This is a genomic window from Rothia endophytica (genome assembly GCF_039543885.1).
Classification (GTDB): Bacteria; Actinomycetota; Actinomycetes; order Actinomycetales; family Micrococcaceae; genus Rothia; species Rothia endophytica.
The window spans coordinates 1006198-1236883 of the sequence record NZ_BAABKP010000001.1; the positions used below are offsets into that span (position 1 = coordinate 1006198).

General features: G+C 54.7%; 206 protein-coding genes and 3 tRNA genes (2 of these 209 running past the window's edge). 142 read left to right on the forward strand and 67 right to left on the reverse strand.

What is annotated here, in order from left to right:
* Both ABD982_RS04555 and valS read right to left on the reverse strand, forming a co-directional pair.
* Positions 1-1418: the 5' portion of an LssY C-terminal domain-containing protein gene (locus ABD982_RS04555; RefSeq protein ID WP_345445099.1), read on the reverse strand. 28 nt of this gene lie to the left of the window's left edge; only the first 1418 of its 1446 coding nucleotides appear in the window; the start codon lies at positions 1416-1418; the stop codon falls past the left edge of the window.
* Positions 1419-1556: 138 nt separating this feature from the next.
* Positions 1557-4178, reverse strand: coding sequence for a valine--tRNA ligase (gene valS, locus ABD982_RS04560; protein WP_345445100.1), 2622 nt, complete (start codon positions 4176-4178; stop codon positions 1557-1559).
* Positions 4179-4278: 100 nt separating this feature from the next.
* Between valS and ABD982_RS04565 the strand changes: the two genes are divergently transcribed.
* The gene (locus tag ABD982_RS04565) at positions 4279-5070 is read left to right on the forward strand and encodes an SDR family oxidoreductase (protein ID WP_345445102.1); all 792 of its coding nucleotides are present in this window, start codon (positions 4279-4281) and stop codon (positions 5068-5070) included.
* Between the two features lie 255 nt (positions 5071-5325).
* Positions 5326-6072, forward strand: a complete 747-nt coding sequence (locus ABD982_RS04570) for a sirohydrochlorin chelatase (protein ID WP_345445104.1) — start codon at positions 5326-5328, stop codon at positions 6070-6072.
* Here the strand turns inward: ABD982_RS04570 and pdxY are convergent.
* On the reverse strand, positions 6062-6916 hold the full coding sequence (gene pdxY / locus ABD982_RS04575) for a pyridoxal kinase PdxY (protein WP_251378861.1): 855 nt from the start codon (positions 6914-6916) through the stop codon (positions 6062-6064). The genes ABD982_RS04570 and pdxY overlap by 11 nt on opposite strands.
* 263 nt (positions 6917-7179) lie before the next feature.
* On the opposite strand from pdxY, the gene ABD982_RS04580 reads away from it, so the two are divergent.
* Genes ABD982_RS04580 through ABD982_RS04600 form a run of 5 tightly spaced genes read left to right on the forward strand, consistent with a single transcriptional unit; the run spans position 7180 to position 12900 of the window.
* Positions 7180-7980, forward strand: coding sequence for a phosphoadenylyl-sulfate reductase (locus ABD982_RS04580; protein ID WP_345445107.1), 801 nt, complete (start codon positions 7180-7182; stop codon positions 7978-7980).
* Positions 7962-8891: a sulfate adenylyltransferase subunit CysD gene (gene cysD, locus ABD982_RS04585; RefSeq protein ID WP_425570009.1), complete on the forward strand. Its 930-nt coding sequence runs from the start codon at positions 7962-7964 to the stop codon at positions 8889-8891. Before ABD982_RS04580 ends, cysD begins: the two co-directional genes overlap by 19 nt.
* 1 nt (position 8892) lies before the next feature.
* A complete protein-coding gene (locus tag ABD982_RS04590) occupies positions 8893-10188 on the forward strand; it encodes a sulfate adenylyltransferase subunit 1 (protein ID WP_345445111.1) in 1296 nt (431 codons plus the stop codon).
* Positions 10189-10213: 25 nt separating this feature from the next.
* Positions 10214-11161 (forward strand): sulfite exporter TauE/SafE family protein, encoded by a 948-nt coding sequence (locus ABD982_RS04595; protein ID WP_345445113.1) that lies wholly within the window; start codon positions 10214-10216, stop codon positions 11159-11161.
* 5 nt (positions 11162-11166) lie between these two features.
* A complete protein-coding gene (locus ABD982_RS04600; protein ID WP_345445115.1) occupies positions 11167-12900 on the forward strand; it encodes a nitrite/sulfite reductase in 1734 nt (577 codons plus the stop codon).
* A 130-nt stretch (positions 12901-13030) separates the two neighbouring features.
* Here the strand turns inward: ABD982_RS04600 and cobA are convergent, their stop codons facing one another.
* Both cobA and nirB read right to left on the reverse strand, forming a co-directional pair.
* Positions 13031-14071, reverse strand: a complete 1041-nt coding sequence (gene cobA / locus ABD982_RS04605; protein ID WP_345445117.1) for a uroporphyrinogen-III C-methyltransferase — start codon at positions 14069-14071, stop codon at positions 13031-13033.
* Between the two features lie 129 nt (positions 14072-14200).
* Positions 14201-16855 carry a nitrite reductase large subunit NirB gene (gene nirB / locus ABD982_RS04610; RefSeq protein WP_345445119.1) on the reverse strand — a complete coding sequence of 885 codons (2655 nt, stop codon included), beginning with the start codon at positions 16853-16855 and terminating at the stop codon, positions 14201-14203.
* Between the two features lie 120 nt (positions 16856-16975).
* On the opposite strand from nirB, the gene nirD reads away from it, so the two are divergent.
* On the forward strand, positions 16976-17308 hold the full coding sequence (gene nirD, locus ABD982_RS04615) for a nitrite reductase small subunit NirD (protein WP_345445121.1): 333 nt from the start codon (positions 16976-16978) through the stop codon (positions 17306-17308).
* Positions 17305-17757: a precorrin-2 dehydrogenase/sirohydrochlorin ferrochelatase family protein gene (locus ABD982_RS04620; protein WP_251378852.1), complete on the forward strand. Its 453-nt coding sequence runs from the start codon at positions 17305-17307 to the stop codon at positions 17755-17757. The genes nirD and ABD982_RS04620 overlap by 4 nt, the downstream gene beginning before the upstream one ends.
* 34 nt (positions 17758-17791) lie before the next feature.
* On the opposite strand, the gene ABD982_RS04625 is transcribed toward ABD982_RS04620, so the two are convergent.
* Positions 17792-18496 carry a GNAT family N-acetyltransferase gene (locus tag ABD982_RS04625; protein ID WP_345445124.1) on the reverse strand — a complete coding sequence of 235 codons (705 nt, stop codon included), beginning with the start codon at positions 18494-18496 and terminating at the stop codon, positions 17792-17794.
* 854 nt (positions 18497-19350) lie between these two features.
* Here ABD982_RS04625 and ileS point away from each other — a divergent pair.
* The 4 genes from ileS to ndk all read left to right on the forward strand — a co-directional run bounded on the left by ileS (position 19351) and on the right by ndk (position 25003).
* Positions 19351-22641, forward strand: coding sequence for an isoleucine--tRNA ligase (ileS, locus tag ABD982_RS04630; RefSeq protein ID WP_345445126.1), 3291 nt, complete (start codon positions 19351-19353; stop codon positions 22639-22641).
* Entirely contained in the window at positions 22641-24068 is a 1428-nt protein-coding gene (locus ABD982_RS04635; protein WP_251378849.1) for a bifunctional folylpolyglutamate synthase/dihydrofolate synthase, read from the forward strand. Before ileS ends, ABD982_RS04635 begins: the two co-directional genes overlap by 1 nt.
* 7 nt (positions 24069-24075) lie before the next feature.
* Complete coding sequence (locus ABD982_RS04640; RefSeq protein ID WP_345445130.1) at positions 24076-24513, forward strand: DUF4233 domain-containing protein; 438 nt, start codon at positions 24076-24078, stop codon at positions 24511-24513.
* A 76-nt stretch (positions 24514-24589) separates the two neighbouring features.
* Positions 24590-25003 carry a nucleoside-diphosphate kinase gene (gene ndk, locus ABD982_RS04645; protein WP_345445132.1) on the forward strand — a complete coding sequence of 138 codons (414 nt, stop codon included), beginning with the start codon at positions 24590-24592 and terminating at the stop codon, positions 25001-25003.
* A gap of 54 nt (positions 25004-25057) precedes the next feature.
* Here the strand turns inward: ndk and ABD982_RS04650 are convergent, their stop codons facing one another.
* A complete protein-coding gene (locus tag ABD982_RS04650; protein ID WP_345445134.1) occupies positions 25058-25684 on the reverse strand; it encodes a vitamin K epoxide reductase family protein in 627 nt (208 codons plus the stop codon).
* Between the two features lie 546 nt (positions 25685-26230).
* On the opposite strand from ABD982_RS04650, the gene ABD982_RS04655 reads away from it, so the two are divergent.
* From ABD982_RS04655 to ABD982_RS04705, 11 genes are all read left to right on the forward strand, one after another.
* A complete protein-coding gene (locus ABD982_RS04655) occupies positions 26231-29290 on the forward strand; it encodes an Rne/Rng family ribonuclease (RefSeq protein WP_425570027.1) in 3060 nt (1019 codons plus the stop codon).
* Between the two features lie 403 nt (positions 29291-29693).
* Entirely contained in the window at positions 29694-30005 is a 312-nt protein-coding gene (gene rplU, locus ABD982_RS04660) for a 50S ribosomal protein L21 (protein WP_251378844.1), read from the forward strand.
* A 57-nt stretch (positions 30006-30062) separates the two neighbouring features.
* Positions 30063-30320: a 50S ribosomal protein L27 gene (gene rpmA, locus ABD982_RS04665; protein WP_237204060.1), complete on the forward strand. Its 258-nt coding sequence runs from the start codon at positions 30063-30065 to the stop codon at positions 30318-30320.
* Between the two features lie 154 nt (positions 30321-30474).
* Positions 30475-32079, forward strand: a complete 1605-nt coding sequence (gene obgE, locus ABD982_RS04670) for a GTPase ObgE (RefSeq protein ID WP_345445139.1) — start codon at positions 30475-30477, stop codon at positions 32077-32079.
* A 191-nt stretch (positions 32080-32270) separates the two neighbouring features.
* Complete coding sequence (proB, locus tag ABD982_RS04675; RefSeq protein WP_345445771.1) at positions 32271-33371, forward strand: glutamate 5-kinase; 1101 nt, start codon at positions 32271-32273, stop codon at positions 33369-33371.
* Between the two features lie 60 nt (positions 33372-33431).
* Positions 33432-34715 carry a glutamate-5-semialdehyde dehydrogenase gene (locus ABD982_RS04680; RefSeq protein ID WP_345445141.1) on the forward strand — a complete coding sequence of 428 codons (1284 nt, stop codon included), beginning with the start codon at positions 33432-33434 and terminating at the stop codon, positions 34713-34715.
* Positions 34716-34856: 141 nt separating this feature from the next.
* Positions 34857-35111, forward strand: a complete 255-nt coding sequence (locus ABD982_RS04685) for a hypothetical protein (RefSeq protein ID WP_345445143.1) — start codon at positions 34857-34859, stop codon at positions 35109-35111.
* 89 nt (positions 35112-35200) lie between these two features.
* Positions 35201-35896, forward strand: a complete 696-nt coding sequence (gene nadD, locus ABD982_RS04690; RefSeq protein ID WP_345445145.1) for a nicotinate-nucleotide adenylyltransferase — start codon at positions 35201-35203, stop codon at positions 35894-35896.
* Positions 35897-36002: 106 nt separating this feature from the next.
* On the forward strand, positions 36003-37016 hold the full coding sequence (locus tag ABD982_RS04695; protein ID WP_345445147.1) for a hypothetical protein: 1014 nt from the start codon (positions 36003-36005) through the stop codon (positions 37014-37016).
* Positions 37017-37069: 53 nt separating this feature from the next.
* Positions 37070-37525 (forward strand): ribosome silencing factor, encoded by a 456-nt coding sequence (gene rsfS, locus ABD982_RS04700; RefSeq protein WP_345445149.1) that lies wholly within the window; start codon positions 37070-37072, stop codon positions 37523-37525.
* 204 nt (positions 37526-37729) lie between these two features.
* A tRNA-Ala gene (locus ABD982_RS04705) sits at positions 37730-37805 on the forward strand.
* A gap of 1326 nt (positions 37806-39131) precedes the next feature.
* Here the strand turns inward: ABD982_RS04705 and ABD982_RS04710 are convergent.
* The 3 genes from ABD982_RS04710 to ABD982_RS04720 all read right to left on the reverse strand — a co-directional run bounded on the left by ABD982_RS04710 (position 39132) and on the right by ABD982_RS04720 (position 41048).
* Positions 39132-39473: a hypothetical protein gene (locus ABD982_RS04710; protein WP_345445151.1), complete on the reverse strand. Its 342-nt coding sequence runs from the start codon at positions 39471-39473 to the stop codon at positions 39132-39134.
* A gap of 296 nt (positions 39474-39769) precedes the next feature.
* A complete protein-coding gene (locus tag ABD982_RS04715; protein WP_345445152.1) occupies positions 39770-40426 on the reverse strand; it encodes a LysE family transporter in 657 nt (218 codons plus the stop codon).
* A gap of 151 nt (positions 40427-40577) precedes the next feature.
* A complete protein-coding gene (locus tag ABD982_RS04720) occupies positions 40578-41048 on the reverse strand; it encodes a DUF3817 domain-containing protein (RefSeq protein ID WP_345445154.1) in 471 nt (156 codons plus the stop codon).
* 220 nt (positions 41049-41268) lie between these two features.
* On the opposite strand from ABD982_RS04720, the gene ABD982_RS04725 reads away from it, so the two are divergent.
* The 3 genes from ABD982_RS04725 to ABD982_RS04735 are packed head-to-tail and all read left to right on the forward strand — an operon-like array spanning position 41269 to position 43646.
* Positions 41269-41982, forward strand: a complete 714-nt coding sequence (locus ABD982_RS04725) for a DsbA family oxidoreductase (RefSeq protein ID WP_345445156.1) — start codon at positions 41269-41271, stop codon at positions 41980-41982.
* 54 nt (positions 41983-42036) lie between these two features.
* Positions 42037-43029, forward strand: coding sequence for a DNA glycosylase AlkZ-like family protein (locus tag ABD982_RS04730; protein WP_345445158.1), 993 nt, complete (start codon positions 42037-42039; stop codon positions 43027-43029).
* A gap of 32 nt (positions 43030-43061) precedes the next feature.
* Complete coding sequence (locus ABD982_RS04735) at positions 43062-43646, forward strand: hypothetical protein (protein WP_345445160.1); 585 nt, start codon at positions 43062-43064, stop codon at positions 43644-43646.
* Between the two features lie 101 nt (positions 43647-43747).
* Here the strand turns inward: ABD982_RS04735 and ABD982_RS04740 are convergent, their stop codons facing one another.
* Positions 43748-44950, reverse strand: a complete 1203-nt coding sequence (locus ABD982_RS04740; RefSeq protein WP_345445162.1) for an MFS transporter — start codon at positions 44948-44950, stop codon at positions 43748-43750.
* Positions 44951-45176: 226 nt separating this feature from the next.
* On the opposite strand from ABD982_RS04740, the gene ABD982_RS04745 reads away from it, so the two are divergent.
* From ABD982_RS04745 to ABD982_RS04795, 11 genes are all read left to right on the forward strand, one after another.
* A complete protein-coding gene (locus ABD982_RS04745; RefSeq protein ID WP_345445164.1) occupies positions 45177-46271 on the forward strand; it encodes a 2,3-butanediol dehydrogenase in 1095 nt (364 codons plus the stop codon).
* Positions 46272-46414: 143 nt separating this feature from the next.
* Complete coding sequence (locus ABD982_RS04750) at positions 46415-46840, forward strand: hypothetical protein (protein ID WP_345445166.1); 426 nt, start codon at positions 46415-46417, stop codon at positions 46838-46840.
* A gap of 143 nt (positions 46841-46983) precedes the next feature.
* Positions 46984-48069: an App1 family protein phosphatidate phosphatase gene (locus ABD982_RS04755; protein ID WP_345445168.1), complete on the forward strand. Its 1086-nt coding sequence runs from the start codon at positions 46984-46986 to the stop codon at positions 48067-48069.
* A gap of 580 nt (positions 48070-48649) precedes the next feature.
* Positions 48650-48883: a glutaredoxin-like protein NrdH gene (gene nrdH / locus ABD982_RS04760; protein WP_237203700.1), complete on the forward strand. Its 234-nt coding sequence runs from the start codon at positions 48650-48652 to the stop codon at positions 48881-48883.
* Between the two features lie 115 nt (positions 48884-48998).
* Complete coding sequence (nrdI, locus tag ABD982_RS04765; protein WP_345445171.1) at positions 48999-49460, forward strand: class Ib ribonucleoside-diphosphate reductase assembly flavoprotein NrdI; 462 nt, start codon at positions 48999-49001, stop codon at positions 49458-49460.
* Positions 49461-49504: 44 nt separating this feature from the next.
* Positions 49505-51604: a class 1b ribonucleoside-diphosphate reductase subunit alpha gene (gene nrdE / locus ABD982_RS04770; RefSeq protein WP_345445773.1), complete on the forward strand. Its 2100-nt coding sequence runs from the start codon at positions 49505-49507 to the stop codon at positions 51602-51604.
* A gap of 192 nt (positions 51605-51796) precedes the next feature.
* Entirely contained in the window at positions 51797-52243 is a 447-nt protein-coding gene (locus ABD982_RS04775; protein ID WP_345445173.1) for a MarR family winged helix-turn-helix transcriptional regulator, read from the forward strand.
* Positions 52244-52398: 155 nt separating this feature from the next.
* Positions 52399-53373: a class 1b ribonucleoside-diphosphate reductase subunit beta gene (gene nrdF / locus ABD982_RS04780; RefSeq protein WP_237203697.1), complete on the forward strand. Its 975-nt coding sequence runs from the start codon at positions 52399-52401 to the stop codon at positions 53371-53373.
* Positions 53374-53724: 351 nt separating this feature from the next.
* The gene (locus ABD982_RS04785) at positions 53725-54567 is read left to right on the forward strand and encodes a GNAT family N-acetyltransferase (RefSeq protein ID WP_345445175.1); all 843 of its coding nucleotides are present in this window, start codon (positions 53725-53727) and stop codon (positions 54565-54567) included.
* A gap of 7 nt (positions 54568-54574) precedes the next feature.
* A complete protein-coding gene (locus tag ABD982_RS04790; RefSeq protein ID WP_345445177.1) occupies positions 54575-55261 on the forward strand; it encodes a lipoate--protein ligase family protein in 687 nt (228 codons plus the stop codon).
* Positions 55261-56253, forward strand: coding sequence for an SOS response-associated peptidase (locus ABD982_RS04795; protein ID WP_345445179.1), 993 nt, complete (start codon positions 55261-55263; stop codon positions 56251-56253). The genes ABD982_RS04790 and ABD982_RS04795 overlap by 1 nt, the downstream gene beginning before the upstream one ends.
* Before the next feature lie 64 nt (positions 56254-56317).
* On the opposite strand, the gene ABD982_RS04800 is transcribed toward ABD982_RS04795, so the two are convergent.
* Positions 56318-56824: a GNAT family N-acetyltransferase gene (locus ABD982_RS04800; protein WP_345445180.1), complete on the reverse strand. Its 507-nt coding sequence runs from the start codon at positions 56822-56824 to the stop codon at positions 56318-56320.
* 190 nt (positions 56825-57014) lie between these two features.
* Between ABD982_RS04800 and ABD982_RS04805 the strand changes: the two genes are divergently transcribed.
* From ABD982_RS04805 to ABD982_RS04825, 5 genes are all read left to right on the forward strand, one after another.
* Positions 57015-57848: a fumarylacetoacetate hydrolase family protein gene (locus ABD982_RS04805; RefSeq protein ID WP_345445182.1), complete on the forward strand. Its 834-nt coding sequence runs from the start codon at positions 57015-57017 to the stop codon at positions 57846-57848.
* A 92-nt stretch (positions 57849-57940) separates the two neighbouring features.
* Positions 57941-58825 (forward strand): DNA-methyltransferase, encoded by an 885-nt coding sequence (locus tag ABD982_RS04810; protein WP_345445184.1) that lies wholly within the window; start codon positions 57941-57943, stop codon positions 58823-58825.
* 197 nt (positions 58826-59022) lie between these two features.
* Positions 59023-61035 carry a threonine--tRNA ligase gene (thrS, locus tag ABD982_RS04815; protein ID WP_345445185.1) on the forward strand — a complete coding sequence of 671 codons (2013 nt, stop codon included), beginning with the start codon at positions 59023-59025 and terminating at the stop codon, positions 61033-61035.
* A 120-nt stretch (positions 61036-61155) separates the two neighbouring features.
* Entirely contained in the window at positions 61156-62607 is a 1452-nt protein-coding gene (locus ABD982_RS04820) for an AAA family ATPase (protein ID WP_345445187.1), read from the forward strand.
* Positions 62600-63490 carry an HNH endonuclease gene (locus ABD982_RS04825; RefSeq protein ID WP_345445189.1) on the forward strand — a complete coding sequence of 297 codons (891 nt, stop codon included), beginning with the start codon at positions 62600-62602 and terminating at the stop codon, positions 63488-63490. The genes ABD982_RS04820 and ABD982_RS04825 overlap by 8 nt, the downstream gene beginning before the upstream one ends.
* Positions 63491-63720: 230 nt before the next feature.
* On the opposite strand, the gene ABD982_RS04830 is transcribed toward ABD982_RS04825, so the two are convergent.
* Both ABD982_RS04830 and ABD982_RS04835 read right to left on the reverse strand, forming a co-directional pair.
* Entirely contained in the window at positions 63721-64749 is a 1029-nt protein-coding gene (locus ABD982_RS04830; RefSeq protein ID WP_345445190.1) for an NAD(P)H-dependent flavin oxidoreductase, read from the reverse strand.
* A gap of 18 nt (positions 64750-64767) precedes the next feature.
* Positions 64768-65259, reverse strand: coding sequence for an FBP domain-containing protein (locus ABD982_RS04835; RefSeq protein WP_345445191.1), 492 nt, complete (start codon positions 65257-65259; stop codon positions 64768-64770).
* A gap of 146 nt (positions 65260-65405) precedes the next feature.
* Here ABD982_RS04835 and ABD982_RS04840 point away from each other — a divergent pair, with 146 nt between their 5' ends.
* From ABD982_RS04840 to ABD982_RS04860, 5 genes are all read left to right on the forward strand, one after another.
* Entirely contained in the window at positions 65406-66491 is a 1086-nt protein-coding gene (locus ABD982_RS04840) for an NADH:flavin oxidoreductase/NADH oxidase (protein ID WP_345445192.1), read from the forward strand.
* 115 nt (positions 66492-66606) lie between these two features.
* The gene (locus ABD982_RS04845) at positions 66607-67131 is read left to right on the forward strand and encodes a hypothetical protein (protein ID WP_345445193.1); all 525 of its coding nucleotides are present in this window, start codon (positions 66607-66609) and stop codon (positions 67129-67131) included.
* On the forward strand, positions 67128-67757 hold the full coding sequence (locus tag ABD982_RS04850; RefSeq protein WP_345445195.1) for an RES family NAD+ phosphorylase: 630 nt from the start codon (positions 67128-67130) through the stop codon (positions 67755-67757). The genes ABD982_RS04845 and ABD982_RS04850 overlap by 4 nt, the downstream gene beginning before the upstream one ends.
* A gap of 2 nt (positions 67758-67759) precedes the next feature.
* Positions 67760-68335, forward strand: a complete 576-nt coding sequence (locus ABD982_RS04855) for an HIT family protein (RefSeq protein WP_345445197.1) — start codon at positions 67760-67762, stop codon at positions 68333-68335.
* A 2-nt stretch (positions 68336-68337) separates the two neighbouring features.
* The gene (locus ABD982_RS04860; protein ID WP_345445198.1) at positions 68338-68793 is read left to right on the forward strand and encodes a 23S rRNA (pseudouridine(1915)-N(3))-methyltransferase RlmH; all 456 of its coding nucleotides are present in this window, start codon (positions 68338-68340) and stop codon (positions 68791-68793) included.
* Positions 68794-68799: 6 nt separating this feature from the next.
* On the opposite strand, the gene ABD982_RS04865 is transcribed toward ABD982_RS04860, so the two are convergent.
* Positions 68800-69783, reverse strand: a complete 984-nt coding sequence (locus ABD982_RS04865; RefSeq protein WP_345445200.1) for a hypothetical protein — start codon at positions 69781-69783, stop codon at positions 68800-68802.
* 69 nt (positions 69784-69852) lie between these two features.
* Between ABD982_RS04865 and ABD982_RS04870 the strand changes: the two genes are divergently transcribed.
* From ABD982_RS04870 to ABD982_RS04915, 10 genes are all read left to right on the forward strand, one after another.
* A complete protein-coding gene (locus tag ABD982_RS04870) occupies positions 69853-71151 on the forward strand; it encodes a Mur ligase family protein (RefSeq protein ID WP_345445201.1) in 1299 nt (432 codons plus the stop codon).
* Entirely contained in the window at positions 71148-71927 is a 780-nt protein-coding gene (locus ABD982_RS04875) for a type 1 glutamine amidotransferase (RefSeq protein WP_425570010.1), read from the forward strand. The genes ABD982_RS04870 and ABD982_RS04875 overlap by 4 nt, the downstream gene beginning before the upstream one ends.
* A gap of 84 nt (positions 71928-72011) precedes the next feature.
* The gene (locus tag ABD982_RS04880; protein ID WP_237203674.1) at positions 72012-72770 is read left to right on the forward strand and encodes a YebC/PmpR family DNA-binding transcriptional regulator; all 759 of its coding nucleotides are present in this window, start codon (positions 72012-72014) and stop codon (positions 72768-72770) included.
* A gap of 30 nt (positions 72771-72800) precedes the next feature.
* Positions 72801-73460 carry a crossover junction endodeoxyribonuclease RuvC gene (gene ruvC, locus ABD982_RS04885; protein ID WP_251378801.1) on the forward strand — a complete coding sequence of 220 codons (660 nt, stop codon included), beginning with the start codon at positions 72801-72803 and terminating at the stop codon, positions 73458-73460.
* A gap of 36 nt (positions 73461-73496) precedes the next feature.
* Positions 73497-74117: a Holliday junction branch migration protein RuvA gene (ruvA, locus tag ABD982_RS04890; protein ID WP_345445204.1), complete on the forward strand. Its 621-nt coding sequence runs from the start codon at positions 73497-73499 to the stop codon at positions 74115-74117.
* Between the two features lie 32 nt (positions 74118-74149).
* Positions 74150-75187, forward strand: a complete 1038-nt coding sequence (ruvB, locus tag ABD982_RS04895; protein ID WP_345445206.1) for a Holliday junction branch migration DNA helicase RuvB — start codon at positions 74150-74152, stop codon at positions 75185-75187.
* Between the two features lie 230 nt (positions 75188-75417).
* Entirely contained in the window at positions 75418-75774 is a 357-nt protein-coding gene (locus ABD982_RS04900) for a preprotein translocase subunit YajC (RefSeq protein ID WP_251380149.1), read from the forward strand.
* Between the two features lie 80 nt (positions 75775-75854).
* Entirely contained in the window at positions 75855-77558 is a 1704-nt protein-coding gene (secD, locus tag ABD982_RS04905) for a protein translocase subunit SecD (RefSeq protein ID WP_345445210.1), read from the forward strand.
* Positions 77548-78624 carry a protein translocase subunit SecF gene (gene secF, locus ABD982_RS04910; protein ID WP_345445212.1) on the forward strand — a complete coding sequence of 359 codons (1077 nt, stop codon included), beginning with the start codon at positions 77548-77550 and terminating at the stop codon, positions 78622-78624. The genes secD and secF overlap by 11 nt, the downstream gene beginning before the upstream one ends.
* Before the next feature lie 191 nt (positions 78625-78815).
* Complete coding sequence (locus ABD982_RS04915; protein WP_345445214.1) at positions 78816-81194, forward strand: RelA/SpoT family protein; 2379 nt, start codon at positions 78816-78818, stop codon at positions 81192-81194.
* Between the two features lie 47 nt (positions 81195-81241).
* On the opposite strand, the gene ABD982_RS04920 is transcribed toward ABD982_RS04915, so the two are convergent.
* Complete coding sequence (locus ABD982_RS04920) at positions 81242-82012, reverse strand: hypothetical protein (RefSeq protein ID WP_345445216.1); 771 nt, start codon at positions 82010-82012, stop codon at positions 81242-81244.
* A gap of 191 nt (positions 82013-82203) precedes the next feature.
* Positions 82204-83493 (reverse strand): DUF349 domain-containing protein, encoded by a 1290-nt coding sequence (locus tag ABD982_RS04925; protein ID WP_345445218.1) that lies wholly within the window; start codon positions 83491-83493, stop codon positions 82204-82206.
* 331 nt (positions 83494-83824) lie between these two features.
* On the opposite strand from ABD982_RS04925, the gene hisS reads away from it, so the two are divergent.
* The 29 genes from hisS to ABD982_RS05070 all read left to right on the forward strand — a co-directional run bounded on the left by hisS (position 83825) and on the right by ABD982_RS05070 (position 116077).
* Positions 83825-85186 (forward strand): histidine--tRNA ligase, encoded by a 1362-nt coding sequence (hisS, locus tag ABD982_RS04930; RefSeq protein ID WP_345445220.1) that lies wholly within the window; start codon positions 83825-83827, stop codon positions 85184-85186.
* Between the two features lie 96 nt (positions 85187-85282).
* On the forward strand, positions 85283-87067 hold the full coding sequence (aspS, locus tag ABD982_RS04935) for an aspartate--tRNA ligase (protein ID WP_345445222.1): 1785 nt from the start codon (positions 85283-85285) through the stop codon (positions 87065-87067).
* Between the two features lie 152 nt (positions 87068-87219).
* Positions 87220-87654 (forward strand): D-aminoacyl-tRNA deacylase, encoded by a 435-nt coding sequence (dtd, locus tag ABD982_RS04940; RefSeq protein ID WP_345445224.1) that lies wholly within the window; start codon positions 87220-87222, stop codon positions 87652-87654.
* A gap of 35 nt (positions 87655-87689) precedes the next feature.
* Positions 87690-89096 (forward strand): replication-associated recombination protein A, encoded by a 1407-nt coding sequence (locus ABD982_RS04945; protein ID WP_425570011.1) that lies wholly within the window; start codon positions 87690-87692, stop codon positions 89094-89096.
* Between the two features lie 272 nt (positions 89097-89368).
* A complete protein-coding gene (gene rpsD / locus ABD982_RS04950) occupies positions 89369-90001 on the forward strand; it encodes a 30S ribosomal protein S4 (protein WP_251380140.1) in 633 nt (210 codons plus the stop codon).
* A gap of 223 nt (positions 90002-90224) precedes the next feature.
* The gene (locus tag ABD982_RS04955) at positions 90225-90605 is read left to right on the forward strand and encodes a DUF948 domain-containing protein (protein ID WP_237203660.1); all 381 of its coding nucleotides are present in this window, start codon (positions 90225-90227) and stop codon (positions 90603-90605) included.
* Between the two features lie 2 nt (positions 90606-90607).
* Positions 90608-91084: a peptide chain release factor 4 gene (locus tag ABD982_RS04960; RefSeq protein ID WP_345445226.1), complete on the forward strand. Its 477-nt coding sequence runs from the start codon at positions 90608-90610 to the stop codon at positions 91082-91084.
* A gap of 45 nt (positions 91085-91129) precedes the next feature.
* Positions 91130-93817: an alanine--tRNA ligase gene (gene alaS, locus ABD982_RS04965; RefSeq protein ID WP_345445228.1), complete on the forward strand. Its 2688-nt coding sequence runs from the start codon at positions 91130-91132 to the stop codon at positions 93815-93817.
* A gap of 28 nt (positions 93818-93845) precedes the next feature.
* On the forward strand, positions 93846-94364 hold the full coding sequence (gene ruvX, locus ABD982_RS04970) for a Holliday junction resolvase RuvX (protein WP_251380137.1): 519 nt from the start codon (positions 93846-93848) through the stop codon (positions 94362-94364).
* Positions 94357-95583: an endolytic transglycosylase MltG gene (mltG, locus tag ABD982_RS04975; RefSeq protein WP_345445231.1), complete on the forward strand. Its 1227-nt coding sequence runs from the start codon at positions 94357-94359 to the stop codon at positions 95581-95583. The genes ruvX and mltG overlap by 8 nt, the downstream gene beginning before the upstream one ends.
* On the forward strand, positions 95584-96519 hold the full coding sequence (locus ABD982_RS04980) for a shikimate dehydrogenase (protein WP_345445233.1): 936 nt from the start codon (positions 95584-95586) through the stop codon (positions 96517-96519).
* 91 nt (positions 96520-96610) lie between these two features.
* Entirely contained in the window at positions 96611-97825 is a 1215-nt protein-coding gene (gene aroC / locus ABD982_RS04985; protein WP_345445235.1) for a chorismate synthase, read from the forward strand.
* Positions 97826-97828: 3 nt separating this feature from the next.
* The gene (locus ABD982_RS04990) at positions 97829-98449 is read left to right on the forward strand and encodes a shikimate kinase (protein WP_345445237.1); all 621 of its coding nucleotides are present in this window, start codon (positions 97829-97831) and stop codon (positions 98447-98449) included.
* Positions 98446-99540 (forward strand): 3-dehydroquinate synthase, encoded by a 1095-nt coding sequence (aroB, locus tag ABD982_RS04995; protein WP_345445239.1) that lies wholly within the window; start codon positions 98446-98448, stop codon positions 99538-99540. Before ABD982_RS04990 ends, aroB begins: the two co-directional genes overlap by 4 nt.
* A 159-nt stretch (positions 99541-99699) precedes the next feature.
* A complete protein-coding gene (gene efp, locus ABD982_RS05000; RefSeq protein ID WP_251380131.1) occupies positions 99700-100263 on the forward strand; it encodes an elongation factor P in 564 nt (187 codons plus the stop codon).
* A complete protein-coding gene (gene nusB / locus ABD982_RS05005; RefSeq protein WP_237203650.1) occupies positions 100263-100673 on the forward strand; it encodes a transcription antitermination factor NusB in 411 nt (136 codons plus the stop codon). The genes efp and nusB overlap by 1 nt, the downstream gene beginning before the upstream one ends.
* Positions 100674-100858: 185 nt before the next feature.
* Positions 100859-101458, forward strand: coding sequence for a bifunctional pyr operon transcriptional regulator/uracil phosphoribosyltransferase PyrR (gene pyrR / locus ABD982_RS05010; protein ID WP_251380130.1), 600 nt, complete (start codon positions 100859-100861; stop codon positions 101456-101458).
* Positions 101458-102441 carry an aspartate carbamoyltransferase catalytic subunit gene (locus ABD982_RS05015; RefSeq protein ID WP_345445242.1) on the forward strand — a complete coding sequence of 328 codons (984 nt, stop codon included), beginning with the start codon at positions 101458-101460 and terminating at the stop codon, positions 102439-102441. The genes pyrR and ABD982_RS05015 overlap by 1 nt, the downstream gene beginning before the upstream one ends.
* 27 nt (positions 102442-102468) lie before the next feature.
* Complete coding sequence (locus tag ABD982_RS05020) at positions 102469-103788, forward strand: dihydroorotase (RefSeq protein WP_345445244.1); 1320 nt, start codon at positions 102469-102471, stop codon at positions 103786-103788.
* A gap of 18 nt (positions 103789-103806) precedes the next feature.
* Positions 103807-104331, forward strand: coding sequence for a PH-like domain-containing protein (locus ABD982_RS05025; protein ID WP_251380127.1), 525 nt, complete (start codon positions 103807-103809; stop codon positions 104329-104331).
* Positions 104332-104392: 61 nt separating this feature from the next.
* Positions 104393-105556: a glutamine-hydrolyzing carbamoyl-phosphate synthase small subunit gene (gene carA / locus ABD982_RS05030; RefSeq protein ID WP_251380126.1), complete on the forward strand. Its 1164-nt coding sequence runs from the start codon at positions 104393-104395 to the stop codon at positions 105554-105556.
* A gap of 9 nt (positions 105557-105565) precedes the next feature.
* Positions 105566-108874, forward strand: coding sequence for a carbamoyl-phosphate synthase large subunit (gene carB, locus ABD982_RS05035; protein ID WP_345445248.1), 3309 nt, complete (start codon positions 105566-105568; stop codon positions 108872-108874).
* Between the two features lie 4 nt (positions 108875-108878).
* Positions 108879-109733: an orotidine-5'-phosphate decarboxylase gene (gene pyrF / locus ABD982_RS05040; protein WP_345445250.1), complete on the forward strand. Its 855-nt coding sequence runs from the start codon at positions 108879-108881 to the stop codon at positions 109731-109733.
* 236 nt (positions 109734-109969) lie between these two features.
* Positions 109970-110284, forward strand: coding sequence for an integration host factor, actinobacterial type (gene mihF, locus ABD982_RS05045; RefSeq protein WP_251380123.1), 315 nt, complete (start codon positions 109970-109972; stop codon positions 110282-110284).
* Positions 110285-110296: 12 nt separating this feature from the next.
* Positions 110297-110869 carry a guanylate kinase gene (gmk, locus tag ABD982_RS05050; protein WP_251380122.1) on the forward strand — a complete coding sequence of 191 codons (573 nt, stop codon included), beginning with the start codon at positions 110297-110299 and terminating at the stop codon, positions 110867-110869.
* Positions 110870-111012: 143 nt separating this feature from the next.
* Complete coding sequence (gene rpoZ / locus ABD982_RS05055) at positions 111013-111396, forward strand: DNA-directed RNA polymerase subunit omega (protein ID WP_425570012.1); 384 nt, start codon at positions 111013-111015, stop codon at positions 111394-111396.
* 12 nt (positions 111397-111408) lie between these two features.
* Complete coding sequence (gene coaBC / locus ABD982_RS05060; RefSeq protein ID WP_345445255.1) at positions 111409-112650, forward strand: bifunctional phosphopantothenoylcysteine decarboxylase/phosphopantothenate--cysteine ligase CoaBC; 1242 nt, start codon at positions 111409-111411, stop codon at positions 112648-112650.
* 43 nt (positions 112651-112693) lie between these two features.
* Complete coding sequence (gene metK / locus ABD982_RS05065) at positions 112694-113899, forward strand: methionine adenosyltransferase (protein WP_345445256.1); 1206 nt, start codon at positions 112694-112696, stop codon at positions 113897-113899.
* 12 nt (positions 113900-113911) lie between these two features.
* Entirely contained in the window at positions 113912-116077 is a 2166-nt protein-coding gene (locus ABD982_RS05070; protein WP_345445258.1) for a primosomal protein N', read from the forward strand.
* Here ABD982_RS05070 and ABD982_RS05075 read toward each other — a convergent pair.
* The gene (locus ABD982_RS05075; RefSeq protein WP_345445260.1) at positions 116074-117174 is read right to left on the reverse strand and encodes a glycosyltransferase; all 1101 of its coding nucleotides are present in this window, start codon (positions 117172-117174) and stop codon (positions 116074-116076) included. The genes ABD982_RS05070 and ABD982_RS05075 overlap by 4 nt on opposite strands.
* Positions 117171-118091 carry an alpha/beta fold hydrolase gene (locus ABD982_RS05080; RefSeq protein ID WP_345445262.1) on the reverse strand — a complete coding sequence of 307 codons (921 nt, stop codon included), beginning with the start codon at positions 118089-118091 and terminating at the stop codon, positions 117171-117173. Before ABD982_RS05080 ends, ABD982_RS05075 begins: the two co-directional genes overlap by 4 nt.
* 239 nt (positions 118092-118330) lie before the next feature.
* On the opposite strand from ABD982_RS05080, the gene leuS reads away from it, so the two are divergent.
* From leuS to holA, 6 genes are all read left to right on the forward strand, one after another.
* A complete protein-coding gene (gene leuS / locus ABD982_RS05085; protein WP_425570028.1) occupies positions 118331-120769 on the forward strand; it encodes a leucine--tRNA ligase in 2439 nt (812 codons plus the stop codon).
* 87 nt (positions 120770-120856) lie between these two features.
* Positions 120857-121744 (forward strand): DegV family protein, encoded by an 888-nt coding sequence (locus tag ABD982_RS05090; RefSeq protein ID WP_345445265.1) that lies wholly within the window; start codon positions 120857-120859, stop codon positions 121742-121744.
* A gap of 177 nt (positions 121745-121921) precedes the next feature.
* Positions 121922-122824, forward strand: a complete 903-nt coding sequence (locus ABD982_RS05095) for a helix-hairpin-helix domain-containing protein (RefSeq protein ID WP_345445267.1) — start codon at positions 121922-121924, stop codon at positions 122822-122824.
* Positions 122825-123096: 272 nt separating this feature from the next.
* Positions 123097-124404, forward strand: a complete 1308-nt coding sequence (locus ABD982_RS05100) for a ComEC/Rec2 family competence protein (protein WP_345445269.1) — start codon at positions 123097-123099, stop codon at positions 124402-124404.
* Positions 124401-125291 (forward strand): ComEC/Rec2 family competence protein, encoded by an 891-nt coding sequence (locus ABD982_RS05105; protein WP_345445273.1) that lies wholly within the window; start codon positions 124401-124403, stop codon positions 125289-125291. The genes ABD982_RS05100 and ABD982_RS05105 overlap by 4 nt, the downstream gene beginning before the upstream one ends.
* Positions 125292-125347: 56 nt before the next feature.
* Positions 125348-126352, forward strand: coding sequence for a DNA polymerase III subunit delta (gene holA, locus ABD982_RS05110; protein ID WP_345445275.1), 1005 nt, complete (start codon positions 125348-125350; stop codon positions 126350-126352).
* 116 nt (positions 126353-126468) lie between these two features.
* Here the strand turns inward: holA and rpsT are convergent, their stop codons facing one another.
* Positions 126469-126732: a 30S ribosomal protein S20 gene (gene rpsT / locus ABD982_RS05115; protein ID WP_251380109.1), complete on the reverse strand. Its 264-nt coding sequence runs from the start codon at positions 126730-126732 to the stop codon at positions 126469-126471.
* A 191-nt stretch (positions 126733-126923) separates the two neighbouring features.
* Positions 126924-127595 carry a type II toxin-antitoxin system PemK/MazF family toxin gene (locus ABD982_RS05120; protein ID WP_345445278.1) on the reverse strand — a complete coding sequence of 224 codons (672 nt, stop codon included), beginning with the start codon at positions 127593-127595 and terminating at the stop codon, positions 126924-126926.
* Between the two features lie 214 nt (positions 127596-127809).
* Between ABD982_RS05120 and lepA the strand changes: the two genes are divergently transcribed.
* Both lepA and hemW read left to right on the forward strand, forming a co-directional pair.
* Positions 127810-129666: a translation elongation factor 4 gene (lepA, locus tag ABD982_RS05125; RefSeq protein ID WP_345445280.1), complete on the forward strand. Its 1857-nt coding sequence runs from the start codon at positions 127810-127812 to the stop codon at positions 129664-129666.
* Complete coding sequence (hemW, locus tag ABD982_RS05130) at positions 129666-130910, forward strand: radical SAM family heme chaperone HemW (RefSeq protein ID WP_345445282.1); 1245 nt, start codon at positions 129666-129668, stop codon at positions 130908-130910. The genes lepA and hemW overlap by 1 nt, the downstream gene beginning before the upstream one ends.
* Before the next feature lie 94 nt (positions 130911-131004).
* Here the strand turns inward: hemW and ABD982_RS05135 are convergent, their stop codons facing one another.
* Together ABD982_RS05135 and ABD982_RS05140 are read right to left on the reverse strand one after the other, a co-directional pair.
* Positions 131005-131421 (reverse strand): DUF4870 domain-containing protein, encoded by a 417-nt coding sequence (locus tag ABD982_RS05135; RefSeq protein WP_251380105.1) that lies wholly within the window; start codon positions 131419-131421, stop codon positions 131005-131007.
* 150 nt (positions 131422-131571) lie between these two features.
* On the reverse strand, positions 131572-132444 hold the full coding sequence (locus tag ABD982_RS05140; RefSeq protein WP_425570013.1) for a DUF3097 family protein: 873 nt from the start codon (positions 132442-132444) through the stop codon (positions 131572-131574).
* Positions 132445-132571: 127 nt separating this feature from the next.
* Between ABD982_RS05140 and hrcA the strand changes: the two genes are divergently transcribed.
* The 12 genes from hrcA (at position 132572) to ABD982_RS05200 (ending at position 146132) form a co-directional block, all read left to right on the forward strand.
* Positions 132572-133564, forward strand: coding sequence for a heat-inducible transcriptional repressor HrcA (gene hrcA / locus ABD982_RS05145; protein ID WP_345445286.1), 993 nt, complete (start codon positions 132572-132574; stop codon positions 133562-133564).
* A 64-nt stretch (positions 133565-133628) separates the two neighbouring features.
* Complete coding sequence (gene dnaJ, locus ABD982_RS05150) at positions 133629-134759, forward strand: molecular chaperone DnaJ (protein ID WP_345445288.1); 1131 nt, start codon at positions 133629-133631, stop codon at positions 134757-134759.
* Between the two features lie 5 nt (positions 134760-134764).
* Positions 134765-135526: a 16S rRNA (uracil(1498)-N(3))-methyltransferase gene (locus tag ABD982_RS05155; protein WP_345445290.1), complete on the forward strand. Its 762-nt coding sequence runs from the start codon at positions 134765-134767 to the stop codon at positions 135524-135526.
* Positions 135527-135638: 112 nt separating this feature from the next.
* Positions 135639-136730, forward strand: coding sequence for a PhoH family protein (locus ABD982_RS05160; RefSeq protein WP_345445291.1), 1092 nt, complete (start codon positions 135639-135641; stop codon positions 136728-136730).
* Positions 136730-137236, forward strand: a complete 507-nt coding sequence (gene ybeY, locus ABD982_RS05165; RefSeq protein WP_345445293.1) for an rRNA maturation RNase YbeY — start codon at positions 136730-136732, stop codon at positions 137234-137236. The genes ABD982_RS05160 and ybeY overlap by 1 nt, the downstream gene beginning before the upstream one ends.
* Positions 137237-137239: 3 nt before the next feature.
* Entirely contained in the window at positions 137240-138535 is a 1296-nt protein-coding gene (locus ABD982_RS05170) for a hemolysin family protein (protein ID WP_345445295.1), read from the forward strand.
* A gap of 196 nt (positions 138536-138731) precedes the next feature.
* On the forward strand, positions 138732-139820 hold the full coding sequence (locus ABD982_RS05175; protein ID WP_345445297.1) for a GTPase Era: 1089 nt from the start codon (positions 138732-138734) through the stop codon (positions 139818-139820).
* Between the two features lie 162 nt (positions 139821-139982).
* Positions 139983-141380: an LCP family protein gene (locus ABD982_RS05180; RefSeq protein ID WP_345445299.1), complete on the forward strand. Its 1398-nt coding sequence runs from the start codon at positions 139983-139985 to the stop codon at positions 141378-141380.
* Between the two features lie 213 nt (positions 141381-141593).
* Positions 141594-143333, forward strand: coding sequence for a 2-isopropylmalate synthase (leuA, locus tag ABD982_RS05185; RefSeq protein WP_251380094.1), 1740 nt, complete (start codon positions 141594-141596; stop codon positions 143331-143333).
* 98 nt (positions 143334-143431) lie between these two features.
* Positions 143432-144202: a DNA repair protein RecO gene (recO, locus tag ABD982_RS05190; protein WP_345445302.1), complete on the forward strand. Its 771-nt coding sequence runs from the start codon at positions 143432-143434 to the stop codon at positions 144200-144202.
* A gap of 6 nt (positions 144203-144208) precedes the next feature.
* Positions 144209-144988 carry an isoprenyl transferase gene (locus ABD982_RS05195; protein ID WP_345445304.1) on the forward strand — a complete coding sequence of 260 codons (780 nt, stop codon included), beginning with the start codon at positions 144209-144211 and terminating at the stop codon, positions 144986-144988.
* Between the two features lie 52 nt (positions 144989-145040).
* Positions 145041-146132 carry a quinone-dependent dihydroorotate dehydrogenase gene (locus ABD982_RS05200; RefSeq protein ID WP_345445779.1) on the forward strand — a complete coding sequence of 364 codons (1092 nt, stop codon included), beginning with the start codon at positions 145041-145043 and terminating at the stop codon, positions 146130-146132.
* 69 nt (positions 146133-146201) lie between these two features.
* Here ABD982_RS05200 and ABD982_RS05205 read toward each other — a convergent pair whose 3' ends face one another.
* Complete coding sequence (locus ABD982_RS05205; protein WP_345445306.1) at positions 146202-146813, reverse strand: DUF3043 domain-containing protein; 612 nt, start codon at positions 146811-146813, stop codon at positions 146202-146204.
* 63 nt (positions 146814-146876) lie between these two features.
* Between ABD982_RS05205 and ABD982_RS05210 the strand changes: the two genes are divergently transcribed.
* From ABD982_RS05210 to ABD982_RS05230, 5 genes are all read left to right on the forward strand, one after another.
* On the forward strand, positions 146877-148256 hold the full coding sequence (locus ABD982_RS05210) for a dipeptidase (RefSeq protein WP_345445308.1): 1380 nt from the start codon (positions 146877-146879) through the stop codon (positions 148254-148256).
* Between the two features lie 94 nt (positions 148257-148350).
* On the forward strand, positions 148351-148707 hold the full coding sequence (locus ABD982_RS05215) for a HesB/IscA family protein (RefSeq protein WP_251380089.1): 357 nt from the start codon (positions 148351-148353) through the stop codon (positions 148705-148707).
* A 233-nt stretch (positions 148708-148940) separates the two neighbouring features.
* Positions 148941-149810, forward strand: coding sequence for an aa3-type cytochrome oxidase subunit II (gene ctaC, locus ABD982_RS05220; protein WP_345445310.1), 870 nt, complete (start codon positions 148941-148943; stop codon positions 149808-149810).
* A 10-nt stretch (positions 149811-149820) separates the two neighbouring features.
* Positions 149821-151524 (forward strand): aa3-type cytochrome oxidase subunit I, encoded by a 1704-nt coding sequence (gene ctaD, locus ABD982_RS05225; protein WP_345445312.1) that lies wholly within the window; start codon positions 149821-149823, stop codon positions 151522-151524.
* Positions 151525-151534: 10 nt separating this feature from the next.
* Positions 151535-151936, forward strand: coding sequence for a cytochrome c oxidase subunit 4 (locus ABD982_RS05230; RefSeq protein ID WP_251380086.1), 402 nt, complete (start codon positions 151535-151537; stop codon positions 151934-151936).
* A gap of 721 nt (positions 151937-152657) precedes the next feature.
* On the opposite strand, the gene qcrB is transcribed toward ABD982_RS05230, so the two are convergent.
* Genes qcrB through ctaE form a run of 4 tightly spaced genes read right to left on the reverse strand, consistent with a single transcriptional unit; the run spans position 152658 to position 156949 of the window.
* Positions 152658-154322, reverse strand: a complete 1665-nt coding sequence (gene qcrB / locus ABD982_RS05235; RefSeq protein WP_345445314.1) for a cytochrome bc1 complex cytochrome b subunit — start codon at positions 154320-154322, stop codon at positions 152658-152660.
* Positions 154322-155413, reverse strand: a complete 1092-nt coding sequence (qcrA, locus tag ABD982_RS05240; protein WP_345445316.1) for a cytochrome bc1 complex Rieske iron-sulfur subunit — start codon at positions 155411-155413, stop codon at positions 154322-154324. Before qcrA ends, qcrB begins: the two co-directional genes overlap by 1 nt.
* A 49-nt stretch (positions 155414-155462) precedes the next feature.
* Positions 155463-156257: a cytochrome bc1 complex diheme cytochrome c subunit gene (gene qcrC / locus ABD982_RS05245; RefSeq protein WP_345445318.1), complete on the reverse strand. Its 795-nt coding sequence runs from the start codon at positions 156255-156257 to the stop codon at positions 155463-155465.
* A 53-nt stretch (positions 156258-156310) separates the two neighbouring features.
* Positions 156311-156949: an aa3-type cytochrome oxidase subunit III gene (ctaE, locus tag ABD982_RS05250; protein ID WP_251380082.1), complete on the reverse strand. Its 639-nt coding sequence runs from the start codon at positions 156947-156949 to the stop codon at positions 156311-156313.
* Between the two features lie 204 nt (positions 156950-157153).
* Here ctaE and trpD point away from each other — a divergent pair, with 204 nt between their 5' ends.
* Complete coding sequence (gene trpD, locus ABD982_RS05255; protein ID WP_345445322.1) at positions 157154-158200, forward strand: anthranilate phosphoribosyltransferase; 1047 nt, start codon at positions 157154-157156, stop codon at positions 158198-158200.
* A gap of 64 nt (positions 158201-158264) precedes the next feature.
* On the opposite strand, the gene ABD982_RS05260 is transcribed toward trpD, so the two are convergent.
* Positions 158265-158651, reverse strand: coding sequence for a DUF3054 domain-containing protein (locus ABD982_RS05260; protein ID WP_345445324.1), 387 nt, complete (start codon positions 158649-158651; stop codon positions 158265-158267).
* A gap of 198 nt (positions 158652-158849) precedes the next feature.
* Between ABD982_RS05260 and ABD982_RS05265 the strand changes: the two genes are divergently transcribed.
* The 3 genes from ABD982_RS05265 (at position 158850) to ABD982_RS05275 (ending at position 160870) form a co-directional block, all read left to right on the forward strand.
* Positions 158850-159299, forward strand: coding sequence for an NfeD family protein (locus tag ABD982_RS05265; protein WP_345445326.1), 450 nt, complete (start codon positions 158850-158852; stop codon positions 159297-159299).
* 33 nt (positions 159300-159332) lie between these two features.
* Complete coding sequence (locus ABD982_RS05270) at positions 159333-160424, forward strand: SPFH domain-containing protein (protein WP_251380170.1); 1092 nt, start codon at positions 159333-159335, stop codon at positions 160422-160424.
* 107 nt (positions 160425-160531) lie between these two features.
* Positions 160532-160870, forward strand: a complete 339-nt coding sequence (locus ABD982_RS05275; RefSeq protein WP_345445328.1) for an RNA polymerase-binding protein RbpA — start codon at positions 160532-160534, stop codon at positions 160868-160870.
* Positions 160871-160949: 79 nt separating this feature from the next.
* Here the strand turns inward: ABD982_RS05275 and ABD982_RS05280 are convergent, their stop codons facing one another.
* The 15 genes from ABD982_RS05280 to ABD982_RS05350 form a co-directional block, all read right to left on the reverse strand.
* On the reverse strand, positions 160950-161693 hold the full coding sequence (locus ABD982_RS05280; RefSeq protein WP_251380077.1) for a polyprenol monophosphomannose synthase: 744 nt from the start codon (positions 161691-161693) through the stop codon (positions 160950-160952).
* Between the two features lie 84 nt (positions 161694-161777).
* Positions 161778-162854 (reverse strand): amidohydrolase, encoded by a 1077-nt coding sequence (locus ABD982_RS05285; RefSeq protein ID WP_345445331.1) that lies wholly within the window; start codon positions 162852-162854, stop codon positions 161778-161780.
* A gap of 32 nt (positions 162855-162886) precedes the next feature.
* A complete protein-coding gene (locus tag ABD982_RS05290) occupies positions 162887-165709 on the reverse strand; it encodes a DEAD/DEAH box helicase (protein ID WP_345445333.1) in 2823 nt (940 codons plus the stop codon).
* Positions 165710-165812: 103 nt separating this feature from the next.
* Positions 165813-166670 carry a twin-arginine translocase subunit TatC gene (tatC, locus tag ABD982_RS05295; protein ID WP_345445334.1) on the reverse strand — a complete coding sequence of 286 codons (858 nt, stop codon included), beginning with the start codon at positions 166668-166670 and terminating at the stop codon, positions 165813-165815.
* 108 nt (positions 166671-166778) lie between these two features.
* Entirely contained in the window at positions 166779-167039 is a 261-nt protein-coding gene (gene tatA / locus ABD982_RS05300) for a Sec-independent protein translocase subunit TatA (RefSeq protein ID WP_345445335.1), read from the reverse strand.
* Positions 167029-167355, reverse strand: coding sequence for a hypothetical protein (locus ABD982_RS05305; RefSeq protein WP_251380073.1), 327 nt, complete (start codon positions 167353-167355; stop codon positions 167029-167031). Before ABD982_RS05305 ends, tatA begins: the two co-directional genes overlap by 11 nt.
* A gap of 139 nt (positions 167356-167494) precedes the next feature.
* On the reverse strand, positions 167495-169411 hold the full coding sequence (locus tag ABD982_RS05310) for a helix-turn-helix transcriptional regulator (RefSeq protein WP_345445339.1): 1917 nt from the start codon (positions 169409-169411) through the stop codon (positions 167495-167497).
* Positions 169412-169472: 61 nt separating this feature from the next.
* Positions 169473-169871 carry an FKBP-type peptidyl-prolyl cis-trans isomerase gene (locus ABD982_RS05315; protein ID WP_251380071.1) on the reverse strand — a complete coding sequence of 133 codons (399 nt, stop codon included), beginning with the start codon at positions 169869-169871 and terminating at the stop codon, positions 169473-169475.
* 19 nt (positions 169872-169890) lie between these two features.
* A complete protein-coding gene (locus ABD982_RS05320; RefSeq protein ID WP_425570014.1) occupies positions 169891-170922 on the reverse strand; it encodes an FKBP-type peptidyl-prolyl cis-trans isomerase in 1032 nt (343 codons plus the stop codon).
* A 90-nt stretch (positions 170923-171012) separates the two neighbouring features.
* Entirely contained in the window at positions 171013-172446 is a 1434-nt protein-coding gene (gene pafA, locus ABD982_RS05325) for a Pup--protein ligase (protein ID WP_345445782.1), read from the reverse strand.
* 40 nt (positions 172447-172486) lie between these two features.
* Positions 172487-172693 (reverse strand): ubiquitin-like protein Pup, encoded by a 207-nt coding sequence (locus ABD982_RS05330; protein WP_251380068.1) that lies wholly within the window; start codon positions 172691-172693, stop codon positions 172487-172489.
* 50 nt (positions 172694-172743) lie between these two features.
* A complete protein-coding gene (dop, locus tag ABD982_RS05335) occupies positions 172744-174333 on the reverse strand; it encodes a depupylase/deamidase Dop (protein ID WP_345445342.1) in 1590 nt (529 codons plus the stop codon).
* 2 nt (positions 174334-174335) lie between these two features.
* Positions 174336-176021: a proteasome ATPase gene (gene arc / locus ABD982_RS05340; RefSeq protein WP_345445344.1), complete on the reverse strand. Its 1686-nt coding sequence runs from the start codon at positions 176019-176021 to the stop codon at positions 174336-174338.
* An 84-nt stretch (positions 176022-176105) separates the two neighbouring features.
* Entirely contained in the window at positions 176106-177122 is a 1017-nt protein-coding gene (locus ABD982_RS05345) for a tRNA (adenine-N1)-methyltransferase (RefSeq protein ID WP_251380065.1), read from the reverse strand.
* 84 nt (positions 177123-177206) lie between these two features.
* On the reverse strand, positions 177207-178340 hold the full coding sequence (locus ABD982_RS05350; protein ID WP_345445346.1) for a site-2 protease family protein: 1134 nt from the start codon (positions 178338-178340) through the stop codon (positions 177207-177209).
* An 85-nt stretch (positions 178341-178425) separates the two neighbouring features.
* On the opposite strand from ABD982_RS05350, the gene ABD982_RS05355 reads away from it, so the two are divergent.
* Entirely contained in the window at positions 178426-179316 is an 891-nt protein-coding gene (locus ABD982_RS05355; protein ID WP_345445348.1) for a PAC2 family protein, read from the forward strand.
* A 68-nt stretch (positions 179317-179384) separates the two neighbouring features.
* On the opposite strand, the gene mshC is transcribed toward ABD982_RS05355, so the two are convergent.
* From mshC to ABD982_RS05370, 3 genes are all read right to left on the reverse strand, one after another.
* Complete coding sequence (mshC, locus tag ABD982_RS05360) at positions 179385-180677, reverse strand: cysteine--1-D-myo-inosityl 2-amino-2-deoxy-alpha-D-glucopyranoside ligase (RefSeq protein ID WP_345445350.1); 1293 nt, start codon at positions 180675-180677, stop codon at positions 179385-179387.
* 91 nt (positions 180678-180768) lie between these two features.
* Positions 180769-181599, reverse strand: coding sequence for an undecaprenyl-diphosphate phosphatase (locus tag ABD982_RS05365; protein ID WP_345445352.1), 831 nt, complete (start codon positions 181597-181599; stop codon positions 180769-180771).
* A gap of 124 nt (positions 181600-181723) precedes the next feature.
* Entirely contained in the window at positions 181724-182008 is a 285-nt protein-coding gene (locus tag ABD982_RS05370) for a hypothetical protein (protein ID WP_345445354.1), read from the reverse strand.
* Between the two features lie 55 nt (positions 182009-182063).
* Between ABD982_RS05370 and ABD982_RS05375 the strand changes: the two genes are divergently transcribed.
* Positions 182064-182306 carry a DUF5703 family protein gene (locus ABD982_RS05375; protein WP_425570015.1) on the forward strand — a complete coding sequence of 81 codons (243 nt, stop codon included), beginning with the start codon at positions 182064-182066 and terminating at the stop codon, positions 182304-182306.
* Positions 182307-182410: 104 nt separating this feature from the next.
* Here ABD982_RS05375 and ABD982_RS05380 read toward each other — a convergent pair whose 3' ends face one another.
* Complete coding sequence (locus ABD982_RS05380; RefSeq protein WP_345445356.1) at positions 182411-183373, reverse strand: L-lactate dehydrogenase; 963 nt, start codon at positions 183371-183373, stop codon at positions 182411-182413.
* A 330-nt stretch (positions 183374-183703) separates the two neighbouring features.
* Between ABD982_RS05380 and ABD982_RS05385 the strand changes: the two genes are divergently transcribed.
* Positions 183704-185701 (forward strand): MDR family MFS transporter, encoded by a 1998-nt coding sequence (locus ABD982_RS05385; RefSeq protein WP_425570029.1) that lies wholly within the window; start codon positions 183704-183706, stop codon positions 185699-185701.
* A 131-nt stretch (positions 185702-185832) separates the two neighbouring features.
* Here ABD982_RS05385 and ABD982_RS05390 read toward each other — a convergent pair.
* Together ABD982_RS05390 and ABD982_RS05395 are read right to left on the reverse strand one after the other, a co-directional pair.
* Positions 185833-185918: transfer RNA gene (locus ABD982_RS05390), tRNA-Leu, on the reverse strand.
* 239 nt (positions 185919-186157) lie between these two features.
* Positions 186158-186243, reverse strand: a tRNA-Leu gene (locus ABD982_RS05395).
* Positions 186244-186463: 220 nt separating this feature from the next.
* Between ABD982_RS05395 and pepN the strand changes: the two genes are divergently transcribed.
* Positions 186464-189100 (forward strand): aminopeptidase N, encoded by a 2637-nt coding sequence (gene pepN / locus ABD982_RS05400; protein ID WP_345445360.1) that lies wholly within the window; start codon positions 186464-186466, stop codon positions 189098-189100.
* Positions 189101-189247: 147 nt separating this feature from the next.
* Positions 189248-190411: a hypothetical protein gene (locus tag ABD982_RS05405; RefSeq protein ID WP_345445362.1), complete on the forward strand. Its 1164-nt coding sequence runs from the start codon at positions 189248-189250 to the stop codon at positions 190409-190411.
* Between the two features lie 128 nt (positions 190412-190539).
* Here ABD982_RS05405 and ABD982_RS05410 read toward each other — a convergent pair whose 3' ends face one another.
* From ABD982_RS05410 to ABD982_RS05425, 4 genes are all read right to left on the reverse strand, one after another.
* Positions 190540-191763, reverse strand: coding sequence for an LCP family protein (locus tag ABD982_RS05410; RefSeq protein WP_345445364.1), 1224 nt, complete (start codon positions 191761-191763; stop codon positions 190540-190542).
* A gap of 162 nt (positions 191764-191925) precedes the next feature.
* Positions 191926-192183, reverse strand: a complete 258-nt coding sequence (locus ABD982_RS05415) for a type B 50S ribosomal protein L31 (RefSeq protein WP_237202714.1) — start codon at positions 192181-192183, stop codon at positions 191926-191928.
* A gap of 168 nt (positions 192184-192351) precedes the next feature.
* Positions 192352-193227 carry a TrmH family RNA methyltransferase gene (locus ABD982_RS05420; protein ID WP_345445367.1) on the reverse strand — a complete coding sequence of 292 codons (876 nt, stop codon included), beginning with the start codon at positions 193225-193227 and terminating at the stop codon, positions 192352-192354.
* 72 nt (positions 193228-193299) lie between these two features.
* Positions 193300-194085: an ABC transporter ATP-binding protein gene (locus ABD982_RS05425; RefSeq protein ID WP_345445369.1), complete on the reverse strand. Its 786-nt coding sequence runs from the start codon at positions 194083-194085 to the stop codon at positions 193300-193302.
* Between the two features lie 119 nt (positions 194086-194204).
* Between ABD982_RS05425 and serB the strand changes: the two genes are divergently transcribed.
* Positions 194205-195140: a phosphoserine phosphatase SerB gene (serB, locus tag ABD982_RS05430; protein ID WP_345445371.1), complete on the forward strand. Its 936-nt coding sequence runs from the start codon at positions 194205-194207 to the stop codon at positions 195138-195140.
* An 87-nt stretch (positions 195141-195227) separates the two neighbouring features.
* Here serB and ABD982_RS05435 read toward each other — a convergent pair whose 3' ends face one another.
* Entirely contained in the window at positions 195228-195968 is a 741-nt protein-coding gene (locus ABD982_RS05435) for an SDR family oxidoreductase (protein ID WP_251379996.1), read from the reverse strand.
* Positions 195969-196098: 130 nt separating this feature from the next.
* A complete protein-coding gene (gene fabG, locus ABD982_RS05440) occupies positions 196099-196809 on the reverse strand; it encodes a 3-oxoacyl-[acyl-carrier-protein] reductase (protein WP_345445374.1) in 711 nt (236 codons plus the stop codon).
* Between the two features lie 195 nt (positions 196810-197004).
* Here fabG and ABD982_RS05445 point away from each other — a divergent pair, with 195 nt between their 5' ends.
* The 3 genes from ABD982_RS05445 (at position 197005) to ABD982_RS05460 (ending at position 200075) form a co-directional block, all read left to right on the forward strand.
* Positions 197005-197514: a DUF3099 domain-containing protein gene (locus tag ABD982_RS05445; RefSeq protein ID WP_345445376.1), complete on the forward strand. Its 510-nt coding sequence runs from the start codon at positions 197005-197007 to the stop codon at positions 197512-197514.
* Between the two features lie 386 nt (positions 197515-197900).
* Positions 197901-198860, forward strand: coding sequence for an SURF1 family cytochrome oxidase biogenesis protein (locus tag ABD982_RS05455; RefSeq protein WP_486374956.1), 960 nt, complete (start codon positions 197901-197903; stop codon positions 198858-198860).
* Positions 198861-199346: 486 nt separating this feature from the next.
* Positions 199347-200075, forward strand: coding sequence for a metal-dependent hydrolase (locus ABD982_RS05460; RefSeq protein ID WP_345445382.1), 729 nt, complete (start codon positions 199347-199349; stop codon positions 200073-200075).
* 549 nt (positions 200076-200624) lie between these two features.
* On the opposite strand, the gene abc-f is transcribed toward ABD982_RS05460, so the two are convergent.
* Positions 200625-202223 (reverse strand): ribosomal protection-like ABC-F family protein, encoded by a 1599-nt coding sequence (abc-f, locus tag ABD982_RS05465; protein WP_345445384.1) that lies wholly within the window; start codon positions 202221-202223, stop codon positions 200625-200627.
* A gap of 196 nt (positions 202224-202419) precedes the next feature.
* On the opposite strand from abc-f, the gene ABD982_RS05470 reads away from it, so the two are divergent.
* The 9 genes from ABD982_RS05470 (at position 202420) to ABD982_RS05510 (ending at position 211477) form a co-directional block, all read left to right on the forward strand.
* A complete protein-coding gene (locus tag ABD982_RS05470) occupies positions 202420-203007 on the forward strand; it encodes a biotin transporter BioY (protein WP_345445386.1) in 588 nt (195 codons plus the stop codon).
* Between the two features lie 10 nt (positions 203008-203017).
* Entirely contained in the window at positions 203018-203827 is an 810-nt protein-coding gene (locus tag ABD982_RS05475) for an energy-coupling factor ABC transporter ATP-binding protein (protein WP_345445388.1), read from the forward strand.
* Entirely contained in the window at positions 203824-204447 is a 624-nt protein-coding gene (locus tag ABD982_RS05480; protein ID WP_345445390.1) for an energy-coupling factor transporter transmembrane component T family protein, read from the forward strand. Before ABD982_RS05475 ends, ABD982_RS05480 begins: the two co-directional genes overlap by 4 nt.
* Before the next feature lie 106 nt (positions 204448-204553).
* Positions 204554-205477 (forward strand): KPN_02809 family neutral zinc metallopeptidase, encoded by a 924-nt coding sequence (ypfJ, locus tag ABD982_RS05485; RefSeq protein ID WP_345445392.1) that lies wholly within the window; start codon positions 204554-204556, stop codon positions 205475-205477.
* Positions 205478-205729: 252 nt separating this feature from the next.
* A complete protein-coding gene (locus ABD982_RS05490) occupies positions 205730-207484 on the forward strand; it encodes an ABC transporter ATP-binding protein (protein ID WP_345445394.1) in 1755 nt (584 codons plus the stop codon).
* Positions 207481-209397, forward strand: a complete 1917-nt coding sequence (locus tag ABD982_RS05495) for an ABC transporter ATP-binding protein (protein WP_345445396.1) — start codon at positions 207481-207483, stop codon at positions 209395-209397. The genes ABD982_RS05490 and ABD982_RS05495 overlap by 4 nt, the downstream gene beginning before the upstream one ends.
* Positions 209398-209483: 86 nt before the next feature.
* The gene (locus ABD982_RS05500; protein ID WP_345445398.1) at positions 209484-210008 is read left to right on the forward strand and encodes a mycothiol transferase; all 525 of its coding nucleotides are present in this window, start codon (positions 209484-209486) and stop codon (positions 210006-210008) included.
* 91 nt (positions 210009-210099) lie between these two features.
* Entirely contained in the window at positions 210100-210858 is a 759-nt protein-coding gene (locus tag ABD982_RS05505; RefSeq protein WP_345445400.1) for an SDR family oxidoreductase, read from the forward strand.
* Entirely contained in the window at positions 210848-211477 is a 630-nt protein-coding gene (locus ABD982_RS05510; RefSeq protein WP_345445402.1) for a DJ-1/PfpI family protein, read from the forward strand. The genes ABD982_RS05505 and ABD982_RS05510 overlap by 11 nt, the downstream gene beginning before the upstream one ends.
* A 184-nt stretch (positions 211478-211661) precedes the next feature.
* Here ABD982_RS05510 and ABD982_RS05515 read toward each other — a convergent pair whose 3' ends face one another.
* The 6 genes from ABD982_RS05515 to ABD982_RS05540 form a co-directional block, all read right to left on the reverse strand.
* Positions 211662-211823, reverse strand: a complete 162-nt coding sequence (locus tag ABD982_RS05515; RefSeq protein WP_345445404.1) for an SUMF1/EgtB/PvdO family nonheme iron enzyme — start codon at positions 211821-211823, stop codon at positions 211662-211664.
* A gap of 475 nt (positions 211824-212298) precedes the next feature.
* A complete protein-coding gene (locus ABD982_RS05520; RefSeq protein WP_237202692.1) occupies positions 212299-212628 on the reverse strand; it encodes a metal-sulfur cluster assembly factor in 330 nt (109 codons plus the stop codon).
* 28 nt (positions 212629-212656) lie between these two features.
* A complete protein-coding gene (sufC, locus tag ABD982_RS05525) occupies positions 212657-213415 on the reverse strand; it encodes a Fe-S cluster assembly ATPase SufC (protein WP_251379978.1) in 759 nt (252 codons plus the stop codon).
* A gap of 27 nt (positions 213416-213442) precedes the next feature.
* Positions 213443-214693, reverse strand: coding sequence for a Fe-S cluster assembly protein SufD (gene sufD, locus ABD982_RS05530; protein WP_345445409.1), 1251 nt, complete (start codon positions 214691-214693; stop codon positions 213443-213445).
* Positions 214694-216151 (reverse strand): Fe-S cluster assembly protein SufB, encoded by a 1458-nt coding sequence (gene sufB / locus ABD982_RS05535; RefSeq protein WP_251379976.1) that lies wholly within the window; start codon positions 216149-216151, stop codon positions 214694-214696.
* 105 nt (positions 216152-216256) lie between these two features.
* Entirely contained in the window at positions 216257-217048 is a 792-nt protein-coding gene (locus ABD982_RS05540; RefSeq protein ID WP_345445411.1) for a helix-turn-helix transcriptional regulator, read from the reverse strand.
* 180 nt (positions 217049-217228) lie between these two features.
* Between ABD982_RS05540 and ABD982_RS05545 the strand changes: the two genes are divergently transcribed.
* Genes ABD982_RS05545 through ABD982_RS05555 form a run of 3 tightly spaced genes read left to right on the forward strand, consistent with a single transcriptional unit; the run spans position 217229 to position 220120 of the window.
* On the forward strand, positions 217229-218254 hold the full coding sequence (locus ABD982_RS05545) for an ABC transporter ATP-binding protein (protein WP_345445413.1): 1026 nt from the start codon (positions 217229-217231) through the stop codon (positions 218252-218254).
* Complete coding sequence (locus ABD982_RS05550) at positions 218251-219024, forward strand: ABC transporter permease (RefSeq protein WP_345445415.1); 774 nt, start codon at positions 218251-218253, stop codon at positions 219022-219024. The genes ABD982_RS05545 and ABD982_RS05550 overlap by 4 nt, the downstream gene beginning before the upstream one ends.
* 22 nt (positions 219025-219046) lie before the next feature.
* On the forward strand, positions 219047-220120 hold the full coding sequence (locus tag ABD982_RS05555; RefSeq protein ID WP_345445417.1) for a COX15/CtaA family protein: 1074 nt from the start codon (positions 219047-219049) through the stop codon (positions 220118-220120).
* Between the two features lie 74 nt (positions 220121-220194).
* On the opposite strand, the gene ABD982_RS05560 is transcribed toward ABD982_RS05555, so the two are convergent.
* Positions 220195-221172, reverse strand: a complete 978-nt coding sequence (locus ABD982_RS05560; RefSeq protein WP_251379971.1) for a heme o synthase — start codon at positions 221170-221172, stop codon at positions 220195-220197.
* Positions 221173-221595: 423 nt separating this feature from the next.
* Here ABD982_RS05560 and tkt point away from each other — a divergent pair, with 423 nt between their 5' ends.
* The 5 genes from tkt to pgl all read left to right on the forward strand — a co-directional run bounded on the left by tkt (position 221596) and on the right by pgl (position 228305).
* On the forward strand, positions 221596-223731 hold the full coding sequence (gene tkt / locus ABD982_RS05565; protein WP_425570017.1) for a transketolase: 2136 nt from the start codon (positions 221596-221598) through the stop codon (positions 223729-223731).
* 104 nt (positions 223732-223835) lie between these two features.
* On the forward strand, positions 223836-224936 hold the full coding sequence (gene tal, locus ABD982_RS05570; RefSeq protein ID WP_345445421.1) for a transaldolase: 1101 nt from the start codon (positions 223836-223838) through the stop codon (positions 224934-224936).
* 93 nt (positions 224937-225029) lie between these two features.
* Positions 225030-226565: a glucose-6-phosphate dehydrogenase gene (gene zwf / locus ABD982_RS05575; protein ID WP_345445423.1), complete on the forward strand. Its 1536-nt coding sequence runs from the start codon at positions 225030-225032 to the stop codon at positions 226563-226565.
* Positions 226562-227545: a glucose-6-phosphate dehydrogenase assembly protein OpcA gene (locus tag ABD982_RS05580; protein ID WP_345445425.1), complete on the forward strand. Its 984-nt coding sequence runs from the start codon at positions 226562-226564 to the stop codon at positions 227543-227545. The genes zwf and ABD982_RS05580 overlap by 4 nt, the downstream gene beginning before the upstream one ends.
* The gene (gene pgl, locus ABD982_RS05585) at positions 227538-228305 is read left to right on the forward strand and encodes a 6-phosphogluconolactonase (RefSeq protein WP_345445427.1); all 768 of its coding nucleotides are present in this window, start codon (positions 227538-227540) and stop codon (positions 228303-228305) included. Before ABD982_RS05580 ends, pgl begins: the two co-directional genes overlap by 8 nt.
* A gap of 66 nt (positions 228306-228371) precedes the next feature.
* Here pgl and secG read toward each other — a convergent pair whose 3' ends face one another.
* The 3 genes from secG to ABD982_RS05600 form a co-directional block, all read right to left on the reverse strand.
* A complete protein-coding gene (gene secG / locus ABD982_RS05590) occupies positions 228372-228629 on the reverse strand; it encodes a preprotein translocase subunit SecG (protein WP_251379965.1) in 258 nt (85 codons plus the stop codon).
* Between the two features lie 208 nt (positions 228630-228837).
* On the reverse strand, positions 228838-229614 hold the full coding sequence (gene tpiA / locus ABD982_RS05595) for a triose-phosphate isomerase (RefSeq protein ID WP_345445430.1): 777 nt from the start codon (positions 229612-229614) through the stop codon (positions 228838-228840).
* Positions 229615-229739: 125 nt separating this feature from the next.
* Positions 229740-230686, reverse strand: the 3' portion of a protein-coding gene (locus ABD982_RS05600; protein WP_345445431.1) for a phosphoglycerate kinase. 280 nt of this gene lie beyond the right edge of the window; the window shows 947 of its 1227 coding nt (coding positions 281-1227); its start codon lies off the right edge, out of view — the gene reads right to left on this strand; it ends in the stop codon at positions 229740-229742.

Below are 230686 nucleotides of genomic sequence, written 5' to 3' on the forward strand. Positions count from 1 at the left end.
CGTCGGCCACGTCGGGTTTCAGTGGCGTTATGCGTGTAGTTGACCGCTCCGTCATCGGTGAACTCAATGAGTGCAAAGACGTGGACCGCCATCAGAACGTAGACGGCGTAGAGCGTACTGACAGAAGCCTGGCCGGTGAAAACGGTAATGGCATTAATGACGAAAGAAACGCTCAGCAGGGCTAAGAGAACCTTGCGGGCACGCCGACGCCCCCGAATCACAGCAGCTGAGAGGATAACCTGAACCAGTGCGAGGGTCACCAGCGCACCAATGAGGGTGATATCGGCATATTGGTTGGTGAAATCAGCGAGGGCAACATCTCTGTCGCCCAGTAGGGTAAGGGACGACGCAGTGTAATCAGGCAGGTGCAACAGACCCAAGCCCAGCTGAATCAGCGCTAGGACGCCCACACAAGCCGCAGCGGCCCAGACACTGAGCGGTGCCTGCTCCGCGAGTTGCCAGGGTGTGCGGTGGTAAGAGTAGCGGGACTCTTCATGGTGATCGTGGATCTCCATAGCCTCTTCGACAACATCGTGCACATCTAGAATGGGCAAGTGACCATCGGTGATGATGTTATCTCCGCCGCCGTTGCGTGAGTGGTAACCGGTCGAGAAATCCTTGATGACATCAAGCGAGGTGCTTGAGGGATGGCAATAACGCACTGTATCGACCACATAGTCACGTTCTTTATCGGTTTCAGCATCAATCTTGTGAGTCACTTGGAAAGTGAAGAGGGAGAGACCGACGGACCGGTCGTAGGTAGCGGCAGATAGCCAGTCAACCTCAGCACCACCGGGCAACTTCCAATCTGCCGGAGTCTTCCAGAACCTAATATGATGGCGCTTGCTAGGGGAGCCGTCAACTTCCTGCTGGTAGGCGAAATCCTCTTTTCGGTTGAAGAGGAAAAGTGGTGAAACCGGTGCCGTAGGGTAGGGGAGGCGGCGGATGGTTCTGATAATGATCCGCCAGGAAGAAGCCAAAGTAACCGGTTCCGCTTTGTGCCAGCCGGCATTTTTCATGGCACGGTGAACGTCTACTGACTCGCCCTGAAAAGCCAGATTGACGGGGTCCCCCAAGAGACCGTCGTTAGTGCGGGTGCGGCCAATAAAGTAGCTGGGCACATAAAGGGTGGTGAGGATTCTGTGCAACCGTGGCAACGTCATGTAGGCGGCGATACCCCAGAAAACAAGAGCTAAAAGGATTCCCCACCAGCTGTGATGCACCGCGTCCACCAGGGCCACGATAGCCAGCCATGCAGAGGCAAGCCCAGCGAAGACAAAGAAGAAATGATCCAACCAGCTTCCATCAACCCGGCGGTCTGCCTGTGTGAAGGGGTGCAGAAGATTGCTGGGATTGCTGTCATTTCCACCACGGTAGACGGGGTAGCCAGAATCGAAGGGACGCCGAGTGGTGGGCACGCTACTCCTCAACGGTTGAGCTTGATAGTTAGGGTGTACCCATTCTACCGGGGCAGTAAATGGGAATACTCCTATAAAAGGCGCCCCGGTTACCTTCGTGAGGTACCCGGGGCGCTTAGAGTGGGGGGTGAGTTGCGCCTACTCGGCGTCTTCTACCAGAACAACGTCAGAGACAGTCAGCTCGCCTTTACCCTCAACTAGGGTGATGGCGCGGGCGTTGCCGGCAGCCTTGAGGTCGTTCAAACCTGCGGTCAGTCGGGTAACGTCAGCGGCAGAAGCGGTGATGACAGCGCTCTCAACCTCGGTGCGTTGTTTGACCTGGGCCTCGCTCTTTGCCTTGCGCAGCCCACTTAGAGCGGTTGCAACGGTGGGCAGCACCTCGGCATCAGCATCTGCTACCAGTGCTGCATAGCCTTCGGTGGTGGGCCAGGGTGCACGGTGCACGGAGCCAGCACGCCACCAGCTCCAAATCTCGTCGGTGACGAAAGGTAGGAAGGGAGCGAAGAGACGCAGCATAGCATCGAGGGTCGTTGCAAGAGCCGCCAGAACTGAGGCCTGCTGGTCTTCACCCACGTTGCCGTAAGCGCGATCCTTGATAAGTTCTACGAAATCATCGGTAAAGTGCCAGAAGAAGGTCTCTGAGATTTGCAGAGCACGGGCGTACTCGTAGTTCTCAAAGGCTTCGGTGGTGCTCTCAACTAGGGTGTTGAGGCGTGCCAGTAGGGATAGATCCAGCTCGTTGACGACCGTGGTGGCCTGCTCGGGGCTGGTCAGCACTGAATCAGCGGTAGCACCCAGACCCAGAACAAACTTAGAAGCGTTAAGCAGTTTGATCGCCAGGCGGCGGCCAATCTTCATCTGCGCTTCATCATAGGCGGTATCGGCGCCCAGCTTTGCGGAAGCAGCCCAGTAGCGCACCGCGTCCGAACCGTACTTTTCAAGGACGTCGTTGGGGACCACCACGTTGCCCTTGGACTTTGACATCTTCTTGCGGTCCGGGTCCAGGATCCACCCCGACAGGGCGGTGTTGGTCCAGGGAACGGTGTTCTCCAAGGAGTTGGAGCGAACCACGGTCGAGAAGAGCCAAGTGCGGATGATGTCGTGACCCTGAGGACGCAGGTCCATGGGGAAGGTGACTTCGTGCAGTTTCTCGTTCACGGCCCAGCCAGTAGCAATCTGCGGGGTCAGGGAGGAGGTCGCCCAGGTGTCCAGGACATCGGGGTCAGCAACGAAGCCTCCGGGCACTCCACGCTGATCTTCGGTGAAACCGGGGGCAGCCTGGGAAGCCGGGTCAACGGGGAGCATGTCCTCGGTGGGCAGGATGGGAGCATCGTAGTTGGGCTCGCCCTCAGCATCCAGTGCGTACCAGATGGGGAAGGGCACGCCGAAGAAGCGCTGACGGGAAATGAGCCAGTCGCCGTTGAGACCCTCAACCCAGTTCTCGTAGCGGGAGCGCATGAAGGCAGGGTGCCAGGTCATTTCGCGTCCGCGCTCTATCAGAGCCTCGCGGCGCTCGGTATCACGACCACCGTTGCGGATGTACCACTGACGGGAGGCTACGATTTCGAGGGGCTTATCACCTTTTTCGTAGAACTTGACCGGGTGGGTGATGGGCTTGGGCTCGCCGTCCATTTCACCGACTTCGACCAGCATCTCAACAACGGTCTTCTGGGCGGTGAAGACGGTAGCGCCAGCCATACGCTTGTAGCGCTCGCGTCCCTCTTGGCTGGTGATCCACTCCGGAGTCTCGGATGAGAAGCGGCCGTCGCGGCCGATCAGGGCGCGGGTGTCCAATTGCAGTTCGCGCCACCAGGTGACGTCGGTGGTATCGCCGAACGTACAAATCATGGCGATACCGGCACCCTTATCCGGCTGGGCTAGGGGGTGGGCCTTGATTTCGACTTCAACACCGAAGAGAGGAGAGGTGACCTTGGTGCCGAAGAGAGGCTTGTAGCGCTCGTCATCGGGGTGGGCGACCAGAGCAACACAGGAGGGCAGTAGCTCGGGGCGGGTAGTCTCGATCCAGACCTTCTCGCCGTTCTCGCGGTGGAAGGAAATGCGGTGGTAGGCGCCGGGTCGTTCTTTGTCTTCTAGTTCTGCCTGGGCAACCGCGGTGCGGAAGGTGACATCCCACATGGTGGGGGCTTCTGCCATGTAGGCATCGCCGCTTGCTAGGTCGTTGAGGAAGGCCAGCTGGGAGACCTTGCGAGAGCGGGCATCGATGGTGCGGTAGGTGTGTGACCAGTCCACGGACAGACCCAGGGTGGTGAAGAGTTCTTCGAAGACCTTTTCGTCTTCAACCGCTAGAATTTCACAGAGTTCGATGAAGTTCTGGCGGGAGATGCGGGGCCAGTCACGCTGGTTCTTGGCGGGCTTTTCGGGCGCTGTGAAATCGGGGTCATAAGGGATCGCGGGGTCGCAGAGTACGCCGTAGTAGTTCTGCACGCGGCGTTCGGTGGGCAGACCGTTATCGTCCCAACCCAGGGGGTAGAAGACGTTCTTGCCCTTCATGCGCTGGTAGCGGGCTATCACGTCGGTCTGGGTGTAGGAGAACATGTGACCGACGTGAAGTGAACCGGACGCCGTGGGCGGCGGGGTGTCAATCGAGTAGACCTGCTCGCGGGTGGTCTTTTCGTCGAACGCGTAGGTGTTGTGCTCAGCCCAGTTCTGAGTGAACTTCGCTTCAAGGCCTTCGAGGCCGGGCTTAGCGGGGACATTGATTTCTACGGGCGTGTCTGTGCCCTGGTTGATTTCAGCCATGCTGTCCATTCTCTCATGTCTGGCTCCAGCATGCACCCGGGCAGAGGGTTCTGTGAGCAGTAGGATAGAGGTCAGAGATTACCTACCGTGAGGAGTTCACATGAACCTGCCTGCTAGCCCCTTTGCCCCCGATGCTCATGCCGGTAAGGTTGCTGTGGTGACCGGTGCCTCTTCTGGAATCGGCCGTGCCACCGCCGAGCTGATGACTGCTACCGGCTGGACGGTTTACGCTGTAGCCCGCCGCGCTGACCGCCTCGAGGAGCTGGCCTCACGCACTTCGGTGCATCCGGTCGTCCTTGATATTACGGACGCAAAGGCGGTCACCGCCCGCGCCCAGGAGATTCTGGGTGAAACCGGCGGTCGTCTCGATGCTCTCGTTAATATCTCTGGCGGTGCTATTGGGGCTGACTCTGTGGCGAATGCCGACCCTGCTGGCTGGTCGGCCATGTTCGAGCTTAACGTGATTGGCACCCTCCATATGGTCAAGGCCTTTTTGCCAGCCCTGCGCGAGAATGGCCAGGGCACCGTCCTTAACCTGACCTCAACCGCGGCTGAAGCCGGCTACGAAGGGGGAGCGGGCTACAACGCCGCCAAGTTCGGTGAGCGGGCCCTGACCGAAACCCTGCGCCTGGAAGAAGCTGAACATAACGTGCGTGTGATTGAGGTACGCCCCGGCATGGTGCACACCGAAGAGTTCTCTCGTAACCGCCTGGGGTCGGAAGATGCCGCAGCTAAGGTCTACGTTGGCGTGGACAAGCCCCTGCTGGCTGAGGATGTCGCTCAGACCGTCACCTTCGCGGTGAACGTTCCCCACCATATCAACCTGGACCACATCACCATGCGGCCGGTGGCTCAGGCGGCTCAGTACAAAGTGATTCGCCGGGCAGAATAAATCTGCCAGAAGCGTTATGCGCGAGCGGGGGCTGCTGTATGAGGCGGAATAGTTGGATGTCTTGAAAACAGTGCTATCGAAGGTAGGGTTTAGATATCCAGGCTGGCACCGTGGAGCACGTGATTGAAGAGGCAGAGACGGTCATCTTCGCTCCCGTTATGGAGAATTAATCAAGATATATGACGGGTGGGGGTGTATCTCTCATGCTGTTGATTGTCCTGTACAGTGGGTGGGGTCAGCCCCACCCACTGTGCTGTGTCAACAGCAGACTGGAGCCTCATGATTCACCTGGTCGCCGCCTCCCACGGAACCGATAACCCCCAGGGCCGTCAAGCCGTCAATCTCATCCGTGAGCAGCTCACTGCCCTGGTCGAGGCTCAGGCTCCGGGAACCTACGCTGTGCACGAAGCCTATGTAGATGTGCAAGAACCCTCCCTGCCGCAGGTATTGCAAGGCTTGCCGTCCGGGGCGACCGCCGTCCTTGTACCCCTGCTGCTTTCACCGGGCTACCACACCGAACATGACATGAGGCAGGCAGCTGCCAGCGCCAGCCACTTGACTACCACAATTGCTCGCGCACTGGGCCCCTCAGCAGCCCTTGCCAAACTCCAGCGTCAGCGGCTAGAAGAAGCGGGCTGGGACGGCTACGACGATATCGCCATGGCGGCAGCCGGTTCCTCACGGGCAGACGGCCGTGAAGCTGTGCTCTACCAGGCAGAAGTATTCAGTACCCTGCTCAGCCGGCGGGTGCCCTACGGCTTTGTCGCCGATATCGAACCTACCATCGAACAGGCGTGGGAGAGTAACCAGGCCGAATACATCTCAACCTACCTGCTGGCCCGCGGCTACTTCCACAAAAAACTCACCAAGGCTTATCAGGGCACAGAAAAGGCGGTCGTCGCCGAGCCGCTCGTGTTACCCGGTGAGGCCGCCTCTGCTGCGGTAATCGCTTCGGTTGCCCTGGAGCGGGCTAACGAAGCCCTAGCTGCTCTTAGCGCTTAACCGCTACCGCCTCAAAGGTCTCAGCAGGTTCAACGTAGGCCTGCTGGGACTCAACCAGCTGCAGTTCACGCTGGCCCGAGACCAGGGTGTTTTTCAGCAGTTCGTAGACGCTGGCGGTGGTGAGTTCCAGTGCTTCCTTCAGGCTCTTGCCCGCTGCGAAGTGAGAGGCAAAGAGGGCCTGGGTAACGTCTCCCGAGCCGTTAGCCTTCATGGGCAAGCGGGGAGTGGTGACTAGCCAGGCCTCATCGCCTGAAACGGCCAGCATCTGAATAGAGTCGTCGGGGGTTTCAGGGGTGTTGACGCTGGTGACCAGCACTGTCTGGGGGCCAACCTTCTGGACTGCGCCCACAGACTCAAGGACCTCATCTAGGGTCTTAGGGTCCGTGCCGGTTACGAAGCCCAGCTCAAACTGATTGGGAGTGATGATGTCGGCGTGCTGGATTACGCGATCACGGATGAGCTCCTGCACCTCGGGGGAGACGAAACAGCCACTGGTTGCGTTGCCCAGCACCGGGTCGCAAGAGTAGAGGACGTTAGGGTTGGCTGCGCGGGCCTTAGCAACGGCATCAAGAATGGCATCACCGATGGATGAGCCACCCTGGTAACCGGAAATAACCAAGGCGGTGTCGACCAAGCCGCCCCGCTCTTCGATGCCGGTGACAATCTCGCGGACGTCGTCACCCGAAATCAGCGGGCCTCGCCAGGCACCGTAGCCGGTGTGATTTGAGAACAGGACGGTATTGACGGGCATGACCTCGTGGCCAAGACGTTGGAGCGGGAAGACTGCGGCTGAATTACCTACGTGGCCGTAGGCAACAGCGGACTGAATAGACAAAATACGCATAAATACCATTGTGGCATGCCCCGGGTCTATCTGCGGTACGCCCGTTTCATTAGATGACAGGTAAGCCTGCCGCCAGTGGTGCACAGTAGTTGGCTCTCAGGGCCTGACGCAAACTTTAGAGCGTAAAAATTACCCCCTGTTAAGACCTATGACGTAAAAATGTCGCCCCATGACTCGGTCCCCGAAATAAATCGACCACCCCGCCCCCATAAGCCTAGACTTTCAAACAATTCGACCTTAAGAACTGTTATGAAAGGAACACTATGGAACCCTCATCCGTGAGCTTTAAAAACTTTGGTCTTGGTTCACCGGCCGCACCGCTGGAAAATCCTGCGATCAGCCCAGAGGGAACGGCCGAGCCCGCCCAGCTCTCCGACGCCGAGAAAGAGGCCAACCGGGAACTCGTGGATCGCTATGCGGATGCCCTCTACGACGCGAGCGCCGAAGAAATCCTGACCTGGGCCCACGAACATGTGGCAGGCAAGCTGGTGGTAACTCTCTCCATGGAAAACACGGTGCTGGCTGAACTAGCCAGCCGTTACCTACCTGACTCAGACTTTCTTTTCCTCGATACCGGCTATCACTTTCCCGAGACCCTTGATGTGGCTCAGCAGGTAGAGCAACGCTACCCCCAAAACCTGGTCAGGGCTAAGCCTCTGCTCACTGTCGGCCAGCAGGATGCACGCTACGGCATCAACCTCTACAGCGCCGACCCCGCCGCCTGCTGCCGCATGCGCAAGGTAGAGCCCCTGGCCGTGTCCATGGCCCCCTACACCGGCTGGATAACCGGCCTACGCCGGGCAGATTCACCGCTTCGCGCCACCACCCCGGCACTGGACATTGACCCCAACGGCAGACTGAAAATTTCTCCCCTGGTCACCTGGAGCCTGGAAGACACCGACCAGTACATCGAAGACAAGAACCTCATCGTTCACCCCCTGACCAAGGCAGGCTACCCCTCCATCGGCTGTGCCCCCTGCACCGCCAAGGTCGAAGCTGGCCAAGACCCCCGCAGCGGACGCTGGGCAGGATTCACCAAGACAGAATGCGGACTACACACATGAGCACCACAACAGCAGGAACCCTTTCACCTCACCTCAAAGACCTAGAAAACGAGTCAATCCACATCCTGCGTGAAGTAGCCGGGCAATTCGACAAGGTCGCCCTGCTCTTCTCGGGCGGCAAAGACTCCGTAGTTGTCTACGAATTAGCCCGCCGCGCCTTCGCACCTGCACCCGTGCCCTTTGAACTACTCCACGTGGATACCGGCCACAACTTCCCTGAAGTCATCGACTTCCGTGACCGCCTGGTTGAGCGCACCGGCGCCCGCCTGCGCGTTGCCAAGGTCCAGGACTGGATTGACCGGGGGGAACTTCAGGAGCGACCCGACGGCACCCGTAACCCCCTGCAAACCGTGCCCCTGGTTGAAACCATCGAGGAGCAAGGTTATGACGCAGTTCTCGGTGGCGCTCGCCGCGATGAGGAACGAGCCCGCGCTAAAGAGCGAATCTTCTCGGTGCGCGATGCCTTCGGCGGCTGGGACCCCCGCCGCCAGCGCCCCGAACTGTGGAACCTCTACAACGGCGGGCACCTGCCCGGCGAAAACATCCGTGTCTTCCCCATCTCCAACTGGACCGAAGCCGATATCTGGGAATACATCGGTGCCCGCGCTATCGAGCTTCCCCCTATCTACTTCTCCCACGAGCGCGAAGTCTTCAACCGCGACGGCATGTGGCTGACCGCGGGGGAGTGGGGTGGCCCCAGCAAGGGCGAACCCATTGGAACTCGCCGGGTACGCTACCGCACCGTCGGTGATATGAGTTGCACCGGTGCCGTGCTGTCTGAAGTCAGCACGGTACAGGACATCATCACCGAAATCTCCACCTCAACACTGACCGAACGCGGCGCAACCCGCGCGGACGACCGCCTCAGCGAATCAGCCATGGAAGACCGCAAAAAGGAAGGTTACTTCTAAAATGACTCTGCTCACCCACCCCACCGACAGCGAGGCGGCACCCGGGGCACCGGCGTCCGCCCAGCTCGCAACTCGTCAGACCCTGCGTCTGTGCACCGCCGGTAGTGTCGACGACGGCAAATCAACCTTCGTGGGCCGCCTACTGCACGACACCAAGAGTGTGCTGGCCGATCAGCTCTCAGCAGTCGAGCGCACCAGCCGTGAGCGCGGCCACGATGGCCTTGACCTATCACTACTGGTTGATGGTCTGCGCGCCGAGCGTGAGCAGGGCATCACCATTGACGTGGCCTACCGCTATTTCTCAACCGCTGAGCGCACCTTCATTCTGGCTGATACTCCAGGCCATGTGCAGTACACTCGCAATACCGTTACGGGTGTTTCAACCTCCCAGGTCGTAGTGTTGCTCGTCGATGCCCGCCACGGCGTGGTGACCCAGACCCGCCGCCACCTGACGGTCGCAGCCCTGCTGGGCGTGCGCCAAGTAGTTCTGGCGGTCAACAAGATTGACCTGGTGGATTACTCTCAGGACACCTTTGAGCAGATTCGCGAGGAATTTACGGCTCTAGCGCAGGAGAAAGGGGTTGCCGAGGTCACCGTCATCCCCATTAGCGCGCTGAAGGGGGATAACGTGGTGGAACCATCCACCAATACCCCCTGGTACACCGGCCCCACCGTGCTTGGTTACCTAGAAACCGTGGAGGTCACCGACGCTACGTCTGAGCTGGGTCTGCGCCTGCCCATTCAGTACGTCATCCGACCCCAGGGCACTGACTACCGGGGCTACGCTGGCCGTATTGCCGCCGGGCACCTGGCCGTGGGGGATACCGTGCACCTAGGGCAGGGGCGCACCAGCACCGTCACCCATATCGACACCGCAGACGGTGAAGCCGCTACTGCCACCACCGGAGATTCCATCGTGGTGCGCCTGGAAGACGATATTGACCTATCCCGCGGCGACCTCATCGCAGGAGCCGACCGCCCCGAGGGCAACCGAGAGCTCACCGCCACCCTGGTAGGACTGGCTGACACCCCCCTACGCCCCGGCGCCAAGGTAAAACTCCGCTACGGCACCTCCCTGGTGCGAGCTCGATTGACCTCCATCGACTCCCTACTCGATATCGACACCAACCATGAACACCCCGGTGAAGCCATCGAACTGAATGACATCGCCACCGTCACCCTACAACTGGCAGAAGACCTACCCACCGAACCCTACAGCGGGCGCGGGCTGGTAGGCTCCCTTTTGCTCATCAATCAGGCAGATGGCACCACCCTCGCCGCAGGACTCGTCCGCTAGAGCCCTTCACAGAACGAATACCACCATGAACAAACTACTTCTCATCGCCCTAGGCGGTCTGCTTGCCCAACTGGTCGACGGCAGCCTCGGCATGGGGTTCGGTGCCACCTCATCCACCCTGCTCCTTGCCCTTGCCGCGATGAACCCGGCCAGCGCGTCCGCAGTTGTTCATGTGGCAGAACTCGGCACCACCCTCGCATCGGGTGTGAGTCACTGGCGGTTCAATAACATCGACTGGAAGGTTGTACTTCGCCTGGGCCTGCCCGGGGCGGTAGGGGCCTTTGCCGGAGCCACACTGCTCTCCAACCTCTCCCTGGCCACCGCCAAGCCGGTCATGGCAACTATTCTGACTCTCATCGGCATCAACCTGGTCCTCCGCTTTTCAACCGGACGGCGTACCGCCCGGGGCACCGGCGCCCCCGCCACCCCCCGAACCCTCAGCTTCCTAGGGCTCTTCGGAGGATTTGTTGACGCCGCCGGTGGAGGAGGCTGGGGACCGGTCACCAGTTCCACCCTGATGAGCATCGGCAAAACAGAACCCCGCCGAATAGTGGGTACCGTCAATACGGCTGAATTCCTGGTGACCCTAGCAGCTAGCCTGGGCTTTGTTCTGGGCATGTGGCAGGAACTGACTGAGCACCTCCTGCCCGTCCTCGCTCTGCTAGCCGGCGGTGTCCTCGCTGCCCCGTTTGCCGCCTGGCTGGTCACCCGCATCAACCCCACCGCACTCGGGGGCTTTGTGGGCACCTGCCTCGTCGTAACCCACCTGCCCTACCTCATCGGCCTTGCCCCGGCTCTTGCTCCCTATAGCCTGCCGCTGATTCTGGCAACTGCCCTGACCGGACTGTTCTTGAGCGTCCGCGGGGTACTGCGAAGCCGCCAGCTGACACCGCGCCGTCCCACCGGCTACCAGGAAACAGTTCCTCCCTCAATTCACCCTCTTGCTACCAGCACCACACACACGAAAGACTAGAACCCATGGCAAAAACCCTCACCGCCCGTCCTGACCAGGCCGCAACCCCGTCTCGTCGCAAACCTGTCTCTAAGAAGCCCAACGGTCAGTGGAAAATCGACGGCAAGACCCCGCTCAATGCCAATGAAGAATTCAAGCTAGCTGACGACGGCTTGCACGTGCGCGAGCGTATCATCGACACCTACTCCAAAGAAGGCTTCGATGCCATCGACTCAGATGATCTCCACGGACGCTTCCGCTGGTGGGGACTCTACACCCAGCGTAAGCAGGGGATTGACGGCGGACGCACCGCCACGCTGAGCCCAGAAGAGCTTGAAGATAAGTACTTCATGCTGCGCGTGCGAATCGACTCAGGTCAGCTCACCACCGAGCAGACCCGCGTAATCGGGGAAATCTCCCGAGATTTCGCCCGTGATACCGCCGATGTGACCGACCGCCAAAACGTGCAGCTGCACTGGGTGCAGGTAGAAGATGTGCCCGAAATCTGGCGCCGCCTGGCTGAGGTGAATCTCGATACCACTGAGGCCTGCGGCGACGTTAGCCGCGTCATTCTGGGCTCGCCCTTAGCCGGTATCGCGGCTGACGAACTGATTGACCCTACCCCGGTCATCCATGACATCAAAGAAAAGTACATCGGCGACCCTGCCTTCTCGAACCTGCCACGCAAGTTCAAGACCTGCTTCACCGGCCACCCCAGCCAGGACGTCGTCCACGAAATCAACGATATTGCTTTCGTAGGTGTGACCCACCCCGACCTGGGCGTCGGTTATGACCTGTGGGTGGGTGGGGGTCTATCCACTAACGCCAAGCTGGCCGAACGCCTCGGTGTCTTCGTCACCCAGGACCAGGCCGTTGAGGTCTGGAAGGGCGTCATCTCCATCTTCCGCGACTACGGCTACCGCCGCCTGCGCAACAAGGCCCGCCTGAAGTTCCTGGTCGCTGACTGGGGCGTTGAAAAGTTCCGCCAGGTACTAGAACAAGAGTACCTGGGTTACGCTCTGCCCGACGGCCCCGCCCCCGAGACCCCCACTGTGACCGGTGATCATGTTGGCGTGCACGCTCAGAAGGACGGCAAGTTCTACATCGGTCTGACCCCCACCGTGGGCCGCATTAGCGGTAGCCAGCTCATTGACTTAGCCCACCTGGTTGAAAAGTACGGCTCCACCCGCCTGCGCACCACCCCTTACCAGAAGCTGGTCGTGCTCGACATCGAAAAAGATGATGTTGAGCCCTTCATCGCCGAAGCTGAGAAACTGGGCTTTTACGCGCGTCCGTCCGTCTTCCGCCGCTCTACCATCGCCTGCACCGGTATCGAATACTGCAAGCTGGCGATTGTGGCAACAAAGTCCACCGCAGAGCGGGTGATTGATAACCTCGAAGAGCGCCTAGCCGATGTTGCTGACCAGCTCCCGGAGCGCCTGACCCTGCACATTAACGGCTGCCCCAACTCTTGCGCCCGTATTCAGACCGCAGATATTGGGCTCAAGGGCCAGATAATTACTACCGAGGACGGACGCCAAGTACCGGGCTTCCAAGTACACCTCGGTGGGGGTCTGGCCGACTACCAGAACGATGCAGCCGGCACCCTTGGGCGTACTGTGCGCGGGCTTAAAGTTGAAGCTGACCTTCTCGAAGACTACCTTGAGCGCCTGATTCGCGCCTACCTGGCTGAGCGCGCGGACGCGTCCCTAAGCTTTGCCCGCTGGGCAATGGAGGCGGACGAGCAGCAGCTGGTCTAGAGCTAGTTCTTAGACGCGTCCGCCGGTTTTCTCACTCCTTAGAAGGAGAAAACCGGCGGACGCGTCGAAATCTAGGTGACTCTCTGCGAGCCCTGTGGGCCCGCAACAGAGAGAGCCAATACCTGTAACACTAATGGGTCTCGAAGGCCCGAGCCATCACCTCATCGCGGCGGGGGCCGGCAACCGCGCACACCTCACCCAGGGTAATTACGGCAGGTGGCTTCACATCGGCTAGGGTCTCAAGGCAGTCATCTAAGGTTGCGTATATCTCGCGCTGCTTGGGGCGGAAACCGTCCTGCACAGCAATCATAGGTAAGGATTCCGGCACCCCGCGCTTGCGCAAACCGGCAACGGTGTGGGGTAGAGACTTCACACCCATGAGCAAGGAGACTGTACCGCCATCCTTGAGCAGGCCTGCTAATTGGTCCAGCTCTGAGCCGCTCAGGGGGGCATGACCAGACACCACCGTGAACATGTGCGAGACACCGCGTAAGGTGATGGGAACTCCGGCAAGGGCGGGGAGGGCAATCGACGACGTAACTCCCGAATACACCGTTACCGGTATACCAGCCTGCTCACAGACATACAGTTCCTCAGCGCCCCGGCCAAAGACGTAGGGATCACCCCCCTTGAGGCGGGCTACGGTGCGCCCGGCTTGGGCATACTGGACCATGAGCTGGTCAATGTCGCGCTGGGGTACCCGGTGCTTGCCGGGTGTCTTTCCCACATCGATAATTTCCGCTTTGGGTGCCCAACGGGGCAGATCCTGGTGTGGGGCCAGGTGGTCAAGGAGGACGACGTCCGCCCGGCTGAGGGCCTCAAGGGCATGGCGGGTCATGAGCCCGGGGTCACCTGGTCCTGCTCCTATGAGGTAGACTCTTCCGACTTGCTGGGGCGCAGGTTCGCTATCCACAAGAAGTACTGCGTGCAGGCCCCTGCTACTCCGCGCGGTTTTCACCGCTTGTCGCCAGCTAGCAATCTCATTGGGCTGCTCGGCACAGATGACGACCACAGAGGGGGAAACACCTTCTATAGCAGAGGGAAGTAAGTCAGGGGAGTAAACACTCGTTATTTCAGCGGCGGCCTGATACTTAGGCGCAACCTGGCGCACCCGTTCTGAAGTTCCGCAGAGCAGCACAGAGGCACTGGCTACATCAAGATCAGCGAACACGCTTCTTCCTATCCCTAGAAAACTCGCTACCCTTCATCCTCACACGGGGTAGGGGACTTCACCCACTTGCATGACCTCGCATGAACGGGCCTGTAATCGCCGCGTCACACGAGGTCACATGGGCACTATCTAGCCTGCATGCACCGGCAGGCTAGCTCCGGCAATTAGAACCTTCTCACCGGCGTCCTCACCCTCAAGATCGCCATCGGCCGCAGCTATTTCTGCCTCGGTTGCCGGGCGAATCTGATGGCGTTCCAGCACATACATGCGGTCACCTGCCGAATTAGCTTCCGGTTCATTGACAAAAGCCCTAAAGCGGCGCAAACGCTTCTCGTCACGCAAAGTCGCGGCCCACTCGTCCTCATAATGGTCAATGTGGTACTGCATGTCGGCATCCAGCTGCTCACAGAGACCCAGCTTGTCGTCGATAATTACCTCGCGCAGGTGCTCGATGGCATCCCCGAACTTCTCGTCTAGGTCCTCAGCCCAACGGGCAGTGCGCTGTAGCTTATCAGCGGTGCGGATGTAGTACATCAGGTAACGGTCAATGTAGGTGTAAGCAGTCTCCTGATCCAGGTCCTTGGCGAAGAGACGACCGTGCGCGGGAGTCGCACCACCGTTACCTGCGAAGTAGAGGTTCCAGCCATTAGCGGTGGCAATTACCCCAACGTCCTTGCCCTGAGCCTCAGCACATTCACGGTTACAGCCCGAAACGCCCATCTTGAACTTGTGGGGTGAACGCAGACCTTTATAGCGGTTCTCGGTATCGATAGCCATCTGCACCGAATCCAGCATGCCAAAGCGGCACCAGGCGCTACCGATACAGCTCTTGACGTTGCGCAGTGACTTACCGTAGGCCTGGCCCGACTCAAACCCGGCCTCCACCAGACGCTTCCAAATCTCGGGGAGCTGCTCCAAGCGTGCACCGTACAAACCGATACGCTGGGCACCATTAATCTTGGTGTAGAGGCCAAAGTCGCCGGCAACTTCTGCGATCACCGCCAGCTTCTGCGGGGTGATTTCACCCCCCGGGATGCGGGGGATTACACCGTAGGTGCCATCTTTCTGCATGTTAGCCAGGTTGCGGTCGTTGGTGTCCTGCAGAGTGCCACGGCCGCCGTCCAGAGCGTAGCTCTTGCGGGTGGACGCCAGGATGGAGGCAACCGTCGGCTTACAGATTGCACAGCCCTCTTCGCCCTTGCCAAAGCGCTCCAGTACAGTATAGAAGTCATCCAATTCAGCCACAGCATGGACTGCCTGGAAGAGTTCAGCACGTGAAAACTCGAAATGATCACAGAGGGCATTAGAAACTTCCAGCCCCATCTTGGCCATGGTCTGATTCAAGGTCTTCTGAATCATGGGGACACAGTTACCGCACTGGGTGCCAGCAGTGGTGCTCTTCTTGATGGAGTTCACATCCTGGTCGCCGTTTGCTACAGCTGCACGAATAGAGCCAAAGCTAACGTTATTGCAGGAAAACAGGATAGCGTCATCAGGCAACTCGGTATCAGGAACCCCGTCCCCACCGGAAGCTGAGAGATAGGCATTAGGCTCAGCCGGCAACTCACGACCCAGCAGAGGCTTCAAAGAATCGTAAGGGTCAGTATCGCCCACAAAGACGCCACCCAGCAGGGTCTTAGCATCCGAGGTAGTGACAATCTTCTGGTACATCCCGCGCGCGGGATCGGCATACACAATCTCAAGGCAACCCGGAGTAGTGCCACGTCGGTCACCGAAACCAGCCACAGAAAGACCGGAGAACTTCAGCTTGGTCGCAATATCAAAGTCAGTTAGAGACTCATCGCCCCCGGTCAGGTTAGTTGCCACTGCCTCAGCCATCTGGTTAGCCGGTGCCACCAGACCCCAGGTTCGGCCCAGAATGCAGGCAACCTCGCCGATAGCCCAGATGGTGGGGTCCTCCGACTGGCAGTTGGGGGCAACCAGTACGCCACCGCGCTCGCCGACCTTGAGCCCGGCATCCCTAGCAAGTTGGTCATTAGGGCGGATCCCTGCTGCCATCATGACGATGTCAGCGGGCAGGTTGTGAATAGCTGCTTCATCGCCCATGCCATCTGCAACTGATACAGAAACAACCTCTCCGTTAGCGTCACGGTTGATGGATGAAATAAAGGCACCGGTTTCAATCTCAATCCCAGCTTCTCGGATTGCCGCATTGACGGCGAAGCCGCCGCCCTGATCAACCTCGATGGAAAGGAGCCAGGGAGCTACGTCTAAAATGGTTGGCTCGCCGCCCAGGTGTTTGAGACCCTCAGCTGCTTCAAGGCCCAACAGACCGCCGCCAACCACGATAGCTTTGGGGGCACGTCCCAGTTTTTCACTGAGTCGCTCCATTTCGCTGACGACGTTTTTCACACCGTCAATGGTGCGGAAGACATGCGCTGATTCGGAGCCAGGGATGGGGATTTTGACGGCCGAGGAGCCGGTAGCTAGGACTAGCTCATCGTAGGGGTAGGACCGACCATCGGTGGCGCGGACGGTGCGGTTCTTTCGATCAATGGCAGTGGCGCTTACGCCGTTGACCAGGGTGATGTGCGGGCTGGTCCATAGATCTGAATTGCCCAGGGTGAGATCTCGGTTTGGGTCGATGAAAATCTGTTCGAGGGCTACACGGTCGTAGGGGAGGTATGGTTCATCGTTGAGCACGGTAAGGTGGGAGGCGCCGGCGTCCTTTTCAATGAAGGCCTTGGCGAACCTCCAAGCGGCGGGCCCACCTCCAATCACCAGGACTGAACGTTGATTGGTGGCGAGGGGATTGGTGGACATCAGTGCCTCCCTGTGTGGTTTCAAACCGGTTTAATACGTATTTATAATGCTAATATTAGCTTAAAAGCAAGACAAACCCACACAAACACAAGCAGTGAAATAGAAATTAGGGAGAGTACCGTGATAACACAGTGGCACCGTATCTGCGCCATGGATGAACTGGAACCCAACTGGGGCGAGGCCGCCCTGCTTGATGGGCGGCAATATGCGGTCTTCCGCACCTCGAGCGATTCCATCTTTGTGACCGACCACAAGGACCCTGCCTCTGGTTCCCTGGTGATAGCCCGCGGTATCGTCGGTGAAAAGAACGGCGAGTCGACCGTAACCTCCCCACTCTACAAAGAGGTGTACTCACTGGCCAGTGGTGACTGCCTCTCTGGGGGTGAATTTAGCCTACCCGTTTACTATGTTGAGGTGCGCGACGGAGATGTCTGGGTGGAGCTGCCCGCGTGAACCAGCGCTTACCCCTAGCGCTGGATGTGCGCGGGCGCAGGGTACTCGTTGTGGGAGCCGGGCAGGTCGCTGCCCGTAAGATTGCTCCCCTCGTGCGCGCCGGCGCCCGGGTCGAAGTGGTTGCGCCAACTCTGAGTGTCCCGGTTGAAGAAAAACTGACCGCCGGGCAACTGGTTGCCCAGCGGCGTCCTTTTACTCCTGATGACCTAACCGGAACCTGGCTGGTATATGCCCTGACCGACTCACCCGAGCTCAATGAGCAGGTAGCAGCCCTCTGTGAGGAGCGAGCGATCTGGTGCCTGCTGGGCGGGGCTTCGCACAAGTCTTCAGTCTGGTCTCTGGCTCACCGCTGGCAAGGAAGTGAATTGGTGGCTGTTTCTGGCGATGGTAATCCTCATCGGGCCCTTGCGCTGTTGAAGCGCATCAGTAAGGCTTTAGGCTGGGACTAGAATAAGCTCTCCCTCTATTTCGACCTCGGATTACCTAGTTCAGGTGCAGGGTCATATCGTGCCAGATCTCTCCACCGTGCGTGGATTCTGAAACTCCGTCCAGCTCAAAACCCTGTTTTTCGTAGAAGCCAATCAATTCCTTCTTGCAGGTGAGAATCACACCGGAGCGACCCTGCTCCCGGGCCTGGTCTATTAGCTGCTCTATCAAGGCGGACGCGTAGCCCCGTCCCCGGTAGACAGGGCGGGTATTGATGCCAAACACCGTCTGGTAGGCGCCGTGACGTGTGTGAGATGCAGGGTTCTGATAGAGGTCATCGAAGACGACGGGGGAATCTGTGACCAGACCGTCGATGAAGGCAACAATCTCACCGTCTGCCTCAAGTACCCAGAAGTGTTCACCAAAGATCTCAAACCTAGCCCGTAAATCGCTTTCGCTGGCGGCTTCTGCTGCCGGGAAGCACTCGGCCTCAATGGCTGCAAGGGTGCGCAGGTCTTCTTTCCGAGCCTGACGGACCTCAATTCGGGCGTCCTTGCGGTGGGTGTCTGCCGCCGCATCAAGTCCGTCCAGGGTCTGCCCGCCAACACCCCAGTCGGTACGCGGCACCTCGTTGAGAATCACCCACACCGAGCTTTCCTTGGCACCCATCACCCGCCCGTAGGCGCGGGTGAGCTCAGCAATCAGTTCGGCTTTCTTCTCATCGGACTGAATAGATGCGTACGAGACGTTAATCAGGGGCACGGTGTTCTCCTCGATAGTATGTGCACCCAAGTCTAGCGGCCCGGGGCAGGCACATGGGGACCCCCTCAGCACGGGCAGTGCGGCGTTGAAACTCCCGGTACGAGGCTGAGACGTGCTGAGGTGTAGCTGGGCCCGCCGCCGCTCAGTGGTCACTTGACTCTCGGAGTGGCCACTGAGTGGCGTAAGCACTAAGAGAGCTTAGTGGGCCCGTAGGGGGCAGGCGCTGACGCTGGGCGCCAGTAAGGCGTAAGGCGAGCGCTGGGTAAGGACCATCAGAGGCAGAAGTAAGAATTGTAATTTAGGTTCCCCTGCTCACCACGGCGAGGTGCACTAACCCGCTATTTTGTGGTGGGGCGTCCGTTCCTCCACCACATCTTGTACTCACATCTCTGTAATTTACCGGGCACCCTGGTGCCCGCTCGCGGTAAAACAGAAAAACCCGTTAGACAGCTACCGCCCCTGCCCCTAAAATGGGTAACAGTTGCAAAGACCCGGCTATCACCGGCGAGCAATCTGGAAGAACAGGTTATACCTGCATACCCCCGTATTCGTTGCGACGAGGGGAGTGCGCGGAATAGATGTAACCCCAGTAGAACCAGACGGGTAGGCCCGAAATAGCTGTCATGAAGCGACTGATAACCGTTTCGGTACTGCGCCGGTCACCACCCTAGGGTGATGACCGGCGTAGCCCTACACCTGCTGGCTTCTGCGCTGGGGTGAGGGCGTATCGAAACGGTTACTTCAGTAAGCAAGGTGGTACCGCGCCACACAACCCACTGCCTCGGCAGTAAAGGTTGATGCAGCGTCCTTGCACCCGAGAAGATTTGTTAATCATCCAACGAACAGGGCGCACCATGACTAACCAGCCTGTCTACCCCAAGGCAAGTGCCACCAACGCTTTCGGCGTTGCTTCTTCACCCAACTTCCCGCACCTTGAAGAAGCTGTGCTGGAGTACTGGAAGAAGGACGGCACCTTCCAAGCCTCCATTGACAACCGCAACGCCGGTGAGAATGGTGCCAACGAATTCGTTTTCAACGATGGCCCGCCCTTCGCTAACGGCCTGCCCCACTACGGTCACCTGCTGACCGGCTACGTCAAAGACCTGGTCGCCCGTTACCAGACCCAGCGCGGACACAAGGTAGAGCGCCGCTTCGGATGGGATACCCACGGTCTGCCCGCTGAGCTAGAAGCCATGAAGCAGCTGGGCATGACTGATAAGCAGCAAATCATCGAGATGGGCATCGACAACTTCAACGACGCTGCCCGCGAATCCGTGCTCAAGTACACCAAGGAATGGGAAGAGTACGTTACCCGCCAGGCTCGCTGGGTAGACTTCGAGAACGACTACAAGACTCTGAACGTAGAGTACATGGAGTCGGTTATCTGGGCCTTCAAGCAGCTGTACGATAAGGGCCTGACCTATGAGGGTTTCCGCGTGCTGCCTTACTGCTGGAAAGACGAAACTCCGCTCTCAAACCACGAGCTGCGCATGGACGATGATGTTTATAAGGACCGTCAGGACCCCTCCGTCACCGTAGCCTTTACCATCACCGCCGACAATTCTTTGGCACAGCACAAGGACATCGCAGCCCAGCTAGTCGGTGCTGAAGCGCTTGCCTGGACCACCACTCCTTGGACTCTGCCCACCAATGAGGCTCTGGCTGTCGGCCCCGATGTTGAGTACTCGCTGGTCGCCGCCGCCGGTGATTTTGCTGGCCGCAAGTTCCTGATTGCCACCGACCTTCTGGGCTCCTACGCCAAGGACTTGGGCTTCGAAAGCGCTGAAGAAGCAGCCGAGGCTGTTACCGTCACCTTCACTGGCTCCCAGCTAGAGGGCGTCCGCTATGCCCCCCTGTGGGACTACTTCACTGACGCTGAGAAGTTTGGCACTGGTTCAGCCTGGCAGATTGTGGTCGCTGACTATGTCACCACCACCGACGGTACCGGTCTCGTCCACCAGGCACCTGCCTACGGTGAAGATGACCAGAAGGTCTGCGAAGGCTATGGCATTCCCGTCATTCTTTCCATCGACGAGGGTGCTAAGTTCCTGGACTATTTCGCGGATGAGTCCCTGGCTGAGGGCGCACCTCTGCGTGAGATCGCCGGTGTGCAGATTTTCGACGCTAACCGCACCATTATCAAGGCCCTCCAGGCAGACGGCACCTTGATCCGCGAAAAGTCCTACGTGCACAGCTACCCCCACTGCTGGCGCTGCCGCACTCCGCTGGTCTATCGTGCTATCACCTCCTGGTACGTGCGCGTCACCGACTTCAAGGGCCGCATGAGCGAGCTCAACGAAGACATCAACTGGATCCCTGAGAACGTGAAGCACGGCCAGTTCGGTAAGTGGGTAGATAACGCCCGCGACTGGTCAATCTCTCGCAATCGCTTCTGGGGCTCACCTATCCCCGTCTGGGTTTCAGATGACCCCAACTACCCCCGCACCGACGTCTACGGTTCCCTGGCTGAGCTAGAAGCCGACTTCGGTCGCCTGCCCCTGAACAAGGACGGCGAGGTGGACCTGCACCGCCCCTACATCGACGAGCTGACCCGCCCCAACCCGTCCGACCCCACCGGCAAATCAACCATGCGCCGCGTTGAGGACGTCCTGGACGTCTGGTTTGACTCAGGTTCCATGCCCTTTGCCCAGTTCCACTACCCCTTTGAAAACAAAGAATGGTTCGAGGCTCACTACCCGGCGGACTTCATCGTGGAGTACATCGGACAGACCCGCGGCTGGTTCTACACCATGCACATCCTGGCCACCGCCCTCTTTGACCGCACCGCCTTTGAAAACGTGATTGCCCACGGCATCGTGCTGGGCTCGGACGGGCAGAAAATGTCCAAGTCCTTGCGCAACTACCCGGATGTGTCCGAGGTGCTGGATCGCGATGGTTCAGATGCCATGCGCTGGTTCCTGATGTCCTCACCCATCCTGCGCGGTGGCAACCTGATTGTCACCGAACAGGGTATCCGTGAGGGCGTCCGCCAGGTCATGCTGCCCCTGTGGAACGTCTACCACTTCTTTGCCCTTTACACCAACGCTGCTCACGGCGGATCCGGCTACGAGGCAAAGCGTGTTTCTGATGCTGAGCACGTGATGGACCGCTTCATCCTGGGCAAGACCCGCCAGCTGGTTGCAGATATCACCGAGGCCATGGATGCCTACGACGTCTCAGCTGCCTGCGATCTGCTCCGTCAGTACACCGATGCGCTAACCAACTGGTATGTACGTCGCTCCCGCGAGCGCTTCTTCGATGAAGACACCGCGGCTTTTGACGTGCTGTACACCGCTCTTGAAACCTTCGTGCGTCTGGCTGCACCCTTGTTGCCCCTAACTGCTGAGGAAATCTACCGCGGTCTGACCGGTGAGCGTTCGGTGCACCTGACTGACCTGCCCAGCGTTGATGACTTCAAGGATGAATCAGAGCTCATTGCTCTGATGGAGACTACTCGCGGTGTGGCCTCTGCCGGCTCAGCGCTGCGTAAGGCTAACAAGCTGCGCGTGCGTCAGCCCCTAGCCTCCCTGACCGTTGCTGCTGCAGGCGGTAAGGAGCTGGCTGGAACTTTCGAGAGCATCATCGCAGACGAACTGAACATCAAGGCTGTTGAACTGCTGGACGCCGCGGAGGTCAGCCCCGCTGACTTCGGCATCTCCCAGCAGCTCAAGGTCAACGCTCGTGCGGCTGGCCCGCGCCTGGGCAAGCAGGTTCAGGTCGCCATCAAGGCCTCCAAGAACGGGGACTGGCAGGTTCTGGAGGACGGCACCGTAGTAGTTGGTGCCGACAAGATGGCACTGGAACCTGGCGAATACGAGCTCGAGACTGTCGTCGCTGAGACCGAAGAATCAGCAGACCGTGCTGTTTCCGTTCTACCCGGTGGAGGCTTCCTGGTGCTGAACACCGCTCTAACCAATGAGCTGATTGCTGAGGGCACCGCTCGCGATGCTATCCGCGCTATCCAGCAGGAACGTAAGGACAGCGGGCTGAACGTCTCAGACCGCATCGATCTGACCCTTGCCGCTCCGGCAGAGACCCTGGCAGCCGTTAAGGCTCATGAGGCTTTGGTGACCGGTGAAACGCTGGCGCAGAGCGTGACCTACACCGAAGCAGACCAGCTGACCATCACCGTAAAGAAGGCATAATGCCCAACGACAACTTAGATTTTGATTCTGTGCTTGACCAAACCCCCGCCGAAGCCCTCCCTTACCAGACGGACGCCCTCGGTGTGGCAAGGGTCTACGCAGACCTGCTGGCCCGCGCACCCGAAAATAAGTTGGCACCCCGCTTAGATGCCATGCGTCGTGCCGTTGAAATCCTGGGTTCACCTGAAAAGGCAGCCCCGGTTATCCATATCACCGGCACCAACGGAAAAACCTCCACCGCTCGTATGATTGAGCGCCTGCTCATGGCCCACGACATCCGCACCGGGCGGTACACCAGCCCCCACCTCTCCAAGGTCACTGAACGCATCAGCATCGACGGTGAACCGGTTGCTGACACCACCTTTGTTCGGGTTTGGGACGAAATCTCCCCCTACCTGGCCATCGTGGACTCTGAACTGGAGGCAGATGAGCAGCCCCGCATCACCTACTTCGAAGCTGTAACCCTCCTGGCTTTCGCTATCTTCGCCGATGAGCCGGTAGACGTCATCGTCCTAGAGGTCGGTATCGGCGGCAGCTGGGACGCCACCAACGTCGCCGATGCTACCGTCTCGGTCATCACCCCCATCGGGCTGGACCACACCGATATGCTGGGGGAGACCCTGGCAGAAATCGCCGGTGAAAAGTCTGGCATTATCAAGCCCGGTAGCTTCTTGGTCTCCGCAGTTCAGGAGCCAGAAGCCGCCCAAGTTCTGCTCGAAGCAGCCCGGGCCAACAACGCTGACTACCGCTTCGAAGGCGTAGAATTCGGCACCGTCGAACGCACCGCCGGCGTTGGTGGACAACTGCTGACTATCCAGGGCTTAGCGCAACGCTATGAAGGCATCGCTTTACCCCTCTTCGGAGAACACCAGGGGCAGAACGCCGCTGTTGCGCTCGCTGCCGTAGAAGCGTTTTTGGGAGGCGGTGAGAAGGAACTTTCAGAAGATCTGGTCAAGCAGGCCTTCGGAAGTGTCACCTCACCGGGGCGTCTTGAAGTAGTTGCCACTGAACCGGTGGTGGTAGTGGACGCCGCTCATAACCCGCACGGGGTGCGAGCCAGCGCAGCTGCCTTCAAGGAATCCTTTGCCCTCGAAGAGCTGCACCTGGTGGTCGGCATCCTGGGTGAAAAGGACGCCGCCGAAATCTTTAGCGTCCTGCGCCAGGGCTATATTGATACCACCGAATACAGGGTCAAACTACACCTCACTGCCTCGGATTCGCCGCGGGCCATTGCACCGGCAACCCTGCAGGGGCTAGCACTTGATGCAGGCTTTGACGAAGAGGACCTTGAGACTTACGAGAACATTCCCGACGCTGTTTCTGCCGCTCTAACGGCCGCGGCGGACGTCCCCAACCTCAATTCAGCAGTGCTCATCACCGGCTCCATCACGGTCGTCGGCGAAGCCCGCACCCTGCTGGGGCTCTAGGAGAACCATGGCTAAAATGACGCGATCCCAGCGCGAATGGCGCCCCGGGCAAAAGAAACCGGCACGCTCCATCAAGGTCATGTTCACCTCCATGGTGCTCTCCCTTGAAGCCCTGGTAGCTTTCTTCGCCACTCTTGCCATTTTTGGGCACAACTTCAACGAACCTACCAGCACCAGAATCTTGATTTGGGTGCTGGGGCTCTTGCTAGTAGTAGCTTTTATCGTCACCCCTGTTTTCTTGAAGAAGAGTTGGGGCTACACATTTGGCTACGTGCTTCAGGTGCTGCTGCTCCTAGTTGGTTTCGCCCTGCCCTCCATGTTTTTCGTCGGTGCAGCCTTCGCAATCGCCTACTGGTTCGCGGTAACCCGCGGGGCCCGCCTGGACGCCGAAAACGCCGTACGTGCCAAAGAGCAAGCCGAGTGGGAAAAGGCTAATCCCCTCTAATAAAGCAATGCTTCTCACCAGGCAAACCGCCCGGTAAAGTGAGGTAAGACCACCAAACCTTAGAACGGGGACATTAATGACCGAACGCACCCTTATCCTTGTGAAGCCCGATGCGGTTGAGCGCAACCTGACCGGTGCCATCCTGGCTCGCTTTGAAACCAAGGGGTACAAGCTCTCAGCCCTTTCCTCTATGGAGCCCTCCCGTGAAACCCTGGCAGCTCACTATGCTGAGCACGAGGGTAAGCCCTTCTACGAGCCGCTGCTTGAATTCATGTCCTCCGGTCCTATCGTAGCCGCGGTCTTCGAAGGCGAGCGCGTCATTGAGGGTGCCCGCACTATCATGGGCCCCTCAGACCCCACCGTGGCTCCGGCAGGCACCATTCGCGGTGACTTCGGACGTGACTGGGGCGAGAAGGTGCAGAAGAACTTGGTGCACGGTTCTGACTCAGTTGAATCAGCAGAGCGCGAGATTGCTATCTGGTTCGCCTAAAATCAGACATAAAAATGGGGCCCTCACCGATCGGTGAGGGCCCCATTTTTCTTCTTAGAACATGTTGACGATGATGTCGAAGAATCGAATGACAATGATGCCATAGATCAGGATGTAGAGCAGAACGATGGTGAACCAAGACCAGTTGGGGGCAGCTTCGCGCACTGACTGGGGAAGGTTGAAGACACCGGCGCTGATATTGCGGGCGGTTACCTTCACGAAGATAGGAATCTGCATCATCCAGACAATCATGCAGAAAAGGCAAAGAGCATTGATTTGGAAGGTCGTTTGGTACCAAAGCCAGAAGACAAAGGCTAGGGCGAGGCCATGGCCAATGTTCATGGCAATCCAGTACCACCGGCTAAAGCGGGCACCAGAAATCAGTGCCGTGGCGATAGTTATGGTGATGGCGTAGCCGGCAATACCGATGAAGGGATTAGGGAAGCCGAAGAGCTCCGCTTGCTCGGTGCGCATCACCGTGCCGCAGTTGAGCAAGGCGTTGACATCGCAAATGGACTTATGGCCGGCGTCCATAAAAATTTGCAGACGCTCATAGACCAGCATGGAGGCTGCGCCGAAGGCAATAATGCCGCTGATCAGTGTAAACCAGCCCAGCCTCCGGTCAGCTGCTGGGTTGGTGTAGCCTGTCTCGAGTGTTTCATTAGCCTCTAGTGAAGACACAAAAAGTCCTTAGGATTGCGAAATTGTTTGTACCCCATAGTACGGGCAAGCAGCTGGCGAGGGGCCCTGCTGCGCTAAAAATTGTGTTTTCTTTAGCAAGTTCACAGAATCAGGTAGGTGCGCTCCCACAATGTTAGTTCAGAGAACTTTCATGCTGAAATAGTTTCTTTGCGTGCGCCCTGATGGCGGTGCTGGTGTGAAAAGGCCCTTGCTGTGAGAGAATGGTAAGCGGCAGCTATCCGCCCGCACGCGGAAGGGTTGCCCAGCGTATTCCCCGAACGAGTTCATGTACCGCCGCAGAGACCTGCGGCGAAGATGGATTCCCGCACAAGACTGGCACGCGACGTGTTGGCTCGGGAGAGATGCGCTGGCCCGGTATTTTCGGTATGGAGCAGAAGCCTACACCCCTACTGAATACTCGCACAGAAGCTCGAGAACACCGGGTAGCAAGGTTTTCGGTGAACCTCCTACACTGTCAGGGGGGATTACCGACGATAAGAACCAGCCCGCGGTGCGGCTAGCGGCACACCGAATTTAAAGGAGAAACTGCAGCACATGACGAGTGAAAATAAAGAGGGTGCTTTGGCCCCTGAAAACGACCATAACCAGCCCGCCCAGGCTGCTCAGCCACATGAGGCTCAGCAGGACCAAACTCAGGCAGATAAGAAGAACACCGAAGAGGCTTCAGCTGAAGAGGGCGTACTCGAGTCCACCACCGGGGAGACCGCAGCTGAGAAGACCCAGCGTGAGCTACTTGAAGAAGAACTTGCTCAGCTGACCAAAGCTGCCAGCACCTCATCCCTGCTTTTTCATGCTCCTGACATTGATGAGATTCTTGAAAAGGCGCGTGCTGAGCGTGAAGCTCGCCGCGCAGCAGAGGAAGCTGAACGACGCGAACGCCGTCTGGCAGATCTTGACCCTGAAATTACCTCCCACCGCCGCCGCCGTCGCCGCCGCGGCGATGCTGACCTAGAGTTTGAGGGAGGCACTGAAGATGACCCTGAAGATACCGTCGTTAAGGTGCGCGCCCCACGCCTGTCTGATTCTCACAGCTCTAACCGGGTGACCGGGGTGCGCGGCTCAACCCGCCTGGAGGCCAAGCGTCTGCGCCGCCGCGAAACCCGCGCTACCGGCCGCCGCCGCCAGGTCATTACCGAGGCAGAGTTTTTGGCGCGCCGTGAATCCGTTGACCGCCAGATGCTGGTGCGCCAAAAGGATGATCGCATCCAGATTGGTGTGCTTGAAGACGGTGTTCTGGCTGAGCACTTTGTTTCTAAGACTCAGCAAGATTCGCTGATTGGCAATGTTTACCTGGGTAAGGTTCAGAACGTTCTGCCCTCCATGGAAGCTGCCTTTATTGATATTGGCCGTGGCCGCAACGCGGTGCTCTACGCAGGCGAGGTTAATTGGGATGCCACCGGCCTGGACGGTGCGCCCCGCAAGATTGAAAATGCCCTGAAAGCCGGAGACTCTGTGCTGGTTCAGGTCACTAAAGACCCCATCGGACACAAGGGCGCCCGACTGACCAGCCAGGTCTCCCTGCCTGGGCGCTACCTGGTGTACGTACCCGGTGGTTCCATGACCGGTATCTCCCGCAAGCTGCCCGATGTGGAACGTACCCGTCTCAAGCGCATCCTGAAGGACCGCCTACCCGAGGACGCCGGCGTTATCGTACGCACTGCAGCCGAAGGCGCCAGCGAAGAAGAGCTGACCAACGATATCAACCGACTGCGTGTTCAGTGGGATGAAATCAAGGAAAAGAGCGAGAGCCGCAAGGTTCTTGCCCCCGAGATGCTTTACCAGGAACCCGACCTGACCATCAAAACCGTGCGCGATGTCTTCAACGAAGACTTCACCTCCATGGTCGTTCAGGGGCAGGATGCCTGGGACTCAATTGAAGCTTACGTTACCTACGTGGCTCCTGACTTGGTAGATCGACTCAAGCAGTGGGAGGAGGACGATGACCTCTTTGAGCACTACCGTATTGAAGAGCAGCTGCAGAAGGCCTTAGACCGCAAGGTTTACCTGCCTTCGGGTGGCTCATTGGTCATTGACCGTACCGAAGCGATGACCGTAGTGGATGTCAACACCGGCAAGTTCACCGGTAGCGGCGGCAACCTTGAAGAAACTGTCACCAAGAACAACCTAGAAGCTGCTGAAGAAATCGTGCGCCAGCTGCGCCTGCGCGATATCGGTGGCATCATTGTGGTTGACTTCATCGACATGGTCTTGGAATCAAACCGCGAATTGGTTTTGCGTCGCCTGGTTGAATGCCTGGGCCGTGACCGTACCAAGCATCAGGTTGCTGAAGTGACCTCTTTGGGTCTGGTGCAGATGACCCGTAAGCGTATGGGCACCGGTTTGCTTGAGGTCTTCTCTGAACCCTGTGAGCATTGTGCTGGCCGAGGTCTTTTGGTGCAGGATCAGCCCCTTGAGGGCCGTACCGGTGGCGCCTCTGACTTCATCCACCGTGCTGACCGCGATGATCGTAAGCGTTACCGTCACGAGAAAGCTGTTGCTCACCACGATGTGATACATGAGGTTGAGGGTGATGATGACCCCAAGAGCGAAGCCCGCCGGGCGGCTCTTGCTAACATCGTTGCTGCCACCCAGCACAGCGAAGAGGGCGATGACGCCGAGTCGCGCTCAGCCCGCAAGCGTAAGCGCCGCAAGCGCAACCGCCGCGCTGACTCACATCAGGTTGAGGCTCAGAACAGTGAACAGACCCTCAGCATCGGTGATGAGGTCATTGAACTACCTGTTGCTGACCGCGATGATTCCGCCGAAGAAACTTCGGGGGAGCAGGGAGCGTTCACCCTCGAAGCTCTAGCCGCCGTCTTTGAACAGGGCGACGACGAACAGACCGTCGGTGAGTCACGCGGTAATCGCCGGGGCGATGGTCAGCGCGGTGCTAAGAAGCCGCGCCGTGAGCGCACCCGCAACCGCGCTGACATTTCTGCGGATGATTTTGGTGCTAACTCAGATGCGTCGGTAGATGTTGACCCTGAAGCTGACTCACGTTTCACCCAGAACTCCAACCGTCTGGAAGCAATCCGTGCCGGCGAAGCTCGTGCGCGCGCTTCGCAGAAGGCTGGGCGTGAGTACGACCGCGGTGATGATCAGAACGGCGAACAGCGAGATTCCCGCGGTGGCCGCGAGGATCGTTCTCACCGCAATGATCGCTCTACCCGTGGGGATCGCAATGAGCGTTCTTCCGGTTCTCGCGGTGAGCGCCACCCCCGCCGTGCATCCTCCGGTTCAGGCCTTAAGTACGTGGCACCAGTTGAAATGGAAACTAGCCCTGCTCTCACCGGTGTAGCAACCCCGGGCAAGAAGGCTGAGGCTCCTGCAGTTGCTGAAACTCCGGCAGCCCAGGAACAGGCTCCCGTTGTTACCAGTGCTCCTAAGAAGCGCCGTTCACGCCGAGCTGTGAGCTCGGGTGCCGGTTCTACCGAGGTGCGCACTGAAGAAGTAGCTGCGGCAACCGGTAGCTCTGTGACCGCTTCGGTGACTGACGTTGCTCAGAAGGCAGCGACCACCGAGGATGCACCGGTCATGTTGGGTGTGGGCGTGTCGGCGGCTGATATCAAGCGCGATGGCAAATAAGCCCTCTTCGATAGGCTAAAGCTCTAGGGCGGCACTCCGGCGAAAACCGGGGTGCCGCCCTCTAATATGTGCCCAACATATGGGGAAGGGTATGAGCGATAACACGCCGTTTGACTGGGAATTAACTAGGCTCTTTGCTTGCCCCCAGAGCTAAGAACCCCGTACAGTAGATGGTCGGTGCTGTTTTCACAAGCAAACGTTAGCGTGAGAACAGTGGAATATTTTGAAAAAGGTATTCAGCCGCGACGTAAAAATAGGTTCGCCTCAAAAACTTATTCGGCAAACGATGGGGGACCATTCCCGCGTTTAGTCGCCGGGTCAGAAACACGCCCACCTTCGGGTAGAGCCCGGCACCTGTTTTTACACACTGTTAAAAAAGACGTCAAGAGAAGTGAGTTCCCAAGTGGCATACGCAATTGTTCGCGCTGGCGGCCGCCAGGAAAAGGTCTCCGTCGGAGATCTCGTTACCCTTGACCGCGTCGCTGGTGAGGCAGGAAGCACTATTCAGCTTCCCGTTCTCATGCTGGTAGACGGGGACAAGGTCACCGTAGATGCAAAGACCCTGGCTTCGGCCAAGGTTACCGCTGAAAAAATCGAGGACCTCCGTGGCCCCAAGATCGTTATTCAGAAGTACAAGAACAAGACCGGTTACAAGAAGCGTCAGGGCTTCCGTGCCGAACTTACCACCGTCAAGATCACTGCGATCAACGCGTAAGTTCCCGTAGACTAGTTCTAAATCACAACCGATTTCTTCTACATAAGGTAGGCATCAATGGCACATAAGAAGGGCGCAAGCTCCACCCGCAACGGCCGTGACTCAAACCCCCAGTACCTCGGTGTTAAGCGCTACGGCGGTCAGACCGTCAACGCAGGCGAAATCCTCGTCCGCCAGCGTGGCACCCACTTCCACCCCGGCAACAACGTAGGCCGCGGTGGGGATGACACCCTGTTCGCTCTTGCAGCAGGTCAGGTCGAATTTGGTACCCGTAAGGGCCGCAAGGTTGTTAATATCCTTGCAGCAGCTGAGTAAGTTTTTATAAACTCACGCATTTGAGAGGGCACCCGCGTTTAGGCGCGGGTGCCCTCCCTTTTATTCCCCGCTCGGTCAGTCATCACAGATACGTAGTGAGTGTCTGCCTGTAGAATGGGGAACCAGATCTTATTTATTTCTCTAAGGAGCTTTTGTGGCTGATTTTGTTGACCGGGTTGTGCTTCATGTGACCGGTGGGCACGGTGGGCACGGCTGTGTGTCGGTTCGCCGTGAAAAGTTCAAACCCCTGGGTGGTCCCAATGGTGGCAACGGCGGTAAGGGCGGCGACGTCATCTTGCGCGTAGACGGGCAGACCACCACCCTGCTGGAATACCATCACAGCCCCCACCAGCACGCCACTAACGGCGATGTTGGCCGCGGCGACATGTCTCACGGCTTCAATGCCCCCGATCTTATTCTGCCGGTGCCGCAGGGCACCGTTGTGAAGGATAAGCAGGGCAACGTCCTTGCTGACCTGGTGCGTATCGGTGATGAATACGTAGCTGCTGAGGGCGGGATCGGCGGTAAGGGTAACGCTGCCCTGGCATCCACCAAGCGCAAGGCTCCCGGCTTCGCTCTGCTCGGCATTCCCGGTGATGAAAACGATGTGGTGCTTGAGCTCAAATCCATCGCGGATGTCGCGCTGGTGGGGTACCCTTCCGCCGGTAAGTCCTCTCTGATTGCGGCTATTTCAGCAGCCCGGCCCAAGATTGCTGACTACCCCTTCACCACCCTCATCCCTAACCTGGGTGTTATTCAGGCAGGCGATACCCGCTACACCGTGGCCGATGTCCCCGGTTTGATTGAGGGCGCATCTGAGGGTAAGGGTCTGGGCCATCGCTTCTTGCGCCACGTGGAGCGCTCTAGCGCCCTGGTGCACGTCATTGACTGCGCCACCCTTGAACCCAACCGCGACCCCATCTCTGATTTTGATGTGATTCGTGGCGAGCTAGAGAACTACGAGGTAGACCCCACCGCCGGTGTCACCGTGCCCCTTAACGAGCGTCCGAAGCTAATCGTGCTGAATAAGATTGATGTTCCCGAAGCACGCGAATTGGCGGAATTCGTCAAGCCCATGTTTGAAGAACGCGGCTTCAGGGTCTTTGAGGTGTCAACGGCTTCCCATGAGGGTCTCAAGCAGCTGACCTTTGCTATGGCTCAGATTGTTGAAGAGGACCGCAAGGCCCAGCGCAAGGCACGCAAGAACACTGTTGTTGCTGAGGACACTGTGGTGGTTAAGCCTAAGGGCTTCCGTTCCAAAAAGAAGCAGGAATTCATCATCCGCAAGGAAGAGCGTAACCTTGAGCCGCTCTTCCGCGTTATTGGTGAAAAGCCCGAACGCTGGATCAAGCAGACTGACTTCAACAACGATGAAGCGGTGGGCTACCTGGCGGACCGCCTTAACCGCCTGGGCGTTGAAGACCAGCTCTTCAAGGCTGGCGCTATCGCCGGCGATGCCGTCGTCATCGGCGAAGAGACTGACGCTGTGGTCTTCGACTGGGAACCCACCATGGTGGGTGGTGCCGAGTTGCTCTCAAGCCCCCGCGGTACCGATGTGCGCCTGGAAGAGCTGATTCGCCCAACCCGTGCTCAGCGTAAGGCGGAGTTCCACGAGCGTATGGACGCTAAGGCTGAAGCTCGCGCAGAGCTTGAAGCTGAGCGTGTTGCCGGTATCTGGACCGAATCAGTGGAAGAGATGAAAGCTAGCCGTCAGTCCAAAGCTAAGGCAGAAAAGAAAGCTGAAACCGAGACAGAGTAAAATCTATCCCGAGATTTGAGCGTCTCATTGCCGCCCATCGGTTGATACCGGTAGGCGGCAATGTTGTATATTCGAAGGGTTGTTGCGGAAGAGCATAGGAAGAGAAAACAGTGGATATTAAAACCGCTTTCCAGGCCAGCGCTGAAGGGCGGGGCAAGCACCGCCGTAGCCCCATTCTTGAGCGTGCTGATATGCCCAAGGCCAGGCGTATCGTAGTTAAGGTGGGCTCTTCGTCTCTGACCTCCATAGAGAATTCACTCGATGAACTAGCAATTGCCACGATTTCTGATGTGCTGGCCAAGAAGAAGCGCGAGCACCCCAGTATTGAGCTGGTTTTTGTATCTTCTGGCGCCATTGCTGCCGGCCTGGCGCCGCTAGGTCTTTCCCGGCGTCCCAAGGATTTAGCAACGCAGCAGGCTGCTGCCTCGGTGGGGCAGTCCCTCTTGATGAGCCGCTATACCGATATATTCAGCAGGTACGGGGTGACGGTATCCCAGGTACTACTAACCGCTGAGGATTTGATGGCGCGCGACCGCTACCAAAACGCCCACCGACAGCTAGAGCGTCTTCTCGATTTGGGTGTGATGCCGATTATCAATGAAAACGATGCGGTAGCAACCCGCGAAATTCGCTTTGGCGATAACGATAGAATTGCTGCCCTGGTCGCCCACACGGTCAAAGCAGATGCGCTGGTGCTACTTTCAGATGTGGACGCTCTCTACACCCGCCACCCCAACGACGGAGGAGAGCGGGTCAACTCAGTACGAGGGGAAGAAGACCTCGCCGGTATGGCTATTGGCTCGGTGGGTAGTGCTGGGGTTGGTTCAGGCGGTATGGTCACCAAGGTGAAAGCTGCCCAGGTGGCAGCGTCCTCGGGCATCCCGGCTCTGGTAACCAGCGCACCGAATGCTCGGGCCGCTTTTGCTGGGGAGGACGTAGGAACCTGGTTTTATTCGACCGGCGACCGCTCAACGGTTCAGAGTCTCTGGCTACAGCACCTGGCAGATATTGAAGGGACCATCGCGGTGGACGCCGGAGCGGCAGCTGCCCTGCGCCGCCGCCGCTCCCTGCTAGCAGCGGGTGTCACCGGTGTTGAGGGCAACTTCGAGGGCGGTGGTGCTATCGCGATTACCGATGAACAGGGCACTATTATTGCCCATGCGCTCAGCTCTTATAGTGCGGGGGAGACCGCCCAAATGATTGGCCGCCACACCACCCAAATTCAGTTAGCTATGGGGGAGACCTATGACGGCACTGTGGCTCACGCCGACAACATTGTGGTGTTGCCTTAACCAGCTGCTAGGTGCTGCAGGTAACATGGTGTAAAACAGTCCCCAGGAAAGAAGGTTACCGTGGCAGAACAACTTGAGGTCAACGAAAAAACCATGCAGAGCGTGGTGCATATGGCAGAGGACGCCCGCGTGGCTTCTTTGAAGTTAGCCCGTGCAGATAGCAATTGGAAGAACCGAGCCCTTGAAGCCGTGGCCGTCTCGCTGGAGAAGCACGCGGCAATTATTACCGAGCAGAATGCTCTGGACCTTGAACGCGAGCATGAGGCGGGCATGAGCCCTGCGATGTTGGATCGCCTGGCTTTGAACGCGCATCGGGTGGGCGAGCTCGCCGGTGCTCTGCGCGCCCTGATTGGTCTGCCTGACCCGGTGGGTGAAGTGATGCGTGGCTCCACCTTGCCCAACGGTTTACGTATGCAACAGGTGCGGGTGCCTCTGGGCGTCATCGGAGCTATTTACGAGGCGCGCCCCAATGTCACCGTCGATATTGCTGGGCTTGCTATTAAATCCGGGAACGCTGTGCTGTTGCGCGGTGGCAGCGCAGCTGAGAAAACCAACCAGGTCATTGTTCGCATTATTCGTGATGCTCTCTACGCCACTGGTCTGCCCATTGACTCCGTGCAGTCGGTAGATGAATTTGGGCGAGAAGGCGCCAACGCTCTCATGCTTGCTACCGGTAATATTGATGTTCTCATTCCCCGAGGGGGCCGCGGTCTGATTCAGTCAGTGGTGCAAAACTCCCGCGTCCCTGTCATTGAAACTGGTGAGGGTAACTGCCATATCTTTGTGGACGAGAGCGCAGATGAAAAGATGGCCGTTGAAATCCTTCTCAACGCTAAAACTCAGCGTCCTGGCACCTGTAATACCGTTGAAACCCTGCTTCTAGCAAAGGGAGCTAAGGCCGCCCCCGCCGTTCTCACAGCCCTTTCCCGTGCCGGTGTCACCCTGCACGTTGATGCTGACACCCGAGAAATACTGCCCGAAGGTGTAGAGGCTGTTGACGCTACTGAAGAGGACTGGAGCACCGAATACGGCTCACTTGATCTTGCCGTCAAAACGGTAGCTGGCCTTCCGGATGCACGCCGCCACATTCGCACTTACTCCACCGGTCACTCAGAAGCCATTATCACCAATGACCTTATCAACGCTGAGACCTTTGTGCGCGATGTCGATTCATCGGCTGTCTATGTAAATGCCTCCACTCGTTTTACGGATGGCGGGCAGTTCGGTCTGGGTGCAGAGGTGGGGATCTCCACCCAGAAGTTGCACGCTCGGGGGCCTATGGGCCTCGAACAGCTCACCACCTCTAAATGGATTGTGCGCGGCGATGGGCACACCCGCTCCTAGAGCGCATACCAGCTAAAAAATTACGCTACCGGTGGGGCGCAACTACGCAAAAACCAAGCCCAACCGGTAGCATTAGATAAAACCCATACTGGCCCACCACCGGTGTGCCCACACACTGCACACCGATTGAAAGGTGCACACATGTTTGATACCCTCCTTGCCGCAGGTGCCACCGTCCTTGCCTCAGAAGAGACCGGCGCGCACCAGCTTGAACTGTACGGTATTCCCACCTACTGGTTCGCTATTTTCGGTTTCCTGTTCTTTGGCATCCTTATGTTCATCACCATCTCTTTCTCAGGCCGTGGCGTAATACGCGCCGAGCACGCCGCTGGTCACCTCTCCGCTGAGGAAGAAGCAGCAATGCTTGATTACAAGAACAAGCACGGCCGCCACTAGGCAAATAATCTTTATAACTGTCGGCGCGAGTGCGGGAAAATCTTCCGGAACTCGCGCCGCTGTTGTACCACCTACTCAGCAGGAGACCTGTGAACGCTACAACGTTCGATGACCAAGTGAACCTTGGCATCCCCCAAAGAACCCCGGGAAGAACCCGTCTGGGGGTGATGGGTGGAACCTTTGACCCCATCCACCACGGGCACCTGGTTGCTGCCAGTGAGGTGGCTGCCTATCTTGATTTGGATGAGGTAGTTTTTGTCCCCACTGGGCAGCCCTGGCAAAAGGCCGATAAAGAGGTGACAGACCCCGAGCACCGCTACCTGATGACGGTGATCGCTACTGCTTCAAACCCCCGCTTCACCGTGAGCCGCGTGGATATTGACCGTGAAGGGCCCACCTACACCATCGATACGCTCACCGACTTGCACGAGCTACGCCCCAACGCAGATCTCTTCTTCATCACCGGTGCTGACGCTCTAGGGCAGATGATGACCTGGAAGGACGCCGAGAAGATGTGGGACCTTGCCTACTTCATCGGTGTGACCCGCCCCGGGCATGAACTGACTATCCCCGAGCCTGCTGAGGGACGAGTGGCCCTCCTGGAAATCCCCGCTATGGCAATTTCATCAACGGGCATTAGAGACCGTGCCCGCGATAAAATGCCGGTCTGGTACCTGGTGCCTGACGGTGTGGTGCAATATATCAACAAGTACGAGCTATACAGCGCTGACGATGCGGCCGCCGGGGCAGGTAGCTACAACGAAGGTCTGCCACCAGTAGCTTAAAACCTGCCACACCTTCGGTGCACAGCCTTCCTGGCTAGAGCGTTTCTGGCTGTCTTGCTACCATGAAGATAAGTGTTAGTTACGCTCTCGACCACTGAGGACCCCCTTGAGTAAATCACCTGCTGAATCAGCAGAAGGACCAGCTGCTAAAAACAGCACCACTTACCTCACCGAGCCTTTGATCACGGAGGACGGGCTTACTATACCCCCTCCGGCCAGGCCCATGGGCCCGCGTCGTTTGGCTCGTTACTATGAGGAGGTGGCTGATTACCTGCGCGCCGTAGAGCGCGGGGATGACCCCTTACCCGCTGCACCTATGTTCATGAGTGGGCAGGCACCATCCCCGCAGTCTCACCGTGCCGGTTCCCTCGATCAGCTAGCGAGCCTGGGTTCTATTGACCAAGAGGTCACCTCAGATGAACCCGAGCTGGATTTTGAACAGACTCAAGCAACCGTGCTGGAGGACCCCCTGACCCAGATTGGGCAGCAGATATACGCAGGTGATGAGCCGGTTGAAACAATGGGTGCTTATCCTTCTGCTGATTACGCATCGCCCACTGGCGACTTCTTGGGGGATTCAGCATTTGTTCCCGATGAGCTACCGGGGGAGGGCACGGCAGAGGTTCAATCTGAGCTTCCTCATGAAACCTCAGCTGATACTCAGGTGGAGCCACCAGAGCTTAGCCTCCCATCGCCCGTTCGCGCTGTGGACGCTCAGGGCCTTGATTTAACGGAGTTAGACGAGACACTGCCCGCTGGGTTTTCAGGTGATGTGACTGAACCGGCTACCGTCAACAGTTCCGAACAGGTTGACCGTGCGGTAGACTCTGAGAGTTCTGATGAAACCGAAGAACCCCTCATGGGCGATCATTCATCAGAGGTAATGACTGAAGAAAGCGGTGAAGAATTCACCGCGCAACCTACCGACCGTGAGGTGGAGGTTGCCAATCAAGAAGAGACCATCGATACGACTGACGAAACAAGCCAGTCCACCGATATTGAGGTTGCCTCAGAGCAAGCTGATCAACCAGCCGCTCAGAGCGGGGCGATGGCGTCAATTATTGGCATTGTGGTGCTTGTGGCGCTATTGCTGATTGTATGGTTCTTCTTTTTTCAATAAGTTTTAGATAGACCCCAAAAAGTTTGGGGTGCTACGTGCTCGGAAAGGGCGAAATGACTGCTGCTGCAGAGTCTATTGAAGCGCTAAAGGTCGCCGCACGCGCTGCGGACGATATGCAGGGAACCAACCTGCTAGCTGTTGATGCTTCTGACATCATGGGTTTGATTGACGGGTTCCTCGTTGTCTCAGCCCACAACGAACGACTGGTCAACGCGATTGTTGATGGGGTTGAAGATAAGCTCCGCGAAGAGTTGGGCATCAAGCCCCTGCGCCGCGAAGGTCGCGCTGAGGGCCGCTGGGTTCTGCTGGACTTCGGTGACATCGTAGTGCACGTTCAGCACGAAGAGGACCGCGCTTTCTACGCGCTGGACCGCCTGTGGGGCGAAGCTCCCCGCATTGAGCTGGGCTTAGATTCAGAGGTCGGCGCTGTGGACGTTGCCGGCGCTGAAGCTGACTACCAGACCATCACTCCCGCAGAGGATCTGATGAACCAGCGCGAGGACGACTAGTACCTCCGCCAAGGTTTGCCTTGAAGCCTTTACCACCGGACGCCGCGCACCCATTGAGGTGCGCGGCGTCCGGCTTTCTGCGGATCAAAATGGGGGGGCAGAAAAAAGTAGAAGAATTTTGAAAAATAGGGTCCCCCGATTTGCGCGCCGTTCAAACATCTGGGTACACTAGATGAGTCGCCACGGCGGCAAACAAAAGAATATGGGGATATGGCGCAGCTGGTAGCGCACTTGCATGGCATGCAAGGGGTCAGGGGTTCGAGTCCCCTTATCTCCACCATCTAACTAGGGCAATCGTTCTCACCATTGAAAAATGTTGAAACGGTTGCCCTTTTTAGTACTCAACAAGTCCAACATGTCAAGCCTCCGAGAAATCAAAAACAAAAAAGGCACCTCAAGGTACTACGTCATCTGGCGAGATCCCCAGACCAAAAAATAGACTTCGTAGCCCTTCGGCACTGAGGCTGAAGCAGAACAGTTCCGCCAAGACCTCACCCGCCACGGCCACAACACTGAACAGCTCATGAGTGAGACCCAAAAGTGTCAGGGGAGTGGGTTTACCGTCCAAACGGTCGTCATCGAGCACCTAGCCCAGCCGGACGGTATCGAGGAAACCACCCTACGCAAAAATTAATCCATAGCTCATCGCCACATCTACCTAGCACTCGGTGAAATCAAGCTAGAGAACCTTACCCGGGCCGACGTCGTTTTATGGGTTAACGCCTTAGAAATGGAACCAAAAAAACCGGTAAAATTCAACGGTCAGATATAGAAAACGTTGCTTACGGTATCAAGCTTTCGAAGCCACGATTCACGGCTGAGAATGAATTCAAGCCCATATTCCTCAGTCGATTCGAGATTGAGTAGATCATAGTCAACAACCCAGAGCGACGCAGGCCGCTTATGCTTAATCTCGCATTCACAGGCATGCGTTACAGCGAAGCGACTGCACTCATAGGCAAAGACCTTTCCACAAACGATGAAGTCCCCTCCTGCTACAGGTCAGACGTTCCTGGAAAAGTGTCAGCACCAAGGAGTCCATGTGCCTAGGTGGGCCTAAAACCCGGCAATCCATCCGCACAGTAACGCTTTCTAAGGCAAACTCCGCGATGCAGGCCTAACCACTCAGACTCGTATTCACGACCTATAATATTCCCACGTCAGCGTCCAGCTCAAGGGGTGTCCAGACATGTCGTCTCCAGGAAGCTAGAGCGCTCCAGCATGAAAACCACGGTAGAGCGATTCGGACAGCTATTCTCACGCGATGACGCGAGAGCAGTGGATGCGTTAGATTAGATGTTTGAATGCAGGTTGAGATCTTGATTATTGATAAGCCCCTGTCGCGGTGTAAACCACGGACAGGGGCAAAATATTTCAAAATCGGGGGGGTAGAACTTAGTCGTCTTCACAAAGTGCGCATGCCCCTGAACCACCGCATGCTGGGCAGTCAGGGTTTGCACGGCTTCGACCTTCTTCCATATCCCATCTTTCTAAATCACTATCGAAAATGGAACCACCATTAGGATTGTGGTCGTGGCCGATCATGCATCTACAAGGTTCGTCGTACATAGAGCCAGGGCCATTTTCCCTGCGAATCACATAATGTTTAGTTCCTGTTGGCATCTTTATCATCCTTCGACGGTTGTTCGGTATGTGAGTAGGTAGCAGATTGGTTATCTGTTTCGTTATCGTCAGTTTTATTCTCGATCACCGACCGGAGTTCTTGTTCGCTGACAACCCCTTGGCTGCGGGTAGCCCGGCGTTGCTTATTCTTGTTTTTCAACAAGTTCCAGCCTTTGGTTGCTCCAGCACCAATAGCAGCACCCGCTACTATGCCTCCGGCCAATATTTTTGGCATAGCTTCGGCTACAGCGCCTTTTTTAATTTGGTCGACTAATATATCGACACCGCCGACGGCTTTGGCCTGTGTAACGATTTCTTGGTACATTCCTAAATTTCCCATATATGGATTATAGAGTCCGAAGATCTTAGATGAGGTACAGAGGACAGGGAATCAGGGGGACTTTTACTTCATTACATCAATAACAACAACACCCACGCACTCACCGATAAGGTGAGCGCGTGGCTACTCTTATTCGGGCTTCGTGCAGGTGGGGTCGGGGCAACAGCACCGATGCGATTCAGATGGCCGTGGTCGCCGTACTGAGCCATCGCCAGCACTAAGCCTAGAAAGTCGGTCTTAGCCTTTTTGGACGGCGCCAGCCAAGCTTGTCTTGACTGTCTCTAGTGCCCTGCCAGCACCATGATGGCTGCTACCAGGATGAAGAGGGAACCAAAGACCAGGTTGAGCGCTCGCTGTCCACGCACCGAGTGAGAGAGCCGGGTGAGCGATTTTGCCACCACCGCAAAACCGCCCCACATAACCACGATGTCAATAACAATCATGGTGGACGCCAGCAGCAGGTACTGGGGTAGTTGGGGCTGATCTGGGCGAATGAACTGCGGCATGAAAGCCAGAATAAAAACAATAGCCTTAGGGTTAGACATGTTGACCCAAAAGCCGCGGTTCACCAGTGAAAGCGGTGAACCTGGATGTTTCGATGCCTTTTTGCCCGCACCCTCAACCCGCGCGGATTCGGCGTCCTGAGCTGGCTTAACTTTTGCCAGCATCATACGAATACCCAGGTAGACCAGATAAGCCGCTCCGCCATATCGGATGACGTCAAAAAGGATGGGGGACTGGGCAACGATGATCCCCAACCCGGCAGCCACAATAGCGATCTGCGTCAGTAACGCTAGCTGTTGCCCCAGCACCGTAAAGAATGAACGCCTCCAGCCATAGAGCAGGGAGGTTGTCATGGTGTTCACCGCACCGGCTCCAGGCGTCAAACTGATGATAAGACAGGCAGCAACGAGGGAAAGCCAGAGGGTTAGGGTCATAGACAACCATCCTAGGGTTGGGGTAGCCGCAGCGGAAATATGCTGACCAGCTACTGAGAATACAGCTGGTTGTTATTGCTCCCCGATAGCAAGAACCCGACGCCACATCGGGCGCCGGGTTCTAACCATTGAGGGCAATGAGACCCAGAGGCTAGTTCTTGGGGATGGGCGGGCCCAACCACAGCAGGGTCAGGTAGAGAGCCACCACAAAAGCAAGCAACACAATAATTGCCAGTAGAGGGTTACGAAGCACCCAAGCCTGAACCTTTTCTACCAGGGTGCGCGGTGCCTGCCCGCCGGGGGCAAGGCGCCACCCGCCGTCCAAAAGGCCGCGCTTCTTAAGAAAAATTTCATAGGGCACGGTTGCAAAAGGCACAATGGCTAGCAGTACGCCCATGATGCCCAGAGCAGGCTTCCACTTCTGATTAACCCAGACGAAGACCGTGACGGTGGCGTAGCTTAGAAAAATGAAGCCGTGCAGACCGCCGGCAAGAGAAACGAAATCAGCAAGACCAATCGCCCTGCTGATGATAGCGGCGATCAGACCAGCCCAGGTGACCATCTCGGCAGCTGCGAAAAAACCAAAGAGCTGGTGCGGGGTGGGTGACGATGAAGGGGACATAGTTCCGTCCGGGGTAGAAAACCGTTGCACCACCACTGTACCGGCAGACCCACAGCACATACCAACCCCATCAGCGCTTACTTTGGTGCTCTGAGCCTGGAGCAGGGCACCACCATAGTTTTTACCCCGCAGGACACTGTATGGTGTTCCTGCTGGAATAAAGTAAGGCCCCGACTAGTTATTCACCCTAGAAACTTTACCTAGAAAGAAAAGTGTTCCCATGAAGATTGAAATCTGGTCCGACATTGTTTGCCCCTTCTGCCTCATTGGCAAACGCCACCTCGAACTTGCCCTCGAGCAATTCGAACACCGCGACGCTGTTGAGATTATCTGGCGTTCCTTCGAACTAGACCCAACCGCGCCAGCAACAGCTGAAGGGACGCTAGCTGAAGCTATCGCCCGCAAGTACGGTATTAGCCTGGAGCAGTCAGAAGCATCCCAACGAGATATCGCCGCCCGAGCCCAAGCCGTCGGACTAACCTTCAACTGGCAAAAAGCCCAGTACGGAAATACCTTTGACGCCCACCGCATGATCCATCTTGCAGCTGCACACGGAAAAGCCAATGAAGCCCAGCAAGCCTTCAAGACCGCCTACTTTACCGACGGCAAATCAGTAGCTGACCCCACCATCATCCGCGAGATCGCCCTCGAATTAGAGCTACCCGCACCTGAGGTAGAAGAAGTCCTCACCACCGACCTCTACGCAGATGCCGTGCGCACTGACGAAAACCAAGCCCGCACCTACGGCATCAGCGGTGTCCCCTTCTTCCTCATTGAAGGGAAGTGGGCCATCAACGGCGCCCAGCCCATTGACTTTATTCTCGGTGGACTACGCCAGGTCTGGGAGCAACTACACCCCGCAGAACCCAAGCCCACACTACTTACCGTCCCCGGAGCAGAAGGCGGAGCAAGCTGTGGCCCCGACGGCTGCTAATAGCCCTCCGTCAACACACGCCATCTGCACCCAGCCCCCTCTAAACTTAGAGCCATGGATACCAAAGAACTGCTCGCCCGCAGGCTCATCGCCCAAGCGCTCGCACCTACCGACGCGCGTCCTGCACCGACGACCCTGGCCGAGGCAGCCCGTTATATGGTGGCAACTCAGGGGCAGAACTATGCTGGTGGGCTAACCGACCTTGCTATCCGTGCCGGGCAGGACGCCGCTCCGACCGGTAAGAACACCAGCGAACTGGACGCCGCCATGGCAGACTACGAGGTCATTAGAACCTGGTCTCAGCGCGGTACCCTGCACTTTCTGCATCGCGATGATCTTTGGGTAGCGTTGCTGTGCGGTCACCGCTCAGTTGCAGGAAATATCGTTAGGCTCGCAACAGCCTTCGGTATTACCACCGATGAGTACCACTCAATCCAGCAGGCAACTTTTGATGCCTGCCCCCAACTCACCGACCGGGCGTCCTTACGTTCCGTTACAGCCCACCTGCCTCAATCCAGCGCCGTAACCTCACACCATCTGCGCCGTCTAGGTGCTAGCGGGCAGATTATTCAAGGCCCCAAAGCAGGGCAGCACGATACCTTCATACAAACCCAGGTAGCCCTGCCTCAGGAACTGGAACAAGCACAGCAGCGAAACAAGGCTGACGCCACAACAGAGCTGGCCCAACGCTACTTCAGCACACGCGGCCCCGCCACCATCGAAGACTTCTGCTGGTGGTCCTCCCTGCCTAAAGGCACAAGCCTCAAAGCAACAGAACAACTGGCCGCAGACGGCAAACTCCTGCGCACAGACATCGGCAACCAGCCCCACTACATGGCACCCTGGCAAGCAGACGTCACCGGCAAAGAACTCACCGCAGCCAGACGACTCACCTTCCACCTCCCACCCTTCGACGAATACTTCATCGCCTACAAAAACAGGGACGCCCTCTTCGCACCCGGCGTAGACCCCCTCACCGTCATGACCAAAAACGGCATCAGCTGGCCCTTCACCGTAGCCGGCGGCGCCATCACAGGCAGAGCCTAAACCCCACCATCACCTCCACAAAAAGAACAGCCATGACCACCACCCAACCCCCTGAAAACCGCCAAGCAACCATCGAACGCGGCACCGGCATCAGCTGGGACGACTGGCTCACCTTCTTCGAACCCATTAAAGACCAGGGACACGCAGAACTAGCGCTCACCGCCACCGCCCACATCCAAGCCCACGGCACCTGCACCCAGCCCCACTGGTGGGCACAGGGCGTCGTCATCGACTGGGAAATCACCCAGGGCCACCGCATCCCCGGCCAGCGCAGCGACGGCACCTTTGGCGCATCGGTCAGCAAAACCCTGCCCGGCGATATGGACACCCTGCTGGACGCCTGGGGCAGCTTCATCGGCACCACACCAACCATCAACGGCGAAAGCCTCACCTGCGACCCCCGCATCAGCAGCACCGAAAAATGGCGCTACTGGTGCGCCAGCCTCACCGACGGCACAGAAATCACCGCCAGCTTCCAAACCAAAAAAACTCCAGCCGGATCACCCACCAAAGGCATCGTCTCCGTAGACCGCACCAAACTCACCGGCGCAGAGCTGATCGTCCCCACCAAAACCTGGTGGAAAAACAAACTAGGGGAGTTCGCAGCAACCCTCTAACACGAAGCCAGCAACCCTAATCGAATACATATTCGAACTCAACACAGCACACAGCCCCTGCCAACTGGCAGGGGCTGTATGCTATGACGACCAAACTTAGATTAGCCTTTCACCATCGCCCGGCGGCTCACCACAAAACCCACCAAACCAAGCAACCACACCAACGGAACAGACAACCAAGCCTGCCCAAAAGACCCCAAAGAAAACTCCCCAGAACGCTCCAACCATACACCCATCAACTGCGCAGCCACCATACCCGCAGTAAAACCACCCATATTCGCCAACCCAGTACCCGCCGCCAAAACACCCGGCGACAAGCGCTCGCGCACGGTATCAAAACCGTAGTTGGACGCTGGGACGAACATACCCAGCAGAGCAACAGCTACCAGCAGCAGCCAGAAGGCTCCGCCTGCCTGGAAGAAGACCAAGAAGCTCAGCACGATCAGACCAGACATGGTAATTGCCGCGTACTCACGTTTGGCACCAAATCTGGGGGAGACGGCTCCCAGAAGCGGGCCAGAGACAATATTAACCGCGGTGCAGAGCACCAGTGCCATACCTGCGGTCTGAGCCGATAGACCCAGCCCCAACGTCATCATGGGTACACCCCAAATAAGGGTGAAAACGATCAGCGGCACCAGGCCCATCCAGTGCACGAAGAAAGCTTGCCAGCAGACCGGTGACTTCAGCACCGACCCTAGACGCGCTGAAAAGGAGCCTAAGGGGATGGGCGTGGTGAGGGGTGGACGCGGTGAGTCTCGTAGCGCTACCCAGGCGGCTAAGCCGACAAGAATGCCCACTGAACCCAGCGACACAAAGGCCACCGTCCAGCCCTGCACTTTCAGGAGTGAAAGAAAAGGGATAGCTGACACAAATTGGCCCAACTGCCCAATAGCTGCTGATGTTTGGGCAATGAGTGGAGCCCTTCTGAGGGGGAACCACTCGGGGATTAGCCTCATGAGGGAAAGAAAAGCGGTGGCATCGCCTACCCCAATGAGTGCTCTGGCGCCCAGCGCGACAGAGAAGGAGGTAGTGATGCCCAAGAGAATCTGCCCGCATGCCATGATGACGGCACCTATTGACATGAGCCGGCGGGGGCCGAAGCGGTCAATGAGAATGCCCATCACAATCTGCGACAGCGCATAGACACCCACCTGCAAGGACGTGAAGACGGCAAGTTGCGAGGCACCTACATCGAAGCGTTCCAGTGCGAAAACGCCTGAGACACCAAAGGACGTTCGCCCGGTGATCGCCACCAGGTAAACGGAAACCGCCACCAACCACACTACAAACGCTCGACTCACCGGATCACAACCTTTCAACCCTTCCGATTATATGACCCGCTAATCCGTAAATACTCATCACCCGCTTCTACCGTAGATATAGGTGCAAGAGCGGTTCACAGTTAGAGAAATGACGGGAAATAAACAGGACACGGTAGCACCGCTCACATTAAGGAGGAATAAACTTAAATCAGCGGGTGAACAGCAATCGTGCACCCGCACCAAAAACTACCTAAGGTTGAAAACTATGAAGGCAGCACGTTTCTACGACCGTAACGACATACGCATCGAAGAAATAGAAGAACCTGCACCCGCCGAAGGAGAAGTGCTCATCAGCGTCGCCTGGTGTGGCATCTGCGGCACCGACCTTCACGAATATCTCGAAGGCCCCATCTTCTGCCCCACTCACACCACCCCGCACCCCATCTCCGGAGAAACCGCCCCTGTTACTCTGGGGCACGAATTTTCAGGTGTCGTTGCAGCACTGGGTTCAGGCGTCACTGACCTCGAGGTTGGAGACCACGTAGTAGTTGAGCCCTACATCATCGATGAGAGCGTTGATACCGGCCCCACCTCAAAGGATTACCACCTCTCAGAAAATATGAACTTCATCGGCCTCGCCGGGCGAGGTGGCGGGCTTGCCGAAAAAATTGCTGTCAAACGTCGTTGGGTTCATAAAATCTCTAAAGACCTCCCGCTCGATGAAGCAGCCCTTATCGAACCTCTTTCTGTCGGCTACCACGCCGTGGAACGCGCTGGCGGAGTCAAAGAAGGCGACATTGCTCTTGTCGGTGGAGCCGGCCCTATCGGACTACTCACTGCTGCCGTCCTCAAAGCTCAGGGCGCAACAGTTATCATCAGTGAAACCTCCAGCCTGCGCCGCCAAAAAGCACTCGACTCAGGAGTAGCCGATTACGCGCTCTCACCCACTGAAGTAGATATCCCCGAAGAAGTTAAAAAGCTTACCAACGGTAAAGGTGCTGACCTCGCCTTTGAATGCACGTCCGTCAACGTCGTCCTTGATACCCTCTTCGATGCCATCAAGCCTCAGGGTGTCATCGTTGTTGTCTCTATCTGGGGCAAACCTGCCAGCCTGGACATGCAAAAACTTGTCCTCAAAGAAGTAGACCTACGCGGCACTATCGCCTACGTCAACAACCACCCTGAAACCATCAAGCTTGTGGAATCAGGCAAAATCAACCTCAAACCATTTATCACCGGAAAAATCTTGGTCGACAATCTCGTGGACGAAGGGTTTGACACCCTCATCAACCGCAACGAAACGGCTGTCAAGATCCTGGTTACAACCAACCCTAGCTTCTCGCTGGACATCAGTAACTAAAAGGGGAGTCTCACTCTAAGCGCCACCGACCTTAGATGTCGGTGGCGCTTGTCTGCTCTCTAGCTGCGGTTTTACGCACAAACTGTCACAAACACCGGCGTAGCATTACCCCAAGAACCTGGGAGCACGCTATATTTTTATGTATGGCAAAGAAAAAAGTTACCCTCGCAACCGCCCTCGCGGCGTCCGCTCTTCTAGCAGGCTGCGCTCAGACCGTTGTTCCAGGCATCGGCATCGAAGAAATTAGCGACTGGGGTGGCCGTGACGACATCACCTTTGAGGTAATGGCATCGCTGGAGGGCAATGAAGCACCCGCCAAGGTCACTGTTTACCAGGATCAAATATCTTTTGACGGCAACACTGCTGAATTTACCGGCGAAGCTTTCTACAAGCTCACCGCAGATGACCTAACTGACCTCTCCGACTCTCAGATTCGTATCTCCGTTGAAGCAGAAGACCCCAACGCTGAGGTAGCCTGCGGCCTTAAGGGCACCGGTCTCACCCACCCACTGCACTCCACTGAAGCTGAAGGCACCGGCAGCGCATCCTGCGTGCTGAACGTCGACTAGCGAGCAAGCTCCATACCAAGACACACCCCAGGGGTGGGCATCACCGGTAGATGCCCACCCCTTGTCTTAACTCAACCTCTATCTTGCGCCGCCACTGTTCTACCGTGGCGTGTTAGGGCATAGAGTATGAAAAAATAAGGATTATGAGCACTTCAGGCGCACACGAATTCATGAATATAGCCCGAGAGGCAGCAGGCGAAGCTGTTAATATGGGTTTCCGTATCGGTAATAGAATCCACGCTCACCGTGAGCGCAGAGCGGAGCGGAACCAGCTTGAGCCGGTCATTGTGCCCAGCGTGGGCTACGGTAGCGATGGCTGGGTACGCGTGCTGGGGCGAGTGCTCTACAAAACCGATCTCTTTGAAGAATTTTTTGACTCCGTTGAAAAAGGCGATCCTGCCGTTGAGCCGGTGCGAGGCTGGCGCTCCTTCACTTCTGTGGCAATTTCATATGCAAAAATTACCGTTGAAATTGAAGGGGTTACCCACGACGTTCAGGCGGACCGCGGCGGGGTCGTGGACGTCCGTCTCGAGCAGCAGCTCGAACCCGGTATGCACAATGTCACCATGCGTACTGATGGCGGACACCCAGCCCAAACCAGCGTTTATATTGTTCCCAAAGACCAGCAAATTGGAATTATCTGCGATGTCGATGATACCGTCATGAACACCGCACTTCCCCGGCCATTACTGGCAGCATGGAACTCTTTTGTGCTCAACGAGCATGCACGCAGCGCTACGCCCGGCATGGCAGTCATGATGGATCGCCTGCACTGCACCTACCCCTCAGCCCCCTTCATGTACCTTTCGACGGGTGCGTGGAATGTTGCGCCCACTCTGCGCCGTTTCCTGCACCGCAATGGCTACCCCAAGGGAACCTTCTTGCTCACTGACTGGGGCCCCACACCAGACCGCTGGTTTCGATCTGGCCAGCAACACAAGGTCAGCACCCTCAAGCGACTGGCAGCTGAATTTCCCCACATCACATGGATTCTTATTGGTGATGACGGTCAGCATGACCCCGAAATTTATAATGGGTTCGCGGTGCGCTACCCTCACAATGTTAAAGCGATTTTGATTCGCAACCTCACTTTTGGTGAATCGGTGCTGTCCTCTGGTCGTGTCTGGGGTGACAATCGTGCCCAGGAAATCACCAAGGGAGCGCTCTGGCTTGAAGGCAACGACGGCACTGCCCTTTACGAGCAGCTCAAAGAGCGCGGTCTAGTCTAGAGTCGCACACCTCAGCCCCTATCTCAGGACGCCGGCCCCAGCAGCAGCCCACAGTGGTTGCCGCCCGGGCCGGCGTTCTTATCTATGCCTCGTTCTTGCCCACCAAAAACTCGGCTTGTCAAGTGTCAAACGCACCGGCGAAGCCGACACTCCGAGGCGAAAAAACTGCCCAAAATTTAAGGGGAGAGAGCGCTGATCTCAAGCCTAAAGTTTACGTTGAATCCCTAATCCCTGTTTAAACCGCGGAATCTTGCGGGTTAAGAAAATCTATTCCCACCGGAGCACAAAACACCTGCTTTTAAGCTCACAGTAACCAGCTTTCAGCTTCTCTTATAAAGAGCCCGGTGTGGATAACTCTCAGAAACCGCGAGAACAAGCGGAACCAAGCTGTGGATAGCCGCGTGTCTGTAAAAAATTGGTAAGAGACCACACTATCTAGGGGGTTGCGTGAGGAGGTGACACTAGATGTAGTATTAAATCTCGGTTCGGGGCACAAGAGCTTTAGCCTTCAAAACCCCAACCAGCAGACACGCCACTTCCCATATCCCCGTCTGAGGGATACCCCAAGGAGAGCTCCATCATGACCGTAACGGTGTACACCAAGCCAGCCTGCGTCCAGTGCAATATGACCTACCGCGCACTCGATAAGCTCGGCGTTAACTACAACACCGTGGACATCACCGAGGATGCCGATGCGCTGGCTCGCATCAAGGGCCTGGGTTACCTGCAGGCACCGGTTGTTATCGCTGGCGATGACCACTGGTCCGGGTTCCAGCCCGATAAAATCAACGCTCTTGCAGCTGCCGCAGCCTAACGCTTTACGATAGCCCGGGCGAAAATTCCAGAGTGAATTGCCCGGGCTTCAACATGCGCTGGCGAACTGCCAGTACATTAAGAGACCAGAACACCCCTTGCGGAGATGATGAGCTATGGAGACTAAACCCCCAGAAGAAATGCTGGCGACAGGTCAACCGACCATCGTTTACTTCTCGTCGGTCTCAGAAAATACTCATAAGTTCGTGCAAAAAACTGGCGTAGCGAATGTGCGGATCCCCCTTAAAACTGCGGAAGAGCCACCGATCATGCACGCACCCTATGTGCTCTGCGTGCCTAGTTACGGGCGTCCTGGGGGAGCGGGATCAATACCGCCACAGGCAGTTAAATTTCTCAACCAGCCCCAAAACCGTGAGCACCTGGTAGGTGTTATCGGTGCGGGCAATACAAACTTTGGTGACCTCTACTGCATAGCAGCGGAGAAGGTTGCCACTAAATGTGGAGTTCCCCTGCTCTTCAAATTTGAGCTCATGGGAACCCAAGAAGATGTACAAAAAGTTCAAGAAGGATTGGAAGAATTTTGGATTCAAAACTCTCTGTACCCGGCCTCAGCGTAGAACCCGGTCACGAAGACCCCAGCACCCCCGATAAATACCGCGGCATGGGCTACCACGAGCTCAATGCGCTACTGAACCTCTATGATGAGAACGGCCAGATTCAGTTCGAGGCTGACCGACAGGCAGCCCGCCAGTACTTCCTGCAGCACGTCAATAACAACACCGTGTTTTTCCACGACCTTGAAGAGAAGATTGACTACCTAGTCAAGCATCAGTACTACGAGCCCGAGGTCTTTGAGCGCTACTCCTTTGACTTCGTTAAGGCACTCTCCAAGCGTGCCTACGCTCAGAAGTTCCGGTTCCCCACCTTTTTGGGTGCCTTCAAGTTCTACACTTCCTACGCGCTGAAAACCTTTGACGGCCAGCGTTACCTGGAACGTTTTGAAGACCGTGTGGTTATGACTGCGTTGCTGCTAGGTGAAGGCAACGAGCAGCTGGCAGAAAGCATCGTGGACGAGCTCATCTCGGGCCGTTTCCAGCCTGCCACCCCCACCTTCCTCAACGCCGGCAAGAAGCAGCGCGGTGAGCTGGTCTCTTGCTTCCTACTCCGCATCGAAGACAATATGGAGTCCATCGGTCGATCCATCAACTCAGCTCTGCAGCTCTCCAAGCGCGGCGGCGGTGTGGCATTCGCCCTCACTAACCTGCGTGAAGCTGGTGCGCCGATCAAGAAGATTGAGAACCAGTCCTCCGGCGTCATCCCCGTCATGAAGCTGCTTGAAGACTCCTTCTCATACGCTAACCAGTTGGGCGCACGTCAGGGCGCCGGTGCAGTTTACCTGCACGCTCACCACCCCGACATCTACTCCTTCTTGGACACCAAGCGCGAGAATGCGGACGAAAAGATCCGCATCAAGACCCTCTCACTGGGCGTCGTCATCCCCGATATCACCTTTGAGCTGGCCAAGAAGAATGAGGACATGTACCTCTTCTCGCCCTACGACGTTGAGCGCATCTACGGCGTGCCCTTCTCAGATGTTAACGTCACCGAGAAGTACTACGAGATGGTCGATGATGCCCGCATCAAGAAGACCAAGATTAACGCCCGCGAGTTCTTCCAGACCCTGGCTGAAATTCAGTTTGAGTCCGGCTACCCCTACGTCATGTTCGAAGACACTGTGAATAAGGCAAACCCGATCGAGGGCAAGATTATTATGTCTAACCTCTGCTCGGAAATCCTTCAGGTGTCGGAGCCTTCGGTTTACAACGCTGACCTTGGCTACGCAACCGTGGGTAAGGACATCTCCTGTAACCTGGGTTCACTGAACATCGCTCTGACGATGGACGGCGGCGACCTGGCCCAGACTGTTGGCACCTCTATTCGTGCACTCACCTCTGTTTCTGATCAGTCAGACATCACCTCCGTGCCATCCATTGAGCGCGGTAACTCCATGAGCCACGCTGTGGGTCTGGGGCAGATGAACCTGCACGGCTACCTAGCCCGTGAGCACGTCTACTACGGTTCAGAAGAAGCACTGGACTTCACCAACATGTACTTCTACACGGTGACCTACCACGCCATCCGCGCGTCCATGGAAATCGCCAAGGAGCGCAAGGAAACCTTTGTGGGCTTTGAGAAGTCAAAGTACGCGTCGGGGGAGTACTTCGAGAAGTACATCAACGGCACCTGGGATTTCGAAACCGAGCGGGCCCGCGAACTCTTTGCCGGTCACTTTGTGCCCGGTGCTGAGGACTGGAAGCAGCTGGCAGCTGAGGTTGCCGAGCACGGTATGTACAACCAGAACCTGCAGGCTGTACCGCCCACCGGTTCTATCTCTTACATCAACGGCTCCACCTCATCGATCCACCCCATTGCATCGAAGATTGAGATCCGTAAGGAAGGTAAGCTGGGCCGCGTCTACTACCCGGCACCCTTTATGACCAATGAGAACCTGGACTACTACCAGGACTCCTACGAAATTGGTTACGAGAAGATCATTGATACCTATGCTGTGGCAACCCAGCACGTGGACCAGGGTCTGTCACTGACCCTCTTCTTCAAGGACACTGCGACCACGCGCGACGTCAACCGGGCCCAGATTTACGCTTGGCGTAAGGGCATCAAGACCATCTACTACTCACGTATTCGTCAGATGGCTCTTGAAGGCACCGAGATTGAGGGCTGCGTCAGCTGCATGCTCTAAAGCTCTGAGCTGTTAGCAAACCGCCGTTCCCCTGTGTGGGAGCGGCGGTTTGTCGTTATTTGCCTTGCGGAGGTCCTGAATGAGGTTTATAGTCAATATAACTAATAAGTTAAACTGATTATTTTGGGATGGCGCCTTTTGGAAAATTTTTTAACAGAGCACGCGCGCAACCTACACCATTCGGTGTTCAGGATGCATCGACGTCTGAGGAATGAGTCAGCTAGTTCTTCGCCCTTCACTTTTTCTGAGGAAACGGTGCTGGCTCAGCTACTGGTGCAACCTCGGCAGACGGGGGCGGAGCTGGCTCGTTTTCAGCAGATTACACCGCAGTCTATGAATGTCATTGTCCAGTCACTGTTGGCACGAGGTTACCTATCATCGGGTAAGAACCTGCTAGATAAACGCCGTAAAGAGCTCTATCTCACCGAGCAGGGAACCCGAATGATCACGTCCATTCAGGCTGAGCGCGAAGAGTGGCTGGTGGGCAGAGTTGCAGATGCACTGAGTGAAGAAGAAACTCAGGTGCTGATCAAAGCATTGCCGGTACTGCGTACCATGGTCGACCGCGCGTCACGCTTCGGTTCGGACGAACATGAAAATGAAGTTCCGGATGAACCTGAGGAGTTCGCCGGCGAATAGCTCGCGGTAGGGAAGCAGGGGAGGAGGTGGTGGTGTCCTCAACTGTGATTTTTACCCAGCCTGGGCCAATAGCTTTAAGTAGTCTGTGATGGAAGAATAGTAGACGATGCGCATTTTTGCGCGAAAGAATTTTGAACGAGGAGTTTCCCACCGTTATGAGTGAAAAGGTCAAGCTGGTTCACCACGTTGAAGCAATCAACTGGAACCGTATTGAGGACGAAAAAGATCTTGAGGTTTGGGACCGTCTGACCTCTAACTTCTGGCTACCTGAGAAGGTGCCGCTGTCTAATGATGTGCAGTCCTGGAAGACACTGACCGATGAAGAGAAGCAGCTAACCATGCGCGTTTTCACCGGCCTGACCCTGCTTGATACCATTCAGGGCACTGTGGGCGCTGTGTCTCTGCTGCCCGATGCTGTGACTGCGCACGAAGAAGCGGTGTACACCAACATTGCTTTCATGGAGTCGGTGCACGCTAAGAGCTACTCTTCTATCTTCTCCACTCTTTGCAGCACCAAGGAAATCGATGAGGTTTTCCGCTGGTCCACCGAGAATGAGCACCTTCAGAAGAAGGCCAACATCGTGATGGATTACTACCAGGGCGATGATCCGCTGAAGAAGAAGGTTGCCTCAACCCTGCTGGAGTCCTTCCTCTTCTACTCGGGCTTCTACCTGCCCATGTACTGGTCATCGCACGCCAAGCTGACCAACACTGCTGACTTGATCCGTCTTATCATTCGCGATGAGGCTGTGCACGGCTACTACATTGGTTACAAGTTCCAGCGCGCCCTGGAAAAGGAAAGCCCGGAGCGTCAGGCAGAGCTAAAGGAATACACCTTTGACCTGCTCTATGAACTGTACGAGAACGAAGTAGCTTACACCGCTTCACTTTACGATGGTGTTGGGCTGACTGAGGACGTCAAGAAGTTCTTGCATTACAACGCTAACAAGGCACTGATGAACCTGGGCTACGAGGCGATGTTCCCCGCCAGCGTCACCAACGTTTCACCGGCAATTCTCTCAGCGCTCTCACCGAACGCGGATGAGAACCACGACTTCTTCTCAGGCTCTGGCTCTTCCTACGTGATCGGCAAGGCCGTGAATACCGAGGACGAGGACTGGGACTTCTAAAACCATTCCTGATTTGGAACCCCGTAGTTTCATTCTTAGAACAGCAATATAGCGTAGCTGTTGAGAGGGAAACTGCGGGGGTTTATTGTTGTGGTCCTTTATGCCTCCACCACTTATAAATCTTGGTCTTATGCGGGTAACGCTTCTGCACGTCCCGCAGGGCAGCTAGCTTCTTTGGGATGGTGCCTTTCTAGAGAATTCACTTCACCAATTCCAGGTCGATTTACCCGCACCGCTCAAACCAAGAACCACAATCTTCATGCTCTCAGTTTAACCGCGGCACAAAATCTGCCCTCGGGCAAGCAGGCGGAGTACCCTAGATAGGTATACCTGCACCCCAGAAAGTGAGCTATGCCCACCCCAATCGTCAGCTATGAGGACGCCCTTACTCTGCTCAACCGGCAGCTGTCGGTGGATATGTGCCTGCCACCAGCGTCATTTGACCTCGCCTTCCAGCACGGCTCCACGCTGCTCACCAGTCAGCGTCTACCCCTCGAAGAGATGGACGCTGACCGCCGCCGCTACCGTGACCACTGGGAGCTTCGCCTCATCAACTACCGTGGGCTCACTGCAGTCTCTGCCGCCCACCCGCGCGTCCTGGACGCCGCCCAAGCACTGCTGGCAGGGGACAACGGCAACTGGGTGGGCGACTACTCCGAGCTGCGCAAACTCAACGACTATCTCACCCCCTTCGCCTTGCAGGTCTCGAGCACCTCACTCTTTTACACCCCCGGTCGCAGCTTCTGGGAGCACCAATCGGCGGCGTCCGCGCAGGACGTTAAGTTGCCGCAGATAGAGGGTTATGAACTACGCTGGTTAGAACCGCAGGAGCTTGAAGCTTTCCGCGACGATGAGCGTTTTAGCAATGCCCTGGGTTTCAAAGAACTTCGCCCAGACGTTCAGGTGCTAGCCGCACTTGCCCACGGTGAAATTGTAGCCCTTGCGGGGGCCAGCGAGGACTCCAACCTCATGCAGCAGATTGGCATCGATGTGCTACCTCAGCACCGTGGTGCAAGGTTAGCCGGCACCCTGGTCGGTACACTGGCAGAGGCCATTATCGCCGAAGGCTTTTTACCCTTCTACGGCACCAGCCCCTCGCACATCATTTCACAAAGAGTAGCGCTCAACGCCGGTCTGCAACCCACCTGGTGGGAGTTTGTATCCACCAGCCTCAATGAAATTTCAGTGGACTAGGTGCACCGTGCAGCTTCAACGATTCGGTAGTGATCATACCGCCACCATGACTGAAATGATCGATAGCGCCATGCAGACGGTGCGCGCTGTCGGCAGGGGAGAGCAGCCCTCAACCCTGCGGCTCTACCGCCCGGCACCCACAGTTGCTTTTGGGCGCCGAGATGAGCTCAACCCGCAATTTTCGGCCGCGCGCCAGGCCTGTCTCGCCCAGGGTTTCGAACCTCTGGTGCGCACCGTTGGCGGGCATGCTGCTGCCTACCATCGCGGATGCCTGGTGGTGGATCATTTTCAGTACGCCTCGGATGCCGTCAGCGGTAATCACGAGCGTTACGGCATTTTTGGAAGCATGTTTGCAGAGGCTCTAGAAAGTCTCGGCATTCAAGCGGGCGTGGGGGAGCTACCCGGCGAATATTGCCCCGGCGAATACTCGGTCTGGGGCCAGATTCCCGGCGGCCAGCGGGTAAAAATTATTGGTACCGCGCAGCGCGTGGTTTCGGGTGCCTGGTGGTTCTCCAGCGGTATCGTCGTGGAGAACCCTGAGCCGCTACGCGCAGTGACCGAAGACGTCTATCGTGCCCTTGGCCTGCCCTTAGACCCGGTAACTGTAGGGGCTCTGGCCGATATTGAACCGCTCATGACCGTTGACGATATTGAAGACGCTGTTATCGAGGCCTATGAAAGTGAGGGTTTCTAATGTGCGGCCGTTACGCTCTTGAACTAGCTTTAGAGCATACCCAGTACCTAGCAGGAGTCCAGCTCACAGAACCAATAGCCAATTACAACGTGGCACCCACCCATACGGTGCCCATTCTGGTGGATAGGCTGTTTGGAGACGAAACCCTGGAAGTTATGCCAGGTAGCACCGCATCTTTTGCTCCGCACGCTAGCCCGGACGCCGCGGCGTCTGCACCAGCCCAGGGCAGGTTTGTACGTGAGATGCACGCAGCCCGCTGGGGCCTCTTACCGGGCTGGGCTAAAGACCCTTCCTTTGCATCACGTGCCTTCAACGCCCGCAGTGAGACAATCTTTACCAAGCCCACCTTCCGTGAAGCGGCGGTGGCGGGGCACTGCGCTGTACCGGTTAGCGGCTACTACGAGTGGAAAACCGAGACAACTGCTGCCGGTAAAACAGCTAAGACCCCCTATTTTGTGCACCGCGCAGACGGTCGCCCCATCTACTTCGCTGGGCTGTACGAGTGGTGGAAAATCCCAGACGAGTTTGCTGGCCCTGCTTCCGGCTTTGAAGGGCAGGGCGGCCAATGGTTGCTGAGTTGCTCCATCATCACCATGGATTCACCGGGAAACGGTGAATTCGATAGCGGCATTCTGGCTGATTTGGGTGGCGAAGCGCCCTATGCCAACCAGATCGAAAAGCAGCTGGGGCAGCTGCATAACCGTCTGCCGATTCCCCTGAGCGTAGCCGATGACCGGGATGTAAGTGAAAGTGATAGTTTGACCTTCTGGCTGCGGTCGGGGAGAGCCGCTGGCACCCGTAAACCAGCCGACGCCGCGTCTAAATTGCATCAACGTCAGAGTGCAGAAGCAGCACTAGCTCACCTTCGGGAGCAGGCATTCGCTCAGACTGCGGGCTGGGCGATGCACCCGGTCAGCAAGGATGTCGGGAACGTTAGTAACAACGCACCCTACCTGATTGAACCCGCCGAAGACCTGCTAACAGGGCTCTAGGCATGCAGAAGGCAGAAAAAAAAGGGGCTAACCGTACATAGCGGTTAGCCCCTTGTTGTAGACCTTAGAGGATGTCTTCTGCCTCAGGGTACCAACGGTTGAAATCGAGGGTGAGGTAGAGGGCTAATGCTGCAGAGTTGTTGTCCTGGATGCGTACGGTAACCTGCTCGTAGCCGTCCTCGAACATCTGATCAATAGACCTGCGAATCAACTGTTCAGCAAGACCCTCACGGCGGCGGGATGCTGCGGTGAAGAGCTCATAGATGGTCGGCAGATCTTTGGGTTCTCTCGCGGGGCTGTGCTTGAGGCAGAGGGACGCGGCAATAACGCGGTCGTGTTCATCAACGACGACGGGGGATGCATCGGTGTAGAACTCACCGTGTTCACCGCGCAAAATCTTTTCCATCTCGATGGCAGCTTCAGCCTGGGAGCTGAAGCGGTCGCCTTCGTAGGAGGCGAAGTAGAGACGGGCTAAAGCCTCAGCGTCTTCAACCTGGGCAGGGCGAGTGCTGACGGTGATGGGCTTCGTTGCTTTGGATGTCTGGGAAACGAGGGTGATAAAGCCGCTCATCGCGAGCCTCCTTAGTATCTGAAATAAATTACACTGTGAGGTATAGAGTACTCTGTTTGCTAATAGTTATGTAAGGTATTCGTTATAAATTCATCTGCTTTTCTTTGTATTTCTTACCAATTAAAGAGTGTTTGACCTGCAGATTCGTTGATGATACTAAAAGAATTATAACTTTTAGAGGAGTAGAAATATGAAGTTCGCTCAGATACTTTTACGAGGAAAACCAGTTGCTGTTATCGAGCAAGGATCACGCTGGTATCAGCTGGATAAACCCTTGGCTGACTACTTGGCGACCCGCGAGGTTCAGTTCATTTCTGCCGAGCATATGGGTGCTCAACCGTTAGATCTGAGTGAGGGCGACTTCATCCGCCCTTTAAGCAACGTCTCCCGGGTGCTGTGCGTAGGCCTCAACTTCACCGACCATGCCAAAGAAGTAGGCGCTGAAACCCCCTCCCACCCCACTATTTTCACCAAGTTCGGCAATGCGCTCATTGGTCCTGGTGAGCAAATTCAGATGCCCCCCGAGAGCAATAAAATTGACTGGGAAGTTGAACTCTGCGCCGTGATTGGAAAGGAGGGGCGCCGCATCCCGGTTGAAGAAGCTGAGGAATACCTACTGGGCTACACCGTCCTCAATGACGTATCGGTGCGGGACTGGCAGGGGCGCACCAGCGAGTGGTTCCAGGGGAAAAACTGGGACTCAATGACCCCCTTCGGCCCGGTCATCGTCAGCCCCGACGAGCTAGATATAGCTGGCGGGTTAGCAATGACCTGCACCGTGGACGGTGAGACACGGCAGCAGGGTAGCACCGCCAACCTCATTTTTAGACCGGCTGAAGTGATTTCATATATTTCAACCTTCATGACTTTGCAGCCCGGGGATCTTATCGCGCTGGGTACACCTGCAGGGGTCGGTCTTTCACTGCGTCCGCGTAAGTGGCTGGCACCGGGGCAAACCGTGGTGACAGAGATTGAGGGCATTGGTCGCCTCACCAACGTCTGCTCCAGCGAGGGCGTGGCTTAACCCTCACTGGTGGGGAGCAACGCACCGGGGGAGCGTGGGGTATTCTGGACGATGTGTCGAAACGTTCTATTTGGTCAGCAAGTGGCGCCAGCATGGTGGTCCACGGAGATAACCTTGCCGTACTCAAAAACCTGCCCGATGAGTCGTTTCAGCTCATTTACATTGACCCACCCTTTAATACGGGTAAGGTGCAGCGCCGTCAGAGCATCAAGACGGTGCGCACCGAAGGTGGCTCACGGGTGGGCTACAAGGGGCACACCTACGAGACCATCAAGGGCGATGTCTACGGCTACAATGACTCCTTTGAGGATTATTGGGAGTTCTTAGAGCCCCGCCTGATTCAGGCGTGGCGCCTGCTCAAGCCCAGCGGCACCCTCTATCTTCACCTTGATTACCGCGAGGTGCACTATGCCAAGGTGGTGCTGGACGCCCTCTTTGGCCGAGAATGCTTCCTCAATGAACTCATTTGGGCTTACGACTATGGTGCCAAATCAAAGAAGAAGTGGCCGGCTAAGCACGACAACATTCTGGTCTACGTTAAAGACCCCGAGAACTACTACTTCAACTCCGAGGCGGTAGACCGTGAGCCCTACATGGCACCCGGTCTAGTCACCGAAGAGAAGGCGCTGGCTGGCAAACTACCCACGGACGTCTGGTGGCACACCATCGTTTCGCCCAGCGGCAAAGAGAAAACCGGTTACGCCACCCAGAAACCTCTGGGTATTCTGCGCCGTATCCTCCAGGCATCTAGTGCTGAAGGGGATTGGGTGCTGGATTTCTTTGGAGGCTCAGGTACCACCGGCTACGCCGCTGCCCAGCTTGACCGCAAGTTCCTGCTCATCGATCAGAACCCCGAGGCTGTTAAGGTTATGCGCAAACGTCTGCGTGGTATTGACGGTCTGGACGTTGATTTCAAAAAGTCCCGGGCAAAGGCACCGACTACACCTCGGGTTGAAGGTGCAGCTAAAGCTTCGTAAGGTCTTGTTGGGCACTCCTCAACGTCTTTACTAACGCCTACCCGTGCAAAACTTTTCACGTCTCTACCTATAGTTTCGCTGTCGCTCGGCACTGCAACAGCGGGTAAACTTATGCTTAGCCTGCGCCCCTGTATCGCGCAGGTGTAAGCCCGGCCCACCCATCGTAGGGGTGAGCACCAAACTTTAGGAGACACTCTTTGTCTACCCTCAACATCACCGTTGCTGGCGAAAACGTCAACGTAGAAGCTGGCAGCAAAGCCGCTGACCTGTTCGCTGAGAAGAGCGACATTGTTGTTGCTCGTATCAACGGCACCTTGGTTGACCTCTCCACCGAACTAACAGCAGGCGACACCGTAGAGCCCGTGAGCGTTCACGACCAAGAAGGTCTTGAAGTGCTGCGCCACTCGGTTGCACACGTTATGGCACAGGCGGTGCAGGAATACCGCAAGGACGCCAAGCTGGGCATCGGCCCCTACATCACCGACGGCTTCTACTTTGACTTCGATGTTGAGGAACCTTTCACCCCTGAGGATCTCAAGAAGATTGAGAAGTCCATGGTGAAAATCATTAAGAGCGGCCAAACCTTCCAGCGTCGCGTGGTCACCCACGAGCAGGCATGCACTGAAATGGCAAACGAGCCCTACAAGTTGGAACTGCTAGAACTCGCTCAGGGGCCCGGCTCAGGCGCGGACGCCGCTGAAGGTGCATCCGTCGAGGTGGGCGCTGGCGAAATCACCATCTACGACAACGTCAACCGCAAGGGCGAGACCGTCTGGAAGGACCTCTGCCGCGGCCCGCACGTGCCCTCCACAAAGATTCTTGCCAACGGCTACGCACTGATGCGCACCGGTGGCGCTTACTGGCGCGGTTCAGAAAAGAACCCCATGCTGCAGCGTATCTACGGCACCGCCTGGCCTTCCAAGGAAGAGCTGGTTGCTTACAAGGACCGCATCGCTGAGGCTGAGCGTCGTGACCACCGCCGTCTGGGCGAAGAGCTTGACCTCTTCAGCTTCCCCAAGACTATCGGCCCCGGTCTGCCTGTGTTCCACCCCAAGGGCGGCATCATCCTGCGCGAGATGGAAAACTACGTGCGCGAACGCCACATCGCTGAGGGCTTCCAGTACGTCAAGACCCCGCATATCTCGAAGGAAGATCTCTTCTACACCTCCGGGCACCTGCCGTACTACTCAGACGGCATGTTCCCCCCGATGGAAGACGAGGGTCAGGCTTACCGCCTCAAGGCAATGAACTGCCCCATGCACAACGAGATTTTCCGTTCACGCGGTCGTTCTTACCGCGAGCTGCCCCTGCGTCTCTTTGAGTTCGGCACCGTCTACCGCGATGAGAAGTCCGGTGTGTTGCAGGGCTTGACCCGCGTGCGCATGATTACCCAGGACGACTCGCACAGCTACGTGACCAAGGAGCAGGCACCGGACGAGGTGCGTCACCTGCTGAAGTTCATGCTGAGCCTGCTTGAGGACTTCGGTATGACCGACTTCTACCTGGAACTGTCCACCCGCGACACCGAGGGTGATAAGAAGGATAAGTTCATTGGCACCGACGAGCAGTGGGAAGAAGCAACCACTGTTCTGGAGCAGGTTGCTGGTGAGACCGGTCTTGAACTGGTAGCCGACCCCGGTGGAGCTGCCTTCTACGGCCCCAAGATTTCTGTTCAGGCGAAGGACGCAATCGGCCGTACCTGGCAGATGTCGACCGTTCAGTACGACTTCAACCAGCCTGCGCGCTTCGGTCTGGAGTACCAGGCGTCGGATGGTTCCCGCCAGGAGCCCGTCATGATTCACTCGGCTAAGTTCGGTTCGCTGGAGCGTTTCTTCGGCGTGCTAACCGAGCACTACGCGGGTATGTTCCCGGCGTGGTTGGCTCCTGTTCAGGTGGTGGGTGTTCCCGTTGCTGAGGCTTTCAACGACTACATGGGTGAGGTTGCCGCTAAGTTGGCTGCTCAGGGTGTGCGTGTTGATGTGGACTACGGCACTGACCGCTTCCCCAAGAAGATCCGCACCGCGTCCAAGGAGAAGGTGCCCTTCATCCTGATTGCCGGTGGCGAGGACGCCGAGAACGGCGCGGTATCCTTCCGCTTCCGCGACGGCTCCCAGGAAAACGGCGTCCCCGTGGACGAGGCCGTGGCAAGGATTGTGGAGCACATCAAGTCACGGAATAATGTGGATCCACTAGGATTCAATCGGAGCTAGCCAGTGACGTGAGTTGCTTGCGAACATAGATATCTAAAGGGGTTTCATCTAGTATTGATTTGCATGGAATCCCTTTAGTTAACCCCAAAATTGGTTGTATGAAAATAATAAATAGAGGATATGGGAAAGCTAATGAAAGTATTTTTGGTAAAGAAAATAAATTATCTTAAACTAAGTTCTATTTTAGAGAGATTTTTAGGGGAGGAGGGTGATTTTGTTTACATTATTCTGGAGAAACAAAGGCAGATTATAGATAAAGAAAATAAAATAATTGAATGCAGAGTAGGTTTTTACTTTAAAAATAAGAAATTTAGTGGAAACATCTACACAAAATCGTTTGCCGTTTTAATTTTTGATAGACAGACTTCAACTGCATTTAGAGGGGATCAGCCTTTAGATATCACTGATAAAATAATGGCATCTTTTGGTGTTTCACAAGAATATTATAATCCCCATTGGCCATTTCATGATTACGAGGATGTTTCTGTATTCGACGGAATAGGCACTAATTTAGAGTCTCTTCTAGATTCCTTAAAAGATGCAAATTTTGACTGGAAATATTATCATTTATTCCCTAGTCCTGAAAAATTGGATAAATGGATGTATGCATACGCCATCAAGAGTAAATGGTCATTAGATACGACTCCTGCAAATGAAATATTTTATATCCCATACTTCGATAAAATCGTTGAATTCAGAATTCAAAAAAAATCTTATATCTCAAACCAATGGGCCATTATTGGACCAAACGGGGCGGGAAAAACAACATTTCTGCAAAATCTGACAGAAGAGATATTGCGCTCAAGGGCGTATAAGGTACTTTATATTAATCTAGCTCCTATAAAAGATGATTACTCCGATAAATTTAGATTTTGGAGTGAGAGAAACAATAACTTCAAATTTTTGGGCTATTGGGATATCGCTGGCAAGTCAAAAGCGTATACTCAATTTAAAAAAAATTATCGGATTGCTTCAATGAAAAATATGGGATTGATGCGTGAGTATTTTAGTATATTAAAGAATGACTCCATATTAAAAGAAACGGTGAAAAACTGGGATTTTGAAAGCACATCACCAAAAATTACTGGGAATAATTTTTACGATTTAAGCGTCGGTCATAAAATAGTTCTATCAATTTTAGCTTTTATAGCTGCCGAATCTGTAAGCAATATGGTGCTTATATTTGATGAGCCAGAAAACTTTCTGCACCCTCCGCTAACTTCTGCATTGATAAATTCGATAGGTAAAATTACTAAAGTGTCCGGAGGAATATCAATTTTTGCAACACACTCGCCCGTTGTTATTCAAGAAATATCTAGAGATAATGTTTGGCAACTTTCAATAATCGAGGGTAATCCATTTATGGCACACCCTGCTATTGAGACATATGGTTCAAACCTGAGTAGAATTTTAGAAAATACATTTAATCTTGAATTTTCAGATTCAGGTTTTTACCGTGAAATAAAAGGTTTAGTAGCGAAAGGTTATAGCAGGGAACAGATTATTCACGAGCTAGGTGGATCTATTGGTGATCGTGCGGCAATGGTTCTTGAGGAATACATCAATGACTAGGTATATTTATAAAAAATATCAGCCTAAAATTAGTACTGGCAAAATAATTAGAGAAATTTTGGAACGTAAGAATAGTTCAGATTATTATCCTAATACTAACAATAGCTACATTATTCTGCTGAGAAATCATGTTTATTATAAAAAAATGTTTGATGGTAGCGGATATTTTGATATATCGAAAATTTTGTCTTTCGACGGCTCAGAAGCTGTAAGAATCTATCGGAATCTTGGACATGAAATTAGGAATAAAATATTAGGCATCCCAGCAGTAGTTGATAATAACTATTTTATTTTTTGCCCATACTGTGGTGTTAATCCTATGAGTAAAAGTGCTACAATAGACCATTTCGTGCCGCAGTCTGTTCTAGCACAATTATCAGCAGAGTCTTTAAATCTTATTCCATCCTGTTGGCCCTGTAACACTAAAAAAAGAGCAAATTGGTCTTCAAGTTCCGGAATTGTCGGTTTTCATCCATATCTTGAAGACTTCCCGGACGGAAGTATCATTCTATTTTTTGACTTTAGCAAGGTTCATATATCTTCAACGAAGATACTCTATCCTAAAATAGTCCTCAAAGCTGTTCCCATGCAAAATATTCTAATCCAAAAAAGAACAAGATTTATTATAAATCAATTCGATTTAAGTAGGCGATATTCAGAAACGCTTGTATTAAAAATGTATGATTTAATTACATTAATTAGAAAGATGCGGCATGAAGGAAAAAATAATTCTCAAATAATATTAAAGATTTATCATTATTCAAAAAGGCAAATTCAGGATGATATTGATGGATATCAAACGCTGCTATATCCTGAGTTCCTTTTCTATTCATCTTTATCCCGAAATTTTGCTGAGGCTTATAAGTTTGTCATGAATTATTGATATCATTTTAAATGATATCATTAATTTATTGGGGCTACTGCGTTCATTGTGTTCAGTCTGCTTAAATCGACTATAACTGTTTTCTAGCCGAACCTATATTAACATGGTGAGAGGATAAAATTTGAATGCAAGAATACCTTTTGTATTCAGAAGCTCCCATGCTGTCAGCCCTTAACAAGACCAGCATCTTTACCGCGCCGGGGTATCAAAAAATGCCATTAAACGACTGACTAGCCACTGGATAGGTTCGAGATAATTTTTGCAGTTGGTTTGGTCTGTGCCTGACTGAACCCATCCCCAGCCCAAGCATTAACGTGCTGCCAGGCGCCGGAGTCCTTGGCTTTGGCTCGTAGGGGAGCCGTCAGGTAATGCATCTGGGGGTAAACCGCAGGAGCGAGCGCGTCAAACTCAGCTACAAATTCATTGACGATGGCTCGGGCGGGACGTCCCGTAAAAGCACGAGTGAGCTGGGTTGCTGCGATTCCTGATTGCAAGGCATCGCGATGAGCCTGGCTGGTGCCCGCCTCATCACTCAGCAGAAGAAGCGTGCCAAGCTGAACTGCCTCAACACCCAAAGAGAGAAGCGACTGCACATCCTCGCTGTTACCGACTCCGCCACCGGCTACCAGAGGCAATTCAGTGACAGCTTGAACATCAGGAACAAGCTGCGACAAGGGTAGCTGGTTGACCTCGTCCTGCACCCTAAACGTTGATTGGTGACCGCCGGCGTTCGGCCCCTGAACACACAGAAAATTCGCACCAGGCTGGGCGGCGAGAGCAGCGTCCTGAGGATTGGTGACAGTTATGCCCACACAAGTACCAACCGCTTGTAGCTGCGCGATATCCTCTGCACTAGGGCAACCGAAGGTAAAGGTCACCACCGGCACGGGTTTGGCAAGTAGCCAGTCCAGCAAGGGGCCATAATGATCGGGTAACACCAGCTCATCATTGAGAAGGTCTAGACCGTACTGCTTGCCTAATGGTGCTAGTGCCCGGCGGTAGTCCTGCAGGAGCGCCGGGGTATTAACAGGATTGTCATTGGGGTCAGCCGGGCAAAATAGGTTTACCCCAAAAGGCCGTTCAGTAAGCTCCCGAGTTTGCTGCGCCTGCTCAGCAAGCTGGTCAGCGTTCAGGTAGCCGGCTGCCAGCATGCCCAGCCCACCGGCGTTAGACACCGCAACGGCAAGCTGTGGCGTACTCGGCCCACCTGCCATAGGGGCACCTACCAGCGGGATTTTGAGGTCAGCAAAATTAAACATCCTAGTGAACCTCCACAATCAGCTTTCGTTCTTTAAACGCTCAATGAAACCCAGCGCATTATTCTTGGTGCGCAATAGTCTATCCTCGACGCTCAGTGTCTCATCCATCTGGCGGATACCCACCGGCTTTTTCTTACCCAGCACATAGTCCGTACACGCCAGATTGGCGCAAAGGTAGGTGCCGATGGTGTTACCGCGCCTGCCAGACTCGCCAGGACGCGCGGCGGTGTAGAGCGAAATACCCGAGCCGGGGTGCAATGTCAGACAAAACTGACACATCTGAGCAGCCTTGCTCTGCGCCTTAGATTTCTGCAACAGAACGCCCTGAACTACACCATCCTGCTCCACGACCAGGCAGCCCTTCAACGGGCTTTTAGGGTCTAGCCACGATAGGAAAACCTGGTTCCCCCATGCGACTTCGTTGAGGTTGGGCAGGTTCAGGCGTTTAGCTTCTCCCTTCGAACAGTTAACAAAGCTAGAGCGAATGGTCGGCTCAGAAAGTTCTTGCATACCTACAATTCTACTTACCCTCTCAGCGAGCAAAGAACCCTCAGAAAGCCGCTCCTCTACCTCAGGCTAAGGGCTCATAAGGAATAAGAGGCCCGGTGACGCTGTTACGAGGGGAGAAACATCCCCTTATTCCTGGAAGCAATATCATGACATCGCCTATCTTTGAGCCCTTTACCGTTCGTTCTATGACCACCCGCAACCGTCTCTGGGTTCCGCCCATGTGCCAGTACTCGGTCGACGAAAAAGACGGTATTCCCACCAACTACCATGAGCACCACTACAACGCCCTGTCACGCGGTGGCGCCGGTGCGGTTATCGTTGAGATGACTAGCGTCCTGCCCGAAGGCCGTATCAGCCCCCTCTGCCTGGGGCTCTGGTCGGATGAACACACGGTAGCTCATGCCCGCATCGTTCAGGCTATCCATGACGGCGGTGCGAAAGCTGGTGTGCAGATTGCTCACGCTGGTCGAAAGGCATCCACCGTTGCTGAGCGCGTCTCCCGCGACGGCGGCTCCCTCAGCATTGAAGAGGGCGGCTGGGAAACCTTCGCCCCCTCAGCTATCGCCTACCCCGGCCTTAAAGAAACCACCGCACTCAGCGAAGAACGCATTGGCGAAATCGTTGAAGCTTTCGGAGCTGCCGCCCAACGCGCGGTAAAGGCTGGCTACGACTTCCTCGAAATCCACGGCGCCCACGGCTACCTCATCACCCAGTTCCTCTCACCGCTATCCAACCAGCGCACCGACGAATACGGCGGCTCGCTCGAAAACCGCGCCCGCCTCATCCGCCAGGTTGCCCGCACCATGCGCGCCCAGATGCCCGCAGAAATGCCCCTGCTGGTGCGTCTCTCAGCCACCGAGTTCGTAGAGGGCGGCATCACTGTTGAAGAAACTGCCCAGGTAGCTGCCTGGCTGAAAGAAGACGGTGTGGATATGGCTGATATTTCGACCAGCGGCAACTACCCCGCACCTATCAAGGTTTACGCTGGCTACCAGACCCCCATGGCGGCACAGGTCAAGCGTGAAGCTGACATTCCCGTTGCGGCCGTGGGCATGATTAACTCACCTCGCCTCGCTGAATACATCGTGGGTTCAGAGCAGGCAGATGTGGTGCTGGTCGGCCGCGAAGCTCTACGCAATAACTCCTTTGCTCTGAGCTGGGCTAAGGAACTGAAGGTTGATGTGGATTACGCGCCCTCCCAGTACCTGCGTGCCTGGAACACCCGCCGCTAGCTCCTTACGCTTGGGCCTTGCACCCCGGCGTCCTCGCGGAACAACCAAAGATGGTTGACGCAGTTGACGCCGGGGTTTAAGATGGGAGAAACAGGGCGTAGCTAAGGAGGCTCCCATGTCGCAGGCCCTTACCCAGCAGGACGCCGGTACTCAGGCGGTGATTGATCAGCTGATTGCTGAGTTCACCAGAAACCTGAAGAGTCTGCCACCAGAATTCCTTGCTTCTATTGACGATCTCGAAGACGTTAAAAGCCGTATGCGCTCAGTTCTTGCCCGCGCCAGCGTGCGTGGCTACGGCGATCTCATCGGCCCGGTCTATGACCTTGAAAACACCATGAAACTGCTCAAGGTCACCACCCGCGCGGCGATCAGTAAGCAGGTCAAACAGCACAAACTGCTACGGTTAACTATAGAGAACGGCGAATCAATTTTCCCCGCTTTTCAGTTTGCCGGACGGGCCGTGTGCGAGGATGTTCAGCAGGTGCTCATTGCCTTTGGCGGTGCTGACCCCTTTGCCGTGGCGCAGTGGTTCAATACACCGCTCGATGGCACCACCCCGCTTGACCTCCTTGACCGGGGCCAGCTTGCCCGCGTGCTGGCAGAAGCGCGCTCTCTCGCCCCCCGGTGGCAGGCCGCATGAGCCGTCAAAGACTGGTGCAACACGGCCCCACTCCGGGTGCCCACCTGGCCCTAGCGCCGGTTGCCGAATACGAGCAGGGGCACGAATTTTTTAGAGCCCACAGCCAGCAATTTGGCCCCTGGTTCTATTCATCATCAATGCAGGGCAGGTTTGATGTGCCCGCACCCAAAGGCACCTGCTATTTAGCCAGCAACCCGGGTGCCGCCGTCCGCGAGGTGCTGGGGGACAGGCTCAGCCAGGGCCGGCGCATCCCCATCAGTCTCACCGAGGGTCGGGTTATTTCCCGCATGCCGCTACCCGCCCCCGTGCGATCAGCCAACGTTTCCCACGATGACGCCTTCACCCTGGGCATCACCGGCGAACTCACCAGTATGCCTCACTACGACGTCCCCCAAGCCTGGGCCAGCGCCTTCTGCGCAGCGGGTTTCGACGCCCTGACCTACCGGCCGCGCTTCTCGCCCGGCGACTCTCTAGCCCTGGCCCTCTTCGGTGAGGCAGCGGAACATCAAGCCCCCAGCGGCTTTGAAAGCACACTCGCCCAGGCAGCCACAGACCTGGGGCTAGAACTCTTTGCCACGGACTCCCGAGGCCTCTACACCTTCGCCACCTTCACCGAGAGCGACTAACCATGCAACTACCTGACTACACCAGCGACGACTTCGAACTGCCGGGTGTACCCGATGCCTTCCAGCGCCTCTGGACGCCCCACCGCCGAGCCTACGTCAGAGGCGGCCAGCAGGATTACAGCGAGAACTCCTGCCCCTTCTGCGTAGCACCACAGCGCCAGGACGCTGACTCGCTGATTGTCCACCGTGGTGAGTATGCTTTTGTGATTCTTAACCTCTACCCCTATAACCCCGGGCATCTGCTGATCTGCCCCTACCGGCATATCCCTAACTATGACGACGCCTCAGCGGATGAAGCCGCAGAAATCGCTGCACTCACCCAGCAGGCTATGAAGATTCTGCGGAAGGTTAGCCGTGCCGCTGGTTTCAACATCGGCATGAACCAGGGCAAAATTGGTGGCGCCGGAGTAGCAGATCATTTGCATCAGCACATCGTGCCTCGCTGGGGTGGTGACACCAACTTTTTGCCTATCATCGCGGGCACTAAAACCGTCACCCAAACTCTAGGGGACATTAGAACTCTCATTGCTGAAGCCTGGGGTGTAACTGCAGAAAGCACAGAAAGTAGCGACGACTAACCATGACTATCAAAATCATTGCTGTGGGTAAGAAGCACGAAAAATGGGTCACCCAGGGTATTGACCGCTACGAAACCAGGCTCCGCAAGCCGTGGGACGTCAGCTGGGTCTACTTGCCCCATTCTTCCCTGGCTGAAGAGCAGGCGCGAGCTGAGGAATCCAAGCGAATTCTCGAAAAAGTATCTTCCGACGACTACCTAATTCTTCTGGACGAGCGCGGCAAAAACCTATCGTCCCCAGAACTGTCAGCCTTGCTGAACTCAAATCTAGGCTTCAAGCAGGTAGTGCTGGTCATTGGCGGTGCTTACGGGGTGGACGAGAGCGTCCGGTCACGAGCCAACACCGTGTGGAGCCTGTCCAAGCTGGTCTTCCCTCACCAACTGGTGCGCCTACTTCTCACCGAGCAGATTTACCGCGCAGGCGAAATTGCCAATAACCGCCCCTACCATCACGTCTAAAAGGGGCTAGAACAGCGAGGTCTGAAAGGACGCCGGGGGAGTCAACCCATCAAAGAGGGCGCAGGCACGATTAGCTAAATCAGCGGTATTGACCAAGAAACTGGCTTCTGGGTCACCGCAGTGAGCCGAGAGAAACTTGCCCGCCCCACCGGTGACAAAAAAGCCGTGCGAGCCAGCGGCCAGAGACTCATACCCGGCCAGTGGCAGGCGGTCATCCGCCCGTAAGGATGCATAGGCGCGGGACATAGCGGCCGAAGGTTGCCACCGGTCTTGCAGAAGCTCAAATCCGTCTAGCTCTGCGTCCTCCAGTACCCAGGTAGCAGATTCGACGGCCATATAATGCTCAGATTTCAACTGGTCAGCGGGTAAAGGGTCAATCCAGGCACGGTACTTAGTAGAGGCCCGTTTGAACTGTGTAAGGTTACTTTCCCGCGATACCAGGTCTTCTAGTACCCTGACGATGCGCCCATCGTCAGCGCGGGCAACGAAGGTAGCGAACGCTACGGCCTGCTCGTCCAGACGCCGTGGATTGGAATGAGTCGACGCGGTGCCGACCTTAGAGGTGCCATCCGGAAAAGTCGCAATGTAAAGATAATGTTCAAGGTTGACGTAGGCGAGCGCTGCCTCCGTCATGCGGGCGCCCATGTGAACTCGGTGGATAGGGGCAAATTCATCGCGCGCCAAGCAACGATCACATTGTCTACCTTTAACGATAGGTTGAGAGGTGGGGCAGGGAAGGTGCCTAAAACCGGCGGTATCGGTGCGCGCAAGAGCAAAGCCACTGCAGTAGCGTCCGCCGCTGGCAGAGTCCTCGGGGATAACCGCTACCCCCAAGAAGCTCTCGGGGGTCAGCGGAACCGAGAGCAGGGTGCCATCTGGGGTGCCATTTATGCAAGGTTCTACCTGAACCTCGGGTGCCCTATTGACCCACTTGAGGTCCCTCCATATGAAGGAACCCTGCGGTGCTACCGGTTCTAAAATGTTCTGCATACTCACCGCTCAGATTATGCCAGACACCCTAAAGCCTCGTTGTCACTTTGGGTGTGCTGAGCACGTAAGATGGGGTGTATGTCAAGACCCATAACCCGCCTTGTCGGCCAAGGCATTCGATACGCAACCAAACTGCGCGGTGGAGGCTCGGCCTTCCCCGGTTTGGTGATGGAAAAATTACACCCCCAGTTCGTCGCGGAGGAGCTGGCAAAGCTACCTGAGGGCGTCGTGGTGGTCTCAGGCACTAACGGTAAGACCACCACCACCAAAATGGTGGTTCAGCTGCTGGAATCCCAGGGCTTGCGCGTCTTTACCAACCGCACCGGTTCTAACTTTGTGCGCGGCGTCGCTGCGGCCCTGCTGGGTGAAATGTCACTGACCGGCAAACTCGACGCTGATATTGCGGTGCTGGAGCTCGACGAGGCTCACGCCGTGCACTTCGTCAAAATGGTTAAGCCCCGCTACTCCCTGTTGCTCAACGTCCTGCGCGATCAGCTAGACCGCTTCGGTGAAATCGATACCACCCGCCGTATGCTCTCTAGCGTTGCCGGCGCTACCAGCGGCACCATCGTGCTGAACCGCGAAGACCCACGCATCCGCTCTCTTGCCAGCAACGCCCAGTCAGGCACCAAGGTCAGCTACTTCGGTCTGTCAGATAAGCTCCGCTCCCTCTTCCCCTCGGATGACGAGATGCGCGGCTCCACTGATGTCGATGAAGCAGTCACCGCACCGGAATTGCCTGCAGCTTCCGTCGTGCTCAGTGACTTTGCTGGCACCCAGGCAACTTTCGGTCTAGAAGGCCGCGAGATGACCGGCACCGTTAATCTCTACGGCATCTACAACATCTTCAACGCCGCAGCCGCTATCGCCCTGACCCAGGAGGTTCTAGGGGAGAAACTCAACGAAACTGCGCTGCTGGCCGAGCTTGAAAAAATTGCTCCAGCTTTTGGCCGTGGCGAAACCTTGACCGTAAACGGGCAGACGTTACAGCTACTTCTAGTGAAGAACCCCAGCGGTTTCCGCCTGTCACTGGCATCTGCTGATGCCAAAGACTACGCCACCATGATTGCCATCAACGACCAGTACGCCGACGGCCGCGACGTTTCCTGGCTCTGGGATGTGGACTTTCACTCGCTCATCCAGGGCGGGGTAACGATGGTCTCGGGCGTCCGTGCTTACGACATGGCACTGCGCCTGGCCCACGATGATGTCTACGTAGAGACCGTTAACGAAGACCTGGAAGAAGCCTTGGCCGAGTTCATCAGAAAATCCCACGGCAAGCCCATGCGTATTTTCTGCACCTACACTGCCATGCTGGCGATTCGTAAAGCACTGTCAAAGATTACCGATGTGGAGGACGTATTGTGAGCCAGCCCCAGAACCTCACCGAAGAACTGGGCGAGGAAATCATCACCCAGACCGGTAACAACAAGAGCCTGAAAATTGTGCAGCTCTACCCCCGCGACATGAACATTTACGGCGACTGGGGTAATACCCTCTCTCTATCCCGCCGTGCCCAGGCCCACGGTTTCACCACCGAAATAGTTGACTATAACCCCGGGGACGAGTTCCCTCTGGACGGCGATATTTTTATCGGTGGCGGCGGTCAGGACTCAGGCCAGTCAGTAGTTCAGGATGACCTACTGGCGAATGCCGAAACGTTGCGCATGCTGGCCCAGGACGGCACCCCCATGCTGGTGATCTGCGGTCTTTACCAGCTCTTCGGCAAAGAGTTTAAGACCGTGGGCGGGGAGACCCTTAACGGCGTGCGCATCTTTGACGCTAAAACCGTGGGCGGCGAAGAACGCTTGATTGGCAACATCGTTGAAGAATCAGAAGAGTTCGGCACCTTAGTTGGCTTTGAAAACCACTCGGGCCTCACCTACCTCTCGGGCGACACCAAGCCCCTGGCCCGCGTCACCAAGGGCGAAGGCAACAACACTGAGGACGACGGGGAAGGCGCGCACGTCCATCACGTGATTGGCACCTACCTGCACGGCTCACTGTTGCCCAAGAACCCGGCAGTCTCGGACTACCTCATTAAGCACGCAGCGATCAAAAAATACGGTGAATTCACCCCCGTGGTGATTGACGATTCACTGGTAGAAAAGGCGCGTGCCTCTGCCGCGGCTCGCCCCCGCTAACCCCATTTTGCTAGAACCGCTAGAATAGAAGGCGGTAAAACGTGCCACCTGCCGGTGAGCACCAGAATTTTTAGAAGGAGACTCATGTCAGGTCACTCCAAATGGGCAACCACCAAGCACAAAAAGGCTGCCCTGGACGCCAAGCGCGCCAAGGCATTTGCCAAGTACATCAAGGGCATTGAAGTAGCTGCTCGTATGGGCGGCGCCGATATCTCGGGCAACCCCGCCCTTGACCTTGCGGTATCCAAGGCTAAGAAGAACTCGGTGCCCAACGACAACATTGACCGCGCGATCAAGCGTGGCGCCGGTCTGACCGGTGAAACCATCGACTACACCGAAATCATGTACGAGGCACGCGGCCCGCAGGGCACCGCTCTCTACATCGAGTGTCTGACCGATAACCGCAACCGTGCAGCGGCTGAAGTTCGCACCGCAGTGACCCGCAACGGCGGCACCATGGCAGACTCCGGCTCAGTAGCCTTCCTCTTTGAGCGCAAGGGTGTTGCCGAAGTGACCAAGACCGACAGCCTCACTGAAGATGATGTCCTGATGGCCGTTCTGGACGCAGGTGCTGATGAGGTTATTGACGATGGTGAGGTCTTCACCGTGGTATCAGAGGCAACCGACCTGCCTGCCATTCGTAAGGCGCTGGACGAAGCCGAGCTGGACTACAACAACGATGAGCCCGTATTCCGCCCCACCATGCAGGTTGAAATTGACGCTGAAGGGGCCCGCAAGTTCCTCAAGCTGGCTGATGCCATTGAAGAGCTGGACGACGTTCAGAACGTCTACTCCAACGCTGATATCAACGAATCCGTCATGGCGGAACTCGAAGCTGAATAAGTAAAACCACAAGGGAAGGGGCACATCACGGTGACCTCGCTACCGCGCCCGGAACACGCTACCCCGCGAGTCCCGGGCGCTGCCCGTATTTTGGGCGTTGACCCGGGGCTGACCCGCTGCGGCTTCGGCATGATTGATATGAGCCCTAACCGCAAGGCTGCCCTAGTGCAGGTTGGAATTGCCGGTACTGCCGCGGCTGAGAGTCTGGATCAGCGCATCCTCAAAATTCTTCGAGCCGCCGAAAGCTGGTTGGATGTCTACCAGCCGGATGCTCTGGCCATCGAGCGTGTCTTTGCCCAAGAACAGGTCAACACGGTGATCGGTACCGCCCACGCTTCGGGGGTGGTCATCGCTGCTGCGGCTGCCCGCGGCGTCCCAGTCTACTTTCATACACCCTCTGAGGTGAAGGCTGCAGTGACCGGCTCTGGGCGGGCAGACAAGGCCTCGGTGGGCCGTATGGTGACGCGTATTCTGGGGCTTACCGCTATGCCTAAACCTGCGGACGCCGCTGACGCACTAGCTATTGCTATTTGCCACGGTTGGCGCGGCGGCACTGTTTCAGGCGGCCTGGATATGTCAGCTCATACCCAAACCCACCAGGGCTCTAACCCGGCGGGCACAGCACGCACCAGGGCACTTACCCCGGCGCAGCGGGCGTGGGCTGAAGCCGAAGCAAAAGCCCGCCGCTAATTGTATTAGTACATACGTTCGATTAGACTAGGCTCTATGATTAGCTCTCTCACCGGAACAGTGACCCACCTCGGCCTCGACAACGCCGTGATTGATGTTAACGGCTTTGGCATGCTGGTACACCTCAATGCACGTACCGCCTCAAAGCTCAGACTGGGGGAGAGCGCCACCATCACCACCACTCTTATTGTGCGCGAAGATTCCATGACGCTCTACGGCTTCGCAGACGCCGCCGAACGCGAAGTCTTTGACATTATGCTTTCAGTCTCTGGCATCGGTCCGCGTATTGCTCTGGCCGTGCTCAGCGTCCACACCGCCGCTGAGGTAGAGAGGGCCGTTGCCACCGGAGACGATAAGGCCTTTACCAAGGTTCCCGGTATTGGCCCTAAGGGTGCCCGCCGCATTGTCCTTGAGCTAGCCGGCAAGCTGATTCTCACCGACCACGAGACCAGCGACCAGCTACCCATCAACCAGGGTATCGCCTGGAAACCGCAGGTGCTCGACGCCCTCACCAGCCTGGGGTGGAGCGAGAAGGACGCCGAGGCAGCCATCGCCGCTTTCATTGATCACAACCCCCGCGCAGAAACCATGGGCGTGGCAGAAGCGTTGCGCTCAGTGCTCGCCTCACTGGGTAGCCAGAACACCGTTAGCCGCTAAAAGAACCGCCACCGAAGGTAGAATCACTCCCTATGAGCCAGTTGCATAACGCTGACGGTCAAATCCCCGGTCAGCGCCTCGTGTCTATGGACGAAGAGCCCGAAGAAAAAATGATTGAGGCGGCGCTGCGCCCCAAATCTCTCGATGATTTTGTGGGCCAGCACCGCGTTCGTCAGCAACTTTCCCTGGTGCTTGAGGCCTCCCGCATGCGCGGCCGTAGCGCCGACCACGTGCTGCTTTCTGGCCCTCCGGGGCTAGGCAAAACCACCCTTGCCATGATTATTGCTGCCGAGATGGACGCGCCCCTGCGCATCACCTCCGGCCCAGCCATCCAGCACTCGGGTGACCTGGCCGCCATTCTCTCTTCCCTAACACCCGGTGAAGTGCTCTTCCTCGATGAAATTCACCGCATGAGCCGCCCGGCTGAGGAAATGCTGTACATGGCAATGGAGGACTTCCGCGTTGATATCGTGGTGGGCAAGGGCGCCGGTGCTACCTCCATCCCCCTAGAACTCCCGCCCTTCACCCTGGTCGGGGCCACCACCCGTGCAGGGCTTCTACCAGGGCCCCTGCGCGACCGCTTCGGCTTTACCGGCCACCTAGAGTTCTACTCCGTAACTGAACTTGAAAGCGTCATTCGCCGCTCAGCAGGTCTCATGGAGCTATCTATCAGCCCCGCAGGTTTCACCGAAATCGCCGGACGTTCCCGTGGTACACCCCGTATTGCCAACCGTCTGCTCCGCCGCGTCCGCGATTGGGCACTGGTCAACGGCATTAATCGGATTGACGCCACCAGCGCCGCCACTGCCCTCGACATGTACGAAGTGGACGAACGCGGGCTCGACCGCCTCGACCGCGCCGTCCTTGAAGCCCTCATCAACAAGTTTGGAGGAGGCCCCGTAGGTCTCTCCACCCTCGCCATAGCCGTCGGCGAAGAAACCGAAACCGTCGAAACCGTCGCAGAACCCTACCTCGTGCGCGAAGGCCTCATCGGCAGGACACCGAGAGGGCGCGTGGCGCTTCCTGCAGCCTGGCAACATTTAGGGTTAGCAGCCCCAGAGCTGCCGTAAGCGCCCTGCGCTGACGCGCAGAGATTCACCACGATTTTTATTTCCTCGCGCGCTCGGAAAATCATGGTTCATCCGGCAGCCTGGCAGCATTTAGGGTTAGCAGCCCCAGAATTCCCATAAAACTCTCAGCTCAGAGAACCTGCCTACAGCAACCTAGAGCCAAATTCACAGACTCATCGCGTAAACTGGGGCGGAAGACTATCACCAACACCTGATTTGAGGGATTATTCGTGGACAGCGGTTCACCCCTATTCATGCTCGCGCTACTAGCTATCATGATGATTGTGCTTATCGTACTGCCTGCTCGCCGTACCAAAAAAGCTCAGACACAGCTCAAAGAACGCCAAGACCAAATGATGCCAGGGACTCCCGTAATGACCAACTTCGGTCTCTACGGCACTGTGGCTAGCATCAACAAAGAAGACAACACCGCTGAGCTCCAAATTGCTCCTGGCACTGTTGTTAAGGTTCATCTCATGACCGTTACCCAGATCGAAGAAACTGGTGCCGCAACCGGATCAGCAGCCTCGGCAGGGGAGCATCAGCCCACCATCAACGGTGAAATCGCAGACGAACCCACCAAATAAACTTTCTTCTACGAAATAGGTGCGCAGCCTGAGGGCCGCGCGCCTTTTCATGTTTGACATAAAACTGTAAAGGGGCGTTGATGGCTACTACAGGCCACAGTGCAAAAGCACGCGGAGCGCTGGTCTCCATGGTGCTCTTACTGCTCTTAGTTGCCGGGGGTATCTTCGGCACCACCTTCGCTGGGGGTTCCTGGTCACCCAAGCTCGCGCTTGATCTTTCAGGTGGCAGCCAGCTCATTCTTTCACCCCAGGTGAATGACGCCGACGGCGGGCAGGTCACGGATGAACAACTAGAGCAGGCAGTAGAAATTATTCGCCAGCGCGTGGACGGTTCCGGAGTAGCTGAAGCTGAAGTCACCACTCAGTCTGGGCAGAACGTTGTGGTGTCAGTACCCGGAGTCCTGAGCCCTGAAACCCGAGAACTCATCCAAACATCAGCACAGATGTCCTTCCGCGCCGTCCTCAACTCTGGTGCACCTACCCCGATAACGGGTGATGCAGTAGCGACTGAGGAATCGTTACCTGCCCCCACCGCTGAACCTACTGACGGTTCAGACTACAACTGGGTTACCCCTGAGCTCTGGCGGGAGTACGAGGCTCTTGACTGTAGCATTCCATCCAATGTGGACGAGGCTGAGCAGGACCCCGACGCGGCAATCGTTGCATGTTCAACCGACGGGCAGGAGAAGTACATCCTCGGGCCTATCGAAATTTATGGAACAGAAATTAAAAATGCCAGCTTCTCTCAGGTGACCGGTGGCACAGGGTATTCCACGGGCCAGTGGGGAGTTAATATTGAGTTCAATGAATCTGGAACAGCAACCTTTAAGGATGTCACCACTCGTCTGAACTCAATCCGTGGTGCTAACTCCTCTGACCCACGTGCCCGTTTCGCTATTATGCTAGACGGCGCCGTTCTCTCATCTCCGGTAACCCAAGCAGTGATTACCAACGGTCAGCCGCAGATTACCGGTAACTTTACTGAGCAAGAAGCATCCCAGCTCGCTGAGCAGCTCAAATACGGTGCTCTACCCATTAGCTTTACCATCCAGTCGGAGCAACAGATTTCAGCAACTTTGGGTGCTGATCAGCTCAAGATGGGTCTTTTGGCCGGTCTGATTGGTCTGATCCTGGTCTTTATCTACTCCCTGTTCCAGTACCGCCTGGTTGGTCTAGTCAATATCAGCTCAATTTTGGTTGCTGCGGGCTTCTCCTACGGCGTGATTATTCTGCTGGGCCACCTCATGAACTACCGACTTTCGCTGGCTGGCGTTGCGGGCCTCATCGTGTCGATTGGTCTGATGGCTGACTCTTTCATCGTTTACTTTGAACGTATTAGGGACGAGATTAGGGCTGGGCGAACCATACCTGCCGCTATCGACCACGGTTGGAACCGTGCAAAGCGGACGATTATGGCATCTAAGGCCGTGAACCTTCTAGCTGCCCTAGTGCTCTACTTCGCTTCGGTAGGTAACGTGAGAGGTTTCGCTTTCACTTTGGGCCTCACAGCTATTGCTGACCTAATCATTACCTTCCTCTTCATCCACCCGCTGATGGTTCTGCTGGGACAGCGCGATTACTTTAGAAACGGCGGCAAGTGGTCCGGTATGGATCCCGCGGCGCTGGGAGCCACACCGCTCTACCGAGGTGCCGGGCGCGTCCGTAGTGTTGAAGAAACCGAAGCTCGCCTCTCTCTTGCTGAGCGTAAGCGCCGTGAGCGTTTAGCCGCTGCTGAAGAAGAGATGTCTGCAACTGATATTAAGGAGCAAAGCCGTGGCGAATAAGCTTGCGCAGTTCGGAAATGACCTGCATTCAGGCAAAAAATCTTATGGATTTGTGCCTCATCGTAAGCGCTGGCTTAGCCTCGCCCTGATCGTCGTGCTTCTTGCTGCGATGGTTCCGGTGTTCAAAGGCGGCTTCAATCTGGGCATCGAATTCCGCGGTGGATCAGAATTCACTGTCTCATCGGTGGCGAATGAAGATGTGACCATCGGCCAGGACGCCATCAGCTCAGCAGCACCTGAGGCGACTGACGTACGAGTCACCAACATTTCATCGGGCACCGTGCGTGCGCAGATGAGCGAGCTGAGCGACGATGAGACCTTGGCAGTCGGCGACGCTCTGCGAGCTGCCTACGATGTTGAGAGCGACGATGTCACTTCATCCTTCGTCGGCCCTACCTGGGGTGCCGGCGTCACCAAGCAAGCCCTCATCGGTCTAGCATGGTTCGTAGTATTAGTAATGATTGGCATGGCGCTCTACTTCCGAACCTGGAAGATGTCGCTATCAGCAATTGCCGGTCTGGTTTTCACCATTGTCACCACCGTGGGGCTGTATGCTCTTGTCGGCTTTGAGATTACACCCAGCGCTATCATTGGCTTCCTCACCGTGCTCAGCTACTCGCTGTATGACACTGTGGTGGTCTTTGACAAGATTCGAGAGAATACTGAGGGTATTGAGGGCAGACGTGATGTCACTTTCGGTGAGCAGGTAAACCTGGCGGTTAACCAAACCTTGGTCCGATCCATCAATACATCTATTGTTGGTATTCTGCCCGTGGGTTCTATTCTCTTTATTGGTGCTCTGTTGCTGGGCGCTGGCACTCTCAAGGATCTTTCGCTGGCCTTGTTCGTAGGTATCATCGTAGGCACCATTGGCACCCTCTTTGTGGCTGCTCCCGCCTATGCTGTGCTGCGCTTAAGAGAGCAAAGCGTCAAGGACCAGGAGCGCAGAGTACGGGACGCCCGTGTAGGTATTGTTTCCGAAGAAGAAACTGCTGATACCGGCCAGTCCCCGGGCATCCCTGCTATCACCGTCCGAGAGTTTAACTTTACGACCAATAACCAGTAGGGACAACGAGAGCCGAGTACCGGCTCGATATTCATAGATAAAGAAGGTGCCGCCCGGTAAAACCAGGCGGCACCTTCACATTAAAGTAGGCTGGCTTAGTCATGCCTGGTCACTGTGTTCTACCTATCAGTTATTTTGAACTATGATAGAGCAACATATAGCACACGGACGAGGCAAGGGGGAGTTCAGATATGAGCGCTTCAGAAAAGAACACTCACAGCACCCAGGACATGAAGCGACCTCTGCGTGGTTCACACCGTGTCATGTCGGCATCAGGTCGGGTGCCGGCTCGCCAGGTCTTTGGTCGTGAAGTGGGCCCAAGCCCACGATTCTCGCCGGTTCTTGCCCCTGTCATCCGCACAGTTACCAAGTTTCACCCTGATGAAGACCTTGATGTGCTGCAGCGGGCCTTTAAAGTAGCCAGCCGCTACCACCGCGGGCAAAAGCGTAAGAGTGGGGACCCCTACATCACCCACCCGGTAGCCGTGACCACTATCCTGGCAGAGATTGGAGCTACCGGCCCCGTTCTTGTTGCTGGACTTCTGCATGACACCGTTGAAGATACTGACTACACCATGGAGCAGCTCATTGCCGACTTCGGTGAAGAAGTTGCTTACCTGGTGGACGGGGTGACCAAGCTCGATAAGGTCAGCTACGGCGCTAATGCTCCCATTGAAACCATCCGTAAACTGGTGCTGTCCATGAGCAAGGACATCCGCGTGCTTCTGATTAAGCTGGCGGACCGTCTACATAACGCACGTACCTGGCGCTTTGTGTCAGGAGCCTCAGCGGCCAAGAAGGCTGAAGAGACCCTGCAAATCTATGCCCCGCTGGCACACCGCCTCGGTCTTAACACCATTAAATGGGAGCTTGAGGATCTTTCATTTGCAGCAATGAGCCCCGATATTTATCGGGAAATTGTGCGTCTGGTCGGTGAGCGAACCCCCAAACTCGAAAAGTATTTGGCTGAAGCTCGGGTGACTATCGAAGATCGCTTGCAGCAGGTTGGTATTGAGGGCACGGTGACTGGCCGCCCCAAGCACTACTATTCCATCCATCAAAAGATGAAGACCAAGGGTAAGAGTTTTGATGAAATCAACGACATCTTGGCTGTACGTATCATGGTTGAGAACATTGATGACTGCTATGCCGCTTTAGGTCATGTGCTGTCGCTGTGGCCGTCCATGGCGGGGCGCTTTAAGGACTACATCAAGTCGCCCAAGAATAATCACTACCAGTCACTTCACATGACGGTGCACGGGCCAGGTGAGCTACCGCTTGAAATCCAGATTCGCACCTACAAGATGCACGAAGAGGCTGAGTACGGTGTGGCAGCACACTGGCGGTATAAGGCAGCTTCTCGTGGTGAGAAGGTGGAGACCGCGGTCAAGGAGCCTACCACCCACACTGCTGCCTTTAGCATCGGGATTTTGCAATCAATCTCTGAAATTTCAAGTTCTAACCCCGAATCGAGCAAGTTTTATGAGGAGCTGGCCGAAACTCTAGAGTCAGATGAGATTGTGGTTCTTACCCCGCAGGGTAAGCCCATCAGTTTGCCGTCCGGTTCAACGCCCGTTGACTTTGCCTACGCTATTCACTCTGAGGTGGGCGACCGCACGATTGGGGCCAAGGTCAACGGCAAGCTCGTGCCCCTGCATACGAAGCTTGAGACCGCTTCCACAGTGGAAATTATGACCACTAAGGACGAGAATCACGAGCCGAGCGAGGACTGGCTCAAGTTTGTGCGTACCTCGAAGGCCCGCACCAAAATTAGGCAACATTTTGCTAAGGGGCGCAGACTTGAGGCGCTCAGCCGCGGCAAAGAACGTTTAGTGAAGGCCATGCGGCAGCATGAACTTCCGCTCACCAAAATGTTGACTCCTGAGCTCATGCTTCAGGTAGCGCATGCGCACCATAAAAACGATGTGGCAAGTCTCTACCATGCGGTTGGAGAGAACGATCTTGAACCCCAAAATGTTATCTCTACTCTGGTCGATCTCTACTACGGGGATAACGACGATCAAGCACCGGAAGAGGTCAATAGCTTTGATAACTCACTGTTCAATACCCGCCCAGCTACAGGCGATGATAACGGTGTGGTGGTGCCTGGCGCTGAGGGTATTCTGACTAAAATTGCTCGATGCTGCACTCCTGTTCCGCCGGACGAGATCGTTGGCATCGTGACCCGCTTACAGGGTATATCTGTGCACCGTATCGACTGCCCCAACGTGCTGAATGCTCAGGATGACCCCCGCCAGACCACTGTTGAGTGGGCTACCAGCACCAACAATAATTTCAGGGTGAGCATCCAGGTGGAAGGTATTGATCGCAAGCTGCTGCTGGTGGACGTCATTCGGGTCATTTCTGAATCCGGTAGCAATATCGTCGATGCGAAAGTTCACACCAGTGACGATCGTTTTGCCGTTAACCGTTACACGGTTGAGGTCAGTGACCGCTTTATGCTCGACCATCTTCTCAACCAGATTATGAACGTACCTGGTATCTATAGCGCTTACAGGCTAACCGGGGCCAAACCTCTCTCGAAGAGAGACCTACCTCGATACGAATAGTAGGAGTGACATTAAACGGTAGGCTCACATGTATCAGCGTCCCGGCTCTACCATAGCCCCTGTCTCCGCAGGGTAACCTCGGTGCAGACATTTTTTGCTCGAGCAAGAACTGCTTGACGCTGACGTATAAAGGATGCTTCCTGCACATGTGACATCAGTAAGTGCGGTGTCAGGTTATTATCCGGGCTGAGGAGAATCTGCCCTACAATCTCTAGAGCATCATATTCTTCATCGAAGATAAGAAGATCTAGCGCCGTCCGCAGATGATTGGTGACCAGCAGGCCACCAATACTAAGTGCCTCGTAGGCTTTGAAGGTGGACTGATGAGCTGAGCACAATCGTGCAGCCTTCCGTGGCAAATGAACTCTGTTGTTACGGTCATAATCGATATCAATACTGCCCTGCGGCGCCTGCCCAAACCCCAGAATCCAGGCTGCTGCGCGGCGAGAAATGCGTAAGCGGTGATGGTAACCCTCAGGGATAAGCATGCCACAGCTGATAGCTCGCAGCAGGGCGGTATCTTTGACATGGGGTGGAGAGTAAATTCCGTGGTGCAGGTGAACTAAAGCTTCGAACTCAACGACTTCTCTAAACTCGGCAGTGCTGACTCCCTCTGATTCAGCGGTGCAAAGTAGCCTCCTCATTTCTTCAGTAGCCCGGGGGTCAAGATGGCGGAGCCCTGGATCGGTGAAAGCCGTGGACTGGAAGCCCCCTTGTGCCTGAGCTATATATTCAAGGGTTGAGGAGCTTTTCTGCTCCGGCGGGAGGAGCGGGAAGGGGAGAGCACTGAGTTTATGGGTGATACTGTGAGCTGACATACCTAAGTTTTACCAAACCAAAGCATCATCGAGGGATCAATTTTTACACCTGTGGATAACTTCTGTCTCGAACAGCAAAATCCCCGCAGAAACTGTAGTCTCTGCGGGGAGTCGAGCTGAAGAGAAGAAATATTCACTTCACATAGACGGTTTATCCACACATTCGATGCACGGTTAAACCGTCAAACCTGCTAGGCACCAAACTCAGCTGATGAAGCCTTCAAGGTTTCCAGCCACTGCTTGCGAGCTGCCAGTGCTTCTTCCGCCTTCTTGATTTTCTGTGCGTTGCCACCAGCTTGAGCCTTTTCAAGATCAGCTTCGAGATCAGCAATCGCCTCTTCCAACTGGGTCAGCATGGAGTTAGCACGAGCCTGTTTCTCGGGGTCAGTCTTCTGCCACTTAGCGTTTTCGGCCTGATGGATTTCGTCCTGAACTTTCTTCAAATCCTGTTCCACACGACGCACAGCGGCGCGGGGAACGCGCCCGATAGTGTCCCAACGATCAAGAATGCCCTCGAGCTGTGCCTTAGCGGCCTTTATGTCGGTGACGGGCAGGATGGCGCGCGCTTCTTCAAGCAGCGCTTCCTTTGCTACCAGGTTAGCTTCGAATTCCTTATCGAGCTCAGCGTTGAGAGCGGCACGGGCGTCAAAAAAGACATCCTGTGCTGCACGGAAACGACCCCACAGCGCATCGTCTTCTTTGCGTCCGCCGCGAGGTGCGGCCTTCCACTGATCCATCAGAGTGCGGTACTTGGCGGCAGTCTCCGCCCAATCAGTGGAGGTGCTTAGCGCCTCAGCTTCGGCAATGAGAGCCTCTTTGACACGTTTAGCCTTGGCGTTCTTTTCATCAAGCTGTGAGAAGTGAGCGCGGCGGCGGCGGTCAAAAGTGGTGCGGGCAGCGCGGAAACGCTTCCAGAGGTCGTCCTCTACGCTCTTAGCCAGGTGATGCTCTCGCTGGGTTTTCTTCCACTCATCAAACAGCTCGTTCATGCGTGAGTGGGAGTTCTTCCAGTGAATCTTGGTTTCATCCTGGTCAGCTAGGGTCTCAGCTTCGGCGACGATTGCCTCACGGGCTGCCAGCGCAGCTTCACGTGATTCGACTGATTCTGCCTTTTCGGCTTCTTCGCGTTCATTGATCTTGGCAACCAGAGCCACCAGATGCTCCTGAAGCGCAGCGTAATCGCCCACCATGTTGCGAACTGCTACCTGTTGGCCCAGGTGCGCTGCAGCCTTCTGCAGATCGGCTGCCTTAGCTTTACGAGCTACGCGCTCTTCGAGCAGGGCAACTTGTGCTTCTACATTTTCAAACTTACGGGCGAAGTAGGCGAGGGCTTCATCAGCTGAGGCGCCGGGCACCTGGCCTACTGCATATTCTTCACCGTCCACGATGACAAAGACGTGGCCTTCAGCATCAACTTTGCCGAATTTACGAGCCTTTTCGAGGTCTACGGTTGCGAGGGTGTCGTCGGGTTGGGTAGTCACCGCTATAACTCTTTCACGTTGAGGCGCGTTAGCGCAGGTGTAAAACAAAGCGCACCAGCCACGTGCAATTAGACGATAGGGCTGGTTAGCTGTCATCAGTCAACAACTAATAATCTATCGAGCACGGTTGGTGCACTCACCAGCATATCGTTCTTAGGGGGTTTTAGCATCTAAAGGACACCCGGGTATTACGTGGGCAGTAATGTGGTGTATCTCAGCAGCAGACCCCGCCTATAATTACCGGTGCTCCGTGCTCACCGTTTAGTATTAAGAAGACTGTGCGGTAAAAGCTGCGCACCAAGTACCTATTTTGTTGACGTGAGGGGAGCTAATGGCTCGCAAGCAATCGCTTTCTGGATTCCCAGAGCACCTACCTGAAGAACGTTTGGTGGAGAATTACGTTCTCGATACTCTGCGCGAAACCTTTGAGCTGCATGGCTTCTCTTCCATCGAAACGCGCTCGGTTGAGACCATCGACCAACTACTGCGCAAGGGCGACATCGACAAAGAGGTCTACGCGGTTTCACGTCTGCTCGATGATGCGGAGGATGCCCGCAGCGCTGCCAAAAAAGAGAAGCTGGCACTGCACTTCGACCTCACCGTACCGTTTGCGCGCTACGTGGTGGAAAATGCTGGCTACCTGAATTTCCCCTTCATGCGCTACCAGATTCAGAAGGTGTGGCGCGGTGAGCGTCCTCAAGAAGGCCGTGCTCGCGAATTCACTCAGGCCGATATTGACGTAGTGGGGGATGGCGCTCTGCCTTTCCGCTATGACGTTGAACTGGCTCTCATCATTGTGGAGTCCCTTTCAAAGCTGCCCATCCCTGACTTTAAACTGCGCGTCAATAACCGCAAGCTTTCAGAAGGTTTCTACCGCGGCATCGGGCTCACAGATACTGCGGGAGTGCTGCGCAATATCGACAAGCTAGAAAAGATTGGCCCGGACGCCGTGGCCCAGCTCCTCAAAGACGAGCTGGGTGCTACGGACGAGCAGGCTCAGGCTGCGCTGTCCTTGGCGTCCATCAGGGCAGAAGATACCTCTTTCGCCGATCAGGTTCGCGCTTTGGGTGTCTCCGATGAACTCATGGAAGAGGGCTTGGTTGAACTCACTGAGGTGATAGGTGAAGCTGCACGTCGTGCCCCCGGCAAGGTCATTGCTGATCTCTCCATTGCCCGCGGCTTGGACTACTACACCGGTACCGTCTACGAAACGGTACTGGTGGGTCACGAGCAGCTGGGCTCCATCTGCTCGGGTGGTCGCTACGAATCACTAGCGTCCAACGGAAAGAAAACCTACCCCGGTGTTGGCCTCTCTATTGGAGTCACCCGCGTGGTATCCCGCATCCTGTCCCAGGGCTTCGCCACTCCTACCCGCAAGGTGCCCTCAGCCGTTCTCATCGCCCTGACCAACGACGAGATGTGGTCAGGCGCTCAAGACCTCGCTGATCAGCTGCGTGCCCGCGGAATCGCCTGCGAGGTCTCAGCAACCGCAGCTAAGTTCGGTAAGCAGATTAAGTACGCCGAAAAACGCGGCATCCCCTTCGTGTGGTTTATCTCAACCAACGAAGATGGCAGCCTCAAGCACGAGGTCAAGGACATCCGCACCGGGGAGCAGGGAGAAGCTTCACCCGAAAACTGGATGCCTCCGGCAGAGGATCTGCAGGTGCGGATCGTGCCTGCAGACTCCCACTAAACCCACCGTGGCTGTCGCGCAGTCCACGGGGCAATCTATACTTAGACATAAAATTCTTTTCACAGAAAAACAGCTGTGATGATGGAAAGGAAGAGCGTGCTACGCACTCACACCCTTGGCGAGCTAACCGCTGAGAACATCGGAGAAACCGTTACCCTATCTGGTTGGGTTTCAAGGCGCCGCGATCACGGTGGTGTTGCCTTCGTAGACCTGCGAGACCGTGAAGGCGTCACTCAGGTGGTCTTCCATAACGAAGCTGACTTCGAACACCTGCGCAACGAGTACGTACTCAAGGTCATTGGTGAAGTCACCCGCCGCCCCGAGGGTAACGAGAATCCCAACCTGGTCACCGGTGACATCGAGGTTATGGTCAAGGAAACTGAGGTGCTCAACACCGCAGCACCCCTACCCTTCCAGATTGATGAGCACGTAGAAGTAGGCGAAGAAGCCCGCCTGAAGTACCGTTACCTTGACCTGCGACGCCCCGAACCTGCCCGCTTGATGCGCCTACGTTCAGAGGCTAACCGTGCGGCTCGCGAGGTTTTGCACGGTCAGGAATTCACCGAGGTTGAGACACCCACCCTGACCCGTTCAACCCCCGAAGGTGCTCGTGACTTCCTGGTCCCGGCACGTCTGGCACCTGGCTCCTGGTATGCACTGCCCCAGTCACCCCAGCTCTTCAAACAGCTGTTGCAGGTGGGCGGCATTGAAAAGTACTACCAGCTTGCCCGTTGCTACCGTGACGAAGACTTCCGCGCCGATCGTCAGCCCGAGTTCACCCAGCTGGACATCGAGGCATCCTTCGTAGACCAGGAAGACATTATTGACCTGGGCGAGCGTATCGTTGAGGCTGTCTGGAACTTGATTGACGTCAAGGTTCCCCGCCCCATCGAGCGCATCACCTACAAGGATGCCATGGAGAAGTACGGCTCGGACAAGCCCGACCTGCGCTTCGGTCTCGAGCTGACCGAGCTGACCGACTACTTCAAAGACACCACCTTCCGCGTCTTCAAGGCTCCCTACGTGGGCGCTGTGGTGATGCCAGGTGGTGCCTCACAGGCACGTCGCACCCTGGACGCCTGGCAGGAATGGGCCAAGCAGCGCGGCGCTAAGGGTCTTGCCTACGTGTTGATTCAGGAGGACGGCGAGCTGACCGGCCCCGTTGCCAAGAATATCACTGAAGAAGAGCGTGCCGGCCTGGCAGCGGCAACCGGCGCTAAGCCCGGCGACTGCATCTTCTTTGCCGCAGGGGACGCCAAGTCCTCGCGCGCTCTGCTGGGTGCTGCCCGCGTTGAAATTGGTCACCGCACCGGCCTCATCAAGGATGGCACCTGGTCCTTCGTCTGGGTTGTAGATGCACCCCTCTTCGAGTCAGCAGCAGACGCTACTGCCTCCGGCGATGTGGCGTTAGGCTCCTCAAAGTGGACCGCCGTGCACCATGCTTTCACCTCGCCCAAGCCCGAGTACCTGGACACCTTTGACCAGGAAGAGGTCACCGGTGAGGCTCTAGCCTACGCCTACGACATTGTCTGTAACGGTAACGAAATCGGCGGCGGCTCGATTCGTATCCACCAGAAGCACGTCCAGGAACGTGTCTTCAAGGTCATGGGCATCAGCGAAGAAGAAGCTGCAGAGAAGTTCGGCTTCCTCCTCGAGGCCTTCAGCTTCGGCGCACCCCCTATGGGTGGCATTGCCTTCGGTTGGGACCGCGTTCTGCAGCTCATCGGCGGCACCGACTCAATCCGCGACGTCATCGCCTTCCCCAAGACCGGTGGCGGCTTTGACCCGCTCACTGCTGCTCCTGCGCCCATCACCGCGCAGCAGCGCAAGGAAGCCGGCGTTGACTTCAAGCCTGAGGCCAAGAAAGCTGAAGCTAAGTAACTTCTAGGCTTTAAGCCCCACAAAGAGGCGCCGCCCCTGCTCTTTCTCAGAAGATGCCGGGACGGCGCTTCTTTCTTTAACCATATAAGAAGACCGGAGTGGTAGAACATGACAAAATAGGGGAGTAAGGCAGAGTCAAAGGCAGGGGAATAATGCGCGTAATTCTTCAAAGAGTCACCTCAGCAGCAGTGACCGTTGATGGGCAAACGGTAGGCTCCATCGACCGGCCAGGCTTGCTGGCATTAGTGGGTATCACCCACGATGACGGCGAGACACAGGTGCAGAAACTTGCTGAGAAAACCGCCCAGCTTAGGCTTCTAGAGGGCGAGGTCTCTTGTCTGGATGCTGGTGCCCCGGTGCTGGCCGTCAGCCAGTTCACCCTCTACGCCGATTCCAAGAAAGGGCGGCGCCCCTCATGGTCTAAAGCTGCCCCAGCCCCGGTATCTGAGCCCCTTTTTAATAGCTATGTTGAGGCTTTACGGGCCCTGGGGCTCAAGGTTGAGACGGGTGTCTTCGGCGCCCAGATGCAGGTAAGTCTCACCAACGATGGCCCTGTGACCCTTATTCTTGATACCGACCAGCTGTAGCCACACCAGCGGCCAACAGCAGATACGAGGACGCCGTGGATAGCTCCCTTTTTACGTTCAACGACCAGCCCGATGACGGCAACGAGTCCCAGAGCAACCTGACCCGCCGCGAACGAGCTCCGCTAGCTGTGCGCATGCGGCCTCGAACTCTGGACGAGGTGGTGGGGCAGAGTCACTTGCTTAAGGCGGGCTCACCTTTGCGGGTTCTAGCGGGGGAGTCCGCGGGTCCAGGTGGGCCATCTTCCGTCATTCTCTGGGGTCCACCCGGTACCGGCAAAACAACCCTAGCTAACGTGATAGCTCGTGGCGTTGGCCGCAAGTTCGTTGAACTCTCTGCAATCACTGCGGGGGTTAAAGACGTCCGCGCGGTCATGGAACAGGCGCTTGAAGACAGAGACTACCGCGGTATCACTACCATTTTGTTCTTGGACGAGATTCACCGCTTTACCAAGGCTCAACAGGATGCCCTGCTACCGGGGGTTGAGAACCGCTGGGTAGTTCTCGTTGCAGCCACCACGGAGAACCCCTCCTTCAGCGTCATATCGCCCCTGCTCTCCCGCTCCATTCTGCTGACCTTGCAGGGCCTGACTGATGGGGATATTGCTGATCTGCTGGACAGGGCTTTGAAGGACCCGCGAGGTTTCAGTGGAACCCTCACTCTAGAAGCTGTCGCGAAAGATCACCTGGTAAAGCTGGCTATGGGGGATGCCCGCAAGGCTCTAACCAGCCTAGAGGCTGCTGCAGCCCAGGCTTTTGGGCAGGCCGAGGCAGAGAACCGGGACTACAGCGTCCAGAAACCATTAGAGCTCACTATCGAGCACGCTGAGCAGGCACTCAATCAGAGTGCACTGCGCTATGACCGAAATGGGGACCAGCACTACGACGTCACCAGTGCCTTCATCAAATCAATTCGTGGTTCAGACCCCGATGCGGCCCTGCATTACTTAGCGCGCATGATTGTGGCTGGTGAGGACCCTCGCTTTATTGCACGGCGGCTAATCGTTCACGCCAGTGAAGACATCGGCATGGCAGATCCGAGCGCCCTAACTGCTGCTGTCAACGCGGCTCAAGCCGTCCAACTAGTGGGTCTACCCGAGGCGAGGATTAATCTGGCTCAGGCCACCATTCACCTAGCTACAGCACCTAAGTCAAATGCGGTCATATCGGCGATTGACTCAGCCATAGCTGATGTCAAAAACGGTAACGCGGGTGTGGTCCCCCTTCACCTGCGAGATGCCCATTACCCCGGCGCAAGCCAACTGGGGCACGGGCGTGGTTATATTTACCCCCACCATGAACCGAACGGTGTCGCCGCTCAATCCTACCTACCTGAAACCCTCGGTGGCACTCGGTACTATGCACCCACGTCCTTTGGCCACGAACGCGCGCTCAAAGACCGTCTGGACGCCATCAATCAAATTCTGGGCAAAAATGAGCGGTAGGGACGCCAGGGTCAGCAAGAACACAACAACACAAGTGAAGGCCTCGTAGCAGAGGGTAAAGGCTTGAGGTACAGTTAGTACGGTCTGGCAGGCTACCCAAAACGCGGGCTTCTGAAAAGAAACCTGATCACCGGGTAGATCGTAGTTGTTTGAGTGCGGCTGCTCGCAACTCTCCACCACCCAAAACGTAGGTGGTTACCGGAGGCCAAGACAACAGAACAAATGGTTCCTTCCACGCAGGGGGAACCAACCGCTAATGAAAGGTAACAGCTGTGGCAAACCACAACCGTACCCGCCGTACCGTGCGTCAGTCACGTGCACTCGGCATTGCACTGACCCCCAAGGCAGAAAAGTACTTCGAGCGTCGCCCTTACGGCCCCGGCCAGCACGGTCGCGCCCGTAAGAAGGCTGACTCGAACTATGCAGTACAGCTGAAGGAAAAGCAGCGTCTGCGCGCACAGTACAACATCCGTGAAGCTCAGATGCGTCGCGCTTACCTCGAAGCTAAGCGCATTGAGGGTCAGACCGGTAAGAACCTGGTTGAAATCCTCGAAACCCGCCTCGACGCACTTGTCCTGCGCTCAGGTTTCACCCGCACCATCGCTCAGGCTCGCCAGGCAGTCGTTCACCGTCACATCATGGTTGATGGCGTTCGCGTTGACCGCCCCTCATTCCGCGTCAAGCCCGGCCAGCTGATTCACGTTCACCCCAAGAGCGAGAAGATGGCACCCTTCCAGGTTGCAGCCACCGGCGCACACCAGGATGTTCTGCCCGATACTCCTCCTTACCTGAACGTTGAGATCGAGAAGCTCCACGCTAAGCTTGAGCGTGCACCCAAGCGCGAAGAAATTCCCGTCATCTGCGAAGAGCAGCTGGTTGTTGAATACTACTCACGCCTTGCATAAGCAATAGCTCCTAAAGGTCCGTACCACTTAACTGTGGTGCGGGCCTTTTTTGTGAGGTTTACCAGTGATTGGTTTGCAGAAGTGAAACTAAACCTTGGGTGATGTGATGGGGACTTACCTTTTGGGAACACCAAAAAATAACGCTTCTCGCCACAGGTCAAGTAGTATTGTTATCAATTCGTGCTCTTTTAAGAGCAGTTAGCCAGTCGAGAAAGAGGTGCCCGTGAGTGGTGCAGACATAGCAGGTCTCATAGCAGCAGGTGTTTTTGCTGTACTGGTTGCCTTGCTGGCGTTACCTATCCTGAAACTGGGTAAGGTTTTTGACGAACTCACGCTCACCATCAGAAGCCTGAACAACGAAACCACACCCCTCATTGGTGAGGTAACCAAAACGGTAGCTAGCACTAATGCTCAGCTGGATAAGGTGGATAGCATTACAAGCAATGTTTCTGATGCCTCAGCAAACGTCTCAGCGCTCTCATCCTTGGTAACCTCAACCGTAGGTCAGCCGCTGATTAAGGTGGCATCCTTCTCTCACGGGTTACGTAAAGCTGTTAAAGGCGATGGGCCAGCTAGCCGGCCTCGCCACCCGGAGGCTGAGTAAAAGTGTCCTTCTGGAAGAATGCTCTGCTCATTGCCGGTGGTGCCGCTGCTGGCTATTTAGCTTCTCGCTCCCAAGAGAAGGTATCTGGTCAATCAGCAGAGTTAACGCTACGCTCTGAGCGTGCTCTGCAAAACTTTGTTGGTAAGGATGCAGCTGTGGCTCAATTCTTAGACTCTAAATATGGGGCTCCCTTCAAGGCCTCGGCGCTGAGCCTCGTGCGCTTCGCCGCTAACGTCAAAGCTGGCATGGATGAAAAAGAAGCTGAGCTTAAGCAGCGTTTTGAAGAACAAAAACAAGAAACACGTCCGGGATCAATCGATACCTGGGAACAGGGCCAAGGCTCCAACCGACGCATTGAGACCTATGGCAGCGACGGTGTTTTAGAGGGTTCGCTAAGCCAAGCACCAGAGACGGAAGCTGATGCCCGTAAGAGGCGTCTGGCACGAGACGCCGATCTCGGCACAGACTTTTTCTCATAAACTTATTCATCATTTTAGGTAACGAACGTTAGGAAAACAGCTTCGATGCTTTCACAGGAAATCTCAAAGCGCTGGATCGAATTTTTCGAGAAGCGCGGGCACACCGTAGTTCCCTCAGCTTCGCTGGTATCAAACGAGCCCGGTGCAATGTTTACCATCGCCGGTATGGTGCCCTTTATTCCTTACTTCCTGGGGCGCGAAACTCCCAGCTTCTCCCGCGCAACCAGCGTCCAGAAGTGTATCCGCACCCTGGATATTGAAGAGGTCGGTAAGACCGCCCGCCACGGAACCTTCTTCCAGATGGCCGGCAATTTCTCATTTGGTGACTACTTCAAGAAAGAGGTTATTCCCTGGGCCTACGAGCTGCTGACCTCCTCAGTTCAAGACGGCGGCTATGGTCTAGATGCTGAACGCCTCTGGGTTACTGTCTACGAGGGAGACGACGAAGCCTACGATATCTGGGTTAACGATGTGAAGTTCCCCGCCGAGCGTATCCAGAAGATGGGTATGGCTGAGAACTACTGGTCCACCGGTCAGCCCGGCCCCGCAGGCCCTGACTCCGAAATCTTCTACGACCGTGGCCCGGAATACGGTAAAGAAGGCGGCCCTGCTGCAGATGATGACCGCTACATCGAAATCTGGAACCTGGTTTTCATGCAGTACCAGCGCGGTGAAGGCACCGGCAAGGACAGCTTCGAAATTTTGGGCGAGCTTCCCAAGAAGAACATCGATACCGGTCTGGGCGTAGAGCGTCTGGCTATGCTGCTGCAGGGAGTAGAAAACTTCTACGAAACTGACCAGGTGCGCCCCGTGCTCGATGCAGCCTCTAAGCTTTCCGGTAAAAAATACCACGGCTCAGAAAACGCTGAAGATGAGGGTTACATCAACGATGTGCGGATGCGCGTGGTTGCCGACCACATCCGCTCATCCCTCATGCTCATCGCCGATGGTGTAACCCCCTCCAACGAAGGCCGCGGTTACATCCTGCGCCGCCTTATGCGCCGCGCCATCCGCGCAATGCGCCTGCTGGGTGTTACCGATCCCTGCCTACCCGTGCTTTTCCCCGCTTCTCGCGATGCCATGGCGGGTGCTTACCCCGTGGTTGCTGAAGACTTCGAACGTATTTCCCGCATCGCCTATGCAGAGGAAAAGGCCTTCCTGAAAACTATCGAATCAGGCACTGAGCGCCTTGAAGAAGCTGTCAAGATTGCTAAGAGCGCTGGCAAGGGCGAGGTGTCTGGTGCAGACGCTTTTGCCCTGCACGATACCTATGGTTTCCCCATTGATCTAACCCTGGAAATGGCTGAAGAAGCTGGGGTCAAGGTTGACGAGGCACAGTTCCGCTCTTTGATGGAGGAACAGCGCCACCGCGCTCAGGCTGACGCCAAAGCAAAGAAGGGTTCTTTCGCTGATCTTTCGGCCTTGCGCGAGCTAGTGGATGAGCGTCCCTCAATCTTTACCGGTTATAACGAACTGCGCACCGAAACCACCCTGCGAGCTATCCTGGTGGACGGAGTCAGCATCCCTGCCGCTCGGGCGGGGGATCAGGTTGAGATTGTTCTTGATGAGACCCCCTTCTACGCTGAAGCTGGTGGCCAGGCTGCCGATACCGGTGTTATTACCGGAAATGGTTTTGTGCTTGATGTTTCGGATGTTCAGCAGCCGGTTAAGGGACTCTCGGTTCACCGCGCTACCGTGCGTGAGGGCGAGGTTGTCGCTGGCTCCGCTGTTGTGGCTCAGGTCGATGTGCAGCGCCGTGCTGATGGCGAAAAAGCTCACTCTGGCACGCACATTATCCACGCAGCTTTGCACCAGGTGCTCGGTAATGAGGCAACCCAGCGCGGCTCCTATAACAAGGAGGGTTACCTGCGCTTTGACTTTGCCTGGGGCGAAGGCCTATCAGATGCTGCTAAGCAGGAAGTAGAAGAGGTCGCCAACACCGCAATCCGAGATAACTTCGAGACCATCACCCGCGAAATGTCACTGGATGAGGCTAAGAACCTGGGCGCCACCATGCTCTTCGGGGAAAAGTACGGCGATTCCGTGCGTGTGGTTGAAATGGGCGGGGAGTTCTCCCGCGAACTGTGCGGTGGTACCCACGTCGCTTCGACCGCTCAGATTGGCTCACTGACCTTGCTCACCGAGCAGTCTGTTGGTTCGGGCAACCGCCGCGTTGAGGCTCTCGTTGGTTTGGACTCTTTCAATCACCTGGCTGCTGAGCGCACCCTAGTCAATCAGTTGACCGGTATGATGAAGGTCCAGTCCTCAGCAGACCTCCCCGAAAAGTTGAGCCAGACTCTGGCTAAGCTGAAGGAAGCTGAGAAGGAACTGACGAAGCTTCGCAAGGAAAAGTTGCAGGCAGAGGCCGGCAGACTCACCGAGTCCGCAGAAATGCTGGGCGGTGTGCGCACTCTCTTGCACAATGCCGGTGAACTTGATGCTAACGGCGTTCGTGACCTAGCCCTTGACCTTCGCTCTCGCCTGGGTGAAGATGCGGCAACTGTTGCCGTAACCGGCGTCAATAATGACCGGCCCGTGATTCTGGTTGCTACCAACCAGGCTGCCCGCGATGCCGGCGTTAAGGCCGGTGCGCTGGTACGTATTGCTGCCGGTATACTCGGTGGTGGCGGCGGTGGTAAGGACGATGTCGCTCAGGGTGGCGGTCAGGATGCCTCCAAGATTGATGCCGCCTTCACGGCAATCCGCTCAGTAATCACAGAGCTCGGAGCTTAACCCCGTGAGTTTCACTAGGGGCCGTCGTATGGGAGTTGACGTGGGCAATGCCCGCGTCGGCCTAGCCCTGTGCGATCCAGATGGGATTCTTGCGACGCCTCTGAAAACTCTGCGTCGGGATCTTAAGAAGGATTCCGACCGCAGAGTACTTAGGAAACTCATGGAGGTTCACGAAGTAACCGAGGTTTTCGTGGGTCTGCCGCGTACCATGAAAGGTGGGGAAAGCCCATCGACTGTGATGGCGCGCGACTATGCAGAGCATCTTGCTGCTGAGCTAGCCGCGGAAGACCGACTCACTCCCATATGGCTCATCGATGAGAGGCTGACTACGGTGAGCGCTCATCGAGCGCTGCACGAGGCCGGGGTATCATCTCGGGACTTCAAGACGATGGTTGATCAAGTAGCTGCGGTCAACATCCTGCAGTCAGCCTTAGATACCATCAAAGCCGGTCAACAACTAGCTGGCTACCGGGTGGATCCAAAGGGACCTCTCAACTCACAAGACTCAACCGTATACAACGACGAAACGGAGAACCCGAATGCCTGAAAACTCGAGTTCTAACCGCCCGCCGCGCCCCTCACGACCCACCAGAGATCATCAAACCGATTTGGGGGGTATCCTTGGGCGATCCTCCGAAACTGCCCACGATGGTTTCATGGGGATTGAGGTTGAGCAGGATGAAGTTACTTCAGAAGAACGTCAGCGTGTAAAACGCCGTAGCCGCAATGCTGTTACTTCGGCTGTACTTGTCTTTGCCGTTGCGCTGGTGATGGTCGTGGCAATTATTTCTCCTCGCCTGGGATGGTTTGAAAGAAAAGATTACAGCGGCGAGGGGAACGGAACCACCGTCACCTTTACTATTGCTGAAGGCTCTTCGAATATTGGTATCGCTAACTCTCTGGAAGAACAGGGAATTATTGCTAATGCCGGCAGGTTCTTGGAAGTCTACTCGGAGACAACTTCTGATCAGTTTTTCCAGCCAGGGGAGTACGAGCTTCAAAAGGAGATGAGTAGCTCTGCTGCTCTCAACGAGCTACTTAACCTGGATGAGGCGAACACCAATTATGTTGCTGTTTCCCGCACCTGGCGTATGGATGAAACATTTGACGCCCTGGCAAAGGGCACCGGTATCAGTGCCGGTGAATTTGAGTCTCTGGGCAACTCACCTGATGTCTTTGGTATTCCTTCTAACTTCCCAACGATTGAGGGTTTCTTGTACCCCGGTGAATATCGCTTCGCCAAGGATGCGACCGCCGAAGAGATTCTGCAGACCATGGTTGATCAAACCAAGGAACAGCTTGAGGCTGATGGAGTGACCGGTGACGACCGTATTTTCCATGTACTGACTGTTGCCTCCATCCTGGAGTTTGAAGGTATTGAGAAAGACTACGCACCCATCGCCGGCGCTATTGAAAACCGCTTGAATAACCCAGACGGTGAGACATCTGGCTATCTGCAGTCTGACGCCACCGTGGCCTACGGCCTAGGGATTAAGAGCTACCATATTTCCGATGAGCAGAAAGCGGACTCCTCGAACAAGTACAACACCTTCTACTACAAGGGATTACCTGAGGGCCCGATCGGTTCACCCGGTGAAGCCGCTATCAAGGCTGCTGCTAACCCCGAAAAGAATGACTACTACTTCTGGGTGACTGTAGACCTCTTCACCGGTGAGACGCTCTTTGCTGAAACGTATGAAGAGCACCTGGCTAATGTGGAGATTTACGATGAGTTCTGTGCAAATAACAAGAATGTGTGCCAGTAAATGACCCTTCTATCAGGTGTGGGCCCCAAGGCGTTTGTCTTGGGGTCTCCCATTAGCCATAGCAAGTCTCCGCTCCTCCACCAAGCTGCTTACAATGCCCTGGGTGAATCTATTGATTACCAGCGTAAAGAAACTCAGGGGGAAGATCTGCCTGCGGTTTTTGCTCAGCACGGTCCCCACGATGACACCTGTGGTTTCTCTGTGACCATGCCACTCAAAACAGCCATCCTAGACTACTTAGACGAGCTAACTCCCTTCGCTCGGGCAGTCGGTGTAGTCAACACGGTTTACTGGAGGGAGGGAGTCAAAGGGTGGAGCGTTTGGGGACACAACACCGATGTCTCAGGAATTGTGAATGCTCTGAAGACCGCTGGTGCCCCGGCTGAATTGCAGACCGGAGCAATTGTTGGTGGGGGAGGCACGGCGACTGCGGCCCTCGCCGCTTTAGCCTACATGGGGCTTAAGAGGGTAGACGTTTTTGTGCGAAACCCTGCTCGTGCTCACAGCGTTGTGGAAACGGCTAAGAGGCTAGGTGTCACTGTGCAGTTTGAGCCTTTAGAAGCCTTTTCTCACAGGTGTTCACTCTACGAGGTCAATATTTCTACTCTGCCAGCCGGGGCGGCTGACCACCTAATGTCTGATACCACTTCGTCCCAGAGGACGCAGCTGGGAATTCTGCTCGACGTCACCTATGATCCTTGGCCCTCATCTCTTGCTCAGCTCTGGCAAGAAAGAGGTGGAAAGGTAACCTCTGGCCTAGAAATGTTAATGTATCAGGCCGTTGACCAGGTAAAGCTATTCACGGGGCGTAGTTTAGAAGAGCGGTTACCGAGCGAAGATAAGGTGATAGAGGCGATGCGTAGTTCCGTTGGGCTACCTCCAGCTGATGTTTCACCGCAGATGGTCTGGGATCCCCTCAAGCTGATTCGCACCTAAAAAGTCCCAAATAACGGCCCCGGTTTGCGCCAACCGGTTAAGTTTGAAAATCTTAGAAACAATACATACGACAGACGAATGAAGGTGGCAGATGCTACGTTGGCTATCAGCCGGTGAATCACACGGTGAGGCACTGGTAGGAATCATCGAGGGTGTACCAGCTGGAGTCGAGCTCACCAGCGCTATGGTAAGTGACGCTCTGGCTCGCCGACGGCTGGGGTACGGCCGTGGTGCCCGCATGAAATTCGAAGAGGACCGTGTACGCATTCTTGGCGGCGTCCGTCATGGGATGACCCAGGGCGGCCCAGTTGCCCTTGAAATTGCTAATACCGAGTGGCCCAAGTGGGCAGATGTGATGTCATCTGACCCTGTTGACCCCTCCCTGATCGAAGGCCGTGCCCGCAATGCTGCGCTGACGCGCCCGCGCCCTGGCCACGCGGATTTCGCCGGTATGCAAAAGTATGGCTTCGCTGAGTCCCGCCCCGTACTGGAGCGCGCTTCAGCCCGCGAAACCGCAACCCGTGTCGCTCTGGGGGTCGTTGCCTCTCAAATGTTGAAGGCACTCGGCATCTCGCTGGTAAGCCATACCACCGCTATCGCTGAGGTGGCTGCCCCTGTGGACGCGGCGCGTCCGCTCCCTTCAGACCGTGAATACCTGGATGCTGACCCCCTTCGTTGCTTCGATAAGGAAACGAGTGATGCCATGGTTGAGACCATCGACCGTGCCCACAAAGACGGAGAAACACTGGGTGGCGTGGTCGAGGTTCTTGCCTACGGTATGCCCCCGGGCCTAGGTTCTTACGTCCACTGGGATCGGCGACTCGATGCTCGTCTGGCTGCAGCGCTCATGGGTATTCAGGCAATCAAGGGTGTTGAAGTTGGCGACGGTTTCCTCACCGCTGCCCGCCCCGGAACCCGCGCTCACGATGAAATTGTGCCGGGTGAGAATGGTGTCATCCGCCAGTCGAATCGTGCCGGTGGCATCGAAGGGGGTATGAGCATTGGTGACCTTCTGCGCGTACGCGCTGCCATGAAGCCCATCGCTACTGTACCCAAGGCGCTTACTACAATCGATACTTCAACGGGTGAGGCAGCTACAGCCCACCACCAGCGCTCAGACGTTTGTGCTGTTCCTGCTGCAGGCGTGGTTGCCGAAGCTATGGTGGCTCTGGTGCTGGCTGACGCGGCTCTTGAGAAGTTCGGTGGCGACAATATCACTGAGACCCGCCGCAACATGGATTCCTACCTATCAGCTATCCCTGAGTCTTTAGCCTGGGAGTCTAACGTGGCTGGATGGGACAGCTAAACCATGACCCCCCGATCCCGTGAACACGCGATCGATATGACCGGAGGGCTTGCGCCCAACCAGGTGCGCGAGGTGCAGGAAACCTACATCGAGAAATCCCGACCGGTGGTTATCATCGGTCCCATGGCAGCCGGTAAATCTTACATCGGTACGCACCTCGCGCGCTTTTATGGTTATGAGTTCATTGACTCTGATCACCTCATCGTTGATAAATACGGTGAAGTTTCTCAAATCTTCACTGACTTCGGCGAAGATGAGTTTAGGCGCATCGAGGCTGAAATTATTCGTGAGGTCCTGACGTCCCCGTCCAGAAGGAACACTATTTTTTCTTTGGGTGGGGGAGCCCCTATGACGCCTGAAACGGCGGAGCTTCTGCGGGAAGAAACGGTTATTTACATTAAGGTTGATGCCGAGACCGTTGCACCGCGTATTATCCACGGGCGGGCACGCCCGCTTTTGCAACCCAATCCAATTGAAAAATGGTCGGAAATTTTTGAAGCTCGTCGTGAGCGCTTTGAAGAACTGGCTAGCTACACTTTGGACGCCAGGGGCGGTCGCAGTATCTCAGATATGGCGGCTGAAATTCAGAACTTTATCCTTCGATCAAGAAAAGGGCAGGTATGAGCACAGAGGCTAGCACCCGCATCAGCGTGACCGGCAGCCAAGCATCAGAAAACTACGATGTGCTGGTAGGGCATAATTTGCTGGGAGAAATCCCGGGTATCTTAGGCCAGCGCACCCAGCGTATTTTGGTGATCCACCCGCGTGCTCTGCGGTCGACCGGTGAGCTCGTGATGGAAGATATGCGCAAGGCTGGTTTTGAAGCCTTTTCAGCAGAGATTCCAGACGCTGAGGAGGGCAAGCATATTAAGGTTGCTGCTTTCTGCTGGCGGGTACTGGGGCAAAACGATTTCACCCGCACTGACGCCATTATTTCAGTGGGCGGAGGGTCCGTGAGCGATGTCGCGGGTTTCGTTGCAGCCACCTGGCTCAGGGGAATCAGGGTTATTCATATCCCCACTACACTCCTAGGCATGGTGGACGCCGCAGTAGGCGGTAAAACAGGCATCAATACCGCTGAGGGCAAGAACCTGGTGGGCGCCTTTTACCCGCCCGCTGCCGTTCTTTGCGAATTGGGTGTGCTAAGAACTCTGCCTGAATACGAACTGCTCACCGGCATGGCTGAGGTCGTCAAATGCGGGTTTATTGCTGACCCAGAAATCCTGAAACTGATTGAAGATAACCCCGAGAAAATCAGGGATTCTCAGTCTCTGGTTGTTCGCGAGCTGATCGAACGGTCTATCAGAGTAAAAGCTGATGTTGTCTCTGAAGACCTTAAAGAGAGCGGTCGTAGGGAGTTCTTGAACTACGGTCACACGCTGGGCCACGCTATCGAACATGCCGAGCGCTACCAGTGGCGACACGGTGCTGCGGTTGCTGTGGGCATGGTCTTTGCAGCAGAGCTGTCTCTGGCAGCCGGCTACCTGGACGAAGCCACGGTGGACCGTACACGTGCCATCTGCGAATCGTTAGGTTTACCGATCAGCTACCCGGCAGATCGCTGGAGCAAGCTTCTTGAAACGATGCGTCGTGACAAGAAAACTCGCGGTCACCTGCTGCGATTTGTTGTGCTGGAAGGTCTGGGTAAGCCCCGCATCTATGAAGTACCTGATGAGTCAATCCTCTTTGCAACCTACCAAGAAATAGCTAAGTAGAAATAGGTTGCACCCGCAGGGCGGTTAGCCTATCTGTAGCAAGGGAACAGCTCTGAGGTGAAAAACTCACCCCTGATTGAAGCAAGCACGGGAGTGAGCAGGTAGACTTGACCACGGTTTACCCCATGCTTATTGAAAATTTATTGTGAGGAGAGTCTGTTGGCTACTACCGCAGATATCAAGAACGGTGTTGTTCTCAAGATTGATGGCAACCTATGGTCCATCATTGAGTTTCAGCACGTGAAACCCGGTAAGGGTGGCGCATTCGTGCGCACCAAGATGCGTAACATAACCTCCGGCAAGGTAGTTGATAAGACTTTTAACGCTGGCGCAAAAATCGAAACTGCAACCGTTGATCGCTCTGATTACCAGTACCTCTACCAGGATGGTACCGACTACGTCTTCATGGATATGAAGACCTACGACCAGATTAACGTTTCAGAGACTGTTGTTGGCGATGCCGCTAAGTTCATGCTGGAGAACCAGACTGCAACTATCGCAATGCATGAAGGCTCACCTCTCTACATTGAGCTTCCCGCCTCAGTCGTTCTCGAAATCACCTACACCGAACCCGGACTGCAGGGCGACCGCTCAACCGGTGGTACCAAGCCCGCAACCGTTGAAACCGGTGCTGAAATCCAGGTCCCTCTTTTCCTAGAAACCGGCACTAAGGTTAAAGTTGATACCCGTACCGGCGATTACCTCGGTCGCGTTAACGACTAATGAATTCAAGAACTAAAGCTAGACTTCGCGCGCTAGAGGTTCTTTTTGAGGCTGAGCAGCGCGGTGAGGGCGTCATTGATGTTCTTACCAGTCGCAGGCTTCACACCTCAGCGCAAATATCCCTCTACTCTGAGCAGATTGTTCGAGGGGTTCGTGACCGTGAAGAGGAAATCCGTGAGTACATTGAGACATACTCACAGGACTGGACTATGGACCGTATGCCCAGCGTGGACCGTATTGTTCTACTGATTGGTGCTTGGGAACTGCTCTTCAATGATGAGATTCCTGATGCAGTTGCCATCTCAGAAGCAACTGGTTTGGCACGCATGCTCTCCACCGACGACTCACCCAAGTTCGTCAACGGTTTGCTAGACCGCCTGCGCCAGGTTAAACCAACTCTCCTTGCTTAACTACTCATGAGTGCCGCACCTTTTCCGGTGCGGCACTTTTTGTGTCTTAATACTTCTCAAGGTGTGACTTGGTGTTTTATACAGCGAGCAACACTTTGTGTGAAAAGAGATGCCCATGATAAGTTTGGTCTACGACAGCAACCTTTAAGTCCGTCCTGTGAGGCGGGGAAGGAGGCCGGCAACCAATGAGCGATACCAGAAGTGTATTTTCAGCAGGGTCACAACGTGTGATTCTGGAGTCTGCCGACATCGACCGCGCGCTAACTCGAATAGCGCATGAAATTCTTGAGGCTAATAGGGGTGCCCAGAACCTGGTCATCTTGGGCATACCGCGCCGCGGTTACCCGCTAGCACAGCGACTAGCCCAAAAAATCTCTGATACTGATGCATCCTTCAACCCGGCAATGTCGCTGGGTCAGCTCGATATAACAATGTATCGTGACGATTTACGCTCTAGGCCAGGGCGAACCCTCGAACCTACACATCTGCCACCTCTTGGCCTTGATGGTAAGAATGTTTACCTGATTGATGATGTGCTTTTCTCAGGCCGTACTATTCGTGCAGCTCTTGATGCTTTACAGGATTACGGACGTCCCGCCTGCGTACGCCTGGCAGTTCTCGTTGACAGGGGCCACCGCCAACTACCTATCAGGGCGGATCATGTAGGCAAAAACCTACCCACTAACTCAGATGAATCGGTCAAAGTTCTCTTGGAGCCCATTGATGGTGTAGCCGATCAGGTGGTTATTATTCAGCCGGTTGAAGGTACAGGGGAACATCTCTAATGCGTCATTTGCTCGATACTAAAGACCTCAGCCTGGCTGATGCTCTGAACATCCTTGATACAGCCGACTACATGGGTGAAATTGGTCAGCGCGAAGTAAAAAAATTGCCAGTTCTTCAGGGCCGTACCGTGGTTAACCTCTTCTTCGAGGACTCCACCCGAACCCGCCTTTCCTTTGAAGCGGCAGAGAAGCGCCTGTCAGCTGACATCATTAACTTCTCAGCCAAAGGTTCATCTGTTTCTAAGGGTGAATCGCTTAAAGATACTGCTCAGACCCTGGCTGCGATCAATGCAGATGCCGTTGTCATTAGGCACGGCGCTTCTGGCGCTCCTCAGCGTTTAGCTGAGGCTGGGTGGATTGATGTTCCTGTTCTCAACGCCGGCGATGGAACCCATGCCCACCCTACCCAGGCACTGCTTGATGCTATGACCCTGCGCCAGTTCCGTGCTCAAACCACGGGGGCCGAAACCAGGGGGCTCACTCTTGAGGGGATGCGGGTCGCTATAGTGGGCGACATCCTGCATTCCAGGGTGGCGCGTTCTAACCTCTGGCTTCTGACAACTCTGGGGGCGCAGGTTAAGTTTGTCGCTCCACCTACTCTTTTACCGGTAGAAACAGAAGACTGGCCCTGCGAAATTTTCTATAACTTCGATGAAGCCATTGAATCTGGGGTTGATGCTGTCATGATGCTACGCATCCAAAAAGAGCGCATGCATAACGCCTTCTTCCCCAGCAGTGAGGAATACTCCAGACTGTGGGGCCTGACACCAGAACGCTTTGCTCGGCTGGACGCAGCGGACCATGAGACCGCTGTGCTTCACCCTGGCCCAATGAACCGCGGTCTAGAAATTAGCGCTGAAGCAGCTGACTCAGACCGTTCATGGGTACTACGACAGGTCACCAACGGGGTTTCTGTGCGCATGGCAGCACTCTACCTCCTGATGACCGGTGGCAAATCAGTCGACTTTTACCCCAGCGCCTAAACGTGAGAATGAAGAAAAGAGAAGACCGTGACTAAACCATCAACCTATCTAATCAAGGGCGCTTCACTGCTGGGCGAACGCGAGGCGGACATCCTCATTCGTGACGGTCTGATTGCTGAAGTAGGGGCTGACGTGTCATCGCCTGAAGCAGACATCATTGACGCTAAGGGTCTTATTGCTCTGCCCGGTCTCGTTGATTTGCACACCCATTTGCGGGAACCAGGCTTGGAAGATGCTGAGACCGTAGAAACCGGTAGCCGTGCTGCGGCCCTGGGTGGTTACACCGCTGTATTTGCTATGGCTAATTCCAACCCGGTAGCCGATACTGCCGGTGTGGTTGAACAGGTTTACGAGCTGGGCAGGAAATCAGGTTGGACCGAGGTGCAGCCCATCGGTGCCGTTACCGCAGGTCTCGCCGGTGAGCGCCTGTCTGAGATCGGAGCTATGGCAGAATCTCGCGCCAAAGTGCGAGTATTCTCTGATGATGGCATGTGCGTGTGGGATCCGGCACTTATGCGCCGAGCCCTTGAATACGTTAAAACTTTCAACGGTGTTGTTGCACAGCATGCTCAGGAGCCCCGTCTAACCGAGGGCGCTCAGATGAACGAAGGTAAAGTCTCTGCAGAGCTTGGCCTTGCTGGCTGGCCAGCTGTGGCAGAAGAGTCAATTATTGCCAGGGATGTTTTATTGGCGGAGCATGTGGGTTCACGTCTGCATATTTGCCACCTTTCCACTAAGGGATCGGTTGAAATCGTTCGTTGGGCAAAAGAACGCGGTATTGATGTTACCGCTGAGGCAACCCCCCACCACCTGCTACTGACCGATGAACTCGTGCGCACCTACGACCCTGTCTACAAGGTCAACCCGCCCCTGCGCACTGAAGAAGATGTGATGGCTCTGCGTCAGGCTATTGCGGACGGAATCATCGATATTATTGGCACCGATCATGCGCCTCACCCCACCGAATCTAAGGATTGCGAGTGGGCGTGTGCTGCCAACGGTATGACCGGGCTAGAACAGGCTCTATCGATTGTCCAGAAAACTCTGGTTGATACCGGGCTCATTTCCTGGGCTGATGTGGCTCGTATCATGAGCGCTAAACCAGCTGAAATTGGCCTGGCAACGGGGCAGGGGCGTCCACTGGAAGCCGGCGAACCAGCCAACCTGGTTTTGGTTGACCCCGCCGCGACTCGCACCATTGACCCCCAGGCTCAAGCCACCAAGGGCAAGAACAACCCCTACCGGGGTTTGGAAGTCCCAGGTGCCGTCATGGCAACCTTCTATGGGGGTCACCCGGTGGTTAAAGACGGCAAGCTGACCACTCCCGTGACCCACGCTGGCAACTAGGGGATCGAAGGTAGATTCGTGGACAGACTCCTACCACTATCTCTTCTAGTACTGCTCTGTGCCCTAATTTTTTGGGGCATGTGGGCTGGCTGGAAGGGGCGTCAAAAACGTCAGAAAGGCACGGGGGTTCTTGCTCCTGTCCCTGAGCGATACGAGGACGCCGAAAGCCTGCTTGCCGTCCCCGGTGTTTACATTGCAACCACCCATATGGGGGACTGGTTGGACCGTATCGCTACTAACACTCTCGGTGTTAAGGCAGCCGGCACTCTCTTTATCTTCGAGGACGCTGTAGTTATCGCTAGAGATGGCGCTCAAGACCTCTGGGTTCAAGCCAGCGATATTATTGCGGTGCGAACAGAAGCCGGCATGGCCGGTAAGTTCGTGGAGAAAAACGGTCTCGTGATGCTGTCCTGGGACCTCAACGGTACGCCCGTTGATACCGGATTCCGCACCCGTTTTGCAGCCGATAAAAAGACTGTTCTTGACACTATTCAGCAGATTGCACCCCAGGCGTTAGAAGAGCTACCGGCACCTTCTGCCTAAGTTTATAAATCTTTGGGGTTAAACCCCTACACCCGACCAACCTACGACAGGAAGTACGTGAATGACCCAGTTAGCATCTAGCGAGCGTGTAGCGGTTCTCGTATTAGAGGACGGCACAGTGTTCCGCGGCCAGAGCTACGGAGCTACCGGAAGTACCCTCGGTGAAGCAGTATTCTCCACCGGTATGACCGGTTATCAAGAAACCCTAACTGACCCCTCATACGCGGGCCAGATTGTGGTACAGACTGCGCCCCACATCGGCAACACAGGTGTCAATGAAGAAGATGCCGAATCTCGTAAGATTTGGGTTTCAGGCTACGCTGTGCGAGATGCCGCGCGTCGAGCCTCTAATTGGCGCTCTGAGCGCACCCTAGATCAGGAGCTTGTGGAGCAGGGAATTGTTGGGATTCAAGGCATCGACACTCGTGCACTGACCCGCCACCTGCGGAGCGCAGGAGCTATGCGTGCCGGTATTTTTACCGGCAAGGAGGCTCTCGCATCCACCGAGACATTGGTGGAAAAGGTCAAGGCGAGTGCGCAGATGCAGGGGCAGAAACTGGCTGATACGGTATCCATCGATCAGGCTTACACCATCGAACCAGCCGACCAGGGCTGGGAGGGGGAGCCTAAGGCAACCCTGGTTGCCCTGGATCTGGGCATCAAAGCCATGACCCCCAAGCGTTTTGCTGAGCGAGGGGTGCGCGTACACGTCCTACCGGCAACTGCCACTCTAGAGGATATTAAGTCCTACCAGCCGGATGGCGTCTTCTTTTCCAACGGCCCCGGTGACCCGGCGACCGCTGACGACCAGGTTGCCTTGCTGCAGAGCGTCCTGCGCACCGGTACCCCCTTCTTCGGTATCTGCTTCGGCAACCAGTTGCTGGGTCGGGCCCTAGGCTTTGGCACCTACAAGCTTCCCTTCGGTCACCGGGGTATCAACCAGCCGGTCATGGATCGTACCACCGGTAAAGTCGAAATTACCGCCCAGAACCACGGATTTGCTGTGGATGCACCCCTGGACGGCGCAGTTGAAGCCCCCCACGCTGAGTTCGGCAGGGTTGAAGTTTCACACATCGGTCTCAACGACCAGGTAGTTGAAGGGTTACGCTGCCTAGATATCCCAGCTTTTTCTGTGCAGTACCACCCAGAGGCAGCCGCTGGTCCCCACGACGCAGCCTACCTCTTTGACCGTTTTATTGACCTCATGCTTGCGAAGAAGAACTAAGGAAGAACCATGCCCAAACGTCAAGATCTCAACTCTATTCTCGTCATTGGTTCTGGCCCCATCGTTATTGGTCAGGCTGCCGAATTCGATTACTCCGGCACCCAGGCTCTGCGAGTTCTCAAGGAGGAAGGCGTTCGCGTCATCCTGGTTAACTCCAATCCGGCTACCATCATGACAGACCCCGAGTTTGCCGATGCGACCTACATCGAGCCGATTACTACCGAAGTGATTGAAAAGATTATCGCTAAGGAAAAGCCGGATGCGATTCTCCCCACTCTGGGTGGCCAGACCGCCCTCAATGCTGCCATTGCTCTCGATGAGGAGGGAATATTAGAGAAATACAAGGTCGAACTCATTGGCGCTAACATTGAGGCAATTAACCTCGGCGAAGACCGTGAAGCCTTCAAGGGTGTTGTTGAACGTGCCGGCGGCGAGTCTGCAAAGTCAGTCATCGTTCACACCATGGATGAAGCCCTAGAGGCTGCCAAGATCCTTGGCTACCCCATGGTGGTGCGCCCGTCCTTCACCATGGGTGGTCTGGGCTCAGGTATGGCCTACAACGAGGAGGACCTCCACCGTATCGCCGGTGCCGGTATTCAGTACAGCCCCACCAGCGAGGTTCTGCTCGAAGAATCTATTTTGGGCTGGAAAGAATACGAACTTGAAATGATGCGAGACAAGAACGACAACGTAGTGGTCGTTTGCTCCATCGAAAACTTCGACCCCGTTGGTGTGCACACCGGTGACTCCATCACCGTTGCTCCGGCACTCACCCTCACAGACCGCGAATACCAGAAACTTCGCGACATTTCTATTAACGTGATTCGCGAAGTTGGTGTCGACACCGGTGGCTGTAACATTCAGTTCGCAGTTGATCCGGCCACCGGGCGCGTTATCGTCATTGAGATGAACCCCCGCGTCTCCCGTTCGTCGGCACTGGCGTCCAAGGCAACAGGTTTCCCGATTGCAAAGATCGCCACCAAGCTTTCCCTGGGCTACACCCTGGATGAAATCCCCAACGACATCACCCAGAAGACCCCGGCGTCCTTTGAACCTACCCTCGACTACGTTGTGGTCAAGGTTCCTCGCTTCGCCTTTGAGAAGTTCCCCGCAGCTGATCCTACGCTGACCACCACTATGAAGTCCGTGGGTGAGGCGATGGCTCTGGGGCGAAACTTTACCGAGGCACTGCAGAAGGCTATGCGCTCCCTGGAGCAGAAGGGTGGAGCCTTCTCCTACGCTAACCCTGAGTTGTCAGCAGAGAAGTTGGCTGACCTCATTGAGAAATCTAAGACTGCCACTACGGATCGTATTCACCAGGTACAGCGGGCACTTCTAGCGGGAGCTACCGTTGAGCAGATGTTTGAGGCAACCAAGATTGACCCCTGGTTCCTGGACCAGCTGGTGCTACTCAACGAGGTAGCCGGCGAAATCGCTGCTTCCAAAAACCTCAATGAGGAGTCCCTACGCCTAGCGAAGCGACACGGTTTCTCTGACGCCCAGATTGGCGAGATTCTCAACATGGACGAGGCTGTGGTGCGCGGTATTCGCCACGCACTGGATATTCGCCCCGTCTTCAAGACCGTGGATACCTGTGCAGCCGAGTTTGAGGCATTCACTCCCTACCACTATTCCTCCTATGACATGGAGGATGAGGTCGCACACCACGAGAAGCCCTCAATCATGATTCTGGGTTCTGGGCCCAACCGTATCGGTCAGGGTATCGAGTTCGACTACTCCTGTGTGCACGCTTCGATGGTGTTGCGCGAAGCAGGTTATGAGACCGTTATGGTCAACTGTAACCCTGAGACAGTTTCAACCGACTACGATATCTCAACCCGCCTCTACTTTGAGCCTCTCACCCTGGAAGATGTGCTTGAAGTTGTTGAAGCGGAACGCCGCACCGGTGGGCTGATGGGCGTTTTTGTGCAGCTCGGTGGGCAGACCCCGCTGAAGCTCGCGCAGGAACTCAAGGCAGCTGGAATTCCGATTCTAGGTACCTCACCCGAGGCTATTGACCTCGCCGAAGACCGCGGTGAATTCTCGCGAGTTCTGGAAGATGCCGGTCTTATCTCACCCAAAAACGGCACCGCCTCGACCTTTGAGAACGCCAGGCGAATCGCTGATGACATCGGCTACCCGGTTCTGGTGCGCCCCTCCTACGTTTTGGGGGGTCGCGGTATGGAGATCGTTTACAGCGAAGAACAGCTGGCTCGCTACCTAGAAAATGCGACTGAAGTTTCTCCTTCCCAGCCGGCTCTCATTGATAAGTTCCTTGAAGATGCCGTTGAAATCGATGTTGACGCTCTCTACGACGGCACCGAGCTTTACCTCGGCGGTGTCATGGAACATATTGAAGAAGCTGGCATTCACTCGGGCGACTCTGCCTGCACCTTGCCACCTATCACCCTCAGCCCGGACATCATTGCCAAGGTTGCAGATGCCACCGAACGCATTGCAGCCGGCGTAGGTGTTCGCGGTCTGATCAATATTCAGTTCGCGGTAGCTTCAGATATTCTCTATGTCATCGAAGCTAACCCCCGCGCATCACGCACCGTTCCCTTCGTCTCCAAGGCAACCGGCGTCCAGATGGCTAAGGCAGCCGCCCTCATCGGTACGGGTCAAACCATCAGCCACCTTAAGGAAGAAGGCTACCTGCCTACATCAATGGATGGTGCCAGCCTTCCGGCAGATACAGCAATCGCCGTCAAAGAAGCGGTTCTGCCTTTTAGCCGTTTCCGCACACCGGAAGGTGTTGTCGTGGATTCACTGCTCGGCCCCGAGATGCGCTCAACTGGTGAAGTCATGGGTCTTGACCCGCATTTCGATACCGCTTTTGCTAAGGCTGAAGCATCCGTCGGCTCCTTCTTGCCCACCGAAGGCAAAGTCTTTGTCTCGGTTGCTAACCGCGACAAACGCAACAGCATTATCTACGTAAAGATGCTCCAGCAGCTGGGCTTTGACATTGTTTCAACCGGTGGCACCGCTGAGGTTCTGCGTCGCAACGGGGTAAAGGCTCAGGTCGTTTCAAAGATTGCTGAAACAGCTAAGGGTGAGCGCTCCATTGTCGATATGATTCGCGATGGTGAAATCAACCTCATCCTCAACACTCCCTCGGGAGGTCAGGCGCGAGGCGATGGCTATGAAATCCGCGCAGCTGCAACCTCTGTGGGCTGCCCTATCATGACCACGGTCTCTGAGTTTGGTGCTGCTGTTCAGGCTATCAACGCACTCCGTGATTACAGCTGGGAAGTGATGAGCCTCCAGGAACACGGGGCATCGATCCGTGAAGCGATTTCTCAGCGTGAGAGTGCATAAGCGTATGAGCAATGTGCTTCCTTTCGGTGATCGACTTTCACGCGCAATGGCAGAGAAGGGGCCTTTGTGCGTGGGAGTTGACCCCCACCCAGGGCTCCTAGCTCAGTGGGGACTTGAAGATACAGCTGCCTCATTGGAGTACTTTGCCTTCACCGTTCTGGACGCCTGCGGGGACGTTTCGGCGGCTCTAAAACCCCAGGTAGCTCTGTTTGAACGTCACGGCTCAGCCGGTCTTGCGGTGCTAGAGAAGTTTCAAGCTAAAGCTGCTCAGCAGGACGTCTTAGTGGTGGCAGATGCTAAGCGCGGAGATATTGGGTCAACCATGGCTGCGTACGCAGATGCCTGGCTAGGTGAGGCGTCGCCTTTGGCCACCGATTCAGTAACCTTGAGCCCCTATCTAGGCTTTGAATCTCTGCGACCAGCCCTTGACCTCGCTTCAAAGAACCAGCGAGGTACCTTTGTGCTAGCTCTTACTTCTAACCCGGAAGGAAGGAGTGTGCAGCACATTGGGGGGCCTGAAAAGTCGGTAGCGGGCTCAATTGTTCAAGCAGCTCAGCGTGAAAATGAATCTTCTGCCTGGCAGAATATGGGCCCCTGTGGTCTGGTCATTGGGGCTACGGTGGGTCAGGCCTTATCTAAGCTCAACATTGATCTTTCTACCTTCAACGGTCCAATTCTTTCGCCCGGATACGGGGCTCAGGGGGCTTCAGCCGAGGATCTTTACAGGATCTTTGAAGGCATTGAGCGCCAAGTGCTGGTGAACTCTAGCCGCGGTGTTCTGAGCGCCGGGCCTCATCGTTCTAGTTTGAGGGACGCTGCACAGCGTGCTGCTGAGGAGCTGGACTCGGCCTCACGATAGGGTTAGATGAGAATAAGATGGCGGGGAAGGAAGCATCCCCGCCATTTCTATATTTATTATATTACCCGCGGGTAACTTACTTTGAAAAAACCGCCTGACGTGCTAATTTATAATTGTTTGATCGCAAATAGCTTTCGTTTGATTTCCTCTGGGTATTACCTATAAGAAAAAAGCTATTACACATTTGTATATTCCATGTTCGCACCGTGAACACCTCGCACATAAGGAAGGCAATCATGCCCCTCAAACCCCTCACCGAAGAACAGCGCGCCGCAGCCCGTGAAAAGGCCAAAAAAGCCCGTGTTATCCGTGCTGAAATGAAAGAAGCTGTTAAGAATAAGCAAATTACCATCTCAGAGGTCCTTCAGCGCGCTGAAACTGATGAAGCTGTCGCTAGACTGAAGGTAACCGATCTTCTCACCTCCCTACCGGGTGTTGGCGAAGTTCGAACTGAAAATATTCTGAAAGATCTGAATATTGCTGCGTCTCGCCGCTTGCGTGGTCTTGGCATCCACCAGCGTCGAGCACTCATCAATCTTCTTGACCGTTAAGGGCTAGATACCGTGGCAGAAACTCACCAGATACCCAAACTCACCGTTTTGGCCGGTCCAACAGCTGTAGGCAAGGGGACCGTGTCTACCTACATTCGTGAGAACTACCCGGACGTATGGTTCTCGGTTTCTGCTACCACGCGTGATCCCAGACCTGGTGAAGAAGACGGAATCCACTACTACTTTGTCTCTGATGAAGAGTTTGACTCAATGGTCGAAAACCGTCAGATGCTGGAGTGGGCAACCGTGCATAACTCGTACAAGTACGGAACCATCCGCTCTATGGTTGAACGTCAGCTCAAAGCTGGGAAAAACGTACTTCTTGAGATTGACCTGCAGGGCGCACGTCAGGTGCGTAACGCCATGCCAGAAGCTCAGCTGATTTTCTTGGCGCCTCCTAGCTGGGATGAATTGGTATCCCGCCTAATCGGTAGAGGTACTGAATCTGCCAGGGAACAGCAGATGCGGCTTGAAACAGCAAAAGTTGAGCTGGACGCTGAGCCCGAGTTTGACCATACGGTCATTAATGATTCGGTGCCAGAAGCTGCCGAAGCGATTATTGAACTCATGGGCGTAGAGCGCTAAAGAGTCAGCGCGGGCGGCACTAGTGGAACATCACCTCTGGGCCGCCTGCGTTTTACGTGACAAAAAATCGGTTCGCCTATAGTATTAGTAGAGTTTTTGCCACCGGATTGCGGTGGCGCAGTCCAGTAAAGATGGAGTCTTACGTGGCTAACGCACACAACGATCAAGGTATCATCAACCCCAGCGCAGACGCTCTGATTAAGAAGGCTGAGTCTAAGTATGGTCTGGTGATTATCGGTGCTCGCCGTGCCCGTCAGATCAACGCTTACTACTCACAGCTGCACGAGAACCTCTACGATCACGTAGGTCCCCTGGTTGATTCAGAGCCCAACGAGAAGTCACTATCTGTGGCTATGCGTGAAATTAATGAAGATCTGGTTGAAGCTCGCCACGTGCCCGATGGCAAGTTTGATGAAAACGGCACCCTGATTCACGACGACGAACCCAGCGCTTTCCTGGGTGCAGATTTCTACATCGACGAGCCCTTCGTGGAATACGTCGATGCTGAAGACGCCGAACAGGCATAGTTTCTAAAAACAATGCGCGTCATTATCGGCATTGGCGGGGGCATCGCTGCTTATAAAGCAGCGATGCTCCTGCGTCTTTTTTCTAAAGCTGGCCACGAGGTAGTAGCTATTCCTACCGAAGCGGCTCTTAAGTTCATTGGCCGGCCCACTCTTGAAGCTCTTAGCGGTAACCCTGTGTCGGTTGATGTTTTTGACCGGGTGCCCGAGGTCAATCATGTGCGCCAGGCAGAGAGAGCCGATGCTGTTGTCATTGCGCCGGCAACGGCAGATTTGATGGCACGCTTAGCCAGCGGTCGAGCTGACGACCTACTCTCGGCAACCGTTCTCACCACCTATGCTCCGGTGATTCTGGCCCCAGCGATGCATACTCAAATGTGGGAGCACCCAGCTACCAGGTCTAATGTTAAGACTCTGCGCGGTTTTGGTTATCACATCATTGAACCAGCCGTTGGGCGCCTGACGGGGCCTGATTCCGGCATCGGTCGCTTGCCAGAGCCCGACGATATTTTCGCGCAGGCACAAGCAATTTTAGGGTGGGACGTGGATGAAGCGGCCCCGGCTGATGTGCCCTTGTCAGGACGCCGCGTGCTAGTTACCGCCGGAGGCACGCGTGAGGATTTAGACCCGGTCCGTTTTTTGGGTAACCGTTCCTCAGGTAAACAAGGTTTTGCCCTGGCGAGTGCAGCGAAGCAGCTAGGAGCCAGTGTGCACCTCATCGCGGCACATGTGGAAGTGGAGCTTCCGACCGGTCTCGATACCGTAACCCGTGTGTCTAGCGCAAGAGAGCTACGTGAGGCTACTTTAGTAGCCGCACAAGGGGCCGATGTTGTGATTATGGCTGCTGCTGTGGCGGATTTCCGACCGGCTGACTACGCTGACTTCAAGATTAAGAAGACCGATGATCCGGGGCAGGACCCCGTCATACATCTGGTGCGTAACCCGGATATTCTGCGAGAGCTCGTGGAACATCGGTCAGCTAACAGAGAGGCTGGCCCACAGCTTATCGTTGGCTTTGCAGCTGAAACCGGTGATGAGAGTGCTAGTCCGTTGGACTACGGACGTGCAAAGTTAGCCCGTAAGGGGTGCGACTATCTAGCGGTTAATACCGTGAGCGCCACCCAGGGTTTTGGGACTGAGGTCAATACTCTGACCATCCTTTCTGCCAATGGGGTTGAGCCCTTGGTGACTCAGGGAACTAAATATGAAGTTTCTGAAGACCTCCTGCGTCATCTAGCGCAACACCTCAATAATTAATCATCTTTACCTCCAGTTAGACCAAGAGAAGTACAGTAGAACCGTGACTGAAAATAACCATCTTCGCCTTTTTACCAGTGAGTCTGTGACCGAAGGTCACCCTGACAAAATCTGTGATCAAATTTCTGATGCCATCCTCGACGCTCTGCTTGAGACTGACCCCCGCTCTAACGTTGCTGTTGAAACCATGGTCACTACCGGGCAGGTACACGTTGCCGGTGAGGTAACCACCAACGGATACGTGGATATCCCCAGCATCGTGCGCAGAACCATCCTGGATATTGGCTACAACTCCTCAACCCACGGTTTCGATGGGGAGTTCTGCGGTGTTTCCGTTTCTATCGGTGAACAGTCCGGTGATATCAACGCAGGCGTCTATACCTCTCTCGAAGAACGCCAGGGCACAGCAGTAGATGAGCTTGATAAGCAGGGCGCCGGAGACCAGGGCATCATGTTCGGGTATGCAACTAACGAGACCAAGGCTTTGATGCCTGCTCCCATCTTTGTGGCGCACCGTCTTGCTGAGCAGCTCACCAAGGTGCGTAAGGACGGCACTCTGCCCGACCTGCGCCCTGACGGTAAAACTCAGGTAACTATGGGGTACAACGAAGATTTCATCCCCGTCACCATTGATACAGTGGTAGTTTCAACCCAGCATACTGCCGATTACGATCTGGACCGGCTGGCTGCTGACGTCCGTGAGCACGTGATTGAGCCCGTCCTCGGTAACTTCAATTTTGACGCTAGCGCTGCCAAAGTCATTATTAACCCTGCTGGCCGTTTTGTTCAGGGCGGCCCCGTGGGCGACGCTGGCCTGACCGGCCGCAAGATTATTGTTGATACCTATGGGGGCATGTCTCGTCATGGTGGTGGTGCTTTCTCCGGCAAGGACCCCTCAAAGGTAGACCGGTCGGCTGCTTACGCTATGCGATGGGTAGCCAAGAACATTGTGGCAGCCGGTCTAGCAGACCGTGCAGAGGTTCAGGTTGCCTACGCCATCGGCCAGGCTACTCCCGTTGGTATTTATGTTGAGACCTTTGGAACAGAGAAGGTTGCTGTCTACAAGATTGAGGCGGCAATTCGTGAAGTTTTTGACCTGCGCCCGCTGGCCATCATTCGTGATCTTGAGCTGCGCCGCCCTATCTACAAGAAGACTGCGGCTAACGGCCACTTTGGCCGTGAGGGAGCTGACTTCACCTGGGAACGTACCAACCGTGTAGCCGAGCTGAAAGCCGCTGTTGGCCTATAGTAAACTAGCCACATGACCAGCTTTAACACCGAACCCCTGCAACCAGACCTGTTGCAGGGGTTCGGTGTTTCTTTGCCTTCTCAGGCAGGTTCAACCGAAGCAGAAGATAGCGCCGTTAGCCTGCCCGTTGCGCGGGTTCATATTGATACCCATGTGCCCCATCTTGATCGGCTCTTTGACTACGCTGTACCTGCCGCGCTTGATGCCGAGGCTCAGCCGGGGGTGAGGGTGAGGGTCAAATTTGGTGGCAGGGAGGTGACTGGCTGGCTTCGCGAGCGCGTAGCCCGGTCCGATTCACCGACCAGGCTTGTGCCCCTGCATAAGATTGTTTCTCCACTGCCTGTGGTGGATGCTGAAATCTTTGAGCTGGCCGATGCTCTTGCTGATCGTTATGCCGGCCTTGTGCCCGACGTCCTGCGCCTAGCTGTACCGCCCCGAGTCGCCAGTGTTGAGCAGCAGTACCTAGCGCCGGCGTCGTCTGTCAGTTCATCTGAGAGTAAGGATGCAGAGGGAAAGCCAGAGCCAGTCGGGGTAGCAGAAGCCATGACCGATGAGGTCTTAGAAGTAGAGCCAGAGCCTCTTCAGGCACCAGATATTTCGGCCTTTGAAGACTACACCCAGGGCACAGAATTTTGCGATGATCTTGCTGCTGGGGTTGCGGCTCGCGCCGTGATGAGCGTGCTGCCTTCACACCCGGAACACGGCTGGGAAGACCTCATGGCCGTGAGCCTTGTGCAAGCTGCGGCTCACGGCAGGGGAGCGCTGGGTGTTGTCCCTGATCTCAAAAGTTTGGAGCGTCTTGAAACAGCGCTTGCTCAGCTTACCCCGCCTGAGCGCTACACCCGGCTGACAGCCAATGATGCCCCCACCCCGCGCTATGAAAGTTTTCTGCGTGCCAAGCAGGGGCTAGCAGACATCGTTATTGGAACGCGCTCAGCAGCCTATGCCCCTATAAAAAATCTTGGTTTTGTTGCCTGTTGGGATGATGGGGACTCTTCACTGATTGAACAGCGCGCGCCCTACTGTCATGCGCGTGACGTCCTTCTTTTGCGTGCTACGCTGACGGATTCTGCGGCTCTTTTCATGGGGTATGCCGTCAGTAGCGAGGCTGCACGACTCGTACGGAGCCGTTGGGCTAGCTTACTGTCAGCTGATCGCGCGGTCATCCGTTCTTTCACTCCACGGGTGCTGCCAACGGGCGATGACTACCAGCTGGCCAGGGACCCCCTGGCTGCTATAGCTCGGATTCCGCACCAAGCTTTTGCCGTGGCCCAGGACGCTCTAAAGCAGGGGCCGGTGCTGGTTCAGGTTGCGCGCGCGGGCTACATACCTAGCCTCAGCTGCCAGCGCTGCCACATGCCGGCGCGGTGCCGCGACTGCCGTGGCCCCCTTTCACTGGCTTATGGTCAAGCACTGCCCCAATGCGGGTGGTGCGGGCGCATAGCTCAAAACTGGGCCTGCACGGACTGTGGCGAACGCAGATGGCGCTCAGGTGCGGTGGGAGCGCTTCGTACCGCTGAGGAACTGGGCCGCGCTTTCCCTGATGTGCCGGTCATTAGCTCTAGTGGGGAGAATATTAGATCTTCCATTGGCCCTGAACCTGCTTTGGTGATTGCTACCCCCGGGGGAGAGCCAGTTGCAGAAGGAGGGTATTCAGCCGCTCTGCTGCTGGATGCTGATCGAATGATGCAGGCTGATTCTCTTCGTGCTCCAGAAACTGCCTTGCGCCGCTGGTTTAACGCTGCAGCTCTGGTGCGGTCTTTTGCTGTTGGTGGCCGTGTAGTGACAACTGCCAGCCCTTCACCCGTGCTTGAGGCGCTGGTGAGGTGGGACCCGATGGGCTACGCCCTGTGGGAGATTGATGAACGGCACGATATTGGCTTGCCGCCGGCCGTCCGTACTGCGGCTGTTACCGGTAGCGAGAAGGGTATCGAGACTTTCCTGGCCTCTCTTGAAATCCCTGAGGACGTTCGGGTCAGCGGGCCGGTGCCCCTGCAGGAGCCTGGTGACTATTTTGAGCCGGATATAGACGGTGAAATCTACCGAGCTATTCTCTTCTTTACTTATGCCCGTGGGCGCGATTTCACCCGTCATCTGCGAGCTGTCAAGGCCTCCCTCTCAGCGCTCAAAAAAAGTGAACCGGTACAGGTGCGCTGCGATGGTTTGGATATTCTCTAAAGCTCACTCAGAAGGTTGAGGAGTTTAATGGCTGAGGTGTTCCAGCTATAACGTGCAGCATCAGCTAGCCCACCTTCAACTCGATATTTCGCTGCCTGCGGATCTTCAAGATCTCGTACTGCACGTGCAAATTCGCTGGGGAAGTTAGCGTTAGCAAAGAACGCCGAGGGGGCGATTTCCCTAAAGATAGGAATATCGCTGAGCACCACGGGGCACCCTGCCGACTGCGCCTCTACCACCGGCAGACCGTACCCTTCATCTTTTGAAGCGGTCAGCAGAGCAGCGGCTGTGCCCAGCAAGGCTGTATAGGTCTCTTCATCGACACCGTTGTGAAATACAATGTTGGGCCCAGCTTTTGGCTCTAGTTCGCGCTGTCGAGCAGGAGAAATCCTGGAGAGCAGGTGCAGAGTGTAGTCCGGTAGGGAGCCCATCGCCGCTATTAGTGTCTCTACGTTTTTATAGGGCATAAAAGATCCCATGTAGATTAGATCTTTGGTGCGCTGGGGAAGTAGGCTCAGCGCTTGGTCTTGACTCTTTATCCTGTCCTGGGGGGCGTTAGGCAGCACGTGAAGGGGCTTGCTCGTGAGGCTGTGTTGTCTCATCAGACCCGCGGTAGTCTCAGACACCGTCACCACGGCGTCGGCCCTGTTGAGCAAAAATCGCTGCGGAGCGTAGGTGGTGTGAAAGACTCGCCAGCCCGCACGCACAGGAGCAGGGAGGAAGCCCGGCGGATCAGGGTGGGCGTAGTAAATAAGATCGTGAAGGGTGAGTATCAACTTGAACTTCCGCCCCCAGCCCCCGAGCCCCAGGGTCTGCATGGGTGAGAAGACCACCTCTGGCCGATAACGGTTGATTTGAAGAGCAGCCGTGGGTTCCAAAGGTGAAGTGGGTGAGCAAATCTTTACGTGAGGAAGTTCGGGAAGCATCTCTAACTGCCGCTCATCACTAATCACCATAGCCAGCTGCAGGTCCTGCGGTACTGCGGGGTGCCCAGCGTCCTGCAGGTCTTTGAGCGCTGTGAGTAAGGACGCCGTGTAGCGGCTGATACCGTCGTGTACGCCGATGCGGGTGTAGCGGGCGTCGATCATCAGTTTCATCGGATGGGCTCCTGGTGGAAATCAGCAATGAGAGCAGCAGCGCGGAGAGGAGTTTCGTAGTGGATGAGGTGCCCTACCTCGGGAATTACATCTAAACGGCCCCGCTGAAGAGCGGCGAACATAGCTCGCTGGCCCTCCATGCTCCCCAAATCATCTTCCTGCGCCACGATCATCTGTACTGGTAGATCGATTGTGGGGGTGAAGTCCGCAGCGGTTGATGAGATGGAAGCTCGGTAGGCTTGAAGCACAGCATCGCGTGAAGAGAAAGCACCAAAGTAGGCTGCATGCTGACCGTTAATGAAATTCCTTAGTTCTGCATGGCTGTTCTTCATCATGAATTCGCTACTGATTCTGGTGATGATGTGGGATTTCAGCAAACTGAAGCCAAGAGGGGCAGGCAGGAGCGCACCGGCCGCATAGTACATCTCAGCTAGCCGGCTCATCAGTTTCTGGTTGCCATCCAGGGCGGGTTCACAGATAGGATTAATGAGTGTCAGCCTCTGAACCAGATGGGGTCGGGTAGCTGTGAGATAGGAGCTGACGATAGACCCAAATGAGTGACCCACCAGGTGGATAGGGTTTTGACCCGTTAGCCCCAGAAATTCCGCTAGCCAGGCGGCATAGGTGCTCACGTTATGCTCTGCTGCCGGCATGGGTTCAGACCTGCCAAAACCCGGCAAATCAGGGATGAGGACGCGGTAGTCCAGTAGCCCCTGTGTTAGAAGCTCAAGCCCGTGGTGATCCCCCCTAAAACCGTGGATTAAGACAAGGGTTTCAGCGGTGCTATCCCCGTATTCCCACCATCGGGTGAGTGAACCGTTCACCGTGGCTTCGTGGAGCTTCCCATGGGAAGTGACGGTAGGGTGTAGCTCAAAAACGCTGGCAGGGGGCATCGATACTCTAGCTTTCTCACTCACCCCTTTACTCTACCGCTGCGGTTGCGGCCCCGCTGCCCGCTCCCGCCCAGCGGCGTCCAAAAACTGGTCGCTCCGGCGAAAAATGGGGAGAACCGATAGACTATACCCAAAGGTTTTGACGCCGGCGCCTTTCGTGCGCCCAAAACTCAAAACTCAACCTACACGTACAGACAGGAAGTCAAGTGACTGCTGAGGTAGAAACTACCGAACAGACCGAAAATACCTGGGATTTTCGCGCGATGGAAACTAAGTGGCAGCCCTACTGGGAAGATACCAAGGTCTTTGAACCCACCAATGAAGAGGGCAAAGAGACACGCTATGTAGCGGATATGTTCCCCTACCCATCAGGCGACCTTCACATGGGTCACGCTGAGGCTTTCGCTATTGGGGACGTCACTGCCCGGTACTGGAAGCAGAAGGGCTACGACGTTCTGCACCCCATTGGCTGGGATTCATTTGGTCTACCCGCAGAGAACGCGGCTATCAAGAACAATACCCACCCCAAAGAGTGGACCTACAAGAACATCGAGACTCAGGCGGGTTCTTTCAAGCGCTACGGCATTATGGCTGACTGGTCACGCCGCCTGCACACCTCTGACCCCGAGTACTACCGCTGGACTCAGTGGCTCTTCCAGCAGTTCTACAAGAAGGGTTTAGCCTACCGTAAGTACTCCCAGGTCAACTGGTGCCCCAAGGATCAGACCGTTCTGGCCAACGAACAGGTCATCAACGGTGAGTGCGAGCGCTGCCATACCCAGGTCACTAAGAAGTCTTTGAACCAGTGGTACTTCAAGATCACTGACTACGCCCAGGAACTGCTGGATGATATGAAGGGTCTGGAGGGTCACTGGCCAGAGCGTGTGCTGGCTATGCAGCGTAATTGGATTGGTCGCTCCGAGGGCGCCGAGGTCAGTTTTGCCGTTGAGGCTACTGAGGGTAAGGAAGCATCTACCGTTGATGTATTCACCACCCGCCCGGATACCCTGTTTGGTGCTACCTTCTTCATCGTGGCAGCAGATGCTGATTTGGCAAGCGAGTTGGTCATCGATGAGCAGCGTGAGGCTCTGGAGAACTACCGCGAGAGCATCAAGGTGCTCTCTGACATTGATCGTCAGGCATCAGACCGTGAGAAGACCGGTGTCTTCTTGGGTCGCTACGCCATCAACCCCCTGACCGGGGATAAGCTGCCCATCTGGGCATCCGATTATGCTTTGGCTGACTACGGGACCGGTGCCCTGATGGCTGTGCCCGCCCACGACCAGCGCGACCTGGACTTCGCTCGTAAATTTGATATCCCTGTCATTACCGTCGTTGAAACCGGTGAAGAAGACCCCGCTGAAAGCGGCGTGGCCACAGCTGGCGACGGCAACCACATTAACTCTGGCCCCCTGAACGGGCTGAACCGTTCAGAAGCTACCCGCAAGGTTATCGAGCTGCTGGAAGAGCAGGGCGCAGGGAAGGGTAAAGTCAACTTCCGCCTGCGTGACTGGTTGCTCTCCCGCCAGCGTTTCTGGGGGTGCCCCATCCCCGTGATTCACTGTGAAGAGCACGGTGAAGTTCTGGTCCCAGAAGATCAGCTACCTGTTCGTCTGCCCGACAATCTCTCCGGTGAAGACCTGGCTCCCAAGGGGCAGTCACCTCTGGCCGCAGCCGAGGAGTGGAACACCGTTGCTTGCCCCGAATGTGGCAAGCCTGCTAAGCGCGATTCAGATACAATGGACACCTTCGTGGATTCCTCCTGGTACTTCATGCGCTATGTTTCACCCAACTTTGATGCCGGCGTCTTTGACCCCGAGCAGATGAAGAAGTGGAACCAGGTTGATATGTACGTGGGCGGTGTTGAGCACGCGATTCTACACCTGCTGTACGCCCGTTTCTTTACTAAGGTTATCCGTGACCTTGGCCTAATTGACCATTCTGAGCCCTTCAAGGCGCTCATGAACCAGGGCCAGGTGCTCAACCAGGGCAAGGCTATGTCCAAGTCACTGGGTAACGGCGTTGACCTGGGTGAACAGCTCGATAAGTTCGGCGTGGACGCCGTGCGAACCGTCATGGTCTTTGCCTCGCCCCCTGAGGACGACGTTGACTGGGCAGACGTGTCACCGGCAGGTTCACAGAAGTTCCTGGCCCGCGCATGGCGCGTTGCCAACGACGTTACCAGCGCCCCTGGCGTTGTTGGCTCAGAAGGTGATAAGGATCTGCACAAGCTGGTGCACCGCACCATGTTTGAGGCTGCCAAGTTGGCTGAAACCGGCAAGTTCAATGTGCTAGTTGCTAAGACCATGGAGCTGGTCAATGCCACCCGCAAGACCATTGACTCCGGTGCTGGTGCTGGGGACCCTGCCGTCCGCGAAGCCGCTGAAGCTATCGCGATTCTGCTCTCCCTTTACGCGCCCTACACCGCTGAGGACGCCTGGCACCTGTTGGGTCACGAGAGCCCCGTGCTGACTGCAGGCTGGCCCGAGGTAGACGAGACCCAGCTGGTAGACGATACCGTCACAGCTATCGTCCAAATCAAGGGCAAGGTAAAGGATCGCCTGGAAGTTTCTAAGGACATCTCTGAAGCTGATCTTGAGAAGCTAGCGTTGGAATCCGAGACAGTTCAGCTTTCCATTGGGGACGCCGAGATTCGCAAGGTCATCGTTCGAGCACCCAAACTCGTGAACATCGTTATTTAGGGTTTTATTTCTGAGCTGAAGGGCAGACAAGGTCATGACGACCTTGTCTGCCTCTTCTCTATGCAGGGGAGGCGGTAGAGTGGAACGGTGCGTTCTATAGCTATCGTGACTGACTCTTCGGCTGCCTTGCCTGCCGATTTCTTTGCCGAAGCCACAGTCTCAGGTGGCTTGGCCCAGGTTGATTTACCTGTTTCCATTGCTGGGCAGCCGCTGGAGGGGCTGAGCTCCGCCGAGATTGATGCTGCTATCGTCACCGCCCACGTCCAGGGGGAACAAGTCACCACCTCTGGCGCTTCACCGGGGGAACTTATAGAAGTTTACGAACGGCTTGCTAGCGAAGGGTATGCGGGTATCATTTCTATTCATCTCTCGGGGGCGCTCTCTGGCACCTGCGACGCGGCGCGAGTTGCCGCTGATTTGGTTCAGCTACCGGTGGCCGTTATCGATTCTGAAAATCTAGCCATGGCACTCGGCCAGGTTGTTATAAACCTCTACCGTTTCACTGAAAATACCGATGATTTAGAGACTGCCGTAGAGGTCGCAGAGGACTTGTGCGCCGCTGTCAAACTGTTCTTCTTTATCCCAACATTGGACGCCCTCAAACGGGGCGGCCGCGTTGCTCCTGCCCTGGCAATGGTGGCACAGATGTTTCAGATACGGCCAGTGGCCACGGTACTTGACGGTAAGCTGATCTACTTAGAAAGGCCGCGTACCACGCCAAAAGCTATTGAACGGCTCACCGAACTTACCCTAGACTTCAGCGCTGAACAGGCAAAGGGCTCTCATCGTTTTGCCGCCGGTGTTCCAGCACCTACTGGTCGGGTCGTCGCCGTCCACTACTGCGGTAATCTCTTGCAAGCCCAGGAATTTCAGCGATCGCTGGGTGAGCCAGCCGAAGATGCAGAGCTACTGCCTCTTCCACCGGTGCTCTCTGCCCACTCAGGTTTAGGCGCTCTGGCAGCGGTGGTGTATTAGCCCCTACATCGGTGAATCAGACTGTGGATAGAATGTAGCTGACCGGTTAAAGACTCGTCTCAGGTTCACCGAGGTGGGTGGGAACTGGCGAGATACATTAGCTCTCAGCCGAGTGGCTCTTATCCACAGATCCTCGTTCTAGAGTTCAGGGCTTACGCCCGTGCTTATCCTGGGGTCATGAAACATGGCAGGCGAGAAGATGGTTCAGGCTGGATCCTACATGATGCTGCTGAGAGCATAGGACCGCAGGAGTCTTTAGGTGACCTAGAGACCGAGCGCCTACTAACGAGCCGCCGCTACGGTTCTCAGCGGGCAAGGGTAGACACATCATCGGCTCAACGTAGCCGCGCCCTCCTTAAGGAAACGCTAGAAGCAAACCCTCATCATTCTTCTTCACCAGATCAACACCTCATACGGTGGAAAATTCCCAGTGGGCTCATTGCCACCGTGGCGGTCTTACTTACCCTGTTGACGCTCTGGACCACGATTAAAGGTTACCTTCCTGGCCAGACTGAAACGGTGTCACTCGCGCTTCCTTCTTCAACCGGCTCTACCTCTGCTCCCTCCTCTTCCCAATATCCTAGTGGCTCAGTGACGCAGGAGTCTTTGAGCCCTGCCCCACAAGAGTCTCTGACGGTCCATGTGGACGGTGCTGTTGCCGCTCCGGGTGTTTATACTCTTCCTCCCGATAGTCGCGTGAACGATGCGGTTCAGGTGGCTGGCGGCGCCCTTCCCGAAGCTGAGACAGGGGCGGTAAACCTGGCAGATAAGCTCTCTGACGGGGTGAAAATCTACCTCCCAACTTCCGGTGAAGCCCCACTTCAGAGTGCAACAGGGCTCACCGACGGTGGGGCAGCGCCCGGGCAGGTTTCTACTGGTGGTGCCAACGTCCTGGTCAACCTTAATACCGCGACCGCAGAAGAGTTACAAACCCTTCCAAAGGTCGGTCCGGTGCTTGCTTCAAATATTATTAGCTGGCGCGAGGAGCACGGCGGGTTTAAAAACATCGAAGAGCTGGACCAGGTCTCGGGAATCGGGCCGGCAACCATGGAAAATCTCAGAGGTTTGGTGACACTATGAAGGCTGTACGGGGATCGGAGCGCTTTAAGGAATACTGGTTCTCTGATAGAGACAGACAGCTTCACCTCAGAGAATTACCTCGTCTGTTGGACGCACGGTTGCTGGCCCCATCCACCTGTGTTTGGGCTTTTACCCTTATATGGATTCTGAGCGGTAGTAGGGCAGCGCTTTTAAGTCTGGGCTTCTTAGCTGTAACAACAGCTCTTCTGCCACTGACCAAAAACGCGGCGCCTATTTCGTGGCGGTCCAGACTGCAACCGCTGTTAGGGGTCATGATGCTCTGCTTACTCCTTACCTGCATCCAGGGCGCTCTCATTACCGCTCGTGGTTACCAGGAGCGCTGGGACTTCCTGGACGCGGCAAATGGCCAGGGAGTTCGATTCTCCGGTTCCGTTCTCGCATCCTCTCCCAGTGCTTACGGAGGTTCATTGACACAAGTGCGAATTAGGGAGCTTGAATACCGAGGGCAAATTCTTGGCCAGTCTCTAACCCTAAGTATTTTTACCGATAGCCGCTTTGAAGCCGGCATCGAGGTAACAGGGGTGGGCACCCTCACCGTTGATGGTAGCTACTACCGTGTCAAAGGAGGACTTTACTCCCAAAGCGCTGATGTATCATCGCCTCCCATGTACGGTCACAAGACTATGGTCAGGGAGCGGGTTGTGCAGGAGGTAGGAAGGGACGCTGCCGGGTTGCTTCTCGGTATGGCTTACGGTGATGACTCATCCCTCAGTGCTGAGGCTGTTAACAGGATGCGGGTAGCGGGGCTAACCCACTTGACCGCTGTATCGGGGGCTAATATCTCCTTAGTATTTGTGGTCTCTTACCGTCTTGCTCAAAAAATTCGTATTAGTCGTTACGCACTGGTTCTTATTGGTCTGATTTCCGCCACCCTTTATGTCGGCTTGGTTGGGTTAGACGGTTCAGTACTCAGAGCTTGGGTCATGGGTATTTTGGGCGGCTTAGGTATGGTTCTTGGGCACGGTGCTCACCGCGTGGCAGCCCTGTGCACCTGTCTTTTAGTTCTGCTGGTCCTCTCTCCAGAACTAGCCAGTAACTACGGGTTCGCTCTCTCTGTCATCGCCACTGCCTCTCTGCTCTTCCTGGCGCCAGCACTACGAAGGTTAGCCTCAAAATTTTTGCCCGGAATTCTAGCAGACGTCATTGCCATTCCACTCTCAGCAGCGCTCTGGTGCGCCCCGGTCATTCTCTTGCTGTCCGATGCCGTCTACCCCTACACCGTGCTAGCTAATGTACTGGTAGCTCCGATGGTTGCCCCCCTCACCTTCGTGGGGCTCCTTCTCCTAATCGGTGCGACACTGGGCCCTTGGGCTAGCTTCCTCGCGTCCTTTCTCTTCTGGGCTGGTGAGCTACTAGCGGGCAGTGTGCACGCAGTGGCCTCTTGGGTCACCCACATGCCTGCAAGCTCCGTAGCCCTGCCAGCTAGCCCACAGACAATGGCGGGCATCACTACCCTGGTTGCCCTTTTCTCGGCAGGAATCATAGTCGCAGATAGCAGACTCAACAGACCACCACCAGTTCGCCAGCCAATCCTGTCACAGCAGGGAAGCAGAAAATGAGCGCTACATCGCCCCAAGACCGCCGCAGGCTCATCATTTCAGTTTGTCTTTTACTCAGTGTCCTTGCACTGAGCCTATTCAACCAGAAGACGAGTTCTGCCAAGGCACCGGACGGTTGGCAGTGGATTACCTGCGATGTCGGTCAAGGGGATGCCCACCTGGTGCGTACTGTGGAGGACCAAGTCTCCCTTATTGATACGGGGGATAGCTACAGCGATTTAGAAGCCTGCCTAGAGTGGGCCCAGGTTGAGAGGCTAGACGCTGTGTTCATAACCCACCAGCACCGTGACCACTATGGCGCCCTGAGCGAGCTGGCGGAAAGTTACCCCATAGCTCGCCTTTTTACGTCAGCACATTTTGACCCTGCCCAAGTGCCTCAGGGCATTGAATTGACACAGTTAGCCAGTTCAGATGAATACATCCCAGAGCTTTCCTTAGGCACGGATGCTGAGGTCAGAGTATTGTGGCCGCCAGATAGCCTCGATAGGGTACCGGGGGAGAAGGGCAGCAGTGCTTTGGTTAATAACAGTTCGCTAGTTCTGCACTTTCGTGTTGGTGGGGAGCAACCACTGACAGTTTTAACAACGGGTGACCTTGAAGAGGCAGCCGCCGGTCGTCTCCTCCCGAAGCCAGAGAATCTAGAAGCTAGCATCCTGAAAGTAGCGCACCATGGATCTCGAGGAAGCGGCACCCAGCTCATCGGTGCAACAAACCCAGCCCTGGCGCTGATTAGCGCAGGGCGGGGTAATGACTACGGCCACCCTCATCAAGTCATCACGGACTACCTAAAGCAACACGGGGTGTCTGTAGTCAGGACTGACCAAAGCGGCAGCATCGCACTGGAACAACGAGATCATGAAATTGTAGTAACCCTAGAGGGGCAATAGATGCTCTGCAGAGAATGAAAAAGTCTGCCAGAATAGGAGGGCACCTAAGGAGGCACATGGCACGCACATCACGAGCAAATACCGGCCACGCTAACGGCTGGAGAACAGTAGAACTGGCACCGTTGATCCTGCTCTACGGGTCAGATGACTACTTTGCTCAACGTGCTAAGGAACGACTGCGGGAACTGTATCAGGAGCGTGAAGGTGGTTATGAACTAGCTACCTTGTCCGCTAAGGATTACAGGAGCGGCCAGCTCACCGTCATCACCAGCCCTTCCCTTTTTGACGAACCTAAAATCGTTGAGATTGAGAATGTAGCCCAGATGAGCGACGTTTTTCTCATCGATGCTCTCGACTATGCCCAGAACCCCTCCTCAACAGCTGTTGTGGTATTAAGTCATAGCGGCGGTAACCGCGGTAAGAAGCTGATTGACACCGTTCGAGGTTCCCGCGCCTTCCCCCTGGTCGAATGCAAGCCGCTGAAAACCGAAAAAGATAAGACAGACTTTGTGCTCTATGAGTTTAGAGCACTGGGCAAAAAGATTACTGCCGAGGCTGCACAGGCTCTAGCGCAATCAACTTCTGATACAGCGGAACTTGCTTCATCCTGCCGGCAACTGCTTGCAGATGGCCCCGATACCATTGATATCTCAGTTGTTGACCGTTACTACGGTGGCCGTACTGAAGTGACCGCCTTTAAGGTGAGCGACGCTGCTGTGGCGGGTAATAGTAGAGAGGCTGTTAAGCTGCTCCGTCAGGCTCTAGACACCGGTAGTGACCCTATCCCCATGCTGGGCGCACTAGCTTTGCGTATGCGCAATATAGCTAAAGTTCACGGCATTCGGGGGAGCGCTCAGCAGCTAGCCAGTAATCTCAAAATAGCGCCCTGGCAGGTCGAAGTAGCCATGCGGGATTCACGACGCTACTCGGTTGAGGATATCGCGGCTATTATGCAGGTTTTGGCTGACACTGACGCTGCACTCAAGGGGGAGAACCTTGACGCTCTCTATCCCCTGGAAAAAGCAGTGCTTGCTGTTTCCCGTGCCTCCCAGCATCATTAGAAAGAATTATCATCCTAAACTTAAAGCACGTTGCCCCGCTGACCAGTGAATGGTCAGCGGGGCAACGTGTCACTTCGCTAAATAGACAGCCAGCTAGAGGGGCTGGCAGAGAAAAATTAGGAAAGTTTGTTTACGCGAGCTGCGAGGCCTGACTTCTTGTTTGCAGCGTTCTTCTTGTGAAGAACACCCTTGGAAACAGCCTTGTCAAGCTTGCGGCTTGCAGTGCGCAGAGCATCGGTTGCTGCTGCTGCGTCCTGCGCCTCAACTGCCTCGTTGACGCGGCGTAGGCTGGTCTTGAGGTCGGACTTGATTGCGTTGTTACGCAGACGAGCCTTTTCGTTGGTGAGGATACGCTTTTTCTGAGACTTAATGTTAGCCACGGTGTAAAAACTTTCTGTTTTTGTCTAATTGGTCGGTGAGGGCTTCGCTGTTCGATCATCGACTGAGCGGCGTGGGGATGCCTATGGCAATCGAACAGCAGTGCCCGATGACCATCGGACACACAAGGGTTAACTCTAACAGGCTTACCCTCATCTTGGGCAGAGATGCGGGCAACATTTAGAACTCCGGTTTAACGCTGACAGTAAGCGTTGGCGACGAGGTCGAAGGTTTCACGGGGCATGATGGCGCCCTCGCGGCGAATTCCATCAGAATTTAGGCGAATTACGCGGTCCAGCTTCACTTCCGAAGCGCGACCTTCCTTATCCCAGACTCCGCTACCGATATCTATGTAGTTCGAAGCCTTATTCACCGAATTGTTGTGGTCTTTGCTGGTCAACATGAGAGCCAAAAGGTAGTCTCCCTCGCGACCAACAATCACAACCGGGCGATCTTTGCCCTGCTGGTAATCCTCTTCAAAGGGAACCCAGGCCCACACAACCTCACCGGGGTCAGCTTTGCCGTCCGGAACAGGTGAGTAATCAAAAGGTAGGCTACCAAAGTAGTCCCCGGGGTATCCTCCTGCTTGCCAGCTCCCAGAGGTGGAGCCAGAAGTAGCACCTGGGTCTGCATAGGGGTTAGACCGTGCATAAGGATTTGCCGGGGGAGCAGTGCGGGGTTGCTGCTGGCGACCAAAATTACCAAAGTTGCCACTTTGCTCTTCTTTGGGTGGGGCGTACCCAGCTGGCTGGTTGGTGGAGCGTGACTGCTGCCTGGCTGTTTCACGCACCTTCTTATTTTGGTATTTATTCCATTCGCGGTAGACCCTTTGCCCAATATTGAGGGCCTGTTGGATAGTTCTCATGTTGATCTTCATACCTATAAGAATAGGTGAATAGCACATACAAGTACCTGAAAACTCCCTGAGTTCTTCGTAGATACCTCGGCAGGTGTTGAAAGTGCAAAGTCACCCTGGATGTGGGAAACTTATTAACTAACCTATACCAACTCTCTGCGCGCCGGCGTCCGCCCCAGATGCGTGCAACTGTGTTGTAACCAGCCGTGAAAGGAACCACAGCTTGTCACCTCTGGCAACTAAACCGCCCAAACCTGCGGCCACCAACCCAGAAATTATCCGTAATTTTTGCATTATCGCGCATATTGACCACGGTAAGTCCACGTTGGCTGACCGCATGCTTCAGGCAACGGGGGTTGTGACTCCACGCGAGATGAAGGCTCAGTACCTGGATCGTATGGATATTGAGCGGGAGCGCGGTATTACCATCAAGTCCCAAGCAGTGCGCATGCCCTGGGAGGTAGACGGAGTCAACTATGCCCTCAATATGATTGATACTCCGGGTCACGTGGACTTCACCTACGAAGTCTCTCGTTCTCTGGCAGCCTGCGAAGGTGCTTTGCTACTGGTGGACGCCGCGCAGGGAATTGAAGCTCAGACCCTGGCCAACCTCTACTTGGCCATGGAAAATGATCTCACTATCATTCCGGTGCTCAATAAGATTGACCTACCGGCCGCTCAGCCAGAAAAGTATGCTGAAGAACTCGCCAACCTCATTGGGGTTGAGCCAGATGAGGTTCTTCGCGTTTCAGGTAAGACCGGTGAAGGCGTTGAGGATCTTCTCGACCGCATTGTTGAGCTGCTTCCTGCCCCGCAGGGTGAGCCGGATTCACCTGCCCGCGCCATGATTTTTGACTCGGTCTACGATTCTTACCGCGGTGTAGTGACCTATGTGCGCGTTGTGGACGGAAAGCTCAGCCCCCGTCAAAAAATTAAGATGATGTCCACCGGTGCTGAACACGAGCTGTTGGAGATTGGCGTTATTTCACCTGAGCCCAAACCAACCGATGGTTTGGCAGTGGGTGAGGTGGGCTACCTTATCACGGGCGTAAAGGACGTCCGTCTGTCCCGCGTAGGTGATACTGTCACTTCGGCTCAGAAGTCAGCTACAGAAGAGCTGGGTGGCTATGAGGACCCCAAGCCCATGGTCTTCTCGGGCCTCTTCCCCATTGACGGTTCTGATTACCCCGCTCTTCGTGACGCTCTGGATAAGCTCCAGCTTAACGATGCTGCTCTGGTGTATGAGCCTGAGACGTCGGCGGCCCTAGGCTTTGGTTTTCGCTGTGGGTTCCTGGGTCTGCTCCACCTTGAGATTGTGCGCGAGCGCCTGGAGCGCGAGTTTAATCTGGACCTCATTTCAACGGCTCCTAACGTTATTTATGACGTGGTGGCTGAGGATGGAACCTCGCAGCGAGTGACTAACCCCAGTGAGTTCCCCGAGGGTAAGGTAGCCACCATTAGGGAACCCATGGTTGCCTGCACCATCATCGCTCCTAACGAATTTGTGGGTGCGATTATGGAGCTTTGTCAGTCACGTCGCGGCACTATGGGTGGCATGGACTACCTATCTCAGGATCGTGTTGAGTTGCGATACCGCCTGCCCCTAGCCGAGATTGTGTTCGACTTCTTTGATCAGCTCAAGTCCAAGACTCGCGGCTATGCCTCACTTGACTGGAAGTTTGACGGAGAAGAAGAAGCCGATCTGGTCAAGGTAGATATTCTTCTGCAGGGCGAGAAGGTCGATGCTTTTAGTGCTATCACCCACCGGGATAAGGCCTACTCCTACGGCACGATGATGACCGGCAAGTTGCGTGAGTTGATCCCTCGTCAGCAGTTTGAGGTGCCCATCCAGGCGGCAATTGGTTCTCGTATTATTGCTCGTGAGAATATACGCGCTATGCGTAAGGACGTGCTTTCTAAGTGTTACGGCGGCGATATTTCGCGTAAGCGTAAGTTGCTGGAGAAGCAGAAGGAAGGCAAGAAGCGCATGAAGATGGTGGGCCGTGTTGAGGTTCCGCAGGAAGCCTTCATCGCAGCGCTGTCTTCCGGTGAAGAGTCGAAGGATAAAGCAAAAAAATAATGCCGGCTCAGCCTATAGGCGCTCCGGCACCATTAGACGGCAGGATCCCCGCGGGTTCTGCCGTTCGGTGCGAGGAGCGCGATTTCAGCCTCTATGTCCATGTGCCCTTTTGCTCGGTGCGCTGCGGCTACTGCGATTTCAATACTTATGCCACCGATGATTTTGGTAACGGCGTCGGTCTTGGGTCCTATGCTCAGGACGCTGTGGCAGAGCTTGAGTTCGCGCAGCGTGTCCTGCGGGAGTCAGGGGTGCCAGACCGCCCCCTCTATTCGATTTTTTTTGGTGGTGGTACGCCTACCAAGCTTCCGGCAGCAGACCTGGTCACCGTTTTGCAGTCGGCCATTGAATTGTTTGGGTTGCAGAAGGGTGCAGAGGTCACCACTGAAGCTAATCCTGACTCAGTAATCAGAGATGACCTTTTCGAGCTCAGAGCTGGTGGTTTTACCCGCGTTTCTTTTGGTATGCAGTCTGTTATTCCCTCAGTTCTGGAAGTTCTTGACCGTACCCATACACCGGCCAACGTGCCCAAAGTGGTGCAGTGGGCCAAAGAGGCTGGCCTGCAGGTATCAGTTGACCTCATTTACGGAACTCCCGGGGAGACCCTTGAGCAGTGGCGTGAATCAGCCCAAGCTGCGGTGAGCTATCAACCGGATCATATATCTGCCTACTCTCTCATCATCGAAGAGGGTACTAAACTGGCTGCCCAGATTCGGCGTGGAGACTACCAGATGCCTGATAATGATCTCATGGCTGATATGTACCTGGCAGCCGAGGAGATCTTTAGCGCTGGTGGCTACCACTGGTACGAAGTATCAAACTATTCGACTACCGAGGCCACCCGCAGTCGTCACAACTATGCCTATTGGCGCAACCAGGATTGGTGGGGCATTGGCCCGGGCGCTCACTCGCATATCAACGGTACTCGGTGGTGGAACCTGAAGCACCCGGTACCCTATGCCCACAAGGTGAGAGAAGGGCTGAGCCCGGCAGCTGCACGTGAAGTTCTGTCTGCTGAAACTCGCCGGTTCGAAGATATCATGCTGCAGGTTCGCGTCATTGATGGGCTGCATATCAGCAAACTTGACGGTAGTCGCTCTCCTCAAGACATTGAGAGCTCCCTGGACTGGCTTCAGGCTCAGGGCTTAATTGAGCCCCGAGCCCGATCAGAGGGTAGGGTGCAACTAACGCTACAGGGAAGGTTACTGGGAGATGCCGTAACCCGCGAACTCTTACCAGACCTATAAACTGGTTATACTCCTAGACCACATATGCGGTCTTGTGTAAAAGCGATGCCCGGCACCTTGAGCGCCGGGCATCGCTTTGGTTTATCGACTGCCGTTACTTTTTACGGTTCAGAATGCGGGTAAAAAGTTGGGTGTTAAAACGGTACTGATAAGGGTTACCTCGAGTTACCTTGATACCAGCAATTAGCGAGGAAACTGCGAGGAAGGTCCAGGTGAGAGCTGCCAAGAGACCAAAGAACCAACCGATAGCGGGCACACCGCTGAGAATGATTGACACAGCGATGACGAGAGTGGGCAACAGAGTGAAATCTAGTGCTTCTCTTGATTCTTGTTCGGTAAAGGGGCCACGGCCGCGGTAGAGGTAGTAAATGACGGCCGAAGGAATGCACCCAATGACACCTCCAAAGTGAGCGGTGGTTGCAATGTTTCGATCAGCCGCTACTGAAAGATGCGAGGCGGTAGCCGGTGAGCCCTTGTAAGCGTTTGCTGAGGGAGAGGTTGCGGTCTTCAAAAATTTTCTCTTTGAGTGTGGTGCGAACGGGTGGTGGCAGAAGACAGGGTAGGTCTTGCGCTGTGTCCCATTCTAATGAAAATTTGGTGTAGAGAACATATCGGTGACAGGCATTTTAGCTGTCTTGGTCACGATGTTTGTCACATAAGACTAGGGTTCTAAGGTGACAAAGTCGATGAGTTGTTCGACGGGGCCGAGAAGGGCTGGTTCTAAATCCGTATAGGTTTCGACTTTTGAAAGAATAGTCTTCCAGCCAGTGGCAATATCTGCTTGTGTTTCGTGAGGCCACCCGAAGCGCCGTAGTATGCCCTTTTTCCACTCTTCAGAGCGCGGAATAGAGGGCCAGGCATCGATGCCTACAACACTTGGTTTGACAGCCTGCCAGATATCTACAAAAGGGTGACCAACGATGGTGACATTTCCGCGTGCACCAGGAGCTTGTAAAGCCTGTGCAACGATTCTGCTTTCTTTGCTCCCTTCCACCAGGTGATCCACCAGGATACCCAGTTTGCGGTGCGGTGCAGGGCCGAAGGCCGCTATGGCAGTAGCGAGGTCATCCACGCCGTGTAGGGGTTCTACAACGATTCCTTCTACTCTGAGGTCGTGACCCCATACTTTTTCCACCAGCTCTGCATCGTGCGTCCCTTCCACCCATATGCGGGAGGCACGTGCGGTGCGAGATGGGGCGCTCTCAACAGCGCGGGAGCCTGATCGAGAGATTTGTGGCTTCGTTTGTTGCGGTTGACGTGCAGGGACGACGGCGCTGACGGGCTGTCCCTCGTAGAGAAAACCTGGTCCTAGCGGAAATTTTTTGACCTTACCGTATCGGTCTTCTAGACCGATAACGCGCATGCCGCCGATGGTTTCTAACGAGACGACTACTCCTACCCAGCCACTTTGTACGTCCTCCAGTAGAAGACCAGGTTTGACAGCAATTTTTCTGGGCACTGCGACTCGGTGGTTAGTGAGGTCAGCTGACCCCCAACTGTCTCTGTAATCCACTAGCTGCCTTTCTGCGCGCACCTGCCCACCTTAGCCATGAGCGTACCGAATTCTGATTCTATCCCAGGGGGTATTAGAGTTAAGCGGTGTTAGCACTCTCAACCTGAGGGTGCTAGTTATGAAGCTCGTTTTAGCCCAGGAGGTGCATATGGATCACCCTCGTCGCCTGCAGGTTCTACAGGCAATTGTTGAAGATTATGTGCACCTGCGTGAGCCGGTGGGCTCGAAAGCTCTCATTGAGCGGCACAATCTGGGTGTCTCAAGTGCCACTGTGCGCAACGACATGGCGGCACTCGAGGAAGCTGGGCTTATCAAGGCTCCTCATGCGAGCGCGGGGCGGGTTCCGACGGACCAGGGCTATCGGGTTTTTGTAGACCGCGTAGCGCAGGTTCAGCCGCTAAGTTCTGCTGAGAAACGAGCTATACAAACACTTCTAGATAGCGCCGAGGACATCGACGAGATGATGGGGCGTAGCGCCCGTCTGCTGTCGCATCTTACACAGCAGGTTGCACTTGTTCAGTACCCGCGTAAAAAAACGGTGACGGTCCGGCATATTGAGCTGGTACCCCTTTCAAACGCCATGATTCTGATGGTGCTGATTACCAACACCGGTCAGATCCTTCAACGCAATGTGGCAACTTTGCACACCGAAGAAAAACTGTCTTTTTGGCGCAGAGTACTGAACCAACAGTGTGAGGGTGAGCCGCTGCATCTGCTGACTGAGCTTCAGCCCACACCTCCTGATGCCCCTGGACTCAGCCCCCTCTGGGCTGCTCTCCAAGCAATGGGAAGCCAGGGAGACCCCACCCGTTTACTGGTGTCAGGTACCGCTTACCTAGCTGAGGGAGCCGTAGACTTTAGCCGCAGCATTGCGCCGGTGCTCGACGCTCTAGAAGAACAGGTAGTTCTGCTTAAGCTCTTGACCGGCATCGACCGGAATGAACAGGGTTTTGCTGTCAGTATCGGTCAAGAGAACCCGGAAGATTCGCTGTCAGAGGCAGCTGTAATTGCTCGCGGTTATGGCCCTGATGAAGCAGCTGCTTTAGGAGTGGTAGGGCCAACCCGCATGGATTACTCCATGACTATTTCAAAGGTCAACGCTGTGGCGCGTTACCTGTCAAAGATTTTGAGCGAGTCCTAGGCAACTGCCTTTTAGTGCCCCGTTCGGTATATTTTGTGTGAACCTACTCTAGAAAGAGGAATCAGTGAGCAGTCACTACGAAACTTTGGGTGTGTCCAAAGATGCGTCCGCAGAAGACATTAAGAAGGCTTACCGCAAGAAGGCTCGTCAGTTGCACCCTGACATTAACCCTTCGGAAGAGGCTGCAGAGCAGTTCAAGCGGGTTTCACTAGCTCATGATGTGCTCTCCGATCCTGAAAAGCGCCGTATCTACGACCAGACCGGTAACGAAAATGGTTCTGCCGGGAGCTTTGGCGGTGCGGGTGGTTTCGGTGGTGGCTTTGGTGGCTTCCAGGATATTTTTGATACCTTCTTCAACTCAGGTCCCACCGGTCCGCAGAGCCGCATGCGTCAGGGCCAAGATGCCCTCATCAACGTGAAAATCGACTTGCAGGAGGCCGTCTTCGGCGTTAATAAGCCCATCACTGTTGACACAGCGGTCACCTGTGGGCGCTGTGAGGGTGAAGGCACCGCAGAAGGCACTCACCCTGAGACCTGTTCAACCTGCCACGGTCAGGGTTACATGCAACGCCAGGTTCAATCTATTCTGGGTACTGTCGTCCAGCCGGTTGAGTGCCCGTCCTGCCGTGGTTTTGGCACTGTCATCAAAAACCCCTGTGCTGAGTGCTACGGTGAGGGCCGTGTGCGCGAGCGCAAGCCACTCACCATCAAGATTCCTGCAGGTGTTACTAACGGTGCTCGCATTCGCTTGGCTGGTCAGGGTGAAGCGGGCACTGCGGGTGGCCCCAACGGGGATCTTTACGTTGAGCTGCGAGTAACATCTCACCCTGTGTTCGTCCGCGACGGTGATGACCTGGTAGCAACACTGGGTGTGCCCATGACTGCTGCCGCCCTGGGAACCACCGTTACGCTGGAGACCTTCGATGGGGTTCAGGAGGTTAACGTGCCGGCCGGTACCCAGTCTGGCAATATCATCACTCTCAAAGAACTGGGCGTGACCCGTCTGCGCGGTGGCGGTAGGGGCGATATCCGTGTACAGATTGAGGTGCGCACCCCCACCCGCTTGAGTGAGGAACAGAAGAACCTTCTGTTGCAGTTCTCTGAGTCCCGCGGTGAAGACCTCAAGGTCAGCGAAACGCTTTCGAACAAGAACTCCGGGGGCTTTTTCTCCCGCCTTAAAGATCACCTGAAGTAATCCCTATGACAAACGCGGTCTACTACATTAGTCCCCCCGAATTTGACATATTGGAAGAAGGTAGCACCTTTGACCTGACGGGCGATGAAGGGCACCATGCTAAGAATGTGAAGCGGGCTGAGGTTGGCGAGGGCATTGATTTAGCAGATGGTGCAGGACGGCGCGCTACCGGGTCAGTTCTTGGAATCCTGGATGCTGGTGTCAGGGTTAGCATTGACCTGCTCAGCCAGCAGTCACAGCAGGTGACCATCTATTTAGTTCAAGCTCTTGCTAAGGGCGATCGTGACATCCAGGCTATAGAAATGGCTACGGAACTGGGTGCTCATGGAATCGTACCGTGGAGTGCTGACCGATCTATTGTGCGGTGGAAAATGGAGCGCGCCGCTAAAGCTCATGCCAAGTGGCAGAACACCGTGCGGGCTGCTGCAAAGCAGTCCAGACGAGCTGTCATACCGCATGTTTTTGAGCAGCACAGCAGCGCTGACCTGGCTGAATTAGCCCGTGAGCTGGGTGAGACCGCTCTCTTTCTGGTACTGCATGAGCAGGGCGAGCACCGCTTAACCCAAGAACTTTCAGCCCGTCTGACCGATACCGTTGAAGAGATTTATTTCTTGGTAGGCCCAGAGGGGGGAGTGAGCCCGCGTGAACTCGACCTCTTAAAATCCGCCGGATCCAGGGTCGTCCTCTTGGGCGATGAGGTGCTGCGCAGTTCCACCGCGGGGGCCGCCGCTATCTCAACCCTCAACGTCGCACTAGGCCGCTGGTAGCTGTAATATCACTGACCGCAAAACTTATACCTCCTGGTCCCCGCGCTCGGTAAAGTAGTTTTTACCCACTTTGCTATTGCCAAGGAGCTCTGAAAGACCTGCGAGGTCACCTATGACTACTGCATCCGCTACGCACCGCCCCCTAACCGTTGCTCGAACTTTTTCTTTCCGCTCAGTTGAAGAGATGGTGGCCGTCCTTGGTCCCCACGATGGCAACATCACCCTGATTGAACAGGCTTTTCCGGGTCTCGCCATCCGCCCTAAGGGGCTAGATGCTGTGGTAACCGGCCCTTCTGAGACCGTAGGCACTACCGTGCGGTTGCTGGGTGAACTGGTCCAGCTTGTTCAAAATGACACCCAGGTTACCACCGAAGTGGTCACTCGCATTATGGGCATGATGACAGCCACGCTGGCTCATCCAGCTGCTGCCATTAGCCATAACATTCTGAGTTCACGAGGCAAAAACATCCGCCCCAAGACCATCAACCAAAAAAGCTACGTTGATGCCATTGACGCTAATACCGTTATTTTCGGTATTGGTCCGGCTGGTACCGGTAAGACCTACCTCGCTATGGCAAAGGCTGTTCAGGCATTGCAGGCTAAAGAGGTCAACCGCATTATTCTGACTCGCCCCGCGGTAGAGGCAGGGGAGCGGCTAGGCTTCTTGCCCGGCTCGCTCCATGAGAAGATCGACCCCTACCTGCGCCCGCTCTACGATGCGCTTCACGACATGATGGACCCGGAGTCTATCCCGCGTCTGATGGAGGCCGGAACCATTGAGGTAGCGCCTCTTGCCTATATGCGTGGCCGCACCCTCAACGACGCCTTCATTGTCTTGGACGAAGCTCAGAATACCACTGTTGAGCAGATGAAGATGTTCCTCACACGCTTAGGTTTTGGCTCCAAGATGGTGATTACTGGCGATGTTACTCAGATTGATCTTCCGGGTGGGCATGCGTCGGGTCTTAAACAAATTCGCCAGATTCTTGAGGGAGTCGAAGATATTCATTTTTCTTTGCTACAGGCTGAGGACGTGGTCCGTCACTCGCTCGTGTCAGATATTGTGAGTGCCTATGATCGGTGGGACGAAACGAAATCTAATATCGATCGCCGTAAAACCCGCAAGGTCAAACGCCAAACCATTGAAGCTGCAGCTGAGAAGCTACTTGAAAAATCGGGTATTGAAGTATCTAAGGACCATTAATGAACATTGAATTTGATATTGAGGATGCCGGCCGTGACGCTTCTGAAACCGTTCGTCAGTCTTTTGCTGAGGTTGATACAGACGTCCTAGAGCGTTTAGTAACTCATGCTTTCGCTCATTTGAATGTCTCTGCAGAGACTGAGCTTTCCATCAGCGTCGTGGGTGAATCTGAAATGGAGCGCATCCACCTAGAGTGGATGGATTTGCCCGGGCCAACCGATGTAATGTCCTTTCCAATGGACGAGTTAACTCCAGGTACACCGGACCGGCTGGCCACTGGTGTGCTGGGCGATATCGTGCTCTGCCCACCGGTAGCTTCTGCTCAGGGCAAAGAAGCCGGGCATTCGACTCTTGATGAGCTCTGTTTGCTCACCACCCATGGCATCCTGCATTGCCTGGGCTACGATCACGCCACGAAAGAAGAGGAAGCTGAGATGTTCGGTATCCAGCGAACTATTCTTGAAGACTTTCTCGGTCGCCCTGCTCCCGTGGAAACGAGGCACTAACCCGTGCTTTCCGTCTTCTTTCTCGCTGCCGGTGTACTGGTTTTAGTTCTCATCGGTTATCTTTTCACCGCTATGGAGTCTTCCTATACCTACCTGCCCAGGGCCGTTGCGGGGGAGTTAGCGGATGAGTCCGGTAAAAAGAGCGTCCGGGCAATTCTTGCTGACCCTGAACCTTACTTCCGTTCCTTGCGCATCTGGCGGGTTTTAGCGGAAACCGCAGCGGTAGTCTGCTTTTATCTCTTGATTTCCGAGATATTCCACCGCACCTGGATCAGCGTGGTTCTGACTTTACTGGTAATGACTATCCTGATTTTTGCCTTTTTTGGGGTGGCTCCGCGTTTAGTGGGCCGCACAAAGCACGTTCAGGTTTTTAAAACAATGGCTGGTCTAACCTATGCCCTGGGGGTTCTAACACGCCCCTTCTCATCTTTACTGACAGCGCTATCGCGCAAGTTTAGCCCCAAAGACTCAGACCGGGTCACCGGTATCTTTACCGAGGATGAGATTCTCGAATTCGTTGACCGGGCATCGTCCTCTGAAGCTATTGAGGACGATGAAGCTGAGATGGTGCAGTCGATCTTTGAGCTGGATGAAACTCGCATCCGCTCGGTGATGGTGCCTCGCGCAGATATGGTCACTATCGACCTCGATGAGAGCTTAGATGATGCCCTGAATCTTTTCTTGCGCTCAGGTTACTCTCGCATGCCCGTCTTGGGCGACTCTTTTGACGATGTGCGGGGTGTCCTTTATCTGAAAGACACCATCGAGGGCTATCGAGGAATCACAGGTCAAGCTTCAGCTCTCGGTATCGCTTCGCTCATGCGCCCGGCCCGTTTTGAACCTGAAACCAAGCGGGTGATGGACTTGCTCAAGCAAATGCAGAGGGAGTCAACCCACGTGGCGGTGGTTGTTGATGAATACGGGGGCACCTCAGGGCTGGTTACTCTTGAGGATCTGATTGAAGAGCTTGTTGGTGATATAGCCGATGAGTATGACAACGAGAAACCAGAAGTAGTAATGCAGGAAGATGGCACCTTCCGTATCAGCTCCCGTCTAGGGGTCGAAGAACTGGGAGAAACCTTTGGTGTTGACCTCGAAGATGAAGACGTCGAGACGGTAGGAGGGTTGCTCTCTAAGCACCTGGGACGAGTACCTATTATTGGTAGTGAAGTAGTCGTGGAGGGCATCCATATCAAAGCAATTGGTGCCCGCGGTCGCCGCAATAAGATTGGCACCCTAGAAGTCTGGGCAGAGCCCCCTGTCACCGTCGAAGCGAGTGAACAGCCTGTTGAACAGTAGACACCTCGGCAAAGCCGCCCTCTCCAGCCCTTGGGTTGGAAAGGGCGGCTTGTTGATTTTAGCCTCAACAGGAGAAGCGGTGAGGAGACTTATACCGCAGAGGTACCGACTTACCGAACAAACTCAAAGGGGCATAGGTAAAAGGTTGTAGAGTGGTCTGTAGTTTTTTATTGAGACCAACACTTGGAGTTTTTGAGTGGATTTTGCAGCTTTTCCCGATGACTATTCGGCTGGCTTTGCGGTGCTGGTTGGGCGCCCTAATGCCGGCAAGTCAACCTTGACCAACGCGCTGGTGGGGCAGAAAGTTGCTATTACTTCAAACCGCCCACAAACCACCCGTCATACCATTCGCGGTATCGTGCACCGCGATGATTTTCAGCTGGTATTGGTCGATACTCCCGGTTTGCACCGGCCGCGTACTCTGCTGGGAGAGCGTCTCAACGATCTCGTAGCTGAAACTCTTTCTGAGGTTGATGTTATTGGCTTCTGCATTCCGGCTGATGAGAAGATTGGGCCTGGTGATCGCTATATTGCTCAACAGCTTGCTGCCTCTGGAAACAAGCCCATCGTAGCGATTGTTACCAAAGCAGATAAGGTGAGCCACGAACAGTTGACCGAGCAGCTCATTGAAGTTTCGGCTCTGGGTGATGAGATTATGAGCGCGGAGCGAGTAGCTCGCAAACAGCGTCGCGATCGGCAAGAGCGCAAGAAAAAGGGCGAACAAATGCCCTTCCGTAAGGGTAGTGGCCCGGCTGCTTCTCGGGCTAGCGCTAAGGGTGAACCTGCCAGCGGCGTAGTGAACGACGGACGCGGCGGCTGGGCCGATATCATTCCTGTATCTGCAGTCAATGGCTATCAGGTTGAGGAGGTAGCCAAGCTACTCTCAACACATCTGCCTGATTCTCCTCCTCTGTATCCCACCGGTGAACTGACCGATGAACCTGAGGCCACTCTCATTGCTGAGCTGGTTCGTGAAGCTGCCTTGGAAGGCGTCACTCACGAGCTACCGCATTCGGTTGCAGTTACCGTCGAAGAGATGGAGTTCAGGGAGGGGCGCAGTGAGGAAAACCCGCTCTTGGATATCCACATTAACTTGTTCGTTGAACGTGATTCTCAGAAGGGAATTATTATCGGCAAACAGGGTGCACGCCTGAAAGAAATTGGTCAGACAGCGCGCAAGAATATCGAGACGCTGCTGGGCACCAAGGTCTTCCTATCGATTCATGTAAAGGTTGCTAAGGACTGGCAGAAGGACCCCAAGGCTCTGGGCAAGTTAGGCTTTTAGGCTTCCTTTCAGCTTTTGAGCTAAGAACCATAAGAATTTGTGGGTATTTTTAAGCATTACCTTGAACCACGGTGCTTATCGTCGGTATCTATGAAACGGAGTTTATGAATGGCCTTTTTAGGCTCTTCCCCTCAGCCTTCAACAGCTACACATGGGCGCCACATGCTACTTCAGCCCCAGAAGTCTCAGCGTTTGAAATGGCTTGCCTTCGGTTGCGTAGCTATGTTGCTTTTAGTGTTCGGGCTGGGTGGCTTCGCTCTGGCCAGGTTGCGCTCGAATGTTCACACCGCTGAGATGAATGTGGGGGAGTTAGTCGGCAATTTGGCGAGTGGTCCACTCGATATTTTGGTCATTGGCTCCGATACCCGTTCAGGTAATAACGCTGCTTACGGCGATGAGGCTGATGCAGAGTCCGGGGCCCGTTCAGATGTAATGATGCTGCTTCAGATCAGTGAGGACCGCCAGATGGTTAATGTGGTGTCGTTCCCTCGCGATTTAATGGTAGATATCCCTAAGTGCACCGACGCTGAGACGGGCCAGGTCTACGCCGCTAGTGAAGATACACAGATTAACGAGTCACTCGAGCGTGGTGGCCCGGGCTGCACTGTCGCTACCATCAGTAACATCACCGGTGTAGAAATTGATCACTTTATGCTGGTTGATTTCAACGCTGTTAAGGCACTGTCCAGCGTTGTTGGTGGGGTCCAGGTTTGCGTCACAGAAGATATTGATGACACCTACAGTGGCTTGAAGTTGGAGGCTGGAACCTCCGACGTTGAAGGCGAGCAGGCCCTTGCTTTCCTTCGGTCACGTCACGGATTTGGTGATGGGAGCGATACCGCCCGTATTAAAGCTCAACAAAGCTTTTTGTCTTCCCTGCTCCGCAAGGTTCAGTCGGAGGGCACTCTTTCTAACCCCAGCATGCTCTACCGTATGGCCGAAGCCGTCACCCAGAACGTCACGGTTGATAAGGGGCTGACCGATCTATCTACGCTGGTCAGTGTGGGGTCGATTTTCTCAACAGTTGACCTCAGCAAAGTTGTTTTTGCAACGGTTCCCAACGAACCCTACGTCCTAGATGACAATAAACTGCAATTATCCACCGAATCTGAGGCTTTCTTCACGAAACTGCAGAAGGACGAGAGTCTTGTTGAGCCGGCTGCCACAGAAGAAACGGCAGAAGAGGACGTTGATTCGCTGAACTATGATGTCTCCGTCTCCGTATCCAACGGTTCAGGCGTCGATGATAGAGGTTCTGCTCTAGCATCGGATATCACTGATCGCGGTTTCAAGCAGACCACCGTTGACGAAAACGCCGCCGAGTATTCAACCTCATCTATCGTTTACCCCTACGGTTTTGAGGCTGAAGCCCAGGCTGTCGCGGATATCTTTGGAATTACTACCCTCACACCTTCTGACCAGTACATCGGCATTGAGGTAGTAGTTGGCTCAGACTTAGCAGAGCATGACAAAGTCGAATCGCAAGATGCTGGTATAGCCTCCGGTGTCACCGGGCAGACCGCTGATCAGGTCACCTGCCAGCAGTCCTTTAACTACTAAATATAAAAGCTCCCGTGTCAGCGGGAGCTTTTCATATAGTGGAAATAGTGTGACCTTACTACCGGTGGCTAAAAAACGCGTGATACCTTGAACACATGAGTGAGATGCATATGGAAATGCTTATTTGCCGTAGCGCGGTTATACAGGTCATGCTGCGCTACGGGTTTGTTCCTGTTTCTTAGAACTATAAATCTCACGCTGAAAGTACACCTCATGAAAAATTTCCAGCAGCCGGCTTCTATGCCAGTGCACAAGTACGTCCCTTTTAATCAGCAGATTCAGGTATCGCTTCCGGATCGTTCCTGGCCAAACAAAACTATTACTAAAGCACCTCGATGGTGCGCGGTAGATTTGCGTGACGGTAACCAGGCTCTGATAGACCCCATGGACACAGAGCGCAAACTCGCCATGTTCAAGTTGCTGGTTAAGATGGGCTACAAAGAAATCGAGGTGGGTTTCCCCTCAGCATCTGCAACCGATTTTAATTTTGTGCGCACCCTCATTGAAGAGGGTCATATCCCCGCTGATGTCACGATTCAGGTGCTGGTGCAGTGCCGTGAACACCTGATTCAAAAGACCTTTGAGGCAATTGAAGGTGCCCCCAGAGCCATTGTGCACTTCTATAACTCAACTTCTGTTCTGCAAAGACGCGTTGTCTTTAACCAGGATCAGGACGGTATTTTGGACATCGCTCTGACCGGTGCTCGTCTGTGCAAGAAGTTCGAAGAGCAAATGGTATCTGATACTAAAATCACCTACGAATACTCTCCGGAATCCTTCACCGGCACAGAACTTGAATTTGCTGTCAAGGTATGCAATGCGGTAACTGACGAACTGGGTATCGGCGAGGGGCGTGAGGTTATCATCAACCTGCCGGCAACCGTCGAGATGGCTACTCCCAATGTGTACGCTGATTCTGTTGAGTGGGTTAGCCGCAATCTAACCAACCGTGAACACGTCGTTCTTTCCCTGCATCCGCACAATGACCGAGGCACCGGTGTCGCCGCTGCAGAGCTAGGCTATATGGCGGGGGCAGACCGTATTGAGGGTTGCCTTTTCGGTAATGGCGAGCGCACCGGCAACGTAGACCTGGTAACCCTGGGGTTGAACCTCTACACTCAAGGTGTGAACCCAGAAATCGATTTCTCCAATATTGATGAGATTCGCTCTACCGTTGAGTACTGTAACCAGCTACCAGTTCATGAGCGTTCACCCTACGGCGGCGACTTAGTCTTTACTGCTTTCTCCGGTTCTCACCAGGACGCTATTAAAAAGGGTTTTGAGCGTATGGAGAAGGATGCCCAGGCTGCAGGCAAAGATATTGATGACATGGTGTGGTCAGTTCCCTACCTGCCCATTGACCCCAAGGACTTGGGGCGCACCTATGAAGCAGTTATCCGTGTGAACTCACAATCGGGTAAGGGCGGCGTCGCCTATCTGCTGAAGAAGGATTTCGGCTTGGATCTCCCCAAACGAGCGCAACAGGAATTTTCTACCATTGTTCAAGCGCGAACTGACTCGCAGGGCGGTGAGGTTTCAAGTCCGGTCTTGTGGAACATCTTTGCTGATGAATACCTGCCCAGCACCGATGTTGAGAACCGCTGGGGCAAGTACCGCATTGAGTCCCTGTCTATTGATTCTGAAGAGCACGGTGCCACCACGATGCGTGCTGGTCTGGTCATTGAAGGTCATCGCTATGAGCGAGTGGGCCAAGGCAGTGGTCCCATTGAGGCCCTGCAGTCCATCCTCTCCAAGGAGGGGGTAGATATTCGTGTCCTGGACTACTCGGAACACACTCTTGCTTCAAGCGCTAATGCGCAGGCAGCTTCCTATATCGAAGCCGCGGTTGGAAGCCGGGTTCTATGGGGCGTTGGGATTGACTCATCTACTACCCGCGCGTCGTTGAAGGCAATGATTTCGGCGGTCAATCGAGCGATTAGAGATTCAGAATAAGTTTTCCGTGGCGGGGCTAGCCTCCTGGAGGTTCAGCCCCGCCGATTTCTTTTTTCTCTGTGACTGACAGAGTGCACAGGGTATGAAAGAATATGAGTGTGAGTTCAGCGCTATCAATGAATAAGTCCTTTCGCGATAGCGCTATTGTTTTGCGCACCCAGAATCTGGGGGAGACCGACCGTATCATTGTTATGTGCACCCGGGAGCACGGCATCGTCCATGCGGTGGCTAAAGGGGTACGACGCAGCTCTTCAAAGTTCGGTGCCCGCCTTGAGCCCTTTATGCTGGTTGACTTTTCGGCATCCGGCGGAAAAAAGTTAGCAACCATCTCTCAGGTGGTAACGAGAAGGGCCTACGCTGCCCCTATTGCTGCTGATTACGGTGTGTTTACCGTTGCAGCTGTTATTTGTGAGTTAGCTGAACAGCTGGTGCAGAACGACCAGGAGGCTGGTTCGGGTCAATTTTCGCTGCTGGCAGGAGCACTTTCTGCATTGGCTCGCCGATCTCATTCTCCCTACAGAATTCTTGATTCTTACATCGCCCGCTCTTTTTCTTTAGCAGGGTGGGGTTTAGCAACTTCTGCCTGCGGCATTTGTGCATCTGTCGATGATCTCAACTACTTCTCGGCTGAGGTTGGAGTCCTGTGTCAGAACTGCGGGCGGGGTAACTTGGTGCAACGTGTCACACCTATTTCAGGAGATACTCCCGCATACCTCACTGCTCTCAAAGCTGGAGATTGGGAGACCGTTGGGACGCTAGGAACTGCTTCCTCCCTTTCCGTCAAATCTTCACGGCTTATGATGGAATATGCTCAGTGGCATCTAGAGCGACCACTAAAAACGCTCGCAATTTTAGAAAAGGAAAGCTAGTCTCCTATGTCCCACCTTCTGCCTAATCCACACCCCAGCGGTGCTACTGCGCCGTCCATTCCACGTAAGTTTGTTCCTCAACACGTTGCTGTAGTGATGGATGGTAACGGTAGGTGGGCCAACGAACGTGGGTTGCCTCGTAATGAAGGGCACCGTGCAGGTGAGGCAGCACTTCTCGATGTGGTAGCTGGAGCGATTGAGATGGGTATTCCTTACATCTCGGCTTACGCTTTTTCTACAGAAAACTGGAAACGATCACCAGATGAGGTCGCCTTTTTGATGCGTTTTTCCTCAGAGGTGCTGGAGCGGCAGCTAGAGACCCTTAAGTCGTGGGGAGTTCGTATTAGATGGGCGGGCCGACGCCCTAAACTATGGAAATCTGTCATTACTCTACTTGAGAAGTGCGAAGCTGAAACAAAGAATAATACTGTTTGCACTCTCACTATGTGCGTTAACTACGGGGGCCGCGCTGAAATTGCCGATGCTGCAGCCTTGATGGCCCAGGATGTCGCTGACGGTAAAATAAAACCCAAACATATTACCGAGAAGACTTTTCAACGGTATCTTGATGAGCCTGACCTTCCCGATGTAGATCTATTTCTACGGACTTCAGGAGAGCAGAGATTTTCTAACTTCCTCCTCTGGCAGAGTGCTTACGCCGAGATGGTCTTTATGAATGTCCTGTGGCCAGATGTTGACCGAACTGTTCTGTGGGACGCCGTCGAGCAGTATGCACGCCGAGATCGCAGATACGGTGGCGCTATCGACCAGGTTACCTCTCGCTAATTTAGATTTATATACAACTGGTAGTTTTACCGCGGCTGAAAGGGGAATGACCGTGAGGTTATACCCAACCCTGTTCAATACGATGTTCAAACCTATGGATGCAGAAAGAGCCCACCATATTGGCATGTGGGGTGTGCAAACACTCCGCAAGACCGGTATTTCCAAAATTGGTGAACGTCTGTTTTTTGCGCCTCATCCGTCATTGAAAACTGAAGCTATGGGGCTGACTTTCCCTTCACCTTTTGGAATGGCGGCGGGGTTTGATAAAGGGGGCTACGCTATCTCAGCGCTGGGCAACCTCGGGTTTGGTCATATCGAAATTGGTACGCTAACCGGGCAGGCACAGCCAGGTAACCTTAAGCCTCGTCTCTTTCGTTTGGTCGATGATAAAGCTGTCATCAATCGCATGGGATTTAATAACGGGGGAGCTGCTGAAGCTGGACCGCGTGTCGCAGCGGCAAGAGCCGACTTACAGAGTGAGTATAAAGGCAAACTGCGCCCCCTTATCGGGGTCAATATTGGAAAAACCAAGCTTGTAGACCTTGAAGATGCCATCGAAGACTACTTGGTGAGCACACGTGTATTGGCACCCCAGGCAGATTACCTGGTGGTGAATGTTAGCTCGCCGAATACCCCAGGTCTGCGAGACCTGCAGGCTATTGAAACCCTTGAACCTCTACTTGAGGCTGTAAGGTCTGAGGCTGATAGAGTTGTTGTCGGTCGTAGAATACCGCTGGCCGTCAAAATAGCACCTGATTTGGCTAATCAAGATATCGTTGAGATTGCGCGTATGGCTGTGCGTTTGGGACTGGATGGCATCATTGCCACCAACACCACTATAGCCAGAGATGGTATGGGGCTAACTTCTGACACCGCTAAAATTACTGAAATCGGTGCTGGCGGTCTATCGGGGGAGCCGCTGAAAAGCCGCTCACTAGAAGTTCTCAGAATACTTAAGTCTGAGGTGGGAGACCAGCTTTCACTGATTTCAGTAGGCGGCGTAACCACCGCCAAAGATGTCCAAGAAAGGTTGGATGCAGGAGCTCAGCTAGTGCAGGGCTATACCGCTTTTCTTTACGAAGGCCCACTATGGGCAGCTCGTATTAACAAAGAACTTCTTGCTTTGCGAAAAAATAATAAGTAGTCAGTAAACGGGGGGCCGGAACTTCTGTACAGAAGTTCCGGCCCCCCGTTCATTGATAAGAGCTTGAGTTTAGCTGGGATATTGGCCGCGGGCAACCTGAGGTTTGGGTAGACGGAATCTACGAATCATCATTGATCGGTTAAAGGCGTAGAAGCCGGAACGTGGTTCTACGGCACCAAACTTTGCGATAATCCTTGGCTTGAGCTTGCGCCATAGAAGCCAGAAATCAATGAACCACAGCAGGATAAAGGCCCACATGACCAAAATGCTGTATTCCTGAAAGGCTCTGGTGAAAAGACCGATGATGAAGGTTAACAAAATGACGGGAAGAAGTACATCGCCCACGTTAAATCGTGCATCTACGAAATCCCGAATGTAACGGCGTTGCGGGCCGCGATCATTCACTGGAAGATAACGTTCATCGCCGGTCTGCATAGCTTGTTGTTGCTTGATGCGGAATTCGCGATTTGCTGCTTTTTCCGCTTCTTTAGCTGCCTTTCTATCTACCGGCACAAGAGGTGACTTGCGTGCGGCCTCTCTTTCTTTACGAGAGGGGGTAGGGCGGCCCTTGGGAGGGGTGTACTTAGAGTCAGACAGATGAGGTTCTGTTCTTTCAATCCTGATAGACCCCGCGGACTGCTGACTTTCAGTTTCTACTGCTTTATTTTTACGACCAAACACCTCTTAAGGATAACGATTTCGTGCCTTTAAATACATTTAACGCGTATTCTGAGATATATGACGATGCATGATTTTAAATTTGAGCACAAGGATCAGCTAGCTAATCTCATTGAAGAGCAGTTCGACGCGGAGCTGGCTAAGCTAGTTGAATTAGTTGCAATCCCTTCTGTGGCCTGGGAGTCTTTCGATATCTCAAAGGTCACCGATAGCGCGCAAAAAGTTCGTGAACTTGCGGTAGATGCTGGGTTTGAGTCGGCAGAAATACTGAGTGTTGAGTACGCAGGGGGCAAGATGGGCATGCCCGCTGTAGTAGCCCGCAAAGAGGCTAGTCTAGGGTACCCAACCTTCTTGTTGTACGCGCACCACGACGTACAACCCGCAGGCGATTTAACGCTGTGGAAGACAGACCCATTTACTGCAACCCAGCTTGGTGACAGGCTTTATGGCCGTGGAGCTGCAGATGATAAAGCTGGAGTAATCGCCCATCTAGCAGCTTTTTCAGCGGTAAGGAAAGTCTTAGGTGACTCCTTTAAGGTAGGCGTCACCCTGTTTATTGAGGGTGAAGAAGAAGCAGGTTCACCCAGTTTTGATGACTTTTTGTCACACTACAAACAAAAGTTAGCGGCTGACTACATCGTCGTAGCTGACTCAGCGAACTGGCGAACTGGGGTGCCAGCTTTAACTACAAGCCTCAGGGGTGTAGCTAGCGGTGATATTTCCGTAAGGGTTAGCGACCACTCGGTTCATTCTGGGATGTTTGGTGGGCCTTTGCTCGATGCCCACACTGTCCTTATGAAACTGATATCGACACTTCATGATGATAAAGGTAAGGTTGCGGTTGAAGGTCTATTATCTTCACCTCAACCAGAGGTTGACTATGATGAAGGGGATTTCCGAGCGGACTCAGGGATTCTAGACAGCATGGTCCTGGCTGGTGAAGGTTCGATATCATCCAGACTCTGGGCGCAGCCTGCCATATCGGTAATTGGCATGGATATTACTTCGGTAGCTGAATCCTCCAACACCATTGCGGCGACATCTAAGGCTCGTATTAGCGTGCGCCTGGCACCAGGCCAGAACCCCGATGACGCGCACAGGGCCCTAGCACGTCATTTTGAAGCTCGCAATGGATTAGGAGCTGAAGTTATTTACCAAGCTGAAGATTCAGGTCAGCCTTATTCCGCTGACACTGCTGGGGAGGGAGCTCAACTAGCCTTAGCGGCTTTCTCTGAGGCATGGGGAGTGGAACCTGTAACTACTGGCATGGGCGGCTCAATTCCATTCATAGCTACCCTAACGAGCCTGTACCCTGATGCGCAGATACTCATTACTGGTATTGAGGATCCTGACACAAGAGCTCACAGTGCAAACGAGTCCCTCTACATACCTGACTTCAAAAAAGCTATTCTCGCTGAAGCTTTGATGCTAGCTGAAAAGAGCTAGGGGAGTAGCATCACCATTGAGTAGCGCCCCCTCGCGCTCGAAGTTTTAAAAGCGTAAACTAGATGCTGAATAACACCTCTTGAAAGGAAAATTGATGTCAGAGACTGTTCTCGATAACGTATCAACCCACGCAGTGAACCTTACTGACCTTGCTGCAGCAAAAGTTCGAGCCTTGCTCGAACAGGAAGGTCGTACCGATTTACGACTGCGCATTGCTGTGCAGCCCGGCGGTTGCTCAGGTCTTATTTACCAGCTCTACTTTGATGAGCGTGTACTGGAAGGTGATGCTATCCGTGACTTTGACGGTGTTGAGGTAATTGTTGATCGCATGAGCGTCCCCTACCTCGATGGGTCCACCATTGACTTTGAAGACACCATTCAAAAGCAGGGTTTTTCAATCGATAACCCCAATGCGCAGGGGTCATGTGCATGTGGTGATTCGTTCAGCTAATTGCTACTGATGTAAACGATAGGGGTCAGCCTGTGCTTTCGCACAGGCTGACCCTAAATTTTTTAGTATGGCTGTCACGAAATACTTTTGTAATGACACGTCTATTAGATGACAGGTTGTCACCGTAATTCCCCATTTGCAGGTAAGCTCGTATTGAAAGATTTATACCTAGATTATTGCTGTCCACACACGGCACCTAGGTAACACGCACATCGCTACAGGAAGGGCCGTCTGTGAGTTCGCAGCATCGAACCGGCAGCAAGGGGCTGAAAAGCAAGGCAATAGCCACCGCTACTGCAGTCTCCGCACTGCTATTGACCGGTTGTTCAGAACAGGCAAAGGTGGGCTGGTTGCCTACCCAGCGTGGTGTAACCGATAACGCAGATACCATCATGAACCTTTGGATTGGTTCGTGGGTAGCTGCTTTAGCCGTGGGTCTTGTCGCCTGGGGCCTCATGCTCTGGTGCATCATCGCCTACCGTCGTCGCAAGTACGAAACCGGTTACCCCCGCCAGGTGAGCTACCATGCTCCTCTGGAAATTTTCTACACCATAATTCCCGTTATCTTGATTGTTAGCCTCTTCAGCTTCTCTGACAGGGCTGAGCGAGAGATAACCGCACCCAAGGCTGAAACCGCCGATGTTACCGTCGAGGTTTACGGGAAGCAGTGGGCTTGGGACTTCAACTACATTAACGAAGATGTCTACTTTTCCGGTATTCAGGCGCGTCTGAGCACCACCGGTGAAGAAGGTGTTGAAGAAACCCTTCCTACACTCTATCTGCCTACTAACTCGACTGTAGATGTCCAGCTAAAGTCTCGCGATGTAATCCATTCATTCTGGGTACCTGCTTTCCTTGAGAAGCGTGACACCATTCCCGGCATGACCAACCACATGTACTTCACTACAGGTGATGAGGCTGCCACCTACGCTGGCAAATGTGCAGAGCTCTGCGGTGAGTACCATTCTGAGATGCTCTTCAACGTCAAGGTTGTCCCTCAGGACGAGTATGACGCCTACATTCAGTCATTAGAAGACGAAGGTAATACCGGACGTCTCGGTGATGAATACAACCGCAATCCCAACCAGAACACCAACAACTAAGAGGTAACCCGTGACTACTCTTGAGTATTCAGCGGACACAACTAACGGCAGTGTTATTCCGCGGGTGGTGCCCAAGTCTAAAGGGCGAATTATCGTCAATTGGCTCACTTCCACCGACCACAAGACCATCGGGTACATGTACCTGATCGCTTCTTTCATTTTCTTCTGCTTTGCCGGTGTTATGGCTCTGATTATGCGTCTAGAGCTTTTCTCTCCCGGTATGCAGATTCTAGAAACCAAGGAACAGTTCAATCAGCTGTTTACCATGCACGGTACTGTCATGCTGCTCATGTTCGGTACCCCGCTGTTTGTTGGTTTTGCTAACGTCATCGTTCCTCTTCAAATTGGTGCTCCTGACGTTGCTTTCCCACGGTTGAACTCACTAGCATTCTGGTTCTTCCTTTTCGGTTCACTCATCGCTATTGCTGGGTTTATTACTCCTCAGGGCGCTGCGTCATTCGGCTGGTTCGCTTATGCACCGTTGAATAGCACCACTTTTAGCCCTAGCGTTGGTGGCGACCTTTGGATCTTCGGTCTTGCCTTGCAGGGCTTCGGCACCATCATGGGTGGCGTCAACTTCCTGACCACCATCCTCTGTATGCGTGCTCCCGGTATGACCATGTGGCGTATGTCGGTCTTTACCTGGACTACGCTCATCACTGCGATTCTGATCATCATGATCTTCCCGCCCCTTGCATCAGCTCTGTTTGCCCTGGGCATGGATCGCCGCCTAGGTGGCCACATCTTTGATCCTGAAAACGGTGGAGCCATTCTGTGGCAGCACCTCTTCTGGTTCTTCGGTCACCCTGAGGTGTATGTGCTGGCGTTGCCCTTCTTTGGTATCGTTTCCGAAATTATTCCGGTCTTCTCACGCAAACCGATTTTTGGTTACAAGGGTCTGATTTTCGCTACCATCGCGATTGCTGCTCTATCAGTAACCGTATGGGCTCACCACATGTACGTCACGGGTGCGGTAATGCTTCCGTTCTTCTCGTTCATGACGATGCTCATTGGTATTCCTACTGGTGTTAAGTTCTTCAACTGGATCGGTACTATGTGGCAGGGTTCGATTACCTTCGAAACCCCCATGCTGTGGGTCTTCGGCTTCCTTATTACCTTCCTGTTCGGCGGTATCACCGGCGTTATCCTGGCGGCTCCTCCGCTTGACTTCCACCTTTCAGACTCATACTTCGTGGTAGCACACTTCCACTACGTTATTTTCGGTACTTTGGTGTTCGGTATGTTCGGCGCCTTCTACTTCTGGTGGCCCAAGTTCACCGGTAAAATGCTCAACGAACGCATTGGTAAAATTCACTTCTGGTTGCTCTTCATTGGCTTCCATACGACCTTCCTGGTCCAGCACTGGCTTGGTGTGGACGGTATGCCACGTCGTTACGCTGACTACATGCCTGAAGACGGCTTCACCTGGATGAACCAGCTCTCAACTTTCGGTTCCATGATTCTCGCTATCTCGATGATCCCCTGGTTCTGGAACGTATACATCACTTACCGTTCAACTAAGACCGTTGATGTTGATGATCCTTGGGGATTTGGCGGTTCTCTGGAATGGGCTACCTCTTGCCCGCCACCTCGCCACAACTTCACAGCTCTTCCCCGCATCCGTTCAGAGCGTCCTGCACTTGACTTGCACCATCCGGAGCTGTCAACCAACAACGACGTCGCTGCGGCTGCTCGCCAGATCAGCGCACGATAGGGGACATAGTATGAAACTTTTTTCAAAGATTTTTGGTCTCATCGGTGTATTCCTGATTCCGGTTGGTATCACCTACGGGTTCATGACTGACTTTAATGATTGGGCCGGTTTCCCAGCGCTTCTTGCAACAGCTGTCATGTGTCTTTTCCTCTGGTACTTCTTGTCCTTCACTGACAAGAAGCATCCAGATATGCCCTACGAAGACCTTGATGGCGAAATTTCGCACGCTGCTGGCGATTATGGGTTCTATTCACCATGGTCTTGGTGGCCCCTGTTGATTGGCGTGGCTTGTTCTATCGCCGTTGTCGGTTTAGCTGTCGGCTGGTGGGTATTCCTCCTGTCGTTGCCCGTTGCAGCGGTTGCAGTTATAGGTTGGGTTTATGAATACAACAGTGGCGATCACGCTCACTAGTTTTCTAAATAACTAACAGGTTGGTGTCCGGTTCTAAATAGTTCCGGGCACCAACTTTTTTGTATCCAAAACAACTATCAAGAACTGCATCTAAACCATTTCCCAGAGGCAGGCTTGTTCGTAGATTGTAAGTACCGGCTAAAGTCTCCTGGTTACAGTCAATGCAGCGAGAATGAGTCAGAGGTCCGTAACTTAGTATTTGGCTCACGGTTTTTAGCCTCATTTATGAGTGATTGAGTGAGCTAAGGTGTGTAGACTCATACCCGTTAATTCTTGCGAAGTGGGCTTGCCTCTAAGGTTTATCGTCGGTCTATAGGGCCTCCGTTCGCCCGACCTTAGTTCTCTCTGTCTTTCGTTTTACAACCTTTTACTACTGGTCACGAGACCCTGCGAGAAATTCATGGTTTTCACCAAAGATCCCTGAGCTTTATCACGCTGTGCAATACAAAGTCCCTGGGTAACCCCTTAGTAGCCTTTCAGGACAGCTCAGGACAGCTCAGGACAGCTCAGGACAGCTCAGGACAGCTCAGGACAGCTCAGGACAGCTCAGGACAGCTCAGGACAGCTCAGGACAGCTCAGGACAGCTCAGGAAGAGCCAATCACGGGCGGGGCAGGGTTCTTATAATCAACACACCTAATTCCCACCAAAATAGTAAATATTTTTAAAACAAATGCGGGGCACCTCCGTGAGGTGCCCCGCATCTAGCTACAACCGCTTATTTACTTTTCAAGAGAAGCTGAAACGCTACCCTCAACAGCGTGGTCACTGTGGTGATCATGGTGAGCTGCTTCGAGCTCAGCAGGAGTCACAGCTACAACGCGATCTTCAAACCAAATCTTTGAAAGACCAGCTCGAATTTTCTCGATGGGATTGACCTTACCCTTCTTGTTCGGCTGAGCCGGGAGGGGGGCGGGCGACTCGAAATCGACGAGAGCGTAACGACGGTATTCATCAACAGGCTTGTGAACTTCGATGAATTCACCGTGGGGCAGCTGCACCACATTACCGGTCTCAATGCCGTGAAGAACCAGTTCACGATCCTTACGCTGAAGTGCCAAACAAATACGCTGAGTAATGTAGAAGCCGATGAGAGGACCGACCAGGAAGCTTGCGCGCAGCGCGTAAGCAACATCGTTCAATGAAACGTGGAAGTGTGTTGCAATAAGGTCTGAGCTCGCTGCAATCATAAGGGTTGCGTAACCGATGATACCTGCAACGCCTACGCCTGTGCGGAAAGGAGCGTTTCGAGGACGATCGAGAACGTTATGAACTCGGTTGTCCTTAGTAACCCACCGCTCAATCCAAGGCCAGAAGACCATAGCCATTATGACGCTGCCCGCCATGAGAGCGAAGGGGAGCAGAACGCTAAGCACCCAGGTTCCACCCAGGAATTCAAATTCCCAAGGGAAGGGCCATACGCCAGGCCACAAACGCAGTGCACCATCACCGAATCCTACGTACCAGTCGGGCTGGGTACCAGCCTGAACAGGGGAGGGATCGTAGGGGCCGTAGTTCCACAATGCATTGATAGTAAAGGTTGCACTAAGGAGCGCAATAATACCGAAGACAATGAAGAAGAAGCCACCGGCTTTAGCTGCATATACGGGACCAACGGGGAAGCCAACCACATTGTTCTCAGTACGGCCTGGGCCAGGGTACTGAGTGTGCTTGTGGATGACCACCATGAACATGTGAATAGCAACTAGCAGAAGCAGGATTGCCGGAATCACCATGATGTGAAGGCTGTAGAGACGGCTAATGATTGCGGAGCCGGGGAATTCACCACCGAAGAAGAACAGTGAAATGTAGGTACCGATGAGCGGAATCGACTTGAAGATACCGTCGATAATACGAAGACCGTTGCCTGACAAAACGTCATCGGGAAGTGAGTAGCCAGTAAAGCCAGCAAGAATGCCAACAATCATCAGCGTTGCACCAACAACCCAGTTGAGTTCACGAGGACGGCGGAAAGCGCCGGTGAAGAACACACGCAACATGTGCACGGTCATGGCCATCATGAACATGAGGGCTGCCCAGTGGTGAATTTGGCGCATGAGCAGACCGCCGCGTACATCGAAGGAGATGTCCAGGGCAGATGCGTAAGCACCTGACATGTCTACGCCCTTCATGGGGACGTATGAACCATCGTAGGTCACCGAAACCATGGTGGGGTTGAAGAAGAAGGTCAGAAAGGTTCCTGACAAAATCAAGATGACGAGGCTGTACAGAGCAACTTCACCGAACATGAATGACCAGTGGTCAGGGAAGATCTTACGGCCAAATTCTTTGACGATGCCAGATACGCCTACGCGCTGATCAACGTAGTGAGCAATGCGCCCTGTTGTTGTCTTAGCTTTGTAATCGGACTGCAGTGAGTGCGACATTATGCTTCACCTGCCATTTCTTTAACGTGCTTTGCGCGTTCCCAGTAACCGGGACCGACAGGCTCGTGGAAGTCGCTCTGTGAGACCAGGTAGCCTTCCGAGTCAACTCGGATGGGAAGTTGAGGCAGGGCGTGACCTGCGGGACCAAAAACAACTTCACATTCGTTAGCAGCATCGAAAGTTGACTGGTGACAGGGGCACAGCAGATGGTGGGTGCGCTGCTCATAGAGAGCGATGGGGCAGCCAACGTGGGTGCAGACCTTTGAGTAGGCGATGATGCCGTCTACGTTCCAGTCTTCACGGCCTTCAGAAACGTTGAGTTCGCTGGGATCGAGACGCATCAACAATACAACTGACTTGGCCTTTTCTTCCAAGTACCCATTTTCGTGGGTAAGGGTTGAAAGGGTCTCGGGCAGAACGTGGTAAGCAGATCCAAGGGTTACATCAGCAGCCTTGATAGGAGTACCTGAGGGGTCACGAACGAGACGGACACCTTCGTCCCACATGGTGTACTTGAGTACTGACGGATCAGCAGGGCCCAGATCACGGAAGAGGGTGACAAAAGTCAGGGGAGCGAGGATAACCGAACCGATGAGGGTATTACGCAGCAGAGGGCGACGCTTAATACCGGTTTCTTCGATGATAGTTTCCATGATTTCCTGAGCCTCTGCGCGGTCCTCTTCAGAAGTAACCGCGTGACGCTCTTCGACCATCTCATGGTCAGGCATGAGTGACCGTGCCCAATGGACGATGCCGATACCAATACCGAACATCGCGAAAGCGACGCCAAGACCCATGAGCAGGTTCTGCAAACGAAGCATCTTGTTAGCTTCGGGGTTCATGACATCGTAGAAGTTGCCGCTGACCTCGATACCGAAGTATCCAACCCAGAACAGCAGGGAGCCGAGTATTGAGATGACGAATAGTAGAACTACCTGTCGCTCAGCACCTTTGGCTTTTTTAGAATCCACGTCGGTCAGACGTGGAGCGTGCGGGGGAAGCCCCGGATCGGGGAACCTCTCCTGACTTGCCTCTTGAGAGGTAACTACGGCAGAGGTATGAGCCTTTACGCCGTCACTATGGTTTCCCATGTGTTGCCTCAAATCTTCCTTGGTACGAAATTTATGTGTGTGCTAAAGCTTATGCAGCTCGTGATGTGAGCCACAGGGTGAATGCAATGACAATCACGAGACCGAGAGTCCAGATCAAAAGACCTTCAGACACGGGGCCAAGCGAGCCTAGAGCGAAACCACCAACGGGGGTATTTACTTCCTGAGACTTCAGGTAGGTAATCACATCGCGCTTTTCTTCAGGGGTGATGTTTACATCACTGAAAACGGGCATATTCTGAGGCCCGGTTAACATTGCCCCGTAGATGTGCCTCTCTGATACGCCCATCAGGGTGGGGGCAAACTTACCGCGAGTTAGAGCGCCACCAACGCCAGCAGCGTTATGGCACATAGCGCAGTTTGCTAGGAATACCTTTGCACCGTTAGCTGCATCGCCTTTGGAAACATCGAGGTATTCGTCCTCAGGAATGGCGGGACCTGCACCGAGTGAAGCTACATAAGCTGAAAGCTGCATCGTCTGCTCGTCGTTGAACTGCCCGGGCTTAAGCTGAGCCTGAACGCCCTGCATCTGCATAGGCATACGACCAGTTCCAACCTGGAAATCAACAGCAGCGGCACCAACACCAATGAGTGAGGGGCCGTCTACTGAGCCTTCTGCGTTGGTTCCGTGACAGGTTGCGCAGTTAGATACAAAAAGCTTCTGGCCCTCTGCGATATCTTCAGCGCTGTAGGAGGTGCTTGTTGCAGCCTGGGCTTCGTTAGTAGCTGTGGCAACTGCATAGAGGCCACCGGAGAGAAGCAGAGCAAGGGCAAGCAACACAAGAGCTGCGAGCGGATGGCGCCGCTTTTGAGAAAGTGCCTTCACGTTGTTTGTTCCTTAGTGTGTGCTAGTTATGGATAGTTAATTTAGCGATTGGCTTACTTGAGGAAGTAGACGACCAGGAACAATACGATCCAGATGACGTCAACAAAGTGCCAGTAGTAAGAAACAACGATTGCTGAAGTTGCTTCGTAATGGCCAAAACGCTTGGCAACATACGCGCGGCCAATAATCAGCAGAAACGCGATAAGACCGCCAGTCACGTGGAGGGCGTGGAAGCCGGTGGTGATGTAGAAAGCGGAACCGTAAGCGCTTGAAGCAATAGTCATGCCTTCGGAAACAAGGTTGGCATATTCGTAAGCCTGCACGGATACGAAGAACGCACCCATGATGAAGGTAAGAAGGAACCACTCGATCATTCCCCACTGGCGAATGTCAAAGATGGAACCGGTACGACGGGGCTTTAGCTGTTCAGCTTTAAAAACACCGAACTGACAGGTAACGGAACTCAAGACCAACACGATGGTGTTAGCGAGAGCGAGCGGGACTTCAAGCAGGGGTGTGTTCTCAGCCCAAATATCGGGGCGTGAAGCACGAAGCGTGAAGTACATGGCGAACAGGCCGGCAAAAAACATGAGCTCAGAAGCCAACCAAACCACGGTGCCCACGGCTACCTGGTTTGGTCGATTTAGAGCGGCATGAGCCGACTTACTTGGAGTATGGGTTGCAGTTGTCACATAGACATTATGTCTGTAAAACTCGCCATGAACCAATAGGCGGGGCTGTTTGTCGTGGGGTGTGTTGTAAATCCTGCATAAAATGCCCTATTTGAAAGCGGTGTTACGCAGTTATGTCGAAGCGCACGAAGAAGTCGCCGCTCTCCCTGTCAACAAACCGGGTCATGGGGGAGAGATTACCTATAAGCGCCATAGACTGGGTGAATGCTTAATTCAAAAGACCTATCATGGAAACACATACTAAATCGTCTCACCGCCCAACATGATCTCACATCTCATGAAATTTCTTGGGCTATGGATGAGATTATGAGCGGGGCGACGCCCGAAGCGATCATTGGTGCATTTCTAGTTGGACTTCATGTTAAGGGTGAAACTCCTCAGGAGCTGCAAGCACTTGCTCAAGGCATGATTGAGAAGGCAGAACCTATTGAGGTGACCTCATCGGCAGTAGATGTTGTAGGCACCGGGGGAGACCAGCAAAACACCGTCAATATTTCAACCATGGCCTCGCTAGTAGTTGCCGGGGCCGGTATTCCTGTCATTAAACACGGAAACAGAGCTTCCTCTTCATCTAGCGGTAGTGCAGACGTTCTTGAAGCACTAGGTGTCAACCTCAACATGAGCATTAAAGATGTTGCTCAAGCTGTATCAGAGGTTGGAATCACTTTCCTCTTTGCTCAGATATTCCACCCTTCCATGAAACATGTGGCCCCCACACGAAAAGCCCTAGGGGTACCTACTGCATTTAACTACCTTGGCCCCATGACTAATCCTGCACAGGTTAGATCTTCAGCTATTGGTGTCGCAGATCATGAGATGGCTGAACGTATTGCTCAAGTTTTTGCATCAAGAGGGGACCATGCACTCATTGTGCGGGGTTCTGATGGACTGGATGAGATTACAATTACTGGCCCTTCATATGTATGGGAAACTTTCGATGGGGAAGTTACTGCTTACGAACTAAACCCAGAAGATTGTGGTTTTCCCTTAGGTGTGATGGGCGACCTGCGCGGTGGCGATGCAAAACATAACGCTCAAGTAGTACATGAAACTTTGAAGGGGTCCATGGGTCCTATCATGGACGCTGTGTTACTGAACGCAGCTGCTGCAATTACTGCCTACAGCCCGGTTGAAGGCATAAGTTTCGACCAGCGGTTTGCTGAAGGAATTGGAAGAGCCAGGGAAGCCATTGATAGTGGCAAGGCCCTGCAGGTTCTTGAAAAATGGGTATCTTATAGCGCAAACAAGTAATGGTTGAGAGTTAAGGAAAAAGGGGGTCTTACAACAGCGTAGGACTCCCTTTTTCAGATAACTACTACCGACGACTACGCCCAACGAAAATGATAATGAGTCGCCATCCGACCAAGAAAACAAAAAGCGTCAGGGTAGAAACGATAACGAATGCTGTTGCTGCGGTATCACCAAAGCTGATTCGTAGAGCCATGCCGACGACTAGGGTAATGCTCCAGACAATAATTGCTTCTGCCATCAAGGGGAGGTTTCTCCTGGTATTAATGACCCAGATCAGAATATGGGCAGAAAGTGCAGATGCCAGGAAAGGTGCCGACGCTCTGAGGATATCGCTAAGGTCTTCGCCGTGGCTCATTAGACCGATAGCAATAAATATTAGAATGAGCGCCACGTCGATACACAAACGTAAAAACTGATTTGGAAGCTGTTTGGTTGAAGATGATAGAGGCATATTAATTACTTTAGTCCACTGACGTATCCCGGGGTGAGGGGAGCGTTCAAAAACATTACTTTACATAATGTATATTATCGGCGTTTCAGTACAGTCCAGAAATAGCCATATTTCATCTGAACCACGGGTGCAATCATAGGTTCTTTTCATCAAGTTCATAGAGAATAGAAATATCCTTAATCTTCACAGGAGGTATACATGATCGAATGGTTCTCGGACAACCTGTGGGCTCTGTGGCTGGCCATTGCAATTATTCTCTGCATCATCGAAATCTTGATGTTGGACTTCGTGTTCCTCATGATGGCTGTTGCTGCCCTGGCTACTGCCGGCAGCTCTGTTTGGGTCGATTCCATTGTGACTCAGGTTGTCATCTTTGCGGCGGTTAGCATCGCCCTTTTGCTCGGACTAAGGCCGCCGCTCATCAAGAAATTTCATCAAAGTTCACCAGATACTCCGATGAACGCCGGTGGTTTGGTGGGCCAGACTGCTTTAGTGATTGAAACAGTAACTTCAACAGCGGGTTTAGCGACGCTTGCCGGTGATACCTGGACCGCCAGGCCCTCTAGCCCCGAAATGGTTATACCCTCTGGCACCAACGCCCGGGTTACGGCCATCAAAGGCGCAACAGCCTACCTAACAGCTCTCTAACCCCCATTTTGTAAGGAAATCCCCTTGTCAATCATTAATCTAACGGTTGCAATCATACTGATTGCCCTCATCATCTTGGTGATTACCGTCTTGCTCAAAGCGGTACGTATCATCCCCCAGGCTCGCGCTGGAATCGTTGAACGTTTGGGTAAATACCATACAACACTGAACCCCGGCTTCCACGTGACAGTTCCCTTTGTTGACCGAGTACTTCCCCTCATCGATTTGCGTGAGCAGGTTGTCTCTTTCCCAGCCCAATCAGTAATTACTGAAGATAATCTCGTCGTAGGTATTGATACTGTCGTCTACTTTCAGGTCACTGATCCCAAAGCAGCAACCTATGAAATCACCAACTACATTCACGCTGTAGATGAACTCACCAGCGCTACTCTCCGTAACGTCGTCGGTGGACTGAACCTTGAAGAAACTCTGACTTCACGAGACAAGATCAACACCGAACTTCGCGGCGTACTTGATACTACAACCGGACGTTGGGGCATCCGCGTTTCCCGCGTTGATATTAAAGAAATTCAGCCTCCACATTCCATTCAGGATTCCATGGAGAAGCAAATGCGCGCTGAACGAGATCGTCGTGCAGCTATCCTTACTGCCGAAGGTCAGAAGCAGTCACAAATTCTAACCGCTGAGGGTGATTCTCGTGCAGCCATTCTGCGTGCTGAAGGTGAAAAGCAGTCTCAGATCCTAACTGCAGAGGGTGACGCTAAATCAGCTATTCTCCGTGCAGACGGTGAAGCGCAGGCCATTCAAAAGGTCTTCCATGCCATTCACTCATCTAATCCCAGCCAGAAACTGCTGACTTACCAGTACCTGCAGACTCTACCCAAGCTTGCTGAAGGCGATGCTAATAAGCTGTGGTTCATCCCCACCGAACTTGGTGACGCTCTGCGCGGCATCGGGAATGCTTTCACCCCTGGCAACCTAGGACCAGACGTAGAGGAACAGACTGACGAATCAGCACCGGTCTCCCCCATCGTTGATACTCCCGTTGTTCGGATTACTGAAGAGGATCTCAACCCTAATCTGGATAAGCTAGATTCAGGTATTGAAATACCTACTGACACTGCAACAGAAACGACTAACGCTCTCGATGATTCGACTCGCTAAAACTGTTCGTCCGGCTATAATTAGAGTTTGGTCTTAAACGGGAATAAACCCGTGCTGCATACCCGTTATGCACTTCAGACATACAGTCATCTTTTTGGAGGAAAATAATGAGCGATCGCAGCCTTCGCGGAATGCGTCTTGGTTCTCAGTCGATGGAAACCGAATCTGGCGTTGAGCCGGCACCTCGCCAGCGCGTGGAGTACCGCACTGAAGATGGCGAACGTCTATTTGTAACCTTCGCTCAGGAAGCTGAAATCCCGGCAACATGGCCCGCTAAGTCAGGCAAGGAAGCCTTCCTTGTCTCTGGAGACGGCAAGGTTGAAGAAAGCAACGAAAAGCCAGTACGTACTCACTGGGATATGCTTCTGGAACGCCGGAGTGTCGAGGAATTAGAAGAGACTCTGCAGCAGCGTCTAGATATCTACCGTGAGCGTCACACCATCTAGAAATCGGTAATTTTATACGTTTGAAGCCCCTTACCTAACAGGTAAGGGGCTTCAAGCTTTCATGGAGAAGCTAAACAGCTTACTTTCTCAGGTTTGAGATTTTGCTCTTTGCTCCTTCAAAACGAGAGGATAGACCCCAGCGTGTCACCTTACTCATGGAGTCAAAAATGATGTTGCCATCCATCTTTGAACTACCAATTTCTCGCTCAATAAACGTAATCGGAACTTCCTCAATCTTTAGGCCGGCTTTTTCTGAACGCCATGCCAGATCTACCTGGAATACGTAGCCTTTTGAGTCGATGCCGTCAAGGTTAAGACGCTGCAGGGCTTCTCGGGTGTAAGCACGATAGCCAGCAGTGATGTCTTTAATTGTGGTGCCCAGAATAAGGCGGGTGTAAAGATTAGCTCCTCGTGAAAGAAGCAGACGATGCGCTGGCCAGTTCTTGGTCTTACCGCCGGGAACATACCTTGACCCAATTGCTAGATCGGCTCCATTCTCAATTGCGCGCAGCAGCAAGGGAAGTTGCTCAGGTTGGTGTGAACAGTCCGCGTCCATTTCTACTAAGACGTCATACCCCTCAGCCAAACCCCAGTCAAAACCTGCTAGATAGGCTCCACCCAAACCGTCCTTAGTGGTGCGGTGTAGCACATGAATCTGTGAATCTGAGGCAGCCATATCATCAGCAAGCTTGCCTGTTCCATCGGGGCTATTGTCATCAACGACGAGAATATCGCAGTCGGGTACAGCAGCACGGAGCCTTTCTACCACACGCGGAAGGTTTTCCTTCTCGTTGTAGGTAGGAATGATCGTCAAGACTCGCATAGTTCTCCTTGGTTAATCCCTTTGGGCGGGCTGCACGGTTTCATCAACCGACTTCTCATTATATAGTTACCGTCGAGCTTTACATTAATCCTTACATAACTCAGTTTGACCTATGTTTTTAAGAGCTTTACCCTCTAGGTAAACAGATGATAGAACTGGACGATCAACATCAGACGATAGCGCTGGCAACAGCGGTGTTCTGGCCCTGGGGTCGGTACTCCAAGCTGAGATACGCGAGTCCGGAGTCTGCACCATCAGCTCAGTCACATTCCACAGGGCAAAGTTAGCTGGAGCACCCGGTACAAGTTGACCTGCCAAGGGTGAAGATACACCGTTGGCGCGTTGAACGCCACGGGTCAGTGCCTGGAAGGCCGCACGTGCCGATATTGCCTGATGTTTAGGGGCGTTCACAGCATCGCTGACTAAGTCCCAGCCAAACGTCGCAGTCTTAGACAAAGGATCAGAGCCCAGGGTAATAGCAGCACCGCTGGATAGAGCTCTCGAGAGGCTATCACCTGCCGAAGTGTAATCTGATGAAAAGCCCAAGGTCACATGGAGGGACCGTGCTAGGTCAATGAGATCATCCTCGAGAGAAAAGATGCCGTCCAGGCGCGGGGCGATTCGCAGACGGTCGAGAGGTTCAAGAGATGAAACTTTGTCTAGAAATGCTCTGACAGAGCTGCTAGTAGTGAAAGCTCCTGACACGATCAGTTGATGTTCCACCGCTACGGTTAGCAGGGACAGGTGTTTCAAAGAATTCTCAGTGAAATACACACCTTTGATATTGGTCGGTAGCTCTGAGGGGTTTAGCAGTGCTTCTGCCGAAAGATAAGTGTTAATCTTAAGCTCCGAACCAGCAGCATTCTCGCTCAGAAAATTGTGCTTACTAAAGAGGTTGACTTCCCCATAGCCCTGTGACCGGCAAACGGACAGAAGCGCCTTGGCATCTTCTACCGATGCTACGGACGCTGCAGCTAATGAAAAGGTCGGAACGACAAGTGCTCCCCCTAGTTCGATGCTTTGCATGCTTTCATCAAGAATGGAACGGGCCCCAGCGTCCTGCCCAACCCATTCAACCGCGCCCTCGTTCATTACTAGGGCTGTGGCAAAGGGATCCACGGGGCTATAGACAGAACCATCTAGAAATACTTGAGCAGCCATAAGGCCCTCCTTCAAAGAAAATGTGGAAACGTTTAAATCTGGTCTGCGATAACGCCGCGTCGTAAGAGATTGATGGCTGCTTCACACTGTGTGCGAAGTTGGGGTTCAGCCGTTGATACGTGCGCTATCTGGTCTAGTGAGTCAATGACCTGTTTAGTCCACCGGACAAAATCACCTGCGGCCAGGTCTGTACCATCAATAGCCGAAGCTAGTGACTGCCCACGAGCCCACTTATAGATCGGCCACACCATGCCAAAGTCAGGTGTAGTAGTCTGAGGCAGTCGGTGAAGTTTCTCAGCATCGGTCAGCTTGCTCCAGTGCTTCACCACTTTCATCAACGCAGGCTCCAACTCTCTGGTGGGATACTTCCGAAGAATGTTCTGCTCATCCCTCTTAGCCTCAAAGACCATGACCGAAATAGCGGCAGCCGTTGCTGCGGGATCCAATTCATCCAAAAAACCATCTGCCAGGCAAAGGGCGGTCAACAAATCCTTGTCGCCATAGATACGGCGCAAGGTACTCCCCTGCTGAGTAAGTTGGCGGCTCCCCTGCTCAGTTACCTCAACATAGTTATAGGCCGTAAGAAGAGCCGTGATTCGCTCAAAAATTTGAGAAATGGTGTTGGTCCGACGCTCAATCTGCTGACGCAGACCGTCGGTATCACGCGATAATTTATACCAGCGTTCAGCCCACCTGGCATGATGCTCACGGTCTGAACAGCCATGACAAGGGTGCTGCCTCAGCTGTTTTCTCAGGTTTTCAAGCCGGACTGTCTCACCATCTTCTCGCTCAGTAAAGTATCGCTTTTGAGATTTCTCGCGAGCAGGCAACCCCTGGTACAAGGCCTCCCGCATTCGCGACGCCATATCCCTACGATCTTTAGCTGTCTTCCCAGTGAACTTTTTAGAGACCTTGATTTTTGAGATGGGCAGAAGGGGGCCTTCAAGGTCACGAGCATCAAGCCTGCGTAAATGAGCGTCCATCGTAAGGATGGACGGCTTAGGATCGTCAAAAGACTCAGCTCGTGCCAGCACCACTGCCGGGCCGCTGTTGCGCCCGTGAGGTATATCGATGATATCTCCGGGCATCAGATCAAGCAGCGAAGCACGCGCCTGGGACTGCCGCAACCTATTGCGACCCTTGTCAAGCTTTTTTTCTAGGTCTTTCAGGTCCCTACGGATCCTCGCGTACTCTGTAAAATCACCCAGGTGGCAGGTCATTGCCTCCTCGAAACCGGCTAAAGCACGCTCATTCTTTCTAACCCGTTGCGCAATTCCCACTACAGATTTATCAGCCTGGAACTGGGCAAAGGACGACTCTAGAATTTTTTTGGTACGCTCAGCACCAAATTGAGCCAGCAAATTTGCACTCATATTATAGGTAGGTTTGAAAGAAGAATTCAGTGGATAGGTTCGCTTGGACGCTAAACCTGCAACCTGTTGAGGCTCTAGTCCGGGCCGCCACATCACCACAGCGTGACCTTCAATATCGATTCCCCGGCGCCCCGCTCGGCCAGTCAGTTGAGTGTACTCACCGGGGGTTATATCGACGTGGGTATCGCCATTGAATTTAGTCAGTTTTTCCAGTACCACTGAACGAGCTGGCATATTGATACCCAATGCAAGGGTTTCGGTAGCGAAAACCATACGTACCAGACCTTCAGAAAACAGGGTTTCGACTACCTCTTTAAAAACTGGCAAAAGGCCCGCATGATGAGCAGCAATACCCCGAGTTAACCCCTCACGCCACTCATAAAACCCCAGTACCGCTAAGTCCTTGATATCTAAGGACGCCGTCGCCTCAGCCACATAGGCGCGGATAGTCTGCGCTTCAGCATCGGTAGTAAGCCGCACATCTGCATCAATACACTGGGTTACCGCAGCGTCGCACCCTACCCTGGAAAAAATAAAGCAAATTCCGGGTAGAAGACCGTTCTTATCCAGGGTAGCAATCATCTCCGGCCGGCTCACTCTAGAGCCTCTCGATGGGGCAGAGAAGCCGCTGTCGCGCTCGCGACCACTCTGGTATTCCTGGGTACGACGTTGCTTGCCCCGCCCCATGCGGGAGAAGGACTTTTCCTGACGGGCTCGGGAAGGTCGCCCACGCCCAATCCTTAGTAGCTCAGGGTTTACTTCCGGCATCTCGGAAGATTCTGCGGCGTCCTGAACGGTTGTATCACCGTCAAAGAGATCGAGTAGAGACTTGCCCACCATCACGTGCTGCCACAGGGGAACAGGGCGATGTTCAGAAACAATAATGTCAGTTTTCCCGCGCACTGTATCGAGCCAAGCACCAAACTCTTCGGCATTAGAAATAGTCGCGGAAAGAGCAATTACTGAAATATGTTCAGGAAGGTGGATGATGATTTCTTCCCACACAGCACCACGGGAACGGTCAGCCAGGTAGTGGACCTCGTCCATGACAACGTAGCCAAGATTATTCAAGGTGGTTGACTCAGCATAAATCATGTTGCGAAGCACTTCAGTTGTCATGACGACAATGGGAGCCTCAGAATTGATGGAAGTGTCCCCCGTCAGCAGCCCGATATATTCGCTGCCGTACACCTCGACTAAATCGTTGTATTTCTGGTTACTGAGAGCCTTGATGGGGGTGGTGTAGAAAGCTTTTCTACCTTGTTTCAAAGCGAGATGTATGGCAAATTCACCAACGATTGTTTTGCCAGCGCCAGTTGGAGCCGCTACAAGAACTCCTCTGCCCTGTTCAACTGACGAGCAGGCATCACGCTGGAACGGGTCTATCGAAAAATCGAGGGTCTTCTCAAAAACTGAGAGTTCAGTCTTTGAATACTCATTGCGTTTTCTTGCTTCAAAATATTGTTCAGCGTAACTTGCCATACATCCATCCTAGTCGTCAGATGCCCTCTCTCCCGCTGTTTCCTCCTCACCGCGAACAAAGTAAACCCCAGCACCGAATGGTACTGGAGTACATGGCAGCGCTTTATAAGCGGTTGGTATTGCCCATATGCTGAAGGTCCTCAAAACTGGTAGCTTGGTCCAGCTCGTCCGGGCTGAGCCCACCAGCAAGTTTTGCTTGCTTTTTGGCTCGACGTTTGTCGTTCCAAAGGCAGATCAGAACAGCAACAAAGAAGAAAATGAGCAGAGGAGCCATGAGGTAGAACATGGTCATAATATCTGTGCCCGGAGCAGCCATCGCAGCGAGGAAGGCCACGAGTACAATGACCCAGCGCCACGATTTCTTGATGGTCTTACCGCTCAAAAGACCCATGAAGTTAAGGCCTACGAGAAGGACAGGGAGCACAAAAGCTATGCCGAAGACCAGCATGAATTTGACGACGAAGCCAATATAGACATCAGCTGCAACGATATTATCAGTGCCCTCTGGGTTGAACATCAGTAGGGTGCTAATAGCTGTAGGCAGACAAACCCAGGCTAGCCAGATACCGAAGAAAAACATCGGGACCGCGCTGAACACAAAGCTGAGTGCGTATATTTTTTCTCTCTTATACAAAGCGGGAGTGATGAATGCCCACAGCTGATACAGCCATACTGGGCAGGCCAACACAAGACCTATATAGAGTGAAATTCTAACCAACAGGTCAAAGGGGGAAGCTACAGAAGCATAGTTGAGAGTAGCGTTACGGCCCGCTTGTTCATTGATTGCGGTGAAAGGTTCACTAATGGCCTGAATGAAAGGGTCATAGAGGAAAAAACCTGCGATGGCACACAGAAGAGTTGCAAGGGCAGCTTTGATGAGCCGGTTGCGAAATTCACGAAAGTGTTCGCCCAAAGCCATGGTTGCTTGGGGGTTGTTCTTTCGACTGTTTGGTTTAGCCATGCCTACCTTTTATGAGCGGTGTACCTAGAACCCCAGAACCCCGTGCTCCTAGACAAAGGAGCACGGGTTCAGGAAATCCGAACGCTTGAAATGGAGCGCCGAGGCTGTTTATTCGGCGCGGTGTGACCCGGTGTTCTGGTCAGTGGATGAAGGATTATTAATAACTTCACCTGAAACCACGCCATCGTTGGTGGTAGTTGATGAAGTATTTTTCTTGCCATCATTCTTGAGGCCATCAACCTCAGATTTGAAGATACGCATGGACTGCCCCAGGCTACGGGCCATACCGGGAAGCTTAGGTGCACCGAAAAGAAGAATAATAATGATGAGGAGAATGAGCAGATGGACGGGGCCGAGGTTACCGAGCACGTTCGTCACCTTTCTGAGATTTACTGAGTAAATCTCCGATGAGTTGGGGCTGACCTAGCTGATCGCGGCGCTTAATACGCCTCTTGGCACGGTCAAGCGTTCGTTGGTGTGCGCCTTGAGTAAATTCGCGGGCTGTAACAGACACCGGTTGAAAAAGTGCCACAGGTTGCGGGCCTCTGACAGCGGTTGACACAGCGGTGTCGCCTAACTGTGAACTAATGAGATTCTCCCATTCTTCAGCAGCTTTGAAAGTAGCTAACCCCTTACGCAGGACGCGCCACAGCAGCCAGGCTAGAAAGGATAGCGAGCTCAACACGAGCACGCTCCATAAAACTATCCAAAACCACCAAGGCATACGACCAATTATATATCCGGTTATGGAGATGCCATGAACATATTGGGCTGTGGACTTGCTTAGAACCGGGCTTATCACGGTTCCTTTAGTTAATTTACGCTCAGCTGTCTTCTTCTCTGCCAGCCAATCTCAGCTGAAAGCGCCGCCGTACGTCGCATGGCTGAAGCAATTGAGCACAGCCCCCTAGAGAGATGATGAGCTCAAATAGCCAGATCTCATTTACTAGCGGCAGCTTATAAAAGTGGTTTCCAGCCTGCTGGGCTATATGAGAGGCATACTGCTCGAGAATCCACTGAGTTTTGGCGCGTGAAGTGGCCGTCAAATGAGCTGGGACGACCAAAGTTGCTTCACGATGAGGCTGATTGACCAGCTGGTGACGCCAGCTGTGAAGGCTGGAGTCGGTATCATCAACAGGCTCAGACTGGAAAGCATCATCAGTGAGTACGTGCACAGCACCGATGCGGTCTAGCCTGAAATGACGTATGTCCTGTGCTGAACGGCACCAAGCACGAAGGTAGCGAGGGCCGTCTCTATTAACTAAGGAGAGAGGCTCAACCGTTCTCTGACTGACCCCGTGATAAGAACTATAGGTAAGTTCCAAGGGAACCTTTGAAGCTATTGCCTCCTGAAACACGCCCACCGTGTCATTTGAGTACACAGAAAACCGGTGACAATAGTGCTGTGTTTGTACAGAGCTCTCACTGAGCTTGATGGCTAAACTGTCAAGCATTAGCTGTTGCTCAGAACTATGGTTGAGGTTAATGGCCAGTAAAAGTGTTGCGGTCTCTACCGCTGTTAGTGGCGCCCCGCCGGTCATTTCTACTTTTCCATCGACCGTTACCCAGTCATCGCTATCAATGGTGACGAATAGGGCTCCGAAGGTAACGCTTGCAGCAACAGCCTCCAAGTTGGACCGTATTTTAGACGGAGGCAGATCAAAGTAATCAGAAAGATCGGAGAGCGCCATGCCACCGCGGGAACTGATGAGCGAGAGCATGATAAAAGTTCGTGTGAGTTGTTGAGAGGCTGTTTCGCGCTCGCGCTGCGCGCTGACGGGCTTCCACACTAAACCGTGGGGCAGCGCACCTAGTGTTTCTTCAGGTGCTTGGTCAAGAGCAGTACGCAGGTTTCTTTCAGCTTCGATCACAAGGCTCTGCTGACTCCGATCAACATTAACCGAAGCTAGCTGCTGTTCAGTGAGCTCATGAGTTGCACCGTTGAGAACAGCGTGCTCAGCAGATTCTAGCGGTGAGTAAGAGGGTAGCTCCGTGCAGGCTTCCGAAGAATGAATATGTTTGAGCGGCAGAGATGCCACGAGCGGAAGCTCAGCAAAACCGATACGGCTCAATGCCTCTTGCATCGAAAAATCTGGGGGTGCGGGAAAGCTACTGGCAGCAAGGATTTTGGTGCCGGACATACGATCTAGCCGAAAGATACGTTCTGCTCTACGGTCTCTATCCCAGCCGTAAACGTACCAGTGCCCAAATCTAAGGCCCAAACCCCAGCAGGATATTTTGCGCACCAGAGCAGAGGTGCCGTACAGGAAGCTCAGACCCTTTTCTTCAGCGGTCGCTTCAAGGCATTCAACGAGACCAATTTCGTCAGAGAACCGAGGGGTATCTCTCAGTAGTTCGCCTATCTTAAGCCCGGCATTAGCTCCCACTTTAAGCATCGCTGATGAAGCGTAGCGCTCAAGGCTCGTGCCCTGCCAAGCCGTGCTGAGATGGGATAGCAGTAAGACATCAATTGGTCCCAGCGTTAGGGAGGGGCGGTCACCGGTCTCAACACGATAGGTAAAGCCTACTTCCGAATGTTGAACACGGTGAGAGATAAGGTCAAGCCCCACCGACCGCAACACATCCTTATCTCTTTCGAACATACGCTCAAAAGCTGCTTCACTGGAAGCTTGTGAGTATTGAGGTACACGGTGGCGAATTTGGTTACGGTCAAGACCATGCGGGGCTGATACCAGCACATCAAGAAGCGTAATAGCGCGTTCAACTGCTTTAGAAGTCATTACTCATTAAAATAGTCCCCGGTTCATAAGAACCGGGGACTAAACACGCTGAGCATTCTAATTACTTGCTGACATCAACTAGGTCAACCACGAAGATGAGAGCTTCATCGGGGCCAATAGCTGCACCAGCGCCACGTGAGCCGTAAGCCATCTCCGAAGGAATCTCCAGACGACGTCGCCCACCAACCTTCATACCTAACAGACCCTCATCCCAGCCCTGGATAACCATTCCAACACCCACCTGGAAACGGAGAGGTTCACCGCGGTTCCATGATGAATCGAATTCTTCACCAGTGGAGAAAGCTACCCCAACATAGTGTGCAGATACCGTGGATCCGCGTTCTACGGTCTCACCCGCGCCCTCAATTTCATCGATAATCACTAGCTCATGGGGAACTCCACCCTCAGGGAAGTCGATTTCGGGCTTACTGCGATCAAGGTTTCGCTGTCCAAATGACATATAAACTCCTTAGGTATTTCTATTCCGAAGCTGAGGCAGTTGCCTCAGGTGACTGCGTACTTTCAGGGTTATCACTGGACTCGGCAGGTGCTGATGAGGTAGCCTCCGCGGTACGAGCCTGTGATGAACCAAGGATATCTACCACGAACACCAGAGCACCTTCGGGAGCACCTGAGTCCGCAGCGTCCTCACCGTAGGCTAGCTCGCTGGGAATCTGAAGCAGGACTCGGGAGCCCACGGTCTTACCCTTCAGGCCTTCCTTCCAGCCTTCAATAACTCCGTTGAGGGAGAAGCTAAGAGGCTGAGTGCTGAAGTTTTCATCAAAAACAGCACCGTCTGACCAGGTGACACCTACATAGTTAGCGTAAACGGTGTCGTTCTCACCAAGGACGGCGCCTTCACCGGTAATAAGATCCTCGGTGTAGAGCTCGGTGGGCGCATCGCCACGGTCCTCCGCCAGCTTGAGGGTAGGTGCACCATCATCACCTACGCTAAATTCTTCCAGAGCTGAAGACTTCTTTTCGTTCTCCACGCCCTCTGCTGATTTCAGGAGCTTGCTGGTGACGGTGTAAACCTCAACGTTGGTTGCGGTTCCTGGAGATACGGTAGGTGTTGCCTCGGCTGTTGAGGTAGACGCCTGATCAATATTGGTGGTGTAGGAGAAAGTAGTTCCTACTTTTGCCCCAGCGAGTATTTCGTAGAGTTCCGGTGCAGCTTCTTTGAGCTGATCAGTGACCGGAATGACCATGGGAGCGTCAGCATAAGTAGTACCAACAGAGCTACCGTCTGCACCGTTGAATACGGTTGCATCAACGAGGATGGTATCTCCATCTACAATCTCATCGCCAGTGCCCTCTTCAACAATGCGGGCTTCGGTACCGGATGCCGCGAAGGGAGTCGCGAAGGAAGCTGAGGGTTGAGCGGTTGCCCCGTTGAGGGAGTAATCAACGTCTTCAAGCTTATCGCCTGAGCCGCCACCGCAAGCACTGAGTAGCAGGGCAAGGACAGCGCTACCAGTAGCGATATATGTCGTTTTCTTTTTCACGTACATCTCTTTCATTGTTGAAGCGCCCGTCGGACGCAGGACTTCTCCCCGTTTATCATAGCTGAGGAAGCTGGGTGCCGGCTATGAGGCCCTCTTCTAGATAAAGGGAGGAGCCCAAACTGTAGATTTCTTTTGCTGTAATTCTTCGATGAGGGAAGCTACCTCTGCGTTTTCCACGGCAAAGGGGTCTTTACACATCACGCTGAGCTGGGGCCGACTATTCAGCTTAAGATGTACCCAGTCTACGGTGAAAGGCTCACCAGCCGCGCGGGCTGCGCTGATAAAACTACCCCTAATACGAGCCCGAGTCGCCGGTGGCTCAATCGCTGCCCGATCAATTTCAGACTCCGATATCACTGTTTTAATGAGACCCTTGCGATTCAGCACATTATAAATCCCCCGGTCAGGGTCAATATCGTGATAGGCAAGGTCGAGTTGCTGGATTTTGGGGTCATCATACCCGCTAGCGCCTCGGCTGATATAGGCATCCAGAAGCTTTTTCTTAATGGCCCAATCAATTTCTGTATCGATACCGCTGCTATCCCCGGTCTCAATGGCTGTCAAAGCTCGATCCCACAGATCTAGGATATAAGGCACATCCTCGTGGTGCGGGCCTTTAGCTTCAACGTACTGACAGGCCGCAGCATGGTAATGACGTTGCATCTCTACAGCGCTTCGCTCGCTACCATCGGCAAGACTAAAACGGGCGCTACCGGTCAAATCGTGCGAGATAACCCGCAGAGCTGTTGCAGCATCTCTGATTTCAAAGTCAGCTAAGGGGTAATAGTCTTCAAGCATCCGCAGCACAAGATCAGTAGCACCGACCTTGAGCATAGTGGTTGCCTGAGACATATTCGAATCGCCGTTAATCACGTGCAGACGGCGGTAGAGTGAGGCGTCAGCATGCGGTTCATCACGGGTATTAATCAGGGGGCGGGCACGCGTTGTCGCCGTTGAGGAGCCTTCCCAGATATGGTCGGCACGCTGAGAAAAAGAAAAACTAGGTTCATTCTGAGGTCCCAGCGGACGACCGGACCACTCTGGCGGGCCGGAAGGGTGAGTTTTGCCCGCCCCGACCATAATCTGACGTGTAATCAGAAAAGGGATGAGCGAGCGTACCAGTCTGCTAAATTCCACTTTTCGTTCAAGCATGTAATTTTCATGCGACCCAAAGGAGTTACCCGCTGAATCCACGTTGTTCTTGAAAAGGAAAATCCGCCCGTCGAAGCCTTCAGCTTCGAGGTTATCCTGAGCCTGGTTCACCAAATCGTTGAAGAGGTATTCACCAGCTTTATCGTGAGCGAGTAAATCACGCAGGGTAGCGGTTTCGGCCGTTGCATATTCAGGGTGAGAGCCAACATCAAGATAGAGACGACCGCCATTGGGCAGAAAGATATTCGTGGAGCGCCAACTATCAACCACAGGTTTGAAGAGCTTACGGGCCGCCTCCTCCGGTGCAAGAGGCCCTAGCCCGCGTGGGATATATCTAATCCCAAATTCGGTTTCAACACCAAAAATTCTACGTTCCATCATCGCCCTTCTTTACGTCCTCTTCGATGAGGGCAGTATTTTATTCGCCGCCCTTTTGAACGAATCCCTTGACGAAGTCTTCAGCATTTTCTTCCAGAAGACCGTCAATTTCAGCCAGAATGTCATCGACTTCTGACACTAGGTTCTGATTAACCTCTGCGGTCTGGTGAGAAATTTGAAGCTGACTCTGCTCAAGGGGTGCGCTGGAGCTCATCTGCTGTTGAGCTTGCTGTTGCTGACGTTCCACGGTGGAATCTCCTTATAAGTTCTTACTCTGGATGGTATTGGTTATAAATTTTAGCCGTTGAGGATTTCAAATAACTGGTCAGCATGCTCTAAGCCGAGATGAGGTTCTACCACCTCAGCATTGAAGCCAAGAGGTTCGCCCATCTGTAAGCGGTGCAGGTCCACCGAAAGAGGGTTACGTACTGAAAGCGTATCCCAGTTCGCGCCCACCACCTCGTCCGGCCAGGTAGTGATCAGTTTGCCGCGCAAAAAAGCGCGGGTATCACGCGGTGGGTTGGCAGCGGCCTCAGCAATCTGTGACTCGTCAAAGATGGTGCTCAGCCGCCCCAGAGCGACCAGCTTATGGTAGAGACCCTTTCCGGGTCGGACATCTGAATACTGCAGATCAATGGCTGCAAGTTTGGGGTCACTCCACTCCAGGCCTTGCTTTATGTAGCCCAGCATCAGTGAATACTTGGCCACCCAGTCGAGGGTGCCAGCCAGTGATAGGGGATCATGTTCGAGCGCGTCCAGAATGTTTTCCCACAGATCCAACACTTCGGCCGTAGCAGTATCTGGGGTTTCTTCCAGGGCTCGAGCAGCCTGTAGGTAACTGCGTTGAATATTCAGCGCAGTCGTCTCTCCCCCATCAGCTAGGGGCAGTGTGGCTCTTAGGGTGAGGTCATGGCTAACCGTATGCATAGCTGAAACCGGGTCAGCCAGGATAATAACGGGCGCTGCCCCCGCTTCAATGAGATTGAGTACCAGCGACATCGTTCCAAACTTCAGCAGATTAGAATAGTGCGCCAAATTAGCGTCCCCAGAAATCACGTGAAGTCGCCGATACTTTTCGCTGGATGCGTGCGGTTCATCGCGCGTGTTAACCATGGGGCGGCGAATGGTTGTTTCTAAACCAACGGTTCGTTCAAAGAAGTCCGCCCGCTGGGAAATCTGGAACCCGGCTTTTTCACCAGCTGGGCCGATGCCCACCCGGCCGGCCCCAGTCATGATTTGACGAGTGGCGAAGAAGGGTAAGAGAGCCTGAGTTAGAGCCTCAAAGTCTATATCTCTGGGCAGGAGGTAGTTTTCGTGCGAACCGTAGGACTGGCCCTTACCATCGGTGTTGTTTTTATAAAGGTTAACCACTGGCATAGCCGACTGCTCGGTGGCCGCTACGCCTTCAATCGTAGCCACGGTTCGCGCCGCAATATAATCTCCCGCAGCGTCCCACAGGACACAGTCCCGAGGGTTACTGGTCTCGGGAGAGGAGTACTCAGGGTGGGCATGATCCACATAAAAGCGTGCACCGTTGGGCAAAATGGAGTTCATAGTGACAGCATCCCAGTCAATGCGTTCGGCGAAGTGACCGGCCTGACTCAGAGCCTCAGCCGCGATGTCCTCGCTGGTGAGCACCTTAGATTCGTGAGTGAGTTGGCTCCGGTGGGCGTCCTGACGTGCCACGCTAAAGCCGCGGGCATCGTCCAAGGGAGTCTCTGAAGAATACTCCCACTGGGCTTCAACCTGGGCAGCTAGCTCTTGTTTAAAGAGAGTGTCGTAAGTGTTAACAACGAAAGCTGAAAGAACCGTGGGGTTAGCGCTTGGTTTCTGGGGTGCAAAAACCCCGTATTCAGTTTCGGCTCCCATAATGCGTGAAACACCCATTACTAAACCTCGCTCACAGCTTTAGCCGGCGCAACGTTAATGACTCGTTGACGAACGTTGAGAGTGGAGAGAACATCTTCAATTTCAGAAATCTGAGGAACCTCAACCTGGTCTTCAAACTCAACACGGGCAGCCTCCAATAGGTGCTGAGTGGTAATTCCTTTGGCCCTGCCGGCTAGGAACGACTTAATCGCTTGCTTCTTGGCGTGATCTACGATATTTCGCACGACAGCGCCCGAGAGGAAATCACCGCGGGTCAGCCAACGGCTCACCCCATTTTCAAGGTTAACGCGAATATAACGGTTCTTAGGATCAGCAGAAAAGAGTGCCTCAACAACCGTTTCAATCATGGTCTCGATCGCAGCCTGCTTGGAACCGGCACGTGTTACTTCTTCATCATTGATGGGGAGACCCTCGGTGAGATAGAGAGCAAAAATTTCGGTAGCGCCCTTTCGATCAGGGCGGTTGATGCGGATCTTCACATCAAGGCGGCCCGGGCGAAGGACTGCGGGGTCAATCATATCTTCGCGGTTGGTCGCGCCAATGACAATCACGTTGTCTAGGGACTCGACACCGTCAATCTCCGCTAAAAGCTGTGGGACGATTGTTGTCTCAACATCAGAGGACCGGCCGGTGCCACGGGTCCTGAAGAGGGATTCCATCTCATCGAAGAAGACTACCACCGGGTTGCCTGCTTGAGCTTTTTCGCGCGCTGCTGAGAAGATATCGCGAATCTGCCGCTCGGTCTCCCCTACATACTTATCTAAAAGTTCTGGGCCCTTGATATTCAGGAAGTAGCCAGTCTTCTTACTCTTTCCGGAAAGTTCAGCAGCGCGTGTAGCTAACGAGTTGGCCACTGCTTTGGCGATCAAGGTCTTACCGTTGCCGGGCGGGCCATACAGCAAAATGCCTTTGGGAGGAGTCAGTTCGTGCTCTCGGTAGACTTCAGGGTGCAAGAAGGGAAGCTCGACCGCGTCCCTCATCAGAGCAATCTGAGAACTAAGACCACCAATATTTGAATAAGTGATATCGGGGACTTCTTCAAGAACTAGCTCCTGAGCATCAGTAGATGGAACCAGGGAGGTAACCATTTGCAGCCTGCTGTCATAAGTCACCGAATCCCCCGTCGTCAGGGTATCGGCGTCCAGAGCACCTGAAATACGAGCTACGGCTTTCAGCTGATTAGGCATATCGACCACAACGTGCTCTGTATCGAGCACCTCCCGGATCGTAACAACATCCCCATAACCTTCAAAGCCTAGAGAGAGCACCGCCTGGGTGTTCTCATTGAGCAGGACGGTCATCCCCGGCTTGACCTTAGACAGTGAAAGGAGTGGAGAGGCCGTGATACGCACCAATCGTCCTCCCAGCAGTACGTCAAGGTGCTCCTCAACTTCAGCCGGGGTCTTACCTTCCGCTAAATCCTGATACGTTATGGCGCCATCCTGCACCGATATCACCAGGGCAGAGTTCAGCGGGGGTGCAACATCCTGGGAGAGAGCTAGGCGCAAATGCTCCATCTCGTTTTTGGTTTTCGTCAGAGCATTCACCAGCTTTTGGTTGCGCTCCCCCGCAACCCGTAGCTGACGGTCCATGTTGCGGCGATTATCATTAGCGATATTAAGCTGTCGTAGCATCCGGTCATAGTCCTGCTGCGATACATTTCGCTGCTCATTATTCTCGCTCATGAAACCCCTGCCTTCTCTCTTCTCCACGACCCCGGTAAAAACCTACTGCCCTGCACTCACAGTGAGTACAGGGCAAAGCTCTCGTTACTGTTCGCCCGTCTGAGCCTGTTCGGTTGCCTGAGCAGCTTTCACCGCTAGATTTTGGGCATCGCGCCCAGCACGGCGCAACTTACGATCCGATACATTTCGCTCACCTAGTGATGCCGGAGTCCAAGCATTCATATCTTCTTCCGAAAAGTCAGTCTTGGAAGCTCGGCGCTTGGGAGCTAGCCGCTCCGCACCGTCAGCAAGACGACGAGAAGTAATAAGAAAGCCGGTGTGGGCCACCATGCGGTGGTCGGGGCGAACTGCAAGACCTTCTACATGCCAGCCACGCACCATGGTCTCGTGGGACTCAGGCTCGGTGAAACGACCATCAGCTCGCAGGGCTTCAGCCACACGTGAGAGCTGGGTAACGGTAGCAACGTAGCAGATTACTACACCGCCGGGTGCTAACGCTGTAGCCACCGCGTCTAAGCACTCCCAAGGGGCGAGCATATCAAGCACAGCTCGATCTACCGAGCCTGGCTGCTCAACAGAGCCCAGCTCTTCTGCTAAGTCCCCCAGCGTGAGTGACCATGCGGGGTGCTCGCCACCAAAGAAAGTTTCGATGTTTCCTCTGGCAATATCGGCAAATTCTTCACGACGTTCAAAAGAACGCAGGTGTCCATAGTCACCAACCGCACGAAGCAGAGCGATTGATAGAGCCCCAGAGCCAACGCCGGCTTCAATAACGCGGGCCCCAGGGAAGATATCAGCCATCGCTACAATCTGGCCGGCGTCCTTAGGATAAACGACAGCGGCGCCGCGAGGCATAGACAGTACAAAGTCCTTGTAGAGGGGGCGCAGGGCCTGGAACTTAATGCCCTCAGAGTTCTCGATGACCGTACCCTCAACGTTGCCGATCAACTCGCTGTGGTTAAAGAAACCGCGGTGTGAGTGATAGGCACCGCCTTCAGTGAGGGTGATGGTGGTGATGCGTCCACGCTCGTCAGTAATCTGTACGCGCTCACCAGCGCGGAAGGGGCCTCGGCGGTTGATGCTGCCGGTAGGGGTGGTCATAGGGTTATTATCTTCCGTCAAAAATACGTTTTCTACATTATCTCAGATTGCACCATGTAAGGCACACCAGCGGATATTGCCCAACTAAGCGGGGTGCGGTGGGCGCTTCGCAGAGGCAAGAAGCACCTCGGTAATATCTTTATGGCTGATCACGCCAATCGTAGCTCCCCGATCTGTAACCGCCCACAGGGGAGCATTCTGCCGGTAGTGTGCCGGCAATTGATGGTAGCGGTAACCGTTATAAGCATCCATGATGTCTACCGATGATGCTGAACCGGGAATGTAACCAGGAGCAAGGGGGCTAGCTATCGATGTCAATGGCTGGTTGGCTAGACTCAGAGCAGATTGTAGAACGATAGGTTCTACAACAGACGACGGCGAGGCTGCAGATCCATCGTTCAGCAGCAGGTATGACCTTCCGTCCCATCTCGCTAAGACCTCGCCAATCTTTACTTCCGAGTCAAAGTATTGAACGGGTCTCATGAGGGAGACCGCGGTCAACGGATTATGAGGGTTCCTCTCCTGGGAGAGGGTTTTAAGGGACCGAGAAGCGCCACTCCAGAGGAAATAAGCTAACGCCAAGGTAGCTACCACGATCACCGGTGAATTCCACACCCCTAGGAAGACAACAATTCCAACCATCAGAGCAGCCACTGCAATACCGGTGTAGGAAGTCACACGCATGGCTAGGCTGCGGCTTCTTGAAACGTGTGCCACAGCTGCTTCAAGTGCGTGTCCGCCATCCAACGGATAAGCAGGGATGAGGTTGAAGGCTCCAATCGCCACATTGACCTGGGCTGCTATTGAAAAACCCAAAAAATCAGCTGTTCCAGTGAGAGACCACACGAGCTGACAGACTCCGGCCATGAGAAAATTCGCTAGTGGCCCCACTAAAGACACCATGAGCGACGTCATGGGCGTACCGGTACTCATGCTGGTTTGCCCGCCCCAAACTGTCAAGGTGATGGACCTGACCTCTAGCCCCCTTTGAGCACCAACTACCGCATGAGCCAGCTCATGCAAAAAGACACCCATCGCTAGTGTTACTGCCACCACCGCTGCAGCCGTAAACCCATCAGCAACGGTAAGAGCGGGCCAGGCGGAGAGATGAGACCCGTACCCCACAATAAGAAGAATCATGAATATGAACCACGATGCTTTGAGATAAATGGGAGCTCCGCGATAAGAGCCAATCTGCAGTCCCGAATGCTGATTCACTGGTGAGTTACCTTCCCAGGGTTTCGTTTACTTGCTCCATCAGTCTACGGGTGATTGCTGTGGATTTTTGGCGTAGCATATAACGGTGATACACCAGCAAATACCTCAAGACATTCTTGCCCAGATGAGCGCCCGTCAGGGAATCCCAGACGATAAGCCCTTAACTGCACTTCTCATCGCTTTCGAAGGGTGGAATGATGCAGGTGAAGCCTCAACGGAGACCTTGAGGCTGATTTCATCTCACTACGGCGCCTCCCCTCTCTCAGGGTTTGAGACCTCTGACTACTTTAGCTACCTGAACACCCGCCCCATGTTTGAATCCTTCAGCGATGGAACCGGGACGGTTAGATGGCCGACCATCACCTTTTCAGAAGTTAACCTCAAAAGCCCAGAGCGCCGATTACTGATTATCACCGGACCAGAGCCCTCCCTCAGGTGGCAGAGTTTTATTGATAACATCTTCAACTTCGCCCAAGAGCAGGGCGTTGACCTCATCCTGCAATGCGGTGCCCTTCTTGATGAAGTCCCCCACTCTCGCCCCTTTCCGCTCAATATCACCAGTATGAACCCCGATGTTCTCGCCGTTGAAGGAGTGGAGAAAGTAACCTACAGCGGACCTACCGGGATGATTGGGGTCACCGCTCACGAGGCAGCGCAGCGGGGCTTAACCGCCGCATCGCTCTGGGTATCAATCCCCCACTACATTAGCCACCCGCCCCATCCTAAGGCGGTCTTCACCCTCATGAGCGCTCTGGAAAGCATGCTGGGGATCTCGCTACCGGTAGATCAACTGGCTGAAGACATCTTGGCCTGGGAACGAGGGGCTACCGAACTCCTTGAAGAAGAACCCGAGCTACGCTCCTACGTCCAGCAACTCGAAAGCTCCGCCGAGGCTGAGGACGACCTCGCAACCTTTGACCATGTGGATATTGCAGCTGAGTTTGAAAAATTTCTCAAACGCAGAGATGACTCCTAAATTTAGGTGAAACGTTAGGGACGCCGGTGGTTCAACCACCGGCGTCTCTATCTCTTCTTGAGTTAAACCTATATAGCTAGACCAAGCCGAGCCATCAGCAGATTACCAACCAGCTCGCTACCGCCACCACCGTGCTCTAGCACAGAAAAGGCCCACTGATCGATAGCGATCAAGGCAGCAGGGACGTTGAGGTCATCGGCAAGAAGTTCTCGCACCGATGCCAAAAGCTTAAGAGCTGCTTCATCTTCCTGTGTGTCAGCGTGTTCCAGAGCTGCAACATAGGTGTCAAAGCGTCCATGCGCTTTCTCTAGTAAATCTTCGGTCCAGAACCAGTCGGTGCGATAGTGGTTATCCATAATGGCAAGCCGTAGGACAGCTGGATCGATTCCCTCTTGCAGAAGTTTAGAGACTAACACCAGGTTACCTAGTGACTTGCTCATCTTCTCGCCGTCTAAGCCCACCATGCCAGTATGGGCATAATGCCGTGCCATGGGACGCCCGGTCAGAGCGAAACCGTGGCTGGACCCTAAATCGTGGTGAGGGAACTGGAGGTCAGAACCTCCGCCTTGCACAGAGAAGGGCGAGCCCAAAAACTCCTGGGAGATAACGGTACATTCGATATGCCAGCCAGGACGCCCAGCACCCAGCTCTCCCCCTTCCCAGGAGGGCTCACCGTCACGCGCTACCCGCCACAGAAGCGGATCTAAGGCATCTTTCTTTCCGGAGCGCTGAGGGTCACCACCGCGCTCCCCAAAAACCGTGAGCATCTCTTCATGACTCATATGCGCAACATGGCCGAGAGTCCAGCCCGAGCCCAGTCTCTCATTGAGCTGCGCTGCTGCCTCCAAATCAAAATAAATATCGCCATCCGGGTGCACCGTGCCATCCTCAGCGGTAAAACCCGGGACTCGGTAGGCATAGCCCTGTTGCATCAGCTTTTCAACAGCGTCTACCACCAGCGCAATTGAATCGACAACGCTAACATAATGGTCAGGAGCAATGATATTGAGCGCTTCCATATCAGTGCGGAAAAGTTCAGTCTGCTCTTCAGCTAGCTCCGCCCAGTCAACACCCGTCGCTGCAGCGCGCTCAAGCAGAGGGTCATCAATATCAGTCACATTCTGCACAAACTTTACGGGTACCCCAGCATCGCGCCAGGCCCTATTGAGCACGTCAAAAGCAACATAAGTTGAAGCATGACCCATATGAGTTGCATCGTACGGTGTAATACCGCAGACATAAAGCCCCGCCTGCTGCTCACGCTCGAGTTCCACCTGCTGTTGGGCAGCTGTATCAAAAATATGAGGTAGAGGGGCTGCCCCCGGCAATGATGGAATAGTGGGCTGATCCCAGGCTCTCATGGACTTCCTAACGATGATTCTCTATAAAACAGTTATATAAAACAATACCCGCCCGGTAATCATTCCGAGCGGGTAAAAAAGGTGAGCCAGATTAAGCGGTGAGGACGCCGGTGCCCAGCAGGATGTAAAGCACTAGACCGAGCGCAATACGGTACCAGACAAAGAGGCTGTAGCTGTTGTTAGAAACGAATTTCAAGAACCAACCAATGATGAAGTAGGCAACAACGAAACCAACTGCCGTTGCAAGCATGGTCGAGCCAAAACCGTAATAGCCGGTGAAGCCATCTCCAATACTGCCAACCAGCTTGTAGAGGCCAGAGGCAAAGACTGCCGGGATAGCCAACAGGAAGGAATAGCGCGCTGCAGCTTCACGGGTGTAGCCCATTAATAAGCCAGCGGTGATGGTGCCGCCTGAGCGGGAGACACCTGGAATCAGCGCCAGAGCCTGCGCGAAACCAAAAAGAATACCGTGCTTAACGGTGAGTTCTTTTAGCTCTCGCTGCTCTTTGCCAATACGGTCTGCAACACCAAGAATGATCGCAAAGACAATCAGCATAGTGGCAGTGATCCATAGGCTACGGAAGGAAGTGTCAATGTAGTCTTCTAGCAGGACTCCGAGGATACCGATGGGTAAAGAACCAATAATAATGAACCAGCCCATACGAGCATCTGAATCCTTCTTATCGACCTTACCGGTCAGTGAGCCAAACCAGTTCTTGATAATGCGCATGATGTCTTTCCAAAAAAACACCAGTACCGCAGTTTCAGTACCTAGCTGGGTAATCGCAGTAAAAGCAGCACCAGGATCTTCGTTGTGCGGCAGGAACTGCCCCACGATTCTGATGTGCCCCGATGAAGAGATCGGCAAAAATTCTGTTAGACCCTGGACTAGACCCAGGATTATCGCTTGTAACCATTCCACGTTTGAAAACTCTACGGGAGAAAAAAGGAAAGCACAGCACCCAAAAGGGTGCTGTGCCGGGAATAACAGAAGAACCAGACCCTCAAACAGCCCACAGAGCTAGATGAGAGGTCAGTTAACAAGTCTAGTTTTCTGCATCCTGAGACTCGAAGTCTTGGTCGTCTTCATCCTCGAAGTCGTAGTCAAACTCTTCTTCGTCATCATCATCTTCAATGAATACCTCAAGAGGAGTTATCTCTTCAAAGGTTTCAAATAGGGCCTCTTCATACCGTTCGAAGGCGTTAGCGATAGCAACATATGCATTTTCAATAGTGGCATCCTGCTCACCTCGGCTGTTTGTGATGGCGGCAAGGTGCTCTTCGAGAGCGGACGTCAGAAGTGCCAGTTCGGCGCGAGGATCATTACTCATACAATAGACGTTATCGTGAAAAGTCTATTCCGCGAAATATCCCGGGAGGTTAATTTTGAGGGAACACACCATTGGCTATGCAGAAGAGCAGGTTGCTGGCTCCCAGCAACGCTTTGAGTACATGATCGTAACGGTCGAGTCTCACGAAAATCTCAAGGACGCACGGGCAAGGTTACTGGAGCACTCTGAATACGGTCGGTGGGAATTAGCACGGTCCGTTATTCTTTACGGCGGCCGCCGAAAGTACTGGTTACGGCGGCGGGTAATGAAGCTGCAGAAGACAGTTCATTTTGTCTAGATTCTTACAGCTTCTTTTGCGTTAGCTCAGAGTTTCCGCGTACAAAAAAGGTGGAGGTGTAGCTAGCTACACCTCCACCTCTATCGCCAGAAATCTCTGTTGTCTTAGAAACCCAGCGTCTTGAGTGAGTTATTAATTGCCTCAGCTGATGCACGCAGGCGCCCTACTTCGGCTTCGTCCATGGGGACATCAAGGACGCGCTTGACGCCTTCTCGCGAGACGACTGAAGGTAGTGAGAGAGCTGCTTCGCCTTCGATGCCGTAGCGTCCCCTAATCTGGGTGGCGACATTGAGCACAGCATCTTCACCCTTGAGGACAGCCTCTGCGATTCGGGTAGCTGAGATACCGATGGCGTAGTTGGTTGAGCCCTTGCCTTCAATCACCTTGTAGGCCGCTCGCATCGCCTGCTCAGCAAGTTCTTCCTTGACCTCATCGGTAAATACTTTTTCGCCGGCTTCGTTGGTCCAATCATTGAGAGGAACCATGCCGATGTTAGCTGCTGACCACACCGGGAATTCTGAGTCACCGTGTTCGCCGACAACATTGGCGTGAACTGATTTGATGGAAACACCGGCCTTTTTAGCTATGAGCCAGCGCAGGCGTGATGAATCAAGGACGGTACCTGATGCGAAGCAACGCTCAGTGGGCAGACCAGTGATGTTTTGGGCAACTACTGCAAGCACATCGCAGGGGTTGGTAACAATCATAAGAATGGCATTTGGGGCCACTTTCATAACCTGAGGAAGCATAGCCTTGAAGATATTGACGTTGGCTTCTGCTAGTTCCAAACGCGGTTGACCAGGCTTCTGGCGAGCACCAGCAGTGACGATAATCAGATCAGCGTCACGAAGAATCTCAACGTCACCGCTACCGGCAACCTGAGCTTCATGAGCGAACATAGTGCCGTGGGCAATGTCCAGCCCTTCAGCTTCAGCGCGATCACCGGCAATATCGTAAATAACGATTTCGTCTGCCGCACCGCGCAAGGTTGCCGCGTACGCTGTAGCTGATCCAACACCACCAGCGCCGATTACGCCGAGCTTGGTGTGCTTCTTATCGAGAGCCATGATGGTCCTTTCAAGGGGACTTTAGTAGTCGAATTATTGTGTTCGGTACTTCTCCAGTATGCCACTAAAAAATGATGGTTTCCGTTGTTTTACCTGTGGTTAACTTTGGGTTTTCCCTACCATAACCAAATAAAGCCCACAAAAACAAATATGTACATCCTGACCCTTTGTTGAAGGTCACACTGCGTCCATCGTGACCAACAACAAACCACCAACGTGAATTTTTCTGCAGAACTGTAAATAGTATTGGTAGGTCCCTCTAAAAAACTCAACACTCCTATCTCAAAGGTTCTCGTGACTGCTACCTCTATACCGCTCACTGCCCCATTGATGACCCGACGGCAAATTATGTTGGTCATTGCGGGCCTGATGGCAGGCATGTTCCTGTCTTCACTCGATCAGACGATTGTTTCAACTGCGATTCGCACCATTGGCGATGATTTGCACGGCCTTGAACAACAGGCCTGGGTCACTACCGCTTATATGATTACATCGACGATCACCACTCCCATCTACGGAAAGCTATCGGATCTCTTCGGCAGAAGACCTCTATATCTTTTTGGCATCGCTGTCTTTATTGTGGGATCGTTTCTCTCGGCTTTCTCAAGTTCCATGGCTATGCTGGCTGCCTTTAGAGCATTTCAGGGTATCGGCGCTGGAGCCCTGATGTCACTCCCTATGGCAATTATGGGCGATATGCTAGCCCCTCGTGAACGCGCAAAATACCAGGGCTATTTTCTAGCAATCTTTGGTGTTTCTTCTGTGCTGGGCCCGCTGACCGGCGGCCTCTTTGCAGGAGCTTCAGAAATCCTGTGGGTCACCGGCTGGCGCTGGGTCTTTCTGATCAACGTACCGATTGGCTTCATCGCTCTGGCAATGGTGTGGAAATTCTTGCATCTCCCCCACCGAGCAGCACCCTCTACTAAGCCTCGGGTGGACTGGTGGGGTTCAACCGCCATCATCATCGCCCTCCTACCTCTTCTTCTGGTAGCAGAGCAGGGGCGCGAGTGGGGCTGGAGCTCCGCTATATCCGTTACCTGCTTTGCAATCTCGGCGGTCGGCCTTGCTGCTTTTATTACCATCGAGTCAAAGATGGGGCCGGACGCCATCTTGCCGCTAAACCTATTCAGAGCAGGGGCATTCAGCATGTCCTCCATCCTCGGTTTTCTGGTTGGTTTTGGCATGTTCGGTGCCATGATGACCATTCCTCTCTATCTACAGATTGTCGTTGGACTAACCCCCACTGAATCAGGCTTCGCCACCTTGCCCATGACACTCGGAATCATGATTGCTTCGATTGTTTCTGGGCAAATAGTGGCACGCACCGGCCAGTACCGTATCTTCCCCATTGTAGGTACCGCCCTCATGGCAAGCGCCTACTTCTATCTGACCTTCCTCACGGCTGACCGCCCCTTCTGGTTCCTCATCGTAGGCATGTTCATCATGGGTCTGGGGCTCGGTCAGCTGATGCAGTCCATCACTCTTGCCGCCCAGAATTCGGTCTCCCCTGCCTATATGGGCGTCGCATCATCAGGTGCTACCTTCTTCCGACAGATGGGTGGCACCATGGGCACCGCAGTGCTTTTGTCCATTCTTTTCACCGCTATGCCGGCAAATATCACTTCAGCGATGTCCAATGAGCATAATCTCAAGAACGGCCTGGACGCAGCCCTCACCCCCTCTGTAGCTCAAGCTTCAGAGAATCAGGGGGTTATGCAGCAAATATGGCGTCCCATAGTTGACCCCCTACAGACTGAAGTTCAAGAGCAACTAGATCAGGTCACCCAGCAGGCTCGCACTGCTGCAACCGATGCTGTAGGTCAGCAGGTTTTTGCTGCCGCTCAAGCACAGGTAGATGCAGGTGCGATCCCTGCTGAGTCACTGCAGACTTTCGTTGACGACCAGGTTGCACAAGCTACCCCGTCTGCAGAAGAGCAAGCTTTAACCACTGCCGCTGAGCAGGCTCACGCTACGATTAGAGACGGGTCGCTTGCCGTCGACTGGTCAGATGAAGAGCAACGAACTTATTGGGTTGATCTGCTGGCGCCCAAGATTGCTGAGTCTATCAATGAGCAGTCTAGCGAGGAGGGCGAGCAAAACGACTCAGCATCCACGTCAGATACCTCATATCTCAACGGTGCCGACAGCCGCCTTACACGCCCCTTTATGGTGGGCTTTACGCAATCGGCGCTGTCTGTTTACTGGGTGGGCCTGATTGCTACCCTACTGGCCTTTGTGTTGGCGCTCTTCTTCAAGACCCCACCACTACGTACCGTTTCCGGCCTTCAAGAATCTGCGGACGCCGCGCGTCGCGGTAAATCGGAGTAAATAGCTAGAGCGATTACACGGAGGTAGTAGAAATATTGAGGAGGGTTCCCCACAGTCGGGTAGCCCTCCTCAAGCTTTTAGGGTGAGATATAAAAAAATCCCCGGTTCATAGGAACCGGGGATGATCTCTGTGCGCGAGGGGGGACTTGAACCCCCACCCTCTAATACGAGGACTAGCACCTCAAGCTAGCGCGTCTGCCTATTCCGCCACCCGCGCAAGGTGTGTACTCAAGCCATAAAAGCTCTCGTAGGCAACGAATAAATACTTTACAGGTCTCTGAGCGAACTGGCAAATCAAAGCTCCCCCGCCGTCCTAGGCTTTAGTCCGTACCCTCGCAACTGGTGTGGCCGAGCAAAAAAAATTCACCAAAGGCGCCCACCAAAAATAATCAGTTTAACTGATTAGATAATTTGCTAAAAAAATCCCCGGTTCATAGGAACCGGGGATGATCTCTGTGCGCGAGGGGGGACTTGAACCCCCACCCTCTAATACGAGGACTAGCACCTCAAGCTAGCGCGTCTGCCTATTCCGCCACCCGCGCAAGGTGTCTCACCAGCAAGCTTTGCAGCCCACTCGTTTGGCAACAAGTAATAACTTACCCCCACCTGACCGCCGCCCGCAAATCAAAACCACCGCATTTACCTTAAGATGCGTCACACCCAGCTTTCATTCCTTTACCTTCCGGCTACTTCCCTGCTCCTTTACGCAACTCTGTTGAGTGGTGCAGGAGTTTTCAGCTGTCTGCAACTACGATAAGTGATGTGAATAACGAGAATCTGACCCAAGAAGAAGCCAGCCAGCGCGCCAGCATTATTAGCGTTGATACCTACGATGTGCACGTTGATCTCACCAATGCAACGAGCGACTTTGCCACCTACCCCACTGCAACCACCGTCAAATTCACCGCAGTGGCCGGTGAATCAACCTTCATTGACTACATTCACCAGTCCCTGGATTCAGTTAAACTCAATGGCGTAATGCTGAATACAGAGGATGTCGTCGAAGGGTCACGAATTACCCTGCCCAACCTACAGGCAGAAAACCAGCTGACCATCAAAGGGCGCTCCTACTTCAGCCGTTCGGGCGAAGGTCTACATCGGTACGTTGACCCCGCAGACGGCAAAATCTACCTCTACACCCAGTACGAACCAGCTGATTGTAGACGTGTCTTTCCTGTTTTTGAGCAGCCTGACCTCAAAGCTATCTTCAACTTCCGTGTCACCGCCCCCAAAAAGTGGGTGGTGAGTTCCAACGCTGAACTGGACCGTGAAATTGAGGACCCCTCAGATTCCAGCATCACTAAGCGGGTGTTTAAACCAACTGCCAAGATTTCTACCTACATCACCACCATCCTGGCGGGTGAGTACTTCACTGCGTTTGATACATACACCCCTCAAGCCAAGGTCAATTCAGGGACAATCCCACTGGTTGCTTACTGCCGCCAATCTCTCAAAGAACACTTTGATTATGGGAACATCTTCACCGTTACCAAGCAGGGCCTCGACTACTTTCAAGACCTCTTTGACTACCCCTACCCCTACCCCAAGTACGAACAGGCTTTTGTTCCCGAATACAATTTGGGGGCCATGGAGAACCCCGGACTGGTGACCTTTACCGAGGCTTATATCTACGTTTCTGGTGCCACAGCATCTCAGTATGAGTCCCGTGCCAACGTTATTTGCCACGAAATGAGCCACATGTGGTTTGGTGATTTAATTACCATGAAATGGTGGAACGATTTGTGGCTCAAAGAATCCTTTGCCGATTTCATGGGCCACCTGGGTGCCCGTGAAGCCAACGGGTTCGAGGACGCCTGGGTCACCTTCGCCAATTCACGTAAAGCTTGGGCCTACCGGCAGGACCAACTACCCACCACGCACCCCATCGTGGCTGAGATACCCCACCTTGAAGCGGCCCGCCAAAACTTTGACGGAATTACCTATGCTAAGGGTGCCTCGGCTCTCAAACAGTTGGTTGCTTACGTGGGCTTTGACCGCTTTATTGAAGCCGCTCGGATTTACTTCAAACGCTTCGCGTGGGGTAACACCACGCTAGAGGATTTTCTGGGTGTACTGAATGAGGTCTCAGACAGGGACGTACTCTCCTGGGCCAGCGCCTGGCTTCAGACCAGCGGGCTTTCGGAGCTTTCAACCCGCCGCGTTTTCGACGATGCCGGTAAGCTCTCCGAGCTGCGTCTGACCCAAACACTGCCCCCCGGCGTCCCGCCAGAACTCGGACGACCTCACCAGCTTAAGCTTGCGACTTATAGCCTCGAGGAAGATAAGCTACAGCAGACCGGGCTCATCAGCGTTGAGATTCCAGCAAATACCAATAATGTCATCCTTGATCTAACCAATGAAGAGAAGTCTCTGGTCGAAACCGCTGATCTGCTTCTGCTCAATGCTGAGGATCTGACCTACGCCAAAATCAGTCTGGCTGATGAAGAAGGCCGCGCTCTAGCACTGACTCACGTTTCAACCATCGATGATGCCCTTTCACGCGGCTTAATATGGGTTAGCCTGTGGAATCAGGTGCGCGATGCCAAGCTACCCGCTCGTCTCTTTGTGAATGCGGTGGCGCATGCCGCCTCCCAGGAGAGCTCAGCAACCCTGCTCTCTAATTTATTGAATCAAGCACAGGGGGCCATCTCGCTTTACACACCGGCAGCCCAGCGTGCGGAGCTCTGGGATTCTCTCTATTCTGCGTTGGAAAACGCCCTTGAAGCAGCGACACCCGGCAGTGACACCCAGCTCATTACTCTGCGTGCATTACTTGCTATCTCTGCCCACTCCCCACTGGGGTTGGAGCTTATCACTGATGTAGCACGAGGCGCCTGCCAAAGCGTGCCCGGTGATATAAGCGCAGCACCGGGTGTCAGCTGCAACCAAACCCTTGGCTGGAATGCTCTGGGAGCCTTGGCAACGCAGGATGCACTAACTCCTGAGACTCTCCATCAGGCGCGTGACCACAATTCATCTGCTACCTCGGAACGAGGTTTTGCTTATGCTGTGGCGGCCGCTCCGAGAGCCGAAGCAAAAGAGGCAGCTTTTGAAGCTGTTACAGGTGACGAGGGGCTGTCCAATGAACTTCTCTCAGCAACCGCCAGCGGCTACCAGCAGGGCCCAGAAAACCTCCGTATGATTCACCGAGACCGTTACTTCGAGCTGTTGCTGCCCACGTGGGAACAGCGTTCAATTGGCATGGCTACGCGAGTTATTCAGGGGCTCTACCCTAACGCAGATATCGCCGAAGGGATGGTCAACGAGAACCCGCTGATTGCAGCCACCGAAGAATGGCTGGCAAAGAACCCAGCAGCGCCAACAGCCCTGATACGCGTCATCCTTGAACTTCATGATGACGCCGTTCGTATTCTGAAAGCCCAGGCCACCTCGCGCTAAAATGAGTGCGAGACTTTGGTTACTAGCACCCTCAGAAAACCGTGAGAAACTGCTATTGACGCCGGTTTTGGTGGGGCACTTACCCGCCAAAACCGGCAAACCGTGAGAAGCTAGATACAGTAAAAACTTGCAGCTAAGGAGCGGACTTTGACCGACTACGTACTAGGCGATCGCGGCACCGTGCACATCATTACTGATGATTTCTATGATGCCGAAATTCTTCAGGTATTTGAAGAACTCCAAATTGATCGTGAACGTGTTTGGAACGGTGAAGCCCGTCTGTTGCCCGAACCGGATAACCCCTATCAGCCCCACACCATCGCTGTATATGTAGATGACCTCAAAGTCGGCCGCTTCTCTGAAAAAGACGCTGACAGCTACTGGGCCCCCATCACCCGCGTGGTGGCATCGGGTTATGAAGCTGTAGCTCACCTGCAACTGACCGCTGTGCTACGCAGGCTGAATGGAGATAGCTTTATTGAAAGTACCGGCACCCTATCTCTAAGCGCACCAGGTTCCCTCTTCCCCCTTAATCAAGCACCAACTCAGGCAGCTCTTTTGCCCCAGGGCTCCTCCATCAAAGTACTGGACGAGAAAAACCACTCAGAATACCTGCACGGCATTCTGCCTGGCTCAGGTGAGGGCCGTGTGATCCTATCCCTAGAGAACAATCCCATCAAACACAGCGATGGTCGGCTAACAGAGTGCGTTGAAGTTTTCCATGACCGCAAAATGGTAGGACGCCTTTCAACCCAAATCTCTGAGCAACTCGCCCCTGTCATTCGTTATGCCTATGATCACGATAGGCTAACCAGCGCGTGGGGTACGATTCGCGGTAATGCCTTTGAACTTTCGCTGACTGTTCAGGCTGTGCGCCCCAGTGAAATCAGTGACGAGTGGTTTGAGCACCTGCCCAACAACGTCCCAGAGCTCCTGCCTTTGGCGGATAACTATGATGTTCCAGATGCCTACGTGGCAACCGACGGTGAACTTCACAGAGCCAGCACAACTAAGAAGAAGAGAGGCTTCATTGGCTCACGGCCTGCCTCTGAAACCGGTAATGTTCAGGATTCCCCGGACCAGGATTCCACTACTCCAGGTGCCCCGCTAGGTTTACAGCGCATTGCTGTGCTCTTAGGCGTTATAGGCGGCATTGTGTTGGTAATTGGTCTGGTCCTCATTTTCTACAAACCAATGCTCGGGATCCTCGGAGTAGTTTTGGGCGCCTCAGTTGCTTTCCTTGCTCTCTTCTTCGGTAGGGAGAACTCCTATGATGAAGAGGCAGTGTCTGAAGACCCCCTTGAACACTAGATGGACCATTAGATTGGCCTAAACATCACTCTCATCCCAACCAATAAAGCTGTGGCGGTCCTCCCTTGAGGGAGGACCGCCACAGCTTTTTAGCAGCTTTACTGTTGAATCGCTAGAGGCTCGCGGGCTTAGTCAGCACCGTAGCTTGAGATGTAGCTACCCATAGTGTTGGTGCGCAGTGCGTTCGATAAAGCGCCGGTAGCTTGACCATCGAGTACCACGATTGACTGACCATCAGCAGACCAACCAGAGCCAGAATTAGGCAGGGTCATAGAAACTAACTGGGTATTGCCGTTGCTGAGAACAGGTTGAGCAATGTCCACAATCTGACCGGCAGATAAACCTGAATCCACTGTCATGTAGGGAGAAATGGATTCAATGACCGGTAAAAGCTTGGAAGCCGAGGACAGCGCACCCTCGGAGCGCATCTGGTTATAGACTCCGCGCAGGAAGGCACGCTGGTTACGCACTCGCTGGTAGTCACCGTCCGAGAAGTTATAGCGTTCGCGAACAAAGACCAGAGCCTCTCCACCGGTCATCTTATTGGGGCCCTGGGTAAAACTGTAACCTGGTGTTGATGCGGTAAAAGCTAGCGGAACATCGACGGTCACACCACCGAGAGTATCTACCAAGGCTTTAAATCCTTGGAAATCAATCTCAGCTACGTGGTCCATCTTGATTCCTAGTAGCTGCTCAAGAGTAGCTACCTGCAGGGAAACCCCACCGTAGTTGAGGCCAGCATTAACCTTTGCTGAACCGTAGCCGGGGATGTTGACCCAGGTGTCTCGCATGATGGAGATGAGGTAGGCAGCAGAGCCATCCTCAGGAATGTGCAAAACCATGATGGTATCTGCGCGTGCACCTGAGACCTGTGCAGCTTCAGCACCGGAACGCTGATCAGATCCGAGGAGCAGAATATCAGTAGAGCCGGTCTCTACGGGTTGGCTGGTTGCTACGCCACCTTCAAGTGCGTCTGGAATACCGTTACCGTTGGCATCTCCTTCGCTGGCATTGGTATCTGCCAAATCTGAGCCGTCAGCATTAGTAATTTCCGCGTTAGCTCCGCTCTTGACGAGATCACGCAGGGCAGCATCGTCGCTAATTGATAGGGCTGATCGGAATTCTTCAAGATCAACACCCTCTAAAGAAGTACCCGGAATGGTTTCTCCGTTGGTTGCAATTGAAGGTGAGAGAGCTTCACCCTCAAACTTCTCGGTACCATTGATGGCCCTAACCACTGTAAAAATGTAAACGCCTACTGCTAGCAGTAGCGCAAGAAGTAAAATAAGCAGAACGAGCAGAATTTTATTGCGTTTTTTCTTTGGTTTTACCTCGACCGCACCAACAGACACGGCACCTCCTGGGATATGCAAGCGAAATACGCGCACCTGTAGCAGAGCTGATGCGCTGTGAATTGAACCTAATTCTACTGTTTTTAGATACAAAAACACCCCGCCAGCGATAAGAAATCGCGTTGCGGGGTGTGATGTTCAGCCTGAACTGCTGAAGAAAACTTATGCCTTCTTGCCGAAGTTAGCGAAGCGAGCATTGAAGCGCTCAACGCGGCCGGCGGCGTCCATGATGCGCTGCTTACCGGTGTAGAAGGGGTGTGAAGCTGATGAGATTTCAACTTCAACGAGGGGGTATTCGTTGCCGTCTTCCCACTTCTCGGTCTTCTGTGAAGTCATGGTTGACTTGGTGAGGAAGCTTTCGCCTGATGCGAGGTCGCGGAACAGAACGTAGTTGTAATCCGGGTGGATATCCTTCTGCATTTCTTACCTTTTCCTGCCCTGGATTTTGCCAGTGCATTTTTTGTAGCTACCGGGGCTGGTGCCTACCGGTGGTTGCGGTTTAACAACCGAGGGTCAACTCTACCACGGCTGTGAGAGCCTGTAAGCGGTCGTGAGACGGTGCTTGGTCACTTTCTAACTGGGTCAGCCTCAGGACGCAGTTGGGCGGGTTTCCCAGAAAGCTACAGCACTAGCTGCAGCAACGTTCAGGGAGTCGACGCCGTGGCTCATGGGAATCATGACAGTGTATTGGGTAGCTGCAAGTGTTGTTGGTGAAAGCCCATGCCCTTCAGTGCCTAGAATCAGGGCCAGTTTCTCGTCTTTTCTAGCCGAAAGTTCCGAGAGCGTTAAAGAGTCAGCTTCTAAGGCTAGGGCAGCCGTGGTAAAGCCGGCGCGGTGAAGGATATCCAGATCAGCTGGCCAGTTCTCAAGGCGCGCCCAGGGGACCTGAAAGACCGTTCCCATGGACACACGGATGGAACGGCGGTATAGAGGGTCAGCGCACCTGGGCGTAACCAGAATGAGGTCTACGTTAAGAGCAGCTGCTGACCTGATAATGGCACCGACATTGGTGTGGTCAACGATATCTTCAAGAATGGCGATGCGGCGGGCATCCTTGACGAGCTCTTGAAGGTCTGCAGGTTCTGGGCGTGCCATCGCGGCCAGCGCTCCGCGGTGCAGGGCGTATCCAGTGGTGTTTTCAAGTTCTTGGTCAGTGCCGATATAAGCCGGGGTATCGGGGTAGTGAGCGAGAACGTCGTGCAGGTCGTCCGCCCATTTTTCGCTCATGATAAAGGCGATTGGTTGGTGACCTGCTGCCAGCGAACGGCGGATGACTTTTGAGGATTCTGCGATGTAGATGCCCCACTGGGGTTCCTGCTGGGCACGGAGTTTAACGTCCGTAAGGTCGTTAAAATATCGGCTGTGGTGCTGCGGCGCACTGGTGAGGGGCTGAGTATTGGGAAGGGCTTGGACGCGGGCGCTACGGTCTGCCAGGTCTTGGGCGCTGAGCTGTTTGGGTTTCATGAAGGCTTTCGGCACTGGGTATGAGTAGGCCCCGGTGATTGGTACCGGGGCTACTGGAGTAGTGGGGTGAAATTAGCGGGCGAAGGCGCTGAATCTTCCGTTACTGTGGGTGGTGAGGTCGAGGTCTAGCCCATAGGTGGCGGAGACATTTTCAGTAGTGATGGTCTCTTCGATAGGGCCTTCTGCCACTACTTTGCCGTCGCGTAGAAGAAGAGCGTGAGTAAAGCCAGCGGGGATTTCTTCGAGGTGGTGGGTGACTAGGATCGTGGCGGGAGCCGCTGGATCCACGGCAAGGTTGGTCAGGCGGCCAACTAGGTCTTCGCGTCCTGCGATATCCATACCCGCACCAGGTTCATCGAGGATGAGCATTTCGGGGTCGGTCATGAGGGCTCGGGCGATCAGGGCTCGTTTCTTTTCGCCTTCTGAGAGGGAGCCGAAAGTACGATCAGCCAGGTGGCCAATACCCCAATCGTCAAGGAGAGCCCTAGCCTGGTGATCGTCGAAGGAATCGTATTGTTCGTTCCAGCGCCCCGCAACACCGTAGGCTGCGGTGATAACCACGTTGAGCACGGTTTCTTTGATAGGAATTTGAGCGGCGACGGGGGCCGATGAGATGCCGATACGGGGGCGTAGTTCGAAGACGTCGACGGCTCCGAGAATTTCATCCAAGATATCGACCTCGCCAGCGGTCGGGTGCAGGCGGGCGGCTGCGATGGAGAGCAGGGTAGTTTTTCCTGCACCGTTGGGGCCTAGTACCACCCAACGTTGACCGTCTTGGACGGTCCAGTTAACGGTGTCGAGAATATTTTTGTTCCCTCTGCTGACGGTGACCCGGTTGAGTTTTAGTACTGATGCCATGTTGGCTATTTTAGTCTTTTTTGTTCTGGGGTGGGTAGTTAGTGTAGCTGATGGTTTTTTAGCGTGGTGGAATTGGTCAGTGTGCTGGGTGGTGGGGTGCTGTACAGTAATATGGGGGTATGTCTACTTCTTTTAATATCGTTGCAATTTCCCGTGCTGATGCTCCCGTGCTGGCTAGTGAGGAGCAGATTTTTGAGACTCTTAGCGCTGTTCCCGGTTTGGAGATTTCAGCTGGTCTGCTGATGGAGGTTCCAGAATCCTTCGTGGAGGGTGAGGTTCATGGTCCCTCTTACCGCGTGTATTCCGCCGCTGCTGAGTACTCTCAGGGCACGTTGGAGGACGCCCGCGGCTCGGTGGGGCTACTGAACCCTGCAGATACTTTGGGATTTGATGTCAACATCGTTCCCGATCATCTGGCTGAGGATGAGAAAAAGTTGCTCATCATGGATGTCGATTCAACCCTCATACAGGCTGAGGTCATTGATGAGCTTGCCCTGCTGGCTGGCTCTGGTGAGCAGGTGGCTGATGTGACAGCACGTGCGATGGCTGGTGAACTGGATTTTGAAACCTCCCTCCGCGAGCGCGTTGCTACCCTTGAGGGCTTGGATGAGTCTGCGTTGACCGGTGTTGCTTCTTCGGTGTTGTTTTCAGCTGGTGCGCGAAAGCTTGTTGAGGTCTTTTTGAAGGCTGGGCACGAGGTGTGTGTGGTTTCGGGTGGTTTTGTGCAGGTGCTCTCGCCCATCGCTGGCAAGCTGAATCTGTCTAAGGCTCGTGCTAACCTTCTGGAGGTCGCAGAGGGGCGTCTGACGGGCAGGGTTACCGGGGAGGTCGTGACTGCTGAGATTAAGCGTGATTCTTTGAAGGAGTGGGCTAAGGAGTTCGATGTGAAGAAGCAGCAGGTTATCGCTGTGGGTGATGGTGCGAATGACATTTTGATGCTGAACGAAGCGGAACTGGGTATTGCTTTTAATGCGAAGCCGGCTCTCGCTGAGGTTGCTGATGCTCAGATTAACCTGATGCGTTTGGATGCTGTCCGCCACTTTGCGGGGATCTAGTTAGATTCCTTATTGGTACATTAACCAGAGGACGCCGCCCCGTAAGGTGCGGCGTCCTTTTGTATTCAGCTCGATGGTTGGGTGGGGCTACTTGGTGAAGCCGCCAGCGCCGCCTACGAGTTCGACGTGGCCGGTTTCTACATCAGCGGTAACCATCTTGGCTACCTCGGCTGCGAACTCGGCAACGGTGTAGAGCTTGCCGGCTTCTTCGCGGCGTGCCTCAATAGCACCGGGGTGCAGGCGGTTGAGCAGAGCAGCGGTGACAGTGCCTTCAATCATGTCAGCGGACACTACCACCAGGGAGATGTCTTTCTCTGCGAGCGCAGGGACCTCTGCTAGTAGGGCGTCTTCGCCGGCACGCTTGGACTCTGCGACGGGGGTGTATTCGGCCATGGTGGGTACTTCGCGGATGAAGTGTGCCTGGTGGCTGGTGACGAAGACGATGCGCCCGCCGGGGTTCATCTTGTTTGCGGCTAGGCGGGCTAGGCGCAATTGGGAGTCGCGGTTGAGGGTCATGGCATAGTCTTCGGGCATGCCGGACTCCATGCCTCCGGAAGCGTTGAGAATCAGGTAGTCGAGGCTGCCGAAGTTTTCGATAGCGGCATCAACGAGGGTTTGGGCGTCCTCTGCCTGGGTGACATCAGCGCCTACTGCAACGGCCTTACCGCCGGCTTCTTCAATGCCTGCTACAACCTTGTTGGCGCGGGGCGCTTTGGATCGGTAGTTAACGACCACGTTAGCGCCTTCACCGGCAAGCAGTGCAGCTGTATCGGCGCCGACTCCGCGTGAAGAGCCGGTGATGATGATGGTTTTGTTGGTCAGTGTCATGGTTGGTCCTTGCTGGTGGGTTGGGTGCTGGGTGGTTAGTGGCCCATACCTAGGCCGCCGTCGACGGGATGGAAGGAGCAGGTGCGAGCGAGCGAGCACTTAGAAGCGACTGGAATTGATTCCCGTCGTTTTAGTGGCCCATACCTAGGCCACCGTCGACGGGAATCACGGCGCCGCTAATGTAGCCCGCGCCTTCGCTGGCGAGGAAGAGGGCGACGTCTGCGATTTCTTTGGGTTCGGCGAAGCGGCGGGCGGGGATGACGTCGGTGTACTGCTTCTTGAGCTCATCTGTGAGGGCGTCGGTCATGTCGGTTTTGATGAAGCCGGGTGCAATGACGTTGGCGGTGATGTTGCGTGAGCCCAGTTCGCGGGTGATGGAGCGCGCCATGCCGACGAGGCCCGCCTTTGAGGCTGAGTAGTTGACCTGGCCGGGGTTGCCGTAGAGGCCTGAGACGGAGGAGATGAAGATGATGCGGCCGCGCTTGTTCTTGAGCATGCCCTTGGTGGCGCGCTGGGCGACGCGGAAGGCTCCGGTGAGGTTGGTGTCGATGACGCTGGTGAAGTCGTCTTCGCTCATGCGCATGAGTAGGGTGTCTTTGGTGATGCCGGCGTTGGCGATGACGATTCCGATGGGACCGAATTCTGTTTCTACTTCTTTGAAGGCTGCGTCGATGGAGGCTGCGTCGGTGACGTCAGCTTTGACGGCGAAGAAGTCTTTGGGGGTGTCGCCGGAGCGGTAGGTGATGGCTACGTTGTAGCCGGCGTTTTTGAATTCGGTGGCAATAGCTTTGCCGATGCCGCGGTTGCCGCCGGTGACGAGGACGGTCTGGTTTTCTGTCATGGGTTCACCTTCACGTGTGGGGGTGGGTTTTCTGGGTCTATCTTACGCCGCCTGACATGGGTGCGTGTCATTGGGTCAGGGGGCGCGTGTTATTTGCACTGCTCTGTTTAGATTGGTGGTTGGCTAGGGTTGGGGTGATAGGTGGGTCTAGACTGGTGTTGTTAGATAAAAAGGGCTGTGCAAGGGGTGGGGGTTGTGGCTCAGAAGTACTGGACGGCTGATGACTTAACGGCTGCCGGTTATAGTTATACCGGTGGGCGTGATGAGGTTTATTCCATTACCGATGCTTCGGCACCTCAGTCAGAGGGTGTCGATGCCCGCGCTAAGAGCTATGCCTTCAAAATGTTTCTGCGTATCATCTGTATCATCGCCGCCGTGTGGGTGGGTGAAGGCATATGGCAGTGGGTCTTCCTTGCTGGTGCTGCGATTATCCCTTGGCTGGCCGTAGTAGTGGCCAATGGGGACACCCGGCAGCAGGGCTCCGGTTTTTCCGCTTTTCTGCCGGAGGATCAGCGTCTTGCTATCGAGGCTGCCCAGGCCGATCGAGCAGCATATACCGAGGGGCAAGCCGGTCATACAAACGCGGGTAGTGAAGATGACCCAGAGGCTCATACGGTGAACCACCAGAGCTCTGTGCCTGAAAATGATGTGATCATCATTGAGGGTCAAATTGTAGATCCAGACGCAAACCAACAAGCTCAGTAACAGGCACAGAAGAAAGTCAGCGGTAAAAGTTATGGATCTTCTAGGTTCTCTTGCTGGAGGGCAACCCCAGCAGTCACATGTGACCGACAGCGGCGATTTCCTCAAGTGTTCCCGAAAAGGGTGCACCGCTGAGGCGGGTTACCGGCTTCTATGGAACAACCCCAAAATACATAGTCCTGAGCGGCGCAAGGTCTGGCTGGCGTGCCCAGAGCATACTGGCTATCTGCGGGACTTCCTGCATGCGCGCGGTTTTTGGAAGTCCACCGAGCCTCTAGGGCCAGCTGATTCATAGAATCTAACCCAGACGACCCTCCTCAGCCTGCACGGTCCTCGCGCAAAGGGTACAGTTGATGGAGTTTGTAGCTTAGGTTGGCAAGTGAGGTTTTGTGAAAAAATACGGATTTTTACTCTCTGGTAAATGGATGAGCCTTTTTGCGCTCACCATTCTTGCTGCGCTCCTTTGCCTCTACCTCGCTAACTGGCAGATGAGCCGTAAGCACGAACTGGACTTCTCTAACTCCCGCATCAGCACCAACTACTATGCTGATCCACTGAATTTCGCCGAGAACCCCGATCTTTTTGCTCAGCCTCACCCCGATTTGCGCTGGCACCCGGTTGAACTTCACGGCACCTACCTGCCCGAGCACCAGCTACTAGTGCGCAATCGCCCCTACAACGGTTTAAACGGCTATGAAGTGCTTGTTCCCTTTGTTACTGACCAGGGAAAGACGGTGCTGGTGAACCGCGGTTGGATGGAGGCCGCCTTCGGGGACGCCTCATCTACCGCCTATGACGTTCCTGCGCCCCCAGCCGGGCAGGTAACCATCATCGTGCGTCTCGTGGAAGGCGAAATCGATAATGGGGTCAGCGGAATCACCGGGCAGGTCTCTTCTATCGATCTACCAGAAATCGCTGAAATCACTGGCACTGACCTGGACACCGTCAACTACGGAATTATGGGCTCTGAAGACCCGGAGGTACCGACACCTGTCATCCAAGATAAGCCCGAGGAAGATTACGGACCCAATCTTTCGTACTCGGTGCAGTGGTACTGCTTTGCGGTCATGTTCTTCATCGCCTATTTCTGGTCGGCCCGTCAAAAGGTGCGAAACGATGAGCTGGACGCCCAGGTAGTTGCCGAGCTTGAAGCCTATTACGCGCAGTTTTACGACGCTGAGGGTCGGTACATTGGTGATGAAGACGAAGAAATAGTGCGCAGGCGCATGGAGTTTGTGGACGATATGCCAGCACATATGAAATCTATCGTTCGCCCGCGCCCGGCGCGTAAGAGCAACAAAATGACCGATGAAGAGGCAGAGGACGCTATCATCGACGGCTACCTCTAGGCCGCTTAACTCTAGCCAGTCAGTCCCAGCGCTGAGAGCATAGAAGAGCCCCCGCACCTCAGAAGGTGCGGGGGCTCTTTTACACGAAGTTCTTTTGAACCTAAGCCTGCTCTAGTAATGCCAGCAAAAGCTGCAAGGATGTGCTGTAAAGCCAACAGAACGGAGACACCCATGGGTGGGAGGTCCTCGAGTTGGTAGGGCATTTCGGTTGAAGTTTCAGCAGGGGTCGAAGATTCTGACTCTTGGGTATGTTGGTTCAGCGGTTGACTTTCGATATGAAATTAATAGAAAAGGCCGCCCTTGGGTGTGCTGGGCGGCAGAGCACTGTTATATACCACTCCCACTACTCTCTCTCTGGGCGAACAAAGGGCTGGTTTCTTTGGGATTTTTGGACGTAGATAATCCGCTCACCATCAGTTTTAGAACATATATTCGATAATGTGTTAAGGTTGTGCTTTCAAACCGCCGCAGAAGGGCCAGATCGCCATGATGGGTTACTCCCACTCCGTTAGCGCTGCCGCCACCTGGCTAGCACTGAATGAAAGCGGGCTCATTCACATTCAAGACACACCCACCCTCATTGTCACTACTCTAGTAGCAGCCGGCGCTGGCATGCTGCCTGATATTGACCACCACAGTGGCACCATCGCCCACTCCATTCCACCCGTTAGCCAGTGGGTAGCCCGGCTAGTCTCATCCATATCAGGTGGACACCGTAAAGGCACCCATTCTCTACTTGGACTGGCCGTTTTCTGGTACCTAGCCTATGGCGCTAATCAGCTTCTCTATCAGGGTATTCCATTACTGGCCCTAGCCCTTACTGGATTAGCAGGCGGTCTGGCACTGAGAGTATTCAAAGCACCGGGCGGCTGGCTGGGTGCCATTAGCCTATCGGTAGCTACACTCTACCTGGATGCTCTAGCCTACATGCCCTGGGCAATCCTGGCAGGTGCCACCGCGCACATCCTAGGGGACGCACTCACGGTGCGGGGCATCAACCCTTTTTGGCCACTGACGGTAAAACCTGCCGTTGCTAGCATGCTCTGGCGAAAAAGTGGCTATATGGCTCTACCCCTGCTGGGCGAAGCAGGCAGCGGCCGAGAAAATCTTCTGACCAGCATCCTGACGCTATATATTGGAGCCTATACCCTGGCAGAGTTGGGAATTCTTAGCACGTATCCCTTGGAAGGTGCGAGAGCCCTCCTGAGCATCTAGCCCCAAGGTCAAGAATCAGAGCTTAAAAAGAAGGTGAACCCCGCACAGATGCGGGGTTCACCTTTATAGAAATCGTTGAAGATGAGAGGCAGGGGTTTTTAGCCCTCGGTCCAAAAAACGTCGACCTCTACACCGTCTTCAGCGATTTCGGGGTAACGTACGTCGTGTGATTCCAGCATTGAATCATCCCTTTCAAGTAGCGGCCAACAACGATGTTGACCTATTTAAACCGTGACGACCTGTTTGTCACGACCCTCTTGATTGGCAACTGAACCATTGGCTCATCTGCTGGTTACAACTCTACGCAGGGTGCCTCAGGGGTTCCACCCCTTTTCTCTTGTTATCAAACTGTGACCTTTGTTTGGAGCCGCAAAACCCACAGAACGCAATAATAATTATTATCTAACGTGACGGGGCAAACAAAGAGCATCTGTAAGAAACGGACATACAAGAATTTTGGTACGGACCAAGATTAGATTTAAAGAGACCCGCAAACACAGGGCATGCGGGCCTCTGCCCTCACTACTATGGGGCAGGTAACGTATCGGCTTAGGCCAGGGAGATGAGGTCCTGATATTCTTTACTCCACAGGTCCTCGACCGCATCTGGCAAAAGCAGCACGCGTTCAGGGTTCAGAGCTTCTACAGCACCTTCATCGTGGCTCACCATCACAATGGCACCCTGGTAGTTCTTCAGTGCATTAAGAATTTCCTCGCGGGAGGCTGGGTCAAGGTTGTTCGTCGGCTCATCCAACAAGAGAACGTTAGCGGATGAGGCCACCAGGGTTGCTAGTGACAAGCGGGTCTTTTCTCCACCGGAGAGCACGCCAGCTGGCTTATCAACGTCATCTCCGGAGAACAAGAAGGAACCCAGAACAGTGCGAACCTTGGTGTCATCAAGATCTGGAGCAGCAGTCTTCATATTTTCATAGACGGTGCGGTTGCCATCCAGAATCTCGTGTTCCTGAGCGAAGTAGCCGACCTTGGCTCCGTGGCCGTAAACAACCTCACCGGTATCGGGCTTGGTGGTTTTGGCGAGCATGCGCAATAACGTGGTCTTACCGGCGCCGTTGAAACCCAGCACCACCACACGCGAACCGCGATCAATAGCCAGATCGACATCGGTAAAGATTTCTAGTGAACCGTAGGACTTAGACAGCCCTTCAGCCGACAGCGGGGTTTTGCCGCAGGGTGCGGGGTCAGGGAAACGGATAGCAGCAACCTTATCCACCTGACGCTCATCCTCAAGGCCGCGCATCATCTTCTCTGCTCGTTTAATCATCTGCTGGGCAGCAACAGCCTTGGTCGCCTTAGCGCGCATCTTATTAGCCTGCTCCATGAGTGCTGAGGCCTTTTTCTGGGCGTTGGCGCGCTCACGCTTGCGCCGGGCTTCGTCCTGCTCGCGCTGTAGTAGATAGGTCTTCCACCCCATGTTGTAAATATCAATGACGCAGCGGTTAGCATCCAGGTAGAAGACCTTGTTCACTACCAGTTCCATCAGTTCAACGTCGTGGCTAATGACCAGAATGCCACCCGAGTAGTTTTTGAGGAAGTCTCGCAACCAGACCACTGAATCAGCATCTAAATGGTTGGTCGGTTCATCCAGCAACATGGTATCTGCATTGGCAAAGAGAATGCGGGCTAGCTCAACACGGCGACGCTGGCCGCCAGATAGAGTTGAGAGAGGCTGGTTGAGCACGCGCTCAGGAAGGTCAAGATTGGCGGTAATGGTCGCAGCTTCTGACTCAGCTGCATAGCCGCCACCGCTGATGAATTCAGCTTCTAGGCGGTCATAGCGGCGCATCCCCTTGGCATGAACGGCCGGGTCTTCACTAGCCATCATTTCCTGTGTCTCACGCATCTTCCGCGCTACACCGTCAAGGCCGCGGGCAGAGAAAATGCGGTCCCTGGCCAGCTGGGTCATATCATCGACTTTAGGGTCCTGGGGCAGATAGCCGATAGTGCCACCGCGGGTCACCGAACCGTCAGCCGGCAGGGTGAGACCAGCCAGAACCTTTGTCATAGTTGTTTTACCCGCACCGTTACGCCCCACCAGGCCCACCTTGTCACCTTTATCGATACGGAAGGTGACGTCTTCCATCAGCAGGCGGGCGCCAGCACGAAGTTCTAGATTTGTAACGGTGAGCAAGGTCATCCTTTGGTTAGGTGTAATGCGCGCACCGGGCTGTGCGCCAACTTTCCATTCTAGGGGTTCAAGGCTAGTGCGTCAGCGCCCAGCACCGGCGTGGTTACTCACATCCACCAGCTACAGACCTCAGGCCCGATAGCACCAGCGCCTGTCAACGCTTTGAACACTGTTCAAAAAAAGGTTTATAGTAGTGCACATGACAACAACCCACCACCGCACTAGTACCACGAATCTCGGACGCGACCTGGCTCTAATCGCAGTCTTTGCCGCCTTCATAGCGGTCTGCGCCCTTCTGCCCGCCGTGTCAGTAGGCCCTGCCGCGGTTCCCATTACCTTGCAAACCCTAGCCATTTACACCACCGCCCTCATCCTGGGCGGTAAGCGTGCAGCTTTCGCCGTGATCCTCTACCTCGTAGCGGGCCTGCTAGGATTACCTATCTTTGCGCGCGGCGGCGCAGGCTTTGGCACCATTGCCAGTCCCTCATTTGGCTATCTGCTGGGATTTGTCCCCGGCGCCTTTATCGCAGGCTACCTCTCCCATCTGGCTCTGCGCCTGTACGGTAACAAAAAGTCTCAATTCATCCACCAGCTAGGAGCAGTCCTGGCAGGTTTCGCGGTCATCCAGATTTTCGGTATCGCGGGCATGATGATTAACGCAAACCTCTCACTCCAAGCAGCAGCGCTAGCGGCCACCCTCTACATTCCCGGCGATCTCATTAAATGCGCCCTTGCTATTGTGGTCGCTCTAGCAGTACACCGCGCTTTCCCAGCTCTCTCACGTTAGGTTAACCCACGTGTTCTTTCGCCGTAGCGAGGCCAAAACACCGTCCGTAGAATTTTCTATGGACGGTGTTTTAGCAACCCGTAACGCCACCGTCACCGTTGAGACAGGCACTGAGCAGCGCACCATCTTGCACGATATAACGGTGAGTCTTTCTTCCCCCACCACAGCGGTATTGGGTCTCAACGGATCCGGCAAATCCACCTTCTTGAGGCTATTCAACGGGTTGAGCGAGCTGAGTTCTGGCGGGGTGACAGTGCATGGTGTTGATGTCTACACCAATATTCGGGCAGTGCGCCAGCACGTAGGTTTGCTCTTTTCAGACCCGCAGGCGCAGCTGATTATGCCCACCGCTGCCGAAGATGTTGAACTCTCCCTGCAGCACATCAAAGACAGAGACACCCGCCGGGCAGCTGCTCTGGACGCCCTGCGAGCGCGGGGTCTTGAACATAGGGCTACTGATTCGGTGTTCAGCCTGTCAGGTGGAGAAAAACAGCTGGCCGCCCTAACCTCGGTGTTGGCGGTTGAGCCTCGCGTCCTGCTACTTGATGAACCGACAACCCTCTTGGATTTGCGCAATAGATTAAGGTTATCAGCCCTGCTGAAGGATCTGCCTCAGCAGTTAGTAATCTCGACTCATGATCTGGAGCTAGCAGCCCAGTGTGAGGAGGCTTTGGTAATTCACGAGGGGCGTTTGCTCGAGCAGGGGCCTGCAGGGCAGGTCATTGATGCCTACAAGGGCTGGTGTGCGGGCGGGTTCCCTAAGCCTTGGCAGCCCCGTGCGTTAGAGGTTTCAGATACGGATGGCCAGGTCGATGAATGAAACTGACCAATCATCTATTTGGCACTTATACCCCTCTAGATAGCCCCCTCCACCGGCTAGCCCTGAAGTATAAGGGCGCTTTTATCTTTCTTTTGGCTCTGTTACTTGCTGCAACACAGCACTGGGGTGTTGGTTTGGGTGCCCTGCTCCTGGTGATAGCGCTGGGGTTTTGCGCTCGCATTCCGGTCTCTCACTGGTGGCAGGCAGTGCGTTCACTCTGGCTTCTTCTAGCAATCCTGACGGCCTACTATCTCTTTTCAGGCAAAGTAGAAACTGGCGCTGACGTTCTGCTGACACTGTTGACCATGATTTTTGCCTCCAAAATTTTGCTCTGGAGCACCCCTATGCCGGTCATCATTGACGGTTTTATCTGGCTCTGCACCCCCTTGCGGTGGGTGGGTGGTAGCCCGGAGACCGTTGGCTTAGCCTTAGCACTCATGGTTCGATCCATCCCCGTCATCATGGACCTGTGGAATGCACTGACGGTGGCAGTTATTGCACGGGGTGTGCGGGTCAGTTCATTCAGGCTCTTCACTCCCCTGGTCATTGCAACAGTTGCTTACTCCCATGAAACCGGCGATGCTCTAGCTGCAAGAGGCCTGGACCGTCCCGGTCACTAGGACTATTTCACCCCACCATCTGCTAGCACCGTACTACTTAGGTGATGCGGAAACTTTTGCTCGTGTCGAGCAGAGCGTAAGGGTCTGACTTCAATATGCTGTACCTATGATGGCTTTCAAAGAAAATTCACAGCTTAATACTGACCGGGTACGCCGCAGCGGTGGCGGGGGTAGCACCGGTATGAAGGTGGGCGGCGGCTTGGGCGGCATGCTACTTGTCTTAGCCGTAGGCGTGTTCTTCGGCCAGGATGGTCTCAACATGCTCAACCGGGTCACCGGCGGTAGCTCTTTTGATTATTCGAATGTGAGCACCGATTCTGAGGACCAGCTCCAGAATGAATGCAAGACCGGTGAGGATGCTAACAACATCACCGACTGCAACATGGTGGGTACCGCTAACTCTCTGGATTACTTCTGGCAAGATGCTCTGCCTGCAGCTACCGGGACTGCCTACGCACCACCGGTACTCCAGCTCTTTAGCGGTGGAGTTAACACCGGCTGCGGTGGCGCGTCTAGCGCTGTTGGCCCCTTCTACTGCCCCGTAGATCAGACTGCGTATGTGGATACCAGCTTTTTTGAGACCATGAAGACCCAGTTGGGCGCAACCGGCGGTCAGGCAGCCGAGCAGTACGTGCTGGCCCACGAGTTCGGTCACCATATTCAAAACCAGCTGGGCGATTTGAAGTACTCTCAGTATGACCCCAAGGGTGCTGACTCGGGTGCAGTACGTGTTGAGCTCCAGGCAGATTGCTACGCAGGTCTTTGGGCCCGTGAAGCGCAGAACGACACCGAATCTCCCGTTCAGCTGGAACCTCTCACTGAAAGTGAACTGGAAACCATTATCAACGCCACCGAGGTGATTGGCGATGACCACATCCAGATGACCAGTCAGGGCCACACCGACAGCTCTACCTACACCCACGGCACCAGTGCTCAGCGCACCGCCTGGTACATGGCAGGTTATAACTCGGGTGATATGGCTCAGTGCAATACTTTTGAGGCCAAGGATTTGAACAACCCGGGTGCCTAGAACCTTCTAGCTCATAGCCAAGGGCGCCGAGGTACAGCTTAGATTGTTGAGCTGCACCCCGACGTCCTTTTGCTTCTCTTATCCCTCATAATGCCACAACGTGGCAGAGAGAACAGTGCAGAAGTGAAAGATTCCTGCCCAAGGTCATCTTTTGCAGGAATAATAGAAGAGATTTAAAAATACTTAGCTGTCTCTCGCAGCATTCAAGGGCGGGTCAAGAGCACTCAGTATCTACCTGTTGAAACGGACACCATGAAATTTCATCATTTTATTCATCGGCGGGAGTGGACGCTCGCGCTACTCGCTGTGCTGATGATTGTTGCCCAGGTTTATCTTGACCTGCGGGTTCCTGAGTATATGGAACACATTACCGTCACCATCTCCACCCCGGGCAGCCAACTGGCTGATGTCATGGAGCACGGCTGGCTCATGCTGGCTGCCGCAGCGGGGTCTATGGTGGCGGCCATCATTACGGGTTTCTGCACAGCCTTGTTTGGAACTACCGTAGCCCGCCGCATGCGTGCCGGTGTTTTTGATAAGACTTTTGACATGTCCTCGGCAGAGGTCAACTCCATTGGCACTGACAGCCTCATTACCCGCTCCACCAATGATGTTACCCAGGTTCAGATGTTCATCGTCATGGGTCTGCAAATGAGCGTGAAAGCTCCGATTATGGCGGTCTGGGCAAGCTCAAAAATCGCTAGTGAATCGGTCACCTGGACCATTCCCACCGCCGTGGCTGTTGGCCTCACTCTGCTAGTCTTGGGCATCGCCATGGCACTGGCTATCCCCCGCATGATGCGCATGCAGAAAATTACCGATGGGCTCAACCGGGTCACCCGCGAGCACCTGACGGGTCTGCGCGTCATCCGTGCCTACCTGACCCAGAGCTTCCACCGGAAGCGGTTTGAAGCAGTCAACATGGACCTGCGCAACACCACTCTGTTCGTCAACACCACCATGGCCTTCATCATGCCCATGCTGACCGCGATTATGACTGGCCTTTCTCTTTCCATCTATGTGCTGGGCGCTGTGCTCATCAATGACACTCCCGACGTTAACCAGCGCATCACCCTCTTTGGTCAGATGGTGGTTTTCTCAACCTATGCCCTGCTAGTGGTCACCAGTTTCATGATGATGACCGTCGTCTTCATCATGGGGCCAAGGGCGCTCGTTGCCTGGCGCCGTATTAGGGAAGTTCTGCGCACCGAGCCCTCCATTACGAGTGGTTCAGTCACCTCGGGCAGCGCCACCGCTGGCACGGTGGAGTTCCGTAACGTGAGCTTCCGATACCCAAGTGCTGATGGGGACGCTCTCCACGAGCTCAGCTTCATGGCCTCCCCCGGCGAAACCGTCGCTCTCATTGGTTCAACAGGTTCTGGCAAGTCTTCAGTGGTGAACCTCATTCCCCGCTTCTACGATGTTCGTGAGGGTGCAGTTCTGGTGGACGGCGTGGACGTGCGCGAGTGGAATCTCGAAGAACTGCGCAACCGCATTGCCTACGTCCCCCAGAAAAACACACTGTTCTCTGGCTCTATCGCCTCCAACATCGCGCTGGGCGAGAATGGGCGTGCCATGAGCGCCCAGGACGTGGTCAGTGCAGCTACCGCAGCATCGGTTGCTGAATTTGTGGGCGGCAAAGAAGATGGTTACGCCTCTGTGGTGGCCCAAAACGGTAAGAACTTCTCGGGCGGTCAGAAACAGCGCATCTCCATGGCTCGAGCCCTGGCACGTGGCGGAGAAATCCTCATCTTTGATGACTCTTTCTCAGCACTGGACTACAAAACCGAGCGAGATATCCGCCAAGCCCTCAAGACAGCGGCAGCCGGTGCTACCGTGCTGGTGGTAGCCCAGCGCATTGGTACCGTGCGCGATGCTGACCGAATCTTAGTATTGGATAAGGGCCGGATTGTAGGCAATGGAACTCATGAGACCCTTATGGCTACTAACGAGGTCTATCAGGATATTGCCCGCTCCCAGCTCTCTGATGAGGAACTCGCATCATGACCCAGCAAATACCAGCAACTCAGTCCTTTTCTGAGCAAGATTTAGAAACTGCCGCTCGGGGCATGTCCGCGGCGGGCCAGCTACGCGATAGCCAGCTAACCAGCGATAAGGGAATGATGCGCGGTGGGCACGGTGGACCGCCTGTTGCCCCTGCTGCATCAGTCTCTAACGCTCCCTTCAAGCAAACCATCGGCAAGCTCCTTGCCTACCTGCGTCCGGTTTTGCCGGCCATGATTCTTGCGATTATCGCGGCGATCATTGGGGTTATCCTCAATATCATCGCTCCCCAGTTCCTTGCCGACATCACCGATGAAATCCAGCAGGGCTTCATGGGCGATATCGATATGGCAGCCGTAAGCCGGCTCATGTGGATTTCCATCGCTCTTTTGGTCTGCTCGTTGCTCCTCAGCTTGGTAGAAGGCGTCATTATGGCGCGCTCCACCGTGTGGGTCTCTCAGAACATGCGCTCTGATTTAGACCGCAAAATCGATGCGCTCCCCCTTTCCTACCTGGATCAGGGATCAACCGGTGACACGCTCTCTCGCGTGACCAACGATGTTGACACCCTGCAGCAGACTCTTAACAACTCACTCGCCACTACCATTACCGGTGTAGTTACTCTGGTGGGCTCAACGGTCATGATGTTTGTGACTGACTGGCGTATGGCACTGGCTGCTATCCTGGCTTCTCTGCTGGGTATCGCGGCCTCCGGCTTTGTGCTCAGCAAGAGCCAGAAATACTTTGTGGCGCAACAGCAGTTATTGGGGCGCCTCAACGGCCATATTGAAGAAAGTCTCTCGGGGCACAGCATCATCCGCGCCTATAACGGCGAGCGCGGGGTGCGCCAGGAGTTCGCATCACGCAACGGTGAGCTCTACGGGGTGGCGTGGAAGTCCATGTTCTTCTCGGGCCTCATGTTCCCTCTGATGAGCTTCATCGGCAACTTGGGCTATGTGGTGGTCTGTGTGGTCGGTGCAATGCTGGTTCTTAATAACACCATTACCTTCGGTGTGATTGTTGCTTTCATTGTCTACGTCCGTCTGTTCACCAATCCCCTGGGCCAGCTGGCGCAGTCGGCGACCAGTTTGCAGTCTGCCGCTGCTGCTGGCGGTCGCGTCTTTGACTTCTTGGAGGCTGAGGAATTAGCCGACGAATCAGATAAGGCACTTATTCTCGATCCGGATGTCCGCGGCGCTGTCGACTTTGAGGATGTGAAGTTCAGTTATGAGCCGGGTAAGGAAATCATCCACGGTTTTACCGCCTCCGTGGAGCCAGGGCAGAAAGTTGCCATTGTGGGGCCAACCGGTGCCGGTAAAACAACGCTGGTGAATCTTTTGATGCGCTTCTATGAGGTGGACTCAGGCGAGATTCGCATCGACGGGGTACCCGTTTCTTCGATGACCCGAGAGCAGGTGGATGGCATCTTCGCTATGGTGCTTCAGGATACCTGGATGTTTGAGGGCACCTTGCGCGAAAACGTACTCTATGGAACCGGTGAGGTTTCCCCAGAGCGCTTGGATGCTGTGATGAAGTCCGTGGGTCTGGACGAGCTGGTCAGCCAGTTACACGATGGCTACGACACGGTACTCACTGATTCAACTGCCTTGTCTGCCGGGCAGAAGCAGCTGGTCACCATTGCCCGCGCCATGATCGCTGATAAGCCCCTGCTGATTTTGGACGAGGCCACCAGCTCGGTGGATACTCGCACCGAGTTGCTGATTCAGCGCTCGCTCGGTCAGCTGGCCCATGGCAAGACTTCCTTTGTGATTGCCCACCGTCTTTCTACCATTCGTGATGCTGATGTTATCTTCGCGATGCGGGACGGGGATATCGTCGAGTCCGGCTCTCACGCTGAGCTGTTAGAACGCGGCGGGTTCTATGAAGAGCTTTACAACAGCCAGTTCGCACAGTAGAGCTTTCGCGGAAATCTTAGAAGCGGCACTGGGTACAACGTACCTGGTGCCGCTTCTATTATGTCCAGACTTGTTATGCTGGGCTCATGAAGACACCCTTAGTTGATCCGCCGCTTGCGGGCAACGAAAAAGAGGTAGTGCTGGGCTACATCGCCTTCCAGCAGGACGTTTTCTTGCGCAAACTTCAAGCATCTGACGGAAGCTGGTTGGCCGAGGATGCTCTCAGCCGCGTGTTGCCACCCAGCAGCATGACGCTGAAAGGTATGGCCGCCCACCTCTGGTTCGTTGAAGACTACTGGCGGGACTACATCCTGCTGGGCAACCCGGAAATGGAGCCCTGGGCATCTACCGACTGGGACGCTGATCCGGATGCTGACTGGCACAGCACTCTTTCCATCGAAACTATCATCGAAGAATTGAAACTCAGCACGAATAAGACCCGCAAGTTGCTACAGGGTACTGACTGGGATGACGTGAGTAAGAGAGCCACCGGGGAAGGCAACCACTTTTCCTACCGCTGGGTGGCTCTACATCTCATCGAGGAATGGGGCCGTCATCTGGGGCACGCTGACCTTCTGCGAGAAAATATCGACGGAGAAACCGGCGACTAAGCGCCGCTAATAGCTCATAGACTCGCGGGTTTGTTTTTGCCCAACCATCTCTCAGCTCGTTCGAGAGACTAGGCCAAGAGAAAGGCAAAAGATGTCAGAAAAACTAGCGATGATCACGGGAGTTGGCAGAAAGAAGGGTATCGGTTTTGCAATCGCTCAAGAACTGATGAACGATGGCTATGACCTAGTCATCAGCTATTGGTCAGCCTACGATGAACGGTTGGGCCTTGACCGCTCCCCCACCGACTTTGATGATCTGAAGACTATAGGCGAGCAACTGGGCCGTTCGGTTCACTGTGTTGAAGTTGATCTAGCCGATCCGCACTCAGCTACTGAACTTGTCGATAGAGCATTTTCTGACGGGGATGTAAGGGCCCTTGTGATGTCCCACTGCGAATCGGTTGATAGTGGCGTCCTGACCACCAGTCTGGAGGCCTGGGACGAGCATTTTGCAGTTAATGCTAGGGCGCCGTGGCTGCTCATCAAAAGATATGCCGAGCTCTCCAATCACGACCCCGAATGCATCAAGTCTGTTATCGCCCTGACCAGTGACCATACTGCCCATAATCTACCCTACGGCGCGTCCAAGGGAGCGCTGGACCGCTTGGTGATTGCTAGTGGCGTTGAACTTGGTGGGCAGGGTTTCAGGTGCAATGTGCTTAATCCTGGCCCTGTCAATACGGGCTGGATGACCGGTGACCTCGAGGGGCAGCTAACAACGATGACTCCAGCAGGAAGATTGGGCACAACCGAGGACGTCGCTCATCTCGTGAGCTTCCTTTGCTCAGAAAAGGGATCCTGGGTCAACGGCCAACTGCTGCATACAAACGGTGGCTTCAATGCTGGTTAGCAGTGACGTTGCGATGTCAGATAAAAAGGCAATAGCAGTTATCCTCTTCGATGGCTTTGAGCTTCTGGACGTTTTTGGGCCGGTGGAGCTGTTGCAGTTTGTGCCTCATTACCACCTTGAGTTCTATGCACCCTCCCCTGGAAAAGTACGCAGTTCTCAGGGTATTGAGGTCATAGCTTCTCGTGCTTTGACAGATTTAGGAAGGGCCGACATGCTTTTCGTGCCTGGCGGCAAAGGAACCCGGGCCCTGGTCAATAATCAAGAGTTTATAGAACGGCTAAACCTACTGGGCAAAAACAGCGCCACCGTTGCTTCCGTCTGCACCGGCGCAGCTCTTCTTGCCCAGGCTGGCCTGCTCTCAGGGTATAGGGCAACCACTAACAAACGGGCCTACCACTGGGTTACCGGTTTTGGCCCTGATGTTTCGTGGCAACCTTCAGCCAGATGGGTGCAGGACCGTAGCCGCTGGACATCCTCTGGGATTTCAGCCGGTATCGATATGACAGCGGCTCTCATCGGTCACTTCGAAGGTCAAGTGGTATTACAAGAAATACTGAATCGAGCCGAGCTCACCGTAACAACAGATCCCTCACACGATCCCTTCGCAATCACGCCGTAAAGAAAAGCGACCCTCCTGGTTTTAGTCCGCAAACAAAGCAGGCTAGACACCAGAAGGGTCACCCTCAATGCTGAAGGTCAACCTTCGCTTATTTTTAGTTCAGCTCACCCAGTACGCGGAAGCCGAGCATATTGGCCACAGTTTATGAGGAGTAGTAAGCACTGCGGTAGTCCAGACGCAGGTTCTAGGGCTGGTAGTTCCAGGCACCAGCGCGCACCTGGTATCCGGTATCATCCACACAGGCCTGGAACCGGTTCACGGTCACTAGGGTCTGGGACATCGCAAACTGCTGGTCAATGGTGACTTGGCGCTGAGGGGTTTCAAAGTCACGGCGCGCTTCAGGCACGTTCCATTCATCGTGTTCTTCAGCCGTTAATCCCGCCAGTTAAGAACCTGCTGGGATGAATACCATGGTGGGGGTAGCTGCGCTACTTGAGAGAGCAGAGCACCTTTAAAAGTGAACAATCAGGGTCTATCCCTGCTTTAAGGGGGATATGTTGATCTTTCGTTAGATTCCTAGTCATAGTGTTTTATTGGCTCAGTTAGCGTGCGTTCGCGGCCAATAAATTCACCTATATTGTAGGTGAAATCTACACTCCTAATACCGCCATTCCTTATGACAACTAGTGCAGACTCTGCGCATACAGCCCCCATAAACCTCAACCAGAAATAGAATTTAATTGAGAATTGTAAAACTGTTCAAATTTTTAAAGTTCCATTAATTTTAGGGATAGGCTTCAAATAATCGTTATTTAATTTTTCAACAAAAAATTAGCCCGGAACTGATGCTATCAGTTCCGAGCTAATTTAGAATTGTGGGTTTAGATGTTGAACCCGAGGGCGCGCATCTGATCACGGCCGTCCTCAGTGATTCGTTCGGGACCCCACGGGGGCATCCACACCCAGTTGACGTGCCATTCATCAATCATGGTTTCCAGATTCTGCTGAATCTGTTCCTCGATGACATCCTGCAGGGGGCAGGCGGCGGTCGTTAGGGTCATATCGAGCACCAGTGCGCCCTCGTCGTTCCAGCGCATGCCGTAGAGCAGGCCCAGATCAACGATGTTCACACCGAGTTCGGGGTCGATGACGTTACTGAGGGCGTCCTCGATTTCTTCTTGGCTGGGGCGACCAGCTGGGGTTTCGCTCATGAGCGTTCCCTTCCTAAAAGCAGTGTGGTTACTTCTTACCGATGTAACGCTCGTAGCCTTCTTCTTCAAGGCGGTCAGCGAGCTCGGGGCCACCCTGCTCAACCATCTTGCCGTCAACGAAAACGTGCACGAAGTCAGGCTTGATGTAGCGCAGAATGCGGGTGTAGTGGGTAATCAGCATAACACCCATGTCGTTAGCCTGATGAGCGCGGTTCACGCCTTCAGAAACAACCTTGAGTGCGTCAACGTCCAGACCGGAGTCAGTCTCATCGAGGATGCCGAACTTGGGCTTGAGCAATTCAAGCTGCAGGATTTCGTGGCGCTTCTTCTCGCCGCCAGAGAAACCTTCGTTAACATTACGCGCGATAAAGGCGGGATCAATGGAAAGGTTTTCCATAGCGCCCTTAACGTCCTTGGTCCAGGTGCGCAGTGCGGGGGCTTCGCCGGCTACAGCGGTCTTTGCTGAACGCAGGAAGTTAGACATGGTGACGCCGGGGATTTCCACGGGGTACTGCATGGCCAGGAAGAGGCCGGCGCGGGCACGCTCGTCCACTGACATTTCGGTGACGTCTACGCCGTCCAGCAGGATTTCACCGGAGTCTACCTGGTATTTGGGGTGACCGGCGATGGTCGCAGCAAGCGTTGATTTGCCGGAGCCGTTGGGGCCCATAACGGCGTGAATTTCACCGGAGTTGATGGTAAGGTTCACGCCCTTGAGGATGGGCTTGGTATTTTCATCATCGAGGATGACGGATACGTGCAGGTCCTTGATTTCAAGGGTTGCCATGTTGGTTCTCCTAGAGAGGGTAAAAGATTAGTTGTTGCTGATGGCGAGTTCGGCTTCAAGAGCGTCCATGAGCTGCTCTTCGAGCGAATCGATGCCAATCTGCTGGATGATTTCGTTGAGGAAACCGCGGACCACCAGGCGGCGAGCTTCTTCAGCTGGGATACCGCGTGCCTGCAGGTACCACAGGTGGTCCTCATCAAGCTGCCCGGTGGTTGAAGCGTGACCGGCTCCAGCGATCAGGCCGGTTTCGATTTCCAGGTTGGGCACGGAGTCCGCACGGGGGCCGTCCTCAAGGATGAGGTTGCGGTTAAGTTCGTAGGTGTCGGTGCCTTCAGCTTCCTTACCAATCAGAACATCGCCAACCCATACAGCGTGGGCACCTCGACCCTGCAGAGCACCCTTGTAGGTCACGCGGGACTTGCAGTTGGGCACGGTGTGCGCCACAAAGAGACGGTTTTCAATGTGCTGGCCGGCGTCTACGAAGTAGAGGCCGTACATCTCAGTTTCAGCACCGGGCGCGCTGAAACGTGTGGAAGGGGTGACGCGCACGGTCTTGCCGCCCATAGAGATGTTCACATGCTTGAACTTGGCATCGCGGCCCAAAGCAGCGTATTGAGCGGACGCATGGACGGCGTCATCCTCCCACTGCTGCAGGGTGATAACGGTCAGCGATGATGAGTCACCTACCTTGAACTCAACGTTCTGGGACACCACGGCTGAACCGGTGTGGCGCAGTACGACCACAGCCTTCGAGAAAGGCTTGGTTTCTACCAGGATGTGCTGGGCAGCTGGTGCCATTTCGGTGCCCTTGATAGCAACCTCAATGTGACCTTCAAGCTCAGCTTCAGCAGGTACCGTAATGACGGTAGCCTCTGAGAAGTTGCTCCACGCGTTAGCTGCTACACGATCCTCGGGAACACCGGCTGAGCCGATACGTGAATCCTCACGACCAACAGTTTCCACGGTTACACCGGCGGGGGCTTCAACCTCGATGACGGGGGCGGTTCCGGTCAGAGCGTCAGTGTGCAAACCAGCAAGACGCTTAAGCGGGGTAAAGCGCCAATCTTCTTCACGGCCGGTCAGCGGCGCGAAATCTTCAACCTTGTATGAGGTCTTGCGCTCAGCGCGTGAGCCGTCAATCTCAGCCTTGTCGGTGTTGTGCTTTGAGACGCGGATGGTGTCATCAGCGGTGAGCTCTGAAGCGAGCTTCTCGCCTTCAACATCCATACCGGGAATCGCGGGGTTGTTGTGCCCCTGGTTTTCTTCGTTAGCCATCATTTAGCCTACGGATCCTTCCATCTGGAGTTCAATCAGGCGGTTCAGTTCAAGTGCGTATTCCATGGGCAGTTCACGCGCGATGGGCTCCACAAAACCGCGCACAATCATAGCCATCGCCTCGTCCTCAGGCAGACCGCGCTGCTGAAGGTAGAAGAGCTGCTCTTCTGACACGCGTGAAACGGTTGCCTCGTGGCCCATGGTGACATCGTCTTCACGGATATCTACATAGGGGTAGGTATCTGAGCGCGAGATGGTGTCTACCAACAGGGCGTCACAAACGACTGAGCTCTTGGCGTGGTGGGCGCCTTCGCGCACCTGGACCAGACCGCGGTAGGCGCTGCGTCCACCGTTACGTGCCACCGACTTAGACACAATGGTCGAGGAGGTGTTCGGGGCAATGTGAACCATCTTTGAGCCGGTGTCCTGGTGCTGACCTTCACCTGCGAAAGCGATGGAGAGGGTCTCGCCCTTAGCGTGCTCACCGACCATGTAGACAGCGGGGTACTTCTGGGTAACCTTAGAGCCGATGTTCCCATCGACCCATTCCATGGTGCCACCTTCGTGCACGATGGTGCGCTTGGTGACCAGGTTGTAGACGTTGTTGGACCAGTTCTGGATCGTGGTGTAGCGAACGCGGGCGTTCTTCTTGACTACGATTTCAACAACTGCTGAGTGCAGGGAGTCCGATGAGTAGATGGGGGCGGTGCAGCCTTCAATGTAGTGAACGTAAGAGCCTTCATCAGCAATGATGAGGGTACGCTCAAACTGGCCCATGTTCTCGGTATTAATGCGGAAGTAAGCCTGCAAGGGAATATCAACGTGGACGCCCGGCGGGACGTAAACGAACGATCCACCTGACCATACAGCGGTGTTCAGCGCAGCAAACTTGTTATCGCCGGCGGGTATCACGGAGCCAAAGTACTCTTCGAAGAACTCCGGGTGCTCTTTAAGGGCGGTGTCGGTGTCTAGGAAGATCACGCCCTGAGCTTCGAGGTCTTCGCGGATCTGGTGGTAGACAACCTCAGACTCGTACTGGGCAGCAACACCTGCGACCAGGCGCTCGCGTTCCGCTTCTGGAATACCCAGCTTCTCGTAGGTAGTGCGGATATCCTCGGGCAGGTCATCCCATGTCTTAGCCTGGCCCTCGGTTGAACGCACGAAGTACTTGATGTTATCGAAGTCGATACCCGATAGGTCAGCACCCCAGGTGGGCATGGGCTTGCGGTCGAAGAACTTCAGCGCCTTGAGGCGAAGGTCCAGCATCCACTGGGGCTCGCTCTTCTTGGCAGAGATGTCGCGCACGACGTCCTCATCCAGGCCGCGCTTCGCGGACTGGCCTGCCTCATCGGAGTCAAACCAGCCGTACTCGTAGGTACCGATGCCTTCGAGCTCGGGGTTTGCCTCCAGAATTTCGGAAATGACGGTGTTGTTGGCGTTCTGCTCAACCTGATTAGTCATTACGGCCTTTCTTGGTGGGTTTGCTTTCACGAGGTATGCGTGAAAGGTGTCTATCGTCCTCCGGCCGGTTTACCCGGCCAGTGGGCGGAAGTCTGTGGTGCTGGCTTAGGTGCCCGTCTGGTCCTGTGTCTTTGGTGTTGGTAGGACGCTTGGTTCTGGTAGCTCCACCCTGCCCAGGGGGATGTGGGTGGTGCAGACGTGGGCGCCCTGAGCCATGGTGGATAGTCTGCGTACATCCACCCCTAACAGATCAGCGATAATCTGTGTTTCCTGATCGCAGAAGACTGTGAAGTCCTGAGCTAGATCCCGCACAGGGCAGTGACCTTGGCAAAGCTGAATACTGGCCAGTAGGTGCTCAGGGAGGCGGGCAGCCGCAGAGGTTGGAGGGCTCATCACATTAGCGCTGGCCACGAATCCGTCGCGGGTCATGGCTTCTGCTAGAGCCTTGGCCCGGTCGGCAATCTCTGAGCCAGCCGCCTCAACGATGGGGCGGTAGCGGGCTTCCATTTCTGCTGCCCGCGCAGTGGCGAAGGACCGAAGAGCGTCGTCCCCTACCGCCTCTTGCAACATAGTGAGAGCTGAGCGGGCTATATCAAGGTAGTCGTTGCCCAGCTCTGAGTGCCCTCTGGGGGCAATGACGTAGCGTCGAGCTGGACGTCCGGCACCTGCACCTGGCTGCCGGTGGGTGGCGACCTCAATGAGGCGGTCTTTTTCAAGAGCGTCGAGGTGCCGCCTGACCGCTGCCGGGGTCAGGTTCAGGAGTTCACCCAGGTTGGCTGCAGAAACAGGGCCGTGGGTGAGAACTCCTTGTAGAACACGGTCTCGTGTTCTTTCCTCTGTTTCTGCAGGGCGCGCTGCTGTTACTGTCGGCTTGCGAGCTTTATCTGCGGAATACACAAGTAAAGTATGTCCTAATTCCCCCTGTGCGGTCTAGTTAGGCGAACCTATTTCTAAGGTCTTTCCAGTCACATTTTATGAATTACTCATAATTATCCTGGAGAAAGAGGGTTTAAAACCTATACCCCTTCCCTCCGTCATCTGACAGCATGGACGAGCAGAAAAGACTAGAATGGTCTGGTGACTATCCCGGTACTATCTCATCAGAATTCTGCGCGCGCCAGTGCGCCCGGCCCTGCCTTGCTGATTAATTCTCTGGTGAAGGAGTTCAAGCCCTCCAAAGAATTTGCCGCTAAAAACCCGCACCGTCTTACTGAAGATGGCTTGCACAGAGCCGTTGACGGAGTAAATCTCACCATTAACCGCGGCGAAGTCACTGTTCTACTGGGGGCCAACGGTGCTGGGAAAACCACCACCCTAGCCTGCGCCCAGGGTCTACTCAAACCCGATGGTGGCAGTGTAGAACTTCTCGGCAGCTCACCTTGGGGTGCGTCGCCAGAACTACGCTCACGCGTTGGGATTATGCTGCAGGACGGCGGCCTACCTCAGCACATGCGCCCCATACCCTTACTGCGCCACATCGCTCGCATGTACGCCCAGCCTCTTGATCTCGATGCCCTCGTAAAGAGACTGGGCATTGACACCTTCAACGGAACTACGGTACGCCGGCTTTCAGGCGGCCAGAAACAGCGAGTAGCACTTGCTGCTGCCATCATCGGTCAACCAGAACTTCTTTTTCTCGATGAGCCCACCGCGGGGCTTGATCCTCAGTCGCGTTCCGTCGTTTTTGACATCATCAGTGAGCTTCGGGACGCAGGGGTTGCGATTGCACTCACCACCCACCTGCTCGATGACGCCCAAAGAATTGCGGACCGGGTTTTTATGATTAAGCGAGGCACGGTGGTTCTGTCAGGGAGCATGGCAGAGGTGCTTGCCGCCGGCGGGAAGAATCAACAAACCCTAACCTTTACCGGTGGAACAGGTCTTCAGTTGGTAGACTTCCTCCCCCAGGCCCAAAGTGATGGCCTGGTCCTGCTTGAAAAAGCAGCGGGCCGCTACGAGATCAGCGGGGATATCAAGCCTCACCATTTGGTGGCTCTCACCAACTACTGGCAGAAACTCGGGGCAATCCCCACTGAATTCACGCTGGCACCGCGCACCCTTGAAGATATCTTCCTCGAACTATCCGGTAACGAGATCCGATGACACAGACCCGAACTCACAATGCCGCCTCACCCGTCGCCCGCGTGCTGGCTCAAGGCCGCTACGAGACCCTCGCCATGCTCAAAAACGGCGAGCAGCTCATGGTCAACCTCGCCTTCCCCATCATGGGCCTCTTGGCGCTCAATTACACTGCTTTCCTGGACCCCTGGGCAGAGCGTTACGGTATCTCCCGCATTGACGTAGCCGTCCCCGGCGTCCTCGCTTTGTGCGTCCTCTCAACTGCCCTATCAGGTCAGGGGATTGCCACCGGTTTTGACCGGCGCTATGGCGTCCTCCGGTTCATCTCTACCACCCCCCTCGGCAAAAGCGGCCTGATTCTCGGCAAAGTTTGTGCGGTGTTGACCATGCTGGCGCTTCAGTATTTTGTGATTGGAGCACTGGGCCAGCTTCTGGGGTGGACAGCCACAGTGCCCGGAGTCCTGCTCTCTTTACCTACGCTTTTGTTAGGGGCAGCCTGCTTCACCTCATTGGGGCTGTTCATTGCCGGAACGGTAAGGGCTGAAGCCACCCTGGCCATCGTCAATATGGCATGGGTTCTTCTGGCGGCGCTCGGTGGCATCCTCCTGCCAACCGACCGATATCCTGCCGCCATTGCACCACTCGTAGATGCACTGCCATCAGCCGCTCTGGGTAACGCCCTCCGCGGGGACTACATTTACCAAGATTTTTTTCTCATCCCCCACCTCATCCTTCTGCTCAGCGCGCTAGTCTTTAGCGCTCTGTGCGTTCGCTTCTTCAAATGGTCCGCCTAACAACTGTGAAGGTCGCACGTTCATGACTAACACCACCGGGGTAGAACCCGACACCCGCCCTACTATCGGCGAGAAACTGGTACCCCATCGTTACACCTCCTGGGTCAAAAAAATGGCCTGGGCCGTAGCCATTGCAAATATCTTCCTCATTGTCTCCGGTGGTATTGTGCGCCTCACCGGCTCTGGGCTGGGCTGCGATGCCTGGCCGCGTTGTACCTCTGACGGGTCATGGACTACCACCCCCGAGATGGGCGTGCACGGTTTGGTTGAATTCGGCAACCGTCTGCTGACCTTTGTACTGATGGCCGTCACCATCCTTGCCTTTCTCTCAATTCTCCGAATCGTCTTTCCGCAACGGATCGCGCCCAGTGCCTTCATCCGCACACTCTTTACAGGCCTACGAGCTCATAACAACCGTTACTCTGACCTCTACAACCTGACTCTCCTCTTACTCTGGGGCATCCCACTACAGGCAGTTGTAGGTGGCATATCAGTCTGGCTCAAACTCAACCCCTGGATGATTACCGCGCACTACATGCTTTCTGCCCTCATGATCGCTATCGCAGCTATCTATGTGAACCGCGTCTACCGCTACTTCAGTGGCACCTACAGGGCAGAGGAGCTCACCTCAGCTGACCTGCCGGCAGGTACCTCGCTCCTGCGCGCTCTGGGCTGGCTGGGCGTCATCCTGGTCTTTATCCTCATCTTCATGGGCACCGTCACCACCGGCACCGGCCCCCATGCGGGCGATGCCAACACCCACCGTCATGCTTTTGACCCTGTTCTGATCACCCGCACCCACGGCATGACGGTGTGGATCTACTGCGCCAGCGTCCTTGCTGTTTTCGTAACCGTTAAACGATATGCTCTACCTAAAATCTTGTTGAGGTCCCTGCTCTTCGTCCTGGTGGTCTTGGCCTACCAGGCAATCGTCGGGTATACGCAGTACTTCAACGGTCTGCCTATTTGGCTGGTGGAACTGCACCTGCTCGGTTCAGGTGTCTTCACCCTGGCTGCCGGCTCACTGATCGAACGGCAGCTCACCCTCACTAACCCCAAGCAGCGAGAGCTTGCCCTGCAACGTATCCAGCGCTAAAGCTGCAAAACCCGCACAGAAAAAGCCCTCGGTTTCCCATCAAAGGAAGCCGAGGGCTTTTTACATATGAAGATCTAAAAGATGGGTGCCAACACTGCTGAGCCGACAAAGGGATCAACCGCAAGAGCGATGAACAGAACGGTGAGATAGGTAATTGAGCCGTGGAAAACCACCATAGCTGTGCGGCTGGTTGCCTTCTGGGCAAGAGCAAGGCGGTGCAACTTATGGCAGTGATAAAGGAACCAGGCGCCACTTGCACAAGCAGTGAGAGTGTATACCCAACCAGCACCACCGAGTGGGATGAGAAGCAGAGAGCAGGCCACCATTGCCCAGCCGTAGAGAACTACCTGCACCGAGACGCTCTTGGCAGAGTCAGTAGCACCCAGCATGGGGATGCCTGCAGCACGGTAGTCCTCTGCATACTTCATCGACAGCGGCCAGTAGTGAGGAGGGGTCCATAGGAAAATCACCATAAAGAGCACAACAGCAGCCCAGGAGATGGTGTTCTCGACGGCAGCCCAGGCGATAAAGACCGGCATACAGCCAGCCAAGCCTCCCCAGACAATGTTCTGCTTGGTACGCTTTTTGAGCCACAGCGAGTAGAAGACAACATAAAGGAAGATTGCAACGACACCCAGCCCCGCCGCTAGGGGGTTGACGAGGAAGTAAAGGTAAACGATGGAGACCAGCGATAGAATCCACGAAAAGACAAGGGCCTCGCGGTCCGTCAGTTCACCGGTCACCAAGGGGCGCTTCTCGGTGCGCTTCATTTTGCGGTCAGCTTCGCGGTCGATGTAGCAGTTAAAGGCACACGAAGCGCCAGCTGCCAGCGAACCACCAATCATGGTGTTGAGCACCAGCCAGAAGTTGGGGAACCCACCGGCAGCAAAAATCATGGTGGGCGCAGTCGTCACCAGCAGAAGCTCAATAATTTGAGGTTTCGTCAGATGGATATAAGCCCTGATTTTACGTCGCAGGGAAATTTTGCCTGCAGCTCCCGTCGATTCAGGCAACAGCCCGCGATGTTCTTGGCGATCAATCACGCTCTTCATGCCATGGCCCTTCACGTATGCAGGTTCCCTTACAGATGGTGTGCGGTACCCCAGGCGCTAAATGATGCTGTGACAAGAGTTGTGAAGCGTTGCCTGACTGGTTGAAATGCTGAGCAAGAATTTCCCGTATCAACCGGTGAGATTACAAGTGTGGCGGTCATCACGCTCACCCTTTGCCAGTGCAATAATTGGGTGCACAAGGGGACTTTCGGTCAACTTATATCGTATAACGACTTACCTTTGAGACCTAATACCAATTCTTCTCGTTACCCATATCTCTCAGCTATCAGACAAAACCGAGCACCGCTTGCCATGGTGAACTATTGTTAAGAACTGGGTCACTTTCCACAGGTTTCACCTCGGCAAACTTCTGCCTCCCTGTGTTCTCGGTGTCCAAAGAACTATCCGCATATTTCTGGCAGGATGCCAGAGCAGAGAGGATTACTCGTGCCCAACCTTAATCAGAAGCTTGAGTGGACCGAAAAAGATCAGCGGGCAGTTGATACTGCGCGCGTACTAGCAGCCGATGCCGTCGAGAAGGTTGGCTCGGGCCACCCCGGCACTGCTATGAGCCTAGCACCTGTGGCCTACATGCTCTTCCAGAAAATCATGCGCCACGATCCCACCGATGATCGCTGGGCCGGCCGTGACCGCTTTATCCTCTCACCTGGACATACGTCTTTAACGCTCTACAACCAGCTTTTCTTGGGCGGTTTCGGCCTGGAGCTTGAGGACCTCAAGAGTCTTCGCACCGCACGCGCTTTGACCGCAGGGCACCCCGAGTACGGCCACACTAAGGGCGTTGAAATCACCACTGGACCTCTCGGCCAGGGCCTAGCGTCCGCAGTCGGTTTTGCTTACGCCCAGCGTCGTATGCGCGGTCTGTTTGACCCCCAAGCACCTGCTGGCACTTCTCCCTTTGACCACACCATCTTTGCCATTGCTTCTGAAGGTGACATTCAGGAGGGCGTGACCGCTGAAGCCTCTGCCCTCGCAGGGCACCAGCAGTTGGGCAACCTGGTTGTCATCTTTGACCGTAACCATATCTCGATTGAAGACAACACCGATGTTGCCTTCACCGAGGACGTCGCAGCCCGCTACGAAGCTTACGGCTGGGATGTCACCAAGGTGGACTGGACCGTCAGCGGTGAGTACAAGGAAGACCTTGAGGCTCTCTACGACTCTATCGTTGCCGCCACCAAAGTCACCGATAAACCCTCTTTCATTGAGCTGCGCACCATCATTGGCTACCCCGCCCCCACCAAGCAAAACACCGGTGGCATTCACGGCTCCAAGCTGGGTGCCGATGAAGTTGCAGCCACCAAGGAAATTCTGGGCTTCGATCCCGAAGCTCACTTTGTAGTTGAACCTGAAGTTCTTGAACACACCCGCGCTCTGATTGACCGCGGGGCAGCAGAGCGTAAAAAATGGGAAGCTTCACTGAAGACCTGGCGAGCTGCTAACCCTGACGCAGCCCAGCTCTTTGACCGCCTTGAAGCTGGTGAACTCCCCGAAAACTATGCAGATGCCTTCCCCACCTTCGAAGCTGGCACTTCCCTGGCTACCCGTGCTGCCTCCGGTAAGGTCATCAATGCGATTGCATCGACTTTCCCCGAGCTCTGGGGCGGCTCAGCTGACCTGGCCGGTTCAAATAACACCACCATCGATACCGAGAAGTCCTTCAACCCCGAATCACGTACCACCAAGACCTGGACGGCTCACCCCTACGGTCGTGTACTGCACTTCGGCATCCGTGAGCATGCAGCAGCAGCCATTACCAACGGCATCGCGCTCTCATCGCCCACCCGCCCCTTCTCAGGCACCTTCTTTGTCTTCACCGACTACCAGCGCCCCGCCGTCCGCCTGGCAGCGCTTATGGGGGTGCCCAACATCTTTGTCTGGACCCATGACTCCATCGGTCTGGGCGAAGACGGCCCCACCCACCAGCCTGTAGAGCACCTCACCGCTATGCGCGCTATCCCCGGCCTGGACGTCGTGCGACCTGCTGACGCCAACGAAACCGCTGTTGCCTGGCGCAAGATTCTGGAAATCAAGGATCACCCCGCCGGCCTGGTGCTCTCACGCCAGAACCTAACCACCATTGCGCGTGAGGATCTGCACCCCGATGCAGACGGCGAGAAATTCGCTTCAGCCGAGGGCGCCGCCCGCGGCGGTTACGTGCTGGCTGACACCGAAGGCACTCCCGATGTCATCATCATCGCCACCGGCTCAGAGGTAGAAATTGCATTGGATGGCCGCGCCAAGCTGGCTGAGCAGGGTATCGCTGCTCGCGTGGTATCCATGCCCTCTCGCGAGTGGTTTGCCGCTGAAAGCGCTGAATACCGTGAATCCGTGATCCCTTCAGCTATCAAAGCACGCGTTACCGTAGAAGCCGGTCTACGCATGACCTGGAACGATCTGCTGGGCGATGCCGGCCGCGCTGTTTCACTAGAACACTACGGCGCTTCTGCATCGGCTGAAGAGCTTTACCAGCAGTTTGGCATTACTGCTGAAGCTGTAGCTCATGCTGCTCAGGAATCCATCGAAGCTACCCGCTAAAACCTAGCTGTGTCTGCTACTGGAAGCCCGGTAGCAGACACGGTCTTCACCAGAACTTTTGCCACCGTAGCACCGTGTTCGGTGGCCCTATTGAAAGGGAAAGAATGACAACCCCTACCCAGAAGCTTTCTGACGCCGGCGTTTCCATCTGGCTCGATGACCTCTCGCGTGAGCGCCTCACCAGTGGCAACCTCCAGGAACTCATTGACACCAAGAATGTTGTTGGCGTCACCACCAACCCCAGCATCTTTGCCTCCGCACTCTCCAACGGTGCCGCTTACGCTGAACAGATGAAGCAGCTAGCAGCAGCCGGTGAAACCCCTGAAAACGCAGGTTTCGCTGCCATGATTGACGACGTCCGAGACGCCTGCGATGTCTTCGCCCCAATCTACAGCGCTAGCCAGGGCTTTGACGGCCGCGTTTCCATTGAGGTCAGCCCTCTACTAGCCCGCAATGCTGAAGAGACCCTTGCTCAGGCTAAGGAGCTCTACTCAATCGTTGACCGCGAAAACGTCATGATTAAGATTCCCGCCACCCTTGAGGGCCTTAAGCCAATCGCTCAGGCTCTGGCTGAGGGTATTTCCGTCAACGTCACCCTCATCTTCTCGCTGGAGCGCTACCGCGCCGTCATCAACGCCTACATGCTCGGTCTTGAAGAAGCGCTGGCTAAGGGCAAGGACCTTTCAAAGATTCACTCCGTAGCTTCCTTCTTCGTCTCCCGTGTAGACGCTGAAATTGACAGCCGTCTGGATGCCATCGGCACCGAGGAAGCGCTGGCACTCAAGGGTAAAGCCGGCGTAGCCAACGCCCGACTGGCCTTTGAGGTCTACGAGCAGGCTTTCGAATCTGAGCGCTGGGCCCGCCTTGAAGCTGCTGGCGCCAACCGCCAGCGTCCCCTCTGGGCATCAACCGGCGTCAAGAACCCCGCTTACCCTGACACCCTCTACGTCACCGAAATCGCTGCCCCCGGTACCGTCAACACTATGCCCGAAGCGACCCTCAATGCGACCTTCGACCATGCAGAAATCACCGGCGATGCCATCAAAGGCACCTACGAAGAATCCAATGAGATTCTCAACGCGCTTGAAGCCCTAGGCGTCTCTTACAACGACGTTGTAGAGAAGCTAGAAGCTGAAGGTGTAGAAAAGTTCGAGGTTTCTTGGCGGGAGCTTCTGGCAACCGTTGAAGGTGCTCTCAAGAACTAACGGCAAAATGGTCACATACCCTGGTGGCCTGTGGCGGCGGTAGGTCCCCCCTGCCGCCGCCTTCATCAATAACAACCCAAAGGATTCACGACGGTGTCACAAACCTTCGAATCAAACCCGCTACGCGATCCACGTGATCGCAGGCTTACCCGCATTGCAGGCCCCAGCTCTCTGGTCTTCTTCGGCGTCACCGGTGATTTGGCACGCAAGAAGCTCCTACCAGCTGTCTATGACCTGGTTAACCGTGGGCTCCTACCTCCCAGCTTTGGTCTGGTGGGCTTCGGGCGGCGCGAATGGAGCCATGAAGATTTCCGCGCAGAGGTACGGACGCACGTCGAAGCTCACGCCCGCACCCCCTTCCGTGAGGACGTCTGGACCCAGTTTTCCGCAGGGATCCGCTTTGTTACCGGAACTTTTGACTCCAATGATTCATTCGAGAAGCTCAAGGAGACCCTGAGCGAGCTCGATGAAACACGAGGCACCCGAGGTAACCATGCCTTCTACCTCTCTATCCCCCCTAAGGATTTTGACCAGGTTCTGCAGAAACTTGCCGACCACGATTTAGCCAACCACAACCAGCACGAAGGCTGGCGCCGTGTTGTCATTGAGAAACCCTTCGGCCATAACTTGGAATCTGCCCGTGAGCTGAATGCGATTGTGGAGCGTGTCTTTCCCGCCGATTCAGTCTTCCGAATCGATCACTACTTGGGCAAAGAAACCGTGCAGAACATTCTTGCCATGCGCTTTGCTAATCAAATGTTCGAACCGGTCTGGAATGCCAACAACGTGGACCACGTTCAAATCACCATGGCCGAGGATATCGGTATCGGTACCCGAGCCGGATACTACGACGGTGTTGGCGCAGCACGCGATATCATTCAGAACCACTTACTCCAGTTATTGGCTCTCACCGCGATGGAAGAGCCCATTAGCTTCAACGCTGAGCACCTGCGCGCTGAGAAAGCTAAAGTACTTGAAGCAGTCGAAGTGCCAGATGATATAGCCAGTGCCTTCGCCATCGGTCAGTATGAAGGGGGTAACCAGGGCGGCGAAGAAGTTAACAGCTTCTTCGAAGAGAACGATATCCCCGCAGATTCCCGTACCGAAACTTTTGCTGCTCTCAAGCTCAATATTAAAACCCGCCGTTGGAACGGTGTGCCCTTCTACCTACGCGCCGGTAAGCGCCTGGGGCGCCGCGTGACCGAAATCGCGGTAGTTTTCAAGAAGTCACCCAACCTGCTCTTTGGCGGTGCCTCTGATGATTCAGGGCAGAACGCCATCGTCATTAGGGTTCAGCCCGATGAAGGTATGACCCTGCGCTTCTCATCCAAGGTGCCCGGCACTCAGATGGGTATTCGCGATGTCAATATGGACTTTGGCTACAGCCATTCCTTCACCGAGGAGTCCCCTGAAGCCTACGAGCGCCTCATCTTGGACGTCCTACTAGGCGAGCCGCCGCTCTTCCCCCGCCACGAAGAAGTAGAGCTGTCCTGGAAGATTTTAGACCCCTTCGAGGAATACTGGGCAGAACACAAGATTAAGCCCGAAGGCTACGCTCCAGGTTCCTGGGGCCCCACCTCAGCCCACGAAATGCTCAAACGTGACAACCGCGCCTGGAGACGCCCGTGATCAAGAACATTAAAGACACCACAGTTGGCCAAATCGCCAAGGAACTCTCTGACCTCCGTAATGAGGAAGGAGCAACCACTACGAGCCGTGTGCTCACTCTGGTTATCCTTGCCGATAAGGGCCATTCTAAACTAGCAGTTGAAGCCGCTCTCAAGGCTTCCTACGAACACCCCAGCCGTATCATTGTGCACGTGGGTTACGGAGAAGATCATGAGGACCGCCTCGATGCCCGCCTTTACTTGGGTGGCGACGCCGGTGCCGCTGAACTTGTTATTCTGAGAGGTTACGGGAGCGCATCTGTACCTACCGAATCGTTGATTTCGGGCTTGCTCCTACCTGACTCCCCCATCGTGGTCTGGTGGCCCCACTCAGTCCCACAGAACCCCGCTGAACATTCCATTGGCCGTATTGCTCAGCGTCGCATTACCGACTCTGCCCGGTCCTATGACCCTGAGAGCGCGCTTGAAGCGCTTTCAAGTTGTTATGCCGATGGCGATACTGACTTGGCATGGATTAGACTGACGCTCTGGCGCATCCAGATTGCCGCTGTTTTCGATCAGTTGCAGCCGTCACCAGTTAAAAAGGTGACCGTCTGGGGTTCAGCTAAATCACCGTCAGTGGTGCTGCTGGGAGGCTGGTTAGGTAGCCGCCTCGATGCGGACGTTCACCTGAAGACTACAGCTGCTGACCGCGGACTCTTCCGGGTCGAGCTGGAGCGAGAAGATGGGACGGTGACCATTCACCGACCGGGCAAGAAAATTGCCACCATCTCTTCCCCTGGCTCTCCTGACCAGCAGATTTCCTTGCCGGTACGCTCCCTCGCGGACTGCCTAGCTGAGGAGCTGCGACGCCTGGACCCCGATGAGGTCTATGGTGAGGTACTACGCAGCTGTGTCTACAACGAAAGAATGGTCATTGAACACGATGACCAACTGACACCTGAAAAATCTGCTGATTACACGGAGGTTTTTGATGCCTAACCCCATTCTTGTTCCCCATGCCGATAAAGGCCAACTGGCTCTTGCCGGTGGCAGCCGCATCATCAACGTCCTTTCAACCGCCGTGGCAGAACAGGGCCTAGCCCACCTTTCGGTCACCGGGGGCACCATGGGGATTGCTGTACTAGCCAACATTGCCGAGAACCCTCTGCGTAGCACTGTTGACTGGTCAAAGGTGCACTTCTGGTGGTCAGATGAGCGTTTCGTTACCACCGAACACGAAGATCGCAATGAGCAGCAGGCCAAGGATGCTCTTTTAGAAGCACTCGATCTACCTGCTGAAAACCTGCATATTATAGGTGCCAGCGATGTATTCGAGACCGCTGAAGCAGCTGCAGGAGCCTACGCTCACGAGTTAGCTCGGTTTGCTCCGCACGGCGAGGCGTCCCCCCGTTTCAGTCTCACCCTATTGGGCATGGGCCCTGATGGGCATATCGCGTCTCTTTTCCCGGGCCGCACCGAGATTCTGGAAGCTCAGCAGGTAACTCTTGCGATTCAGGATTCCCCCAAGCCCCCGCCCACCAGGGTGACCCTTACCTTGCCAGTCATCAACTTCTCAGAGCGTATCTGGTTTTTGATTGCGGGGTCTGATAAAGCCGAAGCGACAGCCCGTCTACTGAAAGCTAGCCAGCTGGCTGAAACTGAGCTTACCGCAGAGATTCTGCAAGAAACTCCGGCGGCAGGCGCTCGAGGTATGCTCGAAACTTTGGTTCTAGCAACCCAAGACGCCATCTCGTCTTAGACCTTTAAACATTTAGCCCCCGGCTCCTGTGAGAGCCGGGGGCTAAATGTTTAAAGAAAACAGGTTTTATAGTAGCGCGGTGGTTTCAAAACGAAGTACCAGAGCGTAACCGATAATAGCGAAAACCCACAGCAGAATAATGACGACCGTCATGCGGATAAGGTTCTTAGACGCCATACCCGAAGAGTTAAGGGAGGTAGTCATACCGCCACCGAACATATCAGAAAGACCGCCACCCTTACCGCGGTTCAGCAGAACCAGCAGGATGGTCATAACGCTCAGAATTGCGATAACGACCATCAGAGTAATCTTAAGAGTTTCCACGCAGAACCTTTCACTTCAAAAAATCTTGGAGCCTATTATTGGCATCCACAAAAACTATACGCGCATACTACGCCAAACGCACCTTTTACACGGGAGGGTGCGTTCACCCTTAGCGGTAAGTCTGAGTGAAACACGGAGAGGACGCCGAACCGCGCCAGCTGCCAAGGGGGCAGAAACGGCACGGTTCGGCGTCCTCGCTCAGAGCTACTTACGCGTTAAAACGTGCAATGTTAGCGAATTCGGTGGGATCAAGCGATGCGCCACCCACCAGCACACCGTCAACGTCCTGCTCACCCATAATTTCGGGAGCTGAAGCAGCCTTGACTGAGCCGCCGTAGAGGACGCGTACTTTATCAGCGATCTCTGCTGAATAGAGCTTGGTCAGCTCGGCGCGGATTGCTGCGCTCATCTCCTGGGCATCAGCTGCGGTAGCAACCTTGCCCGTGCCGATAGCCCAAACGGGCTCGTAAGCAACAACCAGGGTTTCAGCCTGCTCAGCGGTGAGCCCCTCGATAGAGCCGCGAAGCTGTTCTAGGGTGAAGTCAACGTGCTGGCCAGCTTCACGCTTGTCCAAACCTTCACCTACGCAGAGCACGGGTACCAGCTCGTTGCGGTAAGCAGCCTGAACCTTAGCGGCGCAAACCGCGTCAGTTTCACCGTGGATGGTGCGACGCTCTGAGTGACCCACCAGAACGTAGGTAGCTCCCAGCTTGTTGAGGAAGACACCGGAGATGTCACCGGTGTAGGCACCGGAATCCTGGTCTGAGAGATCCTGTCCACCGTAGACAATGTTCAGCTTATCGCCGTCTACCAGGCTCTGTACCGAACGGATGCCGGTGAAGGGAGGGAAAACAGCTACTTCTGCAGTGTCATAGTCAAAGTTGGTGTCATCGAGGGTCCATGCCAGCTTCTGCAGCAGAGTAACGCCCTCAGTGTGGTCCATGTTCATTTTCCAGTTACCGGCAATGAGCGGTTTGCGAGTCATAAGCTCGTCCTTTCTGGTTATCCCATTGTGTCTGGGATGAGTGCACCAAAGGTACACAGTTTGAAAAATTTGGTGAAAGTGTGGCAAGGGTAGGCTATTTTTCGATAACCCGCCGTTGACAGGCCTTAGGCGCCCAGGGCGTCCAGACCGGGAAGAGTTTTACCCTCAATGTATTCCAGGGAAGCGCCGCCGCCGGTGGAGATGTGGCCGAACTGCTCATCTGCGTAGCCCAGGTTGCGCACTGCTGCTGCTGAGTCGCCGCCACCGATGATGCTGAAAGCGTCCTTGTTAGCAACAATAGCTTCAGCTACAGCCTTGGTGCCGTGTGCAGTGTTGGGGAACTCTGCAACACCTACGGGGCCGTTCCAGAAGATAGTCTTAGCACCGGCGATTTTTTCTGCGAAGAGTTCACGAGTCTTGGGTCCGATGTCCAGGCCGTCAGCCTTTTCGCCCAGCTCGCCGCCTTCCATATCTTCGATGGGACGGATTTCGAAGTTAGCGTCATTCGAGAAATCATCGCCGCAGACAACGTCCAGAGCGGTGACCAGCTCAGTGCCCCTCTCTGCTGCTTCTGCCAGGTAACGCTTACAGGTTTCTACCTGATCCATTTCGAGGATGGAGGTGCCAACCTTGTAGCCCTGAGCAACAGCGAAGGTATAGCCCATGCCGCCACCGATCAGGATGGAGTCAGCCTTGCCGATGAGGTTATCAATGACAGCCAACTTATCGGAGACCTTAGCGCCGCCCATGATGACCACGAAAGGACGCTCCGGGTTGTTGAGGGTCTTCTCAAGGACCTCGACCTCGGTCTTCACTAGGTCGCCCAAGTAGGCAGGCAGAACCTTAGCAATATCAAAGACAGACGCATGTGCGCGGTGAACAGCACCGAAAGCATCGTTGACGTAGGCGCCGTTATCACCGGTCAGAGCAGCCAGCTCAGCTGCGAACTCTGCGCGCTCAGCCTCATCCTTTGAGGTTTCACGAGCATCAAAACGTACGTTCTCAACGACCAGCAGCTCACCGTCAGCCAGAGCTTCAGCCTTAGCCTTGGCATCATCGCCCACCAGGTCGG

What these genes read in the sequence shown, in the direction of transcription:
- valS (WP_345445100.1), bottom strand. Translation starts at nt 4,178, where the DNA reads ATGGCTGAAATCAACCAGGGCACAGACACGCCCGTAGAAATCAATGTC.
- ABD982_RS04565 (WP_345445102.1), top strand. Translation starts at nt 4,279, where the DNA reads ATGAACCTGCCTGCTAGCCCCTTTGCCCCCGATGCTCATGCCGGTAAG.
- pdxY (WP_251378861.1), bottom strand. Translation starts at nt 6,916, where the DNA reads ATGCGTATTTTGTCTATTCAGTCCGCTGTTGCCTACGGCCACGTAGGT.
- ABD982_RS04580 (WP_345445107.1), top strand. Translation starts at nt 7,180, where the DNA reads ATGGAACCCTCATCCGTGAGCTTTAAAAACTTTGGTCTTGGTTCACCG.
- cysD (WP_425570009.1), top strand. Translation starts at nt 7,962, where the DNA reads ATGCGGACTACACACATGAGCACCACAACAGCAGGAACCCTTTCACCT.
- ABD982_RS04590 (WP_345445111.1), top strand. Translation starts at nt 8,893, where the DNA reads ATGACTCTGCTCACCCACCCCACCGACAGCGAGGCGGCACCCGGGGCA.
- ABD982_RS04595 (WP_345445113.1), top strand. Translation starts at nt 10,214, where the DNA reads ATGAACAAACTACTTCTCATCGCCCTAGGCGGTCTGCTTGCCCAACTG.
- ABD982_RS04600 (WP_345445115.1), top strand. Translation starts at nt 11,167, where the DNA reads ATGGCAAAAACCCTCACCGCCCGTCCTGACCAGGCCGCAACCCCGTCT.
- nirB (WP_345445119.1), bottom strand. Translation starts at nt 16,855, where the DNA reads ATGTCCACCAATCCCCTCGCCACCAATCAACGTTCAGTCCTGGTGATT.
- ileS (WP_345445126.1), top strand. Translation starts at nt 19,351, where the DNA reads ATGACTAACCAGCCTGTCTACCCCAAGGCAAGTGCCACCAACGCTTTC.
- ABD982_RS04635 (WP_251378849.1), top strand. Translation starts at nt 22,641, where the DNA reads ATGCCCAACGACAACTTAGATTTTGATTCTGTGCTTGACCAAACCCCC.
- ABD982_RS04640 (WP_345445130.1), top strand. Translation starts at nt 24,076, where the DNA reads ATGGCTAAAATGACGCGATCCCAGCGCGAATGGCGCCCCGGGCAAAAG.
- ndk (WP_345445132.1), top strand. Translation starts at nt 24,590, where the DNA reads ATGACCGAACGCACCCTTATCCTTGTGAAGCCCGATGCGGTTGAGCGC.
- rpmA (WP_237204060.1), top strand. Translation starts at nt 30,063, where the DNA reads ATGGCACATAAGAAGGGCGCAAGCTCCACCCGCAACGGCCGTGACTCA.
- proB (WP_345445771.1), top strand. Translation starts at nt 32,271, where the DNA reads ATGCCCAAGGCCAGGCGTATCGTAGTTAAGGTGGGCTCTTCGTCTCTG.
- ABD982_RS04685 (WP_345445143.1), top strand. Translation starts at nt 34,857, where the DNA reads ATGTTTGATACCCTCCTTGCCGCAGGTGCCACCGTCCTTGCCTCAGAA.
- rsfS (WP_345445149.1), top strand. Translation starts at nt 37,070, where the DNA reads ATGACTGCTGCTGCAGAGTCTATTGAAGCGCTAAAGGTCGCCGCACGC.
- ABD982_RS04710 (WP_345445151.1), bottom strand. Translation starts at nt 39,473, where the DNA reads ATGTACCAAGAAATCGTTACACAGGCCAAAGCCGTCGGCGGTGTCGAT.
- ABD982_RS04715 (WP_345445152.1), bottom strand. Translation starts at nt 40,426, where the DNA reads ATGACCCTAACCCTCTGGCTTTCCCTCGTTGCTGCCTGTCTTATCATC.
- ABD982_RS04720 (WP_345445154.1), bottom strand. Translation starts at nt 41,048, where the DNA reads ATGTCCCCTTCATCGTCACCCACCCCGCACCAGCTCTTTGGTTTTTTC.
- ABD982_RS04725 (WP_345445156.1), top strand. Translation starts at nt 41,269, where the DNA reads ATGAAGATTGAAATCTGGTCCGACATTGTTTGCCCCTTCTGCCTCATT.
- ABD982_RS04730 (WP_345445158.1), top strand. Translation starts at nt 42,037, where the DNA reads ATGGATACCAAAGAACTGCTCGCCCGCAGGCTCATCGCCCAAGCGCTC.
- ABD982_RS04735 (WP_345445160.1), top strand. Translation starts at nt 43,062, where the DNA reads ATGACCACCACCCAACCCCCTGAAAACCGCCAAGCAACCATCGAACGC.
- ABD982_RS04745 (WP_345445164.1), top strand. Translation starts at nt 45,177, where the DNA reads ATGAAGGCAGCACGTTTCTACGACCGTAACGACATACGCATCGAAGAA.
- ABD982_RS04750 (WP_345445166.1), top strand. Translation starts at nt 46,415, where the DNA reads ATGGCAAAGAAAAAAGTTACCCTCGCAACCGCCCTCGCGGCGTCCGCT.
- ABD982_RS04755 (WP_345445168.1), top strand. Translation starts at nt 46,984, where the DNA reads ATGAGCACTTCAGGCGCACACGAATTCATGAATATAGCCCGAGAGGCA.
- nrdH (WP_237203700.1), top strand. Translation starts at nt 48,650, where the DNA reads ATGACCGTAACGGTGTACACCAAGCCAGCCTGCGTCCAGTGCAATATG.
- nrdI (WP_345445171.1), top strand. Translation starts at nt 48,999, where the DNA reads ATGGAGACTAAACCCCCAGAAGAAATGCTGGCGACAGGTCAACCGACC.
- nrdE (WP_345445773.1), top strand. Translation starts at nt 49,505, where the DNA reads ATGGGCTACCACGAGCTCAATGCGCTACTGAACCTCTATGATGAGAAC.
- ABD982_RS04775 (WP_345445173.1), top strand. Translation starts at nt 51,797, where the DNA reads ATGCATCGACGTCTGAGGAATGAGTCAGCTAGTTCTTCGCCCTTCACT.
- nrdF (WP_237203697.1), top strand. Translation starts at nt 52,399, where the DNA reads ATGAGTGAAAAGGTCAAGCTGGTTCACCACGTTGAAGCAATCAACTGG.
- ABD982_RS04785 (WP_345445175.1), top strand. Translation starts at nt 53,725, where the DNA reads ATGCCCACCCCAATCGTCAGCTATGAGGACGCCCTTACTCTGCTCAAC.
- ABD982_RS04795 (WP_345445179.1), top strand. Translation starts at nt 55,261, where the DNA reads ATGTGCGGCCGTTACGCTCTTGAACTAGCTTTAGAGCATACCCAGTAC.
- ABD982_RS04800 (WP_345445180.1), bottom strand. Translation starts at nt 56,824, where the DNA reads ATGAGCGGCTTTATCACCCTCGTTTCCCAGACATCCAAAGCAACGAAG.
- ABD982_RS04805 (WP_345445182.1), top strand. Translation starts at nt 57,015, where the DNA reads ATGAAGTTCGCTCAGATACTTTTACGAGGAAAACCAGTTGCTGTTATC.
- ABD982_RS04810 (WP_345445184.1), top strand. Translation starts at nt 57,941, where the DNA reads ATGGTGGTCCACGGAGATAACCTTGCCGTACTCAAAAACCTGCCCGAT.
- ABD982_RS04820 (WP_345445187.1), top strand. Translation starts at nt 61,156, where the DNA reads ATGGGAAAGCTAATGAAAGTATTTTTGGTAAAGAAAATAAATTATCTT.
- ABD982_RS04825 (WP_345445189.1), top strand. Translation starts at nt 62,600, where the DNA reads ATGACTAGGTATATTTATAAAAAATATCAGCCTAAAATTAGTACTGGC.
- ABD982_RS04830 (WP_345445190.1), bottom strand. Translation starts at nt 64,749, where the DNA reads ATGTTTAATTTTGCTGACCTCAAAATCCCGCTGGTAGGTGCCCCTATG.
- ABD982_RS04835 (WP_345445191.1), bottom strand. Translation starts at nt 65,259, where the DNA reads ATGCAAGAACTTTCTGAGCCGACCATTCGCTCTAGCTTTGTTAACTGT.
- ABD982_RS04840 (WP_345445192.1), top strand. Translation starts at nt 65,406, where the DNA reads ATGACATCGCCTATCTTTGAGCCCTTTACCGTTCGTTCTATGACCACC.
- ABD982_RS04845 (WP_345445193.1), top strand. Translation starts at nt 66,607, where the DNA reads ATGTCGCAGGCCCTTACCCAGCAGGACGCCGGTACTCAGGCGGTGATT.
- ABD982_RS04850 (WP_345445195.1), top strand. Translation starts at nt 67,128, where the DNA reads ATGAGCCGTCAAAGACTGGTGCAACACGGCCCCACTCCGGGTGCCCAC.
- ABD982_RS04855 (WP_345445197.1), top strand. Translation starts at nt 67,760, where the DNA reads ATGCAACTACCTGACTACACCAGCGACGACTTCGAACTGCCGGGTGTA.
- ABD982_RS04860 (WP_345445198.1), top strand. Translation starts at nt 68,338, where the DNA reads ATGACTATCAAAATCATTGCTGTGGGTAAGAAGCACGAAAAATGGGTC.
- ABD982_RS04865 (WP_345445200.1), bottom strand. Translation starts at nt 69,783, where the DNA reads ATGCAGAACATTTTAGAACCGGTAGCACCGCAGGGTTCCTTCATATGG.
- ABD982_RS04870 (WP_345445201.1), top strand. Translation starts at nt 69,853, where the DNA reads ATGGGGTGTATGTCAAGACCCATAACCCGCCTTGTCGGCCAAGGCATT.
- ABD982_RS04880 (WP_237203674.1), top strand. Translation starts at nt 72,012, where the DNA reads ATGTCAGGTCACTCCAAATGGGCAACCACCAAGCACAAAAAGGCTGCC.
- ruvA (WP_345445204.1), top strand. Translation starts at nt 73,497, where the DNA reads ATGATTAGCTCTCTCACCGGAACAGTGACCCACCTCGGCCTCGACAAC.
- ruvB (WP_345445206.1), top strand. Translation starts at nt 74,150, where the DNA reads ATGAGCCAGTTGCATAACGCTGACGGTCAAATCCCCGGTCAGCGCCTC.
- secD (WP_345445210.1), top strand. Translation starts at nt 75,855, where the DNA reads ATGGCTACTACAGGCCACAGTGCAAAAGCACGCGGAGCGCTGGTCTCC.
- ABD982_RS04915 (WP_345445214.1), top strand. Translation starts at nt 78,816, where the DNA reads ATGAGCGCTTCAGAAAAGAACACTCACAGCACCCAGGACATGAAGCGA.
- ABD982_RS04920 (WP_345445216.1), bottom strand. Translation starts at nt 82,012, where the DNA reads ATGTCAGCTCACAGTATCACCCATAAACTCAGTGCTCTCCCCTTCCCG.
- hisS (WP_345445220.1), top strand. Translation starts at nt 83,825, where the DNA reads ATGGCTCGCAAGCAATCGCTTTCTGGATTCCCAGAGCACCTACCTGAA.
- dtd (WP_345445224.1), top strand. Translation starts at nt 87,220, where the DNA reads ATGCGCGTAATTCTTCAAAGAGTCACCTCAGCAGCAGTGACCGTTGAT.
- alaS (WP_345445228.1), top strand. Translation starts at nt 91,130, where the DNA reads ATGCTTTCACAGGAAATCTCAAAGCGCTGGATCGAATTTTTCGAGAAG.
- ruvX (WP_251380137.1), top strand. Translation starts at nt 93,846, where the DNA reads ATGGGAGTTGACGTGGGCAATGCCCGCGTCGGCCTAGCCCTGTGCGAT.
- mltG (WP_345445231.1), top strand. Translation starts at nt 94,357, where the DNA reads ATGCCTGAAAACTCGAGTTCTAACCGCCCGCCGCGCCCCTCACGACCC.
- ABD982_RS04980 (WP_345445233.1), top strand. Translation starts at nt 95,584, where the DNA reads ATGACCCTTCTATCAGGTGTGGGCCCCAAGGCGTTTGTCTTGGGGTCT.
- aroC (WP_345445235.1), top strand. Translation starts at nt 96,611, where the DNA reads ATGCTACGTTGGCTATCAGCCGGTGAATCACACGGTGAGGCACTGGTA.
- ABD982_RS04990 (WP_345445237.1), top strand. Translation starts at nt 97,829, where the DNA reads ATGACCCCCCGATCCCGTGAACACGCGATCGATATGACCGGAGGGCTT.
- aroB (WP_345445239.1), top strand. Translation starts at nt 98,446, where the DNA reads ATGAGCACAGAGGCTAGCACCCGCATCAGCGTGACCGGCAGCCAAGCA.
- nusB (WP_237203650.1), top strand. Translation starts at nt 100,263, where the DNA reads ATGAATTCAAGAACTAAAGCTAGACTTCGCGCGCTAGAGGTTCTTTTT.
- pyrR (WP_251380130.1), top strand. Translation starts at nt 100,859, where the DNA reads ATGAGCGATACCAGAAGTGTATTTTCAGCAGGGTCACAACGTGTGATT.
- ABD982_RS05015 (WP_345445242.1), top strand. Translation starts at nt 101,458, where the DNA reads ATGCGTCATTTGCTCGATACTAAAGACCTCAGCCTGGCTGATGCTCTG.
- carA (WP_251380126.1), top strand. Translation starts at nt 104,393, where the DNA reads ATGACCCAGTTAGCATCTAGCGAGCGTGTAGCGGTTCTCGTATTAGAG.
- carB (WP_345445248.1), top strand. Translation starts at nt 105,566, where the DNA reads ATGCCCAAACGTCAAGATCTCAACTCTATTCTCGTCATTGGTTCTGGC.
- pyrF (WP_345445250.1), top strand. Translation starts at nt 108,879, where the DNA reads ATGAGCAATGTGCTTCCTTTCGGTGATCGACTTTCACGCGCAATGGCA.
- mihF (WP_251380123.1), top strand. Translation starts at nt 109,970, where the DNA reads ATGCCCCTCAAACCCCTCACCGAAGAACAGCGCGCCGCAGCCCGTGAA.
- coaBC (WP_345445255.1), top strand. Translation starts at nt 111,409, where the DNA reads ATGCGCGTCATTATCGGCATTGGCGGGGGCATCGCTGCTTATAAAGCA.
- ABD982_RS05070 (WP_345445258.1), top strand. Translation starts at nt 113,912, where the DNA reads ATGACCAGCTTTAACACCGAACCCCTGCAACCAGACCTGTTGCAGGGG.
- ABD982_RS05075 (WP_345445260.1), bottom strand. Translation starts at nt 117,174, where the DNA reads ATGAAACTGATGATCGACGCCCGCTACACCCGCATCGGCGTACACGAC.
- leuS (WP_425570028.1), top strand. Translation starts at nt 118,331, where the DNA reads ATGGAAACTAAGTGGCAGCCCTACTGGGAAGATACCAAGGTCTTTGAA.
- ABD982_RS05095 (WP_345445267.1), top strand. Translation starts at nt 121,922, where the DNA reads ATGAAACATGGCAGGCGAGAAGATGGTTCAGGCTGGATCCTACATGAT.
- ABD982_RS05100 (WP_345445269.1), top strand. Translation starts at nt 123,097, where the DNA reads ATGATGCTCTGCTTACTCCTTACCTGCATCCAGGGCGCTCTCATTACC.
- ABD982_RS05105 (WP_345445273.1), top strand. Translation starts at nt 124,401, where the DNA reads ATGAGCGCTACATCGCCCCAAGACCGCCGCAGGCTCATCATTTCAGTT.
- holA (WP_345445275.1), top strand. Translation starts at nt 125,348, where the DNA reads ATGGCACGCACATCACGAGCAAATACCGGCCACGCTAACGGCTGGAGA.
- ABD982_RS05120 (WP_345445278.1), bottom strand. Translation starts at nt 127,595, where the DNA reads ATGAGAACTATCCAACAGGCCCTCAATATTGGGCAAAGGGTCTACCGC.
- hemW (WP_345445282.1), top strand. Translation starts at nt 129,666, where the DNA reads ATGCCGGCTCAGCCTATAGGCGCTCCGGCACCATTAGACGGCAGGATC.
- hrcA (WP_345445286.1), top strand. Translation starts at nt 132,572, where the DNA reads ATGGATCACCCTCGTCGCCTGCAGGTTCTACAGGCAATTGTTGAAGAT.
- ABD982_RS05155 (WP_345445290.1), top strand. Translation starts at nt 134,765, where the DNA reads ATGACAAACGCGGTCTACTACATTAGTCCCCCCGAATTTGACATATTG.
- ABD982_RS05160 (WP_345445291.1), top strand. Translation starts at nt 135,639, where the DNA reads ATGACTACTGCATCCGCTACGCACCGCCCCCTAACCGTTGCTCGAACT.
- ybeY (WP_345445293.1), top strand. Translation starts at nt 136,730, where the DNA reads ATGAACATTGAATTTGATATTGAGGATGCCGGCCGTGACGCTTCTGAA.
- ABD982_RS05180 (WP_345445299.1), top strand. Translation starts at nt 139,983, where the DNA reads ATGCTACTTCAGCCCCAGAAGTCTCAGCGTTTGAAATGGCTTGCCTTC.
- leuA (WP_251380094.1), top strand. Translation starts at nt 141,594, where the DNA reads ATGAAAAATTTCCAGCAGCCGGCTTCTATGCCAGTGCACAAGTACGTC.
- ABD982_RS05195 (WP_345445304.1), top strand. Translation starts at nt 144,209, where the DNA reads ATGTCCCACCTTCTGCCTAATCCACACCCCAGCGGTGCTACTGCGCCG.
- ABD982_RS05210 (WP_345445308.1), top strand. Translation starts at nt 146,877, where the DNA reads ATGCATGATTTTAAATTTGAGCACAAGGATCAGCTAGCTAATCTCATT.
- ABD982_RS05215 (WP_251380089.1), top strand. Translation starts at nt 148,351, where the DNA reads ATGTCAGAGACTGTTCTCGATAACGTATCAACCCACGCAGTGAACCTT.
- ABD982_RS05230 (WP_251380086.1), top strand. Translation starts at nt 151,535, where the DNA reads ATGAAACTTTTTTCAAAGATTTTTGGTCTCATCGGTGTATTCCTGATT.
- qcrB (WP_345445314.1), bottom strand. Translation starts at nt 154,322, where the DNA reads ATGTCGCACTCACTGCAGTCCGATTACAAAGCTAAGACAACAACAGGG.
- qcrA (WP_345445316.1), bottom strand. Translation starts at nt 155,413, where the DNA reads ATGGGAAACCATAGTGACGGCGTAAAGGCTCATACCTCTGCCGTAGTT.
- trpD (WP_345445322.1), top strand. Translation starts at nt 157,154, where the DNA reads ATGCTTAATTCAAAAGACCTATCATGGAAACACATACTAAATCGTCTC.
- ABD982_RS05260 (WP_345445324.1), bottom strand. Translation starts at nt 158,651, where the DNA reads ATGCCTCTATCATCTTCAACCAAACAGCTTCCAAATCAGTTTTTACGT.
- ABD982_RS05265 (WP_345445326.1), top strand. Translation starts at nt 158,850, where the DNA reads ATGATCGAATGGTTCTCGGACAACCTGTGGGCTCTGTGGCTGGCCATT.
- ABD982_RS05275 (WP_345445328.1), top strand. Translation starts at nt 160,532, where the DNA reads ATGAGCGATCGCAGCCTTCGCGGAATGCGTCTTGGTTCTCAGTCGATG.
- ABD982_RS05280 (WP_251380077.1), bottom strand. Translation starts at nt 161,693, where the DNA reads ATGCGAGTCTTGACGATCATTCCTACCTACAACGAGAAGGAAAACCTT.
- ABD982_RS05285 (WP_345445331.1), bottom strand. Translation starts at nt 162,854, where the DNA reads ATGGCTGCTCAAGTATTTCTAGATGGTTCTGTCTATAGCCCCGTGGAT.
- ABD982_RS05290 (WP_345445333.1), bottom strand. Translation starts at nt 165,709, where the DNA reads ATGGCAAGTTACGCTGAACAATATTTTGAAGCAAGAAAACGCAATGAG.
- tatC (WP_345445334.1), bottom strand. Translation starts at nt 166,670, where the DNA reads ATGGCTAAACCAAACAGTCGAAAGAACAACCCCCAAGCAACCATGGCT.
- ABD982_RS05310 (WP_345445339.1), bottom strand. Translation starts at nt 169,411, where the DNA reads ATGACTTCTAAAGCAGTTGAACGCGCTATTACGCTTCTTGATGTGCTG.
- ABD982_RS05315 (WP_251380071.1), bottom strand. Translation starts at nt 169,871, where the DNA reads ATGTCATTTGGACAGCGAAACCTTGATCGCAGTAAGCCCGAAATCGAC.
- ABD982_RS05320 (WP_425570014.1), bottom strand. Translation starts at nt 170,922, where the DNA reads ATGTACGTGAAAAAGAAAACGACATATATCGCTACTGGTAGCGCTGTC.
- pafA (WP_345445782.1), bottom strand. Translation starts at nt 172,446, where the DNA reads ATGGAACGTAGAATTTTTGGTGTTGAAACCGAATTTGGGATTAGATAT.
- dop (WP_345445342.1), bottom strand. Translation starts at nt 174,333, where the DNA reads ATGGGTGTTTCACGCATTATGGGAGCCGAAACTGAATACGGGGTTTTT.
- arc (WP_345445344.1), bottom strand. Translation starts at nt 176,021, where the DNA reads ATGAGCGAGAATAATGAGCAGCGAAATGTATCGCAGCAGGACTATGAC.
- ABD982_RS05345 (WP_251380065.1), bottom strand. Translation starts at nt 177,122, where the DNA reads ATGACCACCCCTACCGGCAGCATCAACCGCCGAGGCCCCTTCCGCGCT.
- mshC (WP_345445350.1), bottom strand. Translation starts at nt 180,677, where the DNA reads ATGAGAGCCTGGGATCAGCCCACTATTCCATCATTGCCGGGGGCAGCC.
- ABD982_RS05370 (WP_345445354.1), bottom strand. Translation starts at nt 182,008, where the DNA reads ATGAGTAATGATCCTCGCGCCGAACTGGCACTTCTGACGTCCGCTCTC.
- ABD982_RS05380 (WP_345445356.1), bottom strand. Translation starts at nt 183,373, where the DNA reads ATGGCTCTCGATAAGAAGCACACCAAGCTCGGCGTAATCGGCGCTGGT.
- ABD982_RS05385 (WP_425570029.1), top strand. Translation starts at nt 183,704, where the DNA reads ATGACCCGACGGCAAATTATGTTGGTCATTGCGGGCCTGATGGCAGGC.
- ABD982_RS05415 (WP_237202714.1), bottom strand. Translation starts at nt 192,183, where the DNA reads ATGCAGAAGGATATCCACCCGGATTACAACTACGTTCTGTTCCGCGAC.
- ABD982_RS05420 (WP_345445367.1), bottom strand. Translation starts at nt 193,227, where the DNA reads ATGAAACCCAAACAGCTCAGCGCCCAAGACCTGGCAGACCGTAGCGCC.
- ABD982_RS05425 (WP_345445369.1), bottom strand. Translation starts at nt 194,085, where the DNA reads ATGGCATCAGTACTAAAACTCAACCGGGTCACCGTCAGCAGAGGGAAC.
- serB (WP_345445371.1), top strand. Translation starts at nt 194,205, where the DNA reads ATGTCTACTTCTTTTAATATCGTTGCAATTTCCCGTGCTGATGCTCCC.
- ABD982_RS05435 (WP_251379996.1), bottom strand. Translation starts at nt 195,968, where the DNA reads ATGACACTGACCAACAAAACCATCATCATCACCGGCTCTTCACGCGGA.
- fabG (WP_345445374.1), bottom strand. Translation starts at nt 196,809, where the DNA reads ATGACAGAAAACCAGACCGTCCTCGTCACCGGCGGCAACCGCGGCATC.
- ABD982_RS05460 (WP_345445382.1), top strand. Translation starts at nt 199,347, where the DNA reads ATGATGGGTTACTCCCACTCCGTTAGCGCTGCCGCCACCTGGCTAGCA.
- ABD982_RS05470 (WP_345445386.1), top strand. Translation starts at nt 202,420, where the DNA reads ATGACAACAACCCACCACCGCACTAGTACCACGAATCTCGGACGCGAC.
- ABD982_RS05480 (WP_345445390.1), top strand. Translation starts at nt 203,824, where the DNA reads ATGAAACTGACCAATCATCTATTTGGCACTTATACCCCTCTAGATAGC.
- ypfJ (WP_345445392.1), top strand. Translation starts at nt 204,554, where the DNA reads ATGATGGCTTTCAAAGAAAATTCACAGCTTAATACTGACCGGGTACGC.
- ABD982_RS05490 (WP_345445394.1), top strand. Translation starts at nt 205,730, where the DNA reads ATGAAATTTCATCATTTTATTCATCGGCGGGAGTGGACGCTCGCGCTA.
- ABD982_RS05495 (WP_345445396.1), top strand. Translation starts at nt 207,481, where the DNA reads ATGACCCAGCAAATACCAGCAACTCAGTCCTTTTCTGAGCAAGATTTA.
- ABD982_RS05500 (WP_345445398.1), top strand. Translation starts at nt 209,484, where the DNA reads ATGAAGACACCCTTAGTTGATCCGCCGCTTGCGGGCAACGAAAAAGAG.
- ABD982_RS05505 (WP_345445400.1), top strand. Translation starts at nt 210,100, where the DNA reads ATGTCAGAAAAACTAGCGATGATCACGGGAGTTGGCAGAAAGAAGGGT.
- ABD982_RS05510 (WP_345445402.1), top strand. Translation starts at nt 210,848, where the DNA reads ATGCTGGTTAGCAGTGACGTTGCGATGTCAGATAAAAAGGCAATAGCA.
- ABD982_RS05520 (WP_237202692.1), bottom strand. Translation starts at nt 212,628, where the DNA reads ATGAGCGAAACCCCAGCTGGTCGCCCCAGCCAAGAAGAAATCGAGGAC.
- sufC (WP_251379978.1), bottom strand. Translation starts at nt 213,415, where the DNA reads ATGGCAACCCTTGAAATCAAGGACCTGCACGTATCCGTCATCCTCGAT.
- sufD (WP_345445409.1), bottom strand. Translation starts at nt 214,693, where the DNA reads ATGATGGCTAACGAAGAAAACCAGGGGCACAACAACCCCGCGATTCCC.
- sufB (WP_251379976.1), bottom strand. Translation starts at nt 216,151, where the DNA reads ATGACTAATCAGGTTGAGCAGAACGCCAACAACACCGTCATTTCCGAA.
- ABD982_RS05550 (WP_345445415.1), top strand. Translation starts at nt 218,251, where the DNA reads ATGACACAGACCCGAACTCACAATGCCGCCTCACCCGTCGCCCGCGTG.
- ABD982_RS05555 (WP_345445417.1), top strand. Translation starts at nt 219,047, where the DNA reads ATGACTAACACCACCGGGGTAGAACCCGACACCCGCCCTACTATCGGC.
- ABD982_RS05560 (WP_251379971.1), bottom strand. Translation starts at nt 221,172, where the DNA reads ATGAAGAGCGTGATTGATCGCCAAGAACATCGCGGGCTGTTGCCTGAA.
- tkt (WP_425570017.1), top strand. Translation starts at nt 221,596, where the DNA reads ATGCCAGAGCAGAGAGGATTACTCGTGCCCAACCTTAATCAGAAGCTT.
- tal (WP_345445421.1), top strand. Translation starts at nt 223,836, where the DNA reads ATGACAACCCCTACCCAGAAGCTTTCTGACGCCGGCGTTTCCATCTGG.
- pgl (WP_345445427.1), top strand. Translation starts at nt 227,538, where the DNA reads ATGCCTAACCCCATTCTTGTTCCCCATGCCGATAAAGGCCAACTGGCT.
- tpiA (WP_345445430.1), bottom strand. Translation starts at nt 229,614, where the DNA reads ATGACTCGCAAACCGCTCATTGCCGGTAACTGGAAAATGAACATGGAC.